Origin of the sequence: Campylobacter lari, from assembly GCF_004357905.1 — a bacterium.
Lineage (GTDB): Bacteria > Campylobacterota > Campylobacteria > Campylobacterales > Campylobacteraceae > Campylobacter_D > Campylobacter_D lari_D.
Genome location: NZ_SMTT01000003.1, coordinates 1 through 170,866 on the forward strand (window position 1 = coordinate 1; position 170,866 = coordinate 170,866).

Below are 170,866 nucleotides of genomic sequence, written 5' to 3' on the forward strand. Positions count from 1 at the left end.
TTTATATTCATTGAAAAAGTCCTTTCAAAAATAGTTAATGTATTTGATTGATTCATTATTTGTTTGTGTGTTTTACAATACCCATTGCTAATATTTTAACAATAAGTGTAGAATATTAATATTTTATTTATAAATTTTTACTTAAGTATAATTTAAGATAAGAAGTATCTTAAATTTAAAATTACTATAAAATAGACTTTATGGTTAAAAAATAATATTTTTGCTTCCATGGCTTCATAATTATTTTTCTAAAACACATTGTTATAAAAAATATTTTTATTTAAAAGCTATGAAAGTTTCAAAATTTACCCATTTAAAAACACTTTCTACTTTAGAAAATCCTGCCTTTTTAAGCATAGTTATGTTTTCATTTTGAGTATAAGGAATGAGGACATTTTCTAAGGCTTCTCGTTTGCTTGAAATTTCTAGCTTACTATAACCTTGCTCTAGTTTATATTGCTCATAAATTTGTATCATTTTTTTAGCTATTTTTACATCTTCATAAAGAATTTTTTCACTAAGCACAAATATACCATTTTCTTTTAAGTTTTGATAGATTTTATCAACTAATTCTTGTCTTTTAGGTGGGCGGATAAACTGCAAAGTATAAGTAGCTATAAAAACATCATTTTTAAAAAACTCAAAATCATCTAAATTTTTTTGATGAAATTCCACCCTAGCTCCAAAGGCTTGACATTTGTTTTTGGCGATCTCTAACATAGCATTAGCTTCATCAACCCCGCTTAAAAGAAAATCTTTTCTTTTTTCATAAAGTGCAAGCAATAAACTAGCCGTAGAACAACCAAGATCACAAATTCTCGCATTTTGTGGTGCAAAATGATCAATAAGTTCGACTATGAGTTTTAAATTTTGCGTATAAAAAGGCACAGATCTTGACACCATATCATCAAAAACACTTGCTACGCTTTTATCAAATTCAAATTGTTTTTCCAAGGGTTTTTTAAAAATTTCATCTTTCATTTAATCTTCCTAAAATTTCTTTTGCTTTGTCAATATCTTTACTAATTTGTGCTTTTAATAAGGCTAAGTCGTTAAATTTTTCATTAGCTCTTATATAGTCAATAAAACTTAACTCAACTGAAATTGCTTTTGTATTTGTGAAATTTTCATCTAAAATATGCGTTTCTAAAGCAAAATTTTCATCAGTAGATCTTATGCCTATAAAACTTACACTATGATAGCTTTTATTTTCAATCTTTACTAAAGTCGCATATACGCCATCTTTGGGTAAAAAGAAGTCTTTTGTATGTAAATTTAAAGTTGCAAAAAGCTCTTTAGCGCCTATGCCTTGACCTTTGATGATATTTGCTTGTATATTATAAAATCTACCTAGAAAATTTTTAGCTTCTTTGACTTTTGCTTCTTTAAGTAAGGTTTTAATCATACTTGCATGAACACTTTTATTTTGAATTTTAAACTCATCTACGATGATGGTGTTTATACCACAAAGACTTTGTATGTCTTTGGCACTGCATTTTCTTTCTTTGCCAAATTTAAAATCATAACCTACAATGATCTTTTCTAGTTTGGGAAATTCTTGCTTTAAAAGCTTTAAAAAATCCTCGCCTTTATAGTCCTTGATTTTATCAAAATCACAAAAAATCAAAGGAAAATCAACCAAATTTACTCTAAAATCCTTAGGTGTTAGGGCTTCTTTTTCCTCTTTAGTGATGATAAATAAGGCACCATTTTCATCTAAATGCTTAAAAAGCTCAAAATGCCCCAAATGCATACCATCAAAACGCCCCATGGCTAAATTTGTGATCTTAGTTTTTTCTATAGGCGTAGAAAAACTCAACATTACCTTCTTTTCCTTTTAAGTGTGACTCTTGACTTGCTTGCAAGATCCAACCAAGCTTTGCACAAGCTTTTTCAAAGCTTTCTTTAGCATTTTTGATGGCTTTGGTATCTTTTACCACTCCGTTTTTATCGCGCTTAGCATTTTTACCTACTTCAAATTGAGGTTTAAAAAGCAAGATGATAAGATCTTTAGCAAGTTTATCTATATGAAAAATCAAATGTGTTAAAGATATAAAACTCACATCACAAGTGATAACATCATATAAAATTTCACTTTTAAACTCACGCAAATCAGTGTTTTCACAAATTTGGATATTTTCTAAATTTCTTAAGCTCTCATGAAGTTGGTTAGAACCTACATCTAAAGCTGTAATGTGTTTAGCATTATTTTGGTGTAAAATTTGCACAAAACCTCCGGTCGATGAACCTATATCTAAACAAATTTTATCTTTGATAGTAAATGTATACTCTTGTAAAAAATGCTTGAGCTTAAAAGCAGCTCTGCTTACAAAAAGCTCTTCTAAAAGCGTGAGTTTTAAACTCTCATCTTCTAAAGGATTTAAAGATGTGATTTTAAAAGAGGTTTTTTTAAACTCACTATTGAGTAAAATTTGCTTGTTTTCTATAAGCTCACAAGCTTTGTTGCGAGAAATGTTTAACTTTGCACTTACAAAGACATCATACCTCATCATCACCGCCTAAAAGAGCGTTAAACTCAGCTTCATTGATGCACTTAACCCCTAAGTTTTGAGCCTTTTCAAGCTTTGAGCCTGCTTCACTTCCATATAATACAAAGTCAGTTTTTTTAGACACACTTGAACTTACCTTTGCTCCAAAGTTTTCAATTAGTTCTTTAAAATGATCGCGTGATTTGCTTAAAGTGCCTGTGATAACAAAGGTTTTATTAGAAATATTATCATTTATAATAAGCTCTTTTTTCTCATCTTCTAAATGTAAAATTTCATAAAAATGCTTAATGCGATTTGCATTGACATGGGTAAATTCTTCTAAGCTTTTAGCCATTTGCTCGCCAAAGCCTTCTAAATTTGCATAAGCTTCATAGCTTTGCATAAACCATTCAAAGCCAAAAGATTGAGCTAATTTTTTAGCTGCTACTTCACCAATATGCTCTATACCCAAAGCAGTGATAAACCTTGATAAGGGGCATTTTTTTGCATTCTCAATAGCACTTAGAAGATTGTTGATTTTTTTCTCTTTAAAGCCTTCTAAGCCTTCAAAATCGCTGTATTTTAAGAAAAATATACTTTCTATGTTAGTGATTTTTCCTTCTTTAAACAAAAGCTCGACGATATTTTCTCCAAGGCCGTCTATATTCAAACACTTTTTAGATACAAAATGTATGATAGAATTTACAAGTCTTGCTTTACAATCTAAGTTTTGACATTTTAAAAAAGCACCCTCATCTAAAAGTTCACTTAAACACTCAGGACAAAGAGTTGGTTTAGTGATCTTACTTTCTAAACCATCACGCCTTTGAGTAAAAACTTTAGTGATTTTAGGTATAACATCTCCACTTCTTATCACACTTACGCTATCGCCTATCATCACTCCAAGTCTAGCTATCTCATCAAAATTATGTAAGGTTGCAGACTTTACGATAACCCCATCTAAATTTACAGGCTCTAAAACCGCCACAGGGGTAATCACCCCACTTCTTCCAACTTGTAAATTAACCCCAAGTAATGTTGTAGTTTTTTCCAAAGCAGGAAATTTAAACGCAGCTATAAATTTTGGAAATTTCACGGTATAACCCAAAAGCTTACAATGAGCTAAATCATCTACCCTTACAACCATACCATCCATCATCATAGGCTTTTGATCTCTTTTTTCTAAAAGCTCGTGATATTTTTCTAAAACCTCATCTAAAGTCTTAACACAAAAAACAAAATCATCTTTTAAAAAACCAAGACTTCTTACAAACTCCATTACTTCAGAGTGCTTGCTAAATTCTAAAGAATTCTCCCCCACTCCCCAAGGATAAAATTTTAAATTTCTTTCTTTTGTAATGCTTGTATCAAGCTGTCTTAAAGAGCCACTTGCTGCGTTGCGTGGGTTTGCAAATAAGCTCAAGCCATCTTTAGCTCTTTTTTCATTGATTTTTTCAAAATCTTCTTTTAAAATTACCACTTCGCCACGAATTTCTATCTTGTCTTTATAAGGAATTTTTTGAGGTATGTTTGATATTTCTTTTACATTTAAAGTAATATCCTCACCCACTTCTCCATCACCCCTTGTAGCACCGCTGATTAAAATACCATTTTCATAAGTAAGATTTAAACTCGCTCCATCAAATTTAGGTTCTATGAAAAAATCAAATTCACATTTAGCTCTTTTTGCCCAAGCTCTAAGCTCAGCTTCATCAAAAACATCTTCCATAGACCACATTTTTGCACTATGTGCAAGTTTATGAAACTCACTTTGTATAATAGGAGCGATATTTTGCGTAGGAGAATCTTTAGAAATCTTTTCTTGATGAAGCGTTTCAAATGCTTTTAACTCTCTTATAAGTTTATCATATTCTTCATCGCTTGCTAAAGGCTCATCATCTTCATAATAAGCCCTCATCCATTCTTTTGCTAATTTTACCTTTTCTAAATACTCTTGATAAGTCATCACTACTCCAAAGAAAGTTCATCCATAGCTTTTGCAAGTTCAAACATTTGCTTATGCTCATACACATCATGTGCTCTTATAATGCTTGCACCATTTTTAAAAGCCTCTAAATGTAAATAAAGCGTACCAGCTAATCTTTGTTCAACACTTGAGTTAAAATAAGCATTTATCACACTTTTCCTACTAGCTCCAATCAAAAGTTCTTTTTCAAAGCGTAAAAAATGCTCTAAGTGTTTGATTAACATCATATTATGCCAAGGACTTTTACCAAAACCAATGCCAACATCTAAAATCACATCTTCTAAACCAAGCTCACTTAGCCTTTCTAGCTTTTGTGTAAAAAAATCATCAAGCTCAGCGAGTACATCTTCATAAAAAGGGTTATCTTGCATATTTTGTGGGGTATTTTGTATATGCATGAGTGTATAAGTGGCTTTGTATTTTAAAGCTAGTTTGGCTAAATTTTCATTTTTAAAACCGGTGATATCATTAATAAGCTTAAAGCCTTTATTTAAAGCATATTCTAAACAATACTCATCAAAACTATCTAAACTAAAAATACATTTTTCATAAAGTTTTTCTTTATAGATTAAATCTAGGGTATTTTTTAAGCGTTTAAACTCTTCTTCTTTCCCACAATACATACTTCCAGGTCTTGAAGAAACCCCGCCTATATCTATATAATCAGCCCCTTGAGAAATCATGAGTTCGATTTTTTCTAAAACTTCATTTTCTTTAACCCTACTTTGAGCATTAAAACTATCTTCATTAATATTAATCACACCCATAATTTTTGCATATTTTGGTTTAGCGAAATTAGACTTTAAAAATAGTGCTAAATTTTTAAGCTTAAAATCTTGTAGTTTTTCTTTTTCTATAAGCTTTTTAGCTTGATCTTGTGTTACCATAAGTAAGGCATTAGTATGTTCTTTACCTAGTATAACTTCTTTGTGTGTTACAAGTTCAGCTCCAACCCTTAGTGCGTCTTGTTTAAGTATATTTGCAGCAGGTGCTCTTAGTTCTTTGATAAGAAAAAAATGAATTTGAGTTTTTTCACTCATAATTTTCTCACCTGCTTTATGTGGCTTTATATATTTAGAAATTTGCTCAAAGTCTGTGTTAGGATTGATTTTAATGATTTTCATTTTTTCTCTCATGTAAAATTAAAGCTATGGTGCTTAGTAAAATAGTTGGCTTTGCATTTAATTTAGCAAGCTCATAAGCTTTATAAAAAAATTCAATTTCTTCATCGTTTAATTTTATATCTTGTTTAAAACACTCATAGCTTAAAGCACTAATTAAATCTAAACATTCATGCTTGTCTATATTTTCATATTGTTTTAATAATGAAGCAATTTGAGCTAGATCCATTTTTTTAGGATCTAAATTTAAAGACATCTTTTCTTTTTGAATTTTATGCTTTTCTATGATAAATCTTGAAAGTATAGTAGGTAAAAAAACATTTTTTGAAGGAGCTACGATAATAAAATATACATTTTTTGGTGGCTCTTCAAAAAGCTTTAATAAAAAATTTTGTGCTTCTTCACGAAAAGACTTAGCTAGTATAACAATAATTTTAGCTTGTGCTTCAGCCATATAACTTTCTTTCATAATAGCCCTTGCCGTTGCTTGAGCGTTTTTGTCATAAGTTAAGTCATTTAATCTTAATTCTAAATCAGGGTTTTTAGGTATGAAAAATCTAAGATTTTTTGCTCCATATTCTTCTGTGAGTTTTTCTTGCATAAACTCAAAATCATTATGGATAATGATTTTATTTCTTAGATTCAAATTTCTACCTTAGAAAAAAGCACAGCCTCTAAGCTTTGCTCAAATACTTTGTATAAAGAAATAAGTTTATAGTCTAATTCCTTATCGCGCGAGGAAAGATAAAAGCTATTTTGCAATTGCTCATCAAAAAGCCAAAGCATACTTTCTGCTTTAGAATTAGCGATTTTAAATTTAAACCCTGTATTAGTTCCTATATAAAAAAAGGCATAACCATTGGGAAAAGAAATACTCAAAAGATCATTTAGCAAATCTATATCTTCTTGGGTATTGCAAGCCTTATTATAAATTCCTTTTAAAGACACAAAAGGCACTAAAGGTCTTGTGGTGTTAGCATTGATTTGGCTTAAAAAATACTCTTCAAACCAAGCTCTTTGCTCATCAGTAATCACAATAAAAGTATAACCTTGTAAAAGCAAAGCTAATTTAGAAGCTATCAAAGGCGACCATTCAAGACGCCTTTCTTCTAACCAACTTGTATAAGTGCCATTTTCTCGGATTTGCTCTAGGGTAAATTTTAAAAAACTATTGCTCATTTATACATCTAGTTTATAAACTTCATGCAATACTCTTACAGCTAATTCGCCGTATTTTTCATGCACGATGACTGAAATTTTAATTTCGCTTGTAGAAATCATTTGTATGTTAATATTTTCATTTGCCAATGCTTTAAAAGCTGCTGAAGCTACTCCAGAATGTGATTTCATACCCACACCCACAACTGAAACTTTTACCACTGCACTATCTGTTTCTATATTAGCATTAGCACCTAAAACTTTTTTCATAGCATTAGTTGCTAAATCAAGCTCGTTTTCAGGCACAGTAAAGCCCAAATTTGTAGCTCCATCTACACCTACATTTTGGATAATCATATCTACATTGATATTTTCATTTGCTAAAGTCCCAAAAATTTCAGCAGCAATTCCTGGCTTATCATCAATATTTCTTAAAGTAACCCTTGCTTGGTTTTTATCTAGTGCTATACCACTAACCAAAGCTTGTTCCATATTTTCCTCCTTAGTAATGATCGTCCCTTCATTTTCATTAAAGCTACTTCTAGTAACTAATTTTACATTTAATTTTTTAGCAAGCTCTACAGAGCGATTTTGTAAAACTTTAGCTCCCAAACTTGCAAGCTCTAGCATTTCTTCATAAGAAATTTTATCTAGCTTTTTAGCCTTTGGCTCAATTCTAGGATCGGTAGTATATACCCCATCTACATCAGTATAAATTTCACACAAATCAGCATTTAAAGCTCCTGCTAATGCAACTGCACTTAAGTCACTTCCACCACGACCTAAAGTAGTAACATTACCCATTTTGTCGATACCTTGAAAGCCAGCAACTACTACAATATACCCCTCATCTAAGGCTTTATTGATATTTGTAGTATCAATGTGTTCAATTCTTGCTTTAGTATAAACATCATCTGTAATAATCCCTGCATTGCGTCCGGAAAATGCAGTAGCTTTTAAACCCATTTCATTTAATGCAATAGCAAGTAAAGATGAAGTTACACGCTCACCACTACTTAAAAGCATATCCATCTCACGACCTGAAGGATTTTTACTAAAATGATGTGCAAAATCAATAAGCTCATTGGTAACTCCACTCATTGCAGAAACTACTACAACTAATTTATCGCAAGTTTTTTTACTTTTTGCCACTCTTTTAGCAACTTCATCAATACGCTCAAGCGTTCCTACACTCGTTCCCCCATATTTTTGTACGACCAGCATTAAATATACCCCCTTTCTTTAAAATATTTTAAAACTCTAATATATATAGGCTTTTTAAAATGATTAATCATATCATACACATCTTCTAATGAAGCAAATTTATAAGCATCAAATTCAGGATTTTTAGTATTTAGATTAACAATAGCTTTGTTTTTTAATCTAACTAAAAAATATTTTTGATTTTGACCATCATAAGGATACATTTTTTGTGCAACCTTAGGTGGAAAATCATAACTAATCCATTCAGGATGTTCGGCTAAAATTTCAATCTCATCTGTACCTATTTCTTCTTTTAATTCTCTAAATAACGCACTTTTAGCATCCTCTCCCTCATCTATTCCACCTTGAGGAAACTGCCATATATTTTCCATATCATTGCGTTTAGCGAGTAAAATTTTACATTCAAAAGGATAAGCTGATGATAGCACTATTGCGGCTACATTTGGCCTATATTTTTTTTCTTTTTCCATGATTTTCTTATCCTTGACTTTTTGATAATATAATTCTAACAAAAAAATACGAATTTATAATCACATTTTAAAGAAGTTTTATGCATTTATATATACATATACCATTTTGCGAAAGTAAATGTTTTTATTGTTCTTTTACTTCACTTAAAAAAAAGGACTTTGAAAAAGATTATTTAAATGCTTTAATGCAAGATATAAAATATCAACTAGATTTTTTTATGCTGGATAAAAATTCCATAAAAACTATTTTTATAGGTGGTGGTACTCCTAGTTTAATGAGTGTTAATTTTTATGAAAAAATTTTTATTTTTTTGCAAAGTTATTTACAAAAAAATAATGAAATAAGTATAGAAGCAAATCCTAACTCAAGCAATTTTTCTTGGCTTAAAGAGATAAAAAATTTAGGTTTTAACCGCATTTCTTTTGGGGTGCAAAGTTTTCATGAAAAAAAATTACAATTCCTTGGGCGTATTCATGATCAAAAAAACATTTTTACAAGTATAGAAAACGCAAAAAAAGCAGGATTTAATAATATAAATTTAGACTTAATTTATGATACAAAACTCGATGATAGTAAAATGCTTGATTATGAAATTTCTAAACTCGCTTTAATTGATATTAGCCATGTGAGTGCTTATAATTTAACTATAGAAGAAAAGACAAGATTTGCTAAAAAATTTCATTATAAAAAAAACGCTCCACGCCTTGCAAAACATTTTATCAAAGCAATTGAAAATCTTGGTTATAAACAATATGAAATCAGTAATTTTGGACAAATTTGCAAACATAATCTTGCTTATTGGCAAGGAAAAGACTATATAGGATGTGGTTTAAGTGCAGTAGGATTTTCAAAAAATCAAAGATTTTATACTAAAAAAAGTTTAAAAGATTATATAGCAAATCCTTGTTTTAGGGAGGTTGAAAATTTAAATTCAAAAGATTTGTGTTTAGAACATATTTTTCTAGGACTTAGAAGCATTATAGGAGTGGATGAAACAAAGCTAGAACCTTTAGAAAAAGAAAAGGCAATGTTTCTTAGCAAAAAAGGGAAATTAGTATATAAAAATGGAATTTTTTATAATACTAATTATCTTTTAAGCGATGAACTAGCTTTGTATATTAGCACTTAAGCTTTGCATTCACAAGAAATTCTTTTAAATTCAGGAAGCTTTATAGAAAGTTCATTGATATTTTTTAATATATCGCTGCAAAAATTATTTAAATTTTCTTTTACTCCATAATACGCCCAAACACCCTGTCTATCTACTTCTAAAAAATTAGCTTCTTTTAAAATTTTTAAATGTCTTGAAAGCCTTGATTGACTCATATTTAAAGAGCTTTGCAAATCACACACACAAAGTTTTCCATATTTTTGTAAAAAAGCTAGGATTAAAATCCTGCTTTCATCGTTAATTGCACTTGTTATTTTTAAAAATTCTTGCATAAAATTCCTTATATAAAAAACATTAAAAGTCCAAAACTAATTGCAATAAAAACAATCATACCTGCAAATAAAAACAAAAAGCTTGTTTTAAAAATTCTTTTAAGCAAAATAAGCTCAGGTAAAGAACACCCTGCTCCTGCTATTAAAAAACTCATCATTATACCAAGCGGAATTCCACTGGTAGTTAAAGCTAGTGCTACAGGAATCATAGCAGTGCAATTCATATAAAGCAAAACCCCTATAAATGCTGCTATAAATACACCCAATACCCCATAATCTTTCATATAATTTTGAAAAAAATCTTGCGGAAAAAAGCCGTGTATAAAAGCCCCAATACCCATACCAATAATAATATATGGCAGAATTTTTTTGTATTCATTAAAGCTTTGCATAAATAATATTTTGATTTTATTTTCTTTTGTTTTAGTCTTAAATTTTAAAATTTTACTGCTAATTTTAGAATTTTTAACAAAAATAGAGCTAGGTTTTTCACAGCATAAACTTTTAGAAGTATCATTAGAACAACACTTTGAAGTTTGCTCTAAATCATTTTTTAAAAAGTCTTCATTAAAAAATCTTTGAGTGTTTATTTTTGAAACACAAAAAGCAATAAATAAAATCACGCTAAATAAAAATCCCACATAAAATAAAGAGATTTTTAAGCCAAAACTTACTACAAACATCACTACTATAATAGGATTAATTAAAGGCGAAGTTATCAAATAAGCTATGCATACTCCAAGTGGTACTTTAGCTTTTAAAAATGCATTTAAAAGTGGTATGCTTGAACATGAACAAAAGGGAGTTAAGCTACCCAAAAGAATAGCCTTTATATAACTTACAAAAGAATCTTTCTTTAAATGTTCATTGAAAAATTTAGCATAACGCTCATTAAGATAAGCAATGAGCATACTAACTAATATAAATAAAATAGAAATTTCAACAAATAAAATCAAAAAATCTTTAAAAATAAAAAATAACTTTTCCATAATCTTTCACTCCATTTCATTTTAAAATAAGCATAACAAAAATATATTAATATATCAATATATCTTTATATATTAATATTATAAAAGTAATAGTATTTTTAAGTATTTTTATGTAAAATGCAAACTATATATTTAAGCGAAAGAAGATAAAATAATGAGTTTTGGAGAAATTTTAGTTATTTTAGTTATAGCTATTTTAGTTCTTGGGCCTGAAAAACTACCTTCAACTATAGTTGAAATTGCAAAAATTTTAAAAGCCATTAAAAGTAATATTGATGAAGCAAAAGCAAGTATCAATAAAGAATTAAAAATAGCAGAGTTAAAAGATGAAGCACAAAAATACAAAGATGAATTTTCACAAACGAACGAAAATATCAGAAAAAAACTGAGTTTTGAAGAATTTGATCAACTCAAAGAAGATATTTTAAATAATACCAAAGAGTTAAAAAGTGAAATTAATGATTTAGAAAAAGATATACAAGAACTTTCGCGTGTAGAAGAAAAAACTCAAAAAGATGAAAAAAATACTCAAAAAATGGAAAGCTAAGAATGTTTGAAGAATTAAAACCGCATTTAGTAGAACTTAGAAAAAGATTATTTATAAGCGTAGCTTGTGTTGTTGTAATGTTTTTTGTATGCTTTAGTTTTAATAGTTATATCATAGATATACTAAAAGCACCCGTTGAAGCAGCCTTACCTGAAATTTCAAAACAAATGACTTTCGTTGAATTACAAGAGCCTTTATTTACTGCAATGAAAGTTTCATTTTTTACAGCTTTTTTAATTTCTTTACCGGTTATTTTTTGGCAGTTTTGGAAATTCGTAGCACCAGGACTTTATGATAATGAAAAAAGACTAGTAGTGCCTTTTGTAAGCTTTGCTAGCATTATGTTTGCGCTTGGAGCTTTGTTTTGTTATTATATAGTCATACCTTTGGCTTTTAAATTTTTAATTGATTTTGGGGTGCAAACTCAAGATTTTAAACCTTTAATCAGCATAGGCTTGTATGTGGGATTTTTTACTAAACTTGTAGTTGCCTTTGGCTTAGCGTTTGAAATGCCTGTGATAACCTTTTTCTTTGCCAAACTTGGACTTATTGATGATGCATTTTTAAAAAAACACTTTAGGGTTTCAGTTTTAGTGATTTTTGTTTTTTCAGCTATGATGACACCACCTGATATAATCTCACAATTTTTAATGGCCGTTCCTTTGTGCGGGCTTTATGGAATTTCTATTTACATAGCCAAAAAAGTTAATCCTAGTCAAAAAGAAAATGATGAAAACGATTGATAAAGATCTTTTGCTTTCTAGTTATGATTATGATTTACCTAATGAACTTATAGCAAATTTTCCTATCTTACCCAAGGAGAATGCTAAACTTTTAGTTTATGAAAGATGTAAAGATCAAATTTTACATTTACATTTTAAGGACTTAGCTAAAATTTTACCACCTTGTGAAATTATCTTTAATGACACTAAAGTAATAAAAGCAAGAATTTATGGATTTAAAGAAAGTGGTAGCAAAATAGAACTTTTCATTAATCACCCTTTAAAAAATAATGATTTTTTAGTTCAAATTCGTGGTAAGGTTAAAGAAGGACAAATTTTATATTTTGAAAATTCTTTAAAAGCTAAAATCAAAAAATTACACGATGATGGCACAAGAGAAGTAGAATTTTTTAATGATGAAAAAAAATTCAATCATCATGAAGTTTTTGAAATTTTAGAAAAAATAGGCCATATACCTTTACCACCATATATTAAAAGAGCAGATGAAGCACAAGATAACATTAACTATCAAAGCATTTTTGCCAAAAATCAAGGTGCGGTTGCTGCACCCACTGCAAGCTTGCACTTTGATGAAGCAATGATAAAAGAACTTAAAAAAAATCATAATATCCATACTATCACACTTCATGTTGGTGCGGGAACTTTTAAAGGTGTAGAATGCGAAGATATACGCGAGCATAAAATGCATTCAGAATTTTTCTATGTTGATGATGAAACTTGTGCTTTGATTAATTCTTCTAAAAAAATACTTGGTGTAGGCACCACAGTTACTCGTTGCATAGAGTATTATCATAGAAAAAAATTAAAAGAAGGTTTTTGTGATTTGTTTTTACACCCACAAAATACCCCACAAAGACTTGATTTTTTACTCACTAATTTTCACTTACCAAAATCAACTCTTATTATGCTTGTGGCCTCTTTTATAGGTAGAGAAAAAACTTTAGAACTTTACCATGAAGCTATAAAAAACAAATATCGTTTTTATTCTTATGGCGATGGAATGCTAATCATTTAGCTTTTTTCTTAATATATTTTTTATCAATATAACCCAAATCTATAAGTTTTTGATAAATTTTAGCAAGTACAGGTCCGCCTGCGCTACTACCACTTTTTCCATGTTCGATTAAAACTACTACTACATATTGAGGTTTTTCATAAGGCGCATAAGAAGTAATCCAAGCATGAGATCTTAAAAAATACTCTAAATCCTCTTCTTTAATACGCTTTTTTTCACTTTGGGAAATTCCAACTACTTGAGCTGTTCCTGTCTTGGCTGCTATAGTAATAGGAGAATTTCTTAAAAATCTTGCTGTAGTTCCACCATCAACATTGGCCACCTCATACATCGCACGCCTTAAAAGTGGAAGTTTTGATAATTCAAAAGTCGTAAAAACACTTTCATTATTGTCAAAATTTACCTTAGTAACATTATCATCAATACTATGTAAAAAATGCGGTGTGATATTTTTAGCCGTAGCAATCATAGCTGTAAATTTAGCCACTTGCATAGGAGTAGCAAGAAAATCACCTTGACCTATGCTTGTATTTAAAGTTTCACCTTGATACCAAGGTTGATTGTATTTTTCTTTTTTCCAAATTCTATTAGGAACTGTTCCTATAAATTCATTAGGTAAATCTACTCCTGTTTTTGCACCAAAACCTATTCTTTCAAAAACAGAACTAATGATGTCAATACCAACCTCCAAAGCTCCTTTATAAAAATATACATCACAGCTTTCTCTAATAGCATCTGTCATATCTACATAACCATGACCTATAGCCTTCCAACATCTAAATTTTCTACCACCAAGTTCAAAGTTAGAATCACACAAATATTTATGATTTTCATTCACTTTTCCACTATCTAAAAATGCTAAAGCTGTTCCCATTTTTATAACTGAACCTGGAGGATAAAGACCATTAATGAGTTTATTAGTAAAAGGATGGTTTAAATCATTAGAAAGTTTATCCCATTCTTCTTGACTAATACCGGTAACAAAAGGATTGAGATTATATTCAGGAAAACTACCCGCTGCTAAAATAGCTCCACTTTTTACATCCATTACTATAGCAGCGCCTGCTAAATTTTCAAAAATACTAGCCAAGTATTCTTGCAAATCAAGATCAATGCTTAAAGTGATATTACTTGAAGTAGGTTTTTTATAAGAAAGTTCTTCTATTTCTTTATTTAACGCATTTACTTTGCTAACCTTTTCACCCTTTTGACCTTGCAAAATTTCATTATAAGAACGCTCTATACCGCTACGCCCTACATAGCTAGTTAATCTTGCAATTTCATTTTCATTCATATCGTTTAAATTTGCTTTTCCAACATAACCTATAACATGGCTAGCTAAAGCATCATAAGGATAAAATCTTTGAGTAGTAGATTTAACTTGCATATTTTCACGCAAATTAAGCTTAGTAAAATGCTTAATCATAGCATCATATTCTATAAATGGAACTACTTCTATATAATCTTGATTATAATAAGAATCTGCTTTTATATAATTTCGTTTTAATTTAGTTATGTTTAAATCAGGAAAAGCATCTACTATAACTTGCAATTCCTGCTCTAAAAGATTTCTGTTTTTCTTTTTTATATACAAATATGGCTTTATAGAGATTGAAAAACCTAATTTATTTACTGCTAAGGGCCTACCTTTAACATCTAAAATTTGCCCTCTTACAGGTGCTAAAAATTGCGTTTTAATGGCATTTTGTTTAGCTATTTCTTCATAATAAACATTAGATTTAATGCTTATATAATACACTCTAGCAAGTAAAAGTATAAAAAAACAAGCTATAAATCCCATCACCAAACGCATACGCATATTAGATTTTCCCTTTAAAAATAACAAAAGAAATCAAAGCTTCAACGACAAAAAACCATAGATATTCAATACCAAATTTTAAAATTTGACTATTATCTAAATATGCCAAAAATACATCAAAAAGATAGATAAAAATATAAGCACAAAAGGTAAATATAACGAGCAAATAATGGCCTAGTTTTAATTTACTTTTAAACCAATCAACAAAAAGATGATAAAAAACAAAAAAAGCTATCCAAGAACTAAAAAGATAAAATCCATGGATAATATCAATTAATAAAAGATAAAACAAAGAAAAATACCATCTAAAATCAAGCTTATTAAGAGTTCTTTCTTTTTCTTTTAAAAGCACTATCATATAACAAAAAAACACGCCAAACAAAGGAGGCATCCAATAATAAACAGAGCTTAGCACTTGATAAAAAATCAAAGATAAATAAAAAAATAAATAAGAAAAATCAAATCTATTTTTTACTAAATTTCTACTCCTCATTAAAACCTAAGCTCTCTAAAATAATTTTTTGTTCTAATTTATCAATACCACTTTTTTTCAAATTTGAAACTAAAATGGCATTTTTATTTACATTTAAAATTTTTGCTTTTTGACTTTGATTGAGCTTATCTGCTTTTGTATAAACTATTATTTTTTTTTGATCAGCTCTAATAAAAGAATCTAAATACAAATCCAAATTTGCATCAATATCTAAATTTTCATGTCTTGAATCTATTAGATGAATAAAAAGTTTGATAGAACTACGCTCTTTTAAAAACTCATCTAAATTTTTATTCCAAATAGCCTTAGTTTTTTTGCTCACTTTAGCATAACCAAAACCAGGTAAATCAATAAACATCAATTTAAATTTATCCTCATCTTTTTTACAATCAACTTCAAAAAAATTAATGAGTTGGGTTTTGCCTGGAGTTGAAGAACTTTTTGCTAAATTTTTATTCTTACAAAGAGTATTAATCAAAGAACTTTTTCCTACATTAGAGCGGCCTAAAAATGCAATTTCAGTATATATAGGCTGTGGAGCTTCATTTATTTTAGAAGCAGAAGTTAAAAATTTAGCATTTAATATCATTCTTTTACTTCAAATACAAATTTAGCAGGTTTTTTATCTTTACTAACTACTCTATAAGTCATATTTTTTCTATCTACTATAATTTTATCACCTATAAGCTCTTTTTTTGACTGCACTTCTATAATTTTTGCATTACCATTAATTTCATATGTATCTTTAGCTACATTATAAACAAACTCATCACCACTTCCATGATAAATCTTATCTTTCATCATAATTTTAAATTTAGCATCTTTAGTAGCTATATACTTAATGGGTTGTTTATTTTTCATATAAATGACTAATTTTTGCGAATTTAAAATATCTTTACCTTTTTTTACTTCCACATCACCGGTTAATATGCTCGTTTCATTTTTCTCATCCAAATAAAAATCTTTAGCATAAACTTCTATTTTTTGAGCACTAAATGCAAATAAATTTAACAAACACAAAAAAATTATTGCTCTAAAAACCATGCTTTTATTCCTTGAATTTTTAATTCTTTTTGACTCACATCATATAAAAAATTATCCCCAAAAACCTCATTTAACCCTATATATGCCTTAAATTTTTCATTGGAAAATAAAATTTTATTTTTCATATCATAAATTGCTTTTTGAGTAAAAATAGAAGTTTGATTTTGATCAAAATAACTTACATTACCTTCTAAAATGGATTTTTCATCATTTCTTACTAATAAATCCGAACTTAAATTATAATCAAGTGCTTGCACTTTAAAATCATCAAAAATATCTTTATCTTGGTATTTTACCCAACGACTTGCTTGATAGCTAGCTTTTGTAACAGATGTATTAAGCTCATAATCAAGCACATCAAAAGCTTGCATATTTGCCACATCTACCTTTTGCGGTTTTATTGCAAACAAATAAGGATCTTGAGTACTTAAAATCACCATAACAAAGGCAAATAAACTCATTAATATAGCAAAAATTTTTATCGCCAAAGTTTATCCCATTGAGCTTGCATATTATTATGTTCAATTAAAATTTCTATCATCTCACTCACTGCTCCATTACCACCTTTTCTGTTTAAAACTTTATCAGTTTTTAAAGCCTTATGCGCATCTTTTGGCTTAAAACTATAAGCAACTGCTTCAAGTAAGCTCATATCATTATAATAATCCCCAATAGCAGCACATTGAGAAAAGTCTAAATTTAATTTTTCTAAAATTTCTTTAGCGCAAGTTAATTTATCACTAATACCTTGATATACTAGATCAATTTTTAAATCTCTAGCTCTAAAATACACACACTCGCTAGTCCTGCCTGTAATAATAGCAACTTTTTTGCCAAGCTTTTGCCAAGCCTCAATTGCTGCACCATCTTTTACATTAAACTCTTTAATTTCACCATAATTTTGTGTGTAGATGATTTTACCATCTGTTAGACAACCATCTACATCTAAAAAAATAAGCTCTATCATAATTTTACTCTCTTACTATAAACGCACCGGGAAAAGAACCACCATCAACAAAATCCCTTGCTTCTTGCTCGCTTCTAAAGCCTTTTAAAAATACTCTATGTAAACCATCTTTAGCACTTGTTTGTATTGTTGAAGTATAAGAATTATAATTTTTATATCTACTTGCTATTAACTCTGCGCCACTTTTATTTCTAAATGCCCCAATTTGCACCATAAAAGCTCCACCTTGGAAAATATGGCCACTATCAGCAATCTCCCCACTGCTACCTAAATTAGAATTAGTATGCACTGAACCTGAATTTGCACTTGTTCCAAAACCAATTACTTCAAGTCTTACAGGAGCCGTTCCTGCTTGAATCATATCAATATCTCTTGCGGCCATATTAGATAAATCTATAATCCTACCTGCTACAAAAGGTCCTCTATCATTTATTCTTACGGTAGTTTGACGATGATTTTTTAAATTAGTTACCTTTACTATAGTATTCATAGGTAAAGTTTTATGAGCTGCTGTATAAGCATGTTGATCATAAGTTTCACCATTGGAAGTTTTTTTACCATGAAAGCCCGGTCCATACCAACTAGCTATACCATCAGCAGTCTCACCTACTTCTACTACGGTTGGATAATATGTTTTACCATTAATAGTATAAGGTTTCATAGTGCCTTTTAAGCCTGTATTATTATGCTTTATACTTTTAAAATCTCTTTCTGGATAATACACAGTAGGTGTGCTAATAGGCACCATACTACAAGCACTAAATAAAACCCCTACACAACTAACGACTAACGACTTTTGTATGAGAGTTTTTTGGTAATTTTTGAGTAGTTTTGATTTTTGCATTGTTATTCTCCTTAATTTTTAACACAAGTTTTTGATTAATATTAATCAAGTTTCCTTTGATTTTATTATATTCTTTAATGCTTTCAACACTAATTTTATGTTTTTTTGCAATAGTATAAAGACTATCACCCTTTTTTACTATATAAATTTTTGTATGCGGAATAGTTGTATCCACTTTAGCTAGCTTTACATTCTCTAATGCATTTTCCACAGCCACACTTTTACTTAAAGGAATATACATATAATAATCTTTTTTATCAGGCGGAGTAAAGTCATAATTAAAATGTGGATTATAACGCTTAAATTCATTATAAGACATCTTAGCTACTTTAGCAAGCTCTCTTAAAGAAACACTTGGTGGAACAGGTATTTTTTTAACTTCACTCGATAGAGCATAATTAAGCAAAGCACTATCTTGTGAAATCAAAAAATCATTATTATTAGCCAAAAATGCCATAGTAAGAATTTTTCTAATAAAAATTCTAGTTTCCAATGGTAAATATTTCTTATCAGGATCAAGCAAGATTCTTAAATCATCACTTTTTGCTTTTTTTATAGCTTGGCGTAATTTACCATCACCACAATTATAAGCTAAAATTGCTAAATACCATTTTCCAAACTGCTCTTTTAATTGCTTTAAATAAGCAATGGCTGCATAAGTTGATTTGACTAAATCTCTTCTCTCATCAACATAAGGATCTATTCTTAAACCTAAAGTTTGTGCTGTTGGCTTCATAAACTGCCAAACACCTACTGCTTTAGTTCTAGAAACACTATGAATTTTTAAACCAGATTCTACAATTGCCAAATATAAAAATTCTTGAGGAATATTTTCTTTTTCTAAAATTTTACGGATAATTGGAGTGATTTTATAAAATTCTCTCATGGTATCAACTAAAGTTTTAGAATGCATATTTAAAGAAGATTCTTTAAATTCTAAAAATAACATATCACTAAGATAGCTTGCTTCTATGTCTAAATTTCTTAGAATTTGAGCTTGCTGAGTATAATATTCAGGAGTTACCTGCAAGGCTTTAGCATTTAAACATAATAATACTAATATAAAAAATATAAAGTTTTTTTTCATTATAAACCTTGAAAAAACAAACGATTAGCATTTAAATTCGTAAGTTTTACTACTTCAACTTTAGATAATTTTAAAAGATCAGATATTTTTTGTGCTACAAAATGCGTTAAAATAGGATCATTTACTTTACCACGATGTGGTTCTGGAGTTAAATAAGGCCCATCTGTTTCCAAAACAAGTTTATCTTTTGGAATTTTAGATAAAATTTCCACTAATTTTTTTGCATTTTTAAAAGTTAAAACCCCGCCTATACCAAAATAAAATCCTTCATCTGCTAGTTGAAGTAAAAGCTCGCTTGCATTAAAGCAATGCAAAACACCGCCTTGTAATTCTTTTGAGTATGTTTTTAGAATATTAAAGCTGTCTTCATTAGCTTCACGCACATGCACAATCAATGGCTTTTTATATTCAATAGCTAGTTGTATTTGAGCTATAAAAACTTCTTTTTGTCTTGTTTTGATAGTATCATCATTAGTATTTAAACGATAATAATCAAGCCCACACTCACCCACTGCGATACATTTTTTATCATCTATAAATTCTTTTAAAACTTCTAAATCAAAATCATCTATATCATAAGGATGCACCCCACAAGAAAAATACACATTATCATAAGTATGTGCTATCTCTCTTGCTCTTGGTAGATCTTTTATATCTGCACCTGGTATAATGATTTTATCTACACCATTTTCAAATGCATGCGTTAACATCTCATCTAAATATCCAAAATAAGCTTGACTATCTAGATGACAATGAGTATCTATGATTTTTTCGCTAAAATCACAATCTAAAAACATACCTCTACCCTATTTTTTCCATTAGCCTTAGCTAAATCTAATGCCTTTTGTGCGTTATTGAGCAAATCTTGCATTTGGCTTCCTTTACTACCAAAAGCAACCCCCACAGAGATGCTATAATCAACCTCGTCTAAAGCTATTAAAACGCTTTCTTTGGAAATATTAACTCTTATATTTGAAAAAGCTTTTAAAGCCTCTTTATTGCTTATATTTTTTAAAGCAATGTAGAATTTACCATCTTCAATTCTAGTAGCTAAATCCATACCACGAATTTGATCTTTAATCTTTTCGGCTGTATGTTTTATCACTCCATCACCGCAATCATAACTTAATTCATAATTAATTGTTGCAAGATTATCAATATCAATCAAAGCCAACGCCATTTCTTCATTTTCTTGTATATCTTCTAAATAATCTAAAAATCTTTTTTCAAAAGTAGCATAATCATCAAGTCCTGTTAATAAATCTTTACCTAAACTATACTCATCTAGCAAAACACACTTTTGCATATAATCTAAACAATTATTTACTCTACAATTAAGTGATTCTTTTTGGAAAGGTCTAATCACATAATCATTCACACCTTTTCTAAAAGCTCTTGCTTCTAATGCATCATCTTTATCCCCAACCATAATCACACCAAGTTCTATTTTAGAATATTTTGAGCGAATTTCTACAAGTAAATCTTCCCCATTAATTACCGGCATAGTAGCATCGCAAATTACTAATTTTGTATCAGGATGATCACTTAAATAGCTTAGTGCCTCTTCCCCATGAGCTGCTGCTAAAACATTAAAAAGCTGATTGTTTAAGTTTTTCTTCATTTCTGCGCGTAAAGTTACATTTGCAATTGCTAAAATTATCTTAGTTTTATTATTTTTTTGAAGCATTCTAATAGAATTTAACATTTCATTAATACAATCTTCACTTTCTTTTTGAATATAATTAATAATATCTTTTTCCATAAATTTTTTACGAGTTTGTCCGTCATTACTTCCTGTAAGAACAATAGCGGGGATATTTTTTTCTAAAACTACATCAACCACTTCACCATTAGGAGCATCTGGTAAACAAAGATCTACAAAAGCCATAAAATAATCATTTTTTAATAAATCTTTTGCACTATTCATATCAAAAGCAACATCTACCTTTAATCCTAAAGTATTTTCTACTTTTTTTGCTAAAAGTTTAGTTAGCATCTTATTATCATCAATGATTAAAATTTTTTCTTCCATGGTAAAACACTCTCTTTAAATAATTTTAAAAAACTAATTATATCATATTGAAATTTACTTTTTGTTTTTAAAGCAAAGTTCTAGTAAATTCTAAAGCTTCTTGGGTAATATTTTCCCCGCTTACCATTCTAGCAAGTTCTTTTACTCTTTCTTCTTTTTCTATCTTTCTTACCCTACTTTCATTTCCTATTTTTTCTACTAGGAAGTGATTGCTTGCTTTTGATGAAAGCTGTGGTAAGTGTGAAATTGCAAAAATTTGATAAAACTTAGCAAGCTCTTTTAAAACTTCAGCTATACTCATTGCTTCTTTACCACTTAAATTTGCATCAATTTCATCTAAAAATATTATCCCACTAGCTTTATTAGTAACATTACATTCAGTTGCGATAAAAGAAAGTCTTAAACGATTTATCTCACCTGAGCTTAAATTTTTCAAACTAGCTTCATTTATATTTAAATTCACTTCATCTTTACCTAAAATACTCAAAGCACAATCTTTAAGCTCTAATTTAATCTCTTTCATATAAAGTTTTTCAAGATAAAAATTAAGTAATTTCTCAAGCTCTTTTAATCTTTTTTTGCGCAAAGTACTTAATTTTTGGCTTTTCTCATCTAAAAGTATTTTAGCATTTTGCACTTTCTCTTCTAATTCTTTTTTTTCAAAACTTAAATTTTCATAATGAGCTAATTCTGCTTTTTTCTTCTCTAAAGCTTCTAAAGCTTCTTCTATACTTCCATATTTTGAAATCAAAGAAGAAAGTTTTTCTATCCTATCAAGCACTTCTTCTATATCAAAATCAAAATCATCAAAACTTTGATTTTCCCACACCACCCTTAGTTCATTTAAACACTCTGAAAAAAATGAACTATCAACATCACTAATTTGCAAAGCTTCAATCACTGCTGATTCTAATTCAAAAATTTTGCTTGCCCTGTTCCAAGCTGCATCAATTTTGTCTTTTTTAGAAAGCCTTTTTTTTAAACTCATCAACTCATCAAATTCGCCTATTTTTGGGTTAATACTTTGGATTTTTTGTATTTCAAAGCTTGTAAATTCTTTTAATTCTTCTACCTTTTTTTCTTCTTCTTGAATTTTTTCTAATTTAATTTTATTTTCTATATATTCTTTATAAACATTTTTATATTCATTTAAAAAATCTTTAAATTTCTTATCTTCTTTTGATTGCATAAAATCAAGTAAGTTTAAAAATCTTTCATTTGAAAACTCATTATTTTCCTTAGCTGAAAGATATTTTACAAATTTCTTAGAAAGTAAGGCTAAATTCTTTTTTGAAATAAGTTGATTATTGACAAAATAACGCGAGCTTTTATCTTTTAAAAGTTTAAATACATTTAATTCTTCATTTTCAATGCCAAACTCATCTAATTCAAGCTCATCATTTAATAAAACTTCCACCATTTTAGCTTCGCTCTCACTTAAAGCAAATGCTGCTAAAATAGCCTTAAAAAGCACAGACTTTCCAGCACCACTTAAACCAGTAAAGACAGTAAGCCCCACTTCTAAGTCTAATTTTGCTTGTTTAAAACCTAAATTTTCTTTGATTAAAATACTTTCTATCATCACTTACCCCAATTTAACTTTTCTTTTAAAACTTGGAAATAATCTCTATCTTTTTTATGTATAAAACTAAGTTCTTTTTTACTAAGTCCTATAAGAATTTTATCATATTCTTTAGGATCAACCACTTCTTGCCCGTCTAAATACAACAAACAATGCTCAACTTTTAGCTCAAGCTCGAAACCATAAGGCAAAACTATAGGCCTTTGAGTTAGAGAATGAGAACAAACCGGAGTTAGAACAAAAATTTCACTCCAAGGATGTACTATAGGCCCACCTGCGCTAATATTATAAGCAGTTGAACCACTTGAACTAGCTATAATCAAACCATCTCCATAATAAGCATTAAAAAGTTTATTTTCAAAAAAAACTTCCACATTTGCCATTAAAGCATTATCACGAGAAAAAACCGCGTCATTAAAAGCAAATTTTTTAATGATTTTATTCTTTTTACAAAGCGTTATTTGAAGCATTTTAGCTTTTTCTATTTTAAAATCATTTTTAAAAAAATCTTTAAAAAAACTTTCTACTTCATTAAAAGAAAAAGCAGTTAAAAAACCTAAATTTCCTGCATTTATCCCTAAAATAGGCTTTTTTGCTTGATAAGCTTGCCTACATAAAGACAAAAGCGTGCCGTCCCCACCTAGAGAAATTAAAAAATCTAATTTCTGTAAATCTTTAAGATTATTTTTTTTCTGATCTAATAGCACAAGCTCTATATTTTTTTGCAAAAAAATTGTTTTTAAAAAAGCAATTTGCTCATTTAAATTTGTATTTAACCTGCAAAATAAGCCTACTTTTTGAATTTTTTCTATATTTATACATTTTTTCATAAAAAAATTATAACAAAACTTAGCTAAGCAAAAGAATAAAATACTATAATAACAAAATTGAACAAAATTAAGCTAAGGAAAAATTTTGAGAACTCATTATAATACAGAGCTTAACATACAAAATGTTGGCGAGGAAGTAACATTATGTGGTTGGGTAAATTCTTACCGTGATCATGGAGGTGTAATTTTTATCGATCTTAGAGATCGTAGCGGACTTATACAATTAGTATGTGATCCAGCAGATAATCAAGAAGCACATAATATAGCTTCATCAGTAAGAAATGAATATGTTTTAATAGCACAAGGAAAAATTCGCCCACGCGGTGAAGGACTTGTAAATCCAAAATTAAAAACCGGAGAAATAGAAGTTGTTATAAATAAACTTACTATTGAAAATGAAAGTGCTGTAGTACCTTTTGCTATAGGCGATGAAAGTGTAAATGAAGAATTAAGATTGAAATATAGATTTTTAGATTTAAGAAGCAAAAAACTTTATGATAATTTTGCTCTAAGATCAACTGCTTGTATAGCAACAAGAAATTCTTTAGCAAAAATGGGATTTTTAGAGGTTGAAACCCCTATTTTAACCAAAGCTACCCCAGAAGGCGCAAGGGATTATTTAGTACCATCACGCGTACATCAAGGTGAATTTTATGCCCTACCTCAAAGCCCTCAGCTTTTCAAACAACTTTTAATGTGTTCAGGATTTGATAGATATTTTCAAATTGCAAAATGTTTTAGAGATGAGGATTTAAGAGCAGATCGCCAACCTGAATTTACTCAAATAGACATAGAAATGAGTTTTTGTGAGCAAAAAGATATCATAGCCATGGCAGAAAATTTACTTAAAGATATTTTCAAAGCTTGCGGAAAAGAAATTAGCATACCTTTTAGACAAATGAGTTACAAGGAAGCTATGGAAAATTATGGCTCTGATAAGCCTGATTTAAGATTTGATATGAAATTTATTGATGTGATTGATATTTTTGCAAAATCAAATAATGAAATTTTTGCAAATATTGCAAAAGACACGAAGAAAAATCGCATTAAAGCTTTAAGAGTTCCAAAAGGCGATACGATTTTTTCTAAACGCCAAATGCAAAGATTTGAAGAATTTGTGCGTAAATTTGGAGCAGCAGGACTTGCATTTATACAAATGAAAGAAGATGGTCCTAAAGGCCCACTTTGTAAATTCTTTAGCGAAGAGGACTTAAATGCTTTAATCCAAAGATGTGAATTAGAAGTTGGTGATGTAGTATTTTTTGGCGCAGGGATTAAAAAAACTGTGCTTGATTATATGGGCAGATTTAGATTATTCCTTGCCGATGAAATGAAAATTATCGATGAGGATAAATTAGAATTCTTATGGGTTATTGATTTTCCTATGTTTGAGCAAAATGATGATGGAAGCTATTCTGCAATGCACCATCCATTTACTATGCCAAAAAATATTGATGAGCAAGACTTAGAAGAAATTAATTCTATTGCACATGATGTGGTGTTAAATGGTGTAGAATTAGGTGGTGGTAGTATAAGAATTCACAAAAGTCCTATCCAACAAAAAGTATTTAAGCTTTTAAATATTGATGAAGAAGAACAAAGAAAGAAATTTGGCTTCTTACTTGATGCATTAAGTTTTGGAGCACCACCACATGGTGGTATAGCAATAGGCCTTGATAGACTTATCATGCTTTTAACAAAATCTTCAAGTATTAGAGAAGTTATAGCATTTCCTAAAACACAAAGAGCACAATGTCTTATGACTCAAGCTCCAAGCGAAGTAAGCAATGAACAAATGAGAGAACTAGGTATAAGATTAAGGGAGAATACTAAATGAAACAATTATTTTTAATCATAGGCGCACCAGGTAGTGGTAAAACAACCGATGCAAGCATTATAGCTACAGATGATGCAAATATTACTCATTATTCTACAGGTGATTTGCTAAGAGCAGAAGTGGCTAGTGGAAGCGAACTTGGAAAGACTATTGATAGTTTTATTTCTAAAGGAAATTTGGTTCCTTTGGAAGTGGTAGTTAATACTATCATCACTGCTTTAAAAAATGCACCAACTAATACTATATTAATAGATGGTTATCCAAGAAGTGTTGAGCAAATGCTTGAGTTTGATAAGGTATTAAAAAATCAAAGTGAAGTAATTTTAAAAGGTGTGATAGAAGTTAAAGTTAGCGAAGAAGTTGCTAGAGAAAGAGTTTTAGGGCGTGCTAGAGGTGCTGATGATAACGAAGAAGTTTTTAATAATAGAATGAAAGTTTATTTAGAACCTTTAGAAGAAATAACAAATTTTTATACTAAAGAAAATATCCACCATGTAATCAATGGTGAAAGAAGTATTGAAGCTATCGTAGCCGATATGAAAAATTTAATCAATGATTTATTAAAATAAAGGATAAAAAATGGATATTAGCAAAATCAAAGTTGGAGAAGTACCAAATAAACTTAATGCAGTTATTGAAATTCCTTATGGATCAAACATTAAATACGAACTTGACAAAGAAAGCGGAGCCATCATGGTTGATCGCGTGATGTATTCAGCTATGTTTTATCCAGCAAACTATGGTTTTATACCAAATACTCTTGCAGACGATGGCGATCCTATTGATGTTTTAGTATTAAATGAATATCCTATCCAAGCAGGAGCTGTGATTCCTTGTCGTTTAATAGGGGTATTATTAATGGAAGATGAAAGCGGTATGGATGAAAAATTACTTGCTGTTCCTGTAAGTAAAATAGATCCAAGATATGATAATATTAAATGTTTAGATGATTTACCAAAAGCAAGCCTAGATAAAATCAAAAATTTCTTTGAAACATATAAAATGCTTGAGCCAAACAAATGGGTAAAAGTAAAAGAATTTGCAGGTATTGAAAAAGCAAGTGAAATTTTAAAAAATTCTATTAAAAATTATAAATAATCAAAGTCCTTTTGAGGACTTCACAAAGGATAAAAAATGAAAAGTATTATTGCTTTTAGTATAGCTTTTGTGGTGCTAATAGGCGCTAGTATTGGTTTTTATATGTGGTATTTTGAAGATGATTCAAATACTTATGTATATGATTATAAAAAAAGTAGTTCTTATCAAAGCTACACTCCGCCAAGTACTCAATACAATCAAGAAAGAAATAATATAAGTGATAATACTTATTATCCATCACAGCAAATAAATCCGGAGTCTTTAAAAGAAGAAACTCCGGTACAAAATAATCCTATCATAGATGAAAATACAAGCACTCAAGAAGTCGCACCAACAACCCAAACAAATATAGCTGAAGTTTCTAAAAATGAAACTATTACTCCTAAAGTAGCCCAAGAAGAACAAAAAGTTCTCGTTGAAAACAACAAACAAACAAGTGTAAAAAAAGAAAAAACAACAAAATATAAAAATACTATGCAAGAATACATTACAAAAGGTAAAACTAGCAGATATGAACCAAGATTAAGTAATGATTTTGTTAAAGTTTATGTATTGGATGGAAAAAGTTTAAGTGATTATAGGGTTGATATGTTAAAAGAAATGATTAATCCTGTTAAAATTAATTCTCAAGATTACAATTTAACTATTTTTATCGATATGCTTTCAAATGACAATATGAAACTAAGCATATATAATAAAGATATTGTTTTTGCTAAAAATAAGAAAAAATACAATTATGTAGATGTTAAAATTTCTGATTTGAAATTTTTATTTGAAAGAAATGGATATAGTGAATACAGCAATGAAAATCTACTTGAAAAAATCAATCAAAATCTAGCAAGAGAAGATATACTCAAAAGAGTTAAAATTCAAGGTTATGCAGACGATAGAGGTAGTACTTTTGCAAACTATATGATAGGATTAAATAGAGCAATGAATGTGGCTAAACATTTCTTTAGTTTTACTGAGGTTATAGAAATAGAATCTTTGGGAAAAGACACCTATCCTACTAAAGATAAGTCTGATTCTCAAAGACAAAATAATCGTAAAGTAGAAATTAGTTTTTATAACTAATTTCTAAATTTCAAAACTTCTTTAACAATTTTAAGCTAACATAACAATTTATTTTCATTCTCAAGGTAGCAATTATGTATGATAAATCACTAGAAAAAGAATATTATAAAATTTGCGAAGAACGCGGATATTTTGAAATCAATGGTAATGAAAAAATTCAAGAAAAAGGCAAAAACTTTTGTATTATGATGCCACCACCTAATGTAACAGGTGTTTTGCATATAGGTCATGCTCTAACTTGTACTTTACAAGATATCACAACGCGTTATAAAAGAATGGATGGTTATAAGACTCTTTATCAACCAGGGCTTGATCATGCAGGGATTGCAACACAAAATGTTGTAGAAAAACAACTTTTAGCTCAAGGCATTAAAAAAGAAGAACTCGGTAGAGAAGAATTTGTAAAAAAGGTATGGGAATGGAAAGAGCAAAGCGGTGGTACCATAGTTAAGCAAATGCGAATTTTGGGTATCACTCCTGCTTGGAGTCGTTTGCGTTTTACTATGGATGAGGGTTTGGTAAATGCAGTAAAAAAAGCTTTTGTAGATCTTTATGATAAAAAGCTTATTGTGCGTGGAAATTACATGGTAAATTGGTGCACTCATGATGGAGCATTAAGCGATATAGAAGTAGAACACAAAGAAAATAAAGGAAAATTATATTATTTAAAATATTTCTTAGAAAATTCTCAAGAATATATCGTAGTAGCCACCACAAGACCAGAAACTTATTTTGGTGATAGCGCTGTGATGGTTAATCCAAACGATGAAAGATTTAAGCATTTAATAGGCAAAAATGTCATTTTACCTTTAATAGATAGAAAAATTCCTATTATTGCTGATGAACATGTAGATATGGAATTTGGTACAGGCTTTGTGAAAGTAACCCCAGCACATGATCATAATGACTATGAAGTAGGCTTAAGACATAAACTTGAATTTATTACCATCTTTGATGAAAAAGGTATCTTAAATGAATATTGCTTGCATTTTAAAGGCTTAGAAAGATTAGAAGCAAGAGATGTTATTATAAAAGAATTACAAGAAAAAGGTTTTGTTGAAAAAATAGAAGATTACACTAATCAAGTGGGATATTGTTATCGTTGTAAAAATGTGGTTGAGCCCTATATTTCTAAACAATGGTTTGTAAAAAATGAAATTGCAAAAGAAAGCATAGAAAAAGTTAATCTTGGTGGAAGCAAATTCTACCCTGCACATTGGATTAATAGTTTTAATGCTTGGATGAGAGATTTAAAAGATTGGTGTATTTCAAGACAACTTTGGTGGGGTCATCAAATTCCTGTGTATTACTGTGAATGCTCTCATGAATGGGCAAGTGAAGAAACTCCAAGCCAATGCCCAAAATGCCAAAGCACTAATTTCAAACAAGATCCTGATGTTTTAGACACTTGGTTTTCTTCAGGTCTTTGGGCTATGAGTACTTTAGGTTGGGGTAATAAAGACTGGGGTAAAAATACACTTTGGCATGAAGATGATTTAAAAGACTTTTATCCAAATTCTTTATTAATCACTGGTTTTGATATTTTATTTTTCTGGGTTGCTAGAATGATGTTTCAAAGCACTAATGCCTTAGGTGAACTTCCTTTTAAAGATATATATTTGCATGCTTTGGTTAAAGATGAGCAAGGTAGAAAAATGAGTAAGTCTTTAGGTAATGTCATTGATCCTGTGCAAAGCGTGGATGAATATAGTGCTGATATCTTGCGTTTTACTCTTGCTCTTTTAGCTATCCAAGGTAGAGATATAAAGTTAAGTAATGACAAACTCATACAAGTTAGAAATTTTACCAACAAGCTTTATAATGCAAGTAAATTTTTACTCTTAAATGAAGAAAAATTTGAAGATTTAGATAAAAGCAAAATTCAAACTAACTTGGCAAAATACATGCTATCTCGTTTTGAAGTATGCGTAAAAGAAACAAGAGAAAATTTAGACAACTACCGTTTTAATGATGTGGCAAATACTTTGTATAGATTTTTCTGGGATGAATTTTGTGATTGGGGGATTGAGCTTAGCAAGGCTGAAAAATCAAGTATAAAAGAACTTGGAAGTATTTTTAAAGAAGCATTAAAACTTTTAAATCCTTTTATGCCATTTATTAGTGAGTATTTATACCATGAGTTAAGTAAAACCTCTATTCAAACTCATGAATCTATAATGATTTCAAAATATCCTAAATTTAATTCTAGAGATGAAAAAATAGAAAAATTATTTAATATCATTATAGAAAGTATAGTGAGTTTACGCCGTGCAAAAACCCTAGTAGAGCTTGCAAATGCAAAAATTCAAAAAGCTTGTATAAAATTAAACGATGAGAGTTTAATGGCTGAGTTAAAAAATTACACCAATTTCATCTCAACACTTGCAAAATGTGAAAACATCGAGTTTATCAATACAAATTTAGAAAAATCCATTAGAGATGTAAGCGAGAATTTAGAAGTATTTATACCAACTCAAGATCTTGATTTAAGCGGTGTTTTAAATAGACTTAATAGTCAAAAAACAAAACTTGAAAAAGAATTTAACAAGCTAGATACTATGATGAAAAATGAAAAATTTATCTCTAATGCACCGGCTGCGGTTGTTGAACAAAATAAAGCTCAACTTGAAAATATTAAAGCTCAACTTGAAAAAATCAATGATGAAATTTCTAATTTAGAAGGCTAATAAGTGATAAAAATACAAAATCTTAAAAAATATTATGGCAAAGAATTAGTTATAAATGATGTTTCTTTGGAAGTTAAAGAAGGAGAAATTTATGCTCTTGTTGGACACAGCGGGGCAGGAAAATCAACTTTGCTAAGATGTATTAATGGTTTAGAAAATTATCAAAGCGGTAGTGTGGAAGTTTTTGGTAAAGAAATAGCTACTTTAAAAGAAAAAGAGTTAAGAGTATTTAGAAAAGATATAGGGATGATTTTTCAGCATTTTGCGCTTATGAGTAGAAAAAATGTATTTGAAAATGTAGCTATGCCTTTAGAAATTCATAATTTTGACAAAAGCACAATTCAAAAAAGAGTTAATGAACTTTTAGATCTTGTGGGACTTTTAGCTAAAAGCAAAGCTTATCCAAATGAGCTAAGTGGTGGGCAAAAACAAAGAGTAGCCATAGCTAGAGCCCTTGCTTTAAATCCTAAAATTTTACTAAGTGATGAAGCTACTTCTGCGCTTGATCCAAATACTACAAATAATATTTTAGAACTTATTGCCAAAATCAATCAAGAATTTAACATCAGTGTAGTATTAGTAACCCATGAAATGGAAGCAGTAAAACAAATAGCACAAAAAGCTGTATTGCTAGAGCATGGACAAATCATAGGTCAAGGGAAAATCGAAGATTTATTCTTAAAACCAAGTGAAAAAATGCGTGAATTTCTAGGAGAAAGTGATTTTTTACCACAAAATGGAGTCAATGTGCGCTTATACTTTTGCAAAGAAAAGGCAAACCAAAGCATAATCACTCATATGGCTAGAAGTTTAAATATTGATTTTAATATAGTTTGGGGTAAGATAGAAAAACTAAACAACAATGCTTTGGGAAATTTGGTAATCAATATAGAAGCTAAAGATCAAGAAAAAGTTTTAAATTATTTACAAGAAAATGGCGTTATTTGGGAGCTTGTGTAATGAACTTAGAAACAATTTTAAGAAATTTTGAAAATATACTTTATCCAGCATTACTAGAAACTCTTTATATGAGTTTTACAGCCACTTTTTTAGCCTTTTTAATCGCACTTATCCCTGCAATTGTGCTTACTGTAACTGATAAAGGTGGCTTATGGGAAAATAAAAGCATTTACAGTGTGCTTGATTTTATCATTAATATTTTAAGATCTTTTCCATTTTTAGTACTTATTGTAGTTTTAAGTCCTTTTACAAAATATCTCATTGGTATTAGCATAGGAACAACTGCTACCATAGTACCACTTACCATAGGAATTGCACCTTATTTAGCCAAAATGATAGAAAGTGCTTTTAAAGAAATTGATCCTGCTATCATTGAAGCAGCAAGATCTTATGGAGCTAGTAAAACACAAATTATCTTTAAAGTTATGTTTAGCGAGGCTTTACCAAGTATTATTAATGGTATTACTTTAATTTTGATTATTGTTATTGGTTTTTCTGCTATGGCAGGAACTGTTGGTGGTGGTGGTTTAGGTGATGTGGCCATTCGCTATGGTTATGAGCGCTTTAGAACTGATATTATGATTCAAACTGTTGTGGTTTTAATTGTTTTAGTTCAAATCATACAATTTATAGGAAATATTCTTTATAAAATCACCAAAAGATAAACAATGAAACATAAACTTGGTATCTTACTAGCAGCGACTAAAAATTCAAGTTTTACCATAGGAACCTTGCTCATTAACATCATGGATGTTATGGGCGAAAAGGTAGATATATTTTATATTTTACATGATGGTTTTAGCTTGAATGATCAAAATATCATGCAAAAAATTGTTAAAAATAAAACAATTAAATTTATTCTTTTTACCCAAGAAGATTTTTTAACCACTCTTGATAAAAATCAAAACGATATTAATAATTTATTTTTCTTAAAAAGATGGACGCATATGGCTTTTGCAAGATTTGAAGCTTTTAAGTTTTTAGATGAATGCGAAAGTATTATCTATCTTGATTTTGATGTTTTACTTTTAAAAAGTATAGATGAACTTAGTAAATTAAGAGCTAGAAAATATCATTTTGGTGCAAGATTAGGTAAAACATTAATTCACACAGCACTGCCTTTAGAAAAAAAATATTTCAATAAGCGTGTATATCAAACAGGAATTTTAGTCTTTAACGATCTTATACCAAATCCTTCACAGTGTTATCAATTCATTTATAATTATCTTTCACAAAATACTAAAAATTGGCAAGATCAAGGAATTTTTTCCTTAATGGTTTATGAAAATCACTTTAAAGTCAAAGATTTAAAAGACAAATACACTGGAAGTACTCATTATCTTACAAATCTTACACAAAATGCTTCTATAGTTCATGCTTGTGGCACCAACAGTCGTTTTTGGAATAGTAAATTTTGCAATCAAACATGGCCTAAATGGCAAGAATATTATGAAAAATGGTTAAAATTTGGAGGAAGTAAATATATAGGCTCTTTTCACAAAGACAATAAGCAATCCATCCAACGCACAAGATATCATTTATCATACAAACTAGGTTATGCCTTTATAGAGTGTGCTAAGAATAAGAAAAAAATTCCTTTTTTACCTTTTACTCTACTAAAGATTTATTACAAACACACAAAACTAGCTAAACAATACCAAAAAGATTTGAAAACAAAACCTTACCTTAAACTTCCACCTTTATCAAGCTATGATGATTACAAAAGCGAAGGTATTAAAAATCAAAATACTTATTCTTATAAAATTGGAAAAGCCCTTATTAATGCTCAAAAAAGTTGGTATAAAGGTGGTTATATAAAATTTATAAAAGAACTTAAATGCTTTTCTAAAGAATATAAAAACAAACAAAAATAAAACTTTTCTCATCTTATTAATATTTTTACAATATAATCAAACATTTTAAAAAACTATAAAAAAGGAGTTAATATGAAATTGTTAAAATTGCTCGCTGTAAGCACAATTTTAGGTGCAAGTTTATTTGCTAATGAAGTTATCACTGTAGGTGCAACACCTGTTCCTCATGCTGAAATTTTAGAACAAACTAAAGATTTATTAAAAAAAGAAGGTTACACATTAGAAATTAAAGAATTTAATGACTATGTTTTACCAAATCTTAGTACAGATAGTAAAGAACTTGATGCGAATTTCTTCCAACACCAACCTTATTTGGATGAGTTTAATGCCAATAAAGGCACAAAATTAATTAGCGTTGCAAAAGTTCACATCGAACCAATGGCTGTTTATTCTAAAAAATATAAAAATATCCAAGATCTTCCACAAAATGCTACTATAGCTGTACCAAATGATCCGACAAATGAAAGCAGAGCTTTAGATATTATCGCTAGTACTAAACTAGTTAGTTTTAAAAATATCGCATTAAAAACTCCACTTGATATTAAAGATAATCCAAAAAATATCAAATTTAAAGAGTTAAAAGCAGCACAACTTCCAAGAGCTTTAGATGATGTTGATTTTGCAGTGATTAATTCAAACTATGCTTTATCGGCAAATTTAAATCCTGTAAAAGATTCTATTTTAATAGAAAGTAAAGAAAGTCCTTATGCAAATATCTTAGTAACTACACAAGATAATAAAGATAATCCTAAAATCAAAGCTTTAATAAAGGCTTTGCAAAGTCAAAAAGTAAAAGATTTTATCAATGAAAAATACCAAGGTGCCGTAGTTCCTGCATTTTAAAACAAACCTTGAGTTTAAAACTCAAGGTTATTTATTTTTTAATAAGTTCTGTGGTAATTTTAGCTATTTCTAATTCTTCTTCTGTTGGAACAATTAAAATTTTAATTTTAGAGTCTTTTTTATTAATCTCACCATTTCTAAGTTGTGTATTTTTATCTAAATCTATATCAAATCCCAAATGTGCTAGTCTTTGACAAACTTTTGCTCTAACAATATTATCATTTTCTCCAATACCAGCTGTAAAAATCAACGCATCGACTCTAGGTAAAATCGCAAAATATGAGCCAATATATTTACTCAAACGATAACAAAACATATCAAGAGCAAGTCTTGCTTTTTCGTTATTTTCTTCAATTTGCGCTTCAATATCTCTAAAATCATTAAACCCACAAATTCCATAAACACCACTTTTTTTATTCATTATAGTATCTAAATCAGATGGATTTAAATTTAATTCTTTTGCTAAAAATGGCAATACAGCAGGATCAATATCACCACATCTAGTTCCCATAATCAAACCTTCTAGTGGAGTAAAACCCATAGAAGTATCTACGCATTTTCCATTTTCTATAGCACAAACACTCGCACCATTTCCAAGGTGAGCGCTAATTGCATTAAATTCATTAATATTTTTACCAAGTATATGTGCAGCTTGTTTACTTACATAAGAATGTGAAGTACCGTGAAAGCCGTATTTTCTAACTTGGTGTTTTTCATAAAACTCATAAGGCAAAGCATACATATAAGCATAATCAGGCATGCTTTGATGAAAAGCTGTGTCAAAAACTGTCACATTGGGAACTTTTGGAGCTGCTTTTATCATAGTTTTAATACCTATTAAATGTGCAGGATTATGTAAAGGTGCTATATGAGAAACCCTATCAATTTCTTTTAAAATTTCATCATCTACTAAACAATGTTTAGTTAAATTTGGACCTCCATGAACTATCCTATGTCCACACCCATCAAGCTCATTTAAATCATGTAAAATTCCACTTTGAGAAAATAATTCATTTACTAATTCAATACCTTGCTCATGATCTTTAATTGCTAATTCTTTTTGGTATTTTTGACCACTTTTTAGATCTTTTAGTTCTATTTTAGAGCTTTGCTCGCCTATTTTTTCCACTAAACCAGATGCTAGGGCTTCATCTTTTTCAAAAAGCTTAAATTTAATTGAAGATGAACCTGAATTTAAAACTAATATTTTCATTTTTCTCCTTATTCTTGTGCTTGAATAGCACTTAAAATCACAGTATTAACAATATCTTCCACCAAGCAACCTCTACTTAAATCATTAATTGGCTTTTTAAGACCTTGTAAAATCGGGCCAATAGCTAAAGAATTTGCTGTTCTTTGTACTGCTTTATAGCAAATATTTGCCGCATTTAAATCAGGAAACACATATACATTTGCCTTTCCTGCTACTTTAGAATTTGGCATTTTACTTTTTGCTGTTAGCATATCATATGCTGCATCAAATTGTATAGGACCTTCTAGCTCAAGTTGAGGATATTTTTCTTTAGCTATTTTAGTAGCTTCTTTAATTGCATCCACGCTAGCTCCACTCCCACTATCTCCACTAGAATATGAAAGTAAAGCCACTTTAGGTTCAAGTCCAAAAGCTTTAGCACTATTTGCACTCACATAAGCAATTTCAGCAAGTTGTTCAGGGGTTGGATTTGGCATAACAGCACAATCAGCAAAAACCAAAACCTTATCTTCTAAAGACATAAAAAACATACCAGAAACCAAACTCACATCAGGTTTTGTTTTGATAATTTGCAAAGCAGGACGAATAGTTTCAGCAGTAGTTGTACTTGCACCACTTACCATAGCATGGGCTTTTTGAGTATGTACAAGTAAAGTCGCAAAATAAGTTTTATCTTGCACGAGTTTTTTAGCTTCTTCTTTACTCATACCTTTGCTTTTTCTAGCTTCATATAAAAGCTCTTCAAATTCTTCATTATATTGAGAATTTTTAGGATTTATAATACGCACACCATCGATATTGATATTTAAACTATTGGCTTTCGTACAAATTTCATTGCTATCACCTAGCAAAATCAAATCAACAATTTCATTTTGTATTAAAAATTCACTAGCTTTTAATACTCTTTCATCAAAACTTTCAGGTAAAACTACTATTTTTTTATCTGCTTTTGCTTTTTCAAAAAGCTCATAAGAAAATCTTGCCTGAGTTTTATAAGTATATTCTTGTAATAAATCTTGAGTAAAATCTTCATTTTCTTTTAACAAAACAAAGTCACTAAGCTTTTGGCTTAGTAAAAAATTTAACATAGTATGATTTTCATCTTGACTTTTTGCATACAATGGAGTGTTTAGCTCTTTAGCTAAGGCTATATTTAAACTTAAATCCCCCATCAAGCCAAAATCATCTACTCCAACTACTATAGTAAAATCATTTTCTTTTTTTGTTTTCTCAAAATCTTCAATAATTTTTTTAAAAAAATCATTTAAATTTTGAGTGAATTTACCTTGATACTCATTTTTTTCAAAACTACTAAAAAAATCTATTTTAAGATTTCTTTTTGTGCAAAATGAAGTAATTTTTTCTTTATTTTTTTCACAAAAAACAGGAAAGTAAAAAGCTATTTTACCTCGTACCTTTTCTAAACACTGCTGCAAAAATTTTTCATCAATGCAGTTTAATAAAAACATAGATTTCATTTTTTCCTCTTTATTTAACAAAATAATTGTTTTTTATAATATAATTATTTTAAAATTCATCATAATAATATAAGGTTATAAAGCTATGAAATTTAAAAATGTTAATTTTTACTTGTTACCTTTTGTAATGTTTGGCTGTAGTGCCACAGTTGATCCACATATTAATATGAAACCACCTACTTATGTAGAAGAACTAGCTCCTAAGCAAAATCATAATACTCAAAGCAATCCTGGATCGCTGTTTGGTAAAGGAGATAACCCTTTATTTTCTGATAAAAAAGCAATGAATGTAAATGACTTGGTAACCGTAGTCATTAGAGAAAATGCTACACAAAATTCACAAGGCTCTAAATCTACAAGCAAAAACAACAATGTAAATTTAGGCGGTGGACAAATAACTACAGGTGCTGGACTTAGCAAAGTTAGAGATTTTGTTAATGACTATACAAATATAGGCTATACCACAGCAAGTACTTCACAATATCAAGGCACAGGAAGCCAAACTAGAAGTGAAAATTTCCAAACTACAATTTCTGCTAGAGTAATTAAGGTTTTATCTAATGGAAATTATTTTATAGAAGGAAGTCGTGAGCTTTTAATCAATGGAGAAAAACAAATCATTCAACTAAGTGGGGTTATAAGACCTTATGATATTTCTCAAGATAATATGATAGATAGTAAATATATAGCTGATGCAAAGATTCTTTATAAAACCGAAGGCGATATAGACAAATCTACACGCAAGCCTTGGGGGACAAAATTTATGGAGACCATTTGGCCTTTTTAAGCTAAATGGTTTTACATAAAACTTGGCGCATCATTGGAAAATAAAATCAAATCCCCATTTTGAGTTAATCTTGATAAAGTTTGCACAAGTTGAGATTTTTCTTTTAATACATAAAAATCTAATGTGATATGTTTTTGTAAAATCACGCTATTAGTCTCTGAAGTAATAATCACAAAATCAAAACATTCATTAATAATTTTACATAATTTTATATTTTCTTCTTCATTAACTTCAACTATACCAGGAGTTACTAAAACTCTTCTTCCTTGATAGCTTTTACAAAGCTCATAGCTTTGACTCATACCTTTAAAATTTCCATTAAAGCCATCATCTATGATAAATTTAGGCTCTTTAGAAATCACTTGCAAGCGATGTTCTACTGCCTTTAAATTCGATACGCTTTTTGTAATATTTTCTATTTTAATTCCTAAATAATGTGCAAGCAAAATACACACGCTAATATTATAAGCATTAAAAGCACCTAGTAATTTTGCATGAAAATCATAAATACTATCATCTAATCTTATTTTAAAATCCAATCCTTCCAAACTTGCCCTAACATCACTTAAATACTCATCATAAAATTCATTTTCATATAAGGTGCTTGAGTGTAAAAAGTATTTTTCTAAACGCTTGGATTTTAAAGCTTGCAACTTAGCTTTGCGGATATTATCTTGAGTTTTAAAATATTCCAAATGCGCCAAACCAATCTCACCTACTATGCAAATTTGAGGATTTAAAAACTCTGTAATTTCTAAAATATCATTTTGCTCTCTTGCACCAGCTTCTACGATATAAATTTCAGTATTATTTTCCAAATTTTCATTGATATCTTTTACTATACCCATAAAAGTATTAACACTTCTTGGAGTCTTATAGCACTTAAACTCATCTTTTAAAAGTTCGTATAAAAAATTTTTTATACTTGTTTTTCCAAAACTTGCAGTTATTAGAATAATTTTTAAATTTGGATTATCGCAAATCTTTTTACTTGCTTTTTTTATAAAACTTTTCTGATTAATTTTTTCCACAAAAAAGCTTAATAAAAATGTAACTACTAAAGCTTCTAAACCTATCCAAAAAAATGGCATAAATATCAAGCTAAAAAGTAACAAAAATAAAAAATAACGCTTAATCCTAGCAGTAAAAACTAGCTTTTTATCTAAATTTTTATATAAATATCCACCATATAGTAAAGATAGAGCAAAAACTATAAAATATAAATAAAAATTTCCACTATACAAAGAAAACACAAAAGCAAAATAAGGAATTATTAAAAAATACAAATGCCATAAAGGTTTGGGAAAGTGTAAAATTATGCGTGAAAATTTATAAGAATACCATTGTAAGGCTAAAATCAGATAAAATCCAAGTAAAAAATTCAAACTTAAAAAAGCTATCATACTAATCATTTTTTAAAAATTCCTCATGTATTTTTTCATTTATAAAATCAGCATGTTTTAAAAAGAAAAAATGATCCCCATCTAATGCAAAAAATTTCCCTTTTTGTGCTAAAGAATGGATAATTGCTCCGCTTTTTAAAGGTGTAGCCTTATCTTCATTACCCCAAAAAATCAAAATAGGATTTTTAAGCTTTTGAAATTCATTTTCTAAATTTTCATTAACAACCCTTTTAAAGGTTTCATACATCACTTCATTCATGCCTTGAGCGTCTTTACTAATAAAAAATTTCCTCCAAAAATCCCCATAAGGGAGATTTTTCAAAATTTTAAACAAGGCTATTTTAAACTTCACTTTAAAACTTTTTGGTAAAACTACGCCTGCACTAGAAAGCAAAATCAAACCTTGAAAATTAGCATTTTGGCACATAATAGTCGCAACTTTTCCGCCAAAAGAATGCCCCATTAAATAATCTACTTTTTGCTCAATTGTAGTTAAAAAGTCTTCTACAACCTTTGCATAAGCATAAGAATCCATAGGTGCATCTATACTTGAATTTCCAAAACCAGGTAAATCTAAATAAATTTGCTTAAAATCGCTCAAAGGCTTTTCAAAAGCTTGTTTCATAAGCTCTTTATTAGCACCCCAACCATGCAAAACAAGAATTGTTTTTTCACATTTTGGATTGATGATTTCATAACTTAAATTATAAAAATACCCATTAGAATATACTCTAGTTTTTGCCATTTCTAGCCTTTTTTATCTTTGTAAATCTTTTCTAAAAGCATCACAGCTTCATTTAAACGCTCATATTCTTCAAAGTTCAAAAGTACAGCTTCAAATTTATTGTTTTTCACAATCACCACTCTACCATTTTCACTTTTTTTTGTTTTTTCAAGCATAGTGCTGAAATTTCTTACCACTTCAGTTGCAGTATAAATTTCATCTTTGCTAAAAGTAGCCATGATTATAGCTTACCTTTTTGTCCATTAATGCTGTGAATAAAAGCATAATCAATCTTAATTTGCTTTTCTAGTTCTATACTTTTTGCTAAATTATCAACTGTATTAGTAAAATCTTCAAATAAATAATTTGCTAAAGATCCTGGATTTGGATTGATCTCATTTAAATAAACCTCATCATCTATCACAAAAAAATCACAGCGAATCAAAGCTCCTTTAAATAAAGGATTATAAATTCTCGTAAAATTATCCCTTAATTTTTGTTTTAATTCTTCACTAATATTTGCTTCACTTACTTTAGAACTTTCTGAAAAACCTAAATATTTTTGTTCAAAATCTAAAATTTCATTTTTTCTAGGCTCTTCAATAATAGAAAATTCCATTTTTTCATCTATCATACAACCTGCTAAGTTATATTCTTTAATATTACTTACAAATTGTTCTATCACAACATCCTCATCAAATTCAAAAGCAACATCTTTGGCATACTTAAGCTCGCTTTCATCTTTAACTATGCTTATACCTATACTACTACCTAATCTTGCAGGCTTTAAAATACAAGGAAAATCCAAAGATACATTTTGCTCTTTATGCAAATTTAAAACCTTATAATCAAGTGTTTTCACCCCTACGCTTTGTGCATAAAGTTTAGTTAAAACCTTATTAAAAGATAAAACACTAGCTTCTATGCGTGGGCCTATGTATTTTATACCATAAAAATCAAACAAAGCAGCTATTTTGCCATCTTCACCATCTTTTCCATGTATGATATTTATCGCTATATCAATGTCAAGTTTTTTCTCACCTAACATAGTTTTTATAAAAAACCCACCCTGCTTTAGCACCAAGGCTTTTTCTTTTTTATAAGCACCGCTGCTAAAAGTTTTTGCATTCATTTTTTCTTCATCTATAAGAAAAAATTCCTTATTTTTATCACAAAATATAAATTTTTTTTGTGCTTTGAGTACTTTTTTTAATACCACAGCACTTACAATGCTAATTTCATGCTCATAAGAATTTGCGCCAAAAATTACACCATATATCATTATATTTTTCCTTTTATTATGCTAATTTTTTCAAAGCCTCTTTAATAAGCTCACTAGTATTTTTACTCTCACAAGTTCTTAAAACCTTTAAAATATTTTCTTGTTTAAAACCAAGTGAAAGTAAAGCTGCCAAAGCTTGTGCTTGGTCTTGATTAGAATTTTCTATATTGATTTTTGTATCACTTAACTCAGCTATAATTCTTTTTGCACTCTTTGGACCAATACCAGGAACTTTTTTAAATACACTCTCATCGCCACTTTGCAAAGCTGCATAAAAAGTATTAGTATCTAAGCTTGAGCAAAGTGCCATAGCAGTAGTTGCTCCTATACCACTAATTTTGATTAATAATTCAAACATTTTTTGCTCATTTATATCTAAAAATCCATATAATTTATGAGAGTCTTCTTTGATAATTTGTGTGATTAAAAACTCAATCTTTTGATCTTTTTCAAAATTACTTGAGCAAAAAAGCGAAACAAAAACACCATAACTTACCCCACTTGAAGTTTTCAAAACTACAAAAGTAGGTTCTTTTTTACTCACTATTCCTTCAATTGCCACTATCATTTAGTTTCTTCCTTGTAATTACTAATAGCACGAATTTCAAAAAGTTCCATCTCATTTTCTGTATTAATTTTTTGAAGCTCAAAACATTGAATTTTTTCTTCATCATGAGGATAATAGCTTAATTCTTTTCTAGGATTTAACAAAATGAATTTAATTTCATTTAAATCCATCCATTTTCCACTTTTATTAATAATCTTAGATTTTAAAAGTTTTTCTTGAATTTTCTTAAGCTTTTCCATATTTGCTTTTTCTTCTTCTTTTAAAGATTCTATTTTATTGGCAAAAATACTTAGATTTTCAATCTTTTGATTAAAATCTTTAATAGTAGCTTTATAAGCTTGCGGTATAGCTCTTTTTGCACTCATTAATTCTTTTACTTTTTGCTGTAAAATTCGTATGGAGTCTTTACTTATATTGATTGTGTGTTTAGTCTCTTCTATTTCTTTAACTAAATTTTCTTGTTCTTTTTTCAATCCATCAACATGTATTAGTATCTCTTCTCCGCTTTTTTCTTCTCCAAAAGCTTTAAGATCTTGAATTATAAATTTATTTCCACTGCCTTGAATTTTTTCAACATGGATTAAACTTTTAGCACTACATAAACAATTTCCGCCGAGTTCTTGTATGTAAATTTCATCAGCAATAATCTCTCCGCCCATAGCCTTTTTAATATTTACTTTTTTAGCCTTGATAGAGCCATTTTCCAAAGTTTCAGCAAAAATCTCCTCAGCCTCACAATATCCTCTTAAGATATTAACCTCAACCTTTTGTCCTATAATAGTGCTTTTATGATGCATATTGCCTTTAAGAATTATCTTTTTACCTCTTAAAACAGAATCTTGAGCCATATTACCAATAACTTCTAATTCCTGAGCCTCAACAGTAATTCTAGGACCTATTGCATCTTCTAGAGTGTTTGTATTTTTAATCACAATAATAACTTGCTTATCAAAACCCGCCCAAATAGAACCTGTACTTTTAAAATCAACTTTACTAAATTCTAAATAATTTTCTATCTCATAAATGGATTTTCTTTGTATAATAAAACCATCTTTTTTAGCAATATATTTTATACTCTCATCATCTTCTTTAACTTCAAATTTATCAGAACAAACAACTTTTTCTTTATTTATTTTTGGTGGAAGTGCTTTTAAAATTTTAAATCTTAAATCCTTGCCATCGCTACCCTCTTTTGGCTTGATTCTCTCAATAGCCACCTCATCTTTTCCTATAGGTGCTACATAGTTTCTATTCATCACATCATTATACTTTTTTAGATTTTCTAAATAATGATATTTTATTTCTTCATTTGTAGGCTCTTGCGGATTAATTCCTTTACATACTTCAAATTCAACTTCAAAATCAAATTTTTGCTTTTCTTTAACTTTAGTATTAAAATCAATAATTTGCTTTTTAAAATCAAAAATTCTAAACCCAAGCAAATATTTTTCTTTTATCATCGCTTTATAAATAGCTTCTAAAAGCTCTAGAGCTAATTTGTCATGAAAAGCAATAGTTTCACTAGCTCTAACGCTAGCTTTTAATAAAGTACAAAGCTCATTAGTATATAAACTAACTTCAAAAGTTGAAATGCGTGCAAATTTTTTAAAATAAATTTCTATTTTATATTCTTGTTCTATATTTAATTCATGATTTAAAAATTTCTCATCTTCTTCAAAAATTTTCAACTCTTTTTCATTAACTTTTATCCATTCTTGATTATCATAAGTATAAGAAGTACTAAAACTTAACAACCTAAAATCAAGTTCATCAACTTCACATTTATTTTCAGAAGCAAATATTAAAAGCTCTCTATAAGGGTCTTTAGTGTATAAAATTTTCTTTTCTTCCATAGCTTAAGCTTCCTTATTATATATAAAATTTTGATTTTAGCAAAAATAAAATCAAAATTTAGTTAAAATTAGCTCTATTAAAAATTTTATAATACTCAAACTAATATTTAAAGAATGAAAATTAATGAGAAAAAATATTGTTTTTAAAAATTTCATCATCAATGCCTTAGGAATTTTATTTTCTAGGATTATGGGCGTTTTAAGAGATATTGTTTTAGCTTTATATTTAGGAGCTGGAATTTATAGCGATATTTTCTTTGTGGCTTTAAAAATGCCTGCTTTTTTTAGAAGAATTTTTGCAGAAGGGGCCTTTGGACAAGCTTTTTTACCAAGTTTTTTAAAAGCAAGTAAAAAAGGTGCTTTTTGTATAAATGTTTTATTGCAATTTAGTATTATAGTGTTTTTAACCTGTATTTTAGTGAGTTTTTTTGCTGAATTTTTTACAAAGATTTTTGCTTTTGGCTTTAATAAAGAAACAATTATCTTGGCTGCGCCTTTGGTTTCTATTAATTTTTGGTATTTGTTTTTTATTTTTTTGGTAACTTTTTTAGGCTCTTTATTAAATTATAAACAAAATTTTTTCATCACTTCTTTTTCTGCTTCATTTTTTAATCTTTTTGTTGTGATTGCAGGTTTTTTTGTCAATCAAGATGAGCCTTTAGAGGCCTTGTATTATTTTTCATATGCGACTGTCTTAAGTGGTTTAGCTCAACTTATATGGCATATTTTTGCTTTAAAAAATACTAGAATTTTAAAAAGCATGTATTTAAGCATAAAACTTAAAAAAACAAAGACTAGTTTAGATAAATTTCATTCTACTTTTACCCATGGACTTTTAGGCTCTTCGGCAAATCAAATTAGTTCATTATTAGATACTACTATAGCTAGTTTTTTAATGGCTGGAAGTATTTCGTATTTGTATTATTCTAACAGAGTTTTTCAGCTTCCTTTAGCTCTTTTTGCAATCGCTCTAAGTCAAGTAAGCTTTCCAAAAATACTAAGACATTTAAAAGCAAATGAAGAACAAAAAGCCTTAGCTTTTATGCAAAAAGCTTTTGAATATTTAAGTGTGCTTTTGATTTTAGCTAGTATAGTTGGGATTATCTTAGCTAAAGAAATTGTGGAGTTTTTATTTCAAAGAGGAAATTTTAATCAAGAAGATACAAAAATCACTGCATTTTTATTACAAGCTTATCTTTTAGGACTTTTACCTTTTGGTTTGCAAAAACTTTTCTCTTTGTGGCTTTATGCTAAATTTAAACAAAAAATAGCCGCTGTAATCGCCTTTAAAACACTTTTTATATCAGCATTTTTTAGCGTAGCGATTATTTTACTTATCAAAGAAGAAACTTATAAGAGCTTAGGCATTGCATTAGCTTCATCTATTAGTGCTTTTTATTTATTATATGCTAATATTAAAGAATTTGGCTTTAAAAATCTTTGGGGTATTTTTAGGGTTAAATTTTGGCTTATTAGTATAGTATTTTTAAGTTTATTTGCTCTAGGCTTATTTGAAATTAAAGATATTTTAATACAATTTTTAATTGGAATTTATCATTTTTTTAAAGGTTTATTTTAATGGTTTTTTTTGATAGTGTTTTAAAGAAAAAATGCGAATTTATCCCAAATGAGGCAAAAAAAGCAAACATTTATCTATGCGGACCTACTGTATATGATGATGCACATTTAGGACATGCAAGAAGTAGTGTTTGTTTTGATTTTTTAAGAAGAGTTTTACTAGCAAGTGATTATGAAGTGATTTTTGCTAGAAATTACACTGATATTGATGATAAAATTTTAAAAAAAATGCAAGAAAGTGGTAAAAGCTTAGAAGAAATTACAAATTTTTATATTAAAAGATATGATGAGGATATGCAAGCGCTTAATATCTTAGAACCTAACTTTAAGCCAAAGGCTACAGCTTATATTGAGCAAATGATTATATATATAGAAAAACTTTCAGAATTAAACCTAGCGTATAAACTTGAAGATGGAATTTATTTTGATACCAGCAAAGATGATAAATACTTTTATATCTCTAAAAGAAATTTAGAAGATAATCAATCACGCTTAGAAGAAAGTGTAGCCAAAAAAAATGATAGCGATTTTGTTTTATGGAAATTTGATGAAAAATTTTATCCTGCAAGTTTTGGTAAAGGAAGACCAGGCTGGCACACAGAATGCGTTGTGATGATAGAAAGTATTTTTAAAGATAAACTTGATATTCATGCAGGAGGCATAGATTTACTTTTTCCTCATCATGAAAATGAAGCTTGTCAGTGTCGTTGTAAAAACAATCATGAGTTGGCTAATTTTTGGCTGCATAATGGCTTTGTGCAAATTAATGGTGAAAAAATGAGCAAAAGCCTGGGAAATAGCTTTTTTCTAAAAGATTCTTTAAAACTTTTTAGTGGAGAGGTTTTGAGATTTTATCTTTTAAGTGTGCATTATAGAGCGCATTTTAACTACGCTTTAGAAGACTTACAAGCTACTAAAAAAAGACTTGATAAATTTTACCGTTTAAAAAAACGCTTAAATTTAAATGCTTTTATAGATGAAAAAACTACCATAGAAAGTGAAGTAGCTAAAAATATCTTAGAAGTTTTAAATGATGATTTAAATGCCTCTAAAGCCTTGGCTTTACTTGATGAGTTTATCAATGAAAGTAATATTTACTTAGATCAAAACCTAAAAGACAAAGCTTATAAAATACAATTAGAAAAAACCTTAAAAGAACTCGCTTTTATTTTTGGTATAGGTTTTATGGATACTATAAAATATTTTCAATTTGGCATTAGTAAAGAAAAATGTCAGGAAATAGAAGAAAAAATCGCTCTACGCAACAAGGCAAAGCAAGAAAAAAACTATGCCTTAGCAGATCAAATTCGTGATGATTTAGCTAAAGAGAATATTCTTTTAATGGATACACCAAATGGTGTGGTATGGGAGAAAAATGGATAAAAATTACAAAGAAATGAAGCTTAAAGAGGTTTTTACTCGCTTTAAGCCTTATTATAAAGATTATTGGTTTTATTTTGTTTTAGCTATTATTGGTATGCTTTTAACTAGTGGTGGAACAGCTGCTAGTGCATACATCATAGAGCCTATTTTAAATAAAATTTTTATAGAAAAAAATGTTGATTTGCTTTATTATATGCCTTTACTTGTTGTTTTAATTTATGCTTTAAAAAATCTTGGTGCTTATATGCAAGTTTATTATATATCTTATGTTGGGACAGATATTTTAAGAAGATTAAGAGAATTAGTTCTTGGCAATCTTTTGCGCTTAGATATGAGCTTTTTTCATAAATACAGAAGTGGAGAATTAATCAGCAGATGTACTTCTGATATTGGAGCTTTACAAAATATAGTTTCTACTATAATACCTGAAATTTTAAGAGAAAGTTTAACCGCGATTGGACTTTTAAGTGTGGTAATTTATCAAAGTCCAAAACTTGCTTTTTTTGCTTTAGTTATTTTACCTTTAGCAATTTACCCTCTTGCTATTTTTGCTAAAAAAATCAAAAAAATAGGACGCAATACTCAAGAAAAAAATTCTGATCTTACTTCAAGATTAAGTGAAATCTTTTCTAATATAGAACTTATTAAAGCTTCTAATGCAGGTAAAAATGAAATGCAAAAATTCAGCCAAACTAATAGCGAAGTTTGCAAACTTTCCTTAAAAGGCATTAGAATTGAAGCTTTAAGTAGCCCTTTAATGGAATCTATGGGTTCAATTGGCTTTGCAATAGTAATTATAATAGGTGGTAAAGAAGTAATTGATGGAAGTTTAAGCATAGGTTCTTTTTTTAGCTTTACTACAGCTTTATTTATGGCTTATACTCCTATTAAAAGACTTTCTTCACTTTATACAAGATTGCAAAATGCAGTAGCAGCTAGTGAGAGAACTTTTTATTTAACTGATTTAGAACCACAAATTAAAGGTGGCGATGAAAAACTTACAGAAAATATCCAAAATATTCATTTTAAAAATGTCTCTTTAAGCTATCAAAAAGATAAAACGGTATTAAAAGATGTAAATTTTTCTTTTGATAAAGGAGAAATTCTAGCCTTAGTTGGATCAAGTGGTGGAGGAAAATCTTCTATTATCAATCTTTTGATGTATTTTTTTGAAAAAGATAGTGGTGAGATTTTAATCAATCAAAAAGACATTAGCTCTTTTGATATTATTAGTTTAAGAGAAAATATTTCTTTGGTAACTCAAAATATTTATATATTTAATGACACTATAGCTCAAAATATTGCTTATGCTAAAGAATATAACGAAACACGCGTGATAGAGGTTTTAAAACAAGCTAATGCTTATGATTTTGTCCAAGAACTTGGTGGTATACATACTGAATTAAAAGAACATGGAAAAAATCTCTCCGGCGGACAAAAACAACGCATTGCCATAGCAAGGGCTTTATATAAAAATCCTCAAATTTTAATTTTTGATGAAGCAACCTCAGCACTTGATAATGAAAGTGAAAAAGCCATAGTAAAAACCATAGAAAGCTTAAAAAAAGATCGCTTAATACTCATCATCGCTCATAGGCTTAGCACTATAGAAAATGCTGACAAAATTGCTGTGCTTGATAAAGGAAAAATAGCTTCTATAGGAAATGATGCTTATTTAATGCAACATTGTGAAATTTATCAAAAATTAAAACAAAAAGCACAAAAAACTGATAAAGTTAAAGAAAATGAAAACTAAGAATTATCATTTTTTTAGTAAAATATGCTATTTTGTAAAAAAGGAAAAATATGACTTATGAAAGTTTAAAACCTTTAATATATAAATTAGATCCAGAAAATGCCCATGCTTTAGCTGAATTTAGTATGCGAACGCTAGATTGTATATTTCCTGGAGGGCTTAGTTTTTTTGCAAAAGATTGTATAATAAATGATGAAATTTTAAATCAAGAAATTTTTAATTTAAATTTTTACAATCCTGTGGGCTTAGCAGGTGGCTTTGATAAAAATGCAACTATGATAAGACCGCTAAGTGCTTTAGGTTTTGGCTTTTTAGAATATGGAACTTTCACCCCAAAACCTCAAAATGGCAACGAAAAACCTAGACTTTTTAGACTTGTTGAACAAGAAAGTATTCAAAATGCTATGGGTTTTAATAATAAAGGTAAAGATGCTATCGCAAAAGAAGTAAAAAAAGTCTATCCTTTTAGCATACCTTTAGTAGCAAATATAGGCAAAAATAAAATCACTCCAAATGAAGAAGCTATTAATGATTATATTATTTTATTAAAAGAATTTAAAGATTTGTGCGATTTGTTTGTGATTAATATATCCTCTCCAAATACCAAAAATTTAAGAGATTTACAAAGTGAGGAATTTGTAAACACCCTATTTAATCAAGCAAAAGAAATCACAAAAAAACCTGTGATTTTAAAAATTGCTCCAGATATGAGTATAGATAGTGCAATTTCACTTTGCAAAAGTGCTATTAGTGCAAAAGCTGATGGTATTATCATGGCAAATACTAGTATAGATTATTCTTTAATTGATAATACAAGAACCTTTGGTGGAATTAGTGGTAGATTAATCACTCAAAAAAGTGCGACATTTTTTAAAGAAGTAGCTAAAGAAATTTATCAAGATACTATTTTAATAGCAAGCGGTGGTATAGATAGTGCTGAACTTGCTTATGAACGCATTAAAAATGGAGCTAGTTTGGTTCAAATTTATACAGCTATGATTTTTAAAGGACCAAGTATTGTTAAAAATATCAATCAAGGATTAATTGAACTTTTAAAACAAGATGGTTTTAATCATATTAGTCAAGCTATAGGAGTTAATTTTAAATGATTAATTATAAAAAAATCACCCTTGAAAATGAACTTGAAATTTACACTTTACCTGTAAATAAAAAAAGCGGGGTTATAAGTGTAGATATTTTTTATAAAGTTGGCTCAAGAAATGAAAAAATGGGAAAAAGCGGCATAGCTCACATGCTTGAACATTTAAATTTTAAAAGTACAAAAAATTTAAAAGCAGGCGAATTTGATGAGATAGTCAAGGGTTTTGGTGGAGTGGATAATGCAAGTACTGGTTTTGACTATACGCATTATTTTATAAAATGCTCTAGTGAAAATTTAGACAAATCTTTGTGGCTTTTTGCTGAATTAATGCGTAATTTAAATTTAAAAGATGATGAGTTTCAGCCTGAAAGAAATGTAGTTTTAGAAGAAAGGCGTTGGAGAACTGATAATAATCCTTTAGGATATTTATATTTTAGATTATACAATCATGCCTTTTTACATCATCCATATCATTGGACTCCAATAGGCTTTTTTAAAGATATACAAAATTGGAAAATAGGAGATATACAAGATTTTCATCAAACTTTTTATCAACCCAAAAATGCTATTTTGCTTGTGAGTGGCGATATTAATGAAGATGAAGTTTTCAATCTTGCTAAAAAACATTTTCAAGATATAAAAAACACCAAAGAAATCCCTATAGTTCATGAAAAAGAACCTGAACAAGATGGTGCTAAACGCGTGATCTTGCACAAAGAAAGCGATACACAACTACTAGCACTTGCATACAAAATTCCTGCATTTAATCATGAAGATATGCCAAAACTTTGCGCATTGAGTGAGCTTTTAGGAAATGGAAAAAGTTCTTTAATAAGTGAAATTTTAATTGATAAATTAGAACTAATCAATGAATTTTATGCCTATGCAAGTGAAAATATAGATGAGAATTTATTTATATTTATTTGTGTTTGTAATGAAGATATAAAAGCAGAAGATGTTGAAAAAGAGCTTTTGAAAATTCTTGAAGATGTAAAAAATGCCAAATTTGATGATGCTATCATGGAAAAAATCAAAAATACCGTAAAAAGTGATTTTATTTTTTCACTAAGCAATGCAAGTAGCGTTGCAAATATTTATGGATCTTATCTTGCAAAGGGTGATTTAAAACCTTTGCTTGATTATGAAAAAAATATAGAAAATCTAAGCAAAGATGATTTAATTCATTGTGCTAGAAAATACTTCAATGAAGACAAATCTACAACAATAATCTTAAAAAGGGGCGAAAATGGACAATAACATCATCATAGGAGCAATGACAGCTTTAATAACTCCATTTAAAAATGGAAAATTAGATGAGCAAACTTACCATAAACTTATCAAAAGACAAATCGCAAATGGAATTGATGTAGTAGTGCCTGTTGGAACAACCGGAGAAAGTGCCACCTTAACCCATGAAGAGCATAGAATTTGTATAGAAATAGCACTAGATGCATGCAAAGGAAGTTCTTGTAAGGTTTTAGCAGGAGCAGGAAGCAATGCCACACATGAAGCTGTAAGTTTAGCTAAGTTTGCACAAGAGCATGGAGCTGATGGAATTTTAAGCGTTACTCCATATTATAACAAACCCACACAAGAAGGTTTATATCTTCATTATAAAGAAATAGCAAAAAGTATAGATATACCTGTACTTTTATATAATGTCCCAGGAAGAACAGGGTGTGAGCTTCAAACAGAAACTATTATAAGATTATTTAGAGATTGTGAAAATATTTACGGGGTAAAAGAAGCTAGTGGAAGCATTGATAAATGCGTTGATTTGCTAGCGCATGAACCTAGAATGATACTTTTAAGCGGGGAAGATGCGATTAATTATCCTATACTTTCAAATGGCGGTAAGGGTGTGATTTCAGTTACTTCAAATTTACTTCCTGATATGATTTCAAAATTAACTCATCTAGCTTTAAAAGAAAAATACATTGAAGCTAAAAAAATCAATGATGAGTTATATAATATTAATAAAATTTTATTTTGTGAAAGCAATCCTATACCTATTAAAGCGGCAATGTATATAGCAGGTTTAACCCCTACTTTAGAATATCGTTTGCCACTTTGCAAACCTAGTGATTGCAATTTAACAAAAATAGAAGCGATTATGAAAAACTATAATATAAAAGGATTTTAATGGATACTTTTTTTCAAAATAAAACTTTAGTAATTAGCGGTGGAACAAGAGGGATTGGTAAAGCTATTGTATATGAGTTTGCAAAAGCGGGAGCCAATGTAGCTTTTACTTATAATTCTAATGCAGATTTAGCTCAAGAAATTGTGAAAGATTTAGAAAATAATTATAAAATCAAAGCAAAGGCTTATGAATTTAATATACTTGAACCAGAAACATATAAAGAGTTGTTTGAAAAAATTGATCAAGATTTTGATAGAATAGATTTTTTCATCTCTAATGCTATCATTTCAGGTCGTGCTGTTGTAGGTGGATATACTAAATTTATGAAATTAAAGCCAAAAGGTATTAATAATATTTTCACAGCAACCGTAAATGCTTTTGTTGTTGGAGCGCAAGAAGCGGCAAAAAGAATGGAAAAAGTTGGTGGGGGTAGTATATTATCTATTTCTTCAACAGGAAATTTAGTTCATATTGAAAATTATGCTGGTCATGGTACAGCTAAAGCAGCGGTTGAAGCTATGGCAAGATATGCTGCAACCGAGCTTGGTTCTAAAAATATCCGTGTAAATGTAGTTAGCGGTGGACCAATTGATACTGACGCGCTTAAAGCATTTACAAATTATGAAGAGGTAAAAAATGCAACTATCAATCTTAGTCCGCTAAACCGCATTGGACAGCCACAAGATCTAGCTGGCGCATGTTTATTTTTATGCTCTGATAAGGCAAATTGGATCACAGGCCATACTTTGATCGTAGATGGTGGCACCACCTTTAAGTAATATTACCTTAAGGGTGCTTTATAAAGGATTTTAAAAGTATGAATTTACCCAACATCTTAGCTTTTATAAGGATATTATTAGCTCCACTTTTGTTTTTTTTACTTATTAATGATTTTGAAAATATCCATCCTAGTTGGGTAGATTATTTTGCTTGTGTTATTTTTAGCATAGCTGCTTTAACTGATTTTTTCGATGGCTATATTGCAAGAACTTGGAATCAAACTACTAAACTTGGAGCTATTATAGATCCTTTAGCAGATAAAATGCTTATTCTAGCTGCATTTTTAGGGTTATTACTTACGCAAAAAGCTGATCCATGGATGGTTTACATTATCTTAGTAAGAGAATTTTTCATCACCGGCTTTAGAGTGGTTATGGTAAGTGAAAAATTTGATGTAAGTGCTTCTTTTGCAGGCAAAATAAAAACAACCTTTCAAATGATAGCTATTATATTTTTAATCATGCAATGGCCTTTTGCCAATACATTGTTATTTATTGCTTTAGTGCTTACACTTTATTCAGCTTTTGAATACATACTAGCTTATGTAAAACATTTAAAAAAAGGTATAAATTGAAATCATATTTATTTTTATTTATTATCTTAGCTATTGGCTTTAAATTTTATTCTTTTAGTTTTTTAATAACACTTTTAGTGATATCTTTTTTAATTTTTTTTCACGAATTAGGACATTTTTTAGCTGCAAAACATATGAGAGTTGATGTAGAAATTTTTAGCATAGGTTTTGGAAAAGCTATTTTTAAAAAAACTTACAAAAATACAGAATATCGCTTATCCGCCCTACCATTTGGTGGTTATGTTAAGCTTAAAGGACAAGATGATTTAAATCCTAGTGAAAAAAATTATGAGCCAAATAGCTATAACACTTTAAGTCCTTTAGCTAGAATTTATATACTTTTTGCAGGACCATTTTTTAACTTTTTTCTAGCATTTTTACTTTATATAGCCATAGGTTTTTTAGGAGTTCAAAAACTTGCGCCTGTTGTTGGAGATATAGCGCCAAACTCAGCTGCACAAAAAGCAAATTTACAAATTGGTGATAAAATCCTAGCTATAGATGGGGTTCAAATTCAAAGTTTTGAAGAAATTGGCAAACTTGTTCACGCAAAACCAACCCTGCTTGACATAAAACGCGATAATAAATTTATCAATATCACTTTAACACCGCAAATTGACCAAGGTTATAATGAGTTTTATCAAAAAGTTCAAAAACCTCTTATTGGTATAGCACCTAAGGGTGAGTTTGTTACTATTTATCACTCAGGAATTAGCAGTTTGAAATATGCTTATGAAGAAAGCATAAATGCTTCTTTGCTTATTTTCAAAGGTCTTGCTAAAATCATCAGTGGGGAATTAGATGCTAAAAATATGGGTGGAATCATCACTATGGTGGATATAACCTCCAAAGCAGCAAATACTAGTATAGTAGTTTTATTTTTAATCACAGCTTTAATTTCCATCAATCTTGGAGTACTAAATTTACTTCCGATACCAGCACTAGATGGAGGACATATACTTTTTAATCTTTATGAATTAATTTTTAAAAAAGAAGTACCAAAAGTATGTTTTGAATATCTTAGTTATTTTGGCATGGCTTTACTTTTAAGCTTAATGGTATTTGTAACTTACAACGACATTACTCGTTTTATAAGCAATTAATAAGTCCTAGTAGCAAAATCATAGCGATTAAACTCGGCTATACTATTTTTACGATAAAAGCTATTATAAAATTGCTTACTTAAACTTTGTTCATAATTTAGTCTAAACTTAACCCACATTGCCGTTTGATCTTTTGCACTTGTTTTTTCATCTTGATAATTAAGTGATAAATCCAAAATAGAAATTGGAGAATAAGTAATGTTATACTGATTTTGTGTTTCTTTCATGTTAGAATTTACATTTAAAACATTTAAATAAGGTAAATCAAATATAACCCCAAACTCTGTACTATCATCACTATTATTTTCTTTTATATCATAATGATTAGCATATGCTTTAAAATATTGACTAAATTGCAATTCAGCACCAAAACTATTTTTTGCATAAGCTTGTTTATATTGATCGTTAAAATAATTAAAACCAAAATTGATTTCATCAAATTCATAACGATTAATAATTCCCAAAGAATAAGCTTGCTCTAACTGCCCTATTCTTGCTTGTTTTTCTAAAAGTAAAGTAGCATTATCATAATCTAAAATTGAGTTGATATTTTTAATATTTACATTTAAAGCGTTATAATCTAAACTAGCTTCTGTTTTATCCTTTGAGCTTAAATTTAAAACCTGTGCTAAAGAATTACTAGCAAAAGTACCAAAATCAACATTTTGAGCTTGATACTCCTGCGGTTTTTGAAAAAATACTTGTTTGGAAATTGCATTTGTTTTTTGTTCTTTAGTTATATTAACATCACCCTCACTTAAGCTTTCTTCTAAATTAGAAGCAAGCACATTTAAACATATACAACTTAAAAAAATGTATTTTTTCATTTAACCTCTTATTAAATATGTTTTTTATGCTCTATTTCGCTTATCATTTTTTCATTTATATCTTGAATTTGCTTAATATGTGCATAAATTTTTCTTTCCTCTTTGACTATTTGATTGTTTCTTATATAATCAAATAATTTTTCTATATAAGAATTTAAATTTTGATTTAAAACATAAATATTACTTGTAGAATCAAATTTGGCTAAATTTTTATCTTCTATATCTTCTATTTTGGAATTAATCACACAAGAGCAAGCTAGATATGTTTTTAAGCAACACTCTAAATAAAGCAATATTTTATTAGTATCAACACTTGTCTTAGAAATCTCATCTAATAAAATTTTAGCTTTTTCATCAACACCGGTAAACACCTCTTGAAATTCTTCTAAACTTGAGTTAGATTTTTTAGCAACTTTATAAGCTTCATTAGTTATATTTTTAATATTACTCATTTGCTCTATTGATACTTTAATCATCACAGAAATTTCTTTGGCGGCCTCTTGAGTTTTTTCAGCTAAATGTCTTACCTCATCTGCAACTACCGCAAAACCTCTACCATGCTCTCCTGCACGAGCTGCCTCAATAGCTGCATTTAATGCTAAAAGATTGGTTTGCTCTGTAATATCTTCTATAATAGATATAAAAGAAGAAACATTATTAATTTGCTGTGAAAAAGTATCCATTAAAGTATGAATTTGAGTGATATTTTCACCTAAATTTTGCAAATCGACTGAAATTAATTCTGCATTTTTGGCACTTTTTGAAGAATGAGTAGAAATATCATTTGCCTGCTCATATATATCATGCATAGTGCTTGCATTATCATTTAATTTCACATTAATCAAAGCTAATTCTTTTTGCAAAGAATCTGACATATCCTTAGAAACATTTTCAACGACAATACTTCTTATGGATAAATTTTGAGTTTTTTCTATTTCTAAAGTAGCTTCATTAATAATTTTAGCATTATATGCGAAAGTACCCATTAAGCCTTCTAATCTTGCTTTTCTATAAAATCTTTGTTCTTTTACAGCTAAAATAGCATTAAGAATTTCTCTGTTAAAAGCCTCCATTTGATCAGCTAAATCATTCACAACCCAACTTAATTTTCCTACTCCAGATTTTGGAACAGCTATATGAGTAATTCTTGCTTCCAAATTTCCTTTTGTAAGCTCATTTAAAACTTGAGTAATCCTTAAAACTTCTTTATTTCTATAATAAGCACTAGCAAGCCCAAATAACACCACTAAAGTTCCAATCACACAAAAAATAAAACCAAAAATATTATTTTCTACTATTTCCAAGATTGCCATCAAACAAAATAAAAATAAAGCAAAATAATTTACAGATTGATTGATATTATATTGATAAAACCAATTCTTCATAACTCATCCCTTTTGTATTTAAATAATCATCAAGTTTCTTCCTTGATGCACCTTTTCCACCTTTTTGCTCTTCAATCAAAAGCTCTTTGTATAATTTTTCTATTTTTTCAACTGCTTCTTTTTTGGGTTTTAAACGCATAGAATAATACCCAACAACTTCTCCTTTGGAATCAAACGAAGGACTGATAAAAGCCAAAACCCAATAAAATGATCCATCTTTTGATAGATTCTTAACATAAGCTATAATCTCTTTTTTACTCTTAAGTCTTTCCCAAAGTAATTCAAAAACAACTTTTGGCATATCCGGATGACGCACTATATTATGAGGTTTTCCCAATAATTCTTCCTCACTATAGCCCGAAAGAGAAATAAAGATTCTATTGCAATATATGATTTTTCCTGTAGTATCTGTTTTGGAAATAATCATTTGTCCGTCATTGAAAAATTTTTGATTATTATTTGGCAAAATTTTTCTTTTCATATACCCTCCTTAAAATATTAATTTTAATATACCAATATATAAAATTAATAAATCAAGGATTAAATAAGTCCTTTTTTAAGCTTTCTAATTAAGAATCTTGCAGGATGTAAGGCATATAAAAATTCTTTTTTTATTCTTGGCTCATCAAAAATCAATGAGCTCATCACTCTAGCACAAACAATAGCACTAGCAAAAGCTCTAGATCCATGAGCAATAGAAAAATACAAAGGAATAAAATCATTTGGTATGACTTGATTTTTATTTTTATGCCATAAAAGTGCTTTATAATTTTGCATATAAAAATTTTCATCATAGGCTTGACCTGCTATGGCAAATCTATCACTAGAATATGATCTAAATCCTACTTTACCGCCCATTATCTCTAAATTTTCATCGTGCAAAAACTCTTTTACATTTTCAATATTTTGCAAATCATCATTTTTTAAAAGCGTTGTATCTTGATTAAGCCTATCATAACTTGCGCCAATAAGTTGTAAATTAAGCTCCTCATTAATAGGACAAATATATCCTTTAGAAGATAAGGCATGCGGGTTTTTTAAAAATGGTTTTAAATGAGTACATTGACCTCTTACACTACTTAATTTCATATATTTATACTCTAAAAAATTCTTAACATCAGCACCTTGAGCATAGATTAACACATCATAATCTTTTAAAATTTTTTGATTATTAAAATTTAAAAAAAACTTTTCATTTTTATAAGAATAATCTTTAAATTCATACTCAAAAAATACCCTAGCCTTGCTTTTTTGCAAAAGTGTCTTCACAAGCTCTTGAGGTTTTATACAAAATCCATCTTTTAAAAAGGCTTGATTATTAATAATTTCAAATAAAACATTATCTTTTTGACTATCAAAACGCTCTTGCATAAGCTCATTATGAGCAAATTCATAAACCCCTTGTGGAATTAAATTTAAAATTTGTCTATAAAATCTACTTGCTTCTAAAAAAGCATATTGTGAAAACTCACCCAATAAAACATCTGGTTTTAAAATCAAAGAACTTAAAATTCCATTGATATTTCCAGAAGCGCCTTTTCCTAATGAATTTTCTTTTTCAAAAACATCTACTTGAACATTTCTTAAAGAAAGCTCATAAGCCATGCTTGCTCCGGCTATACCTGCTCCGATAATAGCTATTTTTTGAATCTCTTTTTTTAAAGATGGGGTATTAAAATATGCAAATTTATCTTCAAATTCTAAACCATTAAAAATGGCTTGTATCATTTCTCTTTTTCTAAAACCTTTTATCTTTTGCACTTGAAAATTGTTGTTAATTAAAGCCTTTTTTAAAACACTAGCAGAAGAAAAAGTTAAAACCTTAGCATTTATTTTTGAGTTTTTAGCAACATCGTTTATAATATTATCATCAAACATATCTTGATTTTTAGAAGGTGAAAAACCATCTAAATACCAAATATTTGCCTTAAAGTCTAAATTTTGTAGATTTTCTTTAGCATCACCAAACACCAAATCTAAAAAACAATCTTGAAAATAAAACCTATAAACTCCATCCTTACATGGAGGATAAAAATTTAAAAATTGCTCTAAAACTTCTTTAAATTCCTCATAAAAACCAAGTTTTTTATAAATTTCTCTTAATTTATCTTTTTCTATATAAAAATTTTCAAAGCTAAGATAAAAAAGTCTTTGATTGTGTTTTTTTTCTTTTAAAAAACGCTTTAATGTAAGAAAGAAATTTAAGCCTATACCAAAACCAAGTTCTGCTACAATAGTTTGTTTGTTTTCAAAGTCAAAAGCATTTGTATATATAAATTTGCTTTCACTTAAACCATCACTAGAATTAAAATAATAATCATCAAAATCCAAAGAAAAAGGCGCATTATTTTTTATAATAATATTTGCTTTTTTCATTGATTCTTATAAAAATAACTTTCAATTCCATTGGCAATACCAATGGCTAATAATTCTTGGAAATTTTTATTTGTCAATCTATTTCTTTCACTAGGATGGCTAATATAACCTGTTTCAATCAAAATCGCTGGCATTTGTGCTCCTACTAAAACCCAAAACGGAGCCTCTCTAACCCCACCATCAACAACTTTATATTTTTTTCTTACATTGCTCAAAATTTTTTTCTGCACATCGATAGCTAATTTATTTGAAGCAACTATTTTTTCACGATTTAAAAAATTTAAAAATGTTTGCTTGGAAAAATAATTCATTTCTTCAAAATCTGATTGATTTTCTGCTTCAGCAGCTTTTTTACTTCTTTCGCTTCTTGCAGGAGATAAAAAGAAAGTTTCAATTCCTTGCAAAGTCTTAGCTCTTTGTTTATTTGGTGCTGCATTTGCATGGATAGAAATAAACAAATCTGCCATTTTCTCATTAGCCATGGAAGTTCTATCTCTAAGGTTTATAAATTTATCAGTACTTCTTGTGTAATAAATTTTATATCCTCTTTTTTTTAGCTCATTTCCAAGTTTTAAAGCCACACTTAAAACTACATCCTTTTCTCTAACACCCTTATCTCCTAAAGTTCCTGGATCCTTGCCTCCATGACCTGGGTCAATTACTATAATTTTGCCTGATTTTTTGATAGTAGCTTTTGCTACTTTTGAAGTATTTTTTACTGGCGTTTTCTTAATCTTTTTCTCAAATCCTACAAATAGCTCATCATCATCCAAATCAAGACTAGTCTTAAAATCACTAGTAGAATTTAAAACAATTCTTACTGTAGTTTTATTAAACTGCACTATTGTGATAGATTGATTTTTATTAATATCAATTTTTTTTCTATCACCTTCTAGAATGGCTTCAAAACTCACAATAGAACGATACATTTTACCATCTTTAAAAGAGTTGATTTTAATATCTTCAATATCAATATCATTGTTTAATTTTAAATTAACACCACTTTTATCTTTACTTGATTTTAAAATATATAAAGGTTCATTTCTAACAACTTCTTTTTTAACTTCTGTTTTTTTAATCTCGCTTTGTTTTTTAACTATAGGTTTAGGTTCTTCTTTTTTTTCTATTTTTTCAAGTCCCATAAAAAGACTTTGATCTTTAAGCTCTATTTTTACTTTTAACTCTTTTTTAGAACTCAAAACTAAACGCATGCTAGTTGGATTAAATTGTGATACAATAATATCAAAATCTTTAAATTCAAAATTTCTCTTTGGCCCTTTTAAAATTCCATCAAAATCTGCAACATAACGAAAATTATCACCTTTTAAAGTAAAATTTTTTATATCTTTTTGGCTAATTTTTTCACTCAAATCAAGCAAAACACCATTATCTAATTTTTTAACATCAAGAATAAAAAGCTCTTTTTGTGCCGAAGTTTTTTTATCTTCTTTTTTATCTTCTTTTTTATCTTCTTTTTTATCTTCTTTTTTATTAGTAAAAGCGGTAGCATTAGTTTCGTTTTTTACTAGCTCTTTTTTTATTTTTTGATCTTGTATAACTTTTAAAGCATTTTTTAAACGCGAAATTTCTTCTTCACTTACTCCACTTTCTTTAAGCTCTTGCACATAAGCCTTATCATCAAAACCTAAAAAATTTGAACTAATGATTAATCTTTTTAAAATCTCATTTTTTTCTTCATTATTATCATTAATTACGCTTTGTATATATAAAGATTTTAGTTGTTGATGTAATTGTAATTTTTCTTCTGCATTAGAGGTTAAAAAGTTTTGATCAAATTTTTTAACCTCTACATTAGCAAAAACACCAATATAAAATAATAAAAAAATAAAAAATATTCTAAGCATCTTCACCATAAACTAATTTTTTCATTAGTTCTTCTACACTAATAAGTTTATCTAATCTATGCCCATTAGCTCCTGTAAAAAATAAACCTGTTTCTTTTTTGCCACTCCAAGCATCGTATAATCTATCCGCTATACAATAACCTACTTTAGTAGCCTCCTTGCCTCTACCACATGGTGCAACGCAGTTGCTCACACAAGAAATTTTTGGCCCCATTCTTTTATCTACTAAATTTAAAAGATTAGTTCTTACTCCTCTTGCAGGATAACCAACCGGGGATTTTAAAAGCTCAATATCTTCTTTTTTACAATCAAGTAATACTTGTTTAAAATCATCACTCGCATCACACTCAAAAGTTCCTATAAAACGAGTTCCCATTTGAACGCCACTTGCTCCTAAAGACATCATCTTTTCTATATCTTGCTTATCCCAAATTCCACCTGCAGCAATCAGTGGTATGTCGCCCCAATTTTTAATTTCTTGCGCAACTTGTGGCACCACATTTTCTAATTGATATTCATCCATTAAACATTGCTCATAAGTAAAACCCTGATGTCCGCCGCTTTTTGGTCCTTCAACTATAACTGCATCAGGTAAGCGATTGTATCTACTTTGCCATCTTTTACAAATAATTTTTAAAGCCTTAGCTGATGATACAATAGGTACCAAAGCAACATCAGGATAATCTTGTGTAAATTCAGGTAAATTTGTAGGAAGTCCTGCTCCTGAAACTATCACATTAAAACCAACCTCACAAGCATTACGAGCAATTTGTGCATAATTATTACTTGCATATAAAATATTACAGCCCAAAGGTGCGTCTTTGCAAACCTTTCTAGCATTATCTATCAAAGCTTTTAAGCCTGCTTTTGAGTAAAAATTATCACTACCATAAGGTTTTGCATTAAGTTCTTTATCTATATGTGTTCTATTTTCATAATACCCAGTTCCCACTGAAGAAATAATCCCTAAACCACCATTTAAAGAAACTGCAGAAGCAAGCTTATCCCAACTTATACCAAGCCCCATTCCACCTTGAAAAATAGGATATTTTATCTCATGCTTTCCAATTTTTAAAGCTTTAAAACTCATTATATTACCTTTAATTTTGCAAATTTTCTTTTTCCAACTTGTATAATATATTCTCCACTTTCTAGTTGGTATTGTTCATCTTGAACTTTTTCTCCATTAATACTTACTGCATTAGAACTAATCAATCTTCTAGCAGCTGAAGTAGAACTTTCCATTTTACATTCCACTATAGCTTTTGCAAGCCAAATACTACCTTCTAAAGTAAAACTTGGCATATCACTAGGAAGCTCTTTTGCACTATGAACTTTGTCAAATTCTTCCTTGGCTTTTAAAGCACATTCATTTGAGTGAAAACGAGCTGTTATTTCTAAAGCTAAATTTTCCTTAGCTTTTTTAGGATGCAATGAGCCATTTTTAATATCATCTTTCATTTGTGAAATTTCATTTAAGCTTTTTTCGCTTAAAAGCTCATAATATCTAAACATCAACTCATCACTTATACTCAAAACCTTAGCATACATATCTTTAGCATTTTCTGTTACACCGATATAATTTCCTAAGCTTTTACTCATTTTATTTACACCATCAAGACCTTCAAGCAATGGCATCATCACCACCGCTTGCTCTTTTTGGCAATTATATACTCTTTGAAGCTGTCTACCCATTAAAAGATTAAATTTTTGATCCGTTCCACCCATTTCTATATCACTTTTTAATGCAACGCTATCATAACCTTGTAAAAGTGGATATAAAAACTCACAAATTGATATAGGACTTTGCTCTTTAAAACGCTTAGTAAAATCATCTCTTTCAAGCATTCTAGCAACACTAAAAGTCGAAGTAAGCTCTACTATGCCAGCAGCACCAAGCTCATTTAGCCATTTAGAATTAAAATGAATTTGAGTTTTACTTGGATCTAAAATCTTAAAAACTTGCTCTTCATAAGTTTTGGCATTTTTAAGTACTTCTTCTTTATCAAGTTTTTTTCTTGTGACACTTTTTCCTGTTGGATCGCCTATTTGAGCGGTAAAATCACCTATTAAAAATTGTACTATAGCTCCATGCTTTTGAAGTAAAGCCATCTTGCTTAAAACTACAGTATGACCCAAATGCAAATCAGCGGCCGTAGGATCAAAACCAGCTTTTACAAAAAAGTTTTCACCTTTTTCATAATAATTTTTTACCAAAGAAATCAATCTTTCCTCATCAATAATTTCTGCTATTCCTCTTTTAATTTCTTTAATAATTTCTTCAATATTCATTATAAAACCTTTTTTAGTGATTATTATATGCATCATTTAAAGATGTAAAATCTAAAATTTTATACCTAGCTTTTAATCTTTCTTTTGCATTTTCAACATCTATATTATTAGGTAATTCAACTTGCACTTCAAAATAATTTGCCACCACAGGCTCTGAATCGGCTGAATTAATACTTAAAACATTAATCTGCATTTTAGCCAAAGTAGTTAGAAAATCCGCTAAAGAGCCTTTTTTATTTTCTATAGAAACAATGATTTTGTAACTTTTTATCGAGCTATCATTCCAAGAAACAAAAACCATTTCTTTGTTATCTTCTATCATCTTCATTGCTTGTTCGCAAAGTTTATGGTGTATTGTAGCACTAGTTGAATGTCTAAAAGCGATGATTTCATCTCCTCTTTTAGGTCTACAACAATAATCAAAATTAATAGTAGTTATTTTATAATTAGAACCAATCACTATGCTTTCAAATTTTTGTTCATTTTGTTCAAATTTAGCTGCTTGATTTTGTCCTACATATTTTCTAAGAGCTATAATTACCTCTTTAAAATAATTAAAATCTAAAGCAATTTGTCTGAGCTTTTTATTAAATTTTTCTTTTTCAAGCCATTCTTCTATAAGTTTAGAATCTTTATTAAATGCCGTAGATAAAAGATTAATGGCGATTTTATTGTTTAATTCTTTTTTCTTTTGCTTACAAAAATCTCTTATACTAGCTCTAGCTTTTCCTGTTTTAACACTATCTATCCAAGAGCATCTAAAAAATTCTTCCTCTGAAGTTTCAATACTAACTATATCTCCATTTTTAAGCACAGTTAAAAGCGGAACTCTCATACGATTTACAAAGGCGGTTTTTGCATGAAGTCCTACTTTAGTATGAACCTCATATGCAAAATCCAAAGCCGTAGCTCCACGCGGTAAGGTAAAAATTTCACCTTTAGGAGAATATACTGCTATATCCTCAATATATAAACTATCCTTTGCATATTCATAAAGCTCAATAGCATCACAATCTTGTATATTATTTCCTTCTTCTTTACCATGCATAGAAATATCTTCAAGCCAATCTAAATTTGGTGTTGCAATATTTCCTTCTTTATATTTCCAATGTGCTGCAACGCCAAATTCAGCAGTTTTATGCATATCAAAGGTGCGAATTTGAGCCTCTATGATATTTTTTGCATCAAAAAGTGTTGTATGTAAGGTTTGATAACCATTTTGTTTTGGCAAGGCTATATAGTCTTTAAATCTTGAAATCAAAGGATTAAAATGCGTATGTAAAATTCCTAAAGCCAAATAACAATCATAAACTTTTTCAACCAAAATTCTTACACCCAAAAGGTCTAAAACTTCATCAAGCCCTACACCTTTTCTTTGCATCTTTAAATAAATAGAATAATTATGTTTAATTCTTTTATGTATAACAAAACTACCTTGTCTAAACCCATTTTCCAAAAATAACATTTCTATTTTTGAAATAAATTCATTAAATCCAAGTTGAATTTGTTGATCTTTTGCATTTATATAATTATCAATTTGTGCATATTCATCAGGAAGCAAAAATTTAAAACTTAAATCCTCAAGTAAATTCTTTATACTTGAAATTCCAAGTCTATGAGCTATAGGTGCATATACCACCAAGGTTTCTTCGCTAATTCTTTTTTGCTTATCTTCTCGTAAATAATTTAAGGTAAGCATATTGTGTAATCTATCACAAAGCTTTATTACAAGCACACTCACATCTTCAACACCCGCTAAAAGCATGTTTCTAAAAGTCAGAGCAGATTTTGCAAGTTTCTCGTTGGAATTAGAATGAGTAAGATGATCTTCTCTAATACTAACTATTTTAGTTAAACCTTGAACTAATTTTGTTACTTCTTCGCCAAAATTTGCATTTAACTCTTCTTCATTGCAATTTGTATCTTCTAATACATCATGTAATAGTGCGGCTATAATCATAGATTGTATAGGACTTAAAAAAGCTACAAAAGAAGCTACCAATATAGGATGAACCGCATAAGGTTCTCCACTCTTTCTAAATTGCCCTTCGTGTTTTTGGATACAAAACTCCACTGCTTTTTCCAAAACAGCAGATTGTGGAAAAACCATAAAAAGAATTTCTTTTGCTCTTTGTAAATCCTTGCAATTTTTTACATCATCAACAAGTTTATCTAGCAATAACTCATCATTTACCAGCTTCAATAAATCCCTCTAATACGATTTTATCTTCTGCTATTTCATATAAAGCAATATCAGTATATTTATATTTATTTTTATCTAAATTTACTAAAGGCTCTGCGCCATTTGCAAGCTCTTCAGCTCTTTTAGCTACTACAAGAGCTAATTTATATCTATCATCTTTTAATTTTTTTAATGCCTTTGCAGCTATTTGTTCTACTCTCATTTTTTACCTTTAATCTTGATTTTTAACAATAGAGCATAAGCTCATATCGCCTTGGATAATTTTTAATAAATTTCCTTCTTTAAACATATTACATACCACAATAGGTAAAGCATTATCTTTAGCTAGGGCTATTGCCGTATCATCCATAACTTTTATATTATCATGTAAAGCTCTTTCATAACTTAACTCATTAAGCATAATAGCATCATCAAATTTTTTAGGATCTTTATTATAAATTCCATCTACCTTAGTTGCTTTAATGATCATATCTGCTTGAATTTCAACCGCTCTTAAAGTTGCAGCAGTATCTGTAGTAAAATAAGGATTGCCAGTACCACAAGCAAAAATAACTATGCGTCCTTTTTCTAAATGTCTATGTGCTCTTCTCATAATATATGTTTCGCAAAATGCTTCCATTTGGATAGCACTTTGAACCCTCACATCAAGTCCAGCACTTTCTAATGCTTCTTGCATAGCTATAGAATTAATTACAGTAGCAAGCATACCCATATGATCGCCACTTGTTCTTTTTATCAGTCCATCTCTTGCAGCAGATACCCCTCTAATGATATTACCACCACCTATTACAATACCTACTTCAACATTTTCATGAATCAAACTTTTTATTTCAGAAGCTATATATTTTAAAATAGAATTTTCTATACCAAATCCATTTTCTCCGGCCAAAGCTTCTCCAGAAAATTTAACCAATACTCTTTTTCTTTTATTGTTCATTAAATTTCTCCTTTGATTTAAAACTATATCAAAATTCGCATTAAAAAAAACTAATTTATTTAATCATTTCCAAAGGATTGATATGAAAATTCTTTTGGGTTACTTCAAAAGTTAAATCACTTTCAACCCTACCTATAATATAACCTTTCTTGATATTTCTACCTACTTTAACCCCAGGAGCAATTTTATCTAAATGTGCATAAATAGTATGTATACCATCTTTATTTTCAACAATCACAACTTGCTTTAAAGTTGGAGTTGCTTTTGCAAAAACTACTTTTCCATCTAAGACATTTCTTACCGCAGCATTAGCACTATCACTTTTTAAAACTACATTTTCATTATAGATCTTAATATTATAAATAGGATCTATATAATTTCCAAATTTTTGCTTTACTGTATAAGATTCTAAAGGAGCTATTGTCTTAGGACCATTATATCGCTTAACACTGCTTGTTTGATAGCTTGAACCTACTTGTTTTATGTTTGAATTTGGCTTTTGATCATCCTTTTTTTGTGCTAATTTTTCTTCTTCTTTTTCTTTGATAATTTTTAATTTATTGAGTGTTTTTCTTAATTCTTGCTGTTGGGCTTGCAAATTAGAAAGTTTTCTAGTATAAATTTCTTTATCAGTTTTTTGTTTAGCTATTTCTTGCTCTTGTTTTTTTCTAAGGTTTTTGAGCTCATCAATTTGATCTTTATAAACTTTTAAATTATTATTAATTGTAGTAATTTGTCTTTGCTTTTCTTCTATTTTTTTGCTCACATCTTCATAATCTTTTGAAATTTGATAAAATTCTTCTTTGAAAATTTTATCCAAAACCCCAACTAACTCCAAAGCAATAATACTATCTTCACTTTCAATATAATTTTTAGGGATTGCTAAATCATAAGCAAAATCTTTAGCAATTAAATCAATTATTTTTCCTTCGATCTTATTTTTATTTTGCAAAAGATCTTTATTTTGTGCATTAAGCTGCTCTAATGCTTTTATTTGAGTTTTCACAGATCCTTCAAGTTTAGAAGTTTTTGAAGTTAAGGTGCTAATTTCTGAAGCAATTTTTTTTAAATTTTTCTCATTATCTAAAATTTCACTAGCTAAATCTTCTAATTTTTTAGATAATTGCTTTACTATGCGTTCATTTTCTTTAATATCTTTTTGCTTTTGTGCAATTTCATTTGCAAATAAAACAGAAAAGGAAAATAAAAAAAGCAAAAAGCATTTTTTCATTTTCTAACCTTAAACATCACAAAATTCACACAAGCAAAACAAACACAAAGCATTGCTAAAAAAATCAAAAATAAATGCGTGAAAATACTTATTTTAGGTAAGCTAATATCTACACTTTGTAAAGCTAGTTTAATGGATTCAAGATCATAAACTTGGGTAAAAAATAATACAAGCAATAAAAATGCTATAAAACAATCAATAAAAACTATCTTATAAAGCATAAAAGATCTAAACCAAAATGGGGCGCCAAGCAAGCACATGATTTCCACTCTTTGAGTATGCTCGAAAAGCCAAATTTTCATTTGTTTAAGCAATAATACAAAACTAAGCAATATTATAATAAACAAGAAAAACCATAATAAAAATTTCACTAAAACTAAAAGTTTATAAATTTTTGTATGCGTTTTTGCAAAAGTCTCCACTCTAGTAATGTTAGGATTTTTTAAAAGTTTATCTTTTAAAATGTTTAACTCATCTTCTGACAAAAGCTTATTAAGCTTCAAAGTATAAAATTTTGGCAATGTAGCCTTTAAAACCTCTATGTTTTTAGCTGATATATCATTTTTAAGTCTATCTATCATTTCATTTGGATTTAAAATTTCTAAAGACTGAAAATGACTTACTTGATCCTCTATGCTTTTTTTATCTAAGTGAGTTTTTCCTACTAAAATGATATTATAATCTTTATTTAAAAGTTTTTCATAATATTCAATAGTTTTATTTGTGATAATCAAAAACTCAAAAGCAAACATCATCACCATTAAAGCAAATATTAAAGAAAGATGATTTTTAAAAGATTTCATTCATTCTCCCATTTTCTATATTAAAACGACGATAATCAAGTCTTAAATTAGTAGGAATTCTATGTGTGACAACTACCACACAAGTTCCAAGTATTTCTCTAGCTGATTTTAATAAAGTCCATATAATATCTGAAGAATACTCATCTAAATTTCCCGTTGGCTCATCGCATAAGAGTAATTTTGGATTATGTGCTAGGGCTCTTGCCATAGCCACGCGTTGCTGCTCTCCACCTGAAAGTTGAGCTGGCTTTTTATCAGCTTTGAAAGTTAAATTTACATGCTTTAAAAGCTTTGCAGCTTGTTCTTTACATACATTTTTACTATAACCTTTAATCATCAAAGGTAACATTACATTTTTTTCTACACTAAATTCTTGAACCAAACGATAATCTTGAAAAATAATTCCTATTTTTTGCCTAAGCTGCAAAAGTTCAGCATTAGAAATATCCACTAAATCATTATTGCAAACCTTTAAATTTCCACTTATTGGCTCCAAATCCCCATAAAAAGATTTTAACAAAGTTGATTTTCCGCTACCACTTTTTCCTGTGATAAAAACAAAATCATTATCTTTTAGCGAAAAACTAGCATTTTCTATAACAAGCTCATCATAACCAAGACAAAGCTTTTTGGCTTCTATCATCACTGTTTTTTCCTTATCATTTGTTTGATAATTATTTAAATCATTATTATTTAATATAAGAATACAATATTTCTCTTAATTTTTCTATAGCTTTTAAATTTTCTTTAGTTTTAAAAGGTTGCTCAAAGATAAATTCTATCTTTTGTAAGTTTAATACTATATAAACATGTTCAGGTTTATAAAAAGCACCAAAAGCTATTTTAATAACAAGTTCTTCATCTTTAATATACATTTTTTCAAAATGCAAGAAAAAATCTTCGCCTTTAAAAACTTCATTTTTAAAATTCTTTTTTATACAAGCTAATTCTTTTGTATTTAATTTTAAATCCTCAATAGCAAATTTTTGATTTTTATTCAAGCTTTTACTCTTGCTAAAACCACTAATGATTAAATCATATATATCTTTATTTTGTCTTTTCCAACGATCTTCATATTTACTTGAAATTTCTAAATTTTCATTTTTTTTGATTAAAGCTTTTAAATGTGAGAAAGTTAAAAAAGTCTCCAAAGTAAAATCAAAATACAAAAAACTATCCGTTCTAAGTTCAAATTGTCCATCTTCTTTTAAAACCCTAGCGCATTCATTTGCAAAATTTAACCCCACTACTCTACGGTGAGGCTTTTTATCCCAAGGAACAGGAAAATGCAAAAAGATTTTATCCACAAGATTAGATTCAAGTACGCTTAATAATAATCTTGCATCAGTTTCTATTAATAAAACATTGTTTAAATTTTCACTTAAAGCAAGTTTAGCTACTTGTTCTAATGCAGGAGTGTAAATTTCTATACCAATTATCAGTACATTAGGATTTTGCCTAGCTTGATAAAGCAAATGTCTACCACTTCCAAAACCTATTTCAATATAAATTTGTTTTTTATTTTTTATTTGTTCTAAAATTTCTTTTAAATCATTAGCAATTAAAGGTGTTTTTTGGATTAACCTTGTGTGTTTTAGTGCCACAGCTTCACAAACTAGATCTTGAGTAAAATTTTCTTTAAATACAAGTAAAGCCTTTTGCAAATACCCAATTTGTGAAGGCTTAGTATGTTTTTCACCCTTTATAAGCCATTCTTGATTTTTTTCATCTTTTTTAATTTGTAAAAAAAATTTTTCTTGGTTTATACGCGTAAAAAGCAAATCAACATTTTCACCTTTAGCAAGCCATAAGAATTCAACTCCATCTTTTTCAAAAGGAAGTTGAATTTCTTTTAAAATTTTACACTTAAAATTTGGCATTATTTTACTGCTGTAAATTTATCAGAAGCTTTTGATTCTATGCCATTTGCATCGATAGCAATAACTTCATAACTATATACTTTTCCAGGAGCTGCAGTAATATCTTTTAATTGTTTAGATTTAATCTCTTTAAACACAGCATTACTTCCACCACCACTTCTTTTAACTATGTATTCTTTAGCTCTATCATCATTATCAATCCACTCTACTCTAATACCATCATCTTCAACAGCACACAAAACAATACTTGGTGCTAATGGTGCTCCTAGGGTAATACCTTCCACAGGCTCACTTGCTATAGGACTTTCTAGGCCATCTTTATCGACCATACTAACTTTATAATATCTTTTTTCAGCCACACCTTTAACCACATCTTCATAAGTATTTTCAGAAGTTTTAGCTACCACACTAAAAGGTAAAAAAGTAGTTGAACTTGAATAAATTTTATAATAAGCAAAATCAGCATAATCAATTTTATCCCAAGTTAAAATAATTTTTCTTGGTGCGTCTTTACTTGCTTGTAAATTACTTACCATAGGAGGAAGGGCTTTGGTAGTTGATTCTACTATTTTACTTGGAGTGCTTTTAATACCATCATAAGTTAAAGCTATGATTCTATATTGAAAACTTTCATCAGGTTTTAGCGAATCATCTATATATTCAGCACTTAAGCGATTTTTGATTCTAGCTAATTCTTTAAATTTCATATCTTTCATATTTGCACGCTCAATGATGTATGAATTTACTCTTACATCAGGGTGTGGTCTCCAAACTATTTTTACACGATTTGGCAACCCCACAATAGCTTGCACAAAAGGCACTGGATCAATCACTCTATTTGTAAAAGCTTCTATGCTTACACCATCTTGAGAAACTTGTCCAAGTTCATTAAAGGTTTTCATAGAATAATAATATCTTGTATTTGGTGCTAAATTTGTATCAGTATAGTGAGTTTGAAATTTATTTTTGATTTTTACTATAAGCTCCATAGGTGCACCAGCTGCATTTGCTCTATAAATATAATAACCTGCTATATTTTGATCATACAAAGGTTCCCATTCAAACGCTATACTTGTAATATCACTTATACTTTTAATACTTGATATTTTTGGTAAAGTATCATTTACTTGAGCAATTTGTGGTGAACTTACACTACAAGCACTAAAAGCTAAAGCAGAACTTAAGATAATCCAATGAAGTTTTTTCATCTATCTCTCCTTGTGTAAAATTTTCTTTTAAAATTTGATAAAAATCATCAAACATAGGAGCTTTTACAAACATCAACTCTTTAGTCCTAGGATGAATAAAATAAATCAAATACGCATGAAGCATTACTCTATTATACTTTATTTTTCCTTTATATCCGTATAATTGATCTCCTAAAATATATCGATTAAAATCTGCTAAATGCACCCTGATTTGATGAGTTCTTCCTGTGTATAATTTAGCAGCTATTAAAGAGCAATTTTTAGCGCTTAATAAATTTATAAAATCTGTTTTTGCATTTTTTACTAAAGGATTTTTAGTATTTGTAGTAATTTTTTTAAGCCTATTGCTAGGACAACGCATAATAGCTTTTTCATTACTCATTTTATCATTTTTCAAAGGTAATTCACTCAAAGCAAGATAAAATCTGCCCATACTTTTATCCAAAAGCTGATTTGCTAAAAATTGATGTGCTTGATTGTTTTTAGCTATGATGATAGCTCCACTTGTGCCCTTATCAAGTCTATGCACAAGCCCTGCTCTATGTTCTCCATTTAAATTTGACAAAGCATAGCCCTTATGCAAAAGCCAATCCACCAAAGTCGCTTCTTTAACACTACTTGCACCATGTACGACAACATTAGGAGCTTTGTTTAAAACTAAAACATCATCATCTTCATATAAAATTTCTATATCAAACTCAGGCGTGTAGCTTTCTTTGGCTTCTTTTACTAAAGGTAAAAAAATACTTATTTCATCTTTTTGTTTTATTTTTTTAGAACTTTTATTTTCTATTTTTTCATTAATATATATGCAGTTTTCTTTGATTAATTTAGCAACTTGCGAACGACTTTGCTTAAGTATATCTGATAAAAAAACATCCAATCTTTCTTCACAAAGTGATGAAATTTTTAGCATATTATATTTCCTTGTGATAAAATTTGCAATTTTAGCATATAATTATGTAATATTTTATAAAAAAGGGTAGCTTTGATAAAACTTGATAGAAGAATTTTAACACATTTTGACTTTGTACAACCTCTTTTAGTGTTACCTATCATAGCTATATCTTTTCTTTTAATTTATGAGGCAAATACGCGCTTAGCTGAAAAACAATTTATCTATACTTTAGTGGGTTTTGCAGGATTTGCGTTTTTTTTCTTTTTACCCTTAAGAAGACTAATGTGGCTTATACCTGTGTTATATTGGATTAATATAGCTTTACTTTTAAGTGTGGATATTTTTGGTGTTGAAAAACTTGGAGCTAGAAGATGGCTTGAAATACCTTTTACGCATTTTACCATACAACCTTCTGAAATTTTTAAGCCCTCTTTTATTTTAATGTTAGCTTATTTGATTTATCAAAATCCTCCACCGCCTAATGGCTATGGCTTAAAACAATTTTTAAAGCTAAGTTTTTATATTTTGCTTCCGTTTTTGCTTATAGCAGGAGAACCTGATTTAGGAACAGCTTTAGTGCTTTTAATAGTAGGCTTTGGAACACTTTTTATTATAGGAGTAAATTATAAAATTTGGCTTAGTATTTTTTTAGCTATAGCCATAGCCTCACCTATTATTTATAGTGATTTTTTAAAGCCTTATCAAAAACAAAGAATTCATGATTTCTTAGCTGAAGAACCAAGTTACCATGTAAAACAATCTATCATCGCTATAGGAAGCGGTGGTTTGAGTGGAAAAAAAGCAGATGAAGCTACACAAACACATTTTAAATTTTTACCTATTTCTACGAGTGATTTTATCTTTGCATATTTGTCTGAAAGATTTGGTTTTATCGGTGCAGTTGTAATCATACTACTTTACACCTTGCTCATTTTTCATTTATTGAGTTTAAATTATAAGCTCAAAGATGATTATTTTACAAGAGTGGTGACAAATTGCATTGCTTTATTTATTTTCATATATGTAGCGGTAAATATATCAATGACCATAGGTTTTGCTCCTGTTGTTGGTATACCTATGCCATTTTTTAGTCATGGGGGAAGTTCTTTTGCTACTTTTATGATTTTCTTTGGAATTTTACAAAATTTAATAACCTTTAGATATTTAGCAATAGAAAAAGCGGTAAAAATAAAATTCTAAATTTAAATTAAGGAAATAAAGATATAATAACATTTTTATTTTAACTTCTGGCGGATTTATAGCTCAGTTGGTTAGAGCAACCGGCTCATAACCGGTTGGTCGCAGGTTCGAGTCCTGCTAAATCCACCATTTATTTTGCATTACAACTTGATTTTCAAAAAAACATTTTCCAATGATTTTTTAGTATTTTGATAATATTTTTGCAAATTTCTTTCTTTTTGCTTTCTTCTATTTGGAGTTTATCTAAAAAAGTTTCTTCAAGAGTGTTAATAAGTTGCATACATTCTTTTGCATTAAATCTTTCTACTTCGTTTAAAGGCGATAACGCTTTTAACAATAAATCTTTATATTCCATAAGAGTTTTAATATCTACCTCTGAAAGCTGGGCTAACAGAGATAGAAATTGTGCAAAATTATACAGTGGCATATATTTCTTTCTTTTTCCACAACATTATAAAATGTGCCTATATATCCGACTAATAAAATCTTTCATGATCTCCACCACCAAAAGTAACCGCTCGTGTTTCTGTGACATTTACACCTAAAGTATTAAATCTCATTGTAAAAGTAGGAGTATCGGTCAATGGTTTAGTGCACCATGTAGTTGATATTACAACTTTTGCTTCACCAAAATTATCAAATTCTTTATCCCATCTTTGTATAATTGGCACAGTTTGACCAAGGCCAACTAAGAGATTAGTTCCACTAAAATCAACTTTTTCTCCTGCAATTCCATCGGTTAATGTTAAAGTTGCACTGGTGTAGCATGAAGCAGGATCTTTCCAAGTATCATATATTGCATGAATGCGTTTTTGCACCTCAATACTTCCTACAATTGCTTCGGAATCAGCTCCATCCCATTCTTTATATTTCACTTTAAGACTAAAAATTCTACCGGTGTGTTCAGTAACTTTTCCAATAGGTTTAAAATTTAAATAAACTGAACCTTTATCATCAGTATGAAGCGTGCCTTTATTTACAAAATTAGTATAACCAAGATACTGATCTGGTTGAACATCTACACTAGAGTTTGGAATTAGTCCATATAGCTCTATAGTTGTTCCTGTATCAAATGGAATATTATTTACATTTATTCTTGGACGAATTGGACCATTAAATACAGCTGTTTCACTAGCTTTTTCACTTCCATCTTCATACTCAACGCTTACTGTTACCGGACGAGTAGTAGGATTAATTGTTCTAAACTTAGTTAGCGCAACACCTTTACTATCAAAATATTTTGGAATTAGATCTTCTTTTGGAAGTACTCCATCGCCGACAATGCTCCATTTTATTTTTGCATAAGGAGTGCCTTTTGCCAATATACTGACAGTTTCAAACAAATATGGATTTAGCCTTGTTTTACCAAGAGTTAATTGAATTGGAATCTTCTTATAATTTAATTCTTTACTTAAATTTTTACCCATAGCATTTACACTAATTACAGGGTTATTTTTAAATGGAGCTTTGGAAGTAATAGTTGCTTTAGCTTCACCACTAGAATTAAATGTTGTATCATGATCATTTAAAGTAGCGTCTCCACTTATATTCCATTCTACTTTTTCATAAGGTTTTCCACCTTTTAATATTGCGTGTGCCTCTTCTCCTTCTTGAGCATTAAAGGAATTCTTATCTACAATCAAGGTAAGCTGTTTATATATATAAATTTCATCTGTAAAAAAATCCGCTGACTTATTTTTTGTTTTCATATATTTAAATTGAATATTGAAATTACTACACAATGGATTCGATACTCCATAAAATTCCAAAGTAGCCTTACCACTAGAATTTACTCTAACATGATCTTGCTTTGGTTTAGCCGCTGATAAAAAATCATGATATATTTCAATTTCTGTATTCGGGATTAAATTACTTACCTCAAGATGAAAATCTTGATTTAATTCTATGGTTTGCTTATAACCCTTATAGCTAGGATAAATAATACTAGGAATATATTCTTTATCTACATAAGTAATAGTAGTGCTAACACTTTGTCCAATAGTATTTACATTAATTACAGGGTTATCTTTAAATGGAGCTTTGGAAGTAATAGTTGCTTTAGCTTCACCACTAGAATTAAATGTTGTATCATGATCATTTAAAGTAGCGTCTCCACTTATATTCCATTCTACTTTAGCACCCTTTTTACCATCTTTTAGCGTGATATTGGCTTGTGCTTTTTCTTCGGTGTATATTGTTTTATCCCCTTCAAATTTTAATTCTCTTTGATAAAGCTTAATTTTATCTGCAGCAAACTCTATTTTACTTGTTCTTGTCTTCATATAATTAAACTTAATAGCAATATCTTTAACACTATAATCACTAATACCACTAAATTCTAAAGTAGCTTCACCTTTATCATTAACATTAAAGCTTTCTTTTTTAGCTTTCACTCCTTTGCTTCCACTGATTTTATCAATAGTGGAATTTGGTAATAAACCGCTTATTTTTAATACATAATCTGAGTCATAATCTATAGTTTTTTTCTCTACATGAAACCACCAACTAGGATCCTTATAAGAAGGATACTCTACTTCAGGAGTGTAAATTTTTGTTTTATACTTAATGCTTTTCACAAAAGAACTACCCAAAGCATTGACTTTTAACATAATATCATTCTCAAACGGAGCTTTAGAAGTAATAGTTGCCTTGGCTTCACCACTAGCATTAAATGTTGCTTCTTGATTACTTAAAGTAGCGTCTCCACTTAAACTCCACTCTACTTTAGAACCTGTTTTTCCACCTTTTAATACAGCGTGTACTACTTCTCCTTCTTGAGTATAAAGTGTTTCTTTATCAAGTTCTAAATTCAATTCTCTTTGATAAAGATTAATTTTATCTGCAGTTATTTCAGCCTTAGTAATAACTGATTTCATATAACTAAACTTAATAGTAAGTTCTTTAACACTAGGATCACTAATACCACTAAATTCTAAAGTAGCTTCACCTTTATCATTAACATTAAAGCTTTCTTTTTTAGCTTTTACTCCTTTACTTCCACTGATATTATCAATGGTTGAATTTGGTAATAAACCACTTACTTTTAATACATAATCTGAGTCATAGTCTATGGTTTTATCTAATGTTTTCCAAAAACTTACTTTATAAGAAGGATATTCTATTTTTGGAGTATATATAGTTCCATCTATATAAGTTAATGTTTTAGTGAGGTTTTGGCCTAGGGTATTTACACTAATTATAGGATTAGTTTTAAATGGAGCTTTAGAAGTAATAACTGCCTTGGCTTCACCACTAGCATTAAATGTTGCTTCTTGATTGCTTAAAGTAGCGTCTCCACTTAAGCTCCACTCTATTTTTTCATTAGCTTTACCACCTTTTAAAGTTACTTCGACATTTTTATTAGGTTCTGCAATGATAGTACTTGGATCAGCATTAAAGGAAATAGCGTATTGATAAAGTTTGATTTTATCTAAATTAAGCTCCTTTTTAATACTACCTTGTTTGATATAATTAAACTTAATAGCAATATCTTTAACACTATAATCACTAATACCACTAAATTCTAAAGTAGTTTCACCTTTATCATTAACATTAAAGCTTTCTTTTTTAGCTTTTACTCCTTTACTTCCACTGATTTTATCAATAGTGGAATTTGGCAATAAACCGCTTATTTTAATATTAAAATCATCTATATAATCTATAGTTTTTTCTTGGGTTTTAAAGCTTGGATATTCTACTTTAGGAGTATATTCTTTAATCTCATAAGGCAATTCTTTTTTAAGATCTTTAGTCATAGTTTTAACTTCTAAATTTGGATTAACTTTAAATGGAGCTTTAGAAGTGATAACTGCCTTAGCTTCACCACTAGCATTAAATGTTGCTTCTTGATTGCTTAAAGTAGCGTCTCCACTTAAACTCCATTCTATTTTTTCATTAGGTTTACCACCTTTTAAAGTTACTTCAACATGATCAAGTTTTGGATCTTTTAAAGCTTTGTTATTATCACTTTCATAAGCATGAATTTTGTCTTTACTAAAACTAATGCTTGGGGTGTATTGGTGGAGTTTGATAGCATAAGTTTGCTCAGCTTTTTCATCTCCTTTTTTAATATAGTTAAAAGTTATAGTTATTTCTTTTTGACTAAAATCATTAATGCCTTCAAATTCTAAAGTAGCTTCACCTTTATTATTAACTTCCACTTCTTCTTTTTTAGGTTTAATGATTTGTGTTTTAGTAATACTTATTTTAGAATTAGGTAAAAGATTGCTTACTTGTACACTAAAATCAGTTTTATAATCTAGAGTATCTTCTTTTTCAAATTTAGGAGAGAAACCTTCTACTTTAGGAGTATATTCTTTAATCTCATAAGGCAATTCTTTTTTAAGATCTTTAGTCATAGTTTTAACTTCTAAATTTGGATTAACTTTAAATGGAGCTTTAGAAGTGATAACTGCCTTAGCTTCACCACTAGCATTAAATGTTGCTTCTTGATTGCTTAAAGTAGCGTCTCCACTTAAACTCCATTCTATTTTTTCATTAGGTTTACCACCTTTTAAAGTTACTTCAACATGATCAAGTTTTGGATCTTTTAAAGCTTTGTTATTATCACTTTCATAAGCATGAATTTTGTCTTTACTAAAACTAATGCTTGGGGTGTATTGGTGGAGTTTGATAGCATAAGTTTGCTCAGCTTTTTCATCTCCTTTTTTAATATAGTTAAAAGTTATAGTTATTTCTTTTTGACTAAAATCATTAATGCCTTCAAATTCTAAAGTAGCTTCACCTTTATTATTAACTTCCACTTCTTCTTTTTTAGGTTTAATGATTTGTGTTTTAGTAATACTTATTTTAGAATTAGGTAAAAGATTGCTTACTTGTACACTAAAATCAGTTTTATAATCTAGAGTATCTTCTTTTTCAAATTTAGGAGAGAAACCTTCTACTTTAGGAGTATATTCTTTAATCTCATAAGGCAATTCTTTTTTAAGATCTTTAGTCATAGTTTTAACTTCTAAATTTGGATTAACTTTAAATGGAGCTTTAGAAGTGATAACTGCCTTAGCTTCACCACTAGCATTAAATGTTGCTTCTTGATTGCTTAAAGTAGCGTCTCCACTTAAACTCCATTCTATTTTTTCATTAGGTTTACCACCTTTTAAAGTTACTTCAACATGATCAAGTTTTGGATCTTTTAAAGCTTTGTTATTATCACTTTCATAAGCATGAATTTTGTCTTTACTAAAACTAATGCTTGGGGTGTATTGGTGGAGTTTGATTTCTCCACTTACTTCTTGAGTGCTAGCTGCGCTTTGATTATAAGTAGCAATGATTTGTAATCTTTTAATATTAAAATCTTTTACTCCTTCAAATACTACCTTACTCTTACCTTTATCATCAGCTGTACTTTCTTTATCGTTACTAATTCTTAAAGTTTTATTGCTTTGTATATCTTTAGCCTTCCATAAAACTTTTGTTTTTGGCATTAAACCTTTAAGTTTTACTTCAAAGTCGCTTTTATAATCAATCATTCCTTTTTCAAAGTCTTGATGAGTCACAGGATCTTTTCCAGTAGGAAGCTCCATGGTGGCTGTATAATTTTTAATCTCTAAATCTTTACTTCTTTCTTTTACTAATTCATCACTCATATTCTTAGCAATGATTTTTACTTTTTCATTTCCACTAAGTCCTATGATTTCTACATTACTCTCACCTTTATCATCAGCTATTAAATTAAGCTCCTTAGTAGTTTTATCTTTATCAACAAATAAAGCATTATCTCCTTGTATACTCCATTTAACTTTTGTAGAATTAGCTTTTAAGTTTTTATAACTTGCATGAGTTTTTTCTTTATTACCTATAATAGCTTTATCTAAGATAATATCATTATCTCCATAAATTGCTATTTGAACAAATGTTTTTAAAGTAACTCCCAATACATTAGCAATGATTTCAGCTTTTTCTTTATCTTTCATGTTTACATCAGGTTTATAGATGATATTTGAATTTCCATCTTTATCAGTTTTATCTGAATTTGGCGTTTTTTCTAAACTTCCTTTACCATTTAATTTCCAATGAATTGCCAAATCGCCTGCTAAATCATTTCCTGTAAATGTGATTAGAGATTTTTCATATCTTTGTATATTAGAAGGTTTAGCAAATATCCTAAAGTCTTCTTTTGGAGCTATGATAGTAATAGGGAAACTTTCTTGAGCATTCCCTGCTTTAGCAATTAAATTGGTTTGATGGACTCCATAAGAATGGATTATTTTTACAAAAACTTTTCCATTACTATCAGTAATATAATGATTTCCATCTTTTAAGATTACACTTTTTTGTTCAGGAGTTACACTCATAGCAACATTTTTAACTGCTTGATTAAAGCCATCTTTAAGCATAATACAATGAGTATTACCTCCCAAATTTCCGCAATAAGAAATATGATAAGTATTGTTAATAGCTTTATATTCAAGCACCATAGAATAATCTCTATCTATAAAATGAGTTCTAGAGCCTTCAATGGTATTATTTATACCTGCTAATTTTGTATCAAAAGCGTGTTTGAAGGCATCTTTATCTAAAGGTATGTTAAAATTCATAGCTATATTTGTGCCTTGTTTATCACTTTCATTACTTCTTTTATGGCTTAGCGAAAAAGTTAATGCAGGACAGGGTGAGTAAGTAATACCTCCTTCATACACTAAAGGATTTTTTTCTAAATCTTCATAGCAGTTTACATTGCCAAATGGAGCTACTTTTTCTCCATACCATTTACTCATATTAGCAAAAACAGCTACATTACTCATAGAAGGAAAAGCATATTTAATACCCATATCCCAGCCATTAGCAGGGCGTTCTAAGAAAGTTAGATCATTATTTGCATTTTTAAAATCATAACTATTAATCCAATCACTTAATCTTTGATAAATATTAGCATGGAAAGCTAGTGTATCTAACATACTTTCAAAGCCCAAAGATATTCTTTTATGCTCTCTACTAAAATCATGATCATAAACTAAATTTAATCCTAGCATGATATTTCCTGAATTATCTAATGCTAATGCATTAGGATAATATCTTATACCACCACCAAAATGACCTATGATTCTATTATTATCATATCCACCTATACCGCTTTGTAGAAAATAAGATATTTTTGGATTATCTTCACTCATAATAGGTAAAAGAACTTTAGCATTACCACTTAAACCACCCCTATCATTATAGTTTAAATTAAACTCACTATTAATGGAGTGATTAAGAGCATGTAAATATTCTTGGATTAAAGTATTAGCTTGTAAGCTTAAATAATTGCTTGCTAAATCTCTTATAAGTTCATCTCTTTCTTTACTATCTTTGGCATTATATACATTGCCTATAGTTTGAATAACACTAATAACCTTATTAGATAATTCTTCATCTTCTTTACTAAGATTAGAATCTTTCTTTGGTTTTTCTTCTAATAGCTTTTTGACTCTTGGGTTAATGCTATTATGTTCTTTAAGTATTTGCTTTTGATCATGGTTTACATGATTAAGTGCAAGAGTTTGATTGTTATCTATAATGATTTTATCTTGATTTTTTAAAATCATTATTTGAGAAAAAAGAAAAGTGTGAATGATTAAAACAAGTAAAAGTGTTTTTTTCATATCCCCCCCCCCGAATCCTTTACATAAAATTTTTTATTTGTGATGAGAATATGATAACACAAAAAATACAAAATTGATAAAAAAGTTATAAAAATATTGAAAAACAGCCAAAAAATTAATAAATATAATAATTATTTATAAATTATAATCAAAATTACTTTTATTTTTTATTAAAAAAATGCAAATAGATTTATTATTATTTAAATATATATGAAAAAAACTTATCATTTACTTTTTAAAAATAATGAAAAATAAGCTTTTTGAATTTTTATATTTATATTTTATTATACTATTTAACATTTTTAAAAGTATTAGCATTTAGTATTTTAGATAACAGTGTAAGGTGTATTTATCATATTTGGTATATAAAGTATAAATACTAAGCTTATATATAGTAATAAATAAAGAGTATAAATACCTTATTATACTCTTTAGATAACTACAATATAGAGTTTTTGTATAAATTTGATAATAGTTGTTATAATCTTAAAATTACTTATTAAAAAAATATATTTAATTATAGTTTGTATGTTTTTATAATTTGGATAATAGGTAAAAGAATATATACAATGTTTAATGAAAAATGAAAGGTGATTAAATAAAGTTAGATATATAAAGATATTTATAGTTTTGTATATTATTTTTATAAATTAAAACAAACATATTTCACAATTAAGCAAGATTAGTACAACTGAAAATTATTTAGAAACAAAAATTTTTTGAGAAATATAAAAAATGACTTTAAGTAAAAAAGAATTTGCTGAAGTATTAGGCGTTTCTTCAGGAACTATTGATAATCTAAGAAGAAAAAGAAAAATACAATCTATGGAAGTATCTTGCTATATATTATTTTCCATTGAAGAAATAGCTAAAGTTATATCAGGAGTTAAATTTTAAAATGAGATTTAGCCATACAAATCATTGAATTTTCAAAAGTATATGTTATTTAGATATTTAATTTCTAAAGTATGAATACTTAGGTGTTTGATTAATAAACCACACACTTTCTAAATCCACCATTACTTCTATCACGAATTATTACTACAATTAAAATCTTTTGACAAATTAAAAAAATATTTTTTGTGCACACTTTAAAGGAAAATCAGCAATTAAGAGCTTAAAAAATTTAACTGTTGATAAAAAACTTATATCAAAGTGCTTGTACTAAAAATTTATATATTGAAGCTAGGATTTTTCATGGAAATATTGATAAGAATTTTTATTTTAGATATAAACTTAATAAAAGGGTATTCTTTTAAAATAGGAAAATATCCTATAACCATATTAACACGGGCAAGAGAGATTGTAAATGATTATAACGACATGCTATCATAAGGCATTAATCCAAAAGAACATATTCAAAAAGAAAATACTAAAAATCAAAATATAAAAAAGCACTTTATGGTACTAATAAAGTTCAAAGTCATAAAACTTCACAGATGAAGCAAGATTTAAAGAATTACTGCTTGCGATTGATAATTACGAGGGTAGTATTTTTACAAAAATTTCTTTGCAAATTAGTCCATATTTATTTTTTAAGAAGTGCTAATATTAGAAATTTAGAATAAAAAGAAGTAGATTTTGAGAAAAAAATTAATAAAGTTAAAGCAAGAGAGGATTTTATTATTCCGCTAAGTCAGAGTGTTTTAGGCTTGCTTTTATATGTTAAAAATTTTTCTTACTCAGATTCAAAATATGTTTTTTCAAATGATATAAGTAAATCTAAAAAATGAGTAAAAACACATTAAATCAAGCCATTAAAAGATTAGGTTTTGGTGATGAAATACTATATCATGGTTTTAGAGCTACTGCTTCAACTTTTCTTTATGAGTATAAAAATATTCATAAAAGAGATAGTGAAGTTATAGAACTATGTTTAGATCATAGGGAAAGAAATAAAGTAAAAGCGGTATATAAGACTTGATGATAGAAAAGAGAGTTAATGCGATGATGGAGTGATTTTATTGATAAATTAAAAAGAGATAAGTAGTTTAATTTTATAATGTTTGTAAATTATAAACACATAAGAACTTTTTAATTTTTGTAAATTTAATAGTATTTTATTGAATATCTTTAACGCAATTATTCTATTAGTAACTTTCTTAATACACTATTTTGTGAATTTATATATTCTACAACAACACTTTTTTTTATTTTATTTTCATCTAAATCTAAAAAATCTAAATAAGCTTGAAATAAATTATTATTTAAATCATCATCAAATTTATGACTTGCAACCATATTCATAGAAAAATGATTAAAAAATTTCTTACAAAAATCGTTATTATTTTTAAATAGCTGTACTAACTCTTCTTTTTTAAAAAAATTATACTGTTTGATCGCTTCAGGATAAAAACTACTTTCTATATTTTCATAGCTATTAATAAGTGCATTAATATTTTCATACTTGCTTGTTTTGAGTTTTTCTTTAGTTTCTTCATAATAATCTTTCCATTTTTCATTTTCTAATAATTTTAATAGGTTCTTATCTGATTTATAATCATCATGAAAATCAAATTCTAATTCTTCCATAACAAGAGCTTCTATATAGTGTTTATTGATTTTTTCTTCTATGTTGCTTAATTTTTTATTTGTAATTTGTGTGTAGGTTGAAAGTAAAATTTGATAAAAATCATAAGGATAGTGTGTCATTCCATTTTTTGAATAAAAATCTATTTTTAGGAGTGAATTTTCAATATCTTTTACAAATTGTTTATCACTTAAATTACCTACCAAATATTCTATCTTGCAGTTTTGAAGTTTATAATAAAGATCAATTTTTAAAGTTTGATAAAAATCGCGTCTTAGTTGGTATTTTTCTTCTTTATTTAAATAAAACATATTTTTTAGGTATTGTTCATAAAGATGATAATAGCCTGAAGCTAAATCTATTTTCTCTATTTTAATAGAAAGGTATTTTTTAATTTGAAATATTAATGAGATATAATTTAATTTTAGAGCATCTGAAAATGTTTTTTTATTGTCATACTTGCAAAACAATAAAAACATTGCTTGTTAAAATAATCTATATGTTCTAACACATGATATAATAATCTTAGATTTCCATTGCATTGTTCTTTATATCTTTCGAAAATAATATTTTCAATAATATTTCTTATCTCATCTGTAATTTTAGTATATTTATTTATTCTATCTTTTATGATTGCTTTTGCTACTTCATCATTGTCTTTTATCGTTATTTCACAATCAATAACTTTTTCTTTGTATATTTGATACCAGTTTTTACTATTATATTGTTTGGCTTGTTCTTCTTTATTATTTTCAGTCAAATTGTCATCTTGTTCTTTTAATTCTTCCTCATGAAAAATCACAACAACATTGCATTCTTTTTCTTCTTTAAGTAAATTTACAAGTCCTAAAATTTCTTTCAAAGAAAGATTATCAGATCTTCTTTCTATATTATCGAAACACACAATAATATTATAAAAGTCTTCCTTTTTTAAAAAGGAAAAAATAGCATCACTATCTATATCTATTAAGCCGCCACTTATACTTTTAACCAAACCTTCTAAACCTTTAAAAGTTGTTTTGGTAATTTTATTATAATCTCCATGTAGGCTTACAACTATTTCTTCTAATATTTGCTTATAACTTTCTTTGCCAAAAAGATCTATATAAACAACTTTTTTATCTTTAGAAAGTTTCTTTTCAACTTGTTTCCATAAATAAGTTTTACCTATACCCCAAGACCCATTTATAGCTAAACATTTTTTAGATTTTTTATTTAAAAAATTTGCGATAGTGTCAATCTTATTAATTATACACTCCTATAAAATATTTATGTAATTATATAAAATTATTTAAGTTTTCTATGTAACCATCCTCCAAACCTTAAAGCTATAGATAGTTACATATTCTTTTTAAAATACCCCTTACAGCTACGCACTCAGACAGCCTTTCTTTTTTTAAAAAATATATAAAAAAATACATACGCATACGCGAGAGAAAAAACAAAAAAAGTTGAGTAATTTTTTCAATATTTAAGCAAATTTTTGTTTTTTCTCTTATTTAATATTAAATTAATTTTTTGACTTTTATAATTATTCATATATCAAAAATAATCATAGAAAGGCTCAAAAATGAAAAAAATTATCTTAGGTTTAGCAGTTATTACTTCATTATCTAGCGTTGCTTTAGCTTTAAATCATAGTTATCATAGCAAGAAAAATTTTAATAATTCACAACAACAAGATAGAAGTATAACTTGTGAAAATTTTCATAATTGCCAGACAATACATCAGCCTATTTATCAGCATCAAGCTTGTGCTAAATTAGGTATTTGTATAAATCACTAAAGGATAATGATGGGATTAGTATATTCTCAATGTTGTAATCAAGTTATTGATACAAGCTTGCGTTATACAGCAAAACCACTATTAAAACTTGAAGAAGCTAAATTTGAACAAGAAAAAAAAGCTGAGAATGATAATACAAAAAAAGTAGAAGCTGAAGCTAAAAAAGAAGAACAAAGTAATTCTACAAATACAGATAAAGCAGACAATAAAAAAGATCAGCTTTTAGATATATCTGTTTAATCTTAATATTAAGCGGCAGACTTTGTCCGTGCTCCGTGCTACGCACTCAGACAGCCCCCGCACCCATTTTAGCACAAAACATATGGCACCTATAAGGTGCATTTTATTTAGAGAAGAAAAGGTGCTTCTTTTGAAAACCTTATCTTGCTTCTTCTCTTCTTCATCACGGTGATTGCTATTTAATGGCATTAAAAGCCGTATTTTTAAAAGTGTTTAAAAAAGATTTTCTAAATCATTCATTGGTGTAGTTTCTTTGATATTTACAACCGCACTCCATTTATAGTTTTTTACTTAAAAATTTTATCCTATAAGTTTGATATATTTTTCATAGCATTATTTATGATTTCATTTTTTAACGCAATTGTTTGTTTAAAATAACTAAGTGATGAAAATCTTTATTATGTTGGATTTGTATAAAATTGGATTTTAAAATTAATACTATATATTTATCTCATTGTCATGTTTATCTATAATTATTTTAAAATAATTGATAATTTTTTCAGGATTTTTATTCCATTTCTTCAAATGTTTAAAAATCAAAACTGCTATATTTATTTTAAGCTTCATTGTAGTTGGTTTTAACAAGACCAAATCAGTGATTTACATATAAATATGGCTTAGTTATATCAATCAAGCAATGAAGAAGATTATATTTTTTAAAAAAGAAAGAATTTTACTTGTAGTTCATACTATATAGAAGGCAGTACGGCATACATTATTTCAACATCAAACTTAATCAATATTTTTTAAAGATTATTGCAGTGGTTAGATGTTTATTATCTTTAATATTCAAGAAGAGTATAAAATAAATTTTATTTCATGTTATCAACTTAGAAAACAAGAGTATAATTTATTCTTATATCATTTAATGACTCATAAAAAAGAAAGAGTAATCATTAAATAAATCTTGATTATTATTACAATAATATAATAATTGCTACAATATGGTTAATCAACCTTAGAATAATTATACAAAATATTTTAAAATTAATTTCTTATACTTATTTTGTATTGCTTCAATGTGAAGATTAAAAACATCAAGATAAAATATTATCACACAAGTTCGAACACATTTGGCACTTTCTTAGTTAATAAAACTACTATCTTTTATTTACCAATCAAGAAATATTTGATTAATAAAACTAACTAAGGAATATTTATCCAAACAGATTATTTATTTAGATGTATAAAAGGATTTGCTAAATTAAGAGAATATAGTTATATTTTTGAAATAAAACATAAAATAATAGAACAAAAAATAAAAATTTAAAAGCTACTTTAGAAGCTTTTAATATAGATAAAAAGATACTTTTTAGAAAACAAGAAATTTATCACAAAAATAATGATAATTTAAATACCCTAAATACAAAATACACTAAAGTAAAAAATATAAGAAGTTCTTTTGATTTGGAAATTACTTTAAATATTAAAAGACTTAGGCATATTTATATAAATTTAGATAAAGAAAGATTGTATTATTTTTTAAAGCCTACCTCCTAGTGTTTCCACCATAGGAAGAATCATCTCTAAAGATAAAATGAGAATAACACTTACAAGAATTAATTATCTAGGCCAAAATAAAAGCTACAAGAGAAAGTTAAAAATAGATAACTAAAAAAATCTTAAAACAACTCCTATGAATACTTGGGCAATAGATACTATAAAATATGTCGATAATAAAATAAAATATATACTTACTATGATAGATTTAGTTACAAGAATTGATTATACTGTAGCTTTATCTCCTAAAAAGACAAGATATACTAGCATATCTTAAAAGTTTTGTTATTATCTTAAAAACTAATAATACTCATAAAAGAATTTAGTATACTCACAGATAATGGCTGTGAATTTAAAAAACTATGAATGTTTTATTTAAAGAACTTAATACTACTCATTATTATACTTATCTAAAGAATCTTAGAATGAATATTCATAATGAAATATTTAATAAAACCTTAAAAGAAGCATTTGCTAATCATTATAAAGATTTATTATTTATAGATCTTAAAGAATTTAATCAAGAAATGATTAAGTAGTTAGCAGCTTATAATACTATCTTGTTATATCCAACTTTAAAATATAAAGTCTCCTCATTTGCACTTCATCAATTAAGAAATATTTTTATTTGTTAGACTTTAAATCAATATTGTTTTTTCTTGCACTCTAAAAATTTTAATACATTACCTATTTAGCAAAAAATATCATTTTTTTACATTTTTACAATAAAATACAAAGCATGTGCAATATTAATTAATAAATCATACGCCTATTAAACTCGCCATTTATTCTTGTTAAATATATTTTATCTATTTTATTCTTTGTATTGTATTTTTAAAATTTCAATAATTTTAGAAATTTTAAATTAATTTGATTTCAATATTGCTAAAAAACATCTGTTGAAATAGATTATAAATTATTTTTATATAATGGTTGCGAAGGGGAGATTTGAACTCCCGACCTTCGGGTTATGAGCCCGACGAGCTAACCACTGCTCTACTTCGCGGCATCATATGAAGTGGATGGGGTAAAGGGATTCGAACCCCTGAATGACAGGACCAAAACCTGTTGCCTTACCGCTTGGCGATACCCCAATAGAAATTTTTTATTTAAATTAAAAGTGATATTATATATTATTTTTTATACAATGTCAAGAAAAATGCTATAATATTTTTAAAATATTTTCAAGGAATGATTTTATGGGATATATAAGTATAGAACAAGCTATAAAAGAACTTCAAGATGGTAAGATGTTGGTAATGGTGGATGCAGAAGATAGGGAAAATGAAGGGGATTTGATTTTCCCTGCACAATTTAGCTCACAAGAAAAAGTAAATTTTACCATCACTCACGCAAGAGGTGTGGTATGTGTAGCATTAAGTGAGAACTTAGCTAAAAAATTTGAACTACCTTTAATGGTACCTAAAAACACATCAAATCACGAAACAGCTTTTACTATCACTGTCGATGCAAAAAATGCAACAACAGGAGTAAGTGCCTACGAAAGAGATATGACTATACAAATTTTTGCTGATGATAATGCAAAGGCGAGTGATTTTGTGCGTCCTGGACATATTAATCCTTTGATAGCAAAAAAAGGTGGAGTTTTAGAAAGAACGGGCCATACAGAAGGAACAGTGGATTTATGTCGTTTGGCAGGATTAAAAGAAGCATGCGTAATATGTGAAATTGTTAAAGATAATGGAGATATGGCTAGAAGAAGCGATTTGCTTGAGTTTTGCAAAAAACATGATATTAATATGATTACTATTTCAGATTTAATCGAGTATCGTTTAAAAAATGAAAGTTTGATTTCTTTAATTAAAGAAGAAGAAAGTATTTTAGCAGGTTTTAAAGCTAAAAAAATGACTTTTAAAGATCACAATGAAAATGAACACATAGCTTTTAGCTTTGGCACTTTGAAAGAATGTGAGAATGTTAAATTTTATCTTAGTGGAAGCGACTTTGAGCTTCTAACTTCTAATAAATTTAATGAATTATTAAAACAGATTGAATTTTTAAGTCAAAAAGGTGGTGTAATCATTTTCATGAAAAATGAAAAACAAGAAAACATACAATTTAAAAATTATGGCATAGGAGCGCAAATTTTAAGGTATTTAAAAATTTCAAAAATCAAACTTCTAAGTCAAAATACCGATAAAGAATTTATAGGCTTAAAAGGCTTTGGGCTTGATATTACAAGCAGTGATTTTAAAGCTTAAATTCTAAAAACTTAAACTTATCGCCAAAGTTAAACATCAAATTTTTACTTTGGTTGATAAAGTTTTTATAAATTTGGAGGTTAATATTTTTAACTTGCTCGATAATTTCTTCTAAGCCAAAATCAATTAAGGCTTGATTTTGATTTTTATATTCTAAAACCTCAAAGCCCTCTTCTTTTAAAACTTGTAAAAAATGATCAAAATTTACATTATATGTAATATCGCTTTTAGCAAAAAAATCTTTTAAGTTTTCTTCAAAAAGATTATACACTTGGTGATTTTTATACATTCTAATACTAATTTTTTCTTCTTTTTTTGCATAATCAAAACACGCAAAAGTTAGTTTTTCACAGGTTTGTTTTAATTTGGATAAAAAGGGTTTATAAGAAATACAAAGCTCGCTATTAGTGATAGAATATTTTTCACATTCTTTTAAAAGATCTTCATTCATAGCTTTAAAAATAATGTTTAAATCATCATCAACATATGCCATTGTTCCATCTTTTATAAGCTCACACGCAAAACAATCAAATAATTCATTAGCGTAAAAAAAGGCGTTTTTAAAATGACATTCTTCTAAAGAATTATAAATTTTTACATCCAAATCATACTCATCAAAAAGTTTTTTTTGAACACATTTTAATTTTTCATGTGGCTCTATGATAAAACACTCAATCTGCTCTAAAATATCGGCCCTAAGAGTGTATAGAGCTTGTATAAAATCAAGCATTAAATGCCCTTCATTTGCCCCTATTTCTACAACTTCAACCGGTAAAATTAGCTTTTTATCATCTATAAGTTTTAAAAAATGATTAGCTAAGAGTGTTCCAAACAGATTTCCCACGCTAACTGCGGTATAAAAATCTCCATTTTTACCAACACTCACAGCTTGGGAGTAATATTTATCAATCCAATTTTGAAAAAACTCGCTAAAAACTATCATTATAAAGCATTAAATTTGGCTATAAAATCAAGTGGATCAACTTGCACACCATTAACTAAAATTCCAAAATGCAAATGTGGCCCTGTAACCCTACCGCTAGCTCCACTCAAACCTATAAGCTCACCTTTTTTTACCTTTTGTCCTACTTTTACATTAAGTTTTGATAGATGATAATACTGAGAATAAATCCCATATCCATGATCAATTACCACTGAATTTCCTGCATAATAACGATTTGAAGCAATCCTTACAATACCATCATTGCTAGCATAAATTTTTGTCCCACTTGCTGCTCTAAAATCAGTTCCGCTATGATAACTTTTAAGAGTATCATTAAACAATCTTGCTTTTCCAAAAGCACTTGTAATTTTACTTTCTAAAGGGTATGTAAAATTGCCTTCAAATAAAGCCATATTAGTATAAGTATTATAAACCTTAATAGCTTCTTGATATTCTTTGCTAATGCGATCAAGTGTTTCTTTAGGTGGATTAACCTTAGAAGCACTAACTTTTAAAAATTCTTTTTTATAGTTTCCTTCGCTAAATTTTATGTTAATTTCTTCTTTGGAATTATCTTTAAATTCAGCTATTAATTTTCTATCTTTAGGATTTTTATAAGGTATGGCTATACTAACAATGACTTTATTTTTATACTCAAAAAAAGGAAGTTTTTTAGAATTTGAGCTAATTTGTAAAAAATTATTTTTATCAAATTCTAAAAAAATTACTTGCCCTTTTACAAGCTCAATCTCTCTAGCTTCTAATGCAAATACCAAAAAACAAAGTAAAAAAAGAATTTTTCTCATACACTAAGCTCTTTAATATCAGCTATTTTTAAAAACTCACGATAAATTGCACATACTAAAGCTTGACGATTGTTTTTAATATTTTCATCTTTGTCATTAATCATTACTTTATCAAAAAAAGCATCAATTTGTGGTTTTAGTGCAAAAAGGCTTTCTAAAAGCTCTTGGGTGTTATTTTCTTTTGTTTTACACTGCATAAAAGCTTGGTATAAATCTTTTTCCTCTTGAGTGTTAAACAAATTTTCATTAATTTGAACTTCACTTAATATTGCAATATTTGCCAAGCGCTTAAAAGTAGCAAAATTTTGACTAAAATCTGCCTTATTTGCACTTTGTATTAAAGCTTTAATACAAGAATCAATATAAATAACATCATAAGTTTTAGAGCTAAGCACAGCTTTAACAAAAGAAGCATTAACCTCATAAAAAGTATATAAGCGCTCTAAGATAAAGTCTAATAAAATTTTCAAATCAAAGCTTTTATACTCACTAGCTATTGTTTCTAAAAATATCTTAAGATCAAAATTTTTATTTAAAGCTAGAATAATTTTTAAAACACCATTTGCTGCTCTTCTTAAAGCATAAGGATCTTTTGTACCACTTGGGATTTTCCCCATTGAAAAAAGCCCCACGAGTGTATCAAATTTATAAGCCAAAGCTACAATAGAACTAAATTCATTACTTGGCATAGCTGAATTATCGCCATTTGGAAGGTATTGTTCTTTAATCGCCAAAGCAAGCTCATCGCTCATACCCATAGCCTTAGCATAATAAGATCCCATAATGCCTTGAAGATCAGTAAATTCATACACCATTTGAGTACTTAGATCAGCTTTTGAGTATTCTATAGCTTTTAAAATTTCATCTTTTTGAGTATTAGCAAAAACTTCACAAAGCTTAGTAGCAATTTTTTGTTCTCTAATAATTTTATCTTTTAAGGTTCCAAGTCCTTCAAGATAAACCATTTGGCTTATTTTATCATTATTTAAACCCTGCGCTAAGTCATTTTTCCAAAAAAACATTGCATCACTTAATCTTGCTCTTAAAACTCTTTCATTTCCATTAATGATTTTAGAATAATCTTCACAAACCGCATTAGAAACTACAATAAAATGATTGCTTAGAGTATTGTTTTTAAATACTGCAAAATAGCGTTGATTTTCTCTCATAGAAGTAATTATCACTTCGCTTGGGATTTCTAAATACTCTTTTTCAAAATGCCCTAATAATGCCTTTGGATACTCTGTGATAGCTACAACTTCAGCTAAAAGCTCATCATCTTCTGCAATAGTAATATCATTTTCTTTTTCAAGTGTCTTTAACTGCTCAATAATAAGCTTTTTTCTTTGTTCTTGATCTAAAATAATATAATTTTGCTCTAGAGTCTTAAGATACTCATCAATATTTGAAAAAGCTATCAAATCATAACTAACACTTCTATGCACAAAAGTACTTTTTGCGCTTTTAACGCCATAACTTTCAAACTCAATCAATTCATCATTTAAAATACAGCAAAGCGAGCGGATAGCTCTAATAAATTCAAAGCTACCATCACCCCATCTCATAGTTTTACCAAAACTCAAGCTTTTTAAAAAAGCCTCGATCATTTGAGCTAAAACTGCTTTGCTTTGCAAGCCTTGTACTTGTTTTTGACAATACAATACTTCTTTACCCTTAATTTCTTTAAATTCAAGCTCTTCTTCTTTTAAACCACTTTTTTCTAAAAAGCTAAATCCTGCTTGAGTAAGCTTTCCATCTTTATAAGCTATCGCCTTAGGTGCACCTATAAATTCCACAAAAGAATCATCTTGTTTTTCTTTAAAATTTTCATGGATAAAAACCAATCTTCTAGGAGTATAGAAAAATTTAAATTCAGATTCTAAATGATACTCTTGTAAAATCTTTTCCCATTTTTTAGTAATATTTGGAAGTTCTTTTAATAAAGGAATAGCAGGAAGTTCTTCTGTGCCTATTTCTATTAACAATTTCATTTTACACTCTTTTTTAAAAATTTTTTAGTGTATTTTACCTATTTTTTTTAAAATCTTTCTTTGTTTTTAATTTTTCTTCTCTTTGTTTAGCTTTTTCTTGCATTTGGCGGTTAAAGCCAAACACAAGAAAAACCATAAAAGCTATAAACAAAGCAATAATAATATAATCTATCATTAGTCCCAACACTCTGCGTTTTTAATACCAAGCTTTGAAGCGCTAAACACTGGATCTCTACCTTGTCTTTTTTGCTCGCTAAAATCTTTTAATACCTTTTTCACTATACCACCAAGCAATAAAATAGAAATGATATTAATCGTAGCCATAAACGCCATAGTAGTATCAGCTAAATCCCATGCAAATTTTAAATCCATATTTGCACCAATAAAAATCATAAGCACGGCACTTGCTTTAAAAAGATTAATAATAATAGGATTTTGAGTAAGGTATTTAATATTTGCTTGAGCATAATAGTAATTTCCTATCAAAGAAGTAATAGCAAATAAAACTATACTAACAGTAGTAAAATGTACACCTAGATTTCCATAATATTCTTTCATGGATTCTTGTACTAAAGGTAGTGCTGTTAAAATAGGCTTACCGTCTACACCAATATTATTAGCATAAGCAAGTGAAAATAACACTAAAAATCCTGAACTTGTACAAATAATCACATCAATTAATACAGAAAATGCTTGAATAACCCCTTGTTTTGCAGGGTGAGTTGTAAGAGCAGAAGCTGCTGCATTTGGTGCTGAACCCATACCTGCTTCATTAGAAAACAATCCTCTTTTTATACCTATAACCAAAGCAGAACCTGCAAATCCACCAAAAATAGCTTCAAAATCAAAAGCGCTTTTAAAAATCATAGAAAACACTTCAGGAATTTTATCAAAATTCATAAACATCGCTATAATAGATAAACCAACATAAATCATCGCCATAATAGGAACGATGACCGAGCTTACTTTACCTATTTTAGTATGATCACCAAAAAACATATAAGCAGCAAAAATAGCCAAAATAGCCCCTATTACAATAGGCCACCAACTTTGCGAAAAACTTACTTCGCTAGCATCAACCATACCTTTATAATAAAACTCAAATGCTGAAGTCATAGTTTGACTTTGAAGTCCATTAAATCCATAAGCATAAGTAATGATTAAAATCACCGCAAATATAGCACCAAGCCATTTTAAATTTAAAGCTTTACTAATATAATAAGCAGGGCCACCTTTAAAACTTTTTCCATCACGACTTTTATAAACTTGTGCTAAAGTGCTTTCTGCAAAAGCCGAAGCGCCGCCAAAAAATGCCATAGCCCACATCCAAAACAAAGCACCAGGTCCGCCCAAAACAACCGCTACTGCAATACCTGCAATATTTCCTATACCAACTCTTGAAGCTGTTGAAATCATCAAAGCCTGAAAAGGAGTAATATGGTGTTTTTCATGTTTTTCTTGCTTTTCTGTCAAAATGTCAAACACATAAGGAAGCATTCGAAATTGCACAAAACCCGTCAAATAACTATAATAAAACCCTACAATAATAAGCAAAATAACCAAAATGGAATAATACTGATTATTTACAAAGCCAACAAATTGGGATATTAAATCCATATTTATCTCCTTTTTATAATTTAATCGAGTGTAAATTTATCATAAAAAAATGAATTTGCTACAAAAAAATATAATTTTATATTAATTTTATTTTATTTTTTACAGCTATGTGAAAATTTAACTCACGATATTTACCAAAAAAACACATAAAAATGCTTTTAAGTAAAAAGAAAACTTAATTTTTATACACTTAGTTTTTTTAAAATTTTATAAGGTGTTTAAATTGAAACAAAATACGATGAAAATTTTTGTATTTTTTGCCATTATTGTTTTTTGGGCTTATTTTTCATTTCCTATTGAAATTTTACAAGTTAAAGATCAAAATGGCTTAGCTACAGGAGAATATGCTTATACTATAGAAGCCAAAGCTTATGTTCATAGTTATTTCACAACACTTGGCTTAACAGTGGGTGGAATTTTAATAGGAATAGCACTTGGTTTTTTCCTAGCATTTTTAAGATTTTTAGAAATCCAAAGTTTAAATTTCATCATAGATGAATACATAGACATTATACGCGGAACCCCTCTGCTTTTACAGCTTTTGATTTTTTCAGTAGTGATTTTTGCTACTTGGAGTGATAATTTTTATGTAGCTATTATCGCACTTGGACTTAATAGTTCTGCTTATGTAGCTGAAATCGTAAGAAGTGGAATTCAAAGTGTAGACAAAGGACAAATGGAAGCATCAAGAGCAATGGGGCTTAATTATTCTGCTTCTATGAGACTAATCATCTTTCCGCAAGCGATTAAAAATATCTTACCTTCTTTAATGAATGAATTTATTTCTTTATTTAAAGAAACTTCAATAGTGGGCTATATTAGCGTTATGGATATTACCATGCAAAGTAAAAGCTTACAAGCAATTTATTACAACCCTAAACCTATTATTTTTACAGGGCTTGTATATTATGTAAGCGTTAAAATTTTAACACTGATTGCAAGATTTATAGAAATGAGATTAAACAAACATGATTAAAATAGAAAATTTGATTAAAAAATATGGAGATTTAGAAGTTTTAAAAGATATTAGCATTGAAGTACATAAAGGTGATATTATTGCTATTATAGGGCCTAGCGGAGGTGGAAAAAGTACTTTTTTACGCTGTTTAAATAAACTTGAAACACCAGATAGTGGTAATATTTATATCAATAATATCAATATACTTGATAAAAAAACAGATATCAATAAAATTCGACAAAAAGTAAGCATGGTATTTCAACATTTTAATCTTTTTAATAATAAAAATGTTTTGGAAAATTTATGCCTAGTGCCAGTACAAACAAAAATCATGGGTAAAGATGAAGCAGTAAAAAAAGCACGAGAATTACTCAAAAAAGTTGGCCTAAGTGATAAAGAAAATTATTTTCCTCATAAGCTTTCAGGTGGACAAAAACAGCGTATTGCCATAGCAAGATCATTAATGATGAATCCTGATGTGATTTTATTTGATGAGCCAACTTCAGCTTTAGATCCTGAAATGATAGGTGAGGTTTTAAATATCATGAAAGAAGTAGCTAAAGAAGGTCTAACCATGCTTGTAGTTACACATGAAATGGGATTTGCAAGAAATGTAGCTAATCGAATTTTCTTTATGGATAAAGGCATTATAGCAGTAGATGAATGTCCTAAAATAGCTTTTGAAAACCCAAAAAATGAAAGATTGAAAGAATTTTTAAATCAAGTTTTAAATCATTAAAATTTTTCAAAAGAGGCAAAATTTTGCCTCAAAGCTTCATAGCTCACTATACCCACACTCGTAGCTAAATTTAAACTTCTACCACAATCTTTCATCGGTATAGTAATAGTATTTTCCCATTTTTTTTGCATTAAATCCATAGGCAAACCAAAACTTTCACTTCCAAAAAATAAAAAATCACCTTTTTGATAATTTACATCAAAATAAGCTTGAGTAGTTTTAGTTGTCGCAAAGAAAAATCTATCTTGAAATTTTTCATACTCTTTTAAAAAATCTTCTAAATTATCCCATAAAAAAGGATTTAATTTTTTCCAATAATCAAGTCCTGCTCTTTTAACTGCCTTTTCATCAATACTAAAAAGTGGATTGATAATATGTAAAGCAAAACCTGCATTAAAACACATTCTGCCTATACTTCCTGTATTTTGTGGTATGCGAGGTTCAACTAAGACTATATGAAACATCTTTTTCCTTGAAATGGTGTCCCCAGCAAGGTTTGAACTTGCGACCTCAGAATTAGGAATTCTGCGCTCTATCCAGCTGAGCTATGAGGACAAATATTTTTATTATTTTAAGAAAAAATTTATTTTATAGAGCTTAAATTTTAAGCTCTATAAAAAAACATTTTGGATTTTCATCAAAACCTAAAACTCCATTATGCGCATCAATAATTTGTTTTGATAAAGAAAGACCTAAACCATTACCTTTTAATTTAGTTGTTTTAAAAGCCTCAAAAACCATTTTTTTATCTTTGATACTTACACCATTATCATAAACTTTAATAAAAACCCTATCTTCTTTTTGTTCGCACTTAACCTTTATATAACCATCATCATTTTCGCTTTCTTCAATAGCATCTATGGCATTATAAAGTAAATTTTGCAAAACTAAAGCAAGTAAAGATTTATCTGCATTGATTTTTAAATCTAAAAATTCAAATTTAAAATCGATATTAGCTAGATAATTATAAGTTCCAATAGCTTGCTCACACTCATCTTGTAACTCCTGTAAATTAAACTCATTTAAATTAACATGTACTCCTTTTGTAAAAAGTAAAGTAGAATTTACAATACGCTCTACTCTTGAAATTGCTTTTTGGATTTCTAAAACTATATGCTTATTTTTTAACTCACTTCTTTCAAACAAAGTAGAGCTTAATAAAGAAATAGAACCTATAGGATTGCGTATTTCATGCGCTAGATGTGCTGCAACTGTTCCCATGCTAGCTAACCTTTCATTTCTTTTTTCATCACTAATATCTGTTGCATTTACTATAAGTTTATCAGTATGAGAGGTGATTTTGATTAGATAAAATTTATGATCAAACTCAAGCTCATAATGTGTTTTATCAAGATCAATGCATTCTAAAAGCTTTGGCTTTTGTGTAGCTAGGTTGTTTTGCAAAATAATATTTTTATTTGCGTCTAAAATCCACAAAGCCATAGGCAAAACCTCTATAATCTCACTTACCATTTGTCTTAATGCAGTGTAGTTTTCATTAAGTTGCTTATATTCATTTTCTATAACATAGGTTTGCTCTATTAAGGCTTTTAATCCTTGTTGTAAGTTTTCTTTTTCACTAGAATCTAAACTTTTTAAAATATTCTCATCCACACTTAATCCTTAATTAAAAATTGAAAATCTTCTAAAGTATATAAAAGCAAATTACGCTCCTTATTTAAAATAAGCTCTTTACTAAAGCCACTCTTTGAAAAAAGCACATATAAATTAGGTTGAATTTGCAACTGTTTTGCTTTACTTTTTAAAATATTTAAAACATTTTTACATATTTTTCTTTCTTTAAATTTAACTTCACCTAAAACACAAAAATTGTTTTCATGATAATACAAGTCTATTTCATGATAATAATTCCAAAAACTATACACTTGATCCACTTTAAGTTTTTTTGCTAAAAATTCTTTACATAAAAGTTCAAAAGTAAAACTTTGGTATTTTTCCAAATTTTCTTGGATAAGTTCTATTAATTCATTGTATTTTTTCATCGCGATTAAATTAAGTTTAGGATATATAAAATAAAAGAAAAATCTTAATCCTTGATTTTTAAAAACAACCTTATCTTGTATATTATAAGAGCGTAATTCTTTTTTAACTTTCTGTCTTTTGTTTTTTATAATTGGCTTTTCTTGACTTTTTTCTAAGATCAAAATATTTTTCTCTAAAAGTTTATTAATAAGTCCTAGAGCCTGAAAATGCGGAATAGATTTATTAATAGAATAGCGTTTTCTATCGTTTTTACTTAAAACACTCAAAGCTTTTAAAGCATTCTCATCTAAATTTAAAGAAGCTAAAATATCAAAGGCTTTCAAAATAAAAACATTTAAGATATTTTCATATAAACTTAATTTCAAATCAAATTCAAACTCATCAAAAATACTATAAAAATCAAAAATACTTTCAAGCTCCAAAGTTTCACAGCGTTTTGAAAAATCACCAAATTTTATAATCACATCCTTAAAATAAATATTTTGTATGTTATAATTTTAACAAAAAATTAGAGGATTTTTTTTGGATATTGAAAAACTAAAACAAGATATTATTTTAAAAAAAGGAATATATTATTTTGATTTTACAGCTAGCGCTTTAGCACTAAAAAGCATAGAAAAAGAAATTAAAAAAATTCTTACCACCTATGCAAATACACATTCAGATAGCTCTTTAAATTCTTTTATCACACAACAGCATTATGAAAACGCAAGAATAAATTTAAAAAAATACCTTGAATTAGATGATAGTTTTGCTCTTATAGCTTGTGGGAATGGATCTTCAGCAGCTATAAAAAAATTTCAAGAACTTTTAGGTCTATATATACCACCACTTATTAAAGAAAAATATTTTAAAAATACAGACAAAAATACCTTACCTTTGGTTATAGTTGGACCCTATGAACACCATTCTAATGAACTTTCATTTAGAGAAGCTTTGTGTGAATGCGTTCGAGTGCCCTTAGATAAAAATGGAGAATTAGATTTTAATTTTTTAGAAAAATTATTACAAAAATCCAAAAACAGACAAATCATAGCAAGCTTTAATGCAGCTTCTAATGTTACAGGAATTTTAAGTGATTATAAAAAAATTTACACTTTAATCAAACAACACAACGGTATAGTTGCTTTTGATATTTCCACTTTAGCTCCTTATGCTAATTTAGATCCTAAATTTTATGATGCAGTGTTTATTAGCTCTCATAAACTACTTGGAGGTGTAGGATCTTGTGGCTTACTTGTTATCAAAAAAAATCTATGTGGCAATACCCCTAGCTTTGCAGCAGGCGGAACTGTGGGCTATGTTTCAAGAACATCTCAACAATATTTATGCGAAGTTGAAAATTTAGAAGAAGGTGGCACACCTGGAATTATTCAGCTTATTAGAGCAAGTTTGGCTTTTAAAATACGCAATGAAATAGGTTTAAAAAATATAGAAAAAAAAGAAAAAGAACTTTGTGAATATTTTTTCAAACAATGTACAAATTTTCCAAAAATGATCTTATATGCAAAAAATATCACTAATAGATTACCTATTTTTGCTTTTAATATAGAAGGAATTTCTCCTTTTGATTTAGCTTATAAACTAAGTAAAACTTATAAGATAGAAACAAGAGCAGGTTGTGCTTGTGCAGGACCTTATGGGCATGATTTACTCAATCTAAAAGACAATCAAGAATTAAAATCTAAACCAGGTTGGCTAAGAGTGGGTTTTCATTATACGCATACAAAAGAAGATATGGAATATTTTTTTAAAGCCTTGAATATAAGTATCAAGGCTTTAAGTTAATTATTGTAAATCGTATTTTTCTACGATTTTTTGGTAAGTACCATCAGCTTTAACTTTTTCTAAACCTGCATTAATTTTTTGAACAAGCTCACTTTGTTTTCCTTTATCAAAAGCTATACAAAACCCTGAACTTCCATCATTTTCTTCTAAAAATGCTTCTAGCTCTTCATTAGTTTTTAAATAACCTTTACCAATATCTTTATCCGTTAAAACTGCATCTACTTTGCCAGCTTTTAAAGCTAAAATTGCTGCTAACATTTCTTCACTTGCAACCACTTGAGCATTTGGAATAGTCTTAGCAGCACTTTCTTGAATAGTTCCAAGTTGAACACCTATTTTTTTACCTTCCAAACTTTGTTTATCGCTAATACTAGAATCTGTTTTTAATTTTAAATATAAATTTTTAGTATTGAAATAAGTATCACTAAAATCCATACTTGCTAATCTTTGAGGAGTTGAACTCATAGCAGAAGCTATCATATCAATCTTTCCAGCTTTTAAGGCAGGAATTAAACCATCAAAACTCATATTTACCCATTCAAGTTTTAAATTTTCTCTTTTAGCAATTTCTTCCAATAAATCAACATCAAAGCCGGTAATTTTTGCATCTTTAATAAAATCAAAAGGAGGATAATTTGCAGCTATACCTACTTTATAAACTTTTTCACCAGAAGCACTAGCTTGATTTTTATCGCTTGAACAAGCACCTAAAGCTAATATACCAAATAACGCTAAAACAACATATAATATTTTTTTCATTTTTTTCCTTTGTTAAAATTAAAATAAAATTGATAAATGATTATAATGTGTTTAAACGCCTGTATTTCTTCATATCCGCCTCCTTTATAATAAATGTGAGCATAATTATAGCAGAAAAAAGTTTTTTGTAAAGAGTTGTTATAGAATATTTTTTATTTAAGTTAATTTTTATATATTTTAATTAATGAGTTTAAATTTTTACCTTCTTGCTAATCATTAAAACATAACCTATTCCAAGACAAATAGACCACATAGAACTGCCGCCATAACTTAAAAGTGGCACAGCAACTCCTTTTAATGGAGTTAAAGAAATAATTCCAAAAGCATTCATAAAAAATGAAAATAATAAAAGTAAAGCTACACCTGAACAAAATAAAAAATGGACCTTATTTTCACAACGCCCAGCAATTCTAAAAATTCTAAGTATGACCATCAAATAAATCAAACATATAATGCTTAATCCTAACAATCCTATTTCCTCAGTAATCCCTGATAAAACAAAATCCGTATGCACCTCACTTAAAAATCCCAATTTAAAAGTTCCAAGACCCAACCCTTCTCCAAAAAATCCACCATGAGCTATAGCATTTAAACTATGTGAAATTTGATAAGGTTCTGAGTTATGGCTTACTCTTAAAGCACTTGCTAGCCAATCAGGAAAAAAAGGTAAAAACGCATCTTGGATATTTCCCCACCAAGCAGAAATACGCTGAATTCTTCTTTGATTACTTAAAATCACCAAAACCCCAATCATTCCAACAATAACCACGCCAAAAACAAAAAGTCTTTTACTAGCTCCTGCAAAAAATGCTAAAGCAAAAACCAAGAAAAAAGAGATAACACTTTGGCCTAAATCATTTTGTGTCATATAAATATAGCCAATAACAAAAGCAGCTAAAATAAAATAAGGAATTAAAATTAAAACTTCGTGTTTGATTGCTTTTTTGCTATCATCAATTCTTCTTGTATAAGACCAAGCAAGGAAATAAATCAAACCTATCTTAAAAAATTCAACAGGAGAAATAGATAAAGGACCAAGCCTGATCCACCTTTTAGCACCACCTGCTGCAGTAGCAAGAAAGGTAGGTAAAAAAGGCAAAATAAGTATAAATAAAAAAGAGATTAACAAAACACTTATCATTAAATAATGTGCCATTTTACTATCAGGATTTAATCTTGAAACAAAATAAATAATAGCTATACCACTAAGTCCAAAAAAAAGCTGTCTGATGAAAAAATGAAATTCATTATATTCTAAATAAAGCACAGTAAAAGCACTTAAAGAATATGAAAAAAGTATCCCTATAGTTATTAGAATGCAACTTAAAAAAAATAATTTTCTATCAGCAACCAAAATTTCTTCCTAGAATTTTATAAAAATTAATTTTAATAAATTGCAACTTAAAATGATGTTATTTGGAGATTATGTATTGTTTTTATATAAAGATTTTAAACTCTCATAAGCAAGCTGAATTTTTTCAAATTCCTCACGACAATAAGCTTGTTCGATTTTGCTTTTACCTTGATGGCGATCAGGATGATAAATTTTAACTAAATTAAGATAATTTTGTCTAATAGTAGCAAAATCATCACTAGAATTACATCCTAAAGTTTGGAAATAATTCTCAAAAAGTTTAGCCAAAGCATTAAATTTCCAATTAGTATTGGCTTTATTTTTCATTTTATTTCTAAATTCTAAAAGTTGAGTTTCATTGATTGTAAAATCCACACAATATTTTAAATGCTCATTTACGCTTGCTAAAATTTCTAAAAGATTTAAAGTATTATCATCTTTGTATTCTACTGAAAAAATACAATTTTTCTCATCATACATGCTTTTATGATCTTTAAAATATTGCTCTAAATATACAGCAAACATTTTTTCATTAGAACTTAAAGTTATTAAGATATTTTTTTGCGCAAAACCTATTTTAGCAAAGATTACAGGCTTTAAAGTATTTGCTTGAGCAAGATTTAATTTAAAGGTCTTATAATGCGCAAAAGCAAGATTATCGATTTGGTTTCCAGTATTTTTTTTATACTTGTGATTAACAAGTTTTAAAAAATATCTTCTTTGAGGAATTTCATTTTCCACAAAAAAAGATAGGGTTTTATTTTTATTTCCTATGACTTTAGAAAAATTTTTACGGATAAGATCTTGAAAATATTTAAACATTAAAAAATCATCAGTATTAACACTAACAGATTCTAAAGTTTGCACTACTTGCATAAAATCCTCTCTATAAACCTAACTCCACAAAAATGCCTGTTCATCTAAAGCACTAGTGTGTTTTAAAATTTCATTTGGACTATAATCGGCTTTATACGATAAAGATTGACACCCTTTTACAAAATATCCTAAATAAATATATTTTAATTTTTTTAATTGCGCAAGCTTGATTTCTGTTAAAAGCGAGTATTTTCCAAGACTTAGATGTGAAAAATCAGGATCATAAAAACAATATATACTAGAAATTCCATCTTCTAAAATATCAATCAAATCAACACAAACTAACTTATTATCTATATAAAAATCAAGTTCATATCCAAAAGTACCTGCATTATCTACATAAAGATTGTAATATTTTCTAAAATTTAAATCATAAATTTTCCAATTTCTTTTATCTTTTTGATAATGGTGGTATTTTTCATAAAGCAATAAATGCTCATCACTTAAAGAAGGTTTTTGTAAGATTATTTTAGTAGCTATATTTTTTTTTAAAACCCTACGATAGCTTTTACTAAAATGGAAATTTTCTACCAAAATACGCAAATTTTGACATTCATTACAATCATTACATATTGGTCTTGAAAAATATGAACCAAAGCGACGCCAACCTCTTGAAACTAATTCTTGATTTTGTGCTTTGTTAATAAAAGATATATAATTATACTCATTTCTACAATATCTATTTTCAAGATAAGGACATTCTTCTTCTAAAGTACAAAAACCAATAATATTATTCATTAGATCTTTTTAATATCACTATTTTTTACAAATTCCATAAATTCATTAGCTAAACGCTCTTCTTTTAAAAACATATCTTCAAATTCTTGTTCTTGCTTTTTATCTTCATTTTGCTTAGCTAAGTCTTTTTGTATAGCATCTAAGTCAGTATTTTTCATACTAACTCCGCTTTTACTCGCTTTAACCTTTTCTTTTTTTGTTTGACTTTGTTCTTTTTGAAGTGCTTTTTTTATATCTTTTAATTCATCTAAAAAACTCATGATTGCCTACTTTCTTTTATCTTTTGTAAGGCTGCAGCTATAGCAGCAATTACTTCTTCTTTATTTTCTTGGTGTCTATCTTCTGTCTTTTCCAAAAGCTCTTCCATATGTGTTTCTATGAAAGAAGTATCAAAATACCCTCTTCTAAATTCTCTTATTTTGGTAATTGCAATCAAAAATGGAACAGTTGTTCTAATATCATCAATCACAAATTCTTTCAAAGCTCTCTCAAGTCTATTAACTGCACTATCATAACTTGAACCCTTAACAATTAATTTTGCAAGTAAAGAATCATAATAAGGTGGCACAGTATAGTCCTTATATAAATGACTATCCACTCTCACAGATGGCCCTAAAGCTGGAAAATACTCTGTAATTTTACCTGGACTTGGAATGAAATTTTTCCATACATTTTCTGCTGTAATCCTAGCTTCTATCGCAAAACCTCTTGGTTTTATATCGCTTTGCTCAAGATCTAAAATTTCCCCATTTGCTATACGAATTTGTCTTGTGATAAGGTCAATCCCCGTAATTTCTTCAGTAATTGGGTGTTCTACTTGAATTCTTGTATTCATTTCCATAAAATAAAATCTATTATAATCATCAAGTAAAAACTCAACCGTCCCAACATTCGTATAACCTACAGCTTTTGCAGCAGCTACTGCAGTAACTCCTATGGTTTTTCTTAGTTTTTCTGAAATACTTGGGCAAGGTGCTATTTCAATGATTTTTTGATGTCTTCTTTGTATTGAGCAATCTCTTTCACAAAGATGAATAATATTACCATAATTATCTGCTAAAATTTGAAATTCAATATGCCTTGGATTAATAACATATTTTTCCATAAAAACTTCATCATTTTTAAAAAAACTTAGCGCTTCTCTTTTGCATGCTTCAAAAGATTTTTCCAAATCCTCTTCTTTATGTACTACGCGTATGCCTCTACCGCCACCACCGCCACTAGCTTTTAAAATTACAGGATAGCCTATTTTTAAAGCTTGGAGTTTGATTTCTTCTAATGTACAATGATTTAATTTTTCAGTACCTGGAACTACAGGGATTCCATTTTTTTTCATTAAATATCTTGCTATATTTTTATTACCCATTTTGCGGATAACATCTGATTTTGGACCTATAAAGATAATCCCTGCTTCTTCGCATTCTTTTGCAAATTCATAATTTTCACTTAAAAAACCATATCCAGGATGTATAGCATCAGCTCCACAAGCTTTAGCAATCTCAACTATTCTTTTACCATCTAAATACCCTCTTATGGCATCAGTTCCTATTCTATATGCTTCATCAGCAACTTTTACATGCAAACACTCATAATCAGGTTCAGTATAAATAGCAACACTTTGTATATGCAAATCTCTACAAGCACGGATTACCCTTACTGCAATCTCACCTCTATTGGCTATTAAAATCTTATGTATCATGACTTTGCCTTAAGCTAAAATATTAAAAAGAAGATTAGCATAAAAATATAAAAATTCTATAAAAATATTTATTTTTGCTAATTTTAAGAATTTTTTGATAAAATTACTCTTTATTTTTGCGCCCATAGCTCAGCTGGATAGAGCATTTGATTGCGGTTCAAAAGGTCAGAGGTTCGAATCCTCTTGGGCGTACCACTTACTTCTTTTTTACAGAAAATTCATCCAAATCCAATTCTTTTTTATCTTTAAATTGATACCATAAAAATAAAATAAAAAATATCGTTAAAATCACAGCTAAAATATAGTAAGTTCCGTATTCATTTTCAGATAAAAATAAATTCTTGGTATTCATACCAAAAAATCCAACGATTAAATTTAAAGGTAAAAAAATTGCAGACATAATACTTAAAAAGTAAATATTTTTATTTATTTTTTCATTTCTTGCGGTATTAATATAAGTGTAAATCCCTTCTAATCTTGATATATTTTCTTTAATATTTTTTTCCAAAACAGCTAAATTTAAAATAATTGTTTTTAAACTTTTCTTTATAAAATGATGCTTACTATGACAAATTTTACAAGCCTCTAAAACAGAAGAAACCATGTTATAACTTTTACTAAGCTTGACTTTTAATATAAAATATTTTGTCAAGAAATTCTTTACTTTTTTATTTTCTAAAATCAACTCCTCTCTTTTTTCTATAGAAAGGTTAATGGTATTATTTTTTTCTTTTTCATTTTGCAAAATTTCTTTTAATATAGCTATAAATTCCGTATTAGAAAATAAAATCAAATTTTCATCTTTATACTCAAAAATTTGATTTTCTTTAAAAACAAATACACTTTTAGAATTTTTAGTTATATCTAGAGTGAAAATATCAAAATCATCAAATTCATAATAAGCATTTGATATATTAATATTGCTAATAATTTGTTTTAAAGTATCATTTAACACATTCTTTGCCTATAAAATTCTTTTCTAAAATTTTCAAATTCATCTTTAATAATAGCTTCACGCATTTGCTTGACCAAATTTAAATAATAGTGTAAATTATGAATACTTGCAAGTCTAAAAAAGGTTAATTCTTTGGCTTTAAATAAATGATTTAAATAGGCCCTTGAAAAATTCTTACATGTATAGCAAGAACATTTGCCGTCTATAGGAGCATGATCAGTGATAAATTCTGCTTTTTTGATATTAAATTTTCCAAAGCTAGTAAATAAAGTACCATTTCTTGCATTTCTTGTTGGCATCACGCAATCAAACATATCCACACCTCTTGCTACATTTTCTACTAAATCTTCAGGCGTGCCAACTCCCATTAAATATCTAGGGCGATTGTTATCCACATAAGGCATCATAGCTTCAACCGTATCATACATAGCCTCATTTTCTTCTCCCACGCTTAATCCACCTATAGCAAGTCCATCAAAATCCATCTCGCAAAGTGCTTGAGAGCAAATTTTTCTAGCTTCAAAATCAGTCCCACCTTGGATAATACCAAAGATATTTTGCCCTATTCCCACACCTTGACTTTGTTTTAACTTATGATAATCAATAGCTTCTTTTGCCCATTTTATAGTGCGTTTTAGAGAAAGTTCTATCCTTTCTTTACTTGCAGGTAAGGCCACTAAATCATCTAAAATCATCATAATATCTGAATTAAAATCATATTGTGCATCTAAAACACTTTGTGGGGTAAAATAGTGCAAACTTCCATCGATATGACTTTTAAATTGAATACCTTTTTCATCAGGTTTTGAATTTTTACTTAAAGAAAAAGCTTGAAAACCTCCACTATCTGTTAAAAAAGAGCCTTCAAATTTACTAAAACCGTGCAGGCCACCCATTTGCTTAATCACTTTAGAACCAGGCCTTAAATACAAATGATAAGTATTTGCTAAAATAATTTTTGTATTTAAAATCTCACTCATATCAACAGCATCTAAACTTTTAATCGCAGCCAAAGTTCCAACGGGCATAAAAATAGGAGTTAAAATTTCACTATGTGTAGTTTTTATACGACAAGCTCTAGCATTTGCACTTTTATATTGAACTTCAAATTCCATTATTTTTCCTATATTTTTTGCATAATCATACCAAAGACTTGCTTATAAGTTTTTTTGAAAGAAAGCCTGTTTTTAACAGGCTTAAGAAATTAGTAGTTTTTTACAAATTCAACGATTTTTTCACAACCTTCAATAATATCTTTTTCATTAGTTGCATAAGAGAGCCTAAAATACCCTTCCATGCCAAAACCAATACCTGGCACCAAAGCTACTTTTTGCTCTTCTAGCAGTCTTTTACAAAATCTCATAGAATCATTATCAACTTCTTTGCAAGATATAAATAAATAAAAAGCTCCTTGTGGAATTTGTTCTAATTTTAACTTATCGCTTTTGGCTAAAATTTCACAAGCTAATTCTCTACGCTTTAAAAAGGCTTGTCTCATCATTTCAATATCATTATCTGCTTTTCCAAGTAAGGCTGGTAAAGCTGCGTATTGGATGATTGAACAAATATTTGATGTACTTTGCCCTTGTAGTTTTTTAACAGCATTATTAAACTCGCTCATTTTACTTGCCATGTATCCAAAACGCCACCCTGGCATAGCACCACATTTGCTAAGACCATTAATACTTACAGTTCTATTTAAAGCATCTTCACTAACTTGTGCAAAAGCACAAAATTCTCCATCATAAACTAATTTTTCGTAAATTTCATCACTTAAAACTACTATTTTAGTTCCTTCTAAAACCTTAGCTAAAGCACTTATTTCTTCTTTAGAATATATAGCTCCTGTAGGATTTGATGGAGAATTAAACATCAAAACCTTAGTTTTTGAAGTAATAGCTTGTTTTAATTGTTCTGGGGTGATTTTAAATCCATTTTTTGCCTCACCTTCTATAAACACAGGAGTTGCGCCTGCAAATTTTACCATTTCAGGATAACTCACCCAATAAGGACTTGGAATAATAACCTCATCACCTTCTTCAACTAAACACTCAATCGCCATAAACAAAGAATGTTTAGCACCAACATTGGTAATGATTTCACTTGTTTTATAATCTAAACTATTATCATTTTTAAATTTATATTGTATAGCCTCTATAACTTCTTTTATACCCACAACTGGCGTATAAGCTCCACAACCTTTTTCAATAGCTTCAATTGCTGCTTTTTTAATGATTTCTGGAGTATCAAAATCAGGCTCACCTGCCGAAAAACTAATAACTTTCTCACCATTTGCTTTTAAAGTTTTGGCTATATCAGTCATTACTAAAGTTAAGGATTCTCCTAAATTTTGAGATCTTTGGCTTAGCATTTTCTATCCTTTTATCTTATACTAATTTTAATTTTTGTAATTGTTACAACTTGGAGCTTAAAAAATTCTACGAGTAAAATCAAGATTGTATATTTTTAAAAAATTTTGTGTAGAAACTATACATTTTCTACACAAACTATTTTTATTTGTTTCTTTGGGTAATTATTCTAAAGCTTCTATGTCGCTTTCATTATGATGAATAAAGCGTTCATCTTTTTCTATAGTTTCAACTAAACGCCCTACTCTTTCCCATCTAACTTTTTTATTTTCATCCCATGAAAAATAAATAAACCAAGGTTGCCCAACTATATATTTATAATCTACACTTCCCCAAAATCGACTATCGCTAGAATGATCACGGTTATCGCCCATCATAAAATATTCATTTTCAGGTACTTTATAATAATAAGCATTAAAACCATAAATATTATTAGCACCTAATTCATCAAAAGAAGCAGGCTTCATAGCAAATTGCCCCAAATTTAAATAGCGAAAAAATACACTGTCTATATCCACTCTAGAATCATAATGTATTCCTTTTTCCACAAAAGGCTCTTTTACAAAAAGTCTTCCGCCTATGATTTTTGTTTTATTAGGATAATAATCTTTCATATGTTCATCACCCTCAACCATACGCACATATAAGGTTTTATTTGCAAAAACTACTTCATCTCCGCCTTTGGCCACACATCTTTTTACATAGTGGATTTTTGGCTCATGCGGATATCTAAATACCACAATATCCCCTCTTTTAGGACCTTCACCACTTACTAAATGTCCATTTTTATTAAAATCAGGTAAAACAGGAATTTCCACCCAAGGAATATGCGGGGTTGGAATACCATAAGAAAATTTTTTTACAAATAAAAAATCCCCTACTAATAAAGTATTTTTCATAGAACCGCTTGGTATAGTAAAAGCTTGTATAAAGAAAAATATAATCAATAAAACAACTACTAAAGTTCCCGTCCAAGATTGTGTAAATTTATAAATTTTCTTCAAAAATTTCATTTTTTTATCCTATTTTTAGCTGATTTTATAGTATTTTCTAAAAGCATAGCAATAGTCATAGGCCCTACTCCACCTGGTACAGGAGTGATATAACTAGCTTTTTTACTAACATTTTCAAAATCGACATCGCCTACTATTTTTCCATCAACTCTATTAATCCCAACATCAATTACCACCACACCTTCTTTAACCATATCTTCTTTTAAAAGATTTGGACAACCTGCTGCTACGATAACAATATCAGCATTTTTTGTATAAGCTTTTAAATCTTTTGTATAAATGTGACAAATACTCACACTAGCATTAGCATTTAACAAAAGAGTGGCCATAGGACGGCCTACTATATTTGAAGCTCCTATTACAACTACACTAGCTCCTTGTAATTTTATATCATAATGTTCTAAAATTTTCATAACGCCTAAAGGTGTACATGGTAAAAAACCACCTTTTAAATTAAGATTTAAATTTCCGACATTAAAGGGGTGAAAGCCGTCTACATCTTTATTAAAGTTAATACTTTCTAAGATTATATCTTTATTAATATGCGATGGCAATGGAAGTTGAACTAAAATTCCATCTATACTATCATCATGATTTAAAGTATTAATCAAAGCCAAAAGCTCATTTTGAGTTGTATTTACATCAAGTTTATAAACTAAAGACTTAATTTCACATTGCTCGCAAGCTTTTGCTTTAGAACCCACATAAGTAGCACTAGCAGGATCCTCGCCTACTAAAATTACAGCCAAACAAGGCTCTATACTTTGAGCTTTAAGTTCTAATACTTCTTGTTTTAAATTTTCTTTTAACTTATCACTTAGCTTTTTACCATCTAAAAGTGTCATTTCTTTCCTTAAATTTTATAGCTTTCTTTAACTTAAAAAATTGTATCATAACAAAACTTCTTTTTTTGTTAAAGGCAATGAATGAAAATTGTATTATTTTTATTTTTTATAATTTATGGTGCTTGGGCTGAAGATTTTATCTCTCCTAAAGAATACCAAGAGTCCCTTTACAAAAATCCAAGAGGCATAAGTTGTGCTAAATGTCATGGCGATGGAGGTCAACAAATACTAGGTTATTACACTAAAAATGGAGAAAAAATTCCTTTTATTGTGCCAAGTATTAAAAACATTCCTTATACGCGTTTTAGAAAAATTCTAAATCAACCTCAAGAGGCAAAAAGCATTATGCCAACTTACTCGCTAACAGAAGATGAAATAAAATCACTTTATGATTATATTACTAGCAATAAAAGGAGTAAAAAATGAAAAACAATAAAAAAGCCTTTGAGGAAGCTTGTGAGCATATAGCAGGTGGGGTAGATTCCCCAGTGCGTGCTTTTGCAAGTGTAGGTAGCAATCCTTTATTTATCAAACAAGGCAAAGGTGCTTATATTAGCGATATAGAAGAAAATACTTATATAGATTATGTGCAAAGTTGGGGACCTTTACTTTTTGGACATTGTGATGAGGATATTGAAAAAGCTTGTAAAAAAGCATTAGAGCATGGCTCGAGCTTTGGTGCGCCAACTTTAGCTGAAACTAAATTGGCCAAATTTATCTTAAAAGATTGGCCACATTTGGATAAAATCCGTTTTGTAAGTAGTGGCACTGAAGCTACTATGAGTGCTATTCGTCTTGCAAGAGGATTTAGTAAAAAAGATAAAATCATCAAATTTGAAGGATGTTATCATGGGCATTCTGATTCTTTATTGGTAAGTGCTGGAAGCGGTGCAGCTACTTTTAACACCCCAAGCTCACTAGGAGTTTTAACCGATGTAGCTAAAAATACTCTAGTAGCCGTTTATAATGATATTGATAGTGTTAAAAACTTAATCAATAATGATGATAATATAGCTTGTATCATCATAGAGCCAATTGCAGGAAATATGGGTTTAGTACCTGCTAAAATAGAATTTTTACAAGAGCTAAGAAAACTATGTGATGAGTATCAAATTCTTTTAATTTTTGATGAAGTTATGAGTGGCTTTAGAGCTTCATATCTTGGCTCTTTTGGGATTAATAATATAAAAGCTGATATAGTAACTTTTGGTAAGGTTATAGGCGGAGGTATTCCTGCAGCTGCTTTTGCTGCAAGAGCTGAAATCATGGATTTATTAAGTCCTTTGGGCGGGGTATATCAAGCAGGAACACTAAGTGGCAATCCTCTTGCTATGGCTGCAGGTTATGCGAGCTTAAAAAAAGCAAGAAATTATGAAGGCTTATATGAAAAATTAGAAAAACTAGGCAAAAGACTTACCCAAGGCTTTAAAGAAGCTGCAAATGATTGCAAAATTCCTTTGCAAGTTAATTGCGTTGGTTCTATGTTTGGATTTTTCTTTTGTGAAAACCCTGTTAATAATTATCAAGACGCTTTAAAATCAGATACTAAATTATTTGCCAAATTTCATGCGCAGATGCTAAGCAAAGGTGTATATTTAGCACCATCTCAATTTGAAACAGGTTTTATATGTGAATGTATGGATAAAAAAATCATTGATAAAACTATACAAGCAGCACAAGAAAGTTTTAAAGCATTATGAATAAAAGACAAAAAATCATTCGCAAAGGTATAGAAGCTGCAGATGGATTAAGCCTTGGTATATCCATGGTTGTGGCTGTTTTAATCGGAGTTGGTATAGGCTATTTTTTAAAAAACTTAACCGGTATTGTTTGGCTTTTTTGGGTAGGAGTGTTTATAGGGGTAGCTGCGGCGATTTTAAATGTTTACAAAGCCTATAAAGCACAAGTAAAAAGTTACGAAGAATTTAAAGAAGAAAATCGCTATAAAGATTTAAAAAATGATCCTAAAGCCTAAAATTTTATTAAAACTCTTGCTAGGATTAAATTTACTTTTCTTAGCAGGAGTTTTTTTTTACAAAGAATTAAGCTTTAAAACCTTTATAAGCTTTGAATTTGGCTTTTTAGCTCAAAATTTAATCATTCTAATATCTTTTTTAAATTATAAAAATTTTATTTTTAAAGCAGCTAAAAATTATGATTTTACGCAAAGACCTTTACAAATTTTTGCTAAAAAACAATATTCTTTGCCAAAAATTATAAAATTTATCTATATAGATGACGATTTAAAACCAAAATTTAAAAGTATTTTTAAAAACGCGTTAGCTTTTTTTTCTTTATTTAAAATTTTTGCTTATGTGTTTTTAATAGCAGGATTTTTATTTTTAGAGTTTCAAGGTTTAATGAGTATTTTTGCCTTGTTTTGTGCAATGTTTGTCACACCCATAGCGGTATTAATATATAATTTTTTAATAAGAAAATGTTAAGCTCAAAAAGAACGATTAGATCACTAACAGCATTATTTCTTGGTATGATTTTTGTTTTCATAGGAAGTGCTTTAACAGTAAATTCCATAGCTATTATTTTAAAGCATAATAATGTTAGTAATTTTTATATAGGCGTAATAGGAAGTTGTTATTTTCTTGGTGCTATGGTAAGTACAATTAGTGCCCATAGAATAGTTTCTAAAGTAGGACATATAAGATCATTTGGAATTTTTGCTATTATTTTTGGTATAGCCACCATGCTTCATAGTTTAAATTCTAATCTTTATTTTTGGATGTTTTTAAGATTTTTGCTAGGTTTTTGCTATTATGCGCTTTTAATGGTAATAGAATCATGGCTTAATGAAAAAGCAAAAAACACTATTCGCTCAAGAGTGATAGCCTTTTATGAGGTTGTATTTTACTCATCATCAGGTTTTGGAATTTTACTTATGTCTTTTGACTTTCCAAGTAATACAGTATTTATTTTAAGCGCTAGTTTTATTATGTTTGCTTCCATTCCTTTATTTTTAATCCGCATTAAAGAGCCTATTTTGCCACAAAAAACAAAAATTTCCATTCCTAAGGTTTTTGATATAGTGCCTTTAGCCTTAGTAACAAGTTTTATAGCGGGCATGCTTTTAAATGGCTTTTTTTCCATGGCTTCTTTATTTGTACTTATACAAGGATTTGGCGCAAAAGAAGCTTCTATTTTTATTTTCTCTACTATGGTAGGTGGCTTTATTTCGCAACTTTATATCGGAACTCTTTCTGACAAAATTAGCAGAAAATTTGCCATTATATTGTGTGCTTTTATTGCTTTAAGCGCTATGCTTTGCATACTACTTTTAGAATATAATATTTATCTAAAATACTTTTTTGGATTTTTGCTAGGCATGGGTATGTGTTGTTTATACGCTCTTTCTTTAGCAAGAGCAAATGATATGCTTGATAATCCTAGCAAAAGAGTTGAACTTGGCAGAGCAGTTCTTTTTACCTATTCTTTTGGTGCTTTATTCGCGCCTGCAGTTTTGGGAACTTTGATGTATTATTTTCAAGCTTATGGCTTTATGTATTTTTATATAGTTTTATTAAGTATTTTGATACTATTTGCCATAGATAAACCAAAATTTAAAAAACTTACCAAATTTAAAAGAAAACCTGGTAATATGGTAATGCTAGATGATAACTAATATCTCTAATAATCAAAATCAGTTTGCAAAAAATGAAACAAATAAAGAAAATAAAAGTGAAAAATCAGACAAAAAAACCTCTCTCAATGATGTGTTAAAAAATCCTTTATTTTCCAAAAGCGATTCTGAAGTTAAATTACCCAAAGATTATGTTAGCAAAATTGATCAAAAACTACAAGAATTACTTAATAAACTTTTAGATCAAATCAAAACCAATAAAGATCCTGATTTGGCAGTATTAAAAAATCATAAAGATTTAAATTTTGCACCTAATTTTGCCAATGAAGTAAAAAAACTCCAAGTAGAGCTTTCAAAAAATCCTGAATTTGAAAAACTGCTTAAAATTTTAGAAGATTTAGTCAAGCCTGCTAAAGATATTAATAATAAAAATCTTTCATCTTTAGTGAAAAATTCAGGCATATTTTTAGAAGCAAAACTCAATCATTCTTTAAAAGAACAAAATTTACCACAGAGTTTTTTTAATCTTTTAAGTACTATAAAAGGCGCTACAAGTGAAAATTTAAAACACGATATAAGTAATTTAGATCTTAAAAATCTTGATACTACAAGCACCTTAAAAGAGCTTATTCACATCTTACAAAATCACAAAAAAGATAATAAAATTTCTTTGGAAAATACAAACTACAAAACACTTTTTAAGCTATTTGATAAAATAGAAAATTTTAAAAATTATATCAATAAAAACCCAAGTTCTATTAGTCAAGAAAAACTCCAAAATATTGCGGATAATTTTATCAAAAATCTTAATAAAAATTTAACACTTATCAACAAAGAACTAGCTAAACCCGAAAACATAAAAATTCAAAACACTCATATACTAAAAGAGCTTAGCCAAAATATAAAAGATTTTATAATACTTTTAAAAGATATAAAAAATCACAAAAACAAAACCGAAACAACGCAAGAAAATTTAAATAAAACTCCACACACTAAAGACATCAAAGAAGAGTTAAAAGAAGAAATAAAAACTCCACAAAAAAGCACAGAGGATAAAAAAGAAACTCAACAAAAACAAGAAAGCATAGCAAAAGATAAAGAAATTCAAAACACAAAAGAAGAAAAAATACCACAAAGTAAAGATATCAAAGAAAATCCCAAAGAAGAGCCAAAAACACCACAAAAAAATACTGAAGATTTAAGTAAAAATGATAATAAAAGTCAAAATTTACAAACAAATAATACTAAGTTAGAGGATATATTTAAAAGCACTTCAGGCAAAATTTTACTAGAAGATATTTTCAAACAAAATGTAAGCAAAAATCTTAATTTTAGCCAAAATTTACAAGAAGAGCTTTTAAACAATCTAAACAAAGAACTAGGCTTAATAGGAAGAAAACTCAATGAAGTTTTAAAAGCTTTAGATCCTAAAAATTATGAGGCAAAAAATTCTTTAGATGATATAAAAAATATAGAAAAAAAATTAGAACTTTCTATAAAAGATCTTGGAAAAATCACCCAAAAAGATAGCACAGAAATTTCTTCAGAATTACAAAAAGATATTAAATCCACTCTTTTGCAAGTTTCTAATCTAGCCAAAAATTTAGACAATGAAAGCATACTAAATCAAGCAAATCGTCTTATAGCTCAGCTTGAATTTAACCAACTTTTATCTTTAGCCAATAATAGCATTCATACTTTTTTACCTTTTTTTTGGGATGATTTAGAAAAATCTAATGTAGTTTTTAAGCGCGGTAAAAAAGATAAATTTTATGCACAAATTAATCTTGAATTTGAAAAATTAGGAAAAATCAATGTATTTTTATCTCTAAGTAATGATAAATACATCGATATAAATATGATGATAGAAAATGCTAATTTTAGAAAAAAACTTTATGAAAGAGCACATGAACTAAAAAAAGCCTTAGTTAAAGTAGGACTTCTAAGCTCTAATTTTTTCATCAGCGATATAATTAAAAGTAAATTTCACAATCAAGAAGAATATAATGACTTTAATATGGGTTTTGACACAAGGGCTTAAAAATGGCTAAAAAAACAAAAAAAGCCGTTGCGCTAGGCTATAACAAAGAAGAACAAAATGCACCAAAAATCCTAGCTAATGCCAAAGGTGAAAACGCTGCTAAAATCATCTCTTTAGCCAAAGAAAATGGCATACCCATAAAAGAAGACAAAGACTTAGTAGAAGTGCTTAGCAAACTTGATCTAGGCGATGAAATCCCACCTAATATGTATAAAGCAGTGGCTGAAATTTTTGCCTTTTTATATAAAGTTGCTAATGAAGATGAGACTAAGCAAAGTCCGCAATCTTCTTAGAAAATTCAACTTGCTCATAAGCATTTTTACTAAATTTTAAAAACCCTTTTTGAGCGATTAAAACTATAGTTGAACCTAGTTCAAAATTTCCAAGTCTTTGGCCTTTTTTTACAAAAAGATCTTCATAGGTATGAGTAAAATCAAAATTTGCAGCATTAGTTTGTATGCTAGCATCAAAGCTAAAGTGCATTTTACCGACATTTAGTGCACCCACAAATACCATCCAAAGTATAAATTTTCCTTCCACTAAGCACTTTAAAACTACTCTTTCGTTTTTAGTATAAAGGTTTATAATCTTAGCTAACTTTGCCTCACTCACACTAAATAAGGCCCCGCTCATATAAGTAGCACTTAAAATTTGCATATTACAAGGTGCATGATAATGATGATAATCTTTTGGAGACAAATAAATATTTGCATAATCTATGCCACTTTCTAATTCTTCTTTACTAGCTGAGTTTTTTAAAAGCTCTTCTATACTATAACTTGAACCTTTAACGCTAAAGGCTAAATTTTCTTTTAAATCATTTTGAAAGCTACTTCCAAGTTCTAAAATTTTACCATCACTTGGACTTATAAAGCCATCTTCTAATTCTCGCTCATTTAATAAAGTTCTTGTAAATAAAGCATTTAAACTCTCATATTCTTCTAAAGGTTTGAATTCACTCATATTGATATTAAAAGCATTTACATAAGCTTTATTAATATTTTTTTGTATAATTTTTGGAAATTTATATTTTGCTATGATTCCAAACATTTTTGAAGCACTATTGCTAAATCCCACTCATTCTCCTTTTAATCTAATCAAAGCTATCTCACTAGGGGCTAAAAATCTCACAGCAGGCCCCCAAAATCCAGCTCCACTACTTACATAAAGCAAGCTATCTTTGCTTAATTTATAAAGTCCATACACAAAGCCCTGCTCTAAATATACTAGCAAAGAAAAAGGGAAAATTTGTCCTGCATGTGTATGTCCTGATAAAATCAAATCAAACCCACTTATATCATAAGTTTTTACATACTTTGGTTGATGAGTGATTAAAATATTAACCTTTTCTTGATTGATTTGAGTTTTGATTTTTTCTATATTGCTTTCTTTAAAACCCAAACGCTTGGCAGCCAAATCCAAAGTCCCACTTAAAGTAAAATCCCCAAAATCAATACTTTCATCTTCTAAAACTTTGAAATTTTTAAGCGTTTTAAGCTTTTTGCTTATTGCATTTATATCATTATAATACTCATGATTTCCATAAACAAAATAAGTACCATATTTTGATTTAAAATTTTCTAATAAATTAATATAAGGCATACTAGCAATATCTGCATCGATTAAATCCCCAGCTATAATGACCATATCAGCATTTAAAATATTAACTTCATCGATTAAGGTTTTTAAAAAATCTTCTCCTAAATTTTTTCCCAAATGCACATCAGAAAGTAAAACTATATTTAAATCTTCTTTTAAATTTTTAACTTTAATATCTACCTCATTAACCTTAGGTGTGCTAATAGCATTTACAAAACCTTTAAATACCATACTAACGCTAAGTATAATAAGCCAAGAATCAAAAATTAATTTTAAAAACTTTCTTCTTTGGACATTGAAAATTTGCTCTTTTTTATTTTCATTAAAAAAAACCCAAGAGCCAATTTCAAAAATCACTCCAAAAAGCAAGAAAAAACAAGTAACAGTAGGAAAAATAGCTAAAATATAATAAAACTTTTCATGTAAAAAGTCCCCGCGCATATTTATAAAAAAGATTAATTCACATGCAAAAACTATTAAAACAAAAGCCAATATAAACTTTTTATAAGGTTTTAAAAAATCAACCCTACTTAAAAATCTTTTATAAATATACCAATTTGCCAAAGCAAAAAATAAAACTAATAAAGTAAAAAAAACAAATGCTCTCATGGCGTAATTTTATTTAAGCAAAATTAATACTTTTTAAAGTAAAATCGTAAAAAACATTTGGGAAAGAAATTTGGCTTTAATAGATTTAATCGACGCAAATAAGAAATTTAATACAAAAATAGTTTTAGAAAATGCAAATTTTAGCGCAAATTTAGGAGAAAAAATCGCCATTATAGGCAAAAATGGCGAAGGAAAATCAAGCTTTTTAAAAGCCCTTATGGGAACTTTAAAACTAGATAGCGGTAGAGTAATTAAACAAAATAACACTAGTATAGGTATGCTAAGCCAACAAGTAAGCTTTGAAAGCACCTTAAGCGTAAGCGAAGTCATCAAAAAAGAACTTGAAGAAATTTATCAAGCCTTGAAAGAATTTGAAAGCTATAATGAAAAACTAGCTTTTGATCCTGAAAATAAAGAATATTTAAAAAAAATAGATGAATTAAGTTTATTTATAGATTCAAAAGACGCATGGAATTTAGACCAAAAAATACAAAGAATATTAGAAGAATTTAAACTATTAGAATACAAAGACAGAACACTTTGCTCTTTAAGTGGGGGCGAAATAAGACGCGTAGGGCTTTGCACACTTTTGCTAAAAAATCCTGATATATTATTGCTTGATGAGCCAACTAATCATCTAGATGTATATATGAATAACTTTTTAGAAGAAAGGTTAAAAACCTCTAAAATGTGTGTTATTTTCATCTCTCATGATAGGTATTTTATCGATGCTATAGCGCAAAAATGCGTAGAAATAGAAGCGGGAAAATTAAGCATTTTTGAGGGTGGATATACGCAATATCTAGAAAAAAAAGCAGCTATTTTAGCTTCCTTAGCTAAAAGCCATGAAACCTTGCTTAAGCAATTAAAAAGTGAGGAAGAATGGCTAAGAAGAGGAGTCAAAGCTAGGCTTAAACGCAACGAAGGACGCAAAGAACGCATTTTTAAAATGCGTGAAGAAGCTAAGAAAAACCCAGGAGCTATCAAACGCTTACAACTTGAAATCAAAAGAGCAAATAAAAATTTTAACCAAACTCAAAGCCAAAACCGCAAAAAAATGCTTTTTGAACTTAAAAATATCTCAAAGTCTATTACCAACAAGACACTTTTTAAAGACTTTAATGCACGAATTTTACAAGGTGAACGCATAGCCATAGTAGGTAAAAATGGCTGTGGGAAATCTACTTTCTTAAAGATTTTACTTGATCAAATTCCGCTTGATAGCGGAGAGATTAAAAGAGGTGAAGTTAAAATAGGCTATTTTGATCAAAGCAGAAGTTTATTAAATACTGATAAAAAACTTTTAGAAATTTTTTGCCCAAATGGTGGCGATCACATTCAAGTGCGTGGTAAAAATATGCATGTTTATGGGTATTTAAAACAATTTTTATTTCCAAAAGAATTTTTAGAACAAAGTGTGAGTGTGTTAAGTGGGGGCGAGAAAAACAGAGTTGCTCTAGCCTTGCTTTTTACCAAAAAATATGATGTATTAATCTTAGATGAACCAACAAATGATTTAGACATAGCTACGATTAATATCTTAGAAGAATACTTACTTTCTTTTGAAGGTGCGATTTTGCTTGTCTCACATGATAGATATTTTGTTGATAAAATAGCAACTAAACTTTATGCTTTTGAAGATAATGCAAATATTAATATAGAAGTTCTTTCTTATAGTGAATATTTAGAAAATGAAAAAGAATACAAAGACTTTGAAGAATTTTCTAAAAGCTTAGAAACAAACACCACCGCAAGTATAAAAACAAAAGAAAAATCGAGTAAAAAACTAAGCTATAAAGAAAATGAAATTTTAAACTCATATCCTGATAAAATTCATAAATTAGAAGAAGAAATAAAAAAAATAAAAAATGCTCTAAGTAATCCTACAATCTATCAAGAGCTAGGTATAAATACCCTTTATGAAAAGCTAAATTCATTAGAAAGTGAACTTAGTATTTTAGAAGAAGCTTATTTTGAGGTTTTAGAAAAAAGTGAGGATAATTTATAATAATTTTTTATTATTTTATTTACTCTATTTAACAGTCGTAAATTTTATTTGTTTTTAATTGACTTTTTTTGCTATTGTTGTTATAATGTTTTTTCAATAAAATTATAATTTTATTAAGGAGTTTCAGAACAATGAAAAAGTTGAATAGAAAAATTTTTCTTTCCGCTTGTGTTGCTACTTTTGTAGCTAGTTCAGCTATGGCTATAGAGCCATCCAATCCTAGGCCAGGTGTTATTGACGACTTTCAATTAACTCACCTAGGAAATGGTGAATATCAATTTGTCTCATCTAAAAATCCACAAGGTGAAATTTTCCATATAACAACAGACATAGGCGATAATGACATAGGAGAAGGTGCTGTATTAGAAACACCTATTAAACATTTGACAATCAATACTCCTAATGCTACCATTGAGGTAGGTGGAGAAAGAGGTTCTCATTATGGCTCAATAGGTGGTATAAAACCTCATTATTCTTTCGCTATAAAAGCTAAAGAAGTAAATTTCATAGGCAAAAAAAATCCAGATAATATAGTGATAGCAAACCCAGATCCTGGTTTTGGCTTTCCAGGAGTTCCTGGCTTAGGAGCTCAAGGTGGCAATAAAGTAGATGATGGATTTGGTGCTATGTTTGATCCAGATACAGGTATAAATAGCGGCGCCTTAACCGACAGAAATCCATGGGGACCAACTTGGATTCAAGACTCAAGAGAAAATGTTTCTCTAAATGTTTTCCATGATGGCTTAATTGATGGTAATGTTAATATGGATCATGCGAACTTTAAAATCATAGCAGGTGATTTTAATGGTATTAACTATAATGGTGCTTTAACTATCAATGGAGACCTTTTTGCTCATGATTCATTATTTACTCTACATGGACCACATCAATTTACAGTAAATGGTAATGCAGTAATTAGAAATTCTGTGTTTGAGCTTGCAAACTTTAGTAACCCTGTAACAGAAAAAGGCGTTTACTTAATGAGTGCTACAAACTTCAACAAAGAATTTGCAGAAGTAAATACCGTTAGAAATGTATTATTAATTCCAGAAGGAAAACTTTTAGGTCTTAAAGGTCATGCACTAGCAGAATACGAAGGTGAAGTTGTAAAAGTAATCGTAGATCAAGATAAAAAATACTTCAATTATAGACTTAATGTAATTGGAAATGATGCTTATGCTCAAGGTGGCTTAACAAATAATATTAAAAATATTAGCATTAGTAAGCTTCTAAAAGAAATGAGAATAGAAGTTCTAACTCAATTACATGATTATTACGCTCAAAAAGCTTTTGAACAAAACCAAAACAATCCTGGTATTGATCCTAAAGAAGTTAATTATGATAAAATTCTATCCGATATTAAAAAAGAAATGGATAATATAAGCAATAACAAAAAAGTTATTACTTATGGGCACAAAATTGATTCAGTTTTAGCATCTTTAAAAAATTCTGATAGACATTTAGCAGCTAACTCGGCTTTAGTTAACGCTATCAAAGGCGATGTAAGACAAGCTCAAGCAATAGTTGATTCAGCTAGAGAAAGCGCAAACAATTCTAACCGCCAAGGTGCTATTCAAGTTATTAACTTGGCTAACGAGATGGCTATTGCTACTAGAATGGCACAATCAAGAAGCACTGGTGAAAATAGCGTATGGGCTAATGCATTTGGTGGTGCAAATATAATTGGTAGCGAAAGCGAAGGCGTATATGGAACTACTATAGGTATTGATAGACAATTTAGCGATGCTATTTTCTTTGGCGCATATTTAACTTATGCTGATTCACAATTAAATCATAATTCTTTAAATCAAGACTCTAATAATTTACAACTAGGTCTTTACTCAAGAATTACAAATGGTCAACATGAATTTGATATTAAATCTTATGCACAATTTAGCTTTGCAGATCAAGAAAGATTTGTAAATGGCTCAGTGCAAAAGTCTGATTTTACACAAACCTACTTAGGTGCAAGTGGTAACTATGGTTATGTATTTGATTTTAGTGATAGCTTTTCAATCAAACCTTTAATTGGACTAAATCTTTATTATAGCCACACTCCAGATTATACAGAAAATGGTCTTTGGGCTCAAAAAGTTTACTCAATGGATAGTTTTGCAGCGAGTGCTGAAATTGGAGCAGAATTTAGAAAATTCTTTGATGGTGGTAGCTATTTCTATGTAACTCCAAAAATCGAACAATTTTTTGCTATGAGTGGGGATGATTTTAAAGGTCGTTTTACAGGAAGTGATTTTAGCTACAATGTAGCTGGTGCTGAAAAAGATAAAACTTTCGGTAAAATCCTTATCGGAAGCAATATTAGCGTTACAGATAGATTTTCTATTGATCTAAGTGTAGGCGCTAAACAAATCTTAGGCAATAAAGATGATAACACTGATGAAACTTACCTAACTGGTAATATTGGCGTTAAATACTCATTCTAATTGACATAAACAAGAATTCTTCTTATACAGCATAGGTAATTTACCTATGCTTATTTACTTTCTTATTGCATACTTTCACAAAAAAATTACATGGAAAAACTATGACTTTGATAACTATTTTATGTATTTATACAGCTTTTTTGGTTTTTATATCTTATGTGCAAATTTCTTTTTTAAAAAAAGAAAGAGAAAAACAAGCAATTATTTTAAATGAACAAGATTATAAAAATGCTGCAAATATCGCCATAGAAAATGAAAAATACAAAATCTTTTCTAATCTTTATAATCTGATGATTAACATTTCTTGGATTAGCTTTGGCTTTTTGTATTTAAAAGAAATTTTTATAAAAGAAAATTCTACCTTAGAAAATACTTTATTTTTGCTTGCATTTTTATTGATTATTAGTATTTTAAATTTACCACTTAGTTATTATGAAAGCTTTGTAAAAGATAAAAAACACGGCTTTTCAAATATGACTTTAGCACTTTTTGTTAAAGACAGCATTAAATCTTTAGCTCTAATGCTTGTTTTTGGCTTTTTAATCATCTATGCCTTAGTATTTTGCTTTGAATTTTTTAACACATACTGGTGGGTAGTGGCTTTTGCTCTAAGCTTTATAATTATACTTATTATAAATCTCATCTACCCTACACTTATTGCACCTATGTTTAACAAAATGAAAAAACTTGAAGATGAAAATTTATTAGAAAAAATCACTAATTTAATGCAAAAATGTGGCTTTAGTGCAAATGGTGTTTATGTTATCGATGCAAGCAAAAGAGATAAAAGATTAAATGCTTATTTTGGTGGCTTATTTAAAAGCAAAAGAGTAGTACTTTTTGATACACTTTTAAATGCTTTAAAAGAAAAAGAACTCATTGCTGTTTTGGGTCATGAGCTAGGACATTTTGTGCATAAAGATTTGCTAAAAATGTTATTTGCTAGTGCTTTGATGCTTTTTGCTTTATTTTTCATCTTTGCACATTTACCAAGCTTTTTTTATATTGAAAGTCATTTAGATGGAGTGAATGCTGGAGTTTTTGCACTTTTATTGATTTTTGGAAATATTTTTACTTTTATTATTTCTCCACTGCTTAATAAAATGAGTCAAAAAAATGAATTTAATGCTGACTTACACGGAGCAAAACTAAGCTCTAAAGAAGATATGAAAAATGCTCTCATAGCTTTAGCAAAAGAAAACAAAGCCTTTATTAAAACAAGTAAAATTTATACTTTCTTTCATCTAAGTCATCCTTGTATTTATGATAGAATCAAAGCTTTGCAATGATTTCAATCAAACAAGCTTTAAAGCAAGCTTACGCAAAAGATCCTACTCACAAAGAATATATACTTTTTATTCTTTGTGAGCTTTTGCAAAAAGATAAAGCTTGGATTTTTTTAAATCCTGAATTTCAAATCAATGAGAAAGTTTTTTTAGAATATATAGATAGATTTTTAAATGGTGAGCCTTTTGAGTATTTATTTCAAAAAACACAATTTTATGGTTTTGATTTTTTTACTAAAAAAGGGGTTTTGATACCGCGTTTTGATAGTGAAATATTACTTGAAAGATGTTTAGAAATTTTAGATCATAACTCTTTTAAAAATATACTTGAAATTGGCTTTGGAAGTGGAATTTTAAGTATTTGCTTAGCAAAGTTAAAACAAATTTTTATACAAGCTTGCGATATTAATCCAAAAGCATTAGAGCTTGCTAAAAAAAATGCAGATTTTCATAATGTTTCAAATTTAATCAATTTTCAACTTTGTGATTTTAAAAATATACAAGGAAATTTTGACTTTATTTTTTCTAATCCTCCTTACATAAAAAATGACTATCCTTTAGATAAATGGGTTCAAAACGAACCACACAATGCTTTGTTTGGTGGAGATAAAGGTTGGGAAATTTTACATGAAATTATTCTTTTTGCCAAAAATCACAACACAAAAGTCTTAGCATGTGAGTTTGGCTATGATCAAAAAACAATTTTAAATAAAATTTTAAAAGAAAATGATTTTAAAGCTACTTTTTATCAAGATTATAATGGATTTGATAGAGCCTTTGTTGCATGGAATTTAAAAAATTAGACTATAATTATCTTTATTATAGGAGAAAATATGAAATCAATATATTTATTTTTACTAGCAAGCTTAATTGGGATTGAAATTAGCATAGGTGTATTTTTAGCTCCGACTATATTTTATCCTGCTAAATTCATAGGTGAAGGGGTTTTAACTCATTTTCAAAGTGGGCTTTTAATGACACACATTTTTGTACAATTTGGCTATGTTTTGTTAGGTGTGAGTGTTTTGTCTATTTTAATAGAAATTTTTTCATTTAAAGACAAAAATTTAACTTTTAAAATAAATTTTTCAAAATTTATGCTTTCTTTGATCATTTTGGCACTAAGTTTGCTTTTTGTATTTTACTTCACTGCTTATGTTTTAGAAGCACAAAGTTTAGGAGAAGAAGCAACTAAAACTCAAGAATTTATAAAAATTCATGGTGCAAGTGAAGTTGTGATGAAAATTATCATGTTATCACAAGTAATTTTGTTTTTCTTAAATTTTAAAACAAAAAAATGATATAATAAAATAAGTCTTTAAAAGGAGTCAAAGATGAAAATAGGCGATATAGGAACAACTCAACAAAATCACTACTTAAATCAAGCTCAAAAAAGCCAAGAAAAAGCTTTAGAAAACATAGCTGCAATCCGTGCTATAGATGGGAGCGATGGAGCAAATTTAGCCATAGCTGATTCTTTAAGAAGTCAATATAGCACTATAGATCAAGGTATTTTAAATGCCTATGATTCCATAGGAGTTTTACAAATTGCTGATTCAACTTTAAATAACATTTCAGCTACCGCAGATAAACTTAATGAACTTTCAGTGCGCTCAAACAATGCTGCTTTAAATGACAGACAAAAAAGTATGCTAAATTCTGAAGCAAACAAACTTGTAACTTCAATCAATGATGCTTTTTCTAATGCGACTTTTAATGGAAAAAATGTATTTCAGAGTATGGATTTTGTTGTTGGTACTGGGGTTGAAAGTATTAATTTAAATCAACCAAGCACAGCAAATTTAAGCCTTGAAAATCAAGACGGAATTCGTGATTTTCAAGATCAAGTAGGTTCTTTACGCGCAGATATTGGTGCTGGAATTAACGCTATCCATTCTAATATCAACTCATCTTTGCAAACTAGTATTAACACTAAAGAAGCTGAAAGCAAATTACAAAATAATGACTTAGCTCAAAATATCAATGATTTTAATGCAAATTACCTAAAAGAAAATGCATTTTTATTTGCAAATGCTCATTCAAATGTAATGTTACAAACTAAACTAGCAAGCCTACTTCAATAATAAAAACTCCCAAATAAGGGAGTTTTTCAAGGAAAAATATGCAAAATAATGCTTTATTTAAGCAAGTTTTAAAACATCCTTTATATGAAAAAATCCAAAAACTTAGTAAAAAAATTCAAAATTCAAATTACCTTATAAATGAAAGTTTTGATATTTTTTGTGATAAAAGTTTAGATGATGAGATCAAGAATATCACTTTAGAATTAAAACCTTGGCGTAAAGGACCTTTTAAAATTAATGATTTATTTATAGATACAGAATGGCAAAGTTTTATCAAATTTAATATTTTAAAGCCTTATATGCAAGAAATAAATGGCAAAATAGTAGCAGATATTGGCTGCAATAATGGTTATTATATGTTTAAAATGCTTGAATTTAATCCTTCAAAGCTCATAGGTTTTGATCCTTCTATTAAGTATTATTTGCAATTTTTACTTTTAAACTCCATTGCAAAAACTCCTATACAATATGAGCTTTTAGGCGTAGCTGATGTACCAAATTATGGCATAAAATTTGATGTGATTTTTTGTCTTGGAGTGATTTATCATCGTAGTGATCCCATAGCCATGCTAAAACAACTCAAACAATCTTTAAATAAAGACGGCATAGTCTTTTTAGACACTATGTATATAGAAGATGAAAGAGAAATAGCACTTATTCCTCAAAAAACTTACTCAAAAATACCAAATATTTTTTTCATTCCGTCGATATTAGGTTTAAGAAATTGGTGTTATAGAGCTGGATTTAGTGAATTTGAAGTTATAACAACTAAACAAACCGATCTTTTAGAACAAAGAAAAACACAATGGATTGATTCTTATTCTTTAGATCAATTTTTAGATAAAAATGATTCAAATTTAACTTGCGAAGGCTATGAAGCACCAAAAAGAGTTTATGTTAAATTAAAGGTGTAAAAATGGCAAGAACAGTAAGTGCTGTTACCATAGAAGAATTAATAGATCCAGAAGAGTTAAATCGTATCAAATCAGAACTTATCACTTGTCCAGGGATAAACAATACTTTAGCAGGAAGTATTTCTCATATAGAAAAAAATTTCGCCAAAGGTATTTTAATCACAACCCATGATATGGCAGTAGATGAACTAGGATTAGTGCATAGTGGCTTTGTATTTAATGCAGCAAATTACATAGCACAAGCTGCAATTAATAAAGAATTTAGCGTCTTAATAGGCTCAAGAAGCTTTTTCTATGCTCCTTTAAAAGTGGGAGATATTTTAAATCTTGAAGCAAGTGCTTTATTTAGCGATGACTCAAGAAAGAGAGAGGTTAAAGTAGCTGGTTTTGTAAATGAGATTAAAATTTTTGACGCATCCTTTCAAGTTATTACTACAGATGATCATATATTTAAACTTAAACAAAATCAAGCCGCTACAAATAATAATCAAAATCAGCAAGAAACAACTAAACAAGAATCAATGCAAGAAGAACTTAATGCAGTCTTAAAAGGAATCGGGGGTTAAAGGTAAATCCACCCAATTCTTTGGACATTCTTTATGATAAGTCCCACTTGCATCATAATATTCCTTACAATCATCGTAAAATCGATTTGAGATCCCTCTTTCATTGACAAAACAACCACTAAAAAATAATACTAAAAATCCAAACAATAATATTTTTTTAAACATCTTATATCCTATTTTAATCTTATTTGTTTACGCCATTTATAAGGCTCTATAGGATTTTCACTTTCCCATAATCCTTTTTTATTTATCTTGGCATAATTTTGCTCATTTATATATAAATCACTATAATGCTCATACGCCCAAGCAAAACCATTTTTAACCATAACTTGATTAATATCTTTATCATTTAAATATACAATGGCTAAAATTCTACCATATTTATCCTCATCTTTTACATTTAAAACTACTTCTTTATTTAATACAATAGCTTTTAGAAATTGCGTAGCCATCTTTCCATAAGCTTGATCACTCTCAGGCGCATCTATACCAAAAAGTCTGATTTTAAGCTTTTCATTTTCGAATTTAGCCTCAATAGTATCTCCATCTACTACACGACTTACTTTAGCATTGATATATGAACCACTATCATAGTTTAAAACATAAGCAAAAGCAACTAAAAAAAGTGCGATTAAAAATTTCTTCGGATCTTTTAATAAGTTTATAAATAATTTAATTTGTTTCCTAGAAAATTTCATTTAAACCTCATCTATATAAAAATATGCCATAATTACAATAAAAAGGAGAATTTATGCAAGAAATTATACAAAATTTTAAACAAATTGCTCAAATACCTCATTGTAGTTTCAAAACCGAAGAATTGAAAAATTTTCTCATTGATTTTGCTAAAAGTCAAAATTGCCAAGTAAGCGTTGATGAAGCAGGTAATATCCACGCACACAAAGGAAATCCTAAAATTTGTTTACAAAGTCATTATGATATGGTTTGCATGGGAGAAGCTCCAAATATACAAATATATGAAGAAAACGGATATTTAAAGGCTAAAAATTCAAGCTTAGGTGCAGATAATGGCATAGGAGTATCACTAATGATGCAAGCTTTAAAAGATTTTGAAAATATAGAATGTCTTTTTACTAATGATGAAGAAGTTGGACTTTGTGGAGCAAACAATCTCACCCATACTTTGATCTCAAGCAAGCTTTTAAATTTAGACCACGAAAGCGATGATGAAGTTGTTATAGGTTGTGCTGGTGGGGTAGATATTTTTGCTAGTTTAAACTTAGAAATAGATGAAAAAGAAGAAGATTGTTATGAGATAGAAGCAATTGATTTTAAAGGTGGGCACTCGGGAATTGATATTGTTAAAAACATTAAATCTTCTATTAAAGAAGTGAGCTATTTTATCACTCAAAATCAAGGGGAACTTTGCGAATTTAAAGCAGGTGAAAGAATAAATTCTATACCAAAACATGCTAAAGTTATAGCATTTTTTAAAAATCCTCCAAAAGAAAATGATCATTTTAAAGTAAATTATATAGGTAAAATCAAAAGAACATATTATAAAAATTCTCAAGTTATTTTAAATCTCATTAATGCTTTTGCACAAGGAGTTAGAACTTTTAATCATCAATTAAATTTAGTTCAAACAAGTATCAATCTTTCATTAGCTTATGAAAAAGATAGCAAATTTCATTTTGAGCTTTTTGCAAGATCTAATGATTTACAAGAACTTAAAAACATAGAATTTGAAACCTTAACTTATTTTAAGATGCAAAACTGCGAAGTTTCAAGTGCAAATTTTTATCCACCGTGGGCTAATAAAGATACTAAATTTGGAGAAGAAATTCTAAGTTATTTTAAAAAAGAAAACCCAAACGCCAAGCTTTACACTATACATGCTGGTTTAGAATGTGGTATTATAAGTGAAAAACAACCTTTAGAATGTTGCTCAATAGGACCAAATATCCATAGCCCTCACTCAACAGATGAAAAATGTGAAATAGCTTCTATTGAAAAAATCAGTAAAATTCTTTATGTAATCTTAAAATATTATCAATAAATATAAAATAACTAATATTTTGATAAATAAATTCAAAATATTGGTAAATATTTATTTAAATAATAAAAAATTTTATTTACTATTAATAAAACTTGGATTATACTCTCACATATTTCAAAAAATAAGGAGAGAGTATGGAAATACTAACTAGCCTTAGCGAAGGTGTTCAATTTAGTATTCAACTAATTGTTGTTCTTATTTGTCTTTTTTATGGGGCAAAAAAAGGCGGTATCGCTCTAGGCTTATTAGGCGGTATAGGTTTATTAGTTTTAAGTTTTGGTTTTGCTGTAGCACCTGGAAAACCTTCTATTGATGTTATGCTTACCATTTTAGCTGTTGTTGTTGCTAGTGCAACTTTACAAGCTAGTGGTGGTTTGGATGTAATGTTGCAAATTGCAGAAAAAGTTCTAAGAAAAAATCCTAAATTCTTAACTATTTTGGCACCATTTGTAACTTGCATTCTTACCATGCTTTGTGGAACTGGGCATGTTGTCTATACTATGATGCCTATTATTTATGACATTGCTATTAAAAATGGTATTCGCCCAGAAAGACCAATGGCTGCTTCTAGTATTTCTTCACAACTTGGTATTATCGCAAGTCCTGTTTCAGTTGCAGTTGTAAGCTTAACAGCCCTACTTTTAAATCCAGAAATTAATAAACATCCTTTAGCAGGATTTGATGGCTATGTAGATTTACTTGCTATTACTATACCTTCTACCTTAGTAGGTGTTTTGGCTATAGGAATTTTTTCTTGGTTTAGGGGAAAAGATCTTGATAAAGATGAGGATTTTCAAGCTAAGATTAAAAATCCAGAACAAAGAGAATATATCTATGGCGATAGTAAAACTCTTCTTGGACAAAAACTTCCAACTATCCAATGGGTAGCTATGTGGATTTTCCTAGGTGCTATTGCTATAGTAGCTATACTTGGAGCTTTTCCAGAGCTTAGACCGCAATTTACCTCAAAAGGCGTTACCAAGCCTATGAATATGGTAGCAACTATTCAAATGTTTATGCTTTTAGCAGGTGCAGCGCTAATCATTTTTACCAAACTTGATGCAAGCAAAATTGCAAAAAATGAAATTTTTAAATCCGGTATGATAGCCTTAGTAGCTGTTTTTGGAATTTCTTGGATGGCAGATACAATGTTTGCAGTGCATACTCCTATGATGAAAGAATCTTTAGGTAATATCGTTATAGAACATCCTTGGACTTATGCTATTATGCTTTTACTTATTTCTAAATTTGTTAATTCTCAAGCAGCAGCAATTGCAGCTTTTGTGCCACTTGCACTAGGAATTGGTGTTGAACCAGGTATTATCATTGCTTTTGCAGCAGCTTGCTATGGATACTACATTTTACCAACTTATCCAAGCGATCTTGCAACTATACAATTTGATAGATCAGGTACTACAAAAATAGGTAAATTTGTTATCAATCATAGCTTTATCTTACCAGGATTAATTGGTGTGATTGTTTCTTGTATAGTAGGTTATTTTTTAGCTTTAGGAGCAGGATATTTATAAAAAAATTAAAAGGGCTTTAAAAAAGCCCTTTTTTTCTTATTTAAATGCTTTTTCTAAATCAATAGGCATAGCTTGATAACCAGTACTTGCTCCGCTAAAGCGAATTTGTACTGAAGGTTCTTTAGCTCCCCATTTAAATTCATCTATTTCAGGTTTTGGCTCACCTACAGCAGCACCCTTGCTTAAGTCAAATGACATTCTAGCAGTAGCACTATAAACCATGATGGAATTTTTATCTTTATGGTATTCTGCTAAAGAAGTGACAGGTGAAAACCATTCATTGCCTCTTTGCTTTCCATACTCCCAAATTTGTTCTACGGTTTTATTTTTTTGATCTATTTTATACACAACTGCTCTTGAGTATTTCATTGAAGCAAAAGCAGGTTGCTCTATACCTCTTGCATCGCCATTATCAAAAGCTGTGATATAAATATATCTTTTGTCAGATTTTTCATCTATTCTAAAAGCAGTATGCTGTGTCCATGTAAAATCAAAACCACCTTCTTCGTTTTCATATCCTGGACATTTACTATACTCATCTTCACAAACTATCTTTTTGCCATTTTTATCAACAGGTTGTAAAAGTGTTTTTTTGTATTTTTCTCCCCAGCCTTTGTGTGCTCCTAGTATCCATTTTACTTTTTTATCGCGTCCTATTTTTATAATAGCACTTTGATGACGACTTGAAATAATAATACTATCATCACTTGGATCATAATCTACGCTATTTACATGAGCCCAGTTACGCCCTACTCCAGTACCTGCTATATCACCAAAAGAATCACTTGCATCCATTTTAGCTAAATCCTCATCACTTAAAGTAACCCCTGCTTTACTCGCATCAATATTTAAACAAACAGCACCTTGATCTAATGCTTTGATTACATTTGCTCTATATGGATCTAAAATTTCAAACAATCTCCACTCATCTACTACATTACCATTTTTATCAACTTCTACTATCACATCGCGCACTGAACGCACATTTTTACCATCAGGACGCTTAACATTGGCAGAAGCCACCCTTAAAAGATAATTTCCATTTTGCATATTATCCATAGAATGAGAAAAATCTATATAAGAAGAAGGTAAAAGACGATTGAAAATTTCTCTACCCATTAAATCATATTTAACATATCTTTGTCCAAAACCCCAAGTTAAAGCCCCATCAGTATTTTGCCTAAATCCCATCATAATACCACGGTTGTAAATATTATTCCAATCCATTAATTTATCATTGTCAAAATACCAACGAATTTCACCTTTTGTATCAATGATAAATGCATTTGAATTCTCATCCCATTCCATTGCACCACCTGTTGGGTTATTCCAAACAGATTGAGAGCCTTTTCCACTTTGTTTCCCTGGAGCATTATTAACCAAATACAACCTATCTTCAAAACCTTTATCTACTTTAATCACTTCTACTTTTTCAAAAGGCACACCTCTTTGCATAATACTTCCACTTGGCTCTATATTAACTCCACCAGTTGCTATTTTATATACCTCATCTACTACTTTTTCACTCTTTCCAAAAGCAGTTTTGGTATAACTTACTTTTACTGTATTAAAATATGATGGATAAAGTCCAAAAACAGGAATTCCCCCATAAGTTTTAATTTTACTAGGGCTAACCTTATAAGATATAGTTTGCCCATTTGGTTTTGGAATTATAGTTACGCTTACATCACTTAGTTTATATCCACCATCCATAATTACAGCACTAAGCGGAGATAGACCATAAGGATTCATCTTTACTGCGCCAATTTTGCCTTGAATTTCCCAATCAATTTTAGCACCACTAGGTCCACCCATAGCCAAAGAAACACTAGGCACTACCATAACAACACTACCAGCAAGCAAAATACTACTTACAATTTTACTAATCTTCATTTTTTCTCCTTTTTTATATTATTAAGCTATTTGCACACTTGGCTCACCTAAAATTTTTAGCAAAACTACTAATATTAAAACAATCAAAGCATAAAATTTAGCCTTAGAATGTGAAAATGTATAAGAAACAAACATGCTTCCTAAAATCACCAAACAAACAACAAAAGCCAACAAACAACAAATCGCCATATTCATAAATTCCATACTAGGAATCAAATACCAACCATTACTATACAAACCATCTTCAAAATTTGGAGGATTTCCAACAAAAAATTTCTGAAAAGCATTTAAACTACCATAAACATCTTCAGGCACTATAGGTGTATCCATACCACACTCACCTGTTGGTAAAAACCATCCTAGTGCCCATTCATGCAATGGTAAATTAAAAGGATATATAGGAATTTCTCTACACCCATCAACACCAGCAAAAGGATTTTCTGAATGTACTACCTCATGGATATGATTAAGAGTAATACAATACTCTATACCAAGCCATATACCCCAAAATACAAAAGTATAAGCAAAAATTTTTAGATAATCATTTTTAGGATCTATCAAGGCTAAAATACCACCAAAAGCCATAGTTAACATAGCAAATCTTATATAAACACACTGCTCACAAGGCTCCATATAAAGGTATTCTTGAAACAAAAAGTGTGCTATAAAAGTTAAGCCTACCATAGCTATAACCATTATCAACCAAGGAACTCTTGTATTTTGCCAAGTGGTGATTTTACTAATAGGACAAGAACTCATAAAATACCTCAAATCACATCTTGCTTAATTCTTCTGTTATTTCTATTAAAGCTTGTGGAGATGTGATAGCTTGTGGTATGATTTGGTATTTACCATTTACCACAAATGCAGGTGTACCATAGTTTTTAGAGATATCATTAGCATTTTCATAAGATTTTAAAATTTCACTAGCCTCAGGAGTTTTTAAAAAGTTATCTAAATCTTCTTTGCTTGCTGAAATTGCTTTTAATCCTACTTCATAAAACGCTTCAGGATTGGCTCCATTTCCCCATCTTTGTTTTTTCTTAAAATAAGCATTAAAATATGCTTCAGAAGCTTTATGAGTTAAACTATTTTTATCGCTTTGACTTACTTTATTTTGCTCATCTTTAAAAGCAGCAAAAGCAAAAATTTCATTAGCTTGCTTACCATAATCACCCATAGAGCTAACAGGATAAAATTTATAAGTTAATTGTGGTAATTTTTCTTTGACTTTTGACATGGTATTAAACTTATGATGATCATAACAATGTGTGCAACGATAAGAAAATACTTCTATTAAAGAATTTTGAGCATTTGGGATAGGTGTTTTTAAAACCACATACTCTTTACCCTCACTAAGTGCATTTGCACTCACACCAAGAACAAAAGCAACTGCCGCCATTGCTTTTGACAAATTATTTAAGTTGAATTTCATTTTATTTCTCCTATTTGTATTTTATATATAATAAATATTTGCAATTTATTATAAACATGCTTAAGTTATATTAATATAACTTAAATATTAATTAAACAATAAGAAAAAATTTCAAAATGAAAATATAATTATTAAAAAAATAAAAAATAATAATACTTTATCACAAAAATTACAAAAAGTAATGCTTAAAAAAGCATTACTTGGTAGAAAGTTCTTTAACTATACGGATTAGTTCTTCTAAAGAAGTGATATACTCAGGATTGATTTGATATTTGCCATTTACTACAAAAGCAGGCGTGCCATAATTTCTTGAAATTTCATTAGCTACATCATAAGCAACTAAAAGCTCTTTGGCTTCTTTAGTTTGTAAAAATTTTTGCAATTCTTCTTTACTAGCACCAATGGCATTTAAACCTATTTTATAAAACAAATCAAGATTATTTAAATTTAATTTTTTTTCAAAATGACTTACAAAATACACATCAGCAAGCTTATAAGTAAGACTTTTTTCACTAGTAACATCTAAACCTAAAGCTTTTTCTTTAAAAGAAGCTAAAGCAAACATCTCATTTAAAGCACCACCGTACTCGAGCATAGAACTTACCGAGAAAAGATCATATTTTAAATTTGGTAAAGCTTGTTTAACTTTTGCTAGAGTGTGAAATTGATGATGATTATAGCAATGAATACAACGATAAGAAAATACCTCTATTAGAGAATTTTGTGCATTTGGAATAGGTGTTTTTAAAGTAATATACTCTTTACCCTCACTAAGTGCATTTGCACTCACACTAAAAACAAAAGCCATAATAGCTAGCAATTTAAACATTTTTTGCAAAACTTGCATGATTTTCCTTTTTTCAATGATATAAAATACAATTTTAACATAAGATATAAAATCAAGAATATTTTATGCTTTTCTTATGACATTTTAAGTAGAATTTCAACAAATTTATCAATAAAAAAAGTTGATTGTAAGCGATATTTTCCGATCAATATATAATAAAATAAAAGGTCTAAAATGCAAATACGAATTTATTATGAAGATACCGATGCAGGTGGAGTGGTATACCATAGCAACTACTTAAAATTTTGCGAAAGAGCAAGAAGTGAGATATTTTTTCAAAAAAATGCAAAAATTTTTGATAAAAATACAGGACATTTTCTACTTACAAAAGCAAATTGTAACTTTTTAAAACCCGCTAAACTTGGAGATCTTATAGAAGTAAAAACATTTATCACAAAGCTTAAAAAAGCCTCAGTTTGTATAAAACAAGAGATTTATAAAGAAAATACCAAGCTTTTTGAAGCTGAATTTACCCTAGCTTTTTTAAAAAATGAAAAAGTAGCCCCTATAGATGAGACTATAACTAAGGTTTTTACTGATCTTGCAAAGGAGTAAAACCTAAGCCTTGCGAGCGAATGATTTTAACCTTATAGTCAAATTGATTATCATTTAAACCCTCATCAAAAATTCTTTGAGAATCTTTATCTAAAAACTGCGTATAAAAATAATCAAGGCCCACGCTAGTTGCATAAGCTATCCAGTTGTAATTAATATTTTGCGAAAAAAGCTCATTAAGATAGCTTAGAGTTTGATCCTCATTAGAAATGGAATTTGCTAGCAAAAGTTTTTTTCTATCATTAATTTGCGTTAAACTTAGCAAAATAGGATTATAATTAATCTGGGTTGATAATAATACAAAAGGCTCTATATCATAAGTTCTTATTTGTGAGCTTATGAGTGCTGTTTTAATCAAAGAAGTATTTAAAATAATACTAGAATCTTGAAAACTTCTATTTTGATTTAAAATACTTCTAAAATCAAATTTAGAACTATTAATAGTATAAATTTTCTCACTACCATTACCTGCGTTTAAAACATTCTCATCTAAGCGATTTGCCAAAGGTGTTCCATCTGAAAAAATAATATTTTTACCATTGGAGTATTCCAAAAGTTTTTGGATTTGTTTTTGATAATCTATACTTCCAAAATACACATTTTCATTTTGCGTATCAAAATTTCTTTTGTGTGCAGTAGGAATAAAAACTTTTACATTAGAATCAAGGCTTTCTTTTAATAAATTTTTCACACCTTTATCTGTAAAACCTGCGATAATATAATTAAATTTCTCATCTTGAGCTTGTTTAAAAGCTTTAGTTATCTTGCTCTCATCTTCTGTACCTATTAAAAACACCTTTACTTTTATTTGCGCTCTTTGTCTTAATAAATACGCTATGCTTGAATTTATAATAGTATTAGAATAACTTTTAATCGTTTGCTCAGGTATAATAATAGCTAGTTTTATGCTAGCATTTTTTTGAATTCTTTTTTCAAAATCTATAATAGAATTTAAAAGTTTGGTATAGATATTGACTAAAAGCTCATTTGCATTATCATTATTAAATCTTGATAAAAAATTAAAATAAAGTCCTGTTTCTAACAAAGTAAATAAACAATCATTATCACAATTTTGAAATTCTAAATTAGGATAAAAAGACTCACTAGGTTCTATAGGTGATGGTTTTTGCTCTTTCGCAAAGACATTTAAAGTTAAAACAAAACTCATCATCAAACAAACTAAACTTTTTCTCATAAATAACCTTTTATTTTTTTAATATCTTCTATAAATTCAGCATAAAAGCTAGGATTTTTACTCAAAAAATTCAAATCATAACTTGGCAAAAGTAAGGCATTATTATAATACATACATTGTCCTTTATATTTTTGAAAATTCTCAAAACCCAAACTTGCAAAAGCTTCTTGACCAAGACATAAAATAATCTTTGCTTTTATAAAATCAAGCTCATTATAAAAATACGGCAAGCATAATTTTAATGCTTGATCGTCTATTTTAAAATTACTAAAACATTTAAACATATAAGAAAAATATATCTCATCATCTTTTAAATTTAAAAGCTCCTTGCATAATTTCAAAAGTTCTTGTTTATTTTTAGAAGCAAAAAACTTTCCACTTTCATTCTCTTCCTTGTCAATAAAGGCCTGATAAATCAAAATTTTAGCATTTTTGGCTTCTTTTTCCATTAAACTATGCTTTCTTAGTCTAGAAAAATGACAAAGATTGCAAGTTTTTACCCTTTCGTTTAATTCTTTAAAACTTAAATTAAAATGCCTAATTTGTTTTTGCTCGTTAAAATATTCATAACCAAAAGCTTTTAAATAATACAAATTACGCTTATTCATTACATCAATACTTCTAAATTTTCACCCTCTAAACGATAAGTTCTCCACTCATTCATATGCTTTGCATTTAATTTAGTATAAAACTCAATCCCTAAATCATTATCGTTCAAACATACCCATTCTAATCTTTTAAGATTTTTTTCTTTACAAATTTGTGCTAAATATTTAAAAACAGCTTTTGCATAGCCTTTTTTTCTATATTTTGCTTGAATATAAATATCTTCTAGATATAACCCACCTAAACCCCAAAAAGACGAAAAAGTAAAATAATACATTGCATAACCTATGATTTTACCATCAACTTTTAAACTTAAAGCCTTAGCATATTTATTTTCAAAAAAAGATTCTTCAAGTTCTTTAGTTGTGCATTTTACATCTTCAAGCATATTTTCATGGATAGCAAGCTCTTTAATTAATTCTAAAATTTTTTCTAAATCTTCTTTTTTACTCTCACAAATTTCAAAACTCATGATTTTTCCTTAAAATACATAAAAATAAAACAAAAATTTAGCAAAAACTTTTAAAATAACTCTTAATTAAAAGCAGATTTAAGTAAGATTTTGATAAAATACACGCTTATTATTTTGTTTTTTATTTTAAGTTAAGGAAAGAATATGAAAAGAACATATCAACCACACAAAACTCCTAAAAAAAGAACTCATGGCTTCCGCGTGCGTATGAAAAGCAAAAATGGTCGTAAGGTGATCAATGCTAGACGCGCTAAAGGTAGAAAAAGATTAGCGGTATAAAAGATTTTCTAAGTATTAACGACTTAGGAGAGTTTGCAACAATTTATAAAGAAGGTAAAAAGTGGCACTGTGAAGGTGTAATCATCTTTTATACTTTAAGTAAAGAAAAAAAATTTGCTGTTGTTGCTAGTAAAAAAGTTGGAAAAGCTGTCGTTAGAAATAGAGCCAAAAGGCTCTTAAGATCAGCTTTTTTTCAGGTTAAAAATCAAGTCGAAAACGGGAAATACATACTTGTAGCTAAGACAAGTATTACTAAAATTCCTTTTTTAAAATTAGAAAAAAACTTGAAATGGGGTTTGAAAAAAATAGGATGTATAAAATAGCTTGTTTAAAACTTATTAGATTTTACCAGCTCTTTATCAGCCCTTTTAAGCCACAATGCTGCAGGTATTATCCAAGTTGTTCTGAATATGCCTTATGGCAATTTAAAAAAAATAATATTTTTAAAGCATTTGGTGCAGTTTTTTTAAGAATTTTAAAATGCAATCCGTTTTTTAAAGGTGGTATTGATTATCCTAAAATACGCAAGAATACTCTAAACTCAGGTGTATGTTTTAAACCTAGTTTTAATGCTTTAAAACAACTCAATTATTTTTATATCCCTTGCAATGATAATCAATTTTTTTTAATTAAGATTATATTTCCAAAGGACAATCCGTGTCAGAAAATTTATCCCAGCAAAAACGCATATTAATTGCCGTTGTATTATCATTTTTATTTTTTGTAGTTTATGATTATTTTTTTATCCCAAAAGCACCACAAAATGAGCAAAATATCACTCATATAGAACAAAACAATTCAGCTCCACAAACTACAACCGCAAATACAAATACACAAGCTCCAAAGACAGAACTTAGTGTTAATCAAAAAGAAGAAATAGCAGTTGTTAAAAGTGAGCATTTTGAAGCACATATTGACTCTTTAGGTAGAATAGCTAAATTTTATCTAAGCGATGAAAAATATAAAGATGAAAATGGTAAAAGCATTAATCTAGTAGATACTTCTTTATCACCTTTGCCACTAGAAATAAGATTTAGTGATGCAAAGATAAATCAAGAGGCATTCAATACAGTATATACAGCTAGTCAAAAAACTATCAATGTAAATGATGAAAATACAACATTAATTCTTACTCAAAATTTAAATGATCTAATAATAACTAAAAAAATCACTTTTCACAAATATGGAAATTATGATTTAGAAGTAAATCTAAGCAAAGATACAGCTTATTTTATCACTCCAGGTTATCGTCCAAATATAGCAGTTGATAGTTATACAGTACATGGAGTTTTAATCTTAGATAAAGATGATAAAATAACAATGTTAGAAGATGGTGATGTAGAAAATGATGAAAGTTTTTCTAATATAACCCTTATGGCAGCTTCAGATCGCTATTATAGTGCTTTCTTTTATAATTTCGAAAAACCTTTAAATGCAGTAGTTACTAAAGATAATCACGAAAATTCTATCGTTTTTGCAAGTGCAACTAACAATTTTAAAGCAACCGGATATATAGGTTCAAAAGAGCATGAAATTTTAAGAAGCATTCATGCAGATTTAGATGATGTGGTAGAATATGGTTGGTTTACTTTTATAGCTAAACCTATGTTTGAATTTTTAAATTTCTTACATGGTTATTTGGGTAATTGGGGTTGGGCTATCGTAGTGATGACTTTAATTGTGCGTATTATTCTTTTCCCACTTACTTACAAATCAATGATTTCTATGAATAAACTCAAAGATTTAGCACCAAAAATGAAAGAAATTAGAGAACGCTACAAAGGTGATCCACAAAAAATGAATTTACATATGATGGAACTTTATAAAAAACATGGTGCAAACCCAATGAGCGGATGTTTACCTATACTCATTCAAATTCCAATTTTCTTTGCAATTTATAGAGTTTTACTAAATGCCATAGAACTTAAAGCTGCACCTTGGGCTTTTTGGATTACAGATTTATCTGTGATGGATCCATGGTTTATTTTACCTATATTTATGGGTCTAACTATGTTTATCCAGCAACTTATTACACCAATGGCTATACAAGATCCTATGCAAGAAAAGATTATGAAATTCTTACCATTAATTTTTACTTTCTTTTTCTTAACATTCCCAGCAGGTTTAACTTTGTATTGGTGTGTAAATAATATATGCTCACTTATTCAACAAGTAATTGTTAATAAGCTTTTCAAAAACCACAAAAAAGAGGAAATAGCTAAACATGAACATAGAAGCTAAAGACTTACAAACTGCACTCATAGAAGCCTCAAAACAACTTGAGTGCTCTGTGATTGACTTAGAATATGAAGTTATTCAACATGCTAAAGCAGGATTTTTTGGCCTTTTTAAAAAAAATGCGATAATCTGTATTAAAGGACATAAAAAAACTCAAAAAGTCCATAATGAAAAACCTAAAAAAAATCAAAATGAAAAATTTAACAAATATTCTCAAAAAAATTTTGAAAAAAATGAATATAAAAAAGAATATAAAGAAAATTTTCAAAAACCAATTGAAAATATTGCTCAACCTAAAGAACATTATAAAGTAAAAAATGATGCTATTTTTGATTCTTTCCATAAGGAGTCTTCAGAAGAAAAAAACATTGTTTCTTATATAGATGAGATAAAAATTTCACTAGAAAATTTACTAGCAACTTTTGATTTTGATATTAAAGTTGTGCAAGTTAGTGTTTGGGATGAAACCTGTGTTTTAATTAAACTTGATGGAGAAGATGCAGCCTTACTTATAGGCAAAGAAGCTCACAGATATAAAGCTTTTTCATATTTACTTTATAATTGGCTTAACGCTAAATATAAAATTCAACCAAGACTAGAAATAGCGCAATTTTTGGAAAACCAAACCCAAGCTATTGATAGTTATTTAAAAATTCTCATAGAAAAAGTAGAGAACACTGGAAGAGTTCAAACAAAACCACTAGATGGAATTTGGCTAAAACTTGCTTTAGAAAAATTAAGAGAACGCTTTCCTGATAAGTATGTAGCTATCAAACAAAATGACGATCAAAGATATATCGTTGTGAATGATTTTTTGAAGAAAAATGAATGAATGACACGATAGCTGCTATTGCTACAGCTCACGGAGTGGGCTCTATAAGCATCATTAGAGTAAGTGGAAAAAAAGCTTTAGAACTTGCATTAAAAATTACCCACAAAAAAGAACTCACACCACGCTATGCGCACTTATGCAAACTTTATAAAAACAATAATGACTTTTTAGACGAGGCTTTAGTAATTTATTTTAAAGCACCCTACTCTTTTACAGGAGAAGATATTGTAGAATTTCAACTTCATGGCGGTTTTTCTTTGAGTGAAATTTTACTCGATGAGCTTGTTTTAGCAGGCGCGCGCCTTGCTAATCCTGGAGAATTTAGCAAAAGAGCTTGCTTAAATGGCAAAATGGATCTTTTAAAAGCTTTAAGCATACAAGATGCTATCATGTCAAAATCAACAAGTGCTGCAAATATCATAGCAAAAAATATTAAAGGTGATTTAAGTAAATTTTTAAACGCCATTCGAATAGACCTTGTTCAAACTCTTGCTTTTGTAGAAACTAGCATTGACTATGCAGATGATGATTTACCGCAAGATTTACTTGATCAAATCATTGCTATGTGTGAAAAAAATTCAAAACTTTTAAGCGATATAGTAGATATTTCCTTAAGTAAAAAAGGTCTTATAGATGGCTTTAAAGTTACTATTATAGGTAAGCCAAATGCCGGAAAAAGCTCATTGTTAAATTCGCTTTTAGCATTTAATAGAGCCATTGTTTCTGATATTGCAGGCACCACAAGAGATCGTATCGAGGAAAGTTTAAAAATAGGCTCACATTTAATTAAAATCATCGATACAGCAGGTATAAGAAACGCAGATGATGAGATAGAAAAAATCGGAGTTAACTTAAGTTATGAAAGCATTAAAGAAGCAGATATCATTATAGCTGTTTTTGACGGATCTAAAGAATTTGAAGAAGAAGATGAACGTATTTTACAAGCTTTAAAAGATTGTGATAAAAAAATCATTTATGTTTTAAATAAAAGCGATTTGGCTACCAAATTTAAACATGAAATTAGCACTTCTTGTATACGCATTTGCGCCCAAAAAAACACTCAAGCCATTAAGGAAAGTTTAAATGAATACTTAAATACTTTAGATGGCGATGGAATGCTAATTAGCAATACTTTAATACTCAATGCTTGTAAAAATGCTAGTGAAGCTATTTTGCGTGCAAGAGATTTATTAAAGGAAAGTTCTTTAGAACTTTTTGCTTTTGAATTAAATTTAGCCATAGGAGAAATAGCTCAATTTACCAAAAATTTTGAAAGAGATGAAATTTTAGATGCAATGTTTAGTAATTTTTGTTTAGGAAAATAAAAAGGAGATAATTATGGATAAAGATGTTATAAAACAACACAAAATTAGCGATAAGGAATATCAAGAAATTTTAAATATACTAGGTAGAGAACCTAATTTATTAGAACTTGGAGTGATTTCTGCAATGTGGAGTGAACATTGCTCATATAAATCAAGTAAAAAATACCTTAATGGCTTTCCAACTAAAGCTCCTTGGGTAATCCAAGGTCCTGGTGAAAACGCTGGAGTAATAGATATAGGCAAAGGAATGGCTGCTGTATTTAAAGTAGAAAGTCATAATCACCCAAGTTTTATAGAGCCATTTGCAGGTGCAGCTACTGGTGTGGGTGGAATTTTACGCGATGTTTTTACCATGGGCGCTAGAGTTGTTGCAGGTATGAATTCTTTAAAATTTGGTAATATCCATGATGAAAAAATAGGCAAACATCAAAAATATTTAGTTAAGGGTGTAGTAAGTGGAATTTCACACTATGGTAATTGTATGGGTGTTCCTACTATAGGTGGAGAATGTGCTTTTGATGAGTGCTTTAATGGAAATATCTTAGTTAATGCTTTTGCACTTGGAACTTGCAAAATCGAAGATATTTTTTATGCAAAGGCTGAAGGTATAGGAAATCCTGTAATTTATGTAGGCTCAAAAACCGGTCGTGATGGACTTGGTGGAGCTGTAATGGCAAGCGATAGTTTTAATGAATCTAGCAAAAGCTTAAGACCAACTGTTCAAATTGGTGATCCATTTGCTGAAAAATTATTAATGGAAGCTTGTTTGGAACTTTTCAAAACTGATTATATAGTTGGAATTCAAGATATGGGTGCAGCAGGACTTACTTCAAGCTCTTTTGAAATGGCAGGACGCAGTGGTAGCGGGATGAAACTTTACCTTGATAAAACTCCTATGAGAGAAGAAGGTATGACTCCTTATGAGTTAATGCTAAGTGAATCTCAAGAAAGAATGCTAATTTGTGCTAAAAAAGGCTATGAAGAAAAAGTTATTGAGATTTTTAATAAGTGGGGGCTTGATGCAGCCATTATAGGCGAAGTTACAGATACTGGCAAAATGGAATTATTTTGGCATGATGAATTAGTTGGTCTAATCCCTATTGAACCACTAAGCGAAAAAGCACCTATACTTGATAGACCTGTGGCTAAGCCAAAATACTTAGATGAAATAAAAAACTATCAATTTAAACTTAGCATTCCCACTCAAGAAGCCTTTGAAAAACTTCTTGCAAATGAAAATATCAGCAATAAAGCTTATATTTATGAGCAGTTTGACTCAAGCGTACAAACTAACACCTTAAAAAGCGATGGGGCTTTAGGAGCAAATAGTATTAGAATTAAAGAAAATAATTGCTTGCTTTCTATGGCCATTGAGTGCAACTCAAGATTAAACTATGTAAATCCAAAAATCGGTGCAGCAGCAGCCGTTGCAAGCGCAGGAAGAAAAATAGCATGCTCGGGAGCTAGACCTTTGGCAATTAGTGATTGTTTAAACTATGGCAACCCACAAAACCCTGAAGTAATGTGGCAATTTGCCCAAGGCTGTGAAGGTATTAAACTAGCTTGTAAAGAACTCAATACCCCTGTGGTAAGCGGAAATGTTTCTTTATATAATGAAACCGATGGAGTAAGTATTTTTCCAAGTCCAACCATAGCTTGCGTTGGTATTCACGAAAAAGCAGAAAATGTTTTAAAATCATACTTTAGTAAAGAAACGCAAGCTATTTATTTAATAGGAGAAAGTAAAGGTAGTTTTGGTGGATCTTTGATTGCTAAAGTACTAGATCAAAAAGTCGCAGGAGAGCTTGAAGATATAGATTTTAAAGCAGAATTAAAACTATGGGATTTCTTACTAAAAGCAAACGAAGCAAAGTTACTTGATTGTGCTAATAGCATAGGCATAGGTGGTCTTGCTATGACTTTAGCCAAAATGAGCGCAAAGGCGAATTTAGGTGTAAATGTAAAAACAAATTTTGAAAACAGAAGTTTTATTTTTGAAGAAAGTCCAACTAGAGTTGTAATTGGTGTTAAAAATGAAGAAAATTTTATTGAATTTGCAAACAAAATGAAAATTAATTTTGCAAAACTTGGAATTTTAAATGAAAAAGATTTCGTTTTAGATGATATTAAGATATCTTTAGTAAAACTACAAAAAATTTATTTTGATAAATTTAAAGAATATTTAGGATAGAAATGCTTTTTGTTTTATTAGTATTAGCAATTCTTGCATTTTATTGGTATTATAAAACTTGGGGTAAAGATGATCTTTTAGGCTCTTTCAAAAAAGGAGCTAAAAGCTTCTCTCAAGGCTTTAAACAAGGCTATCATGAAGAAAGGATTGATGGCTTTAAAAGGAGATTAAACTATTATGTTATAGCGCTTTTAGCAAAAATAGCAAAAAGTGATGGTAGAGTTAGCGAGAATGAAGCAAACATGATCTCACAAATTCTTGATTATAATGCTAAAGATAAAAAAGAAAGAGATTTTTTAAAACAATGTTTTAATGAACATAAAAACACTTTAAATGATACTTTTGATATAGCCAAAGAGTTTATCAAAGAAGTGCCTTTACCACAACAAGAAAGAATTAATATTTTAAATGTCTTAGTAGCAATGGCTTTGATTGATGGAGAACTTAACAATACCAAAAAAGATGTCTTAAGAGCTATCATTAGAGCTTTTGAACTTGATGTAAATATACTTGAAAAACTTTTAAACTCTATGCAAACACAAAATACAGGTATGAATTTACAAAAGGCTTGTGAAATTTTAGGCTTAAATGAAAATGCAAACTTACAAGAGCTTAAAAAACGCTATAGAGAACTTGCCAAAAAATACCACCCTGATATTTTAAACGCAAACAATAGTGATGAAGAAAAAATCAAAGAAGGTGTTAAAAAATTTCAAGAAATTAATGAATCATATGAATTTTTAAAACAATATATAGAAAGGAAAAATTAATGAAAGCACTAATTAGTGTGAGTGATAAAGAAGGTGTTGTAGAATTTGCTAGCGAACTTACTAAATTAGGTTATGAGCTTTTATCCACCGGAGGTACTTATAAGCTTTTAAAAGAAAATAATTTACAAGTACAAGAAGTTAGTGAATTTACTCAAAGCCCTGAAATGTTTGAAGGGCGTGTTAAAACATTGCACCCAAAAATTCATGGTGGAATTTTATACAAAAGAGAAAATGAAGATCATCAAAAACAAGCCAAAGATTACAACATCGAAAGTATAGACTTGCTTTGTGTGAATTTATATCCTTTCAAAAAAACTACAATTTTAACCCAAGATTTTGATGAGATTGTAGAAAATATCGACATTGGTGGTCCTGCTATGATACGCAGTGGTGCAAAAAACTTTAAAAATGTCATTGTCGTTTGTGATATTTTAGACTATGATAAAATCATACAAGCTTTAAAAGATAATACCTTAGATCTTGATTTTAGAAGAGCATTGATGATCAAAGCTTATGAGCATACAGCAAATTATGATGCTTACATAGCAAATTATATGAATGAGCGTTTTAATGGTGGCTTTGGTGCAAGTAAATTTATCGTAGGTCAAAAAGTGTTTGACACAAGATATGGAGAAAACCCTCATCAAAAAGGTGCTTTATATGAATTTGATGACTTTTTCACACACAATTTTACAACCTTAAAAGGTGAAGCAAGTTTTAACAATCTAACCGATATTAACGCGGCTTTAAATTTAGCAAGTGCTTTTGATAAAGCTCCGGCAGTAGCCATTGTAAAACATGCAAATGCTTGCGGATTTGCCATAAAAGAAAACTTACTCCAAAGCTATATCCATGCTCTTAAATGCGATACCTTAAGTGCTTATGGTGGGGTTGTTGCTATCAATGGAACTTTAGATAAAGAATTAGCGCAAAAAATCAATGAAATTTATATAGAAGTTATTATTGCAGCAAATGTAGACGATGATGCTTTGGAAGTTTTTAAAGATAAAAAGCGTATTAAAATCTTTACACAAAAAGCGCCATTTTTAACTAGAGCTTATGATAAATATGATTTTAAGCACATAGATGGTGGTTTTGTATATCAAGATAGTGATGAAGTTAAAGAAGATGAATTAAAAAATGCGATTTTAAAAAGCGAAAGAAAAGCTAATGAACAAGAATTAAAAGATCTTGAAATAGCTATGAAAATTGCTGCATTTACTAAATCAAACAATGTAGTTTATGTAAAAAATGGAGCTATGGTAGCCATTGGTATGGGTATGACAAGTCGTATCGATGCAGCTAAAGCAGCTATTAATAAAGCCAAGGAAATGGGGCTTGATCTAAATGGTTGTGTTTTAGCAAGCGAAGCTTTCTTTCCATTTAGAGATAGTATAGATGAGGCTAGCAAAATAGGAGTAAAAGCCATCATTGAACCGGGTGGAAGCATAAGAGATGAGGATATCATCCAAGCTGCTAATGAGTATGGTATCGCATTATACTTTAGCGGCATAAGACACTTTTTACACTAATAAAAGGAGTTTTAAATGTTTAAGAGCATAGGTGCAAAAATATCTTTAGCAATGATTTCTACATTGCTAATTAGTTTTATTATCATGCAGATTATCTTACAAAAAGATTCTCAACAAACTACAGATAGAATCAGCCGTGCACATTTAGATACTTTAAGTACTTCTGTTTTTCAAACATTAAGAATGGCAATGAATTTGGGCGATCCTGCTATTATAGAACAAGCTATAAAAGATGCTGGTGAAATAGAAGGTATAAAAGATATTAAAATTTATCCTTCAAAAAGCACAGTTGAGCTCTTTGAAATACAACATTTTACAAAAAGTGATGAGAGTATTATCAACGAGCAATTTAACAAGCCAGAAATTAAAGCCGTTGAAATCAATAACGAACAAGGACATTATCTAAGACTTATACGCCCACTTATCGCCAATAAAGGTTGTCTTGCTTGTCATGCTAATGCTAAAGAAGGTGATGTTTTGGGTGTTATGGATATGTACAATGATTTAAAACATGTAGATGATGATTTGGCAAGTTCAGCTAGAACCTATATTATAATCTTTAGTGTTGCTTTACTTTTTACCGTTTTTGCTGTACTTTATATTTTAAAAATAGTTGTAGGTAATCCTGTTTTAGATCTTTTAAAACATGCCAAAGAACTAGCTAGCGGCGATGGAGATTTACGCGCAAGAATTAATATAAAAAGCACCGATGAAATAGGTAAAGCTTGCACCTACATCAACCAATTTATTGAAAAAATTCAAAATACAGTGATTTCTACTAATAAAAATTCTCAAATGGTAGATAAACAATCTAAACTTTTAAATGCTAATGCACTTGATCTAGCAAATAGAACTAAAGAAGGTCATACAAAAACTGATGAATCTTATCATTTAAGTGAGCAAATTCATACAGAATTACAAGATCTTGCTGAACTTTCAAATAACGCAAATAAAGCCAATACAAAATCTTTTGAAGTTTTAAACACTATGCTTGACTCATTAAATCAAGTAGTAGATAAGGTAAAAGTTGTAGCTGAAAATGAAGATATATTATCTCAAAAAGTAGAAGTTATGGAAAAACAAGCAGAAGAGATTAAAAAAGCTTCTGACATGATGGGAGAAATTGCTGATAAAACCAATCTATTATCTTTAAATGCAGGTATTGAAGCTGCGCGTGCTGGAGAATTTGGTCGTGGCTTTTCAGTTATTGCTGAAGATGTAAGAAATCTTGCTCAAAATTCAGAAGAATTTTTAAAAAATATTGCCATCGTAACCAAACAATTGGTAGATAGTATCAATGAAGTTTCCAAAGAGTTAAAACACAATGCTAACGAAATTAACTCTTTAAATCAAGATGCAAAAGAACTTGTAGAAGGAACCAATGAAGTAAAAGTTTGCAATGAAAATGCAAGAGATTTAGCAAATGCTTGCATGCAAAAAATTTCAAGCACACAAGAAACTTTGCAATCTTTGCTTGATAAAATGCAAGAAACGGTAAAATTAAGTGATAAAAATGAAGAAATTTCAAAAATTTTATTAGATGTTGCTCATGAGTTAAATATAGTTTGTCAAAATTTAGAGGATGAATTAAAACATTTTCATGTATAAATCAAAGGAGTATAAAAATGAAAAAAATAATCACATTAAGTATAGCGAGCTTAGCTATTTTTAGTGGGTGTTCTGTGGCAAATTTAAGTGTTGATGATTTACAAAATAAAGAATTTACTATAAGTTCTTATGAAGCTAATGGAAAAAATCATGAACTTCCTCAAAATACTAAAGCAAGCATTAGTTTTGATAATAAAGATAAAAGAGTTTTTGGTGTATCAGGATGTAATAGATTTTTTGGAAACTATAAAGATCAAGGAAGTAGTATCAAAATAGAAGATAATCTTGCTTCGACAAAAATGCTTTGCGATCAAGAATCTATGAAATTTGAAAACGACTTCTTAAGATATTTTAATGGAGAATTTCAAATTATTAGTGATGATGATGGAATTATTTTAGAAAATAAGAAAATGAAAATTTATTTAAAATAAGCCTCTAGGCTTATTTTAAATGCTCTAATATATTCTCACAAACCATTCTAGGTTCTTTTGCCTTATAAATAGGTCTTCCAACCACGATAAAATCTGACAGATTATCCTTAGCACACTGTATATCAGCTACTCTTTTTTGATCATCTAAATTTTCTTTAAAAGGACGAATTCCAGGAGTTAGTGTAATAAAATTTGTATTTGTATTTTCTTTAATCAATAAGCTCTCATATACCGAACAAACCATACCATCAAGACCGCTTTCATAGCTAATTTTAGAAAATTCCTTAACGGCTTGTTTGATATTTTGTCTATATATACTAAAAAATTCTTGCTCATCAAAACTAGTTAAAGCAGATACAGCAAGCACCAAAGGTCTTTTACTCAAAACACTTAAACGCTCCATAATCATACACATAGCACTTTTACCTGCACTTGCGTGGATATTAAACATATCCACATCAAGTTTAGCAAGCTCTTCGCAAGCATCTGCCATGGTATTTGGTATATCATAAAGCTTTAAATCTAAAAAGATTTTAAAATCATCCACTTTTTTAATCGCCTCTAAAAGCTTTACCCCATCTCTTAAATATGATCTAAGCCCTATTTTAACCCAAAGATCTAAACCTTTTAATTCTTTAGCCAAACTAATACACTCATCATAACTTGACACATCAAAAGCCACACAAAGTTTCATTGCTTTTCCTTGTTAATTTTATCCAACACCCCGTTGATAAATTTAGGAGCATTATCTCCTGCCATTTCTTTTGCAAGCTCTATAGCCTCATTAATGATAATCGCTTTTTGTGTAGAAGTAAATAAAATCTCATAAGTACCCAAACGCAAAATGGCCTTTTCTATACTAGCTACTCCATCTAATTTGTGCTCTTTCAAACACTCATTGATTTTCTCATCAAGCAAAGTAAGTTGCTCATTGATACCATTATATAAATCTAGAGTGAATTTTCTTTGGTCATTGCGAATTTTTTTCTCATCCAAAAATTCATTGATAAAATCTTTATTTTCTTGATTTAACTGTGCTGCATAAAGCAAAGAAACTATACTTTGTCTTACTTGGTGTCTAGTAGCCATTTTAAGCCTTAATTTTTTGGATTAAATTAAGCATTTCAACTACAGTAAGCATAGCTTCAAAACCCTTATTACCTGCTTTACTACCTGCTCTTTCTATGGCTTGCTCTAAAGTATCAGTTGTTAAAACTCCAAAACTTACAGGTATATTGGTTCCAAGCCCTACACTTGCTATACCTTTAGTAGTTTCAGCTGCTACATAATCAAAATGTGGTGTACTTCCACGAATTACTGCTCCAACACAACAAATTCCATCAAATTTTTTACTCTCACAAGCTTGTTTTAATGCAAAAGGAATTTCAAAAGCACCTGGCACTAAGATAAGACTTAAGTTTTCTTCCTTGCCCCCATGTCTTAAAAAAGCATCTTTAGCACCTTCAACTAAACGATCTGTGATGATATGATTAAATCTTGCATTGATAATCGCAATTTTCTCATCACCTTTTAAACTTAAATTTCCCTCTATTATCTTCATAATTTTCCTTTTCTAAATGATTTCTTGAATTTTTAAAAGCGTATTTACGCAGTTTTTAAGTCTTGAAAGATCAAGCATATTTGGTCCATCACATAAAGCTTTGCAAGGATCAATGTGCGTTTCAAAGAAAAATCCATCTACACCAACACTAGCAGCAGCTCTTGCTAATGGCTCTACAAATTCACTTTTGCCTCCACTACTTCCACCGTTTGCTCCTGGCATTTGCACACTATGAGTAGCATCAAAAATAACTGGAGCATATTTTCTCATGATAACCAAACTTCTCATATCTACGACCAAATTTCCATAACCAAAACTCGAACCTCTCTCAGCTACAAAAACTCCATTTTCTTTGGCTATTTCAAAACCTTCTTCATCAATGCCTCTAGTTTGTAAAATTTTAGCTACACTGTATTTAATATCTTCAGGATTTAAAAATTGCCCTTTTTTTACATTTACCTTGGCTTTTGTTTTAGCAGCAGCTACTAATAAATCAGTTTGCCTGCATAAAAAGGCAGGAATTTGTAAAACATCTACAACCTCAGCCGCAACACTCGCTTGAGAACTCTCATGAATATCAGTAAGAATTTGCATGCCAAATTTATCTTTCACTTTTTGCAAAATTTCCAAGCCTTTTTCAAGACCTGGCCCTCTAAAACTATTAATACTAGTTCTATTTGCTTTATCAAAACTTGATTTAAAATAAAAATCAATTCTACCATCTTTTAAAAAGCATTCAAGCTCTTGTGCAACTTTAAAAACAAGTTCTTCATTTTCTATTACACAAGGACCTGTTATTAGTATCATTTTTTTCATTATTTTTCCTTATTTTTTATTATTTTACTTTATTTTTTTCATTTTCTTCAAGCGGAAAAATGCAATTTAAGATAATAGCCGTAATCCCACCTGCTGCAATCCCTGAAGAAAATAAAGTTTTAAACCACATTGGCATAAATTCTAAAATATCAGGATTATTAGAAACTCCAAGCCCTATACCCAAACTCATAGCTATGATGATAATAGAACGACGATTTAAATTTTCCTTAGAAATAATCCTAACTCCCGTTGCAGCTATAGTACCAAACATTACTAAAGTTGCTCCTCCTAAAATAGGTTCTGGAATTTGCAAAGTAATATCAGCCACAATAGGAAACAAACCCAAAATCATCAACATAAAAGCTACAATAAATCCAACATATCGACTTGCAACACCTGTTAAAGCTATAACGCCATTATTTTGCCCAAAACATGAATTTGGAAAAGTATTAAAAAAGGCTGAAACAAAGGAATTAAAACCATTAGCCAAAACCCCGCCTTTTAATCTTTTTGCATAAAGTTCGCCTTTAACTGGCTGATTTGAAACTTCACTAGTAGCACTAATATCGCCGATAGTTTCTAAAGAAGTTACCATAAAAACTAAAATCAAAGGTAAAATAAGATTATAATCAATACTCAAACCATAATGTAAAGGATCGGGTAAAAACACTAAAGGTAAATTTTCATTAAAATTAAAACTAAAATTTTCAAAAGTCATAGCTACTAAAAGTCCTATTATCATAGCTATAAATAAAGAAGAAATTCTTATATAGGCATTATTAAAACGATTTAAAACAATAATACTTAAAATCACAACTCCGGCTAATAATAAATTTTGTAATGAGCCAAACTCACCACTTGCCTTAGCCGCAAATCCACCTCCTGCACTCACAAGGCCAACATTAATCAAACTAAGACCTATAATCATCACAACTATACCTGAAACCAAAGGCGAAATCACTCTTCTAATAAAAGGTAAAATTTGAGAAATAATCATTTCAGTAGTAGAACAAAGCATTAAAGTGCCAAAAATGGCTCCAAGCATTGCTTCTTGCGATAAACCATTATTTTTTAAAACAAGCCCACCTAAAATAATAGGTGCAACAAAATTAAAACTAGTCCCTTGAATAGATAAAAGTCCACTCCCTATAGGACCCCAAGTTTTAATCTGCAAAAGCGAAGCAACGCCTGAAGCAAAAAGCGACATACAAATAATTCTAGCCGTATTAGTATCATCTATCCCAAGTCCTTTGCAAATTAATAAAGCAGGTGTAATCACAGCAACAAACATAGCCATTAAATGCACTAATGCAGCAAAAAATGCCTTAGCAAAAGGTGGTCTATCTTCTAAACCATAAATTAAATCTGTTTTATTTTCCATTTTTCTTTCCTTTTGTTTGCTTACTAACCAAAATAATTCCTCCTAAAATAATGCTAAAAATTCCTATAAAAACCATTAAGCTAGGAAATTCATCTCCTAATAATATGCCCAAAAATAAAGTAAAAACTACATCTATATAGCTAACCCCCGCAACAACTCCTGCCTTTTTTGCTACTCCATAAGCTTTAGTAACATGAATTTGATACATTGCTCCAAAAATTCCCATCAAAACAATAAAAATCCAAGCTTTAAGACTAGGCATAACAAAAGGAGCAATTAAAAAATCAAGCTCTTTTATTTCATAAAAAGAACCTACAATCATAGACATTAAAGGCATCAAAGTACCAATTAAAACAAAAGATAAAGCTATAAATGGCGCTGGGTATGATTTTCTAAGCTCTCTTACGCTAGTTAGCGCCAAGGCTGCACAAAAACCGCTTAAAATTCCTAAAATACTATTTTTTAAATCAAAACCTGAATGCGTAGTGCTATCTGCAAAAGGCTGACAGATTAATAATACTCCTATAAAAGCAATCAAAATCCCAAAACAAGCTTTTAATCCCAAACTTTCTTTAAAAAACAAAAAAGCAATCAAAGCTATAAAAATAGGCGCTGTTTTTTGAAAAGCAAAAGCCCCACCTAATGAAATATTAGAAACATTATAAAAGAAAAGATATAAAGCGATCGTTCCTATAATACCTCTAAAAATAAGCAGTCCAAGATGTCCGCCACTTTTATGAAAATTTAATTTTGAAAGCGCATAAAGCATAAAAGCTGTGCCTATAATATTTCTAAAAAACATAATTTCAATCGATGATAATTCTTCACTAAGAATTTTTGCACAAGCACCTACAAATGCAAATTCTATAGAAGCAATAATCATAAAATATATACCTAAATTCTTTTTAACTATTCTTAACATATAAATTCCATATAAAATTCCTGTTATTTTAGTCTTTTTTGCTTAATTTTAAGGCAATTTTTATATAATCACAAATAAAAATTTAAAAAATGAGTATTAATGCAAAGTATTATTTTAATAGGAAAACCAAATGTTGGCAAATCAAGTCTTTTTAATAGACTTGCAAGAAAGCGCATTGCAATAACTAGTGACATAAGTGGAACTACAAGAGATACTAATAAAATAGAAGTAGAAATTGATGGCAAAAAAGCTTTGTTGATAGATAGCGGCGGGCTTGATGAGAGTAATGAGCTTTTTAAAAATATCAAAGCAAATTCGCTTAAAGCTGCTAAAAATAGTGATATTATCTTTTATATGGTGGATGGAAAATTTTTACCTGATGATGAAGATAAAGCTTTTTTTTATGAAATGAAAAAACTCAACAAACCCATAGCTTTAGTAATCAATAAAGTCGATAACAAAAAAGACGAAGAAAGATCTTGGGAATTTTCTAATTTTGGAGTAAAAGAAGTTTTTAATATCTCTGTAACACATAATATAGGCATTGATGAGCTTTGTATGTGGGCTAGTAAGTTTTTAGATGAAAGTTATTTAAATGCAGATGAAGAAGAAGACTTTGAAAGTTATTTAGAAAATTTTGATGAAAATAGCGGAGATTTTAAGCTAAAAACTATTAATGAAAATCATATTAAAGTGGGAATTATCGGCAGGGTTAATGTAGGAAAATCAAGTCTTTTAAATGCTTTAGTAAAAGAAGAACGTAGCGTGGTAAGCGATATAGCAGGCACTACAATTGATCCTGTTAATGAAAGCATTATGCATAAAGATAAAATCATCGAATTTGTAGATACCGCAGGTATTAGAAAACGCGGGAAAATACAGGGTTTAGAGCGTTATGCACTTAATAGAACTGAATATGCCCTAGCCAATGCTCAAATTGCACTTTTAGTACTTGACGCAGCTGAAGGTTTTAACGAACTTGATGAGCGTATCGCAGGGCTTGCTGCTAAACATTGTTTAGGTGTGATTATCGTACTTAATAAATGGGATAAAAGCGAACTTGATTTTGATAAAACTTTAAAAGAATTAAAATTAGATCGTTTTAAATTCCTAGCTTATGCACCTGTTGTAAGCGTATCAGCTTTAAGTGGAAAAAGAATACATGTGCTTTTGGATAAAATTTTAGAAGTTTTTGCAAATTTCACCCAAAAAATTCCAACAGCAAAATTAAATGCTTTGGTAGAAGAAGCCACAAGAGCCCACCCGCTACCACATGATTATGGTAAATTAGTGAAAATTTATTATGCGGTTCAATACGACTTAGCACCTCCAAAAATAGCTCTAATTATGAATAGACCAAAAGCTTTACATTTTAGTTATAAACGATATTTACAAAATCAAATTAGAAAACAATTTAACTTTGAAGGTGTACCTTTAATTTTAGCTTCAAGAAAAAAAGGTAGCAAAGATGAGCAAGAAAACTAACCTCCTTTTTGTAGGATTTATGGGCTGTGGTAAAACAACTATAGCAAGGGCTTATGCAAAAAAATATGATAAATTCTTTTTAGATACAGATGTTTTAATCAAAGAAAAATTTAATCTTGAAATTAGTGAATTTTTTAAAACATATGGAGAAAAAAAATTTCGCAAAGAAGAAAAAAAACTTGTTTCGTTTTTAACTTATGTGCAAAATTGTTCTATTGCAAGCGGTGGTGGCTTCATAGAACAAAAAAAAATAAAAAATATTGGTACTATCGTTTACTTAAAAGCAAGTTTTGATTATCTCTTGCAAAGACTAAATAAAGAAGAATTGGCCACAAGACCCTTATTTTCAAACACAAACAATGCTAAAATACTATTTGATCAAAGAATCAAAAAATATGAAAAAAAAGCAAATATCATTATAAATATTGAAAACAAAAATATCCAAGAAATAATTAAAGAAATCAAAAAAGAGGTAAAATGAGAATTATTACAGGATTACAGCCAAGTGGGGATTTACATATAGGAAATTATTTTGGCTCTATAAAACAAATGCTAAATATGCAAGAAGAAAATCAAATGTATATGTTTATAGCAAACTATCATGCTATGACTTCAAATTTTAATGGAGAAAAACTTAAACAAAATTCACTCAAAGCTGCGGCAGCTTTTTTAAGTTTAGGAATTGATCCACAAAAAAGCGTATTTTGGTTACAAAGTGATGTAAAAGAAGTAATGGAGCTTTATTGGATTCTTTCTCAATTTACCCCAATGGGACTTTTAGAAAGAGCACATAGCTATAAAGATAAAATTGCCAAAGGTTTAAATGCCAACCATGGGCTTTTTTCTTACCCTGTTTTAATGGCTGCAGATATTTTACTTTTTAATGCTCAAGTAGTTCCTGTAGGTAAAGATCAAATTCAACATGTTGAAATAGCAAGAGATATAGCCTTAAAAGTAAATAACGAATGGGGTGAAATTTTTACCCTACCTCAAGCTAAAGTTAATGATGAAGTTGCAGTAGTACCTGGTACTGATGGAGCCAAAATGAGCAAGTCTTATCAAAACACAATCGATATTTTTAATACACCAAAAGCTATTAAAAAACAAATTTCTTCCATTGTTACAGATAGTACAGCTTTAGAAGATCCAAAAGATTGGCAAAATTGTAATGTATTTAAAATCGCAAAATTGTTTTTAGACAAAACAAAACAAGAAACTTTAAAAAGCCGTTATGAAAAAGGTGGTGAAGGCTATGGGCATTTTAAAATATATTTAAATGAAATCATTAGTGAGTATTTTGCCTCGGCTAAGGAAGAATATGAAAAATTACTAGCTAATCCTTCTAAAATCGATGAGATTTTAGAATTTGGAGCAAGCAAAGCAAAAAAACAAGCCCGAGAAACAATGGAAAAAATTTATGCTAAAATAGGACTATAAAAGGAGTTAGAATGTTAGATTTAAAACTTTTGCAAAATAATTTTGATGAAATTGCGCAAAAACTAAAAGCTAAAAAAGTAGATGAAAATTTACTCAAAGAACTTAGCGACTTATTTATAAATTTAAAAAAAGAAAAAGCACTTTTGGAAGAATTTCAAGCTTTTCAAAATAAATTTAGTAAAGAGCTTGCAACAACACAAGATAAAGAAAGCTTAAAAGTACAACTAAGCCAAAATAAAGAAAAAATCAATACTCAGTCAAAAATCGTTAGCACGCTAGAAGAAAAACTAGAACAAATTGCCCTAGCAATACCAAATATCCCTGATGATTGCGTGCCTTTTGGAGAAGATGAAGATGAAAATGTAGAATTAAAAAAAGTTCTAACACCTCCTAGTTTTGATTTTGAAATCAAAGAACATCATGATTTGGGAGAAAAATTAAACTGGCTTGATTTTACAAGAGGGGTTAAAATCTCACAAAGTCGTTTTTGTGTGCTTAAAAATGAAGGAGCTTTACTAAGTAGAGCCTTGGTAAATTATATGATTGATTTTAATAGAAGTAGAGGTTTTGAGCTAGTCAATGTACCATTTTTAGTAAATAGCGCAACCATGTATGGCACAGGACAGCTTCCTAAATTTAAAGATGATATGTATAAGGTAGAAAATGATGATTTATATCTCATCTCAACTTCTGAAATTCCTGTAACTAATCTTTATTCTAATGAAATTTTAACTCAAGAAGAACTACCCTTAAAAATGACCTGCTATAGTGCTTGTTTTAGACAAGAAGCAGGAAGCGCGGGTAGAGATACAAGAGGTATTATAAGGCAACATCAATTTGAAAAAGTAGAGCTTGTTAGTATATGTAAGCCTGATCAAAGTGAATTGATGTTTGAAGAAATGTTAAATTGCGCCAGTGATTTACTAAGCTCTTTGGGTCTAGCACATAGGCATTTAATGCTTTGCACGGGAGATTTGGGCTTTTCTGCTGCGAAAACAGTAGACTTAGAAGTATGGCTTCCATCGCAAAACAAATACCGTGAAATTAGCTCTGTGTCAAATTGTAAAGATTTTCAAGCAAGACGCGCAAAGATCCGTTTTAAAAACGATAAGGGCAAAAATGAATTAGTTCACACACTTAATGGTTCTTCACTAGCTGTTGGTAGAACCTTGGTAGCTATTATGGAAAATTATCAAGAAAAAGATGGAAATATAAGAATTCCTGATGCATTAAGAAAATACTTTTAAGAGAAAACATGGCCGAAGAAGTAACACTTAAAGAACAAGATAATCAAGAAAAAGCTTTTTCAGAGATTGATGAAAATCCAGGAGTGGAAGAACAAACTATCCCTCCTGGCACAATACCTCCTGAATTAGAGGAAGAAGAAAGTACTTTTCAAAGAGTAGAGGAAGAACCTCAAGCATCACAACCTGAAGAAAAGAAAAAGCTTTTTGATAAAAAATTTCTTATTTTGATTTCAACACTTGGTGCTCTTGCTCTAATTTTATTTATTATTTTAGTTTTACTTCTTGTTTTTAAAGAAGATAAAAAAGTAATCACAAATAATCCAATTTTAGAAGATAATGTTAGTACAAGTATCACAAAGGTGAAACAATCTGCTTTAGATCTTGTAGTACAAAAGGCAAATTTATTATATGAAAAAGGTGATATAGAAAGTGCTTTAGAGCTTTATAATAATATTAATATTTTCAATCAATCTTTATCAAGTTATAATCTTGGTGTAGCTCAAATGAAACAAAAAGATTATATTAGTGCTGTTGAGAATTTCAAACAATCTTTAGAATTAGAAGAACACAAAGTTGCAGCAGCTATTAATATAGCTGTGTGTTATTTTAATCTAGGCGATAAAGAGAAATTTAAATATTATCTTGATTTAGCAAGAGTACATTTACCACAAGATTCTAAATCTTCTTTGTATGATTATTATCTAGGATTAATTAATTACTATCAAGGATTTTATCCAGAGGCTTTACAAATGTTCATGCGTTCAAGTAATATCAACAGCTATCAAGGGGAGTCTTATTACCTTGGGGCAAAAATTTACGCATTATTAAAATCTGATCAAAACGCCATTAATCTTCTGCAAAAGCAACAAGATTATGAAGCAAGCTTACCCTTAGGTTTATTATATGCAAAACTGGGAGAATATAAAAAAGCTAAAGAATATCTTGAAAAAGCATCAAAAATAGAAAATCAAGCCATAAGAAGCAAAATGGCTCTAGCTTTAGTAGAATTAAAAACAGGCCAATTTGACAATGGTGCACAAATTTTAAAAACTTTATATGTAAAAGATAGAGCTATTGGCTCAAAATACTATAACATAAAAACAAGACTAAAAAGAAATTTTTCAAATATTGATATAGCGCAGCAACATTTTGCCAAAAGTTTAATCACAGGAAAACAACAAATTTATGATTTACTTTTTTATTTTTCACCTTATCGCGTTTTTGATATAAAACAAAGCATGGAACTCATCACAAAAGCTGATTTGGGAAATTTCATACAAGGGTATGAGTATGAAAATGAATTGCTTGTTAAAAGCAAAGCTTTATCAGGCGTTAATGTGGAATTATCTCATGCTATCAATCTAGCTTTTAATTTTCATCTAAGAGAAGCAAATCAAGAATTTAAAAATTTAAGTGAAATTTATCATGCTCACGATGTAATTCATTATAATCTTGCTTTAACTTATGCACAACTGCAAGATTATAATAATGCATATAAACATTTTTCAACTGCTTATCATTTAAATCCAAAAAATTATATTGCAGGTATTTTTGCCATATATTGCATGGATTTAGTAAAAAAAGATTATACCAAACTTGCTAATGAACTTTTGGAAAATTTACAAGCAGATAATAATATCGATCAAAATCATAATATCTATAAATATTTACTACATCTAGTTAAAAGTGACTTTACTGCTATGATTCCTTATTTAGACAACCTTTCAAATAGCAAAAATACTCCTTTAGAACTAATGTTTGCTATAGTAGCTGCTAATGGCAATAATCTTGAAATTTTAAGAAATCAAAAAATAAAAGAATTAAAAGATTTGCTCGGTGAGGATATTATTAGCAATATTTTATATTTTAATTCTAAAAACACAAATCTTGATATTAAAGAGTATGCCAAACAAGCACAAATGTATTTTTTAACAACCAAGCTTGATTATAATTCTTTATTTGGTGGAGCTGGTATAGTTAAAGACAGCTATGTGACACTTATGCAAATTACAGGCTTATTAAATCATGTTAGAAATGACATAAAAAAAAGACTTGCTATGAGTAATAAAAATTCCATCGGGCTGATTTTTGCTCTAGCTTATGTTGATATTTTTGCTAAAGAATACCAAGAAGCATATACGCTTTACAATATCTTAATAGATGATTATAAAATCAAAGATGCACAAACTTTATTTTTAGCCGCAGTAGCAGCGATAGGTTCTAATAATCCAAATTCAGCCATAGCTTTACTAGAGCTTGCAAAATTAGAAAATGAAGAAACCTTAGAAGCAAGACTTGCACTAGGACTATTATATCATGAAGTCCAAAATTTAGAACCTGCTATGTTTCAATATGAAAAAGTAGGAAATAATTTTGAAAGTAAATTTTTTACTTTTGATATTAAAAATTAGTATTTTCATAAAATAAGAAAATACTAATTGACCATCAAAAAAAATATAATTATAAATTACAAATTAGATTATTATAAAATATACATGAGATTAAATTTACAAAGTGGCTCCGGATGTAGGATTCGAACCTACGACCAATCGGTTAACAGCCGACTACTCTACCGCTGAGCTAATCCGGAACATCAATAAATAAGAAATGATATTATATAAGAAAAAAACTTTTTTGTCAAGATTTTTTATAAAAAATTACGCTTTTTTGTAAAATTTTACTCCTGCTAAATTTTCTACAACAATTTTTCGTTCTTTAATTAATTTTTCTAATATATCTTTACTATGCTGACTAAATTTGTTTTCTATGTCAAATTCACTTTGTGCTCTAAGCTGCAGCATCTTCAAGAGCTCTTGGATATTAAAATCAATTTTTTCACCTTTGTAATAATGTTTAGCAAGCACAACAGGCACACTAGTGATATACATACTTAATTCTTCCAACTTTTCCAAAGATATACCTTTAACAGGATACGCAGGCGGTCTATCTATAGTGCTAAAATCCACTCTTGATGGTCTTATCTTGTCAAATGCCTCATTTAAAGCCAACATCTCATCTTTGTTATCATTCAATCCCTTGACAATTAAAACTTCCATAACAAGCTCACCCAAAAATTTCTCTCTAAAGGCGATCATTTGTTCTATCATTGTTTCAAGTTTTATTTGCTTTAAAGCCCTATCAACTCTATAAAAAGTTTTTTCCATTGCACTATCAAGACTAAATTTAACTACATCAATATACATTAAAGCATCAAAAATATCCGAATTTAAAACTCCACTACCATTGCTTAGGATTAAGAGTTTTTTATCTTGTTTTATTTTATTTAATTCATAAACTAATTCTTTTAAATGAGGATATAAAGTAGGCTCACCATTTGCAGTTAATGTTAAAAAGTCAAATTGCACATTACCTTTCAATACACTTTGTACTTCATCGATAATATTTTTTATTTTAGGATAAATTAAAGATTTTTCCAAAGGTTTTGCAGCTTGTAATTCACAATAAACGCAGTCAAAATTACATTGTTTTTGATTTGGACTTAAATCAATTCCCAATGAAAGTCCAAATCTTCTTGAACTTATAGGCCCAAAAGTTATTTTACTCACTTTTTAGATTTCTCTTGAACTAGCTTGATAAAATATTTAGCATTATCAACAGGAATATCAGGTAAAATTCCATGTCCGAGATTAAAAATATGCGCACTATCTTGCATAATATTTAAAATTTTATCCACACCCTGTTCAATAGCTTTTTTATCATAGAGTCTGCAAGGCTCCATATTACCCTGCAAAGTATATTTAGCGCCTAGTTTTTCCTTAGCCAACTCTAAAGGGGTACTCCAATCTACTCCAAAGACATCAAAATTTCCATTTATATCATCTAAGAACCCACTTACCCCTTTAGGAAATAAAATCACAGGAATATGCGGATATTTTTCCTTTATAAAATCAGCAATTTCAAGCATATATTTAAAAGAAAACTCAAAAAACATTTCTTTTTCTAAAGCACTTGCCCAACTATCAAATATCTGTATAGCATTAGCACCTGCTCTAATTTGCTCTTGAATATAATACTTTAAAACAAAAGTAAGTTTAGATAAAATTTGATGTAAAAATTCAGGATTTTGATAAACTATTTTTTTACACTTTGCATAATTTTTACTACTACCACCCTCTATCATATAAGTAGCAATAGTCCAAGGACTTCCACAAAAACCAATCAAAGCTTTATCTTGTGTAAGTTTTTCTCTAGTAAATGCTAGTGCATCATAAATATAAGAAAGGTTTTTAATGCTTTTTTCAACATCTAATCTTTCCAATTCTTCTTTTGTTTTAATAGGATTTGAAAATATAGGGCCCTCGCCTTTTTCAAATTTTAAATCCATACCCATTTCTAAAGGTACTACCAAAATATCTGAAAAAATAATAGCTGCATCAACACCCAAAATATCTACTGGTTGTAAGGTAACTTCACTCGCTTTTTTATAATCTTTACAAAGTGATAAAAAATCTCCAGCACTTGCTCTAACCTGCATATATTCAGGTAAATATCTTCCTGCTTGGCGCATCATCCAAACTGGAGTATAAGGGGTTGACTTTTTAAAACATGCATCAATAAAAATCATTTTTATTCCTTATTTTAATGATCACTTTTGTGTAAAAAATAAAGTCCTATACAAAGAGCTAAAATAGAACCTGCAAGATAAGTCATATCCAAAACCGTATTTAGTTGCATTTGTAAAATTCTTTGGAAAAAATTTACAACTAAAACCATAATAATAACTTTTGCAAGTTTATCTTTTAGTTGATCTAAACTGTGCACTTCTAAAACTTTTGACTGTTTAGTTTGTTTAAATTCTTCTATTTCACTAATAAAAAGTTCATAAATTCCAAAAGAAAATATAAATAAAACTAAAGCCATTAAATATAAATCTACAGCCCCTATAATCAAACCAACAATATCCTCATGCAAATCTACCGTAGAATTAGGTAACATAAAATACTCAAATACATATTTTAAAACTTTAATCACATCATAACTTGCAATAAAAAATAAAACAAAAGCTCCTATAAGGCCAAAAATTACAGGCAAAATAGTGACTAAACGGCTCTTAACCAATAAATTCTCAAAAAATCTTTCTAACATTTTTCTCCTTTTTAAACCAATTCTAACCATTTTTGTGCAATACGCACTGCATTTGTAGCAGCTCCTACACGAATTTGATCAGCCACGCACCATAAGTGTAAAATATTTTTATGATTAATATCGCGTCTAATTCTTCCTACATAAGTTTCATTAGTATCGCTTGTAAAAAGTGGCATAGGATATTTTTTATTTTCTACATCATCAATCACAACAACACTTGGTGCTTTAGAAAGTATCTCTCTAACCTTAACAACATCAACATCTTTTTCAAAATGCATAGTAATAGCTTCACTATGACTTCTAAGCACAGGAACTCTTACGCAAGTTGCTGAAATTTCAAGTTTTTTATGCAATATTTTTTGCGTTTCATTTACCATTTTTAATTCTTCTTTAGTGTAGCCATTTTCACTAAAAACATCAATTTGAGGAATTAAATTTAAAGCTAAGGTATATGGAAAAGTTTTTGCCTCAAATTCATCTAATTTAAAAGCAAAAAAACTTTGCATTCCTTGAACTAATTCTTCCATACCTTCTTTACCTGCACCACTTGCTGCTTGATAAGTACTTACATCTACCCTTTTTAGATTAAATACATCATCAAGTGGTTTTAAAACATGCACCATTTGTATAGTAGAGCAATTTGGATTAGCAATAATTCCTGTTTTTTCCCAATCTTTAATATCTTCGCTATTGCATTCAGGAACTACCAAAGGAACATTTTCATCCATTCTAAAATGACTAGTATTATCAATCACTACAGCACCACACTCTACTGCGTATTTTGCATACTCAGCACTTATGTTTCCTCCGGCACTAAAAAAAGCAATATCTACAGGATTTTCTTTAAAAACATTTGGAGTTAATTCTTTTACTTTATAACTTTTTCCTCTAAATTCTACTTCACTACCTGCGCTTTTTGCACTTGCTAATGGTAAAATACTTTCAACCGGGAAATCAAGCTCATCCAAAACATTTAAAAGCTCTTCTCCGACTGCTCCAGTTGCACCTACAATGGCTATTTTTTTCATCATCCATCCTTTTTAAGTAATATTGTATTTTTTCATTTTTTCACTAAAAATTTTCTCACTCATCCCTATAAGCTTAGCTGCTTCTGCAATATCTTGCGAATTTTTTAAAGCTTCTAAAATCAATTCTTTTTCAAGATTTTTAATATCTTTACTTTTTCTACTTTCTAAGAATAAATCTTGAGTGCTAATCTCATCATTTTCACTTAAAATACAAGCTCTTTGTATAATAGAAATCAACTCTCTAATATTACCTGGAAAATCATAAGCTAGCAAAGCATCTTGTGCTTCTTGATTTAAAGTTTTTTCATTAAAATCGTATTCTTTACATGTATCAAGTAATACCTTTTGTGCAATTTGCAAAATTTCTTCTTGACGCTCTCTTAGTGGTGGTATATTAATAGGAATAGTATTAAGCCTATAATATAAATCTTGTCTGAATTCATTATCTGCAATCTTTTTTTCTATATGAGCATTAGTTGCACTAATAATTCTTACATCAATCTTTATACTCTTAGTACTTCCTAATCTTGTAATTTCTTTTTCTTGCAAGGCTCTTAATAATTTTGCTTGAATTTCATAAGGCATTTCACCTATTTCATCTAAAAACAAAGTGCCTTCATTAGCGAGCTCAAACAACCCTATTTTAGTAGTATTAGCATCGGTAAATGCACCTTTTTCAAAACCAAAAAGCTCACTTTCTATCAAATTTGATGGAATTGCTGCCATATTAATAGCCACAAAAGGTTTTTGTGCTCTTTTTGAATTTTTATGCACAAAATTTGCAAAAACTTCTTTACCTACCCCACTTTCTCCAAAAAAAAGCACACTTGCATCTGTCTTAGCAGCCTTAGTAGCCAATTTTAAACAATCTTCCAAAGCTTTAGAAGTGCCATAAAAATCTTGATTTTCTTCTTTTTTAATAGTCTTTTTATTTGTTTTTTTAGAAGTCTTTTCTTGGATTATTTTTGCACGTTTTATCGCAGTTACTAAAGTATTAATATCAAATGGTTTTACTAGAAAATCTTTTACTCCAAGTCTTACTGCTTCTATGGCACGATTTAGTGTTGCATTACCTGTGATAATAATAAAATCATATTTATTCTCACAAGCTTGCACAAATTCAATACCATCCATACCCGGCATATTAATATCTGTAATAATCAAATCAACATCATCATTTAGTTTTTTTAAAGCTTCAGTTGCTGATTTATAAGATTTTATAGCAAATTCTTCATACTCACTCAAAGCAATTTCAAGTGATTTTCTCATATTTATATCATCTTCAACTATAACTAAATTCATTTCAAACCTTAAGCTAAAATACCTTTTTTGGGACCACTTTTACCATGGCATTCTTTATATTTTTTACCGCTACCGCAAGGACAAGGTGAATTTCTAGGTACTTTAGTAATTTGTGCTTCACCGTTTTCATCAACACCACTTTCTGTGGTATTAGCTAAAAACTGCTCATTTTGCTCATGGCTTTTTTCTTCAAAATTTTGTGCTTCTTTTTGAGTAAAAACTACATTAAATAACAATTTTAAACTATCAAATTTAACACGCTCAACAAGCTCCATGAAAAGATTATAACTTTCTTTTTTATATTCTACTAAAGGATCTTTTTGATTATAACTTCTTAAACCTATACCAGTTTTTAAAACATCCATTTGGTATAAATGCTCTCTCCATAGATTATCCAAAATTTGAAGATATAAGATTCTTTCAATTCTTCTAGCTTCCTTATCATCAATAATACTCATTTTATCTTTGTAAGCTTTTTCTAAAATTTCACTTAATTTATTTTCTACTTCAATTACACCTAAATCTTTAAAATCAGCTTCGCTAAGCTCAAGATTACACTCATAACTTACTTTTTGCTTTAAGCTTTCAAAATGCTTAACATCATCTTCAAGTTCTGCATTTAAATAAATTTGGCTTACTAAGTGATTACTATACTCAGCAATATTTTTTAAAATTTTATCTTGCAAGTCAAATTCTTCATCTAATAATTCATTTCTATAATTATAAATAGTCTTTCTTTGTTCATTCGCCACATCATCATATTCAAGCAAGTGTTTTCTGCTTTCAAAATGCAAGCTTTCAACTTTTTTTTGCGCATTCTCAACAGCTCTTGTAACAATACGACTTTCTATATGCTCACCCTCTTCTATACCTAATCTTTCCATGATATTTTTAATGCGATCACCACCAAAAATTCTTAAAAGATTATCCTCTAAACTTAAGTAAAATCTACTTACACCAGGATCACCTTGACGTCCTGCACGACCACGAAGTTGATTATCTATTCTTCTACTTTCATGGCGTTCAGTTCCTATAATATAAAGCCCTCCTAAAGCTCTTATTTCATCATCTATTTTTATATCAACCCCACGACCTGCCATATTAGTAGCTATAGTCACTGCACCTTTTTTACCCGCATCTTGAATAATCAAAGCTTCTTGCTCGTGATTTTTAGCATTAAGCACATGATGAGGAATGCGTTCTTTTACAAGCATATTATGAAATACTTCACTTCTTTCAATACTTGCAGTTCCCACTAAAACTGGCTGACCCTTTGCATTTGCTTTTTTTATCTCTTCAATAACTGCTTTAAATTTTTCTTCTTGAGTTTTATAAATCAAATCATCTTTATCTATTCTTGCAATTGGTATATTTGTAGGTATAGAAACTGCATCTAAATTATAAATTTGAGAAAATTCCGTTGCCTCAGTTTGTGCAGTACCTGTCATGCCTGCTAACTTTTTATACATTCTAAAATAATTTTGGAAAGTAATATCTGCTAAAGTTTGACTTTCTTCCTGAATTTTTACCCCTTCTTTAGCTTCTAATGCTTGGTGTAAGCCATCACTAAAGCGTCTTCCCTCGCTTAATCTTCCCGTAAATTCATCAACAATTACAACTTCTTTATCTCTTAATACATAATGCACATCTTTTTCAAATAAATTATGTGCTTTTAAAGCCTGATCAAGCTGATGGGCCAATATTGCATTATCTAAGCTATATAAATTTTCTACTCCAAATAATTTTTCAGCCTTAGAAATTCCAGCCTCTGTAATCATAATAGTTCTATTTTTCTCATCGACAACAAAATCACCACTTGGCAATTCTTGAAGAGTAGTAGCTGCTTGGCCTTTTTGCATTTGTTTTGCTACTTCATTTGCTTTAACATAGCCGTCTAAAGTTCTATTTGTAGGCCCACTTATAATAAGCGGAGTTCTTGCTTCATCTATTAAAATACTATCTACTTCATCAACTATAACAAAATTATGCTCTCTTTGTACTTTTTCAAGCTTTGAAAATTTCATGTTATCGCGTAAATAATCAAAGCCAAATTCATTATTTGTACCATAAGTTATATCACACTCATAAGCTTTTTTATGTGCCTCATCACTATTTTGTTCTGAAAGTATCACACCTACACTAAAACCTAAAAAATTATAAATAGCACTCATTTGCTCTGCATCTCTTTTAGCCAAATAATCATTTACGGTAACCACATGCACACCCTTACCACTCATAGCATTTAATACAACAGGTAAAGTTGCAACCAAGGTTTTACCTTCCCCAGTTTTCATTTCAGCAATTTTTCCATCATGTAAAACCATACCACCAATTAATTGCACATCAAAATGACGCATATTAAGAGTTCTTTTTCCTACTTCTCTAACTATCGCAAAAACATCATTCAATATTTGGTCTAAAGTTTGTTCTTCTTTTTGAATTTGTGTTTTAAATTCTATAAATACTTGTTTTAATTCATCATCGCTTAAATTTTGGTATTTTGATTCTAAAGCATTAATTTGTGCAACCCTCTTTAAATATTTTTTTACTTCTCGATCATTTTTTGTGCCAAATATTGCTTTAAATACACTAGAAAACATTTTTTTACCTTTAATTACAAAAATATATGCTAGATTATACCTTGAATTTAATTAGAACTATATAAAAAGTTTTGTTTGGATAAATTTTATATAATTTACAAAATTTTTAAAGGATAATTATGAGATATTTTATATTTTTAATGTTATTTGTTTGTAGTATTTTTGCTTTTGATATAAATTTTAAAAATTTTAGTAGTAATTTTGAACAAAAGGTACAAAGCAATAATTCTTCGCTAAATTATAAAGGAAATTTTATCATTACTCAAAATAAAGCCTTTTGGAATTATACTAAACCAAATAAAAAACAAATTTATATCAATCACAAAGAAGTTATTATCATAGAGCCTGAGTTAGAACAAGCTATTTATACTCAATTGCAAAATTTACCAAATCTTCAAGAAATTTTTAAAAATGCAAAATTAATATCTCATGAAAATTATGAAGCAAAATACGAAAATATCACATATAATATCAAACTAAAAAATGATAATCTTAGTAATATTTCTTATAAAGATGAGTTGGGAAACTTAGTTAGTATTTATTTTTATAATCAGAAATTTGATCAAAATATCAACGAAAATATTTTTATACCAAAAATCCCAAGCCATTTTGATATTATTCAATAATCAAAATGGTATTTCATTAAACAAATCTTGCTGTTCTTTACTTGGAGCTAACATTTGCATTTGAGTTTTTTCCATGGTTTTTAAAATCATATCCATAGCCTCTTTACTTGTGTTAGTATCTTGATTAAAACTTTTATTATCATCTTTATCATTGTTGTTTATTTGATCGGTATTTATATCTTTTGATTGAGTATTATTTTGATCCGTATTTTTTGCAACTTTGGAATTATCTTGAATTTCCTTTTGTTTGATAGTTTTTATTATATTGTCATCTTTTTTTTCCAAATCATTTATAAAACGCTTAAATTCTTCCAAGTCAAACTTAGCTACCGAATTAATTTTTAAAATATAAATATTTTTAATTTGAGTTTTATATTTTTTATTACTAAATTTAAGCAAGGTTTCTTTAAAATTATTTTTACCAACTTCTGTAAATAAATCTTCATAAAAATAACTGGATACAATAGTGTTTAAAGCATCTATAATTTTCTTTTGATCTAAATTTTCTCCCTCAAAATCTAAATTCATTTCAATTTTTTTTAAAGTATTATTTCCAACCTTTGAATATAAATCAGTTCTAAAATTTTCTATACTCAAGGAACTAGCATGGATATTAAAAAACATTAAAAGCAAAACTATAATCCATTTCATATTATCTCCTCGTCTTCTTCTAAATCTATAAATTTTTCTTGTAAATAAAATTTTTTCACTTCTTTATCGGTTTTTAAAATTCTTAAAAAATAATCCTCAAAAGGCATTTTATAATTATATATGATTTTTAAATTGCAAGGATTAATGGCCCTTGATAAACATACATATAATTGTCCTTTTTCAAAAATTCCATCAATATCACATATAAGCTTATCTATACTCATACCTTGAGATTTATGGATTGTTATAGCATAAGCTAACTTTATCGGAAACTGAATAAATTTTGCTTTTACTTTTACTTCTAATTTTTCTTCATCATCTAAATCATATTCTTCCAAAATATACTCATAAACCTTTAATCGCAAATTCTCACCATTACTTTTTTCTATTAAAATATATTCTTGCTCATCATCTTTTATAAAATCTAAAATAATTCCTTGTTCTCCATTGTAATAATTTTCCTCTTTATTATTTACACAAAAAATAATCTTAGCGCCTATTTTTAATTTTAACTCCTCTAAAGAATTTAATCCTTTAATCCACTGCTCATAAATTTTATCATCTAAAGTATGATCTAATTTTTCCATTCTTGATTTAAATATTTTTTCTTTACCTTGTAAAAGATTTAATTTTTTAGCATTTATACAATTAGCTTTTTTATTTGTAGCACACAATAGGGTATATTCATCCATATACTCAAGCAAATCTTTTGGATAAAATAACATTTTTTTAAAAAAACTTAGTATTTCTTGATTTACTTTACCAATTCTAAGAAAAAATAAATATTCATAAAATTGTTTATCCAAAGTTCTTTTAGTAATACTAAGCTTTAAATTGACAAATTTTAAATCATTCCAAGCTTGAGAAGAAAAAGCATATAGAGTATTTTGAAATAAAGTGTTTTGATTCTCTTTGTAGTTTATTACAGGTGGAAGTTGAAAAAAATCACCGACTAATAAAATTTTGCCACTAAAGTCACTTCTTGTTAATCTATAATAAATCATTTCCATCAATGAAGCACTCACCATAGAGATTTCATCAATAACCAACAAATCACATTGCTTTAAAATTCTCTTTAATTTTTCTATTTTATCCCTTTGCTTTCTATCTTCATAATATAACTCATCATAATTTTGACATCTTTTAAAGGCAAAAAAACTATGTAAAGTAACTCCACCTATATTAAATGCACTTAATCCAGTAGAACCCAACACAACAACAATTCTACCTTGTTTTCTATATAATTTAACAAGTTCTGTAGTTAAGAATGATTTACCAACTCCAGCAGAACCACTTAGAAATATATTATTATCTTTTAAGAAAAAATATAATTTATTTAACATCATCTTAATATTATATTATAATCTACTAAAACTC

General features: G+C 28.9%; 161 protein-coding genes, 6 tRNA genes and 2 pseudogenes. 70 read left to right on the forward strand and 99 right to left on the reverse strand.

Going from position 1 to position 170,866, the window contains the following annotated elements:
- Positions 1-276 precede the first annotated feature (276 nt).
- From cmoA to E2O22_RS03260, 9 genes are read right to left on the reverse strand one after another with little or no spacing between them, the layout of a single operon-like run.
- Positions 277-981: a carboxy-S-adenosyl-L-methionine synthase CmoA gene (cmoA, locus tag E2O22_RS03220; RefSeq protein ID WP_133319192.1), complete on the reverse strand. Its 705-nt coding sequence runs from the start codon at positions 979-981 to the stop codon at positions 277-279.
- Entirely contained in the window at positions 971-1,822 is an 852-nt protein-coding gene (locus E2O22_RS03225) for a bifunctional riboflavin kinase/FAD synthetase (RefSeq protein WP_133319193.1), read from the reverse strand. The genes cmoA and E2O22_RS03225 overlap by 11 nt, the downstream gene beginning before the upstream one ends.
- The gene (gene tlyA / locus E2O22_RS03230) at positions 1,788-2,510 is read right to left on the reverse strand and encodes a 23S rRNA (cytidine-2'-O)-methyltransferase TlyA (RefSeq protein ID WP_133319339.1); all 723 of its coding nucleotides are present in this window, start codon (positions 2,508-2,510) and stop codon (positions 1,788-1,790) included. The genes E2O22_RS03225 and tlyA overlap by 35 nt, the downstream gene beginning before the upstream one ends.
- The gene (gene ligA / locus E2O22_RS03235) at positions 2,500-4,455 is read right to left on the reverse strand and encodes an NAD-dependent DNA ligase LigA (RefSeq protein ID WP_133319194.1); all 1,956 of its coding nucleotides are present in this window, start codon (positions 4,453-4,455) and stop codon (positions 2,500-2,502) included. The genes tlyA and ligA overlap by 11 nt, the downstream gene beginning before the upstream one ends.
- A gap of 2 nt (positions 4,456-4,457) precedes the next feature.
- Positions 4,458-5,600: a dihydropteroate synthase gene (gene folP / locus E2O22_RS03240; RefSeq protein ID WP_133319195.1), complete on the reverse strand. Its 1,143-nt coding sequence runs from the start codon at positions 5,598-5,600 to the stop codon at positions 4,458-4,460.
- Positions 5,587-6,198 carry a DNA polymerase III subunit delta' gene (locus E2O22_RS03245; RefSeq protein ID WP_318529412.1) on the reverse strand — a complete coding sequence of 204 codons (612 nt, stop codon included), beginning with the start codon at positions 6,196-6,198 and terminating at the stop codon, positions 5,587-5,589. Before E2O22_RS03245 ends, folP begins: the two co-directional genes overlap by 14 nt.
- A 41-nt stretch (positions 6,199-6,239) precedes the next feature.
- Positions 6,240-6,776 carry a HobA family DNA replication regulator gene (locus tag E2O22_RS03250; RefSeq protein WP_133319197.1) on the reverse strand — a complete coding sequence of 179 codons (537 nt, stop codon included), beginning with the start codon at positions 6,774-6,776 and terminating at the stop codon, positions 6,240-6,242.
- A complete protein-coding gene (locus E2O22_RS03255; protein WP_133319198.1) occupies positions 6,777-7,979 on the reverse strand; it encodes an aspartate kinase in 1,203 nt (400 codons plus the stop codon).
- Entirely contained in the window at positions 7,979-8,449 is a 471-nt protein-coding gene (locus E2O22_RS03260; protein ID WP_133319199.1) for an RNA pyrophosphohydrolase, read from the reverse strand. Before E2O22_RS03260 ends, E2O22_RS03255 begins: the two co-directional genes overlap by 1 nt.
- A gap of 80 nt (positions 8,450-8,529) precedes the next feature.
- Here E2O22_RS03260 and hemW point away from each other — a divergent pair, with 80 nt between their 5' ends.
- Positions 8,530-9,579 (forward strand): radical SAM family heme chaperone HemW, encoded by a 1,050-nt coding sequence (hemW, locus tag E2O22_RS03265; protein WP_133319200.1) that lies wholly within the window; start codon positions 8,530-8,532, stop codon positions 9,577-9,579.
- On the opposite strand, the gene E2O22_RS03270 is transcribed toward hemW, so the two are convergent.
- Complete coding sequence (locus E2O22_RS03270) at positions 9,576-9,893, reverse strand: ArsR/SmtB family transcription factor (protein WP_133319201.1); 318 nt, start codon at positions 9,891-9,893, stop codon at positions 9,576-9,578. The genes hemW and E2O22_RS03270 overlap by 4 nt on opposite strands.
- An 8-nt stretch (positions 9,894-9,901) precedes the next feature.
- Positions 9,902-10,882, reverse strand: a complete 981-nt coding sequence (locus tag E2O22_RS03275) for a permease (protein WP_133319202.1) — start codon at positions 10,880-10,882, stop codon at positions 9,902-9,904.
- A gap of 154 nt (positions 10,883-11,036) precedes the next feature.
- On the opposite strand from E2O22_RS03275, the gene tatB reads away from it, so the two are divergent.
- Genes tatB through queA form a run of 3 tightly spaced genes read left to right on the forward strand, consistent with a single transcriptional unit; the run spans position 11,037 to position 13,187 of the window.
- Positions 11,037-11,429 (forward strand): Sec-independent protein translocase protein TatB, encoded by a 393-nt coding sequence (tatB, locus tag E2O22_RS03280; RefSeq protein ID WP_133319203.1) that lies wholly within the window; start codon positions 11,037-11,039, stop codon positions 11,427-11,429.
- 2 nt (positions 11,430-11,431) lie between these two features.
- Positions 11,432-12,172 carry a twin-arginine translocase subunit TatC gene (tatC, locus tag E2O22_RS03285; protein ID WP_133319204.1) on the forward strand — a complete coding sequence of 247 codons (741 nt, stop codon included), beginning with the start codon at positions 11,432-11,434 and terminating at the stop codon, positions 12,170-12,172.
- Positions 12,159-13,187: a tRNA preQ1(34) S-adenosylmethionine ribosyltransferase-isomerase QueA gene (gene queA / locus E2O22_RS03290; protein WP_133319205.1), complete on the forward strand. Its 1,029-nt coding sequence runs from the start codon at positions 12,159-12,161 to the stop codon at positions 13,185-13,187. Before tatC ends, queA begins: the two co-directional genes overlap by 14 nt.
- Here the strand turns inward: queA and mrdA are convergent.
- The 12 genes from mrdA to E2O22_RS03350 form a co-directional block, all read right to left on the reverse strand.
- Positions 13,180-15,006 carry a penicillin-binding protein 2 gene (gene mrdA / locus E2O22_RS03295; protein ID WP_133319206.1) on the reverse strand — a complete coding sequence of 609 codons (1,827 nt, stop codon included), beginning with the start codon at positions 15,004-15,006 and terminating at the stop codon, positions 13,180-13,182. The two genes, queA and mrdA, sit on opposite strands and share 8 nt — an antisense overlap.
- Before the next feature lies 1 nt (position 15,007).
- A complete protein-coding gene (locus E2O22_RS03300; RefSeq protein WP_133319207.1) occupies positions 15,008-15,499 on the reverse strand; it encodes a hypothetical protein in 492 nt (163 codons plus the stop codon).
- Complete coding sequence (yihA, locus tag E2O22_RS03305) at positions 15,489-16,088, reverse strand: ribosome biogenesis GTP-binding protein YihA/YsxC (protein ID WP_133319208.1); 600 nt, start codon at positions 16,086-16,088, stop codon at positions 15,489-15,491. The genes E2O22_RS03300 and yihA overlap by 11 nt, the downstream gene beginning before the upstream one ends.
- On the reverse strand, positions 16,085-16,543 hold the full coding sequence (lptA, locus tag E2O22_RS03310; RefSeq protein ID WP_133319209.1) for a lipopolysaccharide transport periplasmic protein LptA: 459 nt from the start codon (positions 16,541-16,543) through the stop codon (positions 16,085-16,087). The genes yihA and lptA overlap by 4 nt, the downstream gene beginning before the upstream one ends.
- Positions 16,525-17,031, reverse strand: a complete 507-nt coding sequence (locus E2O22_RS03315; protein WP_133319210.1) for a hypothetical protein — start codon at positions 17,029-17,031, stop codon at positions 16,525-16,527. Before E2O22_RS03315 ends, lptA begins: the two co-directional genes overlap by 19 nt.
- Positions 17,022-17,510: an HAD hydrolase family protein gene (locus tag E2O22_RS03320; RefSeq protein WP_133319211.1), complete on the reverse strand. Its 489-nt coding sequence runs from the start codon at positions 17,508-17,510 to the stop codon at positions 17,022-17,024. The genes E2O22_RS03315 and E2O22_RS03320 overlap by 10 nt, the downstream gene beginning before the upstream one ends.
- Before the next feature lie 4 nt (positions 17,511-17,514).
- Positions 17,515-18,354: a septal ring lytic transglycosylase RlpA family protein gene (locus E2O22_RS03325; RefSeq protein ID WP_133319212.1), complete on the reverse strand. Its 840-nt coding sequence runs from the start codon at positions 18,352-18,354 to the stop codon at positions 17,515-17,517.
- On the reverse strand, positions 18,290-19,441 hold the full coding sequence (locus tag E2O22_RS03330) for a lytic transglycosylase domain-containing protein (RefSeq protein WP_133319213.1): 1,152 nt from the start codon (positions 19,439-19,441) through the stop codon (positions 18,290-18,292). Before E2O22_RS03330 ends, E2O22_RS03325 begins: the two co-directional genes overlap by 65 nt.
- Positions 19,441-20,238 carry a TatD family hydrolase gene (locus E2O22_RS03335; RefSeq protein WP_133319214.1) on the reverse strand — a complete coding sequence of 266 codons (798 nt, stop codon included), beginning with the start codon at positions 20,236-20,238 and terminating at the stop codon, positions 19,441-19,443. Before E2O22_RS03335 ends, E2O22_RS03330 begins: the two co-directional genes overlap by 1 nt.
- On the reverse strand, positions 20,229-21,473 hold the full coding sequence (cbrR, locus tag E2O22_RS03340; protein ID WP_133319215.1) for a bile resistance response regulator CbrR: 1,245 nt from the start codon (positions 21,471-21,473) through the stop codon (positions 20,229-20,231). Before cbrR ends, E2O22_RS03335 begins: the two co-directional genes overlap by 10 nt.
- A gap of 67 nt (positions 21,474-21,540) precedes the next feature.
- Positions 21,541-23,055: an AAA family ATPase gene (locus E2O22_RS03345; RefSeq protein WP_133319216.1), complete on the reverse strand. Its 1,515-nt coding sequence runs from the start codon at positions 23,053-23,055 to the stop codon at positions 21,541-21,543.
- Positions 23,055-23,885 (reverse strand): NAD(+)/NADH kinase, encoded by an 831-nt coding sequence (locus tag E2O22_RS03350; RefSeq protein WP_133319217.1) that lies wholly within the window; start codon positions 23,883-23,885, stop codon positions 23,055-23,057. Before E2O22_RS03350 ends, E2O22_RS03345 begins: the two co-directional genes overlap by 1 nt.
- Before the next feature lie 85 nt (positions 23,886-23,970).
- Here E2O22_RS03350 and aspS point away from each other — a divergent pair, with 85 nt between their 5' ends.
- The 9 genes and pseudogenes from aspS to E2O22_RS03395 all read left to right on the forward strand — a co-directional run bounded on the left by aspS (position 23,971) and on the right by E2O22_RS03395 (position 34,258).
- Entirely contained in the window at positions 23,971-25,722 is a 1,752-nt protein-coding gene (aspS, locus tag E2O22_RS03355; protein WP_133319218.1) for an aspartate--tRNA ligase, read from the forward strand.
- Positions 25,719-26,291, forward strand: a complete 573-nt coding sequence (locus tag E2O22_RS03360) for an adenylate kinase (protein WP_133319219.1) — start codon at positions 25,719-25,721, stop codon at positions 26,289-26,291. The genes aspS and E2O22_RS03360 overlap by 4 nt, the downstream gene beginning before the upstream one ends.
- Positions 26,292-26,301: 10 nt before the next feature.
- On the forward strand, positions 26,302-26,820 hold the full coding sequence (gene ppa / locus E2O22_RS03365; protein WP_133319220.1) for an inorganic diphosphatase: 519 nt from the start codon (positions 26,302-26,304) through the stop codon (positions 26,818-26,820).
- 36 nt (positions 26,821-26,856) lie between these two features.
- Positions 26,857-27,894, forward strand: coding sequence for an OmpA family protein (locus tag E2O22_RS03370; RefSeq protein WP_133319221.1), 1,038 nt, complete (start codon positions 26,857-26,859; stop codon positions 27,892-27,894).
- Positions 27,895-27,968: 74 nt separating this feature from the next.
- Entirely contained in the window at positions 27,969-30,581 is a 2,613-nt protein-coding gene (locus E2O22_RS03375; RefSeq protein WP_133319222.1) for a valine--tRNA ligase, read from the forward strand.
- 3 nt (positions 30,582-30,584) lie between these two features.
- Positions 30,585-31,541, forward strand: a complete 957-nt coding sequence (locus tag E2O22_RS03380; RefSeq protein WP_133319223.1) for a methionine ABC transporter ATP-binding protein — start codon at positions 30,585-30,587, stop codon at positions 31,539-31,541.
- 2 nt (positions 31,542-31,543) lie between these two features.
- Positions 31,544-32,200 (forward strand): annotated as a pseudogene (locus tag E2O22_RS03385) (methionine ABC transporter permease); the annotation flags it as partial.
- Between the two features lie 9 nt (positions 32,201-32,209).
- Positions 32,210-33,415, forward strand: a complete 1,206-nt coding sequence (locus tag E2O22_RS03390; RefSeq protein ID WP_133319225.1) for a DUF8374 domain-containing protein — start codon at positions 32,210-32,212, stop codon at positions 33,413-33,415.
- 72 nt (positions 33,416-33,487) lie between these two features.
- Positions 33,488-34,258 carry a MetQ/NlpA family ABC transporter substrate-binding protein gene (locus tag E2O22_RS03395; RefSeq protein WP_133319226.1) on the forward strand — a complete coding sequence of 257 codons (771 nt, stop codon included), beginning with the start codon at positions 33,488-33,490 and terminating at the stop codon, positions 34,256-34,258.
- A 31-nt stretch (positions 34,259-34,289) separates the two neighbouring features.
- On the opposite strand, the gene E2O22_RS03400 is transcribed toward E2O22_RS03395, so the two are convergent.
- Positions 34,290-35,471 carry an acetate kinase gene (locus E2O22_RS03400; RefSeq protein WP_133319227.1) on the reverse strand — a complete coding sequence of 394 codons (1,182 nt, stop codon included), beginning with the start codon at positions 35,469-35,471 and terminating at the stop codon, positions 34,290-34,292.
- An 8-nt stretch (positions 35,472-35,479) separates the two neighbouring features.
- A complete protein-coding gene (gene pta / locus E2O22_RS03405) occupies positions 35,480-36,949 on the reverse strand; it encodes a phosphate acetyltransferase (protein ID WP_133319228.1) in 1,470 nt (489 codons plus the stop codon).
- 85 nt (positions 36,950-37,034) lie between these two features.
- On the opposite strand from pta, the gene flgH reads away from it, so the two are divergent.
- On the forward strand, positions 37,035-37,736 hold the full coding sequence (gene flgH, locus E2O22_RS03410; protein ID WP_133319229.1) for a flagellar basal body L-ring protein FlgH: 702 nt from the start codon (positions 37,035-37,037) through the stop codon (positions 37,734-37,736).
- Between the two features lie 11 nt (positions 37,737-37,747).
- On the opposite strand, the gene E2O22_RS03415 is transcribed toward flgH, so the two are convergent.
- The 6 genes from E2O22_RS03415 to E2O22_RS03440 are packed head-to-tail and all read right to left on the reverse strand — an operon-like array spanning position 37,748 to position 43,566.
- Positions 37,748-39,148, reverse strand: coding sequence for a Mur ligase family protein (locus E2O22_RS03415; protein WP_133319230.1), 1,401 nt, complete (start codon positions 39,146-39,148; stop codon positions 37,748-37,750).
- Complete coding sequence (gene estV, locus E2O22_RS03420) at positions 39,141-39,884, reverse strand: EstV family lipase (protein ID WP_133319231.1); 744 nt, start codon at positions 39,882-39,884, stop codon at positions 39,141-39,143. The genes E2O22_RS03415 and estV overlap by 8 nt, the downstream gene beginning before the upstream one ends.
- Positions 39,885-39,886: 2 nt before the next feature.
- Complete coding sequence (locus E2O22_RS03425) at positions 39,887-40,102, reverse strand: type II toxin-antitoxin system Phd/YefM family antitoxin (RefSeq protein WP_087699049.1); 216 nt, start codon at positions 40,100-40,102, stop codon at positions 39,887-39,889.
- Positions 40,103-40,104: 2 nt separating this feature from the next.
- Positions 40,105-41,145 carry a D-alanine--D-alanine ligase gene (locus E2O22_RS03430; protein ID WP_133319232.1) on the reverse strand — a complete coding sequence of 347 codons (1,041 nt, stop codon included), beginning with the start codon at positions 41,143-41,145 and terminating at the stop codon, positions 40,105-40,107.
- Positions 41,146-41,161: 16 nt separating this feature from the next.
- Positions 41,162-41,713 carry a Holliday junction branch migration protein RuvA gene (ruvA, locus tag E2O22_RS03435; RefSeq protein ID WP_133319233.1) on the reverse strand — a complete coding sequence of 184 codons (552 nt, stop codon included), beginning with the start codon at positions 41,711-41,713 and terminating at the stop codon, positions 41,162-41,164.
- Positions 41,710-43,566: a flagellar assembly protein A gene (locus tag E2O22_RS03440; RefSeq protein WP_133319234.1), complete on the reverse strand. Its 1,857-nt coding sequence runs from the start codon at positions 43,564-43,566 to the stop codon at positions 41,710-41,712. The genes ruvA and E2O22_RS03440 overlap by 4 nt, the downstream gene beginning before the upstream one ends.
- 124 nt (positions 43,567-43,690) lie before the next feature.
- Between E2O22_RS03440 and murJ the strand changes: the two genes are divergently transcribed.
- From murJ to rseP, 9 genes are read left to right on the forward strand one after another with little or no spacing between them, the layout of a single operon-like run.
- A complete protein-coding gene (gene murJ / locus E2O22_RS03445; RefSeq protein WP_133319235.1) occupies positions 43,691-45,145 on the forward strand; it encodes a murein biosynthesis integral membrane protein MurJ in 1,455 nt (484 codons plus the stop codon).
- The gene (gene cysS / locus E2O22_RS03450; RefSeq protein ID WP_133319236.1) at positions 45,145-46,527 is read left to right on the forward strand and encodes a cysteine--tRNA ligase; all 1,383 of its coding nucleotides are present in this window, start codon (positions 45,145-45,147) and stop codon (positions 46,525-46,527) included. The genes murJ and cysS overlap by 1 nt, the downstream gene beginning before the upstream one ends.
- Positions 46,520-48,283: an ABC transporter ATP-binding protein gene (locus E2O22_RS03455; protein WP_133319340.1), complete on the forward strand. Its 1,764-nt coding sequence runs from the start codon at positions 46,520-46,522 to the stop codon at positions 48,281-48,283. Before cysS ends, E2O22_RS03455 begins: the two co-directional genes overlap by 8 nt.
- Positions 48,284-48,333: 50 nt before the next feature.
- Positions 48,334-49,392, forward strand: a complete 1,059-nt coding sequence (locus E2O22_RS03460) for a quinone-dependent dihydroorotate dehydrogenase (protein ID WP_133319237.1) — start codon at positions 48,334-48,336, stop codon at positions 49,390-49,392.
- A complete protein-coding gene (locus E2O22_RS03465; RefSeq protein WP_133319238.1) occupies positions 49,389-50,642 on the forward strand; it encodes a M16 family metallopeptidase in 1,254 nt (417 codons plus the stop codon). The genes E2O22_RS03460 and E2O22_RS03465 overlap by 4 nt, the downstream gene beginning before the upstream one ends.
- Positions 50,632-51,528, forward strand: coding sequence for a 4-hydroxy-tetrahydrodipicolinate synthase (dapA, locus tag E2O22_RS03470; RefSeq protein WP_133319239.1), 897 nt, complete (start codon positions 50,632-50,634; stop codon positions 51,526-51,528). The genes E2O22_RS03465 and dapA overlap by 11 nt, the downstream gene beginning before the upstream one ends.
- Entirely contained in the window at positions 51,528-52,307 is a 780-nt protein-coding gene (locus E2O22_RS03475; protein ID WP_087689753.1) for an enoyl-ACP reductase, read from the forward strand. The genes dapA and E2O22_RS03475 overlap by 1 nt, the downstream gene beginning before the upstream one ends.
- Before the next feature lie 38 nt (positions 52,308-52,345).
- Entirely contained in the window at positions 52,346-52,882 is a 537-nt protein-coding gene (pgsA, locus tag E2O22_RS03480; protein ID WP_133319240.1) for a CDP-diacylglycerol--glycerol-3-phosphate 3-phosphatidyltransferase, read from the forward strand.
- The gene (gene rseP, locus E2O22_RS03485) at positions 52,879-53,985 is read left to right on the forward strand and encodes an RIP metalloprotease RseP (protein WP_133319241.1); all 1,107 of its coding nucleotides are present in this window, start codon (positions 52,879-52,881) and stop codon (positions 53,983-53,985) included. The genes pgsA and rseP overlap by 4 nt, the downstream gene beginning before the upstream one ends.
- On the opposite strand, the gene E2O22_RS03490 is transcribed toward rseP, so the two are convergent.
- The 16 genes and pseudogenes from E2O22_RS03490 to E2O22_RS03565 form a co-directional block, all read right to left on the reverse strand.
- Entirely contained in the window at positions 53,982-54,812 is an 831-nt protein-coding gene (locus tag E2O22_RS03490; RefSeq protein WP_133319242.1) for a hypothetical protein, read from the reverse strand. The two genes, rseP and E2O22_RS03490, sit on opposite strands and share 4 nt — an antisense overlap.
- An 11-nt stretch (positions 54,813-54,823) precedes the next feature.
- A pseudogene (locus E2O22_RS08215) lies at positions 54,824-55,489 on the reverse strand (methyl-accepting chemotaxis protein); the annotation flags it as partial.
- A 682-nt stretch (positions 55,490-56,171) separates the two neighbouring features.
- Positions 56,172-56,678 (reverse strand): PAS domain-containing protein, encoded by a 507-nt coding sequence (locus tag E2O22_RS03500; protein WP_133319244.1) that lies wholly within the window; start codon positions 56,676-56,678, stop codon positions 56,172-56,174.
- Between the two features lie 59 nt (positions 56,679-56,737).
- On the reverse strand, positions 56,738-58,573 hold the full coding sequence (mnmC, locus tag E2O22_RS03505; protein WP_133319245.1) for a bifunctional tRNA (5-methylaminomethyl-2-thiouridine)(34)-methyltransferase MnmC2/FAD-dependent 5-carboxymethylaminomethyl-2-thiouridine(34) oxidoreductase MnmC1: 1,836 nt from the start codon (positions 58,571-58,573) through the stop codon (positions 56,738-56,740).
- Positions 58,570-60,438 carry an N-acetylmuramoyl-L-alanine amidase gene (locus E2O22_RS03510; protein ID WP_133319246.1) on the reverse strand — a complete coding sequence of 623 codons (1,869 nt, stop codon included), beginning with the start codon at positions 60,436-60,438 and terminating at the stop codon, positions 58,570-58,572. The genes mnmC and E2O22_RS03510 overlap by 4 nt, the downstream gene beginning before the upstream one ends.
- On the reverse strand, positions 60,431-61,528 hold the full coding sequence (locus tag E2O22_RS03515) for a nitronate monooxygenase (protein WP_133319247.1): 1,098 nt from the start codon (positions 61,526-61,528) through the stop codon (positions 60,431-60,433). The genes E2O22_RS03510 and E2O22_RS03515 overlap by 8 nt, the downstream gene beginning before the upstream one ends.
- A complete protein-coding gene (gene tyrS, locus E2O22_RS03520; RefSeq protein ID WP_133319248.1) occupies positions 61,528-62,730 on the reverse strand; it encodes a tyrosine--tRNA ligase in 1,203 nt (400 codons plus the stop codon). The genes E2O22_RS03515 and tyrS overlap by 1 nt, the downstream gene beginning before the upstream one ends.
- Before the next feature lie 13 nt (positions 62,731-62,743).
- Complete coding sequence (locus E2O22_RS03525) at positions 62,744-64,933, reverse strand: RelA/SpoT family protein (RefSeq protein ID WP_133319249.1); 2,190 nt, start codon at positions 64,931-64,933, stop codon at positions 62,744-62,746.
- Positions 64,917-65,135 carry a DNA-directed RNA polymerase subunit omega gene (locus tag E2O22_RS03530; RefSeq protein WP_133319250.1) on the reverse strand — a complete coding sequence of 73 codons (219 nt, stop codon included), beginning with the start codon at positions 65,133-65,135 and terminating at the stop codon, positions 64,917-64,919. The genes E2O22_RS03525 and E2O22_RS03530 overlap by 17 nt, the downstream gene beginning before the upstream one ends.
- Positions 65,136-65,144: 9 nt before the next feature.
- Entirely contained in the window at positions 65,145-65,870 is a 726-nt protein-coding gene (gene pyrH / locus E2O22_RS03535) for a UMP kinase (protein WP_133319251.1), read from the reverse strand.
- Positions 65,871-65,925: 55 nt separating this feature from the next.
- Complete coding sequence (locus E2O22_RS03540; RefSeq protein ID WP_133319252.1) at positions 65,926-67,101, reverse strand: murein hydrolase activator EnvC family protein; 1,176 nt, start codon at positions 67,099-67,101, stop codon at positions 65,926-65,928.
- Positions 67,098-67,904 (reverse strand): ABC transporter permease, encoded by an 807-nt coding sequence (locus E2O22_RS03545; RefSeq protein WP_133319253.1) that lies wholly within the window; start codon positions 67,902-67,904, stop codon positions 67,098-67,100. Before E2O22_RS03545 ends, E2O22_RS03540 begins: the two co-directional genes overlap by 4 nt.
- Positions 67,891-68,547, reverse strand: a complete 657-nt coding sequence (locus E2O22_RS03550; RefSeq protein WP_039625813.1) for a cell division ATP-binding protein FtsE — start codon at positions 68,545-68,547, stop codon at positions 67,891-67,893. The genes E2O22_RS03545 and E2O22_RS03550 overlap by 14 nt, the downstream gene beginning before the upstream one ends.
- 46 nt (positions 68,548-68,593) lie before the next feature.
- Complete coding sequence (trmB, locus tag E2O22_RS03555) at positions 68,594-69,784, reverse strand: tRNA (guanosine(46)-N7)-methyltransferase TrmB (protein WP_133319254.1); 1,191 nt, start codon at positions 69,782-69,784, stop codon at positions 68,594-68,596.
- Positions 69,784-70,992 (reverse strand): fibronectin type III domain-containing protein, encoded by a 1,209-nt coding sequence (locus E2O22_RS03560; RefSeq protein ID WP_133319255.1) that lies wholly within the window; start codon positions 70,990-70,992, stop codon positions 69,784-69,786. Before E2O22_RS03560 ends, trmB begins: the two co-directional genes overlap by 1 nt.
- Positions 70,946-71,908, reverse strand: coding sequence for an RluA family pseudouridine synthase (locus tag E2O22_RS03565; protein WP_133319256.1), 963 nt, complete (start codon positions 71,906-71,908; stop codon positions 70,946-70,948). The genes E2O22_RS03560 and E2O22_RS03565 overlap by 47 nt, the downstream gene beginning before the upstream one ends.
- 72 nt (positions 71,909-71,980) lie before the next feature.
- Between E2O22_RS03565 and E2O22_RS03570 the strand changes: the two genes are divergently transcribed.
- Both E2O22_RS03570 and E2O22_RS03575 read left to right on the forward strand, forming a co-directional pair.
- A complete protein-coding gene (locus E2O22_RS03570) occupies positions 71,981-73,090 on the forward strand; it encodes an FtsW/RodA/SpoVE family cell cycle protein (RefSeq protein WP_087700555.1) in 1,110 nt (369 codons plus the stop codon).
- A 52-nt stretch (positions 73,091-73,142) separates the two neighbouring features.
- Positions 73,143-73,219: transfer RNA gene (locus tag E2O22_RS03575), tRNA-Ile, on the forward strand.
- 25 nt (positions 73,220-73,244) lie between these two features.
- Here the strand turns inward: E2O22_RS03575 and E2O22_RS03580 are convergent.
- The gene (locus E2O22_RS03580) at positions 73,245-73,517 is read right to left on the reverse strand and encodes a hypothetical protein (protein ID WP_133319257.1); all 273 of its coding nucleotides are present in this window, start codon (positions 73,515-73,517) and stop codon (positions 73,245-73,247) included.
- 49 nt (positions 73,518-73,566) lie between these two features.
- Positions 73,567-80,697, reverse strand: a complete 7,131-nt coding sequence (locus E2O22_RS03585; RefSeq protein ID WP_133319258.1) for an inverse autotransporter beta domain-containing protein — start codon at positions 80,695-80,697, stop codon at positions 73,567-73,569.
- 735 nt (positions 80,698-81,432) lie between these two features.
- Here E2O22_RS03585 and E2O22_RS03590 point away from each other — a divergent pair.
- Positions 81,433-81,594, forward strand: a complete 162-nt coding sequence (locus E2O22_RS03590) for a DNA-binding protein (protein WP_133319259.1) — start codon at positions 81,433-81,435, stop codon at positions 81,592-81,594.
- An 832-nt stretch (positions 81,595-82,426) separates the two neighbouring features.
- Positions 82,427-82,621, forward strand: coding sequence for a hypothetical protein (locus tag E2O22_RS03595; protein WP_133319260.1), 195 nt, complete (start codon positions 82,427-82,429; stop codon positions 82,619-82,621).
- A gap of 158 nt (positions 82,622-82,779) precedes the next feature.
- Here E2O22_RS03595 and E2O22_RS08045 read toward each other — a convergent pair whose 3' ends face one another.
- Positions 82,780-83,697, reverse strand: a complete 918-nt coding sequence (locus E2O22_RS08045) for a hypothetical protein (RefSeq protein ID WP_133319261.1) — start codon at positions 83,695-83,697, stop codon at positions 82,780-82,782.
- Positions 83,652-84,479 (reverse strand): P-loop NTPase fold protein, encoded by an 828-nt coding sequence (locus tag E2O22_RS08050; protein WP_341765410.1) that lies wholly within the window; start codon positions 84,477-84,479, stop codon positions 83,652-83,654. Before E2O22_RS08050 ends, E2O22_RS08045 begins: the two co-directional genes overlap by 46 nt.
- A gap of 318 nt (positions 84,480-84,797) precedes the next feature.
- Here E2O22_RS08050 and E2O22_RS03610 point away from each other — a divergent pair, with 318 nt between their 5' ends.
- From E2O22_RS03610 to E2O22_RS07920, 3 genes are all read left to right on the forward strand, one after another.
- Positions 84,798-85,013 carry a hypothetical protein gene (locus E2O22_RS03610; RefSeq protein WP_133319263.1) on the forward strand — a complete coding sequence of 72 codons (216 nt, stop codon included), beginning with the start codon at positions 84,798-84,800 and terminating at the stop codon, positions 85,011-85,013.
- Between the two features lie 9 nt (positions 85,014-85,022).
- On the forward strand, positions 85,023-85,253 hold the full coding sequence (locus E2O22_RS03615; RefSeq protein WP_133319264.1) for a hypothetical protein: 231 nt from the start codon (positions 85,023-85,025) through the stop codon (positions 85,251-85,253).
- Positions 85,254-86,889: 1,636 nt separating this feature from the next.
- Positions 86,890-87,030: a hypothetical protein gene (locus tag E2O22_RS07920; protein ID WP_165955267.1), complete on the forward strand. Its 141-nt coding sequence runs from the start codon at positions 86,890-86,892 to the stop codon at positions 87,028-87,030.
- A gap of 653 nt (positions 87,031-87,683) precedes the next feature.
- On the opposite strand, the gene E2O22_RS03620 is transcribed toward E2O22_RS07920, so the two are convergent.
- Positions 87,684-87,759 (reverse strand) — tRNA-Met (locus tag E2O22_RS03620).
- A gap of 13 nt (positions 87,760-87,772) precedes the next feature.
- Positions 87,773-87,847 (reverse strand) — tRNA-Gln (locus tag E2O22_RS03625).
- A gap of 105 nt (positions 87,848-87,952) precedes the next feature.
- On the opposite strand from E2O22_RS03625, the gene E2O22_RS03630 reads away from it, so the two are divergent.
- Positions 87,953-88,975 carry a bifunctional 3,4-dihydroxy-2-butanone 4-phosphate synthase/GTP cyclohydrolase II gene (locus tag E2O22_RS03630; protein ID WP_133319265.1) on the forward strand — a complete coding sequence of 341 codons (1,023 nt, stop codon included), beginning with the start codon at positions 87,953-87,955 and terminating at the stop codon, positions 88,973-88,975.
- On the opposite strand, the gene E2O22_RS03635 is transcribed toward E2O22_RS03630, so the two are convergent.
- From E2O22_RS03635 to E2O22_RS03650, 5 genes are read right to left on the reverse strand one after another with little or no spacing between them, the layout of a single operon-like run.
- On the reverse strand, positions 88,965-89,915 hold the full coding sequence (locus tag E2O22_RS03635; RefSeq protein ID WP_318529543.1) for an SAM-dependent methyltransferase: 951 nt from the start codon (positions 89,913-89,915) through the stop codon (positions 88,965-88,967). The genes E2O22_RS03630 and E2O22_RS03635 overlap by 11 nt on opposite strands.
- A gap of 2 nt (positions 89,916-89,917) precedes the next feature.
- Positions 89,918-90,724, reverse strand: coding sequence for a peptidoglycan metallopeptidase Pgp3 (pgp3, locus tag E2O22_RS03640; RefSeq protein ID WP_133319267.1), 807 nt, complete (start codon positions 90,722-90,724; stop codon positions 89,918-89,920).
- Positions 90,721-92,715 (reverse strand): glycine--tRNA ligase subunit beta, encoded by a 1,995-nt coding sequence (gene glyS / locus E2O22_RS03645; RefSeq protein ID WP_133319268.1) that lies wholly within the window; start codon positions 92,713-92,715, stop codon positions 90,721-90,723. Before glyS ends, pgp3 begins: the two co-directional genes overlap by 4 nt.
- Positions 92,716-92,749: 34 nt before the next feature.
- Positions 92,750-92,890, reverse strand: coding sequence for a hypothetical protein (locus E2O22_RS07925; RefSeq protein WP_164717489.1), 141 nt, complete (start codon positions 92,888-92,890; stop codon positions 92,750-92,752).
- Positions 92,890-94,332 (reverse strand): alanine/glycine:cation symporter family protein, encoded by a 1,443-nt coding sequence (locus tag E2O22_RS03650; protein ID WP_133319269.1) that lies wholly within the window; start codon positions 94,330-94,332, stop codon positions 92,890-92,892. Before E2O22_RS03650 ends, E2O22_RS07925 begins: the two co-directional genes overlap by 1 nt.
- A gap of 223 nt (positions 94,333-94,555) precedes the next feature.
- Here E2O22_RS03650 and E2O22_RS03655 point away from each other — a divergent pair, with 223 nt between their 5' ends.
- Together E2O22_RS03655 and E2O22_RS03660 are read left to right on the forward strand one after the other, a co-directional pair.
- Positions 94,556-95,308, forward strand: coding sequence for an amino acid ABC transporter permease (locus E2O22_RS03655; protein ID WP_133319270.1), 753 nt, complete (start codon positions 94,556-94,558; stop codon positions 95,306-95,308).
- Positions 95,301-96,029, forward strand: a complete 729-nt coding sequence (locus E2O22_RS03660; protein WP_133319271.1) for an amino acid ABC transporter ATP-binding protein — start codon at positions 95,301-95,303, stop codon at positions 96,027-96,029. The genes E2O22_RS03655 and E2O22_RS03660 overlap by 8 nt, the downstream gene beginning before the upstream one ends.
- Here E2O22_RS03660 and E2O22_RS03665 read toward each other — a convergent pair.
- From E2O22_RS03665 to E2O22_RS03680, 4 genes are all read right to left on the reverse strand, one after another.
- On the reverse strand, positions 96,026-96,493 hold the full coding sequence (locus tag E2O22_RS03665) for a tRNA (cytidine(34)-2'-O)-methyltransferase (protein WP_133319272.1): 468 nt from the start codon (positions 96,491-96,493) through the stop codon (positions 96,026-96,028). The genes E2O22_RS03660 and E2O22_RS03665 overlap by 4 nt on opposite strands.
- A gap of 14 nt (positions 96,494-96,507) precedes the next feature.
- Positions 96,508-96,584: transfer RNA gene (locus E2O22_RS03670), tRNA-Arg, on the reverse strand.
- A gap of 42 nt (positions 96,585-96,626) precedes the next feature.
- Entirely contained in the window at positions 96,627-97,643 is a 1,017-nt protein-coding gene (locus E2O22_RS03675) for a fla regulon two-component system sensor histidine kinase FlgS (RefSeq protein WP_133319273.1), read from the reverse strand.
- Between the two features lie 2 nt (positions 97,644-97,645).
- Positions 97,646-98,497 carry a DUF234 domain-containing protein gene (locus E2O22_RS03680; RefSeq protein WP_133319274.1) on the reverse strand — a complete coding sequence of 284 codons (852 nt, stop codon included), beginning with the start codon at positions 98,495-98,497 and terminating at the stop codon, positions 97,646-97,648.
- Positions 98,498-98,555: 58 nt separating this feature from the next.
- Between E2O22_RS03680 and E2O22_RS03685 the strand changes: the two genes are divergently transcribed.
- Positions 98,556-99,821, forward strand: a complete 1,266-nt coding sequence (locus tag E2O22_RS03685) for an aminotransferase class V-fold PLP-dependent enzyme (RefSeq protein ID WP_133319275.1) — start codon at positions 98,556-98,558, stop codon at positions 99,819-99,821.
- Here E2O22_RS03685 and E2O22_RS03690 read toward each other — a convergent pair whose 3' ends face one another.
- The 6 genes from E2O22_RS03690 to E2O22_RS03715 all read right to left on the reverse strand — a co-directional run bounded on the left by E2O22_RS03690 (position 99,822) and on the right by E2O22_RS03715 (position 105,247).
- Positions 99,822-100,580, reverse strand: a complete 759-nt coding sequence (locus E2O22_RS03690; RefSeq protein WP_133319276.1) for a basic amino acid ABC transporter substrate-binding protein — start codon at positions 100,578-100,580, stop codon at positions 99,822-99,824.
- Between the two features lie 190 nt (positions 100,581-100,770).
- The gene (ftsW, locus tag E2O22_RS03695) at positions 100,771-101,934 is read right to left on the reverse strand and encodes a putative lipid II flippase FtsW (protein ID WP_133319277.1); all 1,164 of its coding nucleotides are present in this window, start codon (positions 101,932-101,934) and stop codon (positions 100,771-100,773) included.
- A gap of 69 nt (positions 101,935-102,003) precedes the next feature.
- Entirely contained in the window at positions 102,004-102,810 is an 807-nt protein-coding gene (locus E2O22_RS03700; protein ID WP_133319278.1) for an adenylosuccinate lyase, read from the reverse strand.
- An 18-nt stretch (positions 102,811-102,828) separates the two neighbouring features.
- Positions 102,829-103,548, reverse strand: coding sequence for an arginyltransferase (locus E2O22_RS03705; protein WP_133319279.1), 720 nt, complete (start codon positions 103,546-103,548; stop codon positions 102,829-102,831).
- Entirely contained in the window at positions 103,548-103,808 is a 261-nt protein-coding gene (locus E2O22_RS03710; protein WP_133319280.1) for a hypothetical protein, read from the reverse strand. Before E2O22_RS03710 ends, E2O22_RS03705 begins: the two co-directional genes overlap by 1 nt.
- A complete protein-coding gene (locus E2O22_RS03715; protein WP_133319281.1) occupies positions 103,805-105,247 on the reverse strand; it encodes an acetyl-CoA carboxylase subunit A in 1,443 nt (480 codons plus the stop codon). Before E2O22_RS03715 ends, E2O22_RS03710 begins: the two co-directional genes overlap by 4 nt.
- Positions 105,248-105,365: 118 nt before the next feature.
- Here E2O22_RS03715 and E2O22_RS03720 point away from each other — a divergent pair.
- Positions 105,366-105,442, forward strand: a tRNA-Arg gene (locus E2O22_RS03720).
- Between the two features lies 1 nt (position 105,443).
- Here E2O22_RS03720 and E2O22_RS03725 read toward each other — a convergent pair.
- The 5 genes from E2O22_RS03725 to folD all read right to left on the reverse strand — a co-directional run bounded on the left by E2O22_RS03725 (position 105,444) and on the right by folD (position 110,429).
- Complete coding sequence (locus tag E2O22_RS03725; RefSeq protein ID WP_133319282.1) at positions 105,444-106,202, reverse strand: CorA family divalent cation transporter; 759 nt, start codon at positions 106,200-106,202, stop codon at positions 105,444-105,446.
- Positions 106,196-107,317: a tRNA guanosine(34) transglycosylase Tgt gene (gene tgt, locus E2O22_RS03730; RefSeq protein WP_133319283.1), complete on the reverse strand. Its 1,122-nt coding sequence runs from the start codon at positions 107,315-107,317 to the stop codon at positions 106,196-106,198. The genes E2O22_RS03725 and tgt overlap by 7 nt, the downstream gene beginning before the upstream one ends.
- 89 nt (positions 107,318-107,406) lie before the next feature.
- Positions 107,407-108,573 (reverse strand): pyridoxal phosphate-dependent aminotransferase, encoded by a 1,167-nt coding sequence (locus E2O22_RS03735; protein ID WP_133319284.1) that lies wholly within the window; start codon positions 108,571-108,573, stop codon positions 107,407-107,409.
- Positions 108,574-108,735: 162 nt separating this feature from the next.
- Positions 108,736-109,584 (reverse strand): signal peptidase I, encoded by an 849-nt coding sequence (gene lepB / locus E2O22_RS03740; RefSeq protein WP_133319285.1) that lies wholly within the window; start codon positions 109,582-109,584, stop codon positions 108,736-108,738.
- A complete protein-coding gene (folD, locus tag E2O22_RS03745) occupies positions 109,581-110,429 on the reverse strand; it encodes a bifunctional methylenetetrahydrofolate dehydrogenase/methenyltetrahydrofolate cyclohydrolase FolD (RefSeq protein ID WP_133319286.1) in 849 nt (282 codons plus the stop codon). Before folD ends, lepB begins: the two co-directional genes overlap by 4 nt.
- A gap of 81 nt (positions 110,430-110,510) precedes the next feature.
- Here folD and E2O22_RS03750 point away from each other — a divergent pair, with 81 nt between their 5' ends.
- The 7 genes from E2O22_RS03750 to E2O22_RS03780 are packed head-to-tail and all read left to right on the forward strand — an operon-like array spanning position 110,511 to position 116,355.
- Complete coding sequence (locus tag E2O22_RS03750; RefSeq protein WP_133319287.1) at positions 110,511-110,855, forward strand: c-type cytochrome; 345 nt, start codon at positions 110,511-110,513, stop codon at positions 110,853-110,855.
- Positions 110,852-112,129 (forward strand): glutamate-1-semialdehyde 2,1-aminomutase, encoded by a 1,278-nt coding sequence (hemL, locus tag E2O22_RS03755; protein ID WP_133319288.1) that lies wholly within the window; start codon positions 110,852-110,854, stop codon positions 112,127-112,129. Before E2O22_RS03750 ends, hemL begins: the two co-directional genes overlap by 4 nt.
- The gene (locus E2O22_RS03760) at positions 112,126-112,404 is read left to right on the forward strand and encodes an AtpZ/AtpI family protein (protein WP_039641170.1); all 279 of its coding nucleotides are present in this window, start codon (positions 112,126-112,128) and stop codon (positions 112,402-112,404) included. Before hemL ends, E2O22_RS03760 begins: the two co-directional genes overlap by 4 nt.
- The gene (locus E2O22_RS03765) at positions 112,388-112,873 is read left to right on the forward strand and encodes a hypothetical protein (RefSeq protein ID WP_133319289.1); all 486 of its coding nucleotides are present in this window, start codon (positions 112,388-112,390) and stop codon (positions 112,871-112,873) included. Before E2O22_RS03760 ends, E2O22_RS03765 begins: the two co-directional genes overlap by 17 nt.
- Complete coding sequence (locus E2O22_RS03770; RefSeq protein ID WP_133319290.1) at positions 112,867-114,063, forward strand: MFS transporter; 1,197 nt, start codon at positions 112,867-112,869, stop codon at positions 114,061-114,063. The genes E2O22_RS03765 and E2O22_RS03770 overlap by 7 nt, the downstream gene beginning before the upstream one ends.
- Complete coding sequence (locus tag E2O22_RS03775; protein ID WP_133319291.1) at positions 114,053-116,062, forward strand: flagellar hook-length control protein FliK; 2,010 nt, start codon at positions 114,053-114,055, stop codon at positions 116,060-116,062. The genes E2O22_RS03770 and E2O22_RS03775 overlap by 11 nt, the downstream gene beginning before the upstream one ends.
- A gap of 2 nt (positions 116,063-116,064) precedes the next feature.
- The gene (locus E2O22_RS03780) at positions 116,065-116,355 is read left to right on the forward strand and encodes a FlhB-like flagellar biosynthesis protein (protein WP_133319292.1); all 291 of its coding nucleotides are present in this window, start codon (positions 116,065-116,067) and stop codon (positions 116,353-116,355) included.
- Here E2O22_RS03780 and E2O22_RS03785 read toward each other — a convergent pair.
- Entirely contained in the window at positions 116,330-117,139 is an 810-nt protein-coding gene (locus E2O22_RS03785) for a phosphatidylserine decarboxylase (protein ID WP_133319293.1), read from the reverse strand. The genes E2O22_RS03780 and E2O22_RS03785 overlap by 26 nt on opposite strands.
- Positions 117,140-118,270: a metallophosphoesterase gene (locus E2O22_RS03790; RefSeq protein WP_133319294.1), complete on the reverse strand. Its 1,131-nt coding sequence runs from the start codon at positions 118,268-118,270 to the stop codon at positions 117,140-117,142. It abuts the gene before it with no gap.
- A 70-nt stretch (positions 118,271-118,340) separates the two neighbouring features.
- Between E2O22_RS03790 and abc-f the strand changes: the two genes are divergently transcribed.
- The 8 genes from abc-f (at position 118,341) to E2O22_RS03830 (ending at position 127,569) form a co-directional block, all read left to right on the forward strand.
- Positions 118,341-120,278 (forward strand): ribosomal protection-like ABC-F family protein, encoded by a 1,938-nt coding sequence (abc-f, locus tag E2O22_RS03795; protein WP_133319295.1) that lies wholly within the window; start codon positions 118,341-118,343, stop codon positions 120,276-120,278.
- A gap of 131 nt (positions 120,279-120,409) precedes the next feature.
- Positions 120,410-122,719, forward strand: a complete 2,310-nt coding sequence (locus tag E2O22_RS03800; RefSeq protein ID WP_133319296.1) for an autotransporter outer membrane beta-barrel domain-containing protein — start codon at positions 120,410-120,412, stop codon at positions 122,717-122,719.
- A gap of 101 nt (positions 122,720-122,820) precedes the next feature.
- Positions 122,821-124,008, forward strand: a complete 1,188-nt coding sequence (locus tag E2O22_RS03805; RefSeq protein ID WP_133319297.1) for a M48 family metallopeptidase — start codon at positions 122,821-122,823, stop codon at positions 124,006-124,008.
- On the forward strand, positions 124,008-124,808 hold the full coding sequence (locus tag E2O22_RS03810; RefSeq protein WP_165955269.1) for a HemK/PrmC family methyltransferase: 801 nt from the start codon (positions 124,008-124,010) through the stop codon (positions 124,806-124,808). Before E2O22_RS03805 ends, E2O22_RS03810 begins: the two co-directional genes overlap by 1 nt.
- A gap of 30 nt (positions 124,809-124,838) precedes the next feature.
- On the forward strand, positions 124,839-125,306 hold the full coding sequence (locus E2O22_RS03815) for a DUF4149 domain-containing protein (RefSeq protein WP_133319299.1): 468 nt from the start codon (positions 124,839-124,841) through the stop codon (positions 125,304-125,306).
- Positions 125,307-125,339: 33 nt separating this feature from the next.
- A complete protein-coding gene (locus tag E2O22_RS03820; RefSeq protein ID WP_133319300.1) occupies positions 125,340-126,089 on the forward strand; it encodes a flagellin in 750 nt (249 codons plus the stop codon).
- A 38-nt stretch (positions 126,090-126,127) separates the two neighbouring features.
- Positions 126,128-127,003, forward strand: a complete 876-nt coding sequence (gene cmoB / locus E2O22_RS03825) for a tRNA 5-methoxyuridine(34)/uridine 5-oxyacetic acid(34) synthase CmoB (RefSeq protein ID WP_133319301.1) — start codon at positions 126,128-126,130, stop codon at positions 127,001-127,003.
- A gap of 2 nt (positions 127,004-127,005) precedes the next feature.
- On the forward strand, positions 127,006-127,569 hold the full coding sequence (locus tag E2O22_RS03830; RefSeq protein WP_133319302.1) for a hypothetical protein: 564 nt from the start codon (positions 127,006-127,008) through the stop codon (positions 127,567-127,569).
- Here the strand turns inward: E2O22_RS03830 and E2O22_RS03835 are convergent.
- A complete protein-coding gene (locus E2O22_RS03835; protein ID WP_133319303.1) occupies positions 127,549-127,734 on the reverse strand; it encodes a hypothetical protein in 186 nt (61 codons plus the stop codon). The two genes, E2O22_RS03830 and E2O22_RS03835, sit on opposite strands and share 21 nt — an antisense overlap.
- A gap of 8 nt (positions 127,735-127,742) precedes the next feature.
- On the reverse strand, positions 127,743-128,267 hold the full coding sequence (locus E2O22_RS03840; protein WP_133319304.1) for a thermonuclease family protein: 525 nt from the start codon (positions 128,265-128,267) through the stop codon (positions 127,743-127,745).
- A 53-nt stretch (positions 128,268-128,320) separates the two neighbouring features.
- Here E2O22_RS03840 and E2O22_RS03845 point away from each other — a divergent pair, with 53 nt between their 5' ends.
- Positions 128,321-129,589 carry a M20/M25/M40 family metallo-hydrolase gene (locus E2O22_RS03845; RefSeq protein ID WP_133319305.1) on the forward strand — a complete coding sequence of 423 codons (1,269 nt, stop codon included), beginning with the start codon at positions 128,321-128,323 and terminating at the stop codon, positions 129,587-129,589.
- Positions 129,590-129,723: 134 nt separating this feature from the next.
- Complete coding sequence (locus E2O22_RS03850; protein WP_133319306.1) at positions 129,724-131,118, forward strand: anaerobic C4-dicarboxylate transporter; 1,395 nt, start codon at positions 129,724-129,726, stop codon at positions 131,116-131,118.
- Between the two features lie 36 nt (positions 131,119-131,154).
- On the opposite strand, the gene E2O22_RS03855 is transcribed toward E2O22_RS03850, so the two are convergent.
- The 4 genes from E2O22_RS03855 to E2O22_RS03870 form a co-directional block, all read right to left on the reverse strand.
- Positions 131,155-133,011 carry an aryl-sulfate sulfotransferase gene (locus E2O22_RS03855; protein WP_207920998.1) on the reverse strand — a complete coding sequence of 619 codons (1,857 nt, stop codon included), beginning with the start codon at positions 133,009-133,011 and terminating at the stop codon, positions 131,155-131,157.
- 21 nt (positions 133,012-133,032) lie between these two features.
- Positions 133,033-133,770, reverse strand: coding sequence for a protein-disulfide oxidoreductase DsbI (gene dsbI / locus E2O22_RS03860; protein ID WP_133319307.1), 738 nt, complete (start codon positions 133,768-133,770; stop codon positions 133,033-133,035).
- A gap of 13 nt (positions 133,771-133,783) precedes the next feature.
- Complete coding sequence (locus tag E2O22_RS03865; protein WP_133319308.1) at positions 133,784-134,446, reverse strand: thiol:disulfide interchange protein DsbA/DsbL; 663 nt, start codon at positions 134,444-134,446, stop codon at positions 133,784-133,786.
- Between the two features lie 196 nt (positions 134,447-134,642).
- The gene (locus tag E2O22_RS03870) at positions 134,643-135,293 is read right to left on the reverse strand and encodes a thiol:disulfide interchange protein DsbA/DsbL (protein ID WP_133319309.1); all 651 of its coding nucleotides are present in this window, start codon (positions 135,291-135,293) and stop codon (positions 134,643-134,645) included.
- A 174-nt stretch (positions 135,294-135,467) separates the two neighbouring features.
- On the opposite strand from E2O22_RS03870, the gene E2O22_RS03875 reads away from it, so the two are divergent.
- Positions 135,468-135,848, forward strand: a complete 381-nt coding sequence (locus E2O22_RS03875) for a YbgC/FadM family acyl-CoA thioesterase (RefSeq protein WP_087699453.1) — start codon at positions 135,468-135,470, stop codon at positions 135,846-135,848.
- Here E2O22_RS03875 and E2O22_RS03880 read toward each other — a convergent pair.
- Genes E2O22_RS03880 through E2O22_RS03890 form a run of 3 tightly spaced genes read right to left on the reverse strand, consistent with a single transcriptional unit; the run spans position 135,826 to position 138,124 of the window.
- Positions 135,826-137,043: a hypothetical protein gene (locus tag E2O22_RS03880; protein ID WP_133319310.1), complete on the reverse strand. Its 1,218-nt coding sequence runs from the start codon at positions 137,041-137,043 to the stop codon at positions 135,826-135,828. The genes E2O22_RS03875 and E2O22_RS03880 overlap by 23 nt on opposite strands.
- Positions 137,040-137,651 carry a uracil-DNA glycosylase family protein gene (locus E2O22_RS07975; protein ID WP_133319311.1) on the reverse strand — a complete coding sequence of 204 codons (612 nt, stop codon included), beginning with the start codon at positions 137,649-137,651 and terminating at the stop codon, positions 137,040-137,042. The genes E2O22_RS03880 and E2O22_RS07975 overlap by 4 nt, the downstream gene beginning before the upstream one ends.
- Positions 137,651-138,124, reverse strand: a complete 474-nt coding sequence (locus tag E2O22_RS03890) for a GNAT family N-acetyltransferase (protein WP_243705642.1) — start codon at positions 138,122-138,124, stop codon at positions 137,651-137,653. The genes E2O22_RS07975 and E2O22_RS03890 overlap by 1 nt, the downstream gene beginning before the upstream one ends.
- 141 nt (positions 138,125-138,265) lie before the next feature.
- Here E2O22_RS03890 and rpmH point away from each other — a divergent pair, with 141 nt between their 5' ends.
- From rpmH to E2O22_RS03945, 11 genes are read left to right on the forward strand one after another with little or no spacing between them, the layout of a single operon-like run.
- Positions 138,266-138,400 (forward strand): 50S ribosomal protein L34, encoded by a 135-nt coding sequence (rpmH, locus tag E2O22_RS03895; protein ID WP_012661270.1) that lies wholly within the window; start codon positions 138,266-138,268, stop codon positions 138,398-138,400.
- The gene (gene rnpA / locus E2O22_RS03900; RefSeq protein WP_207921000.1) at positions 138,397-138,723 is read left to right on the forward strand and encodes a ribonuclease P protein component; all 327 of its coding nucleotides are present in this window, start codon (positions 138,397-138,399) and stop codon (positions 138,721-138,723) included. The genes rpmH and rnpA overlap by 4 nt, the downstream gene beginning before the upstream one ends.
- Positions 138,711-139,094, forward strand: coding sequence for a membrane protein insertion efficiency factor YidD (yidD, locus tag E2O22_RS03905; protein ID WP_039664776.1), 384 nt, complete (start codon positions 138,711-138,713; stop codon positions 139,092-139,094). Before rnpA ends, yidD begins: the two co-directional genes overlap by 13 nt.
- A complete protein-coding gene (yidC, locus tag E2O22_RS03910; RefSeq protein WP_133319313.1) occupies positions 139,058-140,641 on the forward strand; it encodes a membrane protein insertase YidC in 1,584 nt (527 codons plus the stop codon). Before yidD ends, yidC begins: the two co-directional genes overlap by 37 nt.
- The gene (locus E2O22_RS03915) at positions 140,625-141,470 is read left to right on the forward strand and encodes a Jag N-terminal domain-containing protein (RefSeq protein WP_133319314.1); all 846 of its coding nucleotides are present in this window, start codon (positions 140,625-140,627) and stop codon (positions 141,468-141,470) included. Before yidC ends, E2O22_RS03915 begins: the two co-directional genes overlap by 17 nt.
- On the forward strand, positions 141,467-142,795 hold the full coding sequence (gene mnmE, locus E2O22_RS03920; protein ID WP_133319315.1) for a tRNA uridine-5-carboxymethylaminomethyl(34) synthesis GTPase MnmE: 1,329 nt from the start codon (positions 141,467-141,469) through the stop codon (positions 142,793-142,795). Before E2O22_RS03915 ends, mnmE begins: the two co-directional genes overlap by 4 nt.
- 13 nt (positions 142,796-142,808) lie before the next feature.
- Entirely contained in the window at positions 142,809-144,986 is a 2,178-nt protein-coding gene (gene purL / locus E2O22_RS03925; RefSeq protein WP_133319316.1) for a phosphoribosylformylglycinamidine synthase subunit PurL, read from the forward strand.
- A 2-nt stretch (positions 144,987-144,988) separates the two neighbouring features.
- Positions 144,989-145,756 carry a DnaJ domain-containing protein gene (locus E2O22_RS03930; RefSeq protein WP_133319317.1) on the forward strand — a complete coding sequence of 256 codons (768 nt, stop codon included), beginning with the start codon at positions 144,989-144,991 and terminating at the stop codon, positions 145,754-145,756.
- Positions 145,756-147,288: a bifunctional phosphoribosylaminoimidazolecarboxamide formyltransferase/IMP cyclohydrolase gene (purH, locus tag E2O22_RS03935; protein WP_133319318.1), complete on the forward strand. Its 1,533-nt coding sequence runs from the start codon at positions 145,756-145,758 to the stop codon at positions 147,286-147,288. Before E2O22_RS03930 ends, purH begins: the two co-directional genes overlap by 1 nt.
- 15 nt (positions 147,289-147,303) lie before the next feature.
- A complete protein-coding gene (locus E2O22_RS03940; protein ID WP_133319319.1) occupies positions 147,304-148,896 on the forward strand; it encodes a methyl-accepting chemotaxis protein in 1,593 nt (530 codons plus the stop codon).
- A gap of 17 nt (positions 148,897-148,913) precedes the next feature.
- Positions 148,914-149,327: an META domain-containing protein gene (locus E2O22_RS03945; RefSeq protein WP_133319320.1), complete on the forward strand. Its 414-nt coding sequence runs from the start codon at positions 148,914-148,916 to the stop codon at positions 149,325-149,327.
- 10 nt (positions 149,328-149,337) lie between these two features.
- Here the strand turns inward: E2O22_RS03945 and pyrF are convergent, their stop codons facing one another.
- The 6 genes from pyrF to E2O22_RS03975 are packed head-to-tail and all read right to left on the reverse strand — an operon-like array spanning position 149,338 to position 154,007.
- Positions 149,338-150,021, reverse strand: coding sequence for an orotidine-5'-phosphate decarboxylase (gene pyrF, locus E2O22_RS03950; RefSeq protein ID WP_133319321.1), 684 nt, complete (start codon positions 150,019-150,021; stop codon positions 149,338-149,340).
- Positions 150,018-150,416, reverse strand: a complete 399-nt coding sequence (gene nusB / locus E2O22_RS03955) for a transcription antitermination factor NusB (protein ID WP_133319322.1) — start codon at positions 150,414-150,416, stop codon at positions 150,018-150,020. Before nusB ends, pyrF begins: the two co-directional genes overlap by 4 nt.
- A gap of 1 nt (position 150,417) precedes the next feature.
- Positions 150,418-150,888, reverse strand: coding sequence for a 6,7-dimethyl-8-ribityllumazine synthase (gene ribH / locus E2O22_RS03960; protein WP_039628154.1), 471 nt, complete (start codon positions 150,886-150,888; stop codon positions 150,418-150,420).
- Between the two features lie 12 nt (positions 150,889-150,900).
- Complete coding sequence (gene kdsA / locus E2O22_RS03965; protein ID WP_133319323.1) at positions 150,901-151,704, reverse strand: 3-deoxy-8-phosphooctulonate synthase; 804 nt, start codon at positions 151,702-151,704, stop codon at positions 150,901-150,903.
- Positions 151,705-151,723: 19 nt separating this feature from the next.
- Positions 151,724-153,085, reverse strand: a complete 1,362-nt coding sequence (locus E2O22_RS03970; protein ID WP_133319324.1) for a uracil-xanthine permease family protein — start codon at positions 153,083-153,085, stop codon at positions 151,724-151,726.
- Positions 153,075-154,007 carry a DMT family transporter gene (locus E2O22_RS03975; protein ID WP_133319325.1) on the reverse strand — a complete coding sequence of 311 codons (933 nt, stop codon included), beginning with the start codon at positions 154,005-154,007 and terminating at the stop codon, positions 153,075-153,077. The genes E2O22_RS03970 and E2O22_RS03975 overlap by 11 nt, the downstream gene beginning before the upstream one ends.
- Positions 154,008-154,106: 99 nt before the next feature.
- Here E2O22_RS03975 and der point away from each other — a divergent pair, with 99 nt between their 5' ends.
- Genes der through E2O22_RS04000 form a run of 5 tightly spaced genes read left to right on the forward strand, consistent with a single transcriptional unit; the run spans position 154,107 to position 160,587 of the window.
- Positions 154,107-155,492: a ribosome biogenesis GTPase Der gene (gene der, locus E2O22_RS03980; protein ID WP_133319326.1), complete on the forward strand. Its 1,386-nt coding sequence runs from the start codon at positions 154,107-154,109 to the stop codon at positions 155,490-155,492.
- Positions 155,476-155,973, forward strand: coding sequence for a shikimate kinase (locus E2O22_RS03985; protein WP_133319327.1), 498 nt, complete (start codon positions 155,476-155,478; stop codon positions 155,971-155,973). The genes der and E2O22_RS03985 overlap by 17 nt, the downstream gene beginning before the upstream one ends.
- Positions 155,970-156,929 (forward strand): tryptophan--tRNA ligase, encoded by a 960-nt coding sequence (gene trpS / locus E2O22_RS03990; RefSeq protein ID WP_133319328.1) that lies wholly within the window; start codon positions 155,970-155,972, stop codon positions 156,927-156,929. The genes E2O22_RS03985 and trpS overlap by 4 nt, the downstream gene beginning before the upstream one ends.
- A gap of 11 nt (positions 156,930-156,940) precedes the next feature.
- Positions 156,941-158,176 (forward strand): serine--tRNA ligase, encoded by a 1,236-nt coding sequence (gene serS / locus E2O22_RS03995; RefSeq protein WP_133319329.1) that lies wholly within the window; start codon positions 156,941-156,943, stop codon positions 158,174-158,176.
- Positions 158,177-158,184: 8 nt separating this feature from the next.
- Positions 158,185-160,587, forward strand: a complete 2,403-nt coding sequence (locus tag E2O22_RS04000; RefSeq protein WP_133319330.1) for a tetratricopeptide repeat protein — start codon at positions 158,185-158,187, stop codon at positions 160,585-160,587.
- A 104-nt stretch (positions 160,588-160,691) separates the two neighbouring features.
- Here E2O22_RS04000 and E2O22_RS04005 read toward each other — a convergent pair.
- The 7 genes from E2O22_RS04005 to secA all read right to left on the reverse strand — a co-directional run bounded on the left by E2O22_RS04005 (position 160,692) and on the right by secA (position 168,212).
- Positions 160,692-160,766: transfer RNA gene (locus E2O22_RS04005), tRNA-Asn, on the reverse strand.
- A 67-nt stretch (positions 160,767-160,833) separates the two neighbouring features.
- Positions 160,834-161,742, reverse strand: coding sequence for a radical SAM protein (locus E2O22_RS04010; protein ID WP_133319331.1), 909 nt, complete (start codon positions 161,740-161,742; stop codon positions 160,834-160,836).
- Complete coding sequence (gene hemE / locus E2O22_RS04015; RefSeq protein ID WP_133319332.1) at positions 161,739-162,761, reverse strand: uroporphyrinogen decarboxylase; 1,023 nt, start codon at positions 162,759-162,761, stop codon at positions 161,739-161,741. Before hemE ends, E2O22_RS04010 begins: the two co-directional genes overlap by 4 nt.
- 14 nt (positions 162,762-162,775) lie before the next feature.
- A complete protein-coding gene (locus tag E2O22_RS04020) occupies positions 162,776-163,282 on the reverse strand; it encodes a YqhA family protein (protein WP_087699510.1) in 507 nt (168 codons plus the stop codon).
- An 11-nt stretch (positions 163,283-163,293) separates the two neighbouring features.
- On the reverse strand, positions 163,294-164,310 hold the full coding sequence (locus tag E2O22_RS04025) for an aspartate-semialdehyde dehydrogenase (protein ID WP_243705639.1): 1,017 nt from the start codon (positions 164,308-164,310) through the stop codon (positions 163,294-163,296).
- 12 nt (positions 164,311-164,322) lie between these two features.
- Positions 164,323-165,612, reverse strand: a complete 1,290-nt coding sequence (locus E2O22_RS04030; protein WP_133319334.1) for a sigma-54-dependent transcriptional regulator — start codon at positions 165,610-165,612, stop codon at positions 164,323-164,325.
- Between the two features lie 8 nt (positions 165,613-165,620).
- Positions 165,621-168,212 carry a preprotein translocase subunit SecA gene (secA, locus tag E2O22_RS04035; protein WP_133319335.1) on the reverse strand — a complete coding sequence of 864 codons (2,592 nt, stop codon included), beginning with the start codon at positions 168,210-168,212 and terminating at the stop codon, positions 165,621-165,623.
- A gap of 119 nt (positions 168,213-168,331) precedes the next feature.
- Between secA and lolA the strand changes: the two genes are divergently transcribed.
- Positions 168,332-168,838, forward strand: a complete 507-nt coding sequence (gene lolA, locus E2O22_RS04040) for a LolA-like outer membrane lipoprotein chaperone (protein ID WP_133319336.1) — start codon at positions 168,332-168,334, stop codon at positions 168,836-168,838.
- On the opposite strand, the gene E2O22_RS04045 is transcribed toward lolA, so the two are convergent.
- Both E2O22_RS04045 and E2O22_RS04050 read right to left on the reverse strand, forming a co-directional pair.
- The gene (locus E2O22_RS04045; RefSeq protein WP_133319337.1) at positions 168,839-169,489 is read right to left on the reverse strand and encodes a flagellar basal body-associated FliL family protein; all 651 of its coding nucleotides are present in this window, start codon (positions 169,487-169,489) and stop codon (positions 168,839-168,841) included.
- Entirely contained in the window at positions 169,486-170,832 is a 1,347-nt protein-coding gene (locus E2O22_RS04050) for an ATP-dependent DNA helicase (RefSeq protein ID WP_133319338.1), read from the reverse strand. Before E2O22_RS04050 ends, E2O22_RS04045 begins: the two co-directional genes overlap by 4 nt.
- Positions 170,833-170,866: the final 34 nt, after the last annotated feature.

Excerpts from the sequence above, each read along its gene's own strand:
- E2O22_RS03330 (WP_133319213.1), bottom strand. The coding sequence starts at position 19,441 with ATGAAAAAAAACTTTATATTTTTTATATTAGTATTATTATGTTTAAAT.
- dsbI (WP_133319307.1), bottom strand. The coding sequence starts at position 133,770 with ATGAGTTCTTGTCCTATTAGTAAAATCACCACTTGGCAAAATACAAGA.
- E2O22_RS03800 (WP_133319296.1), top strand. The coding sequence starts at position 120,410 with ATGAAAAAGTTGAATAGAAAAATTTTTCTTTCCGCTTGTGTTGCTACT.
- E2O22_RS04030 (WP_133319334.1), bottom strand. The coding sequence starts at position 165,612 with ATGAATTTAGTTATAGTTGAAGATGATATAAATATGAGAAAATCACTT.
- tyrS (WP_133319248.1), bottom strand. The coding sequence starts at position 62,730 with ATGAATATTGAAGAAATTATTAAAGAAATTAAAAGAGGAATAGCAGAA.
- E2O22_RS03510 (WP_133319246.1), bottom strand. The coding sequence starts at position 60,438 with ATGCTTAGAATATTTTTTATTTTTTTATTATTTTATATTGGTGTTTTT.
- E2O22_RS03690 (WP_133319276.1), bottom strand. The coding sequence starts at position 100,580 with ATGAAAAAAATATTATATGTTGTTTTAGCGTTATTTGGTATATTAGCT.
- E2O22_RS03715 (WP_133319281.1), bottom strand. The coding sequence starts at position 105,247 with ATGATACATAAGATTTTAATAGCCAATAGAGGTGAGATTGCAGTAAGG.
- E2O22_RS03225 (WP_133319193.1), bottom strand. The coding sequence starts at position 1,822 with ATGTTGAGTTTTTCTACGCCTATAGAAAAAACTAAGATCACAAATTTA.
- purH (WP_133319318.1), top strand. The coding sequence starts at position 145,756 with ATGAAAGCACTAATTAGTGTGAGTGATAAAGAAGGTGTTGTAGAATTT.
- E2O22_RS03650 (WP_133319269.1), bottom strand. The coding sequence starts at position 94,332 with ATGGATTTAATATCCCAATTTGTTGGCTTTGTAAATAATCAGTATTAT.
- E2O22_RS03700 (WP_133319278.1), bottom strand. The coding sequence starts at position 102,810 with ATGCAAGTAGTGCAAACTTTAGAATCTGTTAGTGTTAATACTGATGAT.
- E2O22_RS03360 (WP_133319219.1), top strand. The coding sequence starts at position 25,719 with ATGAAACAATTATTTTTAATCATAGGCGCACCAGGTAGTGGTAAAACA.
- serS (WP_133319329.1), top strand. The coding sequence starts at position 156,941 with ATGTTAGATTTAAAACTTTTGCAAAATAATTTTGATGAAATTGCGCAA.
- murJ (WP_133319235.1), top strand. The coding sequence starts at position 43,691 with ATGAGAAAAAATATTGTTTTTAAAAATTTCATCATCAATGCCTTAGGA.
- ribH (WP_039628154.1), bottom strand. The coding sequence starts at position 150,888 with ATGAAGATAATAGAGGGAAATTTAAGTTTAAAAGGTGATGAGAAAATT.
- E2O22_RS03875 (WP_087699453.1), top strand. The coding sequence starts at position 135,468 with ATGCAAATACGAATTTATTATGAAGATACCGATGCAGGTGGAGTGGTA.
- E2O22_RS03545 (WP_133319253.1), bottom strand. The coding sequence starts at position 67,904 with ATGAAATCTTTTAAAAATCATCTTTCTTTAATATTTGCTTTAATGGTG.
- flgH (WP_133319229.1), top strand. The coding sequence starts at position 37,035 with ATGAAATTTAAAAATGTTAATTTTTACTTGTTACCTTTTGTAATGTTT.
- E2O22_RS03845 (WP_133319305.1), top strand. The coding sequence starts at position 128,321 with ATGCAAGAAATTATACAAAATTTTAAACAAATTGCTCAAATACCTCAT.
- E2O22_RS03815 (WP_133319299.1), top strand. The coding sequence starts at position 124,839 with ATGAAATCAATATATTTATTTTTACTAGCAAGCTTAATTGGGATTGAA.
- tlyA (WP_133319339.1), bottom strand. The coding sequence starts at position 2,510 with ATGAGGTATGATGTCTTTGTAAGTGCAAAGTTAAACATTTCTCGCAAC.
- E2O22_RS03515 (WP_133319247.1), bottom strand. The coding sequence starts at position 61,528 with ATGAGTTTTAAAGCTTTAAAAATTGGAAAGCATGAGATAAAATATCCT.
- E2O22_RS04000 (WP_133319330.1), top strand. The coding sequence starts at position 158,185 with ATGGCCGAAGAAGTAACACTTAAAGAACAAGATAATCAAGAAAAAGCT.
- E2O22_RS03770 (WP_133319290.1), top strand. The coding sequence starts at position 112,867 with ATGTTAAGCTCAAAAAGAACGATTAGATCACTAACAGCATTATTTCTT.
- E2O22_RS03275 (WP_133319202.1), bottom strand. The coding sequence starts at position 10,882 with ATGGAAAAGTTATTTTTTATTTTTAAAGATTTTTTGATTTTATTTGTT.
- E2O22_RS03425 (WP_087699049.1), bottom strand. The coding sequence starts at position 40,102 with ATGGCTACTTTTAGCAAAGATGAAATTTATACTGCAACTGAAGTGGTA.
- E2O22_RS03400 (WP_133319227.1), bottom strand. The coding sequence starts at position 35,471 with ATGAAAATATTAGTTTTAAATTCAGGTTCATCTTCAATTAAATTTAAG.
- E2O22_RS03350 (WP_133319217.1), bottom strand. The coding sequence starts at position 23,885 with ATGAAAAAATGTATAAATATAGAAAAAATTCAAAAAGTAGGCTTATTT.
- E2O22_RS03630 (WP_133319265.1), top strand. The coding sequence starts at position 87,953 with ATGGGATATATAAGTATAGAACAAGCTATAAAAGAACTTCAAGATGGT.
- trpS (WP_133319328.1), top strand. The coding sequence starts at position 155,970 with ATGAGAATTATTACAGGATTACAGCCAAGTGGGGATTTACATATAGGA.
- E2O22_RS03270 (WP_133319201.1), bottom strand. The coding sequence starts at position 9,893 with ATGCAAGAATTTTTAAAAATAACAAGTGCAATTAACGATGAAAGCAGG.
- E2O22_RS03750 (WP_133319287.1), top strand. The coding sequence starts at position 110,511 with ATGAAAATTGTATTATTTTTATTTTTTATAATTTATGGTGCTTGGGCT.
- cbrR (WP_133319215.1), bottom strand. The coding sequence starts at position 21,473 with ATGGAAGAAAAAATTTTAATCATTGATGATAATAAGATGCTAACTAAA.
- lptA (WP_133319209.1), bottom strand. The coding sequence starts at position 16,543 with ATGGTTTTTAGAGCAATAATTTTTTTGTGTTTGTTAAATTTATTTGCA.
- E2O22_RS03490 (WP_133319242.1), bottom strand. The coding sequence starts at position 54,812 with ATGAAAAAATACATTTTTTTAAGTTGTATATGTTTAAATGTGCTTGCT.
- E2O22_RS03580 (WP_133319257.1), bottom strand. The coding sequence starts at position 73,517 with ATGCCACTGTATAATTTTGCACAATTTCTATCTCTGTTAGCCCAGCTT.
- E2O22_RS07975 (WP_133319311.1), bottom strand. The coding sequence starts at position 137,651 with ATGAATAAGCGTAATTTGTATTATTTAAAAGCTTTTGGTTATGAATAT.
- E2O22_RS03850 (WP_133319306.1), top strand. The coding sequence starts at position 129,724 with ATGGAAATACTAACTAGCCTTAGCGAAGGTGTTCAATTTAGTATTCAA.
- E2O22_RS03250 (WP_133319197.1), bottom strand. The coding sequence starts at position 6,776 with ATGAGCAATAGTTTTTTAAAATTTACCCTAGAGCAAATCCGAGAAAAT.
- lepB (WP_133319285.1), bottom strand. The coding sequence starts at position 109,584 with ATGAAATTTTTGAAGAAAATTTATAAATTTACACAATCTTGGACGGGA.
- lolA (WP_133319336.1), top strand. The coding sequence starts at position 168,332 with ATGAGATATTTTATATTTTTAATGTTATTTGTTTGTAGTATTTTTGCT.
- E2O22_RS03820 (WP_133319300.1), top strand. The coding sequence starts at position 125,340 with ATGAAAATAGGCGATATAGGAACAACTCAACAAAATCACTACTTAAAT.
- E2O22_RS03585 (WP_133319258.1), bottom strand. The coding sequence starts at position 80,697 with ATGAAAAAAACACTTTTACTTGTTTTAATCATTCACACTTTTCTTTTT.
- E2O22_RS03595 (WP_133319260.1), top strand. The coding sequence starts at position 82,427 with ATGAGTAAAAACACATTAAATCAAGCCATTAAAAGATTAGGTTTTGGT.
- E2O22_RS03430 (WP_133319232.1), bottom strand. The coding sequence starts at position 41,145 with ATGATATATGGTGTAATTTTTGGCGCAAATTCTTATGAGCATGAAATT.
- ligA (WP_133319194.1), bottom strand. The coding sequence starts at position 4,455 with ATGACTTATCAAGAGTATTTAGAAAAGGTAAAATTAGCAAAAGAATGG.
- E2O22_RS03475 (WP_087689753.1), top strand. The coding sequence starts at position 51,528 with ATGGATACTTTTTTTCAAAATAAAACTTTAGTAATTAGCGGTGGAACA.
- folD (WP_133319286.1), bottom strand. The coding sequence starts at position 110,429 with ATGACACTTTTAGATGGTAAAAAGCTAAGTGATAAGTTAAAAGAAAAT.
- E2O22_RS03245 (WP_318529412.1), bottom strand. The coding sequence starts at position 6,198 with ATGCAAGAAAAACTCACAGAAGAATATGGAGCAAAAAATCTTAGATTT.
- E2O22_RS03660 (WP_133319271.1), top strand. The coding sequence starts at position 95,301 with ATGATTAAAATAGAAAATTTGATTAAAAAATATGGAGATTTAGAAGTT.
- E2O22_RS03590 (WP_133319259.1), top strand. The coding sequence starts at position 81,433 with ATGACTTTAAGTAAAAAAGAATTTGCTGAAGTATTAGGCGTTTCTTCA.
- E2O22_RS03500 (WP_133319244.1), bottom strand. The coding sequence starts at position 56,678 with ATGAAAAGAAAAATTTTGCCAAATAATAATCAAAAATTTTTCAATGAC.
- tgt (WP_133319283.1), bottom strand. The coding sequence starts at position 107,317 with ATGGAATTTGAAGTTCAATATAAAAGTGCAAATGCTAGAGCTTGTCGT.
- E2O22_RS03540 (WP_133319252.1), bottom strand. The coding sequence starts at position 67,101 with ATGAAAAAATGCTTTTTGCTTTTTTTATTTTCCTTTTCTGTTTTATTT.
- rpmH (WP_012661270.1), top strand. The coding sequence starts at position 138,266 with ATGAAAAGAACATATCAACCACACAAAACTCCTAAAAAAAGAACTCAT.
- E2O22_RS03765 (WP_133319289.1), top strand. The coding sequence starts at position 112,388 with ATGATCCTAAAGCCTAAAATTTTATTAAAACTCTTGCTAGGATTAAAT.
- E2O22_RS07920 (WP_165955267.1), top strand. The coding sequence starts at position 86,890 with ATGAATACTTGGGCAATAGATACTATAAAATATGTCGATAATAAAATA.
- E2O22_RS03560 (WP_133319255.1), bottom strand. The coding sequence starts at position 70,992 with ATGAAAAAACTTCATTGGATTATCTTAAGTTCTGCTTTAGCTTTTAGT.
- pta (WP_133319228.1), bottom strand. The coding sequence starts at position 36,949 with ATGAAATCTATGTTTTTATTAAACTGCATTGATGAAAAATTTTTGCAG.
- E2O22_RS03790 (WP_133319294.1), bottom strand. The coding sequence starts at position 118,270 with ATGAGAGCATTTGTTTTTTTTACTTTATTAGTTTTATTTTTTGCTTTG.
- E2O22_RS04025 (WP_243705639.1), bottom strand. The coding sequence starts at position 164,310 with ATGAAAAAAATAGCCATTGTAGGTGCAACTGGAGCAGTCGGAGAAGAG.
- E2O22_RS03455 (WP_133319340.1), top strand. The coding sequence starts at position 46,520 with ATGGATAAAAATTACAAAGAAATGAAGCTTAAAGAGGTTTTTACTCGC.
- queA (WP_133319205.1), top strand. The coding sequence starts at position 12,159 with ATGAAAACGATTGATAAAGATCTTTTGCTTTCTAGTTATGATTATGAT.
- pgp3 (WP_133319267.1), bottom strand. The coding sequence starts at position 90,724 with ATGAGAAAAATTCTTTTTTTACTTTGTTTTTTGGTATTTGCATTAGAA.
- kdsA (WP_133319323.1), bottom strand. The coding sequence starts at position 151,704 with ATGAAAAAAATGATACTAATAACAGGTCCTTGTGTAATAGAAAATGAA.
- E2O22_RS03440 (WP_133319234.1), bottom strand. The coding sequence starts at position 43,566 with ATGGAAGAAAAGAAAATTTTATACACTAAAGACCCTTATAGAGAGCTT.
- E2O22_RS03945 (WP_133319320.1), top strand. The coding sequence starts at position 148,914 with ATGAAAAAAATAATCACATTAAGTATAGCGAGCTTAGCTATTTTTAGT.
- E2O22_RS04020 (WP_087699510.1), bottom strand. The coding sequence starts at position 163,282 with ATGTTAGAAAGATTTTTTGAGAATTTATTGGTTAAGAGCCGTTTAGTC.
- hemE (WP_133319332.1), bottom strand. The coding sequence starts at position 162,761 with ATGATTTTTATTGATGCATGTTTTAAAAAGTCAACCCCTTATACTCCA.
- pgsA (WP_133319240.1), top strand. The coding sequence starts at position 52,346 with ATGAATTTACCCAACATCTTAGCTTTTATAAGGATATTATTAGCTCCA.
- tatB (WP_133319203.1), top strand. The coding sequence starts at position 11,037 with ATGAGTTTTGGAGAAATTTTAGTTATTTTAGTTATAGCTATTTTAGTT.
- E2O22_RS03320 (WP_133319211.1), bottom strand. The coding sequence starts at position 17,510 with ATGATAGAGCTTATTTTTTTAGATGTAGATGGTTGTCTAACAGATGGT.
- E2O22_RS04045 (WP_133319337.1), bottom strand. The coding sequence starts at position 169,489 with ATGAAATGGATTATAGTTTTGCTTTTAATGTTTTTTAATATCCATGCT.
- glyS (WP_133319268.1), bottom strand. The coding sequence starts at position 92,715 with ATGAAATTGTTAATAGAAATAGGCACAGAAGAACTTCCTGCTATTCCT.
- E2O22_RS03865 (WP_133319308.1), bottom strand. The coding sequence starts at position 134,446 with ATGAAATTCAACTTAAATAATTTGTCAAAAGCAATGGCGGCAGTTGCT.
- trmB (WP_133319254.1), bottom strand. The coding sequence starts at position 69,784 with ATGCCAAATTTTAAGTGTAAAATTTTAAAAGAAATTCAACTTCCTTTT.
- E2O22_RS03805 (WP_133319297.1), top strand. The coding sequence starts at position 122,821 with ATGACTTTGATAACTATTTTATGTATTTATACAGCTTTTTTGGTTTTT.
- E2O22_RS03780 (WP_133319292.1), top strand. The coding sequence starts at position 116,065 with ATGGCTAAAAAAACAAAAAAAGCCGTTGCGCTAGGCTATAACAAAGAA.
- cmoB (WP_133319301.1), top strand. The coding sequence starts at position 126,128 with ATGCAAAATAATGCTTTATTTAAGCAAGTTTTAAAACATCCTTTATAT.
- mrdA (WP_133319206.1), bottom strand. The coding sequence starts at position 15,006 with ATGCGTATGCGTTTGGTGATGGGATTTATAGCTTGTTTTTTTATACTT.
- mnmC (WP_133319245.1), bottom strand. The coding sequence starts at position 58,573 with ATGAAAAAAGCAAATATTATTATAAAAAATAATGCGCCTTTTTCTTTG.
- E2O22_RS03465 (WP_133319238.1), top strand. The coding sequence starts at position 49,389 with ATGATTAATTATAAAAAAATCACCCTTGAAAATGAACTTGAAATTTAC.
- nusB (WP_133319322.1), bottom strand. The coding sequence starts at position 150,416 with ATGGCTACTAGACACCAAGTAAGACAAAGTATAGTTTCTTTGCTTTAT.
- E2O22_RS03970 (WP_133319324.1), bottom strand. The coding sequence starts at position 153,085 with ATGGAAAATAAAACAGATTTAATTTATGGTTTAGAAGATAGACCACCT.
- E2O22_RS03325 (WP_133319212.1), bottom strand. The coding sequence starts at position 18,354 with ATGCAAAAATCAAAACTACTCAAAAATTACCAAAAAACTCTCATACAA.
- E2O22_RS03975 (WP_133319325.1), bottom strand. The coding sequence starts at position 154,007 with ATGTTAAGAATAGTTAAAAAGAATTTAGGTATATATTTTATGATTATT.
- E2O22_RS03940 (WP_133319319.1), top strand. The coding sequence starts at position 147,304 with ATGTTTAAGAGCATAGGTGCAAAAATATCTTTAGCAATGATTTCTACA.
- E2O22_RS03335 (WP_133319214.1), bottom strand. The coding sequence starts at position 20,238 with ATGTTTTTAGATTGTGATTTTAGCGAAAAAATCATAGATACTCATTGT.
- yidD (WP_039664776.1), top strand. The coding sequence starts at position 138,711 with ATGTATAAAATAGCTTGTTTAAAACTTATTAGATTTTACCAGCTCTTT.
- E2O22_RS03375 (WP_133319222.1), top strand. The coding sequence starts at position 27,969 with ATGTATGATAAATCACTAGAAAAAGAATATTATAAAATTTGCGAAGAA.
- E2O22_RS03760 (WP_039641170.1), top strand. The coding sequence starts at position 112,126 with ATGAATAAAAGACAAAAAATCATTCGCAAAGGTATAGAAGCTGCAGAT.
- purL (WP_133319316.1), top strand. The coding sequence starts at position 142,809 with ATGGATAAAGATGTTATAAAACAACACAAAATTAGCGATAAGGAATAT.
- E2O22_RS03460 (WP_133319237.1), top strand. The coding sequence starts at position 48,334 with ATGACTTATGAAAGTTTAAAACCTTTAATATATAAATTAGATCCAGAA.
- folP (WP_133319195.1), bottom strand. The coding sequence starts at position 5,600 with ATGAAAATCATTAAAATCAATCCTAACACAGACTTTGAGCAAATTTCT.
- ruvA (WP_133319233.1), bottom strand. The coding sequence starts at position 41,713 with ATGATAGTGGCAATTGAAGGAATAGTGAGTAAAAAAGAACCTACTTTT.
- E2O22_RS03615 (WP_133319264.1), top strand. The coding sequence starts at position 85,023 with ATGGGATTAGTATATTCTCAATGTTGTAATCAAGTTATTGATACAAGC.
- pyrF (WP_133319321.1), bottom strand. The coding sequence starts at position 150,021 with ATGAAACTTTGTGTGGCTTTTGATGTGTCAAGTTATGATGAGTGTATT.
- E2O22_RS03565 (WP_133319256.1), bottom strand. The coding sequence starts at position 71,908 with ATGCTAAAAATTTCATCACTTTGTGAAGAAAGATTGGATGTTTTTTTA.
- cysS (WP_133319236.1), top strand. The coding sequence starts at position 45,145 with ATGGTTTTTTTTGATAGTGTTTTAAAGAAAAAATGCGAATTTATCCCA.
- E2O22_RS03880 (WP_133319310.1), bottom strand. The coding sequence starts at position 137,043 with ATGAGAAAAAGTTTAGTTTGTTTGATGATGAGTTTTGTTTTAACTTTA.
- E2O22_RS03370 (WP_133319221.1), top strand. The coding sequence starts at position 26,857 with ATGAAAAGTATTATTGCTTTTAGTATAGCTTTTGTGGTGCTAATAGGC.
- E2O22_RS03915 (WP_133319314.1), top strand. The coding sequence starts at position 140,625 with ATGAACATAGAAGCTAAAGACTTACAAACTGCACTCATAGAAGCCTCA.
- E2O22_RS03835 (WP_133319303.1), bottom strand. The coding sequence starts at position 127,734 with ATGTTTAAAAAAATATTATTGTTTGGATTTTTAGTATTATTTTTTAGT.
- E2O22_RS03665 (WP_133319272.1), bottom strand. The coding sequence starts at position 96,493 with ATGTTTCATATAGTCTTAGTTGAACCTCGCATACCACAAAATACAGGA.
- hemW (WP_133319200.1), top strand. The coding sequence starts at position 8,530 with ATGCATTTATATATACATATACCATTTTGCGAAAGTAAATGTTTTTAT.
- E2O22_RS03300 (WP_133319207.1), bottom strand. The coding sequence starts at position 15,499 with ATGAGGAGTAGAAATTTAGTAAAAAATAGATTTGATTTTTCTTATTTA.
- E2O22_RS03775 (WP_133319291.1), top strand. The coding sequence starts at position 114,053 with ATGATAACTAATATCTCTAATAATCAAAATCAGTTTGCAAAAAATGAA.
- E2O22_RS03840 (WP_133319304.1), bottom strand. The coding sequence starts at position 128,267 with ATGAAATTTTCTAGGAAACAAATTAAATTATTTATAAACTTATTAAAA.
- E2O22_RS03855 (WP_207920998.1), bottom strand. The coding sequence starts at position 133,011 with ATGAAGATTAGTAAAATTGTAAGTAGTATTTTGCTTGCTGGTAGTGTT.
- E2O22_RS03705 (WP_133319279.1), bottom strand. The coding sequence starts at position 103,548 with ATGAATAATATTATTGGTTTTTGTACTTTAGAAGAAGAATGTCCTTAT.
- E2O22_RS03415 (WP_133319230.1), bottom strand. The coding sequence starts at position 39,148 with ATGATTAGTATGATAGCTTTTTTAAGTTTGAATTTTTTACTTGGATTT.
- E2O22_RS03550 (WP_039625813.1), bottom strand. The coding sequence starts at position 68,547 with ATGATAGAAGCCAAAAAGCTTTGTCTTGGTTATGATGAGCTTGTTATA.
- tatC (WP_133319204.1), top strand. The coding sequence starts at position 11,432 with ATGTTTGAAGAATTAAAACCGCATTTAGTAGAACTTAGAAAAAGATTA.
- ppa (WP_133319220.1), top strand. The coding sequence starts at position 26,302 with ATGGATATTAGCAAAATCAAAGTTGGAGAAGTACCAAATAAACTTAAT.
- cmoA (WP_133319192.1), bottom strand. The coding sequence starts at position 981 with ATGAAAGATGAAATTTTTAAAAAACCCTTGGAAAAACAATTTGAATTT.
- E2O22_RS03830 (WP_133319302.1), top strand. The coding sequence starts at position 127,006 with ATGGCAAGAACAGTAAGTGCTGTTACCATAGAAGAATTAATAGATCCA.
- E2O22_RS03345 (WP_133319216.1), bottom strand. The coding sequence starts at position 23,055 with ATGATAGAAAGTATTTTAATCAAAGAAAATTTAGGTTTTAAACAAGCA.
- E2O22_RS03255 (WP_133319198.1), bottom strand. The coding sequence starts at position 7,979 with ATGCTGGTCGTACAAAAATATGGGGGAACGAGTGTAGGAACGCTTGAG.
- E2O22_RS07925 (WP_164717489.1), bottom strand. The coding sequence starts at position 92,890 with ATGATAGATTATATTATTATTGCTTTGTTTATAGCTTTTATGGTTTTT.
- mnmE (WP_133319315.1), top strand. The coding sequence starts at position 141,467 with ATGAATGACACGATAGCTGCTATTGCTACAGCTCACGGAGTGGGCTCT.
- yihA (WP_133319208.1), bottom strand. The coding sequence starts at position 16,088 with ATGATATTAAATGCTAAATTTTTAACTTCTGCTTCTAAAATAAATGAA.
- secA (WP_133319335.1), bottom strand. The coding sequence starts at position 168,212 with ATGTTTTCTAGTGTATTTAAAGCAATATTTGGCACAAAAAATGATCGA.
- E2O22_RS03710 (WP_133319280.1), bottom strand. The coding sequence starts at position 103,808 with ATGAGTTTTTTAGATGAATTAAAAGATATAAAAAAAGCACTTCAAAAA.
- E2O22_RS03735 (WP_133319284.1), bottom strand. The coding sequence starts at position 108,573 with ATGCTAAGCCAAAGATCTCAAAATTTAGGAGAATCCTTAACTTTAGTA.
- dapA (WP_133319239.1), top strand. The coding sequence starts at position 50,632 with ATGGACAATAACATCATCATAGGAGCAATGACAGCTTTAATAACTCCA.
- E2O22_RS04050 (WP_133319338.1), bottom strand. The coding sequence starts at position 170,832 with ATGTTAAATAAATTATATTTTTTCTTAAAAGATAATAATATATTTCTA.
- der (WP_133319326.1), top strand. The coding sequence starts at position 154,107 with ATGCAAAGTATTATTTTAATAGGAAAACCAAATGTTGGCAAATCAAGT.
- E2O22_RS03260 (WP_133319199.1), bottom strand. The coding sequence starts at position 8,449 with ATGGAAAAAGAAAAAAAATATAGGCCAAATGTAGCCGCAATAGTGCTA.
- hemL (WP_133319288.1), top strand. The coding sequence starts at position 110,852 with ATGAAAAACAATAAAAAAGCCTTTGAGGAAGCTTGTGAGCATATAGCA.
- E2O22_RS03610 (WP_133319263.1), top strand. The coding sequence starts at position 84,798 with ATGAAAAAAATTATCTTAGGTTTAGCAGTTATTACTTCATTATCTAGC.
- E2O22_RS03390 (WP_133319225.1), top strand. The coding sequence starts at position 32,210 with ATGAAACATAAACTTGGTATCTTACTAGCAGCGACTAAAAATTCAAGT.
- E2O22_RS03930 (WP_133319317.1), top strand. The coding sequence starts at position 144,989 with ATGCTTTTTGTTTTATTAGTATTAGCAATTCTTGCATTTTATTGGTAT.
- E2O22_RS03870 (WP_133319309.1), bottom strand. The coding sequence starts at position 135,293 with ATGCAAGTTTTGCAAAAAATGTTTAAATTGCTAGCTATTATGGCTTTT.
- E2O22_RS03985 (WP_133319327.1), top strand. The coding sequence starts at position 155,476 with ATGAGCAAGAAAACTAACCTCCTTTTTGTAGGATTTATGGGCTGTGGT.
- E2O22_RS03530 (WP_133319250.1), bottom strand. The coding sequence starts at position 65,135 with ATGAGAGTAGAACAAATAGCTGCAAAGGCATTAAAAAAATTAAAAGAT.
- estV (WP_133319231.1), bottom strand. The coding sequence starts at position 39,884 with ATGGCAAAAACTAGAGTATATTCTAATGGGTATTTTTATAATTTAAGT.
- pyrH (WP_133319251.1), bottom strand. The coding sequence starts at position 65,870 with ATGAACAATAAAAGAAAAAGAGTATTGGTTAAATTTTCTGGAGAAGCT.
- E2O22_RS03395 (WP_133319226.1), top strand. The coding sequence starts at position 33,488 with ATGAAATTGTTAAAATTGCTCGCTGTAAGCACAATTTTAGGTGCAAGT.